The 227514-nt window shown below is 59.9% G+C and carries 225 protein-coding genes, 1 tRNA gene, 2 other RNA genes and 2 pseudogenes; 140 read left to right on the forward strand and 90 right to left on the reverse strand.

Features of this window, described 5'->3' with window-relative positions; all coding sequences use genetic code 11:
* Positions 1-87 precede the first annotated feature (87 nt).
* Positions 88-1305 (reverse strand): YeeE/YedE family protein, encoded by a 1218-nt coding sequence (locus K1W69_RS00805; RefSeq protein ID WP_258570759.1) that lies wholly within the window; start codon positions 1303-1305, stop codon positions 88-90.
* A gap of 154 nt (positions 1306-1459) precedes the next feature.
* On the opposite strand from K1W69_RS00805, the gene glpK reads away from it, so the two are divergent.
* From glpK to K1W69_RS26850, 16 genes are all read left to right on the forward strand, one after another.
* Positions 1460-2953, forward strand: coding sequence for a glycerol kinase GlpK (glpK, locus tag K1W69_RS00810; RefSeq protein WP_220226433.1), 1494 nt, complete (start codon positions 1460-1462; stop codon positions 2951-2953).
* Between the two features lie 148 nt (positions 2954-3101).
* A complete protein-coding gene (locus K1W69_RS00815) occupies positions 3102-3782 on the forward strand; it encodes a helix-turn-helix domain-containing protein (protein ID WP_220226434.1) in 681 nt (226 codons plus the stop codon).
* Positions 3779-5383: an ABC transporter substrate-binding protein gene (locus K1W69_RS00820; RefSeq protein WP_220226435.1), complete on the forward strand. Its 1605-nt coding sequence runs from the start codon at positions 3779-3781 to the stop codon at positions 5381-5383. Before K1W69_RS00815 ends, K1W69_RS00820 begins: the two co-directional genes overlap by 4 nt.
* A gap of 98 nt (positions 5384-5481) precedes the next feature.
* Positions 5482-6513 carry an ABC transporter permease gene (locus K1W69_RS00825; RefSeq protein WP_220226436.1) on the forward strand — a complete coding sequence of 344 codons (1032 nt, stop codon included), beginning with the start codon at positions 5482-5484 and terminating at the stop codon, positions 6511-6513.
* Positions 6510-7343: an ABC transporter permease gene (locus tag K1W69_RS00830; protein ID WP_220226437.1), complete on the forward strand. Its 834-nt coding sequence runs from the start codon at positions 6510-6512 to the stop codon at positions 7341-7343. The genes K1W69_RS00825 and K1W69_RS00830 overlap by 4 nt, the downstream gene beginning before the upstream one ends.
* Positions 7340-8218, forward strand: coding sequence for an ABC transporter ATP-binding protein (locus K1W69_RS00835; RefSeq protein WP_220226438.1), 879 nt, complete (start codon positions 7340-7342; stop codon positions 8216-8218). The genes K1W69_RS00830 and K1W69_RS00835 overlap by 4 nt, the downstream gene beginning before the upstream one ends.
* The gene (locus K1W69_RS00840; protein ID WP_220226439.1) at positions 8215-9042 is read left to right on the forward strand and encodes an ABC transporter ATP-binding protein; all 828 of its coding nucleotides are present in this window, start codon (positions 8215-8217) and stop codon (positions 9040-9042) included. The genes K1W69_RS00835 and K1W69_RS00840 overlap by 4 nt, the downstream gene beginning before the upstream one ends.
* Entirely contained in the window at positions 9032-9541 is a 510-nt protein-coding gene (locus K1W69_RS00845; RefSeq protein WP_220226440.1) for a GAF domain-containing protein, read from the forward strand. The genes K1W69_RS00840 and K1W69_RS00845 overlap by 11 nt, the downstream gene beginning before the upstream one ends.
* Entirely contained in the window at positions 9538-11610 is a 2073-nt protein-coding gene (locus tag K1W69_RS00850) for a hydantoinase/oxoprolinase family protein (RefSeq protein WP_220226441.1), read from the forward strand. The genes K1W69_RS00845 and K1W69_RS00850 overlap by 4 nt, the downstream gene beginning before the upstream one ends.
* A 12-nt stretch (positions 11611-11622) precedes the next feature.
* Entirely contained in the window at positions 11623-13287 is a 1665-nt protein-coding gene (locus K1W69_RS00855) for a hydantoinase B/oxoprolinase family protein (RefSeq protein WP_220226442.1), read from the forward strand.
* 21 nt (positions 13288-13308) lie between these two features.
* Positions 13309-14136, forward strand: a complete 828-nt coding sequence (locus K1W69_RS00860) for an aspartate/glutamate racemase family protein (RefSeq protein ID WP_220226443.1) — start codon at positions 13309-13311, stop codon at positions 14134-14136.
* A gap of 24 nt (positions 14137-14160) precedes the next feature.
* Positions 14161-15246 (forward strand): M24 family metallopeptidase, encoded by a 1086-nt coding sequence (locus tag K1W69_RS00865; protein WP_258570760.1) that lies wholly within the window; start codon positions 14161-14163, stop codon positions 15244-15246.
* Between the two features lie 4 nt (positions 15247-15250).
* Positions 15251-16831 (forward strand): hydantoinase B/oxoprolinase family protein, encoded by a 1581-nt coding sequence (locus tag K1W69_RS00870; protein ID WP_220226444.1) that lies wholly within the window; start codon positions 15251-15253, stop codon positions 16829-16831.
* A gap of 96 nt (positions 16832-16927) precedes the next feature.
* Complete coding sequence (locus tag K1W69_RS00875) at positions 16928-17908, forward strand: ABC transporter substrate-binding protein (RefSeq protein WP_220226445.1); 981 nt, start codon at positions 16928-16930, stop codon at positions 17906-17908.
* Positions 17901-18866 (forward strand): ABC transporter permease, encoded by a 966-nt coding sequence (locus tag K1W69_RS26845; protein WP_370688156.1) that lies wholly within the window; start codon positions 17901-17903, stop codon positions 18864-18866. The genes K1W69_RS00875 and K1W69_RS26845 overlap by 8 nt, the downstream gene beginning before the upstream one ends.
* A 29-nt stretch (positions 18867-18895) precedes the next feature.
* On the forward strand, positions 18896-19618 hold the full coding sequence (locus tag K1W69_RS26850; protein WP_258570761.1) for an ABC transporter permease: 723 nt from the start codon (positions 18896-18898) through the stop codon (positions 19616-19618).
* A 164-nt stretch (positions 19619-19782) separates the two neighbouring features.
* Here the strand turns inward: K1W69_RS26850 and K1W69_RS00885 are convergent, their stop codons facing one another.
* Entirely contained in the window at positions 19783-20808 is a 1026-nt protein-coding gene (locus K1W69_RS00885) for an ABC transporter ATP-binding protein (protein WP_220226446.1), read from the reverse strand.
* A 128-nt stretch (positions 20809-20936) separates the two neighbouring features.
* On the opposite strand from K1W69_RS00885, the gene K1W69_RS00890 reads away from it, so the two are divergent.
* Positions 20937-21275, forward strand: coding sequence for a protein tyrosine phosphatase family protein (locus tag K1W69_RS00890; protein ID WP_220226447.1), 339 nt, complete (start codon positions 20937-20939; stop codon positions 21273-21275).
* A 40-nt stretch (positions 21276-21315) separates the two neighbouring features.
* On the opposite strand, the gene K1W69_RS00895 is transcribed toward K1W69_RS00890, so the two are convergent.
* From K1W69_RS00895 to K1W69_RS00910, 4 genes are all read right to left on the reverse strand, one after another.
* Positions 21316-22125 (reverse strand): TerC family protein, encoded by an 810-nt coding sequence (locus K1W69_RS00895; RefSeq protein WP_220226448.1) that lies wholly within the window; start codon positions 22123-22125, stop codon positions 21316-21318.
* 79 nt (positions 22126-22204) lie between these two features.
* Complete coding sequence (locus K1W69_RS00900) at positions 22205-23167, reverse strand: alpha/beta fold hydrolase (RefSeq protein ID WP_220226449.1); 963 nt, start codon at positions 23165-23167, stop codon at positions 22205-22207.
* A 39-nt stretch (positions 23168-23206) separates the two neighbouring features.
* Positions 23207-23950, reverse strand: a complete 744-nt coding sequence (locus tag K1W69_RS00905) for a DUF6969 family protein (protein ID WP_220226450.1) — start codon at positions 23948-23950, stop codon at positions 23207-23209.
* Positions 23951-24028: 78 nt separating this feature from the next.
* Positions 24029-24226: a hypothetical protein gene (locus tag K1W69_RS00910; protein ID WP_220226451.1), complete on the reverse strand. Its 198-nt coding sequence runs from the start codon at positions 24224-24226 to the stop codon at positions 24029-24031.
* A 259-nt stretch (positions 24227-24485) separates the two neighbouring features.
* On the opposite strand from K1W69_RS00910, the gene ettA reads away from it, so the two are divergent.
* The 6 genes from ettA to metF all read left to right on the forward strand — a co-directional run bounded on the left by ettA (position 24486) and on the right by metF (position 31206).
* Positions 24486-26135 carry an energy-dependent translational throttle protein EttA gene (gene ettA, locus K1W69_RS00915; RefSeq protein ID WP_220226452.1) on the forward strand — a complete coding sequence of 550 codons (1650 nt, stop codon included), beginning with the start codon at positions 24486-24488 and terminating at the stop codon, positions 26133-26135.
* Positions 26136-26250: 115 nt separating this feature from the next.
* A complete protein-coding gene (locus K1W69_RS00920; RefSeq protein WP_220226453.1) occupies positions 26251-27366 on the forward strand; it encodes a YjgN family protein in 1116 nt (371 codons plus the stop codon).
* A gap of 15 nt (positions 27367-27381) precedes the next feature.
* Entirely contained in the window at positions 27382-28422 is a 1041-nt protein-coding gene (locus K1W69_RS00925) for a M48 family metallopeptidase (protein WP_220226454.1), read from the forward strand.
* A 91-nt stretch (positions 28423-28513) separates the two neighbouring features.
* On the forward strand, positions 28514-29098 hold the full coding sequence (locus tag K1W69_RS00930) for an MOSC domain-containing protein (protein ID WP_220226455.1): 585 nt from the start codon (positions 28514-28516) through the stop codon (positions 29096-29098).
* Positions 29099-29260: 162 nt separating this feature from the next.
* A complete protein-coding gene (locus K1W69_RS00935; protein ID WP_220226456.1) occupies positions 29261-30280 on the forward strand; it encodes an ArsR/SmtB family transcription factor in 1020 nt (339 codons plus the stop codon).
* A 2-nt stretch (positions 30281-30282) separates the two neighbouring features.
* Positions 30283-31206, forward strand: a complete 924-nt coding sequence (metF, locus tag K1W69_RS00940; protein WP_220226457.1) for a methylenetetrahydrofolate reductase [NAD(P)H] — start codon at positions 30283-30285, stop codon at positions 31204-31206.
* Positions 31207-31669: 463 nt separating this feature from the next.
* Here the strand turns inward: metF and K1W69_RS00945 are convergent, their stop codons facing one another.
* Positions 31670-32575 carry a DMT family transporter gene (locus K1W69_RS00945; protein ID WP_220226458.1) on the reverse strand — a complete coding sequence of 302 codons (906 nt, stop codon included), beginning with the start codon at positions 32573-32575 and terminating at the stop codon, positions 31670-31672.
* A gap of 209 nt (positions 32576-32784) precedes the next feature.
* On the opposite strand from K1W69_RS00945, the gene K1W69_RS00950 reads away from it, so the two are divergent.
* On the forward strand, positions 32785-34212 hold the full coding sequence (locus K1W69_RS00950) for a cation:proton antiporter domain-containing protein (protein ID WP_220226459.1): 1428 nt from the start codon (positions 32785-32787) through the stop codon (positions 34210-34212).
* Positions 34213-34216: 4 nt separating this feature from the next.
* Here the strand turns inward: K1W69_RS00950 and K1W69_RS00955 are convergent, their stop codons facing one another.
* The 7 genes from K1W69_RS00955 to K1W69_RS00985 form a co-directional block, all read right to left on the reverse strand.
* Complete coding sequence (locus tag K1W69_RS00955) at positions 34217-35413, reverse strand: lytic murein transglycosylase (RefSeq protein ID WP_220226460.1); 1197 nt, start codon at positions 35411-35413, stop codon at positions 34217-34219.
* Positions 35414-35464: 51 nt separating this feature from the next.
* Positions 35465-36247, reverse strand: a complete 783-nt coding sequence (locus tag K1W69_RS00960; protein WP_220226461.1) for a glycoside hydrolase family 25 protein — start codon at positions 36245-36247, stop codon at positions 35465-35467.
* Between the two features lie 77 nt (positions 36248-36324).
* Positions 36325-36969, reverse strand: a complete 645-nt coding sequence (locus K1W69_RS00965) for a class I SAM-dependent methyltransferase (protein WP_220226462.1) — start codon at positions 36967-36969, stop codon at positions 36325-36327.
* A complete protein-coding gene (locus tag K1W69_RS00970; protein ID WP_220226463.1) occupies positions 36966-38216 on the reverse strand; it encodes a BtaA family protein in 1251 nt (416 codons plus the stop codon). Before K1W69_RS00970 ends, K1W69_RS00965 begins: the two co-directional genes overlap by 4 nt.
* A 516-nt stretch (positions 38217-38732) precedes the next feature.
* On the reverse strand, positions 38733-39020 hold the full coding sequence (locus K1W69_RS00975) for a helix-turn-helix domain-containing protein (protein WP_220226464.1): 288 nt from the start codon (positions 39018-39020) through the stop codon (positions 38733-38735).
* Positions 39017-39337 (reverse strand): type II toxin-antitoxin system RelE/ParE family toxin, encoded by a 321-nt coding sequence (locus K1W69_RS00980; RefSeq protein WP_220226465.1) that lies wholly within the window; start codon positions 39335-39337, stop codon positions 39017-39019. Before K1W69_RS00980 ends, K1W69_RS00975 begins: the two co-directional genes overlap by 4 nt.
* A 26-nt stretch (positions 39338-39363) precedes the next feature.
* Positions 39364-42996 carry a hydantoinase B/oxoprolinase family protein gene (locus K1W69_RS00985; protein WP_220226466.1) on the reverse strand — a complete coding sequence of 1211 codons (3633 nt, stop codon included), beginning with the start codon at positions 42994-42996 and terminating at the stop codon, positions 39364-39366.
* Positions 42997-43135: 139 nt separating this feature from the next.
* On the opposite strand from K1W69_RS00985, the gene K1W69_RS00990 reads away from it, so the two are divergent.
* From K1W69_RS00990 to K1W69_RS01010, 5 genes are all read left to right on the forward strand, one after another.
* Positions 43136-43846: a J domain-containing protein gene (locus K1W69_RS00990; protein WP_220226467.1), complete on the forward strand. Its 711-nt coding sequence runs from the start codon at positions 43136-43138 to the stop codon at positions 43844-43846.
* The gene (locus K1W69_RS00995) at positions 43843-44622 is read left to right on the forward strand and encodes an N-acetylmuramoyl-L-alanine amidase (protein ID WP_220226468.1); all 780 of its coding nucleotides are present in this window, start codon (positions 43843-43845) and stop codon (positions 44620-44622) included. The genes K1W69_RS00990 and K1W69_RS00995 overlap by 4 nt, the downstream gene beginning before the upstream one ends.
* A 205-nt stretch (positions 44623-44827) precedes the next feature.
* On the forward strand, positions 44828-45373 hold the full coding sequence (locus K1W69_RS01000) for a lytic transglycosylase domain-containing protein (protein WP_220226469.1): 546 nt from the start codon (positions 44828-44830) through the stop codon (positions 45371-45373).
* Between the two features lie 68 nt (positions 45374-45441).
* An RNA gene (gene rnpB, locus K1W69_RS01005) (RNase P RNA component class A) lies at positions 45442-45860 on the forward strand.
* A 74-nt stretch (positions 45861-45934) separates the two neighbouring features.
* Complete coding sequence (locus K1W69_RS01010; RefSeq protein WP_220226470.1) at positions 45935-46696, forward strand: hypothetical protein; 762 nt, start codon at positions 45935-45937, stop codon at positions 46694-46696.
* Here the strand turns inward: K1W69_RS01010 and K1W69_RS01015 are convergent.
* Positions 46693-47283 carry a TetR/AcrR family transcriptional regulator gene (locus K1W69_RS01015; protein ID WP_220226471.1) on the reverse strand — a complete coding sequence of 197 codons (591 nt, stop codon included), beginning with the start codon at positions 47281-47283 and terminating at the stop codon, positions 46693-46695. The two genes, K1W69_RS01010 and K1W69_RS01015, sit on opposite strands and share 4 nt — an antisense overlap.
* Before the next feature lie 69 nt (positions 47284-47352).
* Between K1W69_RS01015 and K1W69_RS01020 the strand changes: the two genes are divergently transcribed.
* Positions 47353-47772: a VOC family protein gene (locus K1W69_RS01020; protein WP_220226472.1), complete on the forward strand. Its 420-nt coding sequence runs from the start codon at positions 47353-47355 to the stop codon at positions 47770-47772.
* Positions 47773-47853: 81 nt separating this feature from the next.
* Here the strand turns inward: K1W69_RS01020 and K1W69_RS01025 are convergent, their stop codons facing one another.
* On the reverse strand, positions 47854-48039 hold the full coding sequence (locus K1W69_RS01025; protein ID WP_220226473.1) for a DUF1059 domain-containing protein: 186 nt from the start codon (positions 48037-48039) through the stop codon (positions 47854-47856).
* Positions 48040-48650: 611 nt separating this feature from the next.
* Here K1W69_RS01025 and mraZ point away from each other — a divergent pair.
* The 11 genes from mraZ (at position 48651) to murB (ending at position 62386) form a co-directional block, all read left to right on the forward strand.
* Entirely contained in the window at positions 48651-49109 is a 459-nt protein-coding gene (gene mraZ, locus K1W69_RS01030; protein ID WP_220226474.1) for a division/cell wall cluster transcriptional repressor MraZ, read from the forward strand.
* Positions 49106-50131 (forward strand): 16S rRNA (cytosine(1402)-N(4))-methyltransferase RsmH, encoded by a 1026-nt coding sequence (gene rsmH / locus K1W69_RS01035; RefSeq protein WP_220226475.1) that lies wholly within the window; start codon positions 49106-49108, stop codon positions 50129-50131. Before mraZ ends, rsmH begins: the two co-directional genes overlap by 4 nt.
* Positions 50132-50136: 5 nt before the next feature.
* On the forward strand, positions 50137-50499 hold the full coding sequence (gene ftsL, locus K1W69_RS01040) for a cell division protein FtsL (protein ID WP_220226476.1): 363 nt from the start codon (positions 50137-50139) through the stop codon (positions 50497-50499).
* Complete coding sequence (locus tag K1W69_RS01045; protein ID WP_220226477.1) at positions 50499-52223, forward strand: peptidoglycan D,D-transpeptidase FtsI family protein; 1725 nt, start codon at positions 50499-50501, stop codon at positions 52221-52223. Before ftsL ends, K1W69_RS01045 begins: the two co-directional genes overlap by 1 nt.
* A gap of 88 nt (positions 52224-52311) precedes the next feature.
* On the forward strand, positions 52312-55212 hold the full coding sequence (locus tag K1W69_RS27260) for a UDP-N-acetylmuramoyl-L-alanyl-D-glutamate--2,6-diaminopimelate ligase (RefSeq protein ID WP_220226478.1): 2901 nt from the start codon (positions 52312-52314) through the stop codon (positions 55210-55212).
* Positions 55212-56309: a phospho-N-acetylmuramoyl-pentapeptide-transferase gene (gene mraY / locus K1W69_RS01055; RefSeq protein ID WP_220226479.1), complete on the forward strand. Its 1098-nt coding sequence runs from the start codon at positions 55212-55214 to the stop codon at positions 56307-56309. The genes K1W69_RS27260 and mraY overlap by 1 nt, the downstream gene beginning before the upstream one ends.
* Before the next feature lie 4 nt (positions 56310-56313).
* Positions 56314-57726: a UDP-N-acetylmuramoyl-L-alanine--D-glutamate ligase gene (murD, locus tag K1W69_RS01060; protein ID WP_220226480.1), complete on the forward strand. Its 1413-nt coding sequence runs from the start codon at positions 56314-56316 to the stop codon at positions 57724-57726.
* Positions 57723-58883 carry an FtsW/RodA/SpoVE family cell cycle protein gene (locus tag K1W69_RS01065; RefSeq protein ID WP_220226481.1) on the forward strand — a complete coding sequence of 387 codons (1161 nt, stop codon included), beginning with the start codon at positions 57723-57725 and terminating at the stop codon, positions 58881-58883. The genes murD and K1W69_RS01065 overlap by 4 nt, the downstream gene beginning before the upstream one ends.
* 2 nt (positions 58884-58885) lie before the next feature.
* Positions 58886-59977 (forward strand): undecaprenyldiphospho-muramoylpentapeptide beta-N-acetylglucosaminyltransferase, encoded by a 1092-nt coding sequence (murG, locus tag K1W69_RS01070; protein WP_220226482.1) that lies wholly within the window; start codon positions 58886-58888, stop codon positions 59975-59977.
* 26 nt (positions 59978-60003) lie between these two features.
* Positions 60004-61422: a UDP-N-acetylmuramate--L-alanine ligase gene (gene murC / locus K1W69_RS01075; RefSeq protein ID WP_220226483.1), complete on the forward strand. Its 1419-nt coding sequence runs from the start codon at positions 60004-60006 to the stop codon at positions 61420-61422.
* Positions 61415-62386 carry a UDP-N-acetylmuramate dehydrogenase gene (murB, locus tag K1W69_RS01080; protein ID WP_220226484.1) on the forward strand — a complete coding sequence of 324 codons (972 nt, stop codon included), beginning with the start codon at positions 61415-61417 and terminating at the stop codon, positions 62384-62386. Before murC ends, murB begins: the two co-directional genes overlap by 8 nt.
* Positions 62387-62407: 21 nt before the next feature.
* Here murB and K1W69_RS01085 read toward each other — a convergent pair whose 3' ends face one another.
* Positions 62408-63262 carry an alpha/beta hydrolase family protein gene (locus K1W69_RS01085; protein ID WP_220226485.1) on the reverse strand — a complete coding sequence of 285 codons (855 nt, stop codon included), beginning with the start codon at positions 63260-63262 and terminating at the stop codon, positions 62408-62410.
* A gap of 285 nt (positions 63263-63547) precedes the next feature.
* Between K1W69_RS01085 and K1W69_RS01090 the strand changes: the two genes are divergently transcribed.
* Positions 63548-64012, forward strand: coding sequence for a hypothetical protein (locus tag K1W69_RS01090; protein WP_220226486.1), 465 nt, complete (start codon positions 63548-63550; stop codon positions 64010-64012).
* 7 nt (positions 64013-64019) lie between these two features.
* Here K1W69_RS01090 and K1W69_RS01095 read toward each other — a convergent pair whose 3' ends face one another.
* Positions 64020-64481: a GNAT family N-acetyltransferase gene (locus K1W69_RS01095; protein WP_220226487.1), complete on the reverse strand. Its 462-nt coding sequence runs from the start codon at positions 64479-64481 to the stop codon at positions 64020-64022.
* 76 nt (positions 64482-64557) lie between these two features.
* Here K1W69_RS01095 and K1W69_RS01100 point away from each other — a divergent pair, with 76 nt between their 5' ends.
* Positions 64558-65154 (forward strand): class IV adenylate cyclase, encoded by a 597-nt coding sequence (locus K1W69_RS01100; protein ID WP_258570762.1) that lies wholly within the window; start codon positions 64558-64560, stop codon positions 65152-65154.
* Between the two features lie 21 nt (positions 65155-65175).
* On the opposite strand, the gene K1W69_RS01105 is transcribed toward K1W69_RS01100, so the two are convergent.
* Genes K1W69_RS01105 through K1W69_RS01115 form a run of 3 tightly spaced genes read right to left on the reverse strand, consistent with a single transcriptional unit; the run spans position 65176 to position 66500 of the window.
* Positions 65176-65523: a hypothetical protein gene (locus tag K1W69_RS01105; protein WP_220226488.1), complete on the reverse strand. Its 348-nt coding sequence runs from the start codon at positions 65521-65523 to the stop codon at positions 65176-65178.
* Positions 65513-66079 (reverse strand): RNA polymerase sigma factor, encoded by a 567-nt coding sequence (locus tag K1W69_RS01110; protein ID WP_220226489.1) that lies wholly within the window; start codon positions 66077-66079, stop codon positions 65513-65515. The genes K1W69_RS01105 and K1W69_RS01110 overlap by 11 nt, the downstream gene beginning before the upstream one ends.
* Positions 66080-66092: 13 nt before the next feature.
* Positions 66093-66500 (reverse strand): DUF6249 domain-containing protein, encoded by a 408-nt coding sequence (locus K1W69_RS01115; protein ID WP_220226490.1) that lies wholly within the window; start codon positions 66498-66500, stop codon positions 66093-66095.
* A gap of 122 nt (positions 66501-66622) precedes the next feature.
* Here K1W69_RS01115 and K1W69_RS01120 point away from each other — a divergent pair, with 122 nt between their 5' ends.
* Positions 66623-67000 (forward strand): hypothetical protein, encoded by a 378-nt coding sequence (locus tag K1W69_RS01120; protein WP_220226491.1) that lies wholly within the window; start codon positions 66623-66625, stop codon positions 66998-67000.
* Between the two features lie 4 nt (positions 67001-67004).
* On the opposite strand, the gene K1W69_RS01125 is transcribed toward K1W69_RS01120, so the two are convergent.
* Together K1W69_RS01125 and K1W69_RS01130 are read right to left on the reverse strand one after the other, a co-directional pair.
* Positions 67005-67526 carry a helix-turn-helix transcriptional regulator gene (locus K1W69_RS01125; RefSeq protein ID WP_220226492.1) on the reverse strand — a complete coding sequence of 174 codons (522 nt, stop codon included), beginning with the start codon at positions 67524-67526 and terminating at the stop codon, positions 67005-67007.
* A gap of 109 nt (positions 67527-67635) precedes the next feature.
* Positions 67636-67782, reverse strand: coding sequence for a hypothetical protein (locus K1W69_RS01130; RefSeq protein ID WP_220226493.1), 147 nt, complete (start codon positions 67780-67782; stop codon positions 67636-67638).
* Between the two features lie 378 nt (positions 67783-68160).
* On the opposite strand from K1W69_RS01130, the gene K1W69_RS01135 reads away from it, so the two are divergent.
* The 10 genes from K1W69_RS01135 to K1W69_RS01180 all read left to right on the forward strand — a co-directional run bounded on the left by K1W69_RS01135 (position 68161) and on the right by K1W69_RS01180 (position 80686).
* On the forward strand, positions 68161-69087 hold the full coding sequence (locus tag K1W69_RS01135) for a D-alanine--D-alanine ligase (protein WP_220226494.1): 927 nt from the start codon (positions 68161-68163) through the stop codon (positions 69085-69087).
* Complete coding sequence (locus tag K1W69_RS01140; protein ID WP_220226495.1) at positions 69075-70013, forward strand: cell division protein FtsQ/DivIB; 939 nt, start codon at positions 69075-69077, stop codon at positions 70011-70013. Before K1W69_RS01135 ends, K1W69_RS01140 begins: the two co-directional genes overlap by 13 nt.
* Complete coding sequence (gene ftsA / locus K1W69_RS01145) at positions 70010-71341, forward strand: cell division protein FtsA (RefSeq protein WP_220226496.1); 1332 nt, start codon at positions 70010-70012, stop codon at positions 71339-71341. The genes K1W69_RS01140 and ftsA overlap by 4 nt, the downstream gene beginning before the upstream one ends.
* A 57-nt stretch (positions 71342-71398) precedes the next feature.
* Positions 71399-73117, forward strand: coding sequence for a cell division protein FtsZ (gene ftsZ, locus K1W69_RS01150; RefSeq protein ID WP_220226497.1), 1719 nt, complete (start codon positions 71399-71401; stop codon positions 73115-73117).
* 341 nt (positions 73118-73458) lie between these two features.
* Positions 73459-74412 (forward strand): UDP-3-O-acyl-N-acetylglucosamine deacetylase, encoded by a 954-nt coding sequence (lpxC, locus tag K1W69_RS01155; RefSeq protein WP_220226498.1) that lies wholly within the window; start codon positions 73459-73461, stop codon positions 74410-74412.
* Between the two features lie 293 nt (positions 74413-74705).
* Positions 74706-75545, forward strand: a complete 840-nt coding sequence (locus K1W69_RS01160; RefSeq protein ID WP_258570763.1) for an outer membrane protein assembly factor BamD — start codon at positions 74706-74708, stop codon at positions 75543-75545.
* Positions 75546-75553: 8 nt separating this feature from the next.
* A complete protein-coding gene (gene recN / locus K1W69_RS01165) occupies positions 75554-77221 on the forward strand; it encodes a DNA repair protein RecN (protein WP_220226500.1) in 1668 nt (555 codons plus the stop codon).
* Between the two features lie 141 nt (positions 77222-77362).
* Positions 77363-79501 carry an NAD-dependent DNA ligase LigA gene (gene ligA, locus K1W69_RS01170; protein WP_220226501.1) on the forward strand — a complete coding sequence of 713 codons (2139 nt, stop codon included), beginning with the start codon at positions 77363-77365 and terminating at the stop codon, positions 79499-79501.
* Between the two features lie 148 nt (positions 79502-79649).
* Positions 79650-80378 (forward strand): AzlC family ABC transporter permease, encoded by a 729-nt coding sequence (locus K1W69_RS01175; protein WP_220226502.1) that lies wholly within the window; start codon positions 79650-79652, stop codon positions 80376-80378.
* Positions 80378-80686: an AzlD family protein gene (locus K1W69_RS01180; RefSeq protein WP_220226503.1), complete on the forward strand. Its 309-nt coding sequence runs from the start codon at positions 80378-80380 to the stop codon at positions 80684-80686. The genes K1W69_RS01175 and K1W69_RS01180 overlap by 1 nt, the downstream gene beginning before the upstream one ends.
* A 1-nt stretch (position 80687) precedes the next feature.
* On the opposite strand, the gene K1W69_RS01185 is transcribed toward K1W69_RS01180, so the two are convergent.
* A complete protein-coding gene (locus tag K1W69_RS01185; protein WP_220226504.1) occupies positions 80688-80915 on the reverse strand; it encodes a hypothetical protein in 228 nt (75 codons plus the stop codon).
* Positions 80912-82756 carry an aminopeptidase P family protein gene (locus tag K1W69_RS01190; RefSeq protein ID WP_220226505.1) on the reverse strand — a complete coding sequence of 615 codons (1845 nt, stop codon included), beginning with the start codon at positions 82754-82756 and terminating at the stop codon, positions 80912-80914. Before K1W69_RS01190 ends, K1W69_RS01185 begins: the two co-directional genes overlap by 4 nt.
* A gap of 182 nt (positions 82757-82938) precedes the next feature.
* On the opposite strand from K1W69_RS01190, the gene K1W69_RS01195 reads away from it, so the two are divergent.
* Entirely contained in the window at positions 82939-83112 is a 174-nt protein-coding gene (locus K1W69_RS01195) for a hypothetical protein (protein WP_220226506.1), read from the forward strand.
* A 5-nt stretch (positions 83113-83117) separates the two neighbouring features.
* On the opposite strand, the gene K1W69_RS01200 is transcribed toward K1W69_RS01195, so the two are convergent.
* The 7 genes from K1W69_RS01200 to K1W69_RS01230 form a co-directional block, all read right to left on the reverse strand.
* Positions 83118-84002, reverse strand: a complete 885-nt coding sequence (locus tag K1W69_RS01200) for a 50S ribosomal protein L11 methyltransferase (protein ID WP_220226507.1) — start codon at positions 84000-84002, stop codon at positions 83118-83120.
* A complete protein-coding gene (locus K1W69_RS01205; protein WP_220226508.1) occupies positions 83999-85798 on the reverse strand; it encodes a cation:proton antiporter in 1800 nt (599 codons plus the stop codon). The genes K1W69_RS01200 and K1W69_RS01205 overlap by 4 nt, the downstream gene beginning before the upstream one ends.
* Positions 85799-85878: 80 nt before the next feature.
* Complete coding sequence (locus tag K1W69_RS01210) at positions 85879-86478, reverse strand: SCO family protein (protein ID WP_220226509.1); 600 nt, start codon at positions 86476-86478, stop codon at positions 85879-85881.
* 105 nt (positions 86479-86583) lie between these two features.
* Positions 86584-86742 carry a hypothetical protein gene (locus K1W69_RS01215; RefSeq protein ID WP_220226510.1) on the reverse strand — a complete coding sequence of 53 codons (159 nt, stop codon included), beginning with the start codon at positions 86740-86742 and terminating at the stop codon, positions 86584-86586.
* Between the two features lie 40 nt (positions 86743-86782).
* Complete coding sequence (ggt, locus tag K1W69_RS01220; protein WP_220226511.1) at positions 86783-88552, reverse strand: gamma-glutamyltransferase; 1770 nt, start codon at positions 88550-88552, stop codon at positions 86783-86785.
* Positions 88553-88667: 115 nt separating this feature from the next.
* Positions 88668-90647 carry a bifunctional 2',3'-cyclic-nucleotide 2'-phosphodiesterase/3'-nucleotidase gene (locus tag K1W69_RS01225; protein WP_220226512.1) on the reverse strand — a complete coding sequence of 660 codons (1980 nt, stop codon included), beginning with the start codon at positions 90645-90647 and terminating at the stop codon, positions 88668-88670.
* A 173-nt stretch (positions 90648-90820) separates the two neighbouring features.
* Positions 90821-93292, reverse strand: coding sequence for an ATP-dependent helicase (locus K1W69_RS01230; protein WP_220227796.1), 2472 nt, complete (start codon positions 93290-93292; stop codon positions 90821-90823).
* Positions 93293-93444: 152 nt separating this feature from the next.
* Here K1W69_RS01230 and K1W69_RS01235 point away from each other — a divergent pair, with 152 nt between their 5' ends.
* The 4 genes from K1W69_RS01235 (at position 93445) to K1W69_RS01250 (ending at position 97720) form a co-directional block, all read left to right on the forward strand.
* Complete coding sequence (locus K1W69_RS01235) at positions 93445-94332, forward strand: AEC family transporter (RefSeq protein ID WP_258570764.1); 888 nt, start codon at positions 93445-93447, stop codon at positions 94330-94332.
* A 93-nt stretch (positions 94333-94425) separates the two neighbouring features.
* On the forward strand, positions 94426-95586 hold the full coding sequence (locus tag K1W69_RS01240; protein ID WP_220226513.1) for an Acg family FMN-binding oxidoreductase: 1161 nt from the start codon (positions 94426-94428) through the stop codon (positions 95584-95586).
* Positions 95583-96044 carry a MarR family winged helix-turn-helix transcriptional regulator gene (locus K1W69_RS01245; RefSeq protein ID WP_220226514.1) on the forward strand — a complete coding sequence of 154 codons (462 nt, stop codon included), beginning with the start codon at positions 95583-95585 and terminating at the stop codon, positions 96042-96044. The genes K1W69_RS01240 and K1W69_RS01245 overlap by 4 nt, the downstream gene beginning before the upstream one ends.
* Before the next feature lie 227 nt (positions 96045-96271).
* Positions 96272-97720 (forward strand): MFS transporter, encoded by a 1449-nt coding sequence (locus tag K1W69_RS01250; RefSeq protein ID WP_258570765.1) that lies wholly within the window; start codon positions 96272-96274, stop codon positions 97718-97720.
* Positions 97721-97762: 42 nt separating this feature from the next.
* Here K1W69_RS01250 and K1W69_RS01255 read toward each other — a convergent pair whose 3' ends face one another.
* From K1W69_RS01255 to K1W69_RS01270, 4 genes are all read right to left on the reverse strand, one after another.
* Positions 97763-98815, reverse strand: coding sequence for a phosphotransferase (locus tag K1W69_RS01255; protein WP_220226516.1), 1053 nt, complete (start codon positions 98813-98815; stop codon positions 97763-97765).
* 84 nt (positions 98816-98899) lie between these two features.
* A complete protein-coding gene (locus K1W69_RS01260; protein WP_220226517.1) occupies positions 98900-100078 on the reverse strand; it encodes a winged helix-turn-helix domain-containing protein in 1179 nt (392 codons plus the stop codon).
* Positions 100079-100095: 17 nt separating this feature from the next.
* Entirely contained in the window at positions 100096-101727 is a 1632-nt protein-coding gene (locus K1W69_RS01265) for a chloride channel protein (protein WP_220226518.1), read from the reverse strand.
* 10 nt (positions 101728-101737) lie between these two features.
* A complete protein-coding gene (locus K1W69_RS01270; RefSeq protein WP_220226519.1) occupies positions 101738-102217 on the reverse strand; it encodes a thioesterase family protein in 480 nt (159 codons plus the stop codon).
* Positions 102218-102327: 110 nt separating this feature from the next.
* Here K1W69_RS01270 and K1W69_RS01275 point away from each other — a divergent pair, with 110 nt between their 5' ends.
* Both K1W69_RS01275 and K1W69_RS01280 read left to right on the forward strand, forming a co-directional pair.
* Positions 102328-103737 (forward strand): FAD-binding oxidoreductase, encoded by a 1410-nt coding sequence (locus K1W69_RS01275; RefSeq protein WP_220226520.1) that lies wholly within the window; start codon positions 102328-102330, stop codon positions 103735-103737.
* A gap of 183 nt (positions 103738-103920) precedes the next feature.
* On the forward strand, positions 103921-107694 hold the full coding sequence (locus tag K1W69_RS01280) for an AsmA family protein (RefSeq protein WP_370688210.1): 3774 nt from the start codon (positions 103921-103923) through the stop codon (positions 107692-107694).
* A gap of 12 nt (positions 107695-107706) precedes the next feature.
* Here K1W69_RS01280 and K1W69_RS01285 read toward each other — a convergent pair whose 3' ends face one another.
* Genes K1W69_RS01285 through K1W69_RS01295 form a run of 3 tightly spaced genes read right to left on the reverse strand, consistent with a single transcriptional unit; the run spans position 107707 to position 108687 of the window.
* Complete coding sequence (locus K1W69_RS01285) at positions 107707-107919, reverse strand: ribbon-helix-helix domain-containing protein (protein WP_220226522.1); 213 nt, start codon at positions 107917-107919, stop codon at positions 107707-107709.
* A complete protein-coding gene (locus K1W69_RS01290; protein ID WP_220226523.1) occupies positions 107916-108113 on the reverse strand; it encodes a DUF4169 family protein in 198 nt (65 codons plus the stop codon). Before K1W69_RS01290 ends, K1W69_RS01285 begins: the two co-directional genes overlap by 4 nt.
* 4 nt (positions 108114-108117) lie before the next feature.
* Complete coding sequence (locus K1W69_RS01295) at positions 108118-108687, reverse strand: SspB family protein (protein WP_220226524.1); 570 nt, start codon at positions 108685-108687, stop codon at positions 108118-108120.
* Positions 108688-108929: 242 nt separating this feature from the next.
* Here K1W69_RS01295 and K1W69_RS01300 point away from each other — a divergent pair, with 242 nt between their 5' ends.
* Entirely contained in the window at positions 108930-109385 is a 456-nt protein-coding gene (locus K1W69_RS01300) for an alanine:cation symporter family protein (RefSeq protein ID WP_220226525.1), read from the forward strand.
* A gap of 45 nt (positions 109386-109430) precedes the next feature.
* Here K1W69_RS01300 and ssrA read toward each other — a convergent pair.
* Positions 109431-109788: a transfer-messenger RNA gene (ssrA, locus tag K1W69_RS01305) on the reverse strand.
* A 159-nt stretch (positions 109789-109947) separates the two neighbouring features.
* Here ssrA and K1W69_RS01310 point away from each other — a divergent pair.
* The 6 genes from K1W69_RS01310 (at position 109948) to K1W69_RS01335 (ending at position 115259) form a co-directional block, all read left to right on the forward strand.
* Positions 109948-110742 carry a thymidylate synthase gene (locus K1W69_RS01310; protein WP_220226526.1) on the forward strand — a complete coding sequence of 265 codons (795 nt, stop codon included), beginning with the start codon at positions 109948-109950 and terminating at the stop codon, positions 110740-110742.
* The gene (locus K1W69_RS01315) at positions 110739-111266 is read left to right on the forward strand and encodes a dihydrofolate reductase (protein WP_220226527.1); all 528 of its coding nucleotides are present in this window, start codon (positions 110739-110741) and stop codon (positions 111264-111266) included. The genes K1W69_RS01310 and K1W69_RS01315 overlap by 4 nt, the downstream gene beginning before the upstream one ends.
* Before the next feature lie 204 nt (positions 111267-111470).
* Positions 111471-112553, forward strand: coding sequence for an FtsH protease activity modulator HflK (gene hflK / locus K1W69_RS01320; protein WP_220226528.1), 1083 nt, complete (start codon positions 111471-111473; stop codon positions 112551-112553).
* Positions 112553-113485 carry a protease modulator HflC gene (gene hflC / locus K1W69_RS01325; protein ID WP_220226529.1) on the forward strand — a complete coding sequence of 311 codons (933 nt, stop codon included), beginning with the start codon at positions 112553-112555 and terminating at the stop codon, positions 113483-113485. The genes hflK and hflC overlap by 1 nt, the downstream gene beginning before the upstream one ends.
* Positions 113486-113494: 9 nt before the next feature.
* The gene (locus tag K1W69_RS01330) at positions 113495-113680 is read left to right on the forward strand and encodes a DUF2065 domain-containing protein (RefSeq protein ID WP_220226530.1); all 186 of its coding nucleotides are present in this window, start codon (positions 113495-113497) and stop codon (positions 113678-113680) included.
* A 103-nt stretch (positions 113681-113783) separates the two neighbouring features.
* Positions 113784-115259 (forward strand): Do family serine endopeptidase, encoded by a 1476-nt coding sequence (locus tag K1W69_RS01335; protein ID WP_220226531.1) that lies wholly within the window; start codon positions 113784-113786, stop codon positions 115257-115259.
* 137 nt (positions 115260-115396) lie between these two features.
* Here K1W69_RS01335 and K1W69_RS01340 read toward each other — a convergent pair whose 3' ends face one another.
* Complete coding sequence (locus K1W69_RS01340; protein WP_220226532.1) at positions 115397-115969, reverse strand: GNAT family N-acetyltransferase; 573 nt, start codon at positions 115967-115969, stop codon at positions 115397-115399.
* A complete protein-coding gene (serB, locus tag K1W69_RS01345) occupies positions 115966-116856 on the reverse strand; it encodes a phosphoserine phosphatase SerB (protein ID WP_220226533.1) in 891 nt (296 codons plus the stop codon). Before serB ends, K1W69_RS01340 begins: the two co-directional genes overlap by 4 nt.
* Positions 116857-116883: 27 nt before the next feature.
* On the opposite strand from serB, the gene miaA reads away from it, so the two are divergent.
* Entirely contained in the window at positions 116884-117756 is an 873-nt protein-coding gene (miaA, locus tag K1W69_RS01350; protein ID WP_220226534.1) for a tRNA (adenosine(37)-N6)-dimethylallyltransferase MiaA, read from the forward strand.
* A gap of 14 nt (positions 117757-117770) precedes the next feature.
* Here the strand turns inward: miaA and K1W69_RS01355 are convergent, their stop codons facing one another.
* The gene (locus K1W69_RS01355; protein WP_220226535.1) at positions 117771-118259 is read right to left on the reverse strand and encodes a hypothetical protein; all 489 of its coding nucleotides are present in this window, start codon (positions 118257-118259) and stop codon (positions 117771-117773) included.
* A gap of 167 nt (positions 118260-118426) precedes the next feature.
* Here K1W69_RS01355 and K1W69_RS01360 point away from each other — a divergent pair, with 167 nt between their 5' ends.
* Positions 118427-118732 carry a YciI family protein gene (locus K1W69_RS01360; protein ID WP_258570767.1) on the forward strand — a complete coding sequence of 102 codons (306 nt, stop codon included), beginning with the start codon at positions 118427-118429 and terminating at the stop codon, positions 118730-118732.
* A 15-nt stretch (positions 118733-118747) separates the two neighbouring features.
* Here K1W69_RS01360 and K1W69_RS01365 read toward each other — a convergent pair whose 3' ends face one another.
* From K1W69_RS01365 to K1W69_RS01375, 3 genes are all read right to left on the reverse strand, one after another.
* The gene (locus K1W69_RS01365; RefSeq protein WP_220226536.1) at positions 118748-118978 is read right to left on the reverse strand and encodes a hypothetical protein; all 231 of its coding nucleotides are present in this window, start codon (positions 118976-118978) and stop codon (positions 118748-118750) included.
* Positions 118979-119287: 309 nt separating this feature from the next.
* The gene (locus tag K1W69_RS01370) at positions 119288-120655 is read right to left on the reverse strand and encodes an MATE family efflux transporter (protein ID WP_220226537.1); all 1368 of its coding nucleotides are present in this window, start codon (positions 120653-120655) and stop codon (positions 119288-119290) included.
* A 50-nt stretch (positions 120656-120705) separates the two neighbouring features.
* Positions 120706-121920: a flavin-containing monooxygenase gene (locus K1W69_RS01375; protein ID WP_220226538.1), complete on the reverse strand. Its 1215-nt coding sequence runs from the start codon at positions 121918-121920 to the stop codon at positions 120706-120708.
* 180 nt (positions 121921-122100) lie between these two features.
* Between K1W69_RS01375 and K1W69_RS01380 the strand changes: the two genes are divergently transcribed.
* From K1W69_RS01380 to K1W69_RS01390, 3 genes are all read left to right on the forward strand, one after another.
* Complete coding sequence (locus K1W69_RS01380; RefSeq protein WP_220226539.1) at positions 122101-123135, forward strand: GlxA family transcriptional regulator; 1035 nt, start codon at positions 122101-122103, stop codon at positions 123133-123135.
* 121 nt (positions 123136-123256) lie between these two features.
* Positions 123257-123523 carry a RidA family protein gene (locus K1W69_RS27375; protein WP_220226540.1) on the forward strand — a complete coding sequence of 89 codons (267 nt, stop codon included), beginning with the start codon at positions 123257-123259 and terminating at the stop codon, positions 123521-123523.
* Positions 123456-123692, forward strand: coding sequence for a RidA family protein (locus K1W69_RS01390; protein WP_370688211.1), 237 nt, complete (start codon positions 123456-123458; stop codon positions 123690-123692). The genes K1W69_RS27375 and K1W69_RS01390 overlap by 68 nt, the downstream gene beginning before the upstream one ends.
* Before the next feature lie 36 nt (positions 123693-123728).
* Here K1W69_RS01390 and K1W69_RS01395 read toward each other — a convergent pair whose 3' ends face one another.
* Complete coding sequence (locus tag K1W69_RS01395) at positions 123729-124148, reverse strand: ester cyclase (protein WP_220226542.1); 420 nt, start codon at positions 124146-124148, stop codon at positions 123729-123731.
* Between the two features lie 178 nt (positions 124149-124326).
* Between K1W69_RS01395 and K1W69_RS01400 the strand changes: the two genes are divergently transcribed.
* Both K1W69_RS01400 and K1W69_RS01405 read left to right on the forward strand, forming a co-directional pair.
* Positions 124327-125913, forward strand: coding sequence for a hypothetical protein (locus tag K1W69_RS01400; protein ID WP_220226543.1), 1587 nt, complete (start codon positions 124327-124329; stop codon positions 125911-125913).
* A gap of 129 nt (positions 125914-126042) precedes the next feature.
* A complete protein-coding gene (locus tag K1W69_RS01405; RefSeq protein ID WP_220226544.1) occupies positions 126043-127845 on the forward strand; it encodes an amidohydrolase in 1803 nt (600 codons plus the stop codon).
* Between the two features lie 130 nt (positions 127846-127975).
* Here the strand turns inward: K1W69_RS01405 and K1W69_RS01410 are convergent, their stop codons facing one another.
* From K1W69_RS01410 to K1W69_RS01420, 3 genes are read right to left on the reverse strand one after another with little or no spacing between them, the layout of a single operon-like run.
* A complete protein-coding gene (locus tag K1W69_RS01410) occupies positions 127976-129961 on the reverse strand; it encodes a glycosyltransferase (RefSeq protein WP_220226545.1) in 1986 nt (661 codons plus the stop codon).
* 1 nt (position 129962) lies between these two features.
* Positions 129963-131123, reverse strand: a complete 1161-nt coding sequence (locus K1W69_RS01415; protein WP_220226546.1) for an HlyD family secretion protein — start codon at positions 131121-131123, stop codon at positions 129963-129965.
* A gap of 13 nt (positions 131124-131136) precedes the next feature.
* The gene (locus K1W69_RS01420) at positions 131137-132087 is read right to left on the reverse strand and encodes a cache domain-containing protein (protein WP_220226547.1); all 951 of its coding nucleotides are present in this window, start codon (positions 132085-132087) and stop codon (positions 131137-131139) included.
* Between the two features lie 620 nt (positions 132088-132707).
* On the opposite strand from K1W69_RS01420, the gene K1W69_RS01425 reads away from it, so the two are divergent.
* Both K1W69_RS01425 and K1W69_RS01430 read left to right on the forward strand, forming a co-directional pair.
* On the forward strand, positions 132708-132941 hold the full coding sequence (locus tag K1W69_RS01425) for an AbrB/MazE/SpoVT family DNA-binding domain-containing protein (RefSeq protein ID WP_220226548.1): 234 nt from the start codon (positions 132708-132710) through the stop codon (positions 132939-132941).
* The gene (locus K1W69_RS01430) at positions 132938-133342 is read left to right on the forward strand and encodes a type II toxin-antitoxin system VapC family toxin (RefSeq protein WP_220226549.1); all 405 of its coding nucleotides are present in this window, start codon (positions 132938-132940) and stop codon (positions 133340-133342) included. The genes K1W69_RS01425 and K1W69_RS01430 overlap by 4 nt, the downstream gene beginning before the upstream one ends.
* Before the next feature lie 579 nt (positions 133343-133921).
* Here the strand turns inward: K1W69_RS01430 and K1W69_RS01435 are convergent.
* Positions 133922-135781: an ATP-binding protein gene (locus K1W69_RS01435; RefSeq protein ID WP_370688157.1), complete on the reverse strand. Its 1860-nt coding sequence runs from the start codon at positions 135779-135781 to the stop codon at positions 133922-133924.
* 312 nt (positions 135782-136093) lie between these two features.
* Between K1W69_RS01435 and K1W69_RS01440 the strand changes: the two genes are divergently transcribed.
* The 8 genes from K1W69_RS01440 to K1W69_RS01475 all read left to right on the forward strand — a co-directional run bounded on the left by K1W69_RS01440 (position 136094) and on the right by K1W69_RS01475 (position 143227).
* Positions 136094-137872, forward strand: a complete 1779-nt coding sequence (locus K1W69_RS01440) for an acetolactate synthase 3 large subunit (protein WP_220226551.1) — start codon at positions 136094-136096, stop codon at positions 137870-137872.
* 21 nt (positions 137873-137893) lie between these two features.
* A complete protein-coding gene (ilvN, locus tag K1W69_RS01445) occupies positions 137894-138466 on the forward strand; it encodes an acetolactate synthase small subunit (protein WP_220226552.1) in 573 nt (190 codons plus the stop codon).
* Positions 138467-138511: 45 nt separating this feature from the next.
* The gene (locus tag K1W69_RS01450) at positions 138512-139105 is read left to right on the forward strand and encodes a LysE family translocator (RefSeq protein ID WP_220226553.1); all 594 of its coding nucleotides are present in this window, start codon (positions 138512-138514) and stop codon (positions 139103-139105) included.
* 74 nt (positions 139106-139179) lie between these two features.
* Entirely contained in the window at positions 139180-139797 is a 618-nt protein-coding gene (gene nthA, locus K1W69_RS01455) for a nitrile hydratase subunit alpha (protein ID WP_220226554.1), read from the forward strand.
* Positions 139794-140447, forward strand: coding sequence for a nitrile hydratase subunit beta (nthB, locus tag K1W69_RS01460; RefSeq protein ID WP_220226555.1), 654 nt, complete (start codon positions 139794-139796; stop codon positions 140445-140447). The genes nthA and nthB overlap by 4 nt, the downstream gene beginning before the upstream one ends.
* Positions 140434-140778, forward strand: a complete 345-nt coding sequence (locus tag K1W69_RS01465) for a nitrile hydratase accessory protein (protein WP_220226556.1) — start codon at positions 140434-140436, stop codon at positions 140776-140778. The genes nthB and K1W69_RS01465 overlap by 14 nt, the downstream gene beginning before the upstream one ends.
* The gene (locus K1W69_RS01470; RefSeq protein ID WP_220226557.1) at positions 140778-141599 is read left to right on the forward strand and encodes a thioesterase family protein; all 822 of its coding nucleotides are present in this window, start codon (positions 140778-140780) and stop codon (positions 141597-141599) included. The genes K1W69_RS01465 and K1W69_RS01470 overlap by 1 nt, the downstream gene beginning before the upstream one ends.
* Positions 141600-142099: 500 nt before the next feature.
* Positions 142100-143227: an ATP-dependent DNA helicase gene (locus K1W69_RS01475; RefSeq protein WP_220226558.1), complete on the forward strand. Its 1128-nt coding sequence runs from the start codon at positions 142100-142102 to the stop codon at positions 143225-143227.
* A 7-nt stretch (positions 143228-143234) separates the two neighbouring features.
* On the opposite strand, the gene K1W69_RS01480 is transcribed toward K1W69_RS01475, so the two are convergent.
* Both K1W69_RS01480 and K1W69_RS01485 read right to left on the reverse strand, forming a co-directional pair.
* The gene (locus K1W69_RS01480) at positions 143235-145094 is read right to left on the reverse strand and encodes a nitrilase-related carbon-nitrogen hydrolase (protein WP_220226559.1); all 1860 of its coding nucleotides are present in this window, start codon (positions 145092-145094) and stop codon (positions 143235-143237) included.
* Between the two features lie 200 nt (positions 145095-145294).
* The gene (locus K1W69_RS01485; RefSeq protein WP_220226560.1) at positions 145295-145705 is read right to left on the reverse strand and encodes a SpoIIAA family protein; all 411 of its coding nucleotides are present in this window, start codon (positions 145703-145705) and stop codon (positions 145295-145297) included.
* Between the two features lie 174 nt (positions 145706-145879).
* On the opposite strand from K1W69_RS01485, the gene K1W69_RS01490 reads away from it, so the two are divergent.
* Entirely contained in the window at positions 145880-146644 is a 765-nt protein-coding gene (locus K1W69_RS01490) for a pyridoxine 5'-phosphate synthase (RefSeq protein WP_220226561.1), read from the forward strand.
* A gap of 81 nt (positions 146645-146725) precedes the next feature.
* Here K1W69_RS01490 and K1W69_RS01495 read toward each other — a convergent pair whose 3' ends face one another.
* Positions 146726-147304, reverse strand: coding sequence for an outer membrane protein (locus K1W69_RS01495; RefSeq protein ID WP_220226562.1), 579 nt, complete (start codon positions 147302-147304; stop codon positions 146726-146728).
* A 182-nt stretch (positions 147305-147486) separates the two neighbouring features.
* Positions 147487-147831: an SEC-C metal-binding domain-containing protein gene (locus tag K1W69_RS27380; protein WP_370688158.1), complete on the reverse strand. Its 345-nt coding sequence runs from the start codon at positions 147829-147831 to the stop codon at positions 147487-147489.
* A 173-nt stretch (positions 147832-148004) separates the two neighbouring features.
* Between K1W69_RS27380 and K1W69_RS01505 the strand changes: the two genes are divergently transcribed.
* Positions 148005-148511: a DUF2716 domain-containing protein gene (locus K1W69_RS01505; RefSeq protein WP_220226563.1), complete on the forward strand. Its 507-nt coding sequence runs from the start codon at positions 148005-148007 to the stop codon at positions 148509-148511.
* 108 nt (positions 148512-148619) lie between these two features.
* On the forward strand, positions 148620-149339 hold the full coding sequence (locus K1W69_RS01510) for a hypothetical protein (RefSeq protein ID WP_220226564.1): 720 nt from the start codon (positions 148620-148622) through the stop codon (positions 149337-149339).
* Positions 149340-149499: 160 nt separating this feature from the next.
* Here the strand turns inward: K1W69_RS01510 and K1W69_RS01515 are convergent, their stop codons facing one another.
* On the reverse strand, positions 149500-150231 hold the full coding sequence (locus K1W69_RS01515; RefSeq protein WP_220226565.1) for a S1 family peptidase: 732 nt from the start codon (positions 150229-150231) through the stop codon (positions 149500-149502).
* Between the two features lie 372 nt (positions 150232-150603).
* On the opposite strand from K1W69_RS01515, the gene K1W69_RS01520 reads away from it, so the two are divergent.
* The 5 genes from K1W69_RS01520 to K1W69_RS01540 all read left to right on the forward strand — a co-directional run bounded on the left by K1W69_RS01520 (position 150604) and on the right by K1W69_RS01540 (position 154738).
* On the forward strand, positions 150604-151290 hold the full coding sequence (locus K1W69_RS01520) for a TetR/AcrR family transcriptional regulator (RefSeq protein ID WP_220226566.1): 687 nt from the start codon (positions 150604-150606) through the stop codon (positions 151288-151290).
* Positions 151291-151310: 20 nt separating this feature from the next.
* Positions 151311-152330 (forward strand): ketol-acid reductoisomerase, encoded by a 1020-nt coding sequence (gene ilvC / locus K1W69_RS01525; RefSeq protein WP_220226567.1) that lies wholly within the window; start codon positions 151311-151313, stop codon positions 152328-152330.
* A 126-nt stretch (positions 152331-152456) separates the two neighbouring features.
* Positions 152457-153566, forward strand: a complete 1110-nt coding sequence (locus K1W69_RS01530; RefSeq protein WP_220226568.1) for an endonuclease/exonuclease/phosphatase family protein — start codon at positions 152457-152459, stop codon at positions 153564-153566.
* 84 nt (positions 153567-153650) lie between these two features.
* A complete protein-coding gene (locus K1W69_RS01535) occupies positions 153651-154571 on the forward strand; it encodes a PhzF family phenazine biosynthesis protein (protein WP_220226569.1) in 921 nt (306 codons plus the stop codon).
* 91 nt (positions 154572-154662) lie between these two features.
* Positions 154663-154738 (forward strand) — tRNA-Lys (locus K1W69_RS01540).
* Between the two features lie 43 nt (positions 154739-154781).
* On the opposite strand, the pseudogene K1W69_RS01545 reads toward K1W69_RS01540, so the two are convergent.
* Positions 154782-155435: pseudogene (locus K1W69_RS01545) on the reverse strand (integrase core domain-containing protein); the annotation flags it as partial.
* 268 nt (positions 155436-155703) lie between these two features.
* On the opposite strand from K1W69_RS01545, the gene K1W69_RS01550 reads away from it, so the two are divergent.
* The 8 genes from K1W69_RS01550 (at position 155704) to K1W69_RS01585 (ending at position 165238) form a co-directional block, all read left to right on the forward strand.
* Complete coding sequence (locus K1W69_RS01550) at positions 155704-157281, forward strand: ABC transporter substrate-binding protein (protein ID WP_220226570.1); 1578 nt, start codon at positions 155704-155706, stop codon at positions 157279-157281.
* A gap of 98 nt (positions 157282-157379) precedes the next feature.
* Complete coding sequence (locus K1W69_RS01555; RefSeq protein WP_220226571.1) at positions 157380-158351, forward strand: ABC transporter permease; 972 nt, start codon at positions 157380-157382, stop codon at positions 158349-158351.
* An 8-nt stretch (positions 158352-158359) separates the two neighbouring features.
* Positions 158360-159238, forward strand: a complete 879-nt coding sequence (locus K1W69_RS01560) for an ABC transporter permease (RefSeq protein ID WP_220226572.1) — start codon at positions 158360-158362, stop codon at positions 159236-159238.
* Complete coding sequence (locus K1W69_RS01565; protein WP_220226573.1) at positions 159235-160245, forward strand: ABC transporter ATP-binding protein; 1011 nt, start codon at positions 159235-159237, stop codon at positions 160243-160245. Before K1W69_RS01560 ends, K1W69_RS01565 begins: the two co-directional genes overlap by 4 nt.
* Positions 160242-161252, forward strand: a complete 1011-nt coding sequence (locus tag K1W69_RS01570; protein ID WP_220226574.1) for an ABC transporter ATP-binding protein — start codon at positions 160242-160244, stop codon at positions 161250-161252. The genes K1W69_RS01565 and K1W69_RS01570 overlap by 4 nt, the downstream gene beginning before the upstream one ends.
* A complete protein-coding gene (locus K1W69_RS01575; protein WP_220226575.1) occupies positions 161249-162280 on the forward strand; it encodes a dipeptidase in 1032 nt (343 codons plus the stop codon). The genes K1W69_RS01570 and K1W69_RS01575 overlap by 4 nt, the downstream gene beginning before the upstream one ends.
* 27 nt (positions 162281-162307) lie before the next feature.
* Positions 162308-163915, forward strand: a complete 1608-nt coding sequence (locus K1W69_RS27385) for a GMC family oxidoreductase (protein WP_220226576.1) — start codon at positions 162308-162310, stop codon at positions 163913-163915.
* 78 nt (positions 163916-163993) lie between these two features.
* Positions 163994-165238, forward strand: a complete 1245-nt coding sequence (locus K1W69_RS01585) for an NAD(P)/FAD-dependent oxidoreductase (RefSeq protein WP_220226577.1) — start codon at positions 163994-163996, stop codon at positions 165236-165238.
* Positions 165239-165249: 11 nt separating this feature from the next.
* On the opposite strand, the gene pdxR is transcribed toward K1W69_RS01585, so the two are convergent.
* Positions 165250-166743 (reverse strand): MocR-like pyridoxine biosynthesis transcription factor PdxR, encoded by a 1494-nt coding sequence (pdxR, locus tag K1W69_RS01590; protein ID WP_220226578.1) that lies wholly within the window; start codon positions 166741-166743, stop codon positions 165250-165252.
* A gap of 112 nt (positions 166744-166855) precedes the next feature.
* Here pdxR and K1W69_RS01595 point away from each other — a divergent pair, with 112 nt between their 5' ends.
* A complete protein-coding gene (locus tag K1W69_RS01595) occupies positions 166856-167962 on the forward strand; it encodes a mandelate racemase/muconate lactonizing enzyme family protein (RefSeq protein ID WP_220226579.1) in 1107 nt (368 codons plus the stop codon).
* A gap of 15 nt (positions 167963-167977) precedes the next feature.
* A complete protein-coding gene (locus K1W69_RS01600) occupies positions 167978-169273 on the forward strand; it encodes an NAD(P)/FAD-dependent oxidoreductase (RefSeq protein WP_370688159.1) in 1296 nt (431 codons plus the stop codon).
* Between the two features lie 363 nt (positions 169274-169636).
* On the opposite strand, the pseudogene K1W69_RS01605 reads toward K1W69_RS01600, so the two are convergent.
* Positions 169637-170197 (reverse strand): annotated as a pseudogene (locus K1W69_RS01605) (class I SAM-dependent methyltransferase); the annotation flags it as partial.
* 21 nt (positions 170198-170218) lie between these two features.
* A complete protein-coding gene (locus K1W69_RS26875; RefSeq protein ID WP_258570769.1) occupies positions 170219-170437 on the reverse strand; it encodes a hypothetical protein in 219 nt (72 codons plus the stop codon).
* Positions 170438-170745: 308 nt separating this feature from the next.
* Here K1W69_RS26875 and K1W69_RS01610 point away from each other — a divergent pair, with 308 nt between their 5' ends.
* Together K1W69_RS01610 and K1W69_RS01615 are read left to right on the forward strand one after the other, a co-directional pair.
* Positions 170746-171069, forward strand: coding sequence for a hypothetical protein (locus tag K1W69_RS01610; protein ID WP_220226581.1), 324 nt, complete (start codon positions 170746-170748; stop codon positions 171067-171069).
* A complete protein-coding gene (locus tag K1W69_RS01615) occupies positions 171069-171380 on the forward strand; it encodes a hypothetical protein (RefSeq protein WP_220226582.1) in 312 nt (103 codons plus the stop codon). Before K1W69_RS01610 ends, K1W69_RS01615 begins: the two co-directional genes overlap by 1 nt.
* Positions 171381-171407: 27 nt before the next feature.
* Here the strand turns inward: K1W69_RS01615 and K1W69_RS01620 are convergent, their stop codons facing one another.
* Both K1W69_RS01620 and K1W69_RS01625 read right to left on the reverse strand, forming a co-directional pair.
* Entirely contained in the window at positions 171408-171674 is a 267-nt protein-coding gene (locus K1W69_RS01620; protein ID WP_220226583.1) for a DUF1488 family protein, read from the reverse strand.
* A gap of 229 nt (positions 171675-171903) precedes the next feature.
* Positions 171904-172125 carry a hypothetical protein gene (locus tag K1W69_RS01625; protein ID WP_220226584.1) on the reverse strand — a complete coding sequence of 74 codons (222 nt, stop codon included), beginning with the start codon at positions 172123-172125 and terminating at the stop codon, positions 171904-171906.
* 732 nt (positions 172126-172857) lie between these two features.
* Here K1W69_RS01625 and K1W69_RS01630 point away from each other — a divergent pair.
* The 6 genes from K1W69_RS01630 to K1W69_RS01655 all read left to right on the forward strand — a co-directional run bounded on the left by K1W69_RS01630 (position 172858) and on the right by K1W69_RS01655 (position 175514).
* On the forward strand, positions 172858-173067 hold the full coding sequence (locus K1W69_RS01630) for a cold-shock protein (RefSeq protein ID WP_220226585.1): 210 nt from the start codon (positions 172858-172860) through the stop codon (positions 173065-173067).
* Positions 173068-173221: 154 nt separating this feature from the next.
* On the forward strand, positions 173222-173506 hold the full coding sequence (locus K1W69_RS01635; protein ID WP_220226586.1) for a hypothetical protein: 285 nt from the start codon (positions 173222-173224) through the stop codon (positions 173504-173506).
* Between the two features lie 26 nt (positions 173507-173532).
* Complete coding sequence (gene rpsU / locus K1W69_RS01640) at positions 173533-173763, forward strand: 30S ribosomal protein S21 (protein ID WP_220226587.1); 231 nt, start codon at positions 173533-173535, stop codon at positions 173761-173763.
* 33 nt (positions 173764-173796) lie between these two features.
* Positions 173797-174024, forward strand: coding sequence for a hypothetical protein (locus K1W69_RS01645; RefSeq protein WP_220226588.1), 228 nt, complete (start codon positions 173797-173799; stop codon positions 174022-174024).
* Positions 174021-175043: a fatty acid desaturase gene (locus K1W69_RS01650; RefSeq protein ID WP_220226589.1), complete on the forward strand. Its 1023-nt coding sequence runs from the start codon at positions 174021-174023 to the stop codon at positions 175041-175043. Before K1W69_RS01645 ends, K1W69_RS01650 begins: the two co-directional genes overlap by 4 nt.
* A 123-nt stretch (positions 175044-175166) precedes the next feature.
* Positions 175167-175514, forward strand: a complete 348-nt coding sequence (locus tag K1W69_RS01655) for a hypothetical protein (RefSeq protein WP_220226590.1) — start codon at positions 175167-175169, stop codon at positions 175512-175514.
* A gap of 62 nt (positions 175515-175576) precedes the next feature.
* Here K1W69_RS01655 and K1W69_RS01660 read toward each other — a convergent pair whose 3' ends face one another.
* On the reverse strand, positions 175577-175801 hold the full coding sequence (locus tag K1W69_RS01660; protein ID WP_220226591.1) for a cold-shock protein: 225 nt from the start codon (positions 175799-175801) through the stop codon (positions 175577-175579).
* A 228-nt stretch (positions 175802-176029) separates the two neighbouring features.
* Here K1W69_RS01660 and K1W69_RS01665 point away from each other — a divergent pair, with 228 nt between their 5' ends.
* Positions 176030-176215 carry a hypothetical protein gene (locus K1W69_RS01665; protein WP_220226592.1) on the forward strand — a complete coding sequence of 62 codons (186 nt, stop codon included), beginning with the start codon at positions 176030-176032 and terminating at the stop codon, positions 176213-176215.
* 378 nt (positions 176216-176593) lie between these two features.
* On the opposite strand, the gene K1W69_RS01670 is transcribed toward K1W69_RS01665, so the two are convergent.
* The 4 genes from K1W69_RS01670 to K1W69_RS01685 form a co-directional block, all read right to left on the reverse strand.
* Positions 176594-178504 carry a DUF3604 domain-containing protein gene (locus K1W69_RS01670; RefSeq protein WP_220226593.1) on the reverse strand — a complete coding sequence of 637 codons (1911 nt, stop codon included), beginning with the start codon at positions 178502-178504 and terminating at the stop codon, positions 176594-176596.
* A 673-nt stretch (positions 178505-179177) separates the two neighbouring features.
* Positions 179178-179516 carry a hypothetical protein gene (locus K1W69_RS01675; RefSeq protein ID WP_220226594.1) on the reverse strand — a complete coding sequence of 113 codons (339 nt, stop codon included), beginning with the start codon at positions 179514-179516 and terminating at the stop codon, positions 179178-179180.
* 59 nt (positions 179517-179575) lie between these two features.
* Complete coding sequence (locus tag K1W69_RS01680) at positions 179576-180133, reverse strand: hypothetical protein (RefSeq protein WP_220226595.1); 558 nt, start codon at positions 180131-180133, stop codon at positions 179576-179578.
* A 403-nt stretch (positions 180134-180536) separates the two neighbouring features.
* On the reverse strand, positions 180537-182255 hold the full coding sequence (locus K1W69_RS01685; protein WP_220226596.1) for a thiamine pyrophosphate-requiring protein: 1719 nt from the start codon (positions 182253-182255) through the stop codon (positions 180537-180539).
* A gap of 235 nt (positions 182256-182490) precedes the next feature.
* Here K1W69_RS01685 and K1W69_RS01690 point away from each other — a divergent pair, with 235 nt between their 5' ends.
* A complete protein-coding gene (locus tag K1W69_RS01690; protein WP_220226597.1) occupies positions 182491-183453 on the forward strand; it encodes a TAXI family TRAP transporter solute-binding subunit in 963 nt (320 codons plus the stop codon).
* 55 nt (positions 183454-183508) lie between these two features.
* On the opposite strand, the gene K1W69_RS01695 is transcribed toward K1W69_RS01690, so the two are convergent.
* The 6 genes from K1W69_RS01695 to K1W69_RS01720 form a co-directional block, all read right to left on the reverse strand.
* Entirely contained in the window at positions 183509-185452 is a 1944-nt protein-coding gene (locus K1W69_RS01695; RefSeq protein ID WP_220226598.1) for a TRAP transporter permease, read from the reverse strand.
* 76 nt (positions 185453-185528) lie between these two features.
* On the reverse strand, positions 185529-186713 hold the full coding sequence (locus tag K1W69_RS01700) for an ABC transporter substrate-binding protein (protein WP_220226599.1): 1185 nt from the start codon (positions 186711-186713) through the stop codon (positions 185529-185531).
* A gap of 25 nt (positions 186714-186738) precedes the next feature.
* On the reverse strand, positions 186739-187482 hold the full coding sequence (locus K1W69_RS01705; RefSeq protein ID WP_220226600.1) for an ABC transporter ATP-binding protein: 744 nt from the start codon (positions 187480-187482) through the stop codon (positions 186739-186741).
* Entirely contained in the window at positions 187475-188269 is a 795-nt protein-coding gene (locus K1W69_RS01710) for an ABC transporter ATP-binding protein (protein WP_220226601.1), read from the reverse strand. The genes K1W69_RS01705 and K1W69_RS01710 overlap by 8 nt, the downstream gene beginning before the upstream one ends.
* The gene (locus K1W69_RS01715) at positions 188266-189195 is read right to left on the reverse strand and encodes a branched-chain amino acid ABC transporter permease (RefSeq protein ID WP_220226602.1); all 930 of its coding nucleotides are present in this window, start codon (positions 189193-189195) and stop codon (positions 188266-188268) included. Before K1W69_RS01715 ends, K1W69_RS01710 begins: the two co-directional genes overlap by 4 nt.
* 1 nt (position 189196) lies before the next feature.
* Positions 189197-190114, reverse strand: a complete 918-nt coding sequence (locus tag K1W69_RS01720) for a branched-chain amino acid ABC transporter permease (protein ID WP_220226603.1) — start codon at positions 190112-190114, stop codon at positions 189197-189199.
* A 322-nt stretch (positions 190115-190436) separates the two neighbouring features.
* Between K1W69_RS01720 and K1W69_RS01725 the strand changes: the two genes are divergently transcribed.
* From K1W69_RS01725 to K1W69_RS01750, 6 genes are read left to right on the forward strand one after another with little or no spacing between them, the layout of a single operon-like run.
* Positions 190437-191639 (forward strand): FAD-dependent oxidoreductase, encoded by a 1203-nt coding sequence (locus K1W69_RS01725; RefSeq protein WP_220226604.1) that lies wholly within the window; start codon positions 190437-190439, stop codon positions 191637-191639.
* A 24-nt stretch (positions 191640-191663) separates the two neighbouring features.
* Entirely contained in the window at positions 191664-192410 is a 747-nt protein-coding gene (locus K1W69_RS01730; protein WP_220226605.1) for a maleate cis-trans isomerase family protein, read from the forward strand.
* A gap of 19 nt (positions 192411-192429) precedes the next feature.
* On the forward strand, positions 192430-193341 hold the full coding sequence (locus K1W69_RS01735) for a polysaccharide deacetylase family protein (RefSeq protein ID WP_220226606.1): 912 nt from the start codon (positions 192430-192432) through the stop codon (positions 193339-193341).
* Positions 193342-193343: 2 nt separating this feature from the next.
* Positions 193344-194060 (forward strand): GntR family transcriptional regulator, encoded by a 717-nt coding sequence (locus K1W69_RS01740; RefSeq protein ID WP_220226607.1) that lies wholly within the window; start codon positions 193344-193346, stop codon positions 194058-194060.
* A 12-nt stretch (positions 194061-194072) separates the two neighbouring features.
* Positions 194073-194900, forward strand: coding sequence for an SDR family NAD(P)-dependent oxidoreductase (locus K1W69_RS01745; RefSeq protein WP_220226608.1), 828 nt, complete (start codon positions 194073-194075; stop codon positions 194898-194900).
* A 6-nt stretch (positions 194901-194906) separates the two neighbouring features.
* Entirely contained in the window at positions 194907-195785 is an 879-nt protein-coding gene (locus K1W69_RS01750) for an MBL fold metallo-hydrolase (protein ID WP_220226609.1), read from the forward strand.
* 175 nt (positions 195786-195960) lie between these two features.
* Here K1W69_RS01750 and K1W69_RS01755 read toward each other — a convergent pair whose 3' ends face one another.
* Positions 195961-196701 carry a GntR family transcriptional regulator gene (locus K1W69_RS01755; RefSeq protein ID WP_258570770.1) on the reverse strand — a complete coding sequence of 247 codons (741 nt, stop codon included), beginning with the start codon at positions 196699-196701 and terminating at the stop codon, positions 195961-195963.
* Between the two features lie 249 nt (positions 196702-196950).
* Between K1W69_RS01755 and K1W69_RS01760 the strand changes: the two genes are divergently transcribed.
* From K1W69_RS01760 to K1W69_RS01790, 7 genes are all read left to right on the forward strand, one after another.
* On the forward strand, positions 196951-197697 hold the full coding sequence (locus K1W69_RS01760) for a maleate cis-trans isomerase family protein (RefSeq protein WP_220226611.1): 747 nt from the start codon (positions 196951-196953) through the stop codon (positions 197695-197697).
* Between the two features lie 31 nt (positions 197698-197728).
* Positions 197729-198589, forward strand: coding sequence for an isocitrate lyase/PEP mutase family protein (locus K1W69_RS01765; RefSeq protein ID WP_220226612.1), 861 nt, complete (start codon positions 197729-197731; stop codon positions 198587-198589).
* Between the two features lie 102 nt (positions 198590-198691).
* The gene (locus K1W69_RS01770; protein ID WP_220226613.1) at positions 198692-199423 is read left to right on the forward strand and encodes an SDR family NAD(P)-dependent oxidoreductase; all 732 of its coding nucleotides are present in this window, start codon (positions 198692-198694) and stop codon (positions 199421-199423) included.
* 16 nt (positions 199424-199439) lie between these two features.
* On the forward strand, positions 199440-200843 hold the full coding sequence (gene leuC / locus K1W69_RS01775) for a 3-isopropylmalate dehydratase large subunit (RefSeq protein WP_220226614.1): 1404 nt from the start codon (positions 199440-199442) through the stop codon (positions 200841-200843).
* Positions 200844-200845: 2 nt separating this feature from the next.
* On the forward strand, positions 200846-201487 hold the full coding sequence (gene leuD / locus K1W69_RS01780) for a 3-isopropylmalate dehydratase small subunit (protein ID WP_220226615.1): 642 nt from the start codon (positions 200846-200848) through the stop codon (positions 201485-201487).
* Positions 201484-202125 (forward strand): isochorismatase family protein, encoded by a 642-nt coding sequence (locus K1W69_RS01785; protein ID WP_220226616.1) that lies wholly within the window; start codon positions 201484-201486, stop codon positions 202123-202125. The genes leuD and K1W69_RS01785 overlap by 4 nt, the downstream gene beginning before the upstream one ends.
* A 232-nt stretch (positions 202126-202357) precedes the next feature.
* Positions 202358-203221, forward strand: a complete 864-nt coding sequence (locus tag K1W69_RS01790) for an isocitrate lyase/PEP mutase family protein (RefSeq protein ID WP_220226617.1) — start codon at positions 202358-202360, stop codon at positions 203219-203221.
* On the opposite strand, the gene K1W69_RS01795 is transcribed toward K1W69_RS01790, so the two are convergent.
* Genes K1W69_RS01795 through K1W69_RS01820 form a run of 6 tightly spaced genes read right to left on the reverse strand, consistent with a single transcriptional unit; the run spans position 203214 to position 209403 of the window.
* Positions 203214-204455 (reverse strand): CaiB/BaiF CoA transferase family protein, encoded by a 1242-nt coding sequence (locus K1W69_RS01795; RefSeq protein ID WP_220226618.1) that lies wholly within the window; start codon positions 204453-204455, stop codon positions 203214-203216. The two genes, K1W69_RS01790 and K1W69_RS01795, sit on opposite strands and share 8 nt — an antisense overlap.
* The gene (locus K1W69_RS01800; RefSeq protein ID WP_220226619.1) at positions 204452-205282 is read right to left on the reverse strand and encodes an alpha/beta fold hydrolase; all 831 of its coding nucleotides are present in this window, start codon (positions 205280-205282) and stop codon (positions 204452-204454) included. The genes K1W69_RS01795 and K1W69_RS01800 overlap by 4 nt, the downstream gene beginning before the upstream one ends.
* A gap of 47 nt (positions 205283-205329) precedes the next feature.
* Positions 205330-205596 carry a hypothetical protein gene (locus K1W69_RS01805; RefSeq protein ID WP_220226620.1) on the reverse strand — a complete coding sequence of 89 codons (267 nt, stop codon included), beginning with the start codon at positions 205594-205596 and terminating at the stop codon, positions 205330-205332.
* A gap of 20 nt (positions 205597-205616) precedes the next feature.
* Positions 205617-206705, reverse strand: a complete 1089-nt coding sequence (locus tag K1W69_RS01810) for an ABC transporter permease (protein WP_220226621.1) — start codon at positions 206703-206705, stop codon at positions 205617-205619.
* 19 nt (positions 206706-206724) lie between these two features.
* Positions 206725-208284: a sugar ABC transporter ATP-binding protein gene (locus tag K1W69_RS01815; protein WP_220226622.1), complete on the reverse strand. Its 1560-nt coding sequence runs from the start codon at positions 208282-208284 to the stop codon at positions 206725-206727.
* A gap of 21 nt (positions 208285-208305) precedes the next feature.
* Positions 208306-209403, reverse strand: coding sequence for a sugar ABC transporter substrate-binding protein (locus tag K1W69_RS01820; RefSeq protein WP_220226623.1), 1098 nt, complete (start codon positions 209401-209403; stop codon positions 208306-208308).
* A gap of 306 nt (positions 209404-209709) precedes the next feature.
* Between K1W69_RS01820 and K1W69_RS01825 the strand changes: the two genes are divergently transcribed.
* Genes K1W69_RS01825 through K1W69_RS01840 form a run of 4 tightly spaced genes read left to right on the forward strand, consistent with a single transcriptional unit; the run spans position 209710 to position 215218 of the window.
* Positions 209710-211914: a hydantoinase/oxoprolinase family protein gene (locus tag K1W69_RS01825; RefSeq protein ID WP_220226624.1), complete on the forward strand. Its 2205-nt coding sequence runs from the start codon at positions 209710-209712 to the stop codon at positions 211912-211914.
* Positions 211915-211939: 25 nt separating this feature from the next.
* On the forward strand, positions 211940-213841 hold the full coding sequence (locus tag K1W69_RS01830) for a hydantoinase B/oxoprolinase family protein (protein WP_220226625.1): 1902 nt from the start codon (positions 211940-211942) through the stop codon (positions 213839-213841).
* 25 nt (positions 213842-213866) lie between these two features.
* Positions 213867-214580 carry an L-threonylcarbamoyladenylate synthase gene (locus K1W69_RS01835; protein ID WP_220226626.1) on the forward strand — a complete coding sequence of 238 codons (714 nt, stop codon included), beginning with the start codon at positions 213867-213869 and terminating at the stop codon, positions 214578-214580.
* Positions 214577-215218 (forward strand): isochorismatase family protein, encoded by a 642-nt coding sequence (locus K1W69_RS01840; protein WP_220226627.1) that lies wholly within the window; start codon positions 214577-214579, stop codon positions 215216-215218. Before K1W69_RS01835 ends, K1W69_RS01840 begins: the two co-directional genes overlap by 4 nt.
* A gap of 15 nt (positions 215219-215233) precedes the next feature.
* Here K1W69_RS01840 and K1W69_RS01845 read toward each other — a convergent pair whose 3' ends face one another.
* The gene (locus K1W69_RS01845; protein ID WP_220226628.1) at positions 215234-216289 is read right to left on the reverse strand and encodes a coiled-coil domain-containing protein; all 1056 of its coding nucleotides are present in this window, start codon (positions 216287-216289) and stop codon (positions 215234-215236) included.
* Positions 216290-216527: 238 nt separating this feature from the next.
* Here K1W69_RS01845 and K1W69_RS01850 point away from each other — a divergent pair, with 238 nt between their 5' ends.
* From K1W69_RS01850 to K1W69_RS01860, 3 genes are all read left to right on the forward strand, one after another.
* Complete coding sequence (locus K1W69_RS01850) at positions 216528-217442, forward strand: hydroxymethylglutaryl-CoA lyase (RefSeq protein WP_220226629.1); 915 nt, start codon at positions 216528-216530, stop codon at positions 217440-217442.
* A gap of 18 nt (positions 217443-217460) precedes the next feature.
* Positions 217461-218093 carry an isochorismatase family protein gene (locus K1W69_RS01855; RefSeq protein ID WP_220226630.1) on the forward strand — a complete coding sequence of 211 codons (633 nt, stop codon included), beginning with the start codon at positions 217461-217463 and terminating at the stop codon, positions 218091-218093.
* Between the two features lie 112 nt (positions 218094-218205).
* Entirely contained in the window at positions 218206-218961 is a 756-nt protein-coding gene (locus tag K1W69_RS01860; protein WP_220226631.1) for a GntR family transcriptional regulator, read from the forward strand.
* A gap of 282 nt (positions 218962-219243) precedes the next feature.
* Here the strand turns inward: K1W69_RS01860 and K1W69_RS01865 are convergent, their stop codons facing one another.
* From K1W69_RS01865 to K1W69_RS01880, 4 genes are all read right to left on the reverse strand, one after another.
* Positions 219244-219543 (reverse strand): hypothetical protein, encoded by a 300-nt coding sequence (locus K1W69_RS01865; RefSeq protein WP_220226632.1) that lies wholly within the window; start codon positions 219541-219543, stop codon positions 219244-219246.
* A gap of 589 nt (positions 219544-220132) precedes the next feature.
* On the reverse strand, positions 220133-220507 hold the full coding sequence (locus K1W69_RS01870; RefSeq protein ID WP_220226633.1) for a hypothetical protein: 375 nt from the start codon (positions 220505-220507) through the stop codon (positions 220133-220135).
* A gap of 38 nt (positions 220508-220545) precedes the next feature.
* Positions 220546-220887, reverse strand: coding sequence for a hypothetical protein (locus K1W69_RS01875; RefSeq protein ID WP_220226634.1), 342 nt, complete (start codon positions 220885-220887; stop codon positions 220546-220548).
* Between the two features lie 51 nt (positions 220888-220938).
* Positions 220939-221883: a hypothetical protein gene (locus K1W69_RS01880; RefSeq protein WP_220226635.1), complete on the reverse strand. Its 945-nt coding sequence runs from the start codon at positions 221881-221883 to the stop codon at positions 220939-220941.
* Between the two features lie 106 nt (positions 221884-221989).
* Here K1W69_RS01880 and K1W69_RS01885 point away from each other — a divergent pair, with 106 nt between their 5' ends.
* The 3 genes from K1W69_RS01885 to K1W69_RS01895 are packed head-to-tail and all read left to right on the forward strand — an operon-like array spanning position 221990 to position 223064.
* Positions 221990-222373, forward strand: coding sequence for a hypothetical protein (locus tag K1W69_RS01885; protein ID WP_220226636.1), 384 nt, complete (start codon positions 221990-221992; stop codon positions 222371-222373).
* Complete coding sequence (locus K1W69_RS01890) at positions 222370-222684, forward strand: hypothetical protein (protein ID WP_220226637.1); 315 nt, start codon at positions 222370-222372, stop codon at positions 222682-222684. Before K1W69_RS01885 ends, K1W69_RS01890 begins: the two co-directional genes overlap by 4 nt.
* A gap of 29 nt (positions 222685-222713) precedes the next feature.
* Positions 222714-223064: a hypothetical protein gene (locus K1W69_RS01895; RefSeq protein WP_220226638.1), complete on the forward strand. Its 351-nt coding sequence runs from the start codon at positions 222714-222716 to the stop codon at positions 223062-223064.
* Positions 223065-223187: 123 nt separating this feature from the next.
* Here the strand turns inward: K1W69_RS01895 and K1W69_RS01900 are convergent, their stop codons facing one another.
* From K1W69_RS01900 to K1W69_RS01910, 3 genes are all read right to left on the reverse strand, one after another.
* A complete protein-coding gene (locus K1W69_RS01900; protein ID WP_220226639.1) occupies positions 223188-223613 on the reverse strand; it encodes a hypothetical protein in 426 nt (141 codons plus the stop codon).
* Between the two features lie 176 nt (positions 223614-223789).
* Entirely contained in the window at positions 223790-224014 is a 225-nt protein-coding gene (locus tag K1W69_RS01905) for a hypothetical protein (RefSeq protein WP_220226640.1), read from the reverse strand.
* The gene (locus K1W69_RS01910) at positions 224004-224276 is read right to left on the reverse strand and encodes a hypothetical protein (protein WP_220226641.1); all 273 of its coding nucleotides are present in this window, start codon (positions 224274-224276) and stop codon (positions 224004-224006) included. The genes K1W69_RS01905 and K1W69_RS01910 overlap by 11 nt, the downstream gene beginning before the upstream one ends.
* Positions 224277-224445: 169 nt before the next feature.
* Here K1W69_RS01910 and K1W69_RS01915 point away from each other — a divergent pair, with 169 nt between their 5' ends.
* The 4 genes from K1W69_RS01915 to K1W69_RS01930 all read left to right on the forward strand — a co-directional run bounded on the left by K1W69_RS01915 (position 224446) and on the right by K1W69_RS01930 (position 226154).
* Positions 224446-224811 (forward strand): hypothetical protein, encoded by a 366-nt coding sequence (locus tag K1W69_RS01915; RefSeq protein WP_220226642.1) that lies wholly within the window; start codon positions 224446-224448, stop codon positions 224809-224811.
* A gap of 45 nt (positions 224812-224856) precedes the next feature.
* Positions 224857-225222 carry a hypothetical protein gene (locus K1W69_RS01920; protein WP_220226643.1) on the forward strand — a complete coding sequence of 122 codons (366 nt, stop codon included), beginning with the start codon at positions 224857-224859 and terminating at the stop codon, positions 225220-225222.
* A gap of 117 nt (positions 225223-225339) precedes the next feature.
* Positions 225340-225576, forward strand: coding sequence for a hypothetical protein (locus K1W69_RS01925; protein ID WP_220226644.1), 237 nt, complete (start codon positions 225340-225342; stop codon positions 225574-225576).
* A 362-nt stretch (positions 225577-225938) separates the two neighbouring features.
* Entirely contained in the window at positions 225939-226154 is a 216-nt protein-coding gene (locus K1W69_RS01930; protein ID WP_220226645.1) for a hypothetical protein, read from the forward strand.
* An 84-nt stretch (positions 226155-226238) separates the two neighbouring features.
* Here K1W69_RS01930 and K1W69_RS01935 read toward each other — a convergent pair whose 3' ends face one another.
* Both K1W69_RS01935 and K1W69_RS01940 read right to left on the reverse strand, forming a co-directional pair.
* Positions 226239-226928 carry an SOS response-associated peptidase gene (locus tag K1W69_RS01935; RefSeq protein WP_220226646.1) on the reverse strand — a complete coding sequence of 230 codons (690 nt, stop codon included), beginning with the start codon at positions 226926-226928 and terminating at the stop codon, positions 226239-226241.
* 51 nt (positions 226929-226979) lie between these two features.
* Positions 226980-227393 carry a hypothetical protein gene (locus tag K1W69_RS01940; protein WP_220226647.1) on the reverse strand — a complete coding sequence of 138 codons (414 nt, stop codon included), beginning with the start codon at positions 227391-227393 and terminating at the stop codon, positions 226980-226982.
* Positions 227394-227514 lie beyond the last annotated feature (121 nt).

Below are 227514 nucleotides of genomic sequence, written 5' to 3' on the forward strand. Positions count from 1 at the left end.
TGTCGCTTTCATGATGCCTTTGTGATGGACCGTTTCGGTTACATTATCAAGACGTCGATGCGCATTGCAGCCCAGGCGTGTATGAATCTAGAACGTTCCGCCGGCGATTTTCGAGCGTATCCGGATGCCGGCGACACTCCCCGCAAAGCCGAAGACGAGCCATCCCCAGCCATGCAGGCTGCCGGATATCACGCCGCCGAGATAGGCCCCGATATTGCAGCCATAGGCGAGGCGCGCGCCGTATCCCATCAACAGGCCGCCGCCAATCGACAGGAGTAGAGCCCTGCCGGAAATTTGAAACGTCGGAGCAAACCGGCCGGCGATCGAGGCGGCGAGGAACGCGCCGGCCACGATGCCGAAATTCATCACGGAGGTGGTGTCGGCAAAGACGCTCGCCTCGATGCGGTGCGCCTGGCCGGACCAGTAGGGCCACGTCTCGACCGGAACGCCGACGCCGTGAGCGATCTTTGCGCCCCACAGCGCGAAGGCTGACGTAATGCCCCAGGGATGCGTCAGGGTCACGAGGGTCAGGATGCTGACCACGGCAAGCGCAATCGCGCCCCAGGTTTTCGGCCAGGGCCCGCGCAGCAGGCCGCCAGTCCACACCGCTTCTTCGAGATGTCCGTACCGACGCAACTCGCGCCGCATCGCCAGAATGGCGATTGCGCCAAGCGCCAGAGCCGTAAATGCGAAGGCGGGGATCGCGCCAAATTCGTCGACAAGCGAATAGGCCCGGAAGGCCGGCAGCGACCACCAGAACGACATGTGCGCGGTGGCGACGATGGAGCCCAGCACGAAGCCGGCGAGGGTCGCGATCATTCTCGTATTGCCGCCGCCCGCCGTAAAAAGCGTGCCGGAGGCGCAGCTGCCGGAGAACTGCATGCCGACGCCGAACAGAAAGGCGCCGAGCGCAGCCGACACGCCAAAGGGGGCCACGGCGCCATGAAGGGTTCGGCCGAAAACGCCGCCGCTTTCCAGCAAGGGAAAGGAAACCGCGCAGGTCAGCAGAATGAGCAGGAACTGCGCCCTCAGCCCGTCGCTTCTCGCCTCGACAGCAACCTGGCGCCAGGCCCAGGTGAAACCGAAGGATGCATGATAAAGCGATGCGCCGGCCAAAAGGCCAAGAAGCACGGCTTCCGTCGATCTTGTCGACCCTTCACGCCAGGTTGCAAGGACGAGAAGCAACGCAAGCGCCAGCGACGCGACCAGGACCGGTCGCTGAACGGGCAGATTTGTGCCGGGCGTTTTCTGCAGCATCAGCGCAGTATCGGGCAGGCCTTGCTCTTTCCACAAGTCAAACTGCAACACATTTTCGAAAGTTCGTGACCGGGTCTCCTTTCAGTGTCGCCCAGGGAAGGGAAATGGCGGCCCGGCTGCTTGACGAAGGCCCGTCGCTTGATGTTTCGTGCCGTACGGCGCGCCTACTGACCAGGCAGAGCAGCCGCAGCGGGAGGACATAATGGCGGACCATATTCTTGCGATCGATCAGGGCACGACGTCGAGCCGCGCCATCATATTCGACGGCGCGCAATCCATCGTCGCTGTCGGCCAGAAGGAATTCGCCCAGCATTTCCCGGACTCGGGCTGGGTGGAGCATGATCCGGAGGAAATCTGGAAAACAGTCCTCTGGTCGATCGAAAAGGCGATGGCGGAGGCTTCGCTGCAGCCCGCTGACATCGCCGCAATCGGCATCACCAACCAGCGCGAAACGGTCGTCGTCTGGGACCGCGAGAGCGGCGAACCCATTCACAACGCCATCGTCTGGCAGGATCGGCGTACGGCCGCCTATTGCGACGCGCTCAAGCAGCGCGGTCTCGAGCCGCTGTTCACGGAGAAAACCGGACTGCTCCTCGACCCCTATTTTTCCGGCACCAAGGTCAACTGGCTACTGGACCACGTCGATGGCGCGCGGGAGCGCGCGGCGCACGGAAATCTGTGTTTTGGCACCATCGACGCCTTCCTGATCTGGCGCCTGACCGGCGGCGCGCGCCATGTCACAGACGCGACCAACGCCTCACGCACGCTCCTGTTCAATATCGAGAAGAATGACTGGGACGCGGAACTGCTCGAAATTCTCGACGTCCCGGCCTCGATGCTGCCTGAGGTGCATGACTGCGCGGCCGATTTCGGCGTGGTCGCGAGCGGTCTTCCGCTTGCCGGAACGCCAATCCTGGGCGTGGCGGGCGACCAGCAGGCGGCGTTGATCGGCAATGCATGCTTTGAGCCGGGCATGATGAAATCAACCTACGGAACGGGATGTTTCGCGCTGCTCAACACCGGCTCCGATCTGGTGCGCTCGAAAAACCGGCTCCTGACGACGATCGGCTATCGGCTGGACGGCGCAACCACCTATGCGCTGGAAGGCTCGATCTTTGTCGCCGGCGCCGGCGTGCAGTGGTTGCGCGACAAGCTCGGAATCATTCGTACGGCCGCCGAGAGCGGCAGGCTCGCCGCACAGGCCGATCCGCAGCAGCACGTTTATTTCGTGCCGGCGTTTGTCGGGCTCGGCGCGCCGCACTGGGACGCGGACGCACGCGGCGCCGTGTTCGGGCTGACGCGCAATTTCGGCGCGCCCGAAATGGCGAAAGCGGTGCTCGATTCGGTCTGCTTTCAGACCTACGATCTGCTGGAGGCCAACAAGAACGACTGGCATTCCGGCGACGCCGACACCGTGCTGCGGGTTGACGGCGGCATGGTCGCCTCCGACTGGACGATGCAGCGTCTGGCCGACATTCTGGCGGCGCCTGTCGACCGTCCGGTGATCCTGGAGACAACGGCGCTGGGCGCCGCCTGGCTCGCCGGATACCGGGCCGGCGTGTGGCCGGATGCGGAAGGATTTTCGAAGAGCTGGCATCTCGATCGCCGCTTCGAACCGCAACTCGATGAAGAGACCAGGCAACGCGAAATTGCCGGATGGCAGGACGCCGTCAGCCGGACTCTGACAAAACGATAGATTTCAGAGGTTTTTTACGACGGGACGAGCCAGTACGCGCGGCTTCAGTTTTTCTTTATGTACACAAATTTTAGTCTGACTAAAAACCACTTGACAGAAAACAAAGTCGCCTTCATGATTTTTAGTGACACTAAAACGGAGACGAATTTTGGTCCGATCCGCTGCAGCCGCCGCTCGTGAAAACGCGCATCATACGCTCGCCCAACGGCTGCGAGAACGCCGTCGGGAACTGGGACTGACGCTGAAAGCGGTCGCCGACGCATCCGGATTGTCGGTCGGTTTCATTTCCCAGATCGAACGCGGCATCGCGACGCCGTCGCTGAGTTCGCTGGTGGCGGTCTCGCGTATCCTCAAGGTCAATGTCGGCGACTTTCTGACCCAGCCGAGAGGCGATGTGGTGACAAGGCAGGCCGAGCGGCCGGTCTATGCGATCAGCGAGAATTCTCTGACCTACGAGCGCATCTCCGCGTCCTTTCCGGGCAACATCCTGCGCAGCGTTATTATTCACGAGCCGCCCGGTCATCGGGGCGAGCCGATCTCCCATGAGGGAGAGGAGATGATGTATGTGCTGGAAGGCACGATCACCGTCGAACTCGACGGCGAACGCACGGTTCTGAAAGCCGGCGACTCCCTCCATTTCCCGTCCACGAGGGTGCATTCCACCTGGAATCACGGCAATGCGCCGGCGACAGTCCTGTGGACGGGCACGATGGACGTCTTTTGTGAAGAATCCACCATCCCGCTGCACAACGCCAATAACCCAGAAGGCCCGAAACGGCCCAGGAAAAAGACCGAAACCCAATCCACCAACAGGGGAACCAGAAAATGAAGATACTTGCACGGACACTCACCGCCGCGCTTCTTGGCGCGAGCACGCTGACGCTGGCGGCGGCAGCTCCCGCCCTAGCGGAAACCGTTCTGCGCCTCGACGAGGTCGCAGTCGGCGAACTCGACCCCGGAAAGGCGTCTGACTATGCGGATTCGATCCTCATGTTCAACGTCTACGACACGCTGGTCATCCCGGCGCAGGGCGCGCCCGGACATGTCCCGCATCTGGCCGAAAGCTGGTCGGCCGACGGCGAGACCTTCACCTTCAAGCTGCGCGACGACGTGAAGTTTCAGAGCGGCAATCCCATGACCGCAGAAGACGTCGTCTTCTCGCTCGAACGCATGCAGGCGCTCGGCCAGGGGCTGTCCTATCTTTTCAATGTCGTCGAGAAAGCGGAAGCGATCGACGACACCACCGTCGCCTTCACGCTGAAGGAGCCCTATGCGCCTTTCATCGCATCGATGGTGCGTCTGCCGATCGTCGACAAGAAGCTGGTGATGGAAAATCTCGGCGACGGCGATGGCGAGATGAAGGACTGGGGTCAGGCCTTCCTTTCCGGCAACAGCGCCGGCTCCGGCGCCTATACGGTCTCCTCTCACAATCCGCAGCAGGAAACCGTCATGCAGAAGAACGCCGACTACTTCCTCGACATTCCGGACGCCGCGCCGGATACGGTGCGCCTTCGCTACGGACTCGAGCCTGCGACCGTTCGCACCCTGATCAGCCAGGGCGAACACGATATCTCCTCGCAATGGCTGCCGCCGGAAGTGCTCAAAGCCCTGGCCGACGACGGCGCGCAATTGCTGACGGAATCGGGAACCGGCGGCTTTTATGTCAAGATGAACACGAAGAAGCCACCGCTTGACGATCCGGAATGCCGACTGGCGCTCTCCAAAGCCTTCGACTACGTCTCTGCCATCAAGATGATTGCGGTCACGCCTGACGTTTCGCAGGGCAGCCCGGCGACCGGCGCAATTCCTGTCGGCATGCTTGGCGCGAATCCATCGGACGATATCCTGACCTCCGACATGGATGCTGCGAAGAAGCATCTGGACTCCTGCGAAATGGCTCCGGAGGATTTCAACCTTGAAATCTCCTGGATCGCCGAAGTGCCCCTGGAAGAGCGCTTCGCGCTGCTCATGCAGGCGAATTTCGCCCAGCTCGGCGTCAAGTCGGAAATCAAGAAAATGCCGTGGGCCCTGTTCGCAGAGCAGGTGTCGAAGCCGGAAAACACGCCGCATATTTCGCAGCTCTTCGTCAACGCCGTGACCGGCGATCCGGATACGCTTCTCTATGGCATGTATTTCTCCGACGCCGCCGGCACCTGGCAGTCGCCGGAATATCTCGACGACGCCGAGGTCGACGAACTGCTGACGCAGGGACGCACGACCACCGACGAGGCTGGCCGCGCGGAAGCCTATAAAAAGCTGAATGCAAGGCTGATGGAAATCGCGCCGACGATTTACGGTTACGATCGCCAGTCGGTGTTCGCCGCCAGCGACCGCGTCAAGGTTCCGGCGCTGTCCGACCCGTCCAAGGCCTTCGGCCTCGACGGCATGGGCTTCACCTTTCGCCTGATGGAAATGCAGGAAGGAAGCTGATCCGGCTTCAGTTCGGCCGGCCTCAGGGCCGGCCGGCGTCTGGATAAACCCGTGGCGGCAAACCCGCCGCGCCTTTTCCTGTTGACAGAAGAAGTTTGATGTCACCCGTCGTCCGGCTCCTTGCGAAGCGGCTTTCGATATCGGTCATCGTGCTGATCGGCGTATCCATGCTGATCTTCATGATCGCCCGGGTCATACCGGGTGACCCCGCGCGCATCGCGCTCGGGCCGAACGCGACGGCCGAGCAGGTGGAGCAACTCAGACAGAAGCTGCATCTGGAGGATCCGATCTGGGTCCAGTACGGCTATTTCTTGCGCAACCTGGCGCATGGCGATCTCGGAATATCGCTGTACACGAACCGGCCGGTGACGACCGACATCGCCCAGTTTCTGCCAGCCACGCTCGAACTCGTCTTCGTCGCCGGCGTCTTCATGGTGGGCCTCGGCATTCCACTCGGCATTCTCTCGGCGCGCTATCGCGGCCGCATGGCCGATAATCTCATTCGCGTCGTCTCGCTGCTCGGTGTCTCTGCGCCCAGTTTTGTCTGGGCGGTTATCCTTATGTTGCTCTTTGCGTTTTTCCTGCCGCTCTTCCCGATTGCAGGCCAGATTTCCGACACGATACCGACGCCGCATCGCGTTACCGGCTTCCTGCTTGTGGATTCCCTGCTCGACGGCGATTTCACGGCCTTCTTCAACGCGTTGCATCACATTATTTTGCCGGCCTTCGCATTGGCGCTCTCGGGCATCGGCCAGGCGGCGCGGCTAACCCGCGCCAACATGGTCGAAACCTATGACAAGCCCTACATCGAAATGGCTGAATCCTACGGTTTCGCGCCAGGGCGCATCGCCAACAAGTTCGCCTTCCGGCCGTCGCTGATTCCTTCGCTGACGATCATCGGCCTCGATTTCGCGGCGATGCTCGGCAACGCCTTCCTGGTCGAGGCGGTGTTCGCCTGGCCGGGGCTGTCGCGTTACGGCGTGCAGGTGATCCTGCGCAAGGATCTCAACGCCATCGTCGGCACGGTGCTTGTCATCTCGGCGATGTTCCTGATCGTCAACATCATCGTTGATCTGCTGATCGCCTACATCAATCCGCGCATCAGGCTCGCGAATGGAGGTCGCTCATGAGGCGGACCTTCCTCATTCTGGCGTCCAATCCGATGTCGCTGTTCGGGCTGTTCCTGATCGGCGTCGTCGTCTTCTCGGCAGTGTTCGCCGATTTCATTGCGCCTTTTCCCGAGCATCGCGGCGCCGTGGTGGATTTCACCAATTTCAACCAGCCGCCGCACTGGCCGAACATCTTCGGCACCGACCTTGTCGGGCGCGACCTGTTTTCCCGTATTATCTACGCCTACCGCATTTCATTGATGCTCGGCGTCGTGGTTCTGTCGATCGCAGTGCCGATCGGCGTGACTGTCGGGCTCGCCGCGGGCTATCTTGGCGGCTGGGTCGATTTCATCCTCATGCGGTTGACTGACGTGTTCCTGTCGGTCCCGCCGCTGGTGCTCGCCATGGCGATCATGGGCGTGCTGGAGCCGACGCTGACAAACGGCATGCTGGCGGTGACGGCGATGTGGTGGCCCTGGTACGCCAGGCTTGTCTACAACGTCACGCGGTCGGAAGCGCAGGAAGGCTATGTGCTTGCGGCGCAGATCATCGGCGCGTCGCGGCTCCACATCATGTTCATGGAAATCCTGCCGAACTGCGTGCCGTCGATCGTCACCAAGATGACGCTGGATCTGGGTTTCGTTATCCTGATCGCCTCGTCGCTGTCCTTCCTTGGCCTCGGCGTGCAGGCGCCGACGCCGGATCTTGGATCGATGGTCGCCGAAGGCGGCAACTACCTGCCGGACAGCTGGTGGCTGACGGTGTTTCCGTCTCTGGCGATCCTGATCGCGGTGTTCGGCTTCAACCTCGTCGGCGACGCGCTGCGGCAAGTGCTGGGGAGCGATCAATGACGGCGCTTCTCGACATTCGCGACCTGACGCTCTCCTTCCGCGGCGTTGAAGGCGAGAACCGGGTGCTGCACGGCATATCGCTGAATGTCGCCAAGGGCGAGAAAGTGGCGCTCGTCGGGGAAAGCGGTTCCGGAAAATCAGTGACGGCCCGCATTATTCTGGGGCTTCTGCAGGAACAGCGCTCGACCCGCGTTTCCGGAGCCGTCGAATTCGACGGACAGGATCTGGAGGCGATGCCCGCGAAGGCGCGCCACAGGCTGCGCGGAACCGACATTTCGATGATCTTCCAGGATCCGACCTCGTCACTCAATCCGGTCTATCCGGTCGATGTGCAGTTCCACGAGGTGCTGAAACGCCGCAACCCGAAGATCACGCGGGCCGCGGCGCGCGAACGCGCAGCCGATGCTCTGCGCGACGTTTCGATCGACGATGCGAAACGGGTGCTCGATTCCTATTCGTTCCAGCTCTCCGGCGGCATGAACCAGCGGGTGATGATCGCCATGGCGCTCGCCAACGAGCCGAAGCTGCTGATCGCCGACGAACCCGGAACAGCGCTTGATGTCACGGTGCAGGCGCAGACCCTGCACCTGATGCGCGATCTCGTCGAACGCAAGCACACTTCGGTTCTGTTCATTTCCCACAATCTGGGCGTGGTGCGCGAATTCGCCGACCGGGTCTATGTGATCTACAAGGGCAATATCGTGGAGGAGGGGCCGACCCACGCGCTCTTTTCCGATCCCGGACATCCCTATACACGCGCCTTGATGGCGGCCGTTCCGAAGATCACCGGCGGCGGCATACCGGAAATCCCGGACCGGTCCGAGAGTTTCTCCGAGCCGATCGTCGTGCACCCGGCGACAGAGGCTTCCTCATGAGCGCCGTCGATCAAACCGCGCCTGTTTTCGACGTGCGAAACGTCTCCAAAACCTTCGTGAGTGGCGAGCACCGGGTCAAGGCGCTGGAGTCCGTCTCGCTTAAGGTGATGCGCGGCCAGTGCCTGGCTGTGGTCGGCGAAAGCGGATCCGGCAAGAGCACGCTCGCCAATCTGCTGCTCGGCATTCACCAGCCGACGACGGGCGATCTCTATCTCGATGGAAACCTTCTTCCGGGTCATCGCACGCTGCCGCTCCGGCGGATGATCCAGCTCGTGCAGCAGAACCCGCTCTCCTCGCTCAATCCGAGGCGAACGGTCGGCGCCTCGCTGAGGCTGGCGCTCGATGTCCACGACATTGGAGACCGCCAGGGGCGCAAGGAGCGGGTTGGCGCGCTGCTCGAAGAGGTCGGCCTGCCGGCCGATTTCGCCTCGCGCTATCCCGCGGCGCTGTCCGGCGGCCAGCGCCAGCGCGTGGCCGTCGCCCGGGCGCTCGCCTGCGAGCCGGAGATCGTCGTGCTCGACGAACCGACGTCGGCGCTCGACGTGCTGGTGCAGGCCCGCGTTCTGCGCATGCTCGACGAACTGCGGCGCCGCCGCGACCTGACCTATGTGTTCATCACCCATGATCTGGGTGTGGTCCGCAATATCGCGGACCGTGTCGCCGTCTTCGAAAAGGGGAGACTCGTCGAGGAATCCGACACGGAAACGATCTTCACAAATCCTGCAAACCCCTACACGCGACGCCTGATCTCGGCCATTCCAATCGTCTCGGACGAGGAGGAGACCCTGCGCCGCTCCCTGATGGAGGAAACGAATGACGGTTGAAGGACTGTTCGACGCGTTCTACCGGTCGACCGCGAATTCCGGCGATGAAACCGGCGCTTTCGCGGCTCTGGAGACGCTGGCCGACGAGGTCGTCGGCGCCAAGCTGTTCACCCTGATGACGTTTGATCGCGCGTCGGGCGAGGCGCGGCGGCTCTACAGCAACATGCCGGACGCCTATCCGATCTCCGGCAAGAAGGCCATGGACAGCAGTGACTGGAGCCGTCAGGTCCTGGATGGCCGGCAGAGCTTCGTCGCAAACGATATCGAGGGCATTGCGGCAGTCTTCCCCGATCATGAACTGATCCGGTCGCTCGGCTGCGAATCCGTCGTCAACATTCCCGTCGAAGTCTGCGGCGAGGTTCTCGGCACGATCAACTGTCTTCACGAGAGGGACTATTACAACGCAGAGAGGGTGCAGGCGGCCGGGGCGCTGAAATTGCCGGGCTCGATCTGCTTTCTCCTGCAACGATTAATCGAAAACAATGGAGTTCAGCAATGACGGGCTCAACCATGCGGGTTGCGACGGATGTCGGAGGAACGTTCACCGATCTTGTCTGTTTCGAGACAGATGAAAACGGCAATGCGACCATTCGGACCGCAAAATCGGACACGACGCCGCCGAATTTCGAACAGGGCGTGCTGAACGTTCTGGAAAAGGGCGGCGTCGACCCCGCCGGGATCGATTTTCTCGCCCACGGCACCACCGTCGTCATCAATGCGCTGACCGAGCGCAAGGGCGTCAAGGTCGGCCTGATCACCACGGACGGCTTCCGCGACATTCTCGAGATCGCGCGCGGCAACCGGCCCGATTTCTTCAATCTCCACTATCGCAAGCCTGCGCCCTTCGTGCAGCGCTATCTGCGCCGCGAACTGCCCGGCCGCATGAGCTACAAGGGCGAGGAACTTAAACCCCTCGACATGTCGGGCCTCGGCGCGATCCTGGACGATTTCCGCGCTGAAGGCGTTGAAGCCGTTGCGGTGTGCTTCCTGCATTCCTACGCCAATCCGGCGCACGAACAGGCCGTTGTCGCAGAGATTGCGAAACTGTGGCCCGAGGCGTCCGTCGTGTCGTCGCACCAGATTACCCGCGAATGGCGCGAGTACGAACGCACCAATACGGCGGTGCTTTCGGCCTACGTCCAGCCGACGGCGGAGCGCTACCTGAAACGGCTGCAGGACGGGCTCGCCGGACGCGGATTTTCGGGCAGCCCCTATATCATGCAGTCCAATTGCGGCGTGGATTCGCTGGAAGCGGTGTCGCGCATTCCCATCACGATGGTGGAATCCGGTCCGGCGTCCGGTTTCTGGGGCGCGGCGGAACTCGGCAAGCTGATCGGCGAGACCAACGTGCTCGCCCTCGATATTGGCGGCACGACCGCCAAGTGCTCGCTGATCGAGGACGGTCAGGTCAAGATCATGACCGACTACTGGATCGAGCGCGACCGAACCTCGGCCGGCTATCCGATCATGGTGCCGGTCGTCGATCTAGTCGAGATCGGCAATGGCGGCGGTTCGATCGCATGGGTCGACGATTTCGGCAAGCTGCATGTCGGTCCGCAATCGGCGGGCGCGCTGCCGGGACCGGCCGCCTACGGCAAGGGCGGAACGGAAGCGACCACCACGGACGCCAATTTGTGGCTCGGCCGGATCAACAAGGATTATTTCTGTGGCGGCGCGATCGACGCCGACATGGAATCCGCGGGCCGCGCCATCGAGGCGGTCGCCGACAAACTTGGCGTCGATGCGGCGGAAGCCGCCCGCGGCATCGTGCGCATCGCCAACAACAACATGGTCAACGCGCTGAAACTCGTCTCGCTCAATCGTGGTTTCGACCCGCGCGACTTTACACTGGTCGCCTTCGGCGGCGGCGGCGCCATGCACGCTGTTGCGCTTGCCTCTGAACTCGGCGTCAAGAAGGTCGTCGTGCCGGCGGGCGCCTCCGTCTTTTCGGCCTGGGGCATGATGATGTCGGACCTGCGTCGCGACTATTTCATCACCCGGCTGGTGGATCTGGAAGCGGGTGGGGCGGACAGCATCGAGTCCCTGTTCGCCGAAACCGAAGAAGGCGCCCGCAGGCAGTTCGCCGACGAGGGGATCGATCCGGCGAAGGTCACCTTCCTGCGCTACGGCAAGTTCCGCTATCAGAACCAGGAACACACGACGGAAGTGCTGCTTCCCGAAGGCAAGGTGACCGATGCGGAACTCGCGAAGATCCGCGATCTGTTCCACGAAACCTACGAGCGGGAATACACCTACCGGCTCGATGCGCCGGTCGAGATGGTCGGCATCCATCTCGTCGCCTCCGCCGAGGTCGGCAAGCTGACCATGAAGCCGGAGACGCTGGGCGACGCCGACGCATCCGCCGCGCTGAAAGGCCGGCGCGAGGTCGATTTCGCGCTCGAAGGCAGCCACGACAGCGCGATCTATGACGGGTTGAAGCTGAAGCCGGGGATGAAGTTCACCGGTCCTGCGATCATCGAGGATCCGGGCACGACCGTCGTCATCAATCCGGGTTGCGGCGTCGACATCGACGCGTACGGCAATATCCACATCGACATGAAGTCCTGAGGGAGGCGTATTGTGAGCACACCGACAAACGATCCGATCACCCTGGAAATCATCCAGAATTCCCTGCAGGCGACGGCCGACGAGATGTTCGCCGCCATGCGCAAGACGGCCATGAGTTCGATTATCTACGAGGTGCTCGATATGGGCACCGGCATCATGGACGCCAAGGGCATGCTGGCCTCGTCAGGCGCGGGCATTCCGGCCTTCATCGGAGTTCTCGACAAGGCGGTGCAGGTCATCATCGCCAAGTTCGACAAGCCCGGCGATATCGAGCCTGGCGACGTCTTCGCCACCAATGATCCCTACTATGGCGGCGTGACCCATCTGAACGACATCGTGGTGGCGATGCCGATCTTTGCAGACGGCCGCATCATCGCCTGGACGGCGAATATCGCCCACAATTCCGATGTCGGCGGCATGGCGCCCGGCTCGTTGTCTGGCGAGGCGACCGAGATTTTCCAGGAAGGACTGCGCCTGCCGGCGATTAAAATCATTGCGAACGGCGAGCCGATCAAGCCGGTGATGGACATCATCAAGGTCAACTCCCGCATGCCCGATGTGCTGGAAGGCGATGTCTGGGCGGCGATCGCCTCGGTCCGCGTCGGTGACAAGCGGCTGCGCGAGATTGCGGCCAAATACGGAACGGCGACCTTCGAAAGGGCGATGGAGTCCTTCATGGATTTCGGCGAGAAGGTGTCGCGCGCGGCGCTCGCCGACCTGCCGCAGGGAACGTTCGAACTGTCGGAAGAGCAGGACGACGGCCGGACCTTCAACGTCAAGATCACCATCGGCCCGGACGAGTTTACGGTTGATCTGCGCGACAATCCGGACCAGTCCGCCAACCCGGTCAACACCAGCCGCGACGGCGTGATGGTGGCGGCCCAGATGATCTTCAAATCGCTGACTGATCCCTATTCGCCGGCCAATGGCGGCTCGTTCCGTCCGATCAATCTGCTGACGCGCGAGGGGTCCGTTTTCCATGCGAAAGAGCCGGCGCCGATCGGCTTCTATTACGAGATCGAACTGCGGGTTTACGACATCATGTGGCGGTGTCTCGCAGCGCACATGCCGGATCGCCTCGCGGCCGGGCATTTCGCGTCCGTTTGCGGGACATTCATCGGCGGCATCCATCCGGACACCGGGCGGCAATACACGATCATCGAGCCGCAGCTCGGCGGCTGGGGCGCGAGCCGTCAGGGCGACGGCAACAGCGCTGTCTTCTGCGGTTTCCACGGCGAAACCTACAATTGTCCGGCGGAGATCAACGAAGCCCGCAACGGGCTCTATGTCGACCAGTTGCGGCTGAACATGGAGCCGGGCGGCGAGGGCAAGTTCACCGGCGGACGCGGCATTGTCATGGATTACCGGGTTCGCGCCGACAACGGTTTTCTCACCGCCGGCTACACGCGGTCGAAGTTCCCGGCCTGGGGCGTCGAGGGCGGCCATGACGGCTCGCCCAATTACGTCGAATTCCGGCCGAAGGAGGGAGAGCCGGAGCGGTTCGCCTTCGTGTCGGGTCTGGCCACGCATCGCGACGACGTCATCCGCGTCGTCACCGGCAACGGCGCGGGTCTGGGCGATCCGAAGGAGCGCGATCCGGACAAGGTGCGCAGCGACGTGAAGAACGGGCTTTTGAGCGCCGAACGGGCTCTCGAGGTTTATGGCGTCAAGGTCTGAGGTAACACGGGAGGAACGGACATGGCGCATGCGCCTGTGAAGATCATGTATCTCAACCCGATCGGGCACAGCGGCGATGACGTTATCTTCGCCGACATGGCGCGCGAGCACAAGCTGCCCGGCACGGAGGTGCATGTCGCGTCGCTACCGCCGAACGACGGCGCGTTCACGCATATCGAGTACCGATCCTACGAGGCGATCGTCACGCGCGGGATCATCCGCGCGGTGCGGGCGGCGGCGCGCGAGGGGTTCGACGCGCTGGCGATCGGCTGCTTCTACGATACGGCGCTGCACGATGCGCGCGAGATCTCCGGCGAGATGGTGGTGACGGCGCCCTGTTTCGCCTCCTGCGAAATCGCCGTCAGCCTCGCCAACCGGTTTGGCGTTATCGTCGGTCGGCGCAAATGGGTCGACCAGATGGAGGGAAATGTCCGTGACTACGGCCACGGCGCCCGGCTTTCGGGATTCTATCACGTGGAGCTCGGGGTCAACGATTTTCAGACAGACCATGACCGCACCGCGCAATGCCTGCTCGACGCCGGCCGCAAGGCGGTCGAAGAGGATTATGCCGAGGCGCTGATTCTCGGCTGCACGCTGGAGGTCGGGTTCTACGCCGAACTCGAAAAACTGCTCGGCGTTCCGGTGATCGATCCGTCGATCGCAGCGCTCAAGCGGGCGGAATATGCGGCGCTTCTGAAACGCCAGTGCGGCTGGATACCGAGCAGGAAATGGTCCTGCGAAGCGCCGCCCGAAGAGGAAATCGCCCGTTTTGGGGGCTTCGATGATGGCGAGGCCTTCGGCAACCGCATCGTGGTGGAGGCCACGTCCGCGGTGGGTGAAGCCGCCTGACTGAATTGGAAAAAGAGGTATGAGATGAGCGAAAAAATGCAGGCGCTGCGCGCGGCGATGGCGCAGAACTCGATGGATCTGGCGGCGCTCGGACCGGGACCCAACATGCACTGGCTGCTCGGTTTCCATCCGCACGCGGACGAAAGACCCTGCATGCTGATGGTCGGTCCGGAGAAGGAGGCGTTTCTTATGCCGGCGCTCAACGCCGAGGGCTCCCGGGAATCGACGAATATCGCGTTCTTTGAATGGGATGACGCGGACGGTCCGGCCGACGCGCTCGAAAAGACGCTGGCGCATGTCGGCGCGAAGGACGCGCGCAACGTCGTCATTGACGAGACGATGCGCGCGGATTTCGCGTTGTCCGTGCTCGATGCGCTGCCGGGCGCCAAACATCACTTTACGGACACGACCGTCGGTCCGCTGCGGATGAAGAAGAGCGAGGCCGAGTTCGCCGAATTGAAGATGAACGCCGGTATTGCCGACAAGGCCATGCAGGCGGCTTTCAACGCCATTAGACCCGGCATGCGCGAGCTGGAGGTTGCCGACATCATCGGCAAGGTCTTCGACGACCATGGCGCGAAGCCGCTGTTCCGGATCGTCGGCACCGGCAGAAACGGGGCGTTTCCCCATCACCATACCGGCGACACCGTGATCCGCGAGGGCGACGCCATCGTCATCGATATCGGCGCGCAGAAAGGCGACTTTTCCTCCGACATCACACGCATGGTGGTGGTGGGCGAAAGTCCCGAAGGGTACGACGACGTGCACGCCGTTGTGGAAGCCGCCGTGCAGGCCGCTCTCGACGCCTCGCGTCCGGGCGCGCGGGCGCGCGACGTCGATCAAGCGGCGCGGGACGTGATCACGGCCGCCGGATACGGCCCCTATTTCGTACACCGCACCGGCCACGGCATGGGTATCGAACCCCACGAGCCGCCATGGGTCACATCCACATCCGAGACGATCCTCGAAGCCGGAATGGTGTATTCGATCGAGCCCGGCATCTACCTGCCGGACCGCTTTGGCCTCCGGCTCGAGGATATTGTCTTCCTGCGCGAAGACGGTCCGGAAATCCTGTCGGAGCTTCCGCGCGACGCGTTCCGGGCAGGGTGACGTCATGACGGCCGGAACCGTTACGGATCAGTTCACCGCATCGGTGATCCAGGCGAGCCTTGTCGCCGCCGCCGACGAGATGTTCGCGGTTCTGCGCAAGACCGCGATGAGCCCGATCATCTACGAGGTGCTGGATGTCGGGACCGGCGTGACCGACGCCGACGGCGAACTGGTGAGTTCCGGCGCTGGCATTCCGACATTCGTGGGCGTGCTCGACAAGGCGGTCAGGCGGATCGTCGAACTGCACGGCAAGGAGACGATCCTGCCGGGCGACATGTACGTGACCAACGATCCCTATTACGGCGGCGTGACGCATCTCAACGACGTGGTCATCGCGCTTCCTGTATTCGCGGACGGAAAACTGATCGCCTGGACGGCCTCGATTGCGCACTGGAACGACATTGGCGGCCGGGTGGCCGGCTCCATGTCGACGGAAGCAAGCGAGATCTTTCAGGAGGGCCTGAGATTGCCCGCGGTCAAGCTGATGCAGGGCGGCAAGCCGATCGCCGCCGTCTTCGACATCATATCCGCCAATTCGAGGCTTCCGGATTTTGCGCGGGGCGACCTCTGGGCGCAGGTCGCAGCCTCCCGCATCGCCGAAAAGCGGCTTGTCGAACTGGTCGCGACCTATGGCGCGGAGGCGTTCGAAGCTGCGCTCGACATGCTTTTCGAGGAGGGCGAGCGGCGCGCGCGGGCGGGACTGGCGACGCTTCCGGAAGGGACTTACGCCATTGAGGAAGAACAGGATGACGGCGCGATCTGGCGCGCGTCGATCACCGTCTCCGGCGACAGGTTTACGGTGGATCTGCGCGGCAATCCGCTACAGCGGGCCGCTCCGTACAATACCAGCCGCGACGGCGCGGTGATTTCCGCGCAGATGATCTTCAAGGCGCTGTCCGATCCGACGCTCTTCGCCAACGCCGGATCGTTTCGTTTGCTGGACGTTCTGACGACGCCAGGAACGATTTTCCACGCGACGGGGGTCGCTCCGCACGGCTATTATTTCGAAACCCGGATCCGGCTTTACGACATGCTGTGGCAATGTATCGCCAGGGCGATGCCGGATCGGCTGCCGGCCGGCCATTTCGCCTCGATCTGCGGCACGGTGATCGCCGGCAGTCATCCGGATCACGGCCGTCGCTTCACCATGGTGGAGCCGCAGATGGGCGGCTGGGGCGCCACGGCCGAACGCGACGGGCTGGACGCCATGTATTCCTGCAGTCACGGCGAAACCTTCAACTGCCCGGTCGAAATCGCCGAAACGCGCTACGGCCTCGATGTCGAATACAAGAAGCTGAACGACAGCGACGAAGGGCGTGGTCTCCACAAGGGCGGCAAGGGGTTGTCGCTGGCCTATACGCTAAGAGGCCCGGCGTTGCTTTCCGCAGGCTACAGTCGCACCAGACAGCCGGTCTGGGGACTGAATGGCGGTGAAGAGGGGGGAACCAACGGCTTTGCCATTCGCCGCCGCGACGGGACCACGACCGATCACGCATTCGCCAGCGGCGTGGAACTGGAGGCGGGAGACACGGTGCTTATCCATACGGCAAATGGCGGCGGCTGGGGGAAGCTTGAGGGGCGGTGAATGGCCGTAATGCCAACCACTGAAATATGAACGTCATACTCGCGGTTTAACCAGAGCGGAACAATTCAGTTTCCGACAAACCACGAGGACGATTCCATGAAAAGACTTGCACTGTCTCTCGTTGCCGCCGCGGTGATCGCCGGCCAGGCAATGGCCCAGGATGTATCCGGTAAGCTGGTGCTCTACACATCGCAGCCGAACCAGGATGCGCAGGCGACTGTCGACGCTTTCAAGGCGAAATATCCGGACGTCGACGTCGAGTGGATTCGCGACGGCACAACGAAGGTAATGGCGAAGCTGCGGGCCGAGTTCGAAGCCGGCGCACCGCAGCCTGACGTGCTTTTGATCGCCGACATGGTCACCATGGAGGGCCTTAAGCAGGAAGGTCGTCTGATGGCGCACGAAGACGCCGACATCTCTGCCTACGATCCGGCGATCATGGACGACGACAAGAATTATTTCTCCACCAAGCTGATCACGACCGGCATTGTCTACAACGCCGAAGCGCCGATGAAGCCGGCCTCCTACAAGGATCTCCTGAAACCGGAAGCCAAGGACAAGCTGGCCATGCCTTCGCCGCTCACGTCGGGCGCCGCGACGATCCACATGGCGGCAATCACCGCTCATCCCGAGCTTGGCTGGGATTTCTATGAAGGCCGGGCCGAGCAGGGCGCCAACCCGCAGGGCGGCAATGGCGGCACATACAAGGCGATCGCTGGCGGCGAAAAGCTGTACGGTTTCGTCGTCGACTTCCTGCCTATCCGCAACAAGCTCGACGGCGCGCCCGTCGAATTCGTCTTCCCGATCGAAGGCGTTTCGGCTGTGACCGAACCGGTGGCGATCCTGTCGACCGCAAAGAACCCGGCGGCCGCCAAGGCGTTCGTCGATTTCCTGATCTCGAAGGAAGGCCAGGAACTGGCTTCGAGCCAAGGCTATCTGCCGGCGCATCCGGACGTCGCTCCGCCGGAAGGCTTCCCGGCCCGAGACCAGATCAAGCTTCTCCCGTTCGATCCTGCCGACGCGCTGAAAAACGATACGGAAAACAAGATGAAGTTCACCGAGATCTTCGGTGGCTGACGGCAACATAAAACTCAAACTATTCGACGGCGAGGGGCTGACCCTCGCCGTTCTTGTTTTCATTGCGGCGATCCTGTTCGGTCTGCCGCTTTTTCTGCTTCTGAAAACTGGATTGTCAGGTGACGCGGGCTGGTCGCTGACGCCCGTTTTCGAGGCGTTTCAGAGCCGCTCTGTGCTGCGGGCCCTTTGGAATTCGCTGGAAAGCAGCTTTCTTTCCGCGCTTCTGGCGCTGTTCATCGGCGCGCTGCTTGCGCTGATTGTCGGTCTCACGGATGTTCGCTGGAAGGCGGTGACCGTCTTTTTGATCCTGCTGCCGATGATGATCCCGCCGCATGTGACGGCGATCGCCTGGATTCAGGCGCTCGGGCCGTCCAGCCCGGTTCTGCGCTGGCTGGGCCTGGCGCCGGAACTGGGCAGCACGCACCCGATCTATTCGCGCGAGGGGCTGGTCTTCATGCTCGCTGTCCAGCATTCGCCGCTCGTGTTTCTGGTCGTTCGCGCCGGCCTGCGCGGACTGCCGCGTGATCTGTTCGACGCGGCGCGGGTGAGCGGCGCCGGCGCGCTGATGCTGGGCCACAGGATATTGCTGCCGCTGCTCTTGCCGTCACTCGTGGCCGGCTTTGCACTCGCCTTCGTTTCGGCGCTTGGCAATTTCGGCATCACCGCGCTGATCGGCATTCCGGCGCGATACACGACGTTGCCGGTGCTGATCTGGCGGCGGCTGGCGAGTTTCGGCCCTGACGTGCTTGGCGACGTGGCGGTTTTGGCGGTGATTGTTGCGATTGTGGCGATCTTCGCCGTCACGATGCAGATCCTTTGGCAGAACCGGACGCGGCTCGGCCTTGTCGGGCAAAGCGGCCGGCCTCTCGAAATCGCGCTTGGCCGCTGGCGACCGGCTGTGGAATTCCTGCTCGGCGCGGGATTGCGGTTACGCTCGTCCTGCCGCTGTCCTCCCTGATCGCTACGTCTCTGGTCAAGACCTATGGATTGCCGCTGGCGCTCGAGACGTTTACGCTCGATAATTTCACCGAGATCCTGTTCCGGCAATCCGTGACTGTGAGAGCCTTCGTCAATTCGACCCTGATTGCCGGATGCGCTGCTGCGCTGCTTGCCTTCTTCGCCATCATGATCGGCTACTACATGCAGAAACGCGGACGCAGCCGGTGGTTTGCGGGCGGCGTGGCCGGGATGGGCGACATCGCTTACGCCATTCCGGGGCTGGTGATATCCATCGGCTTCATCCTCGCCTTTATTCGACCGCTGCCGCTGATCGACCGGTCGCTCTACGGAACGAGCGGGATTATCCTCATCGCCTATCTCTGCGCCTTCTTCGCCATTGCACTGAAGCCTGTCGGCGCGGCTTACGCACAGCTTGATCGTTCGCTGGACGACGCGGCGCGCGTCTCCGGCGCGCGCTTTTATCTGCGTATCCGATCGGTGTTCTTTCCATTGATTTTACCGGCTGCGGCATCGGGTGCGATCCTTGTGTTCCTGACCGCCTATAATGAGGTGACGGTGTCGGCGCTGCTGTGGTCGACCGGCAACGAGACCATTGGCACGACGATCTTCAACTACGAGGATGGCGGCTACACGACGCTTGCCTCCGCCATGGCGAGCCTGACGGTTCTGGCGACGATCGTCCTGATGCTCGGGCTGAACCTCGTCTCCGGAAAGCTGCCGGCCGGCGTCATTCCCTGGCGCAACGACTGAGCAGACTGTTACATTTTTTACCCGCGCAGACGCGCGGGTCGCAGGATGCCGAACCAAGTTCGGTATGAGGGTAAATATAAGGAAATAATGGAATATTCTACTTTATCGCGGGCTTGACGCGCAAACTGGAGAGTAACCGGCTCACCTTATGCCGGGAAGCAAACTCAGTCCGGCAGCAGCCAGGCCGACCGGATCGTGACCGGAACGGCATCGCCGGGCTTCGCCTTGCGATCGAGCACCAGCGGAAGCGCTTCGTCGACGCCGTCGACTGTCAGGCGCGCCTCCCATACGCCGCCGCGATAGACGATGGTCCTGATGCTGGCGGCAAGTCCGTCCGCGTCGACCGTCACGTCCGCGGGGCGGATCACCGCGCGCGCCTGGCGGCCGGTCTTGTCGCCGGTTTCGACCGGAACGGTTTTGCCCGCAATCATCGCCGCGCCATTGCCGTCGTAGAGCGCCGGAACGATTGCGCTCTGGCCGATGAACCGCGCAACCTTCTCGCTTTCCGGAAACCGGTAGATATCGTCCGGGGCGCCGACCTGCAGGAAGCGGCCGTTTTCCATAACGGCGATCCGGTCGGCGAGCGCCATACCCTCGCGCTGATCGTGGGTGATGAAGAGCGTTGTTGCTCCGGCCATCTTGTGGAAGGCGGCCAGCTCTTCCTCCATCGAGGACCTGAGATGCGGATCGAGATTGGCGAGAGGCTCATCCATGAGGATCGTGTCCGCGTTGCCCGCCAGGCAACGGGCAAGGGCGACGCGCTGACGCTGACCGCCGGAGAGTTCGGACGGTTTGCGCTCTTCGAAACCGGTCAGCGAGACCGCTTCGATCTGGCGTGCAGCGATATCGTGGGCCTTGCGCTTGCCAAGACCAGCGGCTTTGACCGGAAAGGCGACATTGTCGACGACCGTCATGTGCGGCCATAGCGCGTAGGACTGGAAGACCATTCCGACGCGGCGCTGTTCGGGCGGCAGATGCAGGCCGGGGCCGGCGACTGATCTGCCGTTGATCAGGATTTCGCCGGAATCCAGCGTCTCAAGTCCGGCGATCATCCTCAACAGGGTTGTCTTGCCGCATCCCGATGCGCCCAGGATGACGAAGAATTCTCCGTCTGCAATTTCCGCCGAGACGTGATTGACGGCCGCATGCTTGCCGAAGGTCTTGACTGCCGATCTTATCGATACCGACAAAACGTGCTCCAGTGTTGCGCCAATCGGGTCCGGGTACGAAATTTGTTCTTCAATTTTGTGACAGGTCTGGCGGCGGGCGGCAAATCCAGTTTATAAGTCCAACGTTTCGTAAAAGCGTGAGGTCGATCATGGACGTACGACAGATCAACGAGGAATATTCGGTTGCGGGCCAGATCAGCGTGGACGATCTGGAGGCCATCAAGGCCGCCGGATTCAAGTCCATTGTCTGTCACCGTCCCGATGGCGAAGCGGCCGGACAGCCTGACTTCGCAGAGATCGAAAAGGCGGCGAAAGCGCTTGGCCTGCAGATGCGGCACGTTCCGGTCGGGCCCATGGGCGTGGGCTACGAGCAGGTGCAGGCCTTCGTCGACGCGCTCGACGAACTGGATCGCCCGATGCTCGGCTACTGCCGTTCCGGCGCGCGCTCCACAGCCATCTACCAGCAGACGCTGCACATCCGCAACTGACCTGACAGGACGGGGCGCGAACGCCCCGACGCGACCGCAATCAGGCGATCCGCTCCCTTTCTGCGCGCGCCTTGGCCCGCTTCTCCGCCAATATGCGTTGCTGGTAACGCCCCTGCACGACTTCGACCGCCACAAGGGTGAACAGGACGAAGTAGAAGGTGGATTTGGCCATCGGCTCGATGGCGTATCCGAAGAAGTGCAGATCGCCGATATGGCCGCCGTCCGACATCAGCATCACGCCGACGAGAAGCAGCACGAACAGACCCAGCACTTCGTACATGCGGTTTTTCTGCAGGAAGTTGGCGACCGTATCCGCCATCAGCACCATAAGCGCGCCGGAAACCACGATTGCGGCGGTCATGACGATGAAATGATCCGTCAGCGCCACGGCCGACAGCACCGTGTCGAAGGAGAAGATCACATTCATGACGACGATCCAGAAAAGGGCTGCACGGACTGTTCGGCGGGTATATTCCAGCTCGTGATGCTCGAGGTCATCGACGCCGATCATGTGATAGATTTCTTTCATCGCCGTGTAGATCAGAAAGACGCCGCCGGCGAGAACGATCAGCGAATGGCCGCTGATCTGTCCGGAGATCCAGGGATGGTCGAGGACGAAGAGCGGCGCCTGCAGCAATCTGATGAGCTGCAAAACGACGAAGAGAAGTGCGATCCTGAACACAATCGCCAGGATGATGCCGACCTTTCTGACCCAGGATTGCCGCGCCGGATCCACCTGCTTCGCCTCGATCGAGATGTAGAGCAGATTGTCGAAACCGAGCACCGTTTCCAGCGCAGTCAGGATGAGAAAGGTCGTGAGATTGTCGAGGGTGAAGAGATCGGCCAGCATCGGCGGCTCCGCTTTACGTGTGTTCCTTTGGAAATGTTAGCAAAGTGATCGCGAAATGAACACTTGCAATGGATAACGCTCAAGCGAGCTCCGGGATCCCGTCCGCCCACGAAACGAAGTCGATCATCACCTGGCGGGCGCCAGGCTCGGCCGTTTCGTTCAGTGTTTCATGTCGCATATTCTCGTAGATGCGCCAGGAGATATTTTCCATGCCGGCCGACTGCATGCGCTTTGCTGTGACTTCGATCGCCTTGCCGTTTTCGACGCCTGCGTCCTGTCCGCCGCCGGTCAGGTAGACGGGAAGTTTTTTCGGCAGGACCTGGATCATCTTGGGATCGGCGGCGCGCAGATTCATGGCGATAACGTCCCGCCACATCGATATGGTGACCTGTTCCGAACCGGTGCACAGCGGGTCGGCCGCGTAGGCGGCGTTCGATTCGGCGTTGTGCGAGAGCCAGTCTTCGTAGATCTTCCGGTCTTTGATCTTCGCCGCCCATGCGTCGATCGTGAGTTTCTGCAGGATGCGGCTTGGCGTGTCGGAGCCCTTGAGCATGCGTTCTGCGCTGAGGATCGCCAATGCCGCCCGCGCGGGAAGACCGGCTGCAAAGCCGTGGTTCCAGGCGGCGAGACCGGCCTGGCGTCCGGGATATGACAGGGCAAAATTGAAGGCGATGGCTGCCCCCATCGAATGTCCGAACGTGATCACCGGAACATCCGCGTAACGCTGCCGTGCATGCTCGTTGACAGCCAGAACATCGGCGATCACCGGTTTCCAGTTTTCGGCTGACGGTCCCTTGCCGAACATGCCGACGGATATGCCCGGGGCGACCGTTTCGCCATGGCCGCGATGATCGTGGGCGAAGACGGCGAAACCGCGCTTGGCGAGAAACGCCGCGAAATGCGCGTACCGGCCAGCGTGCTCTCCCATGCCGTGATTGATCTGCACGATCGCGCGACAGTCCTGCACAGGCTTCATATGCAAGAGATTGAGCGTAGCGCCGGTGGGCGACTCAAGGCTGCTTTTTTCGTCGAAAACAGGCATTGCCGGACAATGCCCGCAGGCGCTGCCGAAAACAACCGTTTATTCGTCTGCCGCCAGGGCGTTTTCAATGCCGTCGATCTGTGAGCCGAGATCGAATTCGAAAGAGGACAACGCCTCGACGGACGTGTCTTCCGAAAAACCTTCCGGATCCTGCCGGCGCATGACCTCGATCGCCTTGTCGCGTTCGATCAGGCTCCATTCGATCTGCGGCCGGAAAAGCTGCAAGGCCGCCTTCAGCCAGCGCGTCGTCAAGGCGTATTCCTCGTTGTCGAGGTCGAAATAATCGAGAAGCCGGATGACTTCTTCTGCCGGGTATTGCCATTCCGCCGCGACCCATCGATTTGTCGTGAAGACGCGAATCGGAGTCCCGGAATGGTCGAATGAGATCGCGACGAGATGGCACAGGCCGCCATTCTCGAAATCGGGTTCGGGCGGCAATGCGATCGGTTCGACGCCGTCTGCGACGTGTTCCGTGTAAACGAAGAGATGGAAGTGACCGTGTTCGGTCCAGGGGCGCGCTTCCTTGTCTTCGGAATGGGCGTGATAGAACCACACTGCGCCCTTCTTCTTGTCGCGCACGTCTCCCGGCGGATAGTGCCGCCACATGGTGAAGGGATCGGGGGAGGTGGAGCCCAGCACGTCGATGAGGATGTGCTTGTCCTGCTGCGCGGCCTCCTGAAGCACGCCGATCATATCGTCGGCCGCTTTTTGCATTGCGAGCAGCCTGTCTTTGGGCAGGCTTGCGAAATCGATGCTGGCTTTGTCGCGTATCGTGATATTCATCTTTCCGGTTCCGCTACGCTTTGTTTATGCCAGAAATTGCTGGGAGCCGAAAGACACGGCTCCCGGCATAGCACCGAATTAGTCTTTTTTCGCGCCACAAGCGCCACAAGCGCCACAAGCGCCGCACGCGCCGCAGACTTTTTCCTTTTTCGATCCGCAGGCGCCGCAAGCGCCGCATGCGCCGCAGGAAGACCAGGCCGGGGTCGCTGCGACTGCAGCCGTCAGTCCGCCGCCAACGATCATCATCGCGAGTGCTTTTCTGGATTTGCCGTTCATGAGTATCTCCTCTGGAAATGACCGAAATCAGTTTCGGCACGCGCAATCTAGACGATCATTTCCTCACCTTTTCTCACGATGGCCGCGAACAAATTCACGCTTTTGCGAGAGTGAAGTGAAGTGGGAGCGGATTTCGACCATGCCGCGACGTCGTCTCGCCAGCATCGAATTTATGTTGCAATATGCTTTCAATTCACCGCGTCTCGCACTACAAGCAGCCAAAATTCCGAGCAATCAGTTACGAGGAAACACGCGCGCCATGGCACGCCAGTTCATCTACCATATGGCCGGCCTCAACAAGGCCTATGGCTCCAAGAAGGTTCTTGAAAACATTCACCTGTCTTTCTACCCCGACGCCAAGATCGGCATTCTGGGTCCGAACGGCGCGGGAAAGTCCACCGTGCTGCGCATCATGGCGGGGCTGGACAACGAATTTACGGGCGAAGCCTGGGTCGCGGAGGGCGCGACCGTCGGCTATCTGCCGCAGGAGCCGCAGCTCGACGAAACGAAGACGGTCGCCGAGAACGTCATGGAAGGCGTCGCAGAGAAAAAGGCGATCGTCGACCGCTACAACGAACTGATGATGAACTATTCCGACGAGACGGCGGACGAGGGCGCCAAGCTTCAGGACATCATCGACGCGCAGAACCTGTGGGATCTCGACAGCCAGGTTGAAATGGCGATGGACGCGCTTCGCTGTCCGCCCGGCGAAAGCGCGGTCGACAATTTGTCCGGCGGTGAAAAGCGCCGCGTCGCGCTTTGCAAGCTGCTGCTCTCCCAGCCCGATCTGCTTTTGCTTGACGAGCCGACCAACCATCTGGACGCCGAAACCATCGCCTGGCTCGAAAAGCATCTGCGCGAATATCCGGGCGCCGTGCTCATGATCACCCACGATCGCTACTTCCTCGACAACGTCACCGGCTGGATCCTCGAACTCGACCGGGGCAGGGGCATTCCCTATGAGGGCAACTACTCCGCCTATCTGGAAGCCAAGGCCAAGCGGCTTACGCAGGAAGGCCGCGAGGAGGCCAACCGCCAGAAGGCCATGGCGCAGGAACAGGCCTGGATATCATCCAGTCCTAAGGCGCGGCAGGCGAAATCCAAGGCGCGTATTCGCGCCTATAACGAACTGGTGGACGCAGCCGACGATCGCCGCCCTGGCGATGCGCAGATCATCATTCCCGTCGGTGAGCGCCTCGGCAACCAGGTGATCGACGTGGAGGACGTCAGCAAGGGCTATGGCGAGCGGCTGTTGATCGACGATCTGAGCTTCAAGCTGCCGCCGGGCGGCATCGTCGGCGTGATCGGCCCGAACGGCGCCGGCAAGACGACGCTGTTTCGGATGATCACCGGTCAGGAAAAGCCCGACGACGGCGAGGTGACGATCGGCGAAACCGTCGATCTCGGCTATGTCGACCAGAGCCGTGACGCGCTCGACGCCGGCAAGACCGTCTGGGAGGAAATCTCCGGCGGCAACGACATCATCAAGCTCGGCAAGCACGAGGTCAATTCCCGCGCCTATTGCTCCAACTTCAATTTCAAGGGCGGCGACCAGCAGCAGAAAGTCGGCACGCTCTCCGGCGGACAGCGCAACCGGGTGCACCTCGCGAAGGTTCTGAAGCAGGGCTCCAACGTCATCCTGCTCGACGAACCGACCAACGATCTGGACACCGAAACGCTGGCCGCGCTTGAGGACGCACTGGAAAATTTCGCAGGCTGCGCCGTGATCATCAGCCATGACCGCATGTTCCTCGACCGGCTGGCGACGCATATCCTCGCCTTCGAAGGCGACAGCCACGTGGAGTGGTTCGAAGGCAACTTCGAAGATTACGAGAAGGACAAAATCCGTCGTCTGGGACCGGACTCCGTCAATCCGAAACGGGTCACCTACAAGCGGTTGACGCGGTAGGGGCTACTTTCCCATCGGCCGGGTGATATGCGACTGAGAAGCAAATTGCTGGTTGTATCACAATGCAATCAGTGATTTTCTTTTCATATTCAGTATTCATATCAAACGGACGTATATGCTGGAAAGAAACGAGGGAGCCTTCGGCCGCGGACAAACGCCGGCCAGGCATATCGGACGGTTCGAGGGGAATGCGTCCGAATATTTCGGAATATGGATCGTCAATCTTCTGCTGAGCATAGTGACGCTGGGCATCTACACCGCCTGGGCGAAGGTGCGTCAGCGTCGGTATTTCTACGGAAACACGATCCTCGACGGTCATTCCTTTGACTATCACGCCAAGCCGATAGCAATCCTCAAGGGACGCGTGATTGTCGTTGTGGCGCTTGTCATGTTCCAGGTGCTGAGTTCAATACAACCGTTCCTGATTCTGGTTTTGTTACCAGCCTATATTTTCCTTGCGCCGTGGGTATTCAATCGGGCGCTGACCTTCAATGCACGCGTGACGAGTTACCGCAACGTTCGCTTTCATTTCCAGGGGCGTTACCGACGAGCCTTGCTCGTGTTTATCGTCATGCCCTTCCTGACCGCCTTTACGTTCGGTCTGCTTTACCCGGTCGTATCCAAAATGACCCAGGAATATATTGGCGACAGCACATATTACGGCTCTGAAAAGTTTCACTGCCAGCCGCGGCTTGGGCCTTATTACAAGAATCTCGGCGCCTGTGTCACGGTCGCCATCGTTGTTCTCGCCGTGACGACCGGCATCGTCTTTACGGTGACGGCGATGCCCTTCTGGGATGGGCTCGTGGATCGATTGGCGGAAAATCAGGGTGGTTCGACTGGCGATCAAATCGATAACGCTTTCTCCCTCGGCATGTTTTTGATGCTTCTCGCAGTATATCCGGTGTTTATCCTTTCTTACATCGCCTACAGGGCGGGCGTTCGGAACATCACCTTCAACGCCACCACGATCGCCAACCAGCATCGTCTGCAGTCCGGTCTGAAAAGGCGCAGATATGTCTGGATCCTTGTCACAAACCTGTTCGCCATGATCTTAACGCTGGGACTTCTCAGGCCATGGGCCTCCGTGCGGACATGGCGCTACATTGTCGGGCATACCGCGGTGCTTTCCAAAGGACCACTGGATGATTTTGCCGACAAGGCCGGCGCCGAGGGCTCTGTAACGGCCTCGCAATTCCTGGATATCGAGGGTATTGATTTCGGACTTTAGCATTCGGCCATTGGGATGACGGACAGACGACCGCAGAGTATATCCGGCCGATACTTCGAGCCGAACAAAAGCAAGTCGCGGCCGGCGCTGCTTTCCCGCAGCGGCTCACGGCTTGAGATAGCCGTCGATGGCGGCCTTGTCGGCGCCTATTCTTCTGATCCCGAGATTTCGAGCCGGGTCGGAAACATACCGCGGCGTGTTACGCTTTCCGACGGAAGCGTGTTCGAGACGAGCGACAATGACGGGCTGGAACTTTTCTTCGGGCTCGACAGACATCTGTCTACGCGGTTCTTCGCACTTGAGAAACGCAGCAGATGGACCGCCCTGGTGGCCGTCGTGTGCATTGCGCTAGTGTTCTGCGTCTATCGTTACGGAATGCCTGTGGCAGCGCGCTTTGCGGCATCGGCTACGCCGGCGATCGTGTCGTCCGCGATCGATCGCGGCGCGCTTGAGACCCTCGACAAGGTGCTGTTTGAGGCCTCGGTTCTCGAAGTTCATGAGCAGGAGCGCATTGATGCGCTCTTTCGGACGATCATTGACACCGCCGGAAAGGATACAAATGATTTTCGTTTGCTGTTTCGCGACGGCGGCGCTATTGGCGCCAACGCCTTTGCATTACCCGGCGGCTCCATCGTCATTACGGACCAGATTGTTCAACTGACCGAAAACGACGACGAACTGGCCGGCGTTCTCGGCCACGAATTGGCGCATGTGGTCGAGCAACACTCTCTGCAACAGATTTACCGGGCAGTGGGTTGGGTTATTGTGGCGGGGCTTGTGGCCGGAGATTCCGGGCAACTGGTCGAGGAGGCCGTCGCCCAGGTGGGCGCTCTGCAGTCGCTTTCCTATTCCCGGGCATTCGAAACATCCGCAGACATTTACAGCGCCAGACTTATGCATACGCTCGGCCGCAACCCTCTTGCCTTTATAGATCTGCTGGAACGGGTCACGTTGGAATGCGGGCCATCCTGTGACCATTCCTCGCTGCTGTCGTCCCATCCCGGAACCGTCGACCGGCGTCGCGATATTGAGCAACTCGAGTTCGTTGACCCATAGATGACTGGTTGCGGGCTGAATTCGGCGTCGCTGTCTTTTGCTTTACACCGACAAACTGTACATAGATCACGTAATTGAAAGGACGCTTGTTATGGAAATCATTCCCTCGCGCAAGATCAACGGTACGGTCGCCGGCGTTTTCGCCGCGCTTGGCGACACGTTCACCACCGAGCCGGTGGACAAGCTGGAACTCAGCTATGAAGGCATCGCCGGCGATCATCACGCCGGGATCCTTCGCAAATCCGGATCGCGCGAGCCCTGGTATCCGCGTGGAACCGAGATGCGAAACGAACGGCAGCTCACACTCCTTTCGCCGGAGGAACTTGCCGAGGTTGCCGCGATCATTGAGATCGAGCGGATCGCGCCCGAATGGATCGGCGGCAATATCACGATTGACGGGATCGCCAGCCTGTCGATGCTGCCGGCCGCGACGCTGCTGTTCTTCGAGGGAGGCGTGACCCTCAAGGTCGACTTCCAGAACGGGCCATGCAGGATATCGGGAAACGCCATCGCCGATCACTATCCGGACAAGGACCGCACAACCCTGTCACTGGGCTTCGTGCCGGCGGCCAAGCGCAAGCGCGGTCTGCTTGCCTGGGTCGAGAAACAGGGCGTGATTGAGCCCGGTGAAAAGATGTACGCGCAACTCCCCGAACAGTGGATCTACACCGGCTGAAGACAGGCGCGCTGCGGAATCCGATTGCGCCACACAATATTGCTGTTGCGACACGTTTCGAAATCATATAAAGATATGTTTATGTGATTGAATGACGTCGCAGCGTTGATTGCAGGTTGAGACCCGGGTCCAGCCGATTGCCGCGACCAAAACGGGGAATCGATGCTCGACAGTCGGAAACTCAGCCTGGACAGGACTGTGGACGTGCTCAAGGCCGCTGGCGAGCCGACGCGCATGCGCCTGCTTGCGCTGATGCTCGAAGGCGATCTGACCGTCACCGACATGACGGAGATCCTCGGCCAGTCGCAGCCGCGCATTTCCAGACATCTCAAACTGCTCGGCGAAGCAGGACTGGTGGAGCGCTATCAGGAAGGCGCCTGGGCGTATTTTCGCCTCGCATCCGAGGGGCTTGCCGGCGAACTGGCGCGGCAGGTCATTCAAAGCGTTTCCCCCGCCGATGCGCTTCTGCAAAGGGACGGAGAGCGGCTGGAGGCGGTGAAGTCCGCCCGCGCCGCGCGCGCGCAGGAATATTTCAGCCGCAACGCGGCAAGCTGGGACGAATTGCGCTCCCTGCATGTCTCCGACGAGCAGGTCGAGGCGGCGCTGGTCGAGCTGGTCGGCTCGACGCCCTTCGATTCCATGCTTGATCTGGGAACCGGCACGGGACGCATCCTTCAGCTTTTTTCCGGCCTTTACCGGCGCGGCATCGGCGTCGACGCCAGTCGCGACATGCTGGCCGTCGCCCGCGCCCGTATCGACAGGGAAGGCGTGTCCCACGCCTCCGTTCGTCATGCGGATATTCTCAACCTGCCGCTTGATCGCGACTCCTTCGATCTCGTCACTATCCACCAGGTGCTGCATTTTCTGCAGAATCCGGAAGATGCGATTGTCGAGGCCGCGCGCATGCTTGCGCCCGGCGGGCGCATGATCGTTGTGGATTTTGCGCCGCACGAACTCGACAATCTGCAGAAGGAACACGCCCATGTTCGCCTCGGCTTTGCGTCTGACGTGATGTCAGGCTGGCTGAAGGACGCGGGGCTGACGGTTGAAAAGACAGTCAGCCTGACGCCTGGCAAGAACAGCGGCGAGAAACTGACAGTCACAATATGGCTCGCCCGCGATCCGCGCCTGCTGATCGCCGACGACGCCGCTCTCTCACACCAAGCGAAAGGAACTGCCTGATCATGTCCACACTGCACAGATCGGCCCCGGCTCTGCTCGGCAAAGCCATGAACGTATCGTTCGAATTTTTCCCGCCGCGCAGCGGTGACATGGAAAGCCAGCTCTGGGAAAGCGTCATGCGGCTGGCGCCGTTCAACCCGGATTTCGTATCGGTGACCTATGGCGCGGGCGGCTCGACGCGACAGCCGACGCTTGCGACGGTTCGCCGCCTTCTTTCGGAAACAGAGTTGAAGCCGGCGGCGCATCTGACCTGCGTGAACTCGACGCGGGATCAGGTCGACGCGGTCGCGCGCGAATTCTGGAACGCCGGCGTGCGGCACTTCGTGGCGCTGCGCGGCGATTCGCCAGACGGTATCGGCAAGCGCTATCGCCCGCATCCCGAAGGCTACGGAAACGCCGCCGAACTGGTGGCCGGGCTGAAGGCCTTCGCCGATTTCGAAATATCCGTGTCGGCCTATCCGGAAAAGCACCCCGAAAGCCCGGACTTCATGACCGATATCGACATGCTGAAGCGCAAGGTGGACAACGGCGCGACGCGGGCGATCACCCAGTTCTTTTTCGACAATGACAGCTATGAGCGGTATGTCGAGCGGGTGCGCCGGGCCGGGATCTACATCCCGATCGTGCCGGGCATTCTGCCGATCCACAATTTCGGTCAGGTCGCGGAGTTTGCCGGCAGGTGCGGCGCCTCGATACCGGGCTGGCTCGCGCAACGCTTCGAGGGACTGGACAACGATCCGCAGACCCGGGCGCTGGTTTCGGCCACCGTCGCGGCGGACCAGGTCATGGACCTCGTCGAACGCGGCGTGCAGGATTTCCATTTCTACACGATGAACCGGGCGCAACTCGTCTATGCGATCTGCCATCTCCTGGGGCTGCGCGCTCCGGTGACAGGAACCCCGGTGACCGGCAACGCCGCCGCGTAGCTGATTTTTTGAGTGGCCCTGAAACGAGGACGGGGGTGGCTTGCGCCACCCCCGTTTTACCTTCTGAAACTGTGGAGTCCGTTTTCGGACTCATGCCACCCATGTGTTCTTTTTAGAGAAACAGCATGACCAAGATGAACAAAAACGCTGCACCGATCATCAGGACATTCACCGATCGCGTTAGTCCCATAGCTGACCTCCTTGAGGTTTACAGCTGAATGCTATGATGGAACCAGCGGTGTTGAAAAGAAAATTTGTTGCTGCAATGCGATAACAATGGGCATAACCGCCCCTGCCAGCGGTGCTAACATCATGAAATCAATCGCGTTCCTGTGGCGCCAGAAAAATGTGGAACATGGGGACAGATTCACGGGTTTTTCGCAGGTGCGAATCGCGTTCGTGGCGATTTTGTGACACTTTTTTCACATCCACCGAGGAAAGATGATTCTGTAACGCGCTGAAATCATGCGTGAAATCTTCGCCTGTGAAGCAACCTTCCGTCGATAACCAGAAGTCCGGCCGCGATCAGGGCGAGGCCAAGCGCGGCGTGGATTGTGAGCGTTTCCCCGAGGAACAGGACGCCGAGCAGGATGGCGCTCGGCGGGACCAGCAGCGTGACCAGCGATCCGTTGGTTGCGCCGGCGTCCGCTATGATGCGGAAATAAAGAATATAGGCGACCGAAGTCGACAGCACCGCCAGAAGGATGACGGCGCCGACAACCTCGATCGGCGGAAAGGCGAGCGTCCATGGCTGGTCTATGATGCAAATCAGCGGGATCATGATGAGGGAGGAGGCGCTGAGTTGCCCCGTGGCGACGATCGTGGGCGCCACGCCGCGAAACGATTTGGCGAATGTCGCTGCAAATCCGTAGCTGATGGCCGCGCCGACAACGGCCAGTTGCGCCCAGATGTGGGCGTCAAAACCGGAGAGCGCCGACGGGCCTGTCAGAACCAGCATGCCGACAAGGCCCAGAATGCACCCCAAAGTCCTGGTCGTCGTCATCTTCTCGTCTTCGGTGACGACATTTGCGATAATCAGGGTCCAGAGCGGAGTGGTCGCATTGAGAATCGCCGCCAGGCCCGCGCCGATCTGCGTCTGGCCCATGAAGATCAGCGAAAACGGGATGACGTTGTTGATCGCGCCGAGAACAAGAAAGGAGCGCCAACGCGCGGCAAGTATACGAAAAAGCCCGTTTCGCCCGTGCAGGTAAAGATGGAGCGCGATCGCCGCCAGAACCACGCGCAGGAAAACAAGGGTCAGCGGCGGTATCCAGACAACGGCGATCCGCGCGAAAAAGAACGAGGCGCCCCAGATCAGCCCCAGGGTTACAAGCATCAGCCAGGTGGAAAGCGTCAATCGGTTTTGCATGAATCTCTCTTGCTTTGCGGAGTCTGACGTTAACCGAACCTTTAATTGAAACTATCCGCTTCTTGCGCATCAAATCGGGCGTTACTGATTTAAAGGCCATAATTAAAGCAACGAAATCATGCTTCTAAGTTACGAGGTCACTTGTCGCGCGCACAACGGCGTGCAAAACTTGCAAGTGTGCATCTGCGAAAGGAGCCGAAACCCGCAAGATGGATCATGCAGCCGCCGCCGAACATGCAGCACAGGGCGCCGCACTCAGCAATATCGCCTTTGTCGCGGCGATCGCGGGCCTCCTGGGACTGGGCCTGATCATACTGCGTCAGCCGCCGCTCGTCGGTTTCATACTTGCAGGCATGGCGCTGGGACCCACGGGTTTCGGGGTCATCCCAAGCTCCGCCTACGTCAATGTTCTGGCGGAAATGGGCGTTCTGGTGCTGTTGTTCTTCATCGGCATCGAATTGTCTCTCAAGGCCTTCGTGCTCACCCTCAAACAGGCGGTATTGGTGTGCGGCGGGCAGATCACGGCCGCAGTGTCTGTCGGGCTGCTGATCGGCTACGTGCTCGGCCTGTCGATTGCAGAGGGCGTCATTCTCGGTTTCATCATCGCGCTGTCCAGCACCGTTGTGGCGATGAAGATGCTGGACGAGATGGGCGTGCTGCGCGGCGAGGAGGGCAGGGTGGCGATCGCCGTGCTTATCGCCCAGGACCTTGCTGTCGTGCCGATGCTGGTCTTTGCGTCAAGTTTCGGAGGCGAGTCCGTCAACTACACGGTCGTGACGCTCAAGATCGTCGTCTCGGTGGGACTGCTCGGCGGGCTTTTGTGGTGGCTCGGATCGCGCGGGAAACTCCGCGTGCCCTATACGGAAAAGATCGAGCGGAATGTGGAGATCGTCGCGGTCGGGGCGCTGGCCATCTGCTTTACCGCCGCGTCTCTTTCGGGCCTTGCGGGACTGTCGCCGGTTTACGGCGCTTTCCTGGCGGGCATTCTGATCGGAAACTCGACGCTCAGAAGCCGCGTCATACCGGTCATCGAACCAATACAGAGCGTGCTCCTCGTCATATTCTTCCTGTCGATCGGACTGTTGATCGATCTGTGGTTCATCTGGGACAATCTTCTGATCGTGATGCTTGTTTGCCTGGTCGTGATCGCAGCGAAGTCGGTTCTGAACATAGCCCTCCTGCGTCTGACGGGTTCTGATCCCCGCACGGCGCTGGTCGCCGGCCTGTCGATGGCGCAGATCGGCGAGTTCTCTTTCGTGCTGGCTGCTGCAGGAATGAGCGCGCACATCCTGCATGACGACACCTATCGGCTGGCGATCGCCGTGACCGCCATATCGCTGCTGGTGTCGCCGGTCTGGGCGGGACTCATGCATCGCATCGAGGATCTCGCCGCGTCGCACATCATATCCTATCGCGTTGCGCTTCGCGAGGCCTATGCGCGCGAGATCGAAGAAATGCAGCGCGGCCGCATGGTGATCGATGTGGCGATATTCCACACGCGGCTACGGTACCGCGCAGTGCGGCTTGCCGTCTATCACCGCCGTGCCGCGCGCCAGGAAGCGGCGGCGAAAACGGATTCCGATCCGGAAATAGACGAAGCGGCCGAACCGCAAAAGACCGACGAAAAGGTCGATTGAGTTCTTATTGCAGTCGTGACAGCAGTTGCGGGGTCGGCCATGCGTCGGCGGGCATGCCGAGCCGAAGCTGTTCCTGCTGGACGGCGTTGCGCGTGCCGCTGCCGAGTATGCCGTCAATCTTGCCGACATCGTAGCCGCGCGCCTGGAGAATGGTCTGCAATTGCTTCATCTGGGCGTCGCTCAGTCCGGTTTCCGGGTTGCCGGCGTCATAGCGCTGGGCGCCGCCGAGACGGGTCGCCAGATAGGCGGCCGTCGTGGTGTAGATAAGCGACTGGTTCCATTCGAGATAGATCGCGAAATTCGGATAGACCAGGAATGCCGGTCCCTTGCGGCCCTGCGGCAGAAGCAGGGAGGCCGGCAGGGAGCCCGACGGGAAAGCGCCGTTGCGCGACTTAACCCCCATGGCCTGCCACTGGCTGACGGGAAGGGTCTGGTCAATGCCGGATTTCGACCAGTCGAGATTGGAGGGAACCGTGACCTCCTGCATCCAGGGTTCATTCGGCCGCCATCCGAGATGGTGGATGAAGGCCGCCGCCGTGAGAATCGCGTCCGGCGCGCTTTTCTTCAGGTTGACATGACCATCGCCGTCGCCGTCGCGGCCATAGCGAATAATGTCTTCCGGCAGCAGCTGCACCTGGCCGATCTCCCCGGCCCAGGCGCCGGTTGTCCTGGCCGGATCGAGGTCTCCATGCTGGACCATTTCGATCGCCGCGATCAGTTGCGGGCGAAAGAGTTCCGGCCGGCGGCAGTCATGGGCGAGCGTCACCAAAGCGTTCATGGTGTTGAAGTCGCCCTGGACCGCGCCGAAATCCGTCTCCAGCGCCCAGAAAGCGGTGATGACTTCCGGCGGAATGCCGTATTCCCGCTGGGCCTGCGCAAACACGTTGGCGTATTTGCCCATGTTCGTCTTGCCGTTCTGCATGCGGTAGCCGCTGACGGAGCGCTTTGAGAATTCCAGGAATGTCTGCTTGAAGACGCCCTGGGCCCGGTCGCGGCTCAGCACCTTCTTGTCGATGCGCGCGTTGGCGAGCGCCTGGTCGGCGACGCGCGGCGGCACGCCCTTGGCGACGGCTTCCTGTTTGACGCCGGCGAGAAAGGATCCGAGATCGCCCCCGCAGGTCTGCGCCTGTGCGATGCCTGTTGCGAACTGGCAGGCGAAGATCAGGACGGTTGCTGCGGCGAGTCTGTTCAGGCGAATCATGAATTCCTCCGGAAGGGTAGCGGTCTGTTTATCGTCGGATTGTGGCCGCACTCAGAGCGCGGAGGCGGAAACCCACTTGAGCCAGTCTTTGCGGTCGCCGGCAAAGACGTTGATGTCGGTGTCGCCCTGGATGCCGGGCACGATGCCGGTTCCCGTGTATTGCCAGAAATGCCAGTCGCGCTGGACATAGATGTTGTCGGGGTGATCGGCGACGGAGCGGACCCAGAAGGTGTAATCGGAGAAGTGACCCACCAGGTTGTCACGATGGAAATCCACCGTCGTGTAGATCATCGGCTTGCGGCCGTAATGCGCCTCGACGCGATCCATGAAGATCTTCATGTTCCTGCGCACCGTGGCCGGGTCGGGGCGTTTCTTGCAGGTGGGCGAAGCGTGGTTCCATTCGATGTCGAGCACCGGCGGCAGGGAGCCGCGTTCCTTCGGCGTGTTGCGAATGAACCAGGCCGCCTGTTTTTCGGGCGTCGTGCAGAAATAGTAGAAGTGGTATGCGCCGCGCGGAATGCCAGCTTGCCTGGATTGGCGCCAATACTCGTCGAAACGGTCGTCCTTCAGATCTCCGCCTTCGGTCGCCTTGATATATGCGAAGTCGATGCCGGATTTGCGCAGCTTGCGCCAGTCGATGTCCGCCTGCCACTTGGACACGTCGATGCCGTGCACCTCGTGGCGGGCCGGATGGTTCTTGCCGAAATTCTGCGGGTCCCTGTCGCCATAGCGCATCGGCGACGGCGCCGTGATGTCGTCGAAGCTGTATTCGTAGGTGGTGCATGCCGCCAGCATGAAAAGCAGGGGTGCGAATATGAGCGCGCGTCGACGCATGGCGAACCGTCCAATTCGGTTGGCGATAACCGGCTCCGGCAGTAATAATGCAGATTCTCGTCAGTGAAAAGGCGTATTCAAGCCTGCGAGACAATCATGTGCCAAGTATAACCGCGGTAGAGCCGTTCGCTTCTGGCCTTCAATCCGGCCTTTTCGGCCTTGCCTTCTACTACATCGAAAAGGGTTGCTCGCGGGTTAACGTGGAAGCGCGCAAGCCATGCATGAAGCGCGGACCTGAAGAGGGACGGCAGCCGTTCCTGCTGACCGAAATCCACAATATGCAGGGAGCCCTGCGGCGACAGCGCCGCCATTGCGGCGTCGATCGTCTCTTCCCAGGCGGGTATCATCGACAGCGCATAGGAAATGAAGACCCGGTCGAAAGCGGGCTTTCCGAACAGCTCTTCCGGGTCGAAGCTGGAGGCGTCGCCCTGGACCAGTTTCATCTCCAGACCTGAGCGCTGCGCCGTATTGCCTGCCGACGCCAGCATCTCGGCGGAGATGTCCAGTCCGTGCAGGCGGGCATTGGGCCAGCGCTTCGCGACGGCTGCGAGATTGCGACCCGTTCCGCAGCCGAGCTCCAGAACGTCCGCGCCCCGGGGCATCTCCATAGCATCGATCATCCGGTCGCGGCCAAGCAGGTAATATTTTCGTGACAGGTCGTAAATATGCCGCTGATGACGATAAGTCCCGTCCATCAGTTCCGCATGGGCGGCCGAATTCATGACGCGCGCTTTTCGTAAAGATGGAAGCCGCCATAGATCGCCGACCGGTCCCGGCGGCAACAGATTTCCGATTCCGTCTCGCGGTAATTCCACTGGTCGAGGATGGCGGGATCGACGCGGCCCGGCAGAATGGTCGGGGCACCGGCGGTGCGGAATATGACGCGCGCGCCGGTATCGGCCGTGCGGGTGATTTCCGACCAGAGTTCGTTGAGTTGCGCGTCGCTCATCCAGTCCTGGGCGTCGAGCAGCACATAGCGGTCGAGGGACGCGGCGGGCTTATGTCTCAGGAAATCGGTGAAGCCGATATGATTGACCGAGACGTTGTCGGCCAGATCGCGGATCGTCTCGTAATGGTCTTCCTGCAGGTAGGCCGGCAGTTCGGCCGCGCCGTGCTCCGGATAGCGGCGCGCAAAGGCCTGCCATGCGAAGTAGTTTTCCTTGAGAGGGAAGTGACAGGCAAGCTTCTCGAGCCGCGTCTTGAGCACTTCGGCCATCGTTTCTTCGCCGGCGAGCAGTTCGTCATATTGCGCGGGCGGAATGCCGAGGCCGAACAGCGACGCCTTGCGGCCGGTCATCCATTTGACAAGCGGCTTTTCGAAGAGCGGCGCAAGCCGGTCGTCGAAGAACCGGCGCTGCTCGCGCAGGCTGCCGGACTGCATGATTTCGGCCGGGTCGACACCGTGCAGACGGGCGATCAGGTGGCCGGTCGCGATGAACCAGCCGAGAAGGCCGCCCTTGTAGAAGTTGCCGTTGAAGGCTTCGATGCGCCTACGGCCCTTGATGGTCCGCCGCTCCCAATAGGATCGTGAAGCCGGATCGAGATGCGGCGCGATGTGTTGGTCGTAGATGTTAGAATTGCCGCGCTGGTTGTCCATGGCGAAGAAGCGCAGGACCTCGCTGTGACCAGGCAGGCGACGCATGGCGGTGAGCTTCATGCGGTTGAGCGCAATATGCGCCTTGTTCAGGTCGACGACGTCAATGCTTTCCGGCCGCGCGGTGAGGTATGCAAGCACATTGCAGCCGCCGGACGCGATGGTGACGATCCGGTGGCCTTCGGACAGCGCCATCGCTTCCATGTCGACCTTCGGGTCTTCCCAGATCTGCGGATAGACGAGCCCTGTAAAGAGAAGGGCGAATAGCCGCTCGGACAGTCCTTCCTTCGTATAGGCCCTGTTCTGGTAAAGCGCCTTTCCCAGATGGCGTTTGCCGCTAAGTACAAAACCCGATTCCGTGGCGATATCCGACATGCCGCAAGTCCCCGCAATTCGTCATTTCCGAGCGGGTACCTCCGGGCGGTGACATCGACATGACATATCGGTGACAGAATGGTGACGGTGTGGAGGATGGGGGGTAAAGTATTGAAAATTATGACGAACAAAGAGCCGACGATCCTGCATTAGGCAAGTATGGTGGCCGGGGCAAAAGTAATTTTTTTCTAGGTAGGACGCAATGGCCGGGCGGTTCGAATCGCTTTGTTAGTGAGTGAGACTTGTTGAGAACGTCTTATTTTGCGGGATTTACTTGATTATCAGCTTTTCACCCTCCTTCCCAATAAGCGACTTTTCTCTGTGATAATCGATGTGGGACAGTGCCATCTTCCGGCATTTCTCGTCGCTGTTTATCTGCCGCGCGGTCCATCTCCGCCATTCCTCTGAGCCGAACGCCATTCGCTCAGCGTCGTATATGCTGACGCCATGCTGTTCCCGAAGCTGCTTGATATGCCTTATCCAGCGCAGTCGGTCCTCAGACATCATTACCTTGCCTCAAGCGCCTGCCTTGTGCTCAAGGCTGATTTTAAGTTTTGCTCCAGTCGCCGCGGCATAGCGTTGCAGCGCTTTCATTGAGGGGCTTACGCGGCCGCTCTCGAGTTTTGCCACATAGGACTGGGAGGTCTGCATTTTTTCAGCAACCTGTTCCTGTGTCATATTGGCTTCCGATCTTGCGCGGATGAGTGTCTCGGCAATTGAGAACTCTTCCGCCAGCGACTCGTACTCGGAACGTATGTCAGGCCGTTCTAGAAGTTTCTTTTTCAGATCATCAAAGTTCTTCATTCTACTTCCTCTGCCCGTTTCAGGGCGAGTTCGATTTCGCGACGTGGAGTCTTCTGGGTCTTTTTGGCAAAAACGCGCACCACGACAACGCGTTTCGGTTTGGCTGTGACATAGAGCGCACGTGAAATTCCGTCACGGCCTTTCAGTCTGATCTCCCATAAATGACCTTCAAGGTGCTTCACGTGCGGTTCTCGAACGCGCTCCAATCCAAACGACCGGATCAGTTCACCAACACGTAGAAAGCGGGCTATTTGATCTGCAGGGAGAGCCTCAAGCTCCGCTTCAACAGCTTCGTTCAGAAACTCAATTTTCCACATTGTAATATATCAAATATGACATAATTTCAACCCTTTCCATATCCCCCCGAAGTCGGCGTCGTCAGGATCACGGCTTCGCCGGCTTCGAGCTCCGTCTGGTCGCAGGCTTTCAGTTCCTCGATTTTGCCGTCAAGGCGGCGGACCTCCGTCTTGCCGACCTGGCCGTCGCCGCCGCCGTCCAGCCCTTTCGGAGGCCTGTTGCGGTGGGAGGACAGGATCGCGCATTCCATTTTTTCCAGGAAACGGATTGTGCGTTGCGTGCCGTCCCCGGCGTTGAAGGCGCCGCGGCCGCCGGAGCCTTCGCGGACATGGAAATCCTCCAGCAGGACGGGAAAACGCATCTCCAGTATTTCCGGGTCGGTGAGCCGCGAATTGGTCATGTGGACGTGCACGCCAGAGGTTCCGGCAAAGCCGCGGCCGTTGCTCATCCTGCCCGCCGGAGAGCCGGAGCATATTGTCTCGTAATACTGGTAGCGGTTATTGCCGAAGGTGAGATTGTTCATCGTGCCCTGGCTGTTGGCGAGCGCGCCGAGCGCGCCGAAAATCGCGTTGGTGACGTGCTGCGACGTCTCGACATTGCCGGCGACGACGGCGGCCGGCCAGGAGGGTTTCAGCATGCAGTCGTCGGGCAGCACGATGTTGATCGGCCGCAGGCAGCCGGCGTTCATCGGGATCGAGCCTTCGACCATGACGCGGAAACAGTAGAGCACGGCGGCGCGCGTGACGGGCTCAGGCGCATTGAAATTGTTCTTCATGACCGGCGATGTGCCGGTGAAGGCGACGGTTGCCGTGCGCTCCTTGCGATCGACGCTGATCTTCACCCTGATGACCTGACCGGTGTCGGTCGGATATTCGTATTCGCAGTCGGAGAGCGCGTCGATGACTTCGCGCACGCTTTCGGCGGCGTTGTCCTGGACGTGACCCATATAGGCCTGAACGACGTCGAGGCCGAAATCGGCGACCATCCTGTGCAGTTCGGCGATCCCCTTTTCGTTCGCCGCGATCTGGGCTTTGAGGTCCGCGACGTTCTGGAACGTGTTGCGGGCGGGGTAGGGATGGTCGGTCAGAAGGTCGACCAGTTCCTTCTCGCGGAAGCGGCCCTGATCGACGATCAGAAAATTGTCGATCAGCACGCCTTCCTCGTCCACGGTCGTGGCGAGCGGCGTCATGGAGCCGGGCGCCGTGCCGCCGATGTCGGCGTGGTGGCCGCGCGAGGCGGTGTAGAAGAGGATTTCCTCGCCGGCCTTGTCGAAGAGCGGCGTCACAACGGTGATGTCGGGCAGGTGGGTGCCGCCATTGTAGGGCGCGTTGAGCGCAAAGACGTCGCCCGGTCTTATCTTTCCCTTGTTCAGCCTGATGACGGTTTCGACCGAGCGGTCCATGGAGCCGAGATGAACCGGCATGTGCGGCGCATTGGCGACCAGCGCGCCGCTGCTGTCGAAGACGGCGCAGGAAAAGTCCAGCCGCTCCTTGATGTTGACGGAATGGGCGGTGTTCTGCAGCGTCACGCCCATCTGCTCGGCGATCGACATGAAGAGGTTGTTGAAGACTTCAAGCAGGATCGGATCGGCCTCTCTCGTGCCGATCGCCTGCTGCCGCTGCTTCTTTTCGCGGCGTCGCATGACGACATGATTGTAGGCGTTGATTTCGGCCTGCCAGCCGGGCTCGACGACGATCGTCTGGTTTTTCTCGATGATGAGGGCCGGCCCGCTGAGACGCGCGCCCGGAGACAGTTCATCGTGCCGGACGATGGCGGCGTCATGCCATTGGCCTCCGGAGAAGACCGGGCGGACGCGGTCTGACGCGATGTCGCGCGGCGCCAGCTCTTTTTCACTCTCTGCCGCGCCGCGGCCGCGTGTTTCGGTTGCTTCCACTGCAACGGCTTCCACGACCACGGGCTTGGCGTCGTAGATGAACCCGAACTGCGCCTTGTGAGCGGTTTCGAACGCAATGCGCGCATCCGAGAAGGAGCGGCTCGAGAAATCGACGGGCAGGGCGGTGTCCGTTCCATCGTAGCGCAGGTGCAATTGCGGCCGCCAGCGCATGTCCTGATCGGCGACCCCCTGCGCGCGCAGTTCCTCTGCGGTTTCCCCGGACAGGCGTTCGACGAGCGCCTCCACATCGGCGACGGAGCTTTCGTCCAGCGGCTTTACCAGCGCCTGCTGGCGCGTGGAGAAGAGGCTTGCAAGCCCGATGCCATAGGCGGACAGGAGGCCCGAGAACGGATGAATGAGGATCGCCTCCATGCCAAGCGCGTCGGCGACAAGGCAGGCGTGCTGTCCGCCGGCGCCGCCGAAACAGTTGAGCAGATATTTCGTCACGTCGTAGCCGCGCTGCACGGAGATCTTCTTGATGGCGTTCGCCATGTTCTCGACGGCGATCGTGATGAAGCCCTCGGCGATCTCCTCCGGCGACTTGCCGTCGCCGATGCTTTGCGCGAGTTCGGCGAAGCGGCTGGCCACGACCTTGCTGTCGAGGGTCTGGTCCTGCTTCGGACCGAAAATCGAGGGAAAGAATTCCGGCTGCAGCTTGCCGAGCATGACATTGGCGTCCGTCACGGCCAGCGGTCCGCCGCGACGGTAGCAGGCCGGTCCGGGATCGGCGCCCGCGGAATCGGGGCCCGCCTGGAACCGTCCGGACTCATAATGCAGCACCGAGCCGCCGCCGGCGGCCACAGTGTGGATATCCATCATCGGGGCGCGGATGCGCACCCCCGCCACTTCGGTGTCGAAAGCGCGTTCATAGCGGCCGTTATAATGCGCGACATCCGTCGAGGTGCCGCCCATGTCGAAGCCGATGACGCGCTCGAAGCCGGCCAGCGCCGCCGTCTCGACCATTCCGACGACGCCGCCGGCCGGACCGGAAAGGATGGCGTCCTTTCCCTGGAACAGTTTGGCGGTTGTCAGGCCGCCCGAGGACATCATGAATTTCAGCGTCGGCGTGTCGTCGGAATGCGCCGCGCCGGCGCCGAGTTCGCTTGCGACCTCGTTCACGTATCGCCTCAGGATGGGCGATAGGTAGGCGTCGACGACAGTCGTGTCGCCGCGTCCGACGAGTTTGGCCAGCGGCGAGACTTCGTGGCTGACGGAAACCTGCGAAAAGCCGATCTCGCGGGCAATGTCGGCGACGGTCTTTTCATGGTCCGGATAGTTCCAGGAATGCATGAAGACTATGGCGATCGCGTCGATCCCGTCGCGGTAGGCCTTTTCGAGTTCGGGCCGGATCGCCGCGGCGTCCGGTGCCGCCTCGACAGTTCCGTCCGAGCGCACCCGTTCGGCGATCTCGACGACCCGTTCGTAAAGCTGTTCCGGCAGGATGATTTCCTTGGCGAAGATATCCGGTCGCGCCTGATAGGCGATGCGCAGGGCGTCGCGGAAGCCTTTCGTAATGACCAGAAGCGTGCGATCGCCCTTGCGCTCCAGCAGCGCATTGGTGGCGACGGTGGTTCCCATTTTCACGTCGCCTATTACACCGGAGGGAATGGGATCGTCTGCGCCAACGCCGATGAGGTCCCGGATGCCCTTGATGGCGGCGTCTCGATAGGCTTGCGGGTTCTCCGACAAGAGCTTCTTCTGGATCAGCCGTCCATCCGGCGACCGTCCGATGACGTCGGTGAAGGTGCCGCCGCGGTCTATCCAGAATTCCCACTTGCCCGCCATGTCGCTTGTCCTTTCGCAGCCATCGAGAAGATGGTTGATCGCCCCGCCCCGTGCATAGCCGTCGGCGCCCGCCGAGGCAATTGCGCGTTGGCGTTGAGCAACACTCGCATTGCAGTGCGAAATCGTCTAAACAGCGGATATGTCCATCTTTTCGAAACTTGGCGACCTGATCGGCAACGCCACGTCCGGCGCGCTGTCCGGTGTTATCGAGGTTGTGCGCACGGCGCTTGAAGGCGATCCCGAAACCCGGCGGCGCGTGGCGTTCTCGATCGCGATGATTGCGCTATCGGCAAAAATGGCGAAAGCCGACGGGGTGGTGACGCCCGACGAGGTCATCGCGTTCCAGGACATATTCGAGATTTCCGAAAGCGAATCGCGCAACGTCTCCAGGCTCTACAATCTCGCCAAGCAGGATATCGCCGGCTACGAGACTTACGCCGCCAGGATGGCGAGCCTGTGCGGAACAGGCGAGGCCAATTGCCTCGTTCTCGAAGACATTCTCGACGGACTGTTCCACATCGCCAAGGCAGACGGCGTCATTCACGAGAAGGAACTGGCCTTTCTGTCGCGCATTGCGGATATTTTCCTCATTGACGAAGACCGCTTCGAACAGATCGTCGCGCGTCACAGCTATGCGTCCGTCAGGGATCCTTACGCCGTTCTGGGCGTGACGCGTGATACGCCGTTCGAGGAGATCCGGCGGCGCTATCGGCGACTGGCGGCCGAGAGCCATCCGGACCGGCTGACTGCGCGCGGCGTTCCGGAGGAATTCCTGGCGATCGCCAATGACCGGATGAGCGCGCTCAACGCGGCTTTCGCGGATATCGAGAAGGAGCGCAAGGCCGCATGACGGCTGCTCCAGAGGTTTCGTTCAAGGCGGATTTTCAGGACGCCGAGGTTTGTCCGTCTCCGAATTTCGGGGAGAGGGCGGCCGGTAAGTCCGTGGACACGATCATCCTTCACTATACCGGCATGGAAATGGCGGAAAAGGCGCAAGCCTGGCTGTGCAATCCGCAATCGCAGGTGTCGTCTCACTATCTGGTGCACGAGGACGGCCGCATCGTGCAGATGGTTCCGGAAGATAAAAGGGCCTGGCACGCGGGCAGAAGTTTCTGGCGCGGCGAGACGGATATCAACTCGCGATCGATCGGAATCGAGATCGCCAATCCGGGGCACGCCTACGATTATCCGGAGTTTTCCGACAAGCAAATTCGTTCGGTTATCGAACTTTGTCGTAAATGTGTCGCAAAGTGGGCGATCCCGGCGGATCGTGTGCTGGGTCACAGCGATGTCGCGCCCGGCAGAAAGGTCGATCCAGGGGAAAAATTCCCCTGGAGTTCACTTTTCGACGCCGGAGTGGGGCATTGGGTCGATCCGTCGCAGGCAGTCGGCGGACGCTTTCTGCAGGCGGGCGACCGGGGTCAGCCCGTCGAGGCGCTGCAGGCGATGCTGTCCCTTTACGGCTATAATGCTGAAGTTACAGGCGAATTTGACGATGATCTGCGCGCTGTCGTTGTTGCGTTTCAGCAGCATTTCCGGCCGTCGAAGGTTGATGGCGTAGCGGACGCGGCAACCATCGAAACCCTCTACAGGCTGACTTCAGCACTGCCGTCCATGGCGAAATAGGCGGCGAATTCGCGCCAATCTGCAAGTCTGCTTACTGCGTGTAACACAAGTTGAACGCGCCGCCACCATTCCCGGTAAATCTCCACTAGAACCACCTGCGCAAACCTGCAGCCGCCATGGGGTTTTGCGTTGGCGGCTTTTTTTATTGTCTGGAAACCGGTTGCTGGAGGGATCCGGATTTCCGGCTTTTGATCTGGAGTCATGAATGAAAAAGTACCGAGTGCTCGCGTCAGCGGTGTGTTGTGTTCTGGCGGTGTCGATGGGAAGCGCCGCCTATGCCGGAGACGCCAAAAAGGAAGAGAAGAATACCCTTACTTTCGCATCCATTGGAAAAGCATTGAACAATGCGCTTCAGCCGAAGACTGAAGAAACCAAGAAGTTCAGCAGCAATTACAGCAATATGATCAGGGCGCATGCAAGGCGCGAAGGCGTACCTGTCGATCTTGCGCACGCCGTCGTCAAGGTTGAGAGCAATTTCAACGCGAAGGCTCGCGGCAGCGCCGGCGAAATCGGCCTGATGCAGATCAAGCTCCAGACCGCGCGCGGCATGGGCTACAAGGGATCGAGGGCCGGTCTTTACGATCCGGACACCAACCTGAAATACGGCATGAAATATCTCGGCGGCGCGCACAAGCTGTCCGGCGGAGACACCTGCGGCACGATCCTGCGCTACAACGCCGGACACGCCGCCAAGCGGATGAACAAGATTTCCTCCCGCTATTGCTCCAAGGTGAAGAATATCCTCGGCTGATTTCCCGAAGCTGGGGCGCATGACGCCGGGACTGGTCAAGCGACGCAGTCTCGGCTATCAGGAAGCCGTCAGCCGGCCGGGCAACCGCGCTTCGGACCTCGGTCCGCGGTGAGGAAAGTCCGGGCTCCACGGAAACACGGTGCCGGATAACATCCGGCGGGGGCGACCCCAGGGAAAGTGCCACAGAAAGCAAACCGCCCCGCCTGTATTCCGGTTCTGTCGCGGACCGGAATACCGGCGGGGTAAGGGTGAAAGGGTGGGGTAAGAGCCCACCGCGTTGCTGGCAACAGGAACGGCATTGCAAACCCCACCGGGAGCAAGACCGAATAGGGGTGGCGAGGACGCAAGTCCGGGCCCGTTTCCGGGTCGTCGCCCGGGTTGGTCGCTAGAGGCAGGATGCAAATCCTGTCCCAGAGGAATGGTTGCCACGCAATTCCATATCCATGGCGTTGCCATACAGAACCCGGCTTACAGGCCGGCTGACGCTTCCTTTCCGTGGCCGCCCATGAGGGGCGCAAGAAGGCCTGGATTGCCATCCAGATACTTCAGTGATTTTTTCAGATGGCTTGCGAGAGCTGGCTTCAGGTGCTTCAAAGCCGCATCCGCGCTTTCCCGCTTCAGGCTGAGGAAAACAGCCAGAGAAAATCCCCATTCCGCTTCCGTCAGATAGCCCTGACGCCGCGTCGACCACCCTTGCGTCACACCGTCGGAAAACTGCCGGAACTCAAAAGCGCTGTTGGCGGCGAAAACGCCGAAACCGAGAAACGTCACGGCCAGATCGGTCGCGAACTCTTCGCAATTGGCTCCGCCTGGCGGTTCGTCTTCGGTGGTGAAGAGTATTGCGTGACAGATTTCATGCGCGAGCGTGGCGATGAGTTCCATCGGCCTTTCGACGCTTGCGGGGTCGTAAGTGATGCGCAACCGCTGTTCCGGGCTGTACTGAAACGTGCCGGCGGGCGACGACGGGGCGTTTTGCACGATCGCAAGGTCACCAAGCTTCGGATCGATCGATGCATCCTGAGGGACAAGATCGAACTCACCGGGATCGACGGACATGTACCCGGCGACGTTTTCAAACAAGACCTGCGCGCGATCATGCCCCTGGCTCTCCGAAGGCGCGAAGAACGCGCCGGTGGGCAGGATCATCGGCGTGTCTTCGAGAGCTTCCAATCCGCCAAAATTGGACAGAAGCCAGCCCCAGCATTCGAGCTGCCACTCAAGGTCGTCATTATCGAGTGGGGGGCTGCTTTTCCAGAACATTATCCCGTCCCTGTAAACTGGCGAGCACACTTAGGGTTGCAGACAAGCAATAACCTGATTTAGCGTCTCAAGCCATCAAGGATGGCGACGATCACCTGCTGAACCTCTCCGGGGTCTGCGCCGCCTTCGATAGCCAGGGCGCCGCGGTCGAAGAGCGCCGAAAGCATCGTCGCCAGCGTTTCGAGCGGCAATCTCGCAATGACGCCGTTTTTCATTGCTGCGTCGAGGCCCTGTTGCAGGGTTCTTCCGCCATGTTTGCGGTCCATGTCGCGCAGTTCCTCCCAGCCGAGAACCGCCGGCGCCTCGATCAGGATCAGACGGGTTCTTTCCTCCACGGCCATTGCATCGAAGAAGGCGCGTCCCCCTTCGACGAGGGCGTCAAAGGGCGCCGCCGCATCGGGCGCCGCGCGTTCGATCTGATCGGCGACCGCTGAAAGCTCTGCCTCGATCACAGCGGCGAACAACGCCTTCTTGTCCTCGAAGTGATGGTAAAGCGCGCCGCGCGTGACGCCCGCCTTTTTCACGATCTCCGGCGTTCCGGCGCCGGCGTATCCCTTCGACAGAAACAGTTCTCTCGCCGCAGCGATCAGTGCGGAGGTGGTGGTCTCGGTACGCTCGCGGTTCGTGCGATGTGCTGGTAGCTCTTGCATACATGCAGCCTGTATGTTAATTCAAAAATACAGACAGACTGTATTCTTTTTGCGAAAGTGAGGAAAGCCATGAAATCCACCCAGTACTATCCGGTTCTGATGACGGATGATGTCGCAGGCACCGCTGACTTTTACCGGACGCATATGCGGTTCCGACCCGTCTTCGACAGCGACTGGTATGTCCATCTTCAGTCGAGCGAGGATGAAGCCGTCAATCTGGCGATACTGCAGGGCGATCACGAAACGATACCGGCCGCCGGACGGGGCCGGGCGTCAGGCGTCTTGCTCAATTTCGAAGTGGACGATGTCGATTCGATCTATGCCCGGATGAAGGCGGATGGACTGGAAATGCTTCTCGATCTCAGGGACGAACCGTTCGGGCAGCGGCATTTCATAACGCAGGATCCGAACGGCGTACTGATCGACATTATCAAGCCAATCCCGCCCACAGCCGAATTCCTGGCGATGTATGGGACGGAGGCTGTTTGAGATTCCGTCTCCGGGCACGCCCCTGTAAGGCGTCCACCTCAAAGCGTGTCCGGAGAATAGCTTTTAGATGGAAAAGAATGGTCAGGCGGTCGTTTCGGACCGTCTGATCCTCTGCTTGATGTTTTCCACCATGGTTTCGCGCACAACGCTTTCGGAGTGGGCGGACCTCAGGTGCGCGACAGCGCGGTGAACCACCTCGGCCTCATCTTCGGCGGAGGTTTGCCAGCTACAGCCGGGCACCAGCGTTCCGCATCGAAATACCTTCATTGTCTCCTCCTTGATCGTCGTTATCGATCGAGATGATTGTACCAAATTTGCGTCAATTCGGTAACCGGAGCGGAAACGCGCATTAAGCGACAGTGTTCCGGTGCGTGATCGGAAGGAAAATCACAGGCGCTGCTCGGCGTCTCAAAATGCAAATGTCCATCGCCGATCGCTCTTTTCCTGGCGTATCTGCGCACTTTGCTTCACCAGCCTCATGTCATGATGAAAGGCCAGACGGCGCGCAGCGGGAAAATCGTTCCGACCTCTCAAACACACAACGCTCGATCTGGTTAACGGGCTCGCCGTTTTCGACGGCGCTCCGCAACCCGCTTTGATTCAACAGTTTCACTGCCGGAATTAGCGCTCTGTTAACCATGTTTGTGGGACATTCGCGCGATGGAGCAGAATAGAAATGGGAGCTAATCCCATTGACGCACAAATGTACCCATGTTATCCCAAATCAGCTGCCCGGGAAGTGTCCTGTGTGATCCAGCGGCAGGCGTGCAGGCGAGCTCCATGCCCGTCGTCAGCGTTACCGCCACAGTCCGTGCGGCGGGAGTTTTCCGGAGGCGTCATGTTATGGTCCACAGGCTCGGAAGCGGCAGTTCTGCGTTATGAACCGGTTCCTGTCGAACGCAACGAACAAGATCGATGCCAAGGGGAGGGTCTCTGTGCCGGCTCCCTTTCGCAACGTTCTTGCGCGACTGGATATCCAGGAGCTCTACGCAATTCAGGACTTCGTCTATCCGGCGATCACCATCGGCGGGCCGGACATGCTCGACCGTTACGAACAGCAGACCGGCGGCGGCGATCTGTTCTCGGAAGAGGACGCCGACATGTCGCTTCTCATCCATGGCGGCGGCGTGTTCATGAAGCTGGATGGCGAAGGCCGGCTCATGGTGACGGATTTTATTCGCGACTACACGGGAATTACGGACCAGGTGACCTTTGTCGGCCGGTCCGATCACTTTCAGCTTTGGGAGCCTGTCCGCTACGAGGACGCAAGGCGGGCGGCCCTGGAAAGGCGCATTGCGCGGGGACGCGCTGGCGCCGGGCATGGAGAGACGGGATGATGGCGAACGCTGGCGGCATGTCTCATGGCGCCGGTGGCGGACCAGTTCGCCACATCCCGGTTCTTCTTGACGAGGTTCTCAAAGCAGTGGAGCCCGCTTCGGGGCAGATCATGCTCGACGGCACGTTCGGCGCCGGCGGCTACAGCCGCGCGCTGCTCGACGCCGGTTGCGAGGTGATTGCGCTCGACCGCGATCCGGAGGCGATCGCCGGTGCTCGATCCATGACGGAAACATACGGAGACAGGCTCAGGCTTATCCAGGCGCGGTTCAGCGATCTTGCGAACTACGCGCCGGAAGAGGGGCTCGATGCGGTCGTTCTCGATATCGGCGTCTCCTCCATGCAGATCGACGAGGCGGAGCGCGGCTTTTCCTTTCAGAAGGACGGGCCGCTCGACATGCGCATGGCCGGCGACGGGCCGACGGCGGCGGATGTCGTCAATCGTCTGAAATCGGGCGATCTCGCGCGCATATTCGGTTTCTACGGCGAGGAGCGGCAGGCCGGCCGCATCGCCAGGGCGATCGAGAAGCGGCGACTGGACGCGCCGTTTCGAACCACACGCGACCTCGCCTCTCTCATCGAAACCGTCACGCCGCGCAAGGCGAAAGACAAGATCCATCCGGCGACGCGCGTGTTCCAGGCGCTGCGCATTTATGTGAACGAGGAACTGCAGGAGCTGGCGTTCGCGCTTTTCGCCTCCGAGCGGGCCTTGAAGGCCGGCGGCAGACTGGTCGTCGTGACATTTCATTCACTGGAAGACCGCATTGTGAAGCGCTTCTTCCAGGACCGGTTTGCGCGGACCGGCGGGTCCCGGCATCTTCCTGCAGCGACATTGCCGCCTGCGTCTTTCGAGCCGGTAGGCAAGCCGATGATCGCCGCCAGCGAAGAGGAGGCGGAAGCAAATCCGCGCGCGCGCTCAGCCAAGCTGCGCGCCGGACGCCGCACGGACGCGCCCGTCATGGCGGCGGACCTGTCGTTATTTTCTCTTCCGGCGCTGCCGCCGCTTTCAAAGGTTCGGGGATAGCCGCCATGTTGAGAACGACCGACTTCATATTCATTGGCGCCATGGCCGCTGTCGCGGTCTTCACGTTCCAGACCAAGTTCGAGGCGGAAAAGGAACTCGAAAAAGTTGAGCGCCTGAAGGCCGAAATCCGGCTTGAGGAAAATACGATCGATCTTCTGGAGGCTGACTGGAGCCTGCTCAATCAGCCGTCCCGCATTCAGGATCTGGTCGAGATCTATCACGAACAGCTTGGTCTCGAAATCACGGAGGCGAACCAGATCGTGCGTCCGCAGGAGCTTCCCGCAAGGGTCAGCGATCTGCCCCCGGCGGAGGTGGCCGAAGAAGAGCAGGCTGTGGAGAGCATCGTTACGGGGTCGGTGAACAGGTAATGTTGTTTCGTCGCAAAACGGGGACAAAGGCCGGCGCTGACGTTGAAGAGCGTCCCGTGGCGGGACGCGTCGAGGGCGCGCGCAAGACCTCCGGCAAGCGGGCGCAAAACCGGATCATGATCGTCATGGCCGGCGTCTGCGTCGTCTATGCGGTTATCGCCGGACGGCTCGTGGAATATGGCCTGCGCGACGAATTGACGGTGTCGAGCATCGCCAGGGGCGACGCCCTGCTGGCCTCCCGGCCTGACCTCCTCGACAGGAACGGTAACGTGCTGGCGACCGATATTCGCACGGTGTCTCTCTACGCGGAGCCGCACAAGGTCACCGATCCGGACGAAGTAATCGAGAAATTGACGACCGTGCTGCCGGACCTCGACGCGCGCAGCGTCTATCGAAAGCTGACCTCGAATTCGCGCTTCCAGTGGCTCTCGCGGCAACTGACGCCGCGCCAGCAGAGCGAAATTCTGGCGCTTGGACTTCCGGGCGTCGGCTTCCGGCCGGAAAAACGCCGTTTCTACCCCGGCGGGCCAACGGCTTCGCATATTGTCGGAATCGTCAATATCGACAACAAGGGCATCGCCGGCATGGAGAAATATGTCGACGATCAGGGCCTTGCGGCCCTGGCCGAAGCCGGTATGACGATTGAACAGAATCTGGAGCCTGTTGAGCTGTCGATCGATCTCCGGGTCCAGCATATCGTGCGCAACGAACTCGCAGCCGCGATGCAGCGCTACCGGGCGATCGCCGCCGGCGCGGTGGTGCTCAACGTCAAGACCGGCGAAGTGCTGGCGATGTCGTCGCTGCCGGATTACGACCCCAACATTCCGGCCCAGGCGCTTGAAAAGGATCGCATGAACCGCATGTCGGCGGGCACCTACGAGATGGGATCGACCTTCAAGGCCTTTACCACAGCAATGGCGCTCGATTCCGGGCTCGTCGGCATGAACGACACGTTCGACGCGACCCGTCCCCTGCGGATCGCCGGCCATACGATCAACGATTTCCACGGCAAGCACCGCGTACTGACGGTTCCGGAAATCTTCATCTATTCATCGAACATCGCGACGGCGCGGATGGCCGACATGGTCGGCATTGAGCAGCACAGGGAGTTTCTCACCCGGATCGGTCTGCTTTCGCGGCTGACGACCGAGCTGCCCGAAGTCAAGACGCCAGTCCAGCCGAATGAGTGGAAGAAGATCAACTCGATCACGATTTCCTTTGGCCACGGCGTCGCCACCACGCCGCTGCAGACCGCAGTCGCCGCGGCGGCCCTGATGAATGGCGGCAAGCTCATCCCGCCGACCTTCCTGCCGCGAACGGAGGACGAGGCGAACGCCGTCGCCGTGCAGGTGGTCAAGCCGCAAACAAGCGACCAGATGCGTGAGTTGATGGAAATGAATGTTGCGAAGGGGTCGGGGCGCAGGGCCGAAGTTGAGGGATACCGTGTCGGCGGCAAGACGGGGACCGCCGAAAAAGTGGTCAATGGCCGGTACTCCTCGAATGTCCGCTTCAACGCCTTCCTGTCGGCTTTCCCGATCGACGATCCGGAATACGTGGTTCTGGTGATCGTCGACGAGCCGAAGCCGGCCGAAGGGCAGCATTCGGCCACCGCCGGAATGAACGCGGCGCCAACGGTTAAGGCGATCATTCGGCGTTCCGCATCGATACTCGGCGTAAGGCCAACATTCGGAGACGATTCGACCGCCTTGCTTGAGTCATATTGATGCTGTCATTAGCTGCCGCATCAATAGTGAGTAGGATGGGAATCGGGGCATCTGCGGAACACATACCGGGGAAGTGCGATACGACACGATGAAATTTTCTGACCTTGCCGGAGACACGGCGGATCTGCCGCACGAAATCGCCGAAATCGCGCTGACCGGACTGGCGTCCGACAGCCGCAAGCTCGTTCCCGGCAATCTTTTTGTGGCGCTTGCAGGCTACAGGCAGGACGGGGCTGATTTCATCAGCGACGCTGTCGACAGGGGCGCGGCCGCGATCGTCGCTTCCGGCGACAGCGTATTTCCCGATCCCGGGGTCCCGGTGATCCGTGTCCGCGACCCAAGGAAATTTCTCGCCCAGGCTGCGGCGCGCTTCTACCGGTCCCAGCCCGGCGTTATGGTCGCTGTCACGGGAACCGCCGGCAAGACGTCCGTCGCCTCCTTCACGCGCCAGATCTGGGAGCGCGCAGGCGCCGCCGCCGCGATGGTCGGAACGACTGGCGTGACCACGCCGAAGGGCCATGTCTACGGTCAGTTGACGACGCCTGATCCCGTGGAGCTGCATGCGCTGCTTGCAGATCTCGCGCGCGACGGCGTCACTCATTGCTCGATGGAGGCCTCCAGCCACGGCCTCGACCAGCACAGGCTCGACGGCGTCAGGCTTGCAGCCGGTGCCTTCACCAATCTCGGACGCGACCATCTCGACTATCATCGGGACATGGAGGATTATTTCGCCGCGAAGATGCGGTTGTTCTCCGATCTGCTTCCGCAGGGCGCGCCGGCAGTCATCTGGTCCGACGACGAGTGGTCGGGCAGGGCGGAGGAGGCGGCGACGGCCGCCGGTCTCAACGTGCTGACCGTCGGACGAAAGGGATCGTTTCTCAGCCTCAAGCGGGTCGAGCATCAGCGCAATCGCCAAGTCGCCGAGATCCATCACCTCGACAGGATCTACGAAGTAAACCTGCCGCTGGCCGGCGATTTCCAGCTGGCGAACGCGCTGATCGCGGCAGGCCTTGCCATCGCAACCGGCGTTCCGGTGGATGAGGCGATCGCTTCGCTGGAGCATCTTCACGGCGCGTCGGGACGTCTGGAACTGGTGGCGACGAACACCGCCGGGTCGCCCGCCTATGTCGATTACGCCCACAAGCCGGACGCCCTGGAACAGGTGCTGACGTCGGTCCGGCCGTTCACGACGCACCGGGTGCTTGTCGTCTTCGGTTGCGGCGGCGATCGCGATCGCGGCAAGCGGCCGATCATGGGAGAAATCGCAACGCGTCTGGCGGATGTGGTGATCGTGACGGACGACAATCCGCGCAGTGAAGAACCAGCAGCAATCCGCTCGGAAATTATGGCCGAAGCGCCGGGAGCCATTGAAATCGGCGACCGCTCCATGGCGATCGCCAAAGCCGTTTCAATGCTCGAGGAAGGCGACACGCTGATCGTCGCCGGCAAGGGGCATGAGGAAGGCCAGACGATCGCAGGCAAGGTGCTGCCGTTTTCCGACCACGCGGAAATTCGAAAGGCCATGGACAGCGTCCGTTCCTCGCAATGGCTCTGGGCGTCTTCGGAGATGGTCAAGGCGATGGGCGGGCGTCCCGTCGGCGCTCTGCCTGAAGGCGTGAACGGAATTTCCATCGACAGCCGGAGCCTGAAACGGGGCGAAGCCTTCTTCGCCATCAAGGGAGACCGGGTTGACGGCCACGACTACGCGAGTGCCGCCATGGCGAACGGCGCCGGCGTGCTCGTCGTGTCAGAGGCGAAGCTGCCCGCACTGGGACATCTTCAGGTGCCGCTCATTGTCGTTCACGACGTGCTGGAGGCGCTCCGTCGCCTTGCGGTCGCCTCCCGTGAGCGCAGCACGGCGCAAATCATCGCCGTCACCGGCTCCGTCGGCAAGACGACCACGAAGGAGATGCTGCGACAGCTCTTGTCCACCCAGGGCAAAACCCATGCGTCGGTGGCTTCCTTCAACAATCACTGGGGCGTTCCGCTGACGCTGGCGCGCATGCCGCGCGACACACAGTTCGGCGTTTTTGAAATCGGAATGAACCATCCGGACGAAATTCGGCCGCTGGTCAAGATGGTCCGCCCGCACATCGCAATCATTACGGCGATCGCGAGCGCCCATCTGGGTTTCTTCAAGAACCTCGGGGAGATCGCCGCCGCCAAGGCGGAAATCTTTGAAGGCGTGGAACCGGACGGCCATGCGCTCCTGAATCGCGACAGCGAAAAATTCGCCGCCTTGAAAAAGGCCGCCGCCGCCAACGGGATCGCAAACATTCATTCGTTCGGCGAGCACAAGCAGTCCGATATCCAGTTGCTGAACGTCACGCTCAGGCCGGGCTCGTCGCACGCTGTTGTCGAGATCGACAAACAGGTGCTGGAATTCGATATCGGTATTCCGGGCCGCCATATCGTGCAAAACGCGCTCGCCGTGCTTGGCGCTGCGAAATTCGCGGGCTGTGATCTCGATGAAGTCGCTGGCGCCTTCGCGGACATGGAGCCGGCGGCCGGACGCGGCGCCAGACACGAACTTGAAATTGAGGGCGGTTCCTTCACGCTGATCGACGAAAGCTACAACGCCAATCCCGAATCCATGCGCGCCGGCATTGCGCTGCTTCGCGACACGACGCCGGGCAAGGGCGGCCGCAGGATCGCGGTTCTGGGAGACATGCTCGAACTCGGACAGTTTTCCACCAAGCTGCACGGTGAACTGGAGGCGCCGCTGGTCGAAGGCGGAGTCGACATCGTTTTGCTGGCGGGGCCCGAGATCGAGGTTCTTGGCGAGCGTCTGGATGGCGCGCTGCACGTCGAACATTTTCCGACAACCGACGATCTCATGCCCGTTCTCATGCGGACGGTGAAAGCGGGCGATGTCATCATGATCAAATCGTCCAATGGAATCGGCTTTTCACGTGTGGTGAAAGCCTTGCTTGAAAAACACGCGGCAATGGGCGGGCTGCAGCAACAGAAGGTGGGGGTATCCAGCTGATGCTAATCTGGCTCGTCGAACTTTCGGATTTTTTCCAGTTCTTTAATCTGTTCAGATATCTGACATTTCGCACGGGCGCAGCCATGGCGACGTCGGCGCTGATTGTCTTCCTTTTCGGACCGAGGATTATCGTCTCCCTCAGCGCCCGGCAGGGGCGTGGGCAGCCCATCAGGGCCGACGGGCCGCAAACCCATTTCAAGAAGGCCGGCACGCCAACGATGGGCGGCCTGATGATGCTGACCGGCATCGTTGCGAGTTCGCTTTTCTGGGCCGACCTGTCCAATGTCTACGTCGTTGTGACCCTGCTCGTCACGCTGGGCTTCGGCCTGATCGGTTTCTATGACGACTATCTGAAGGTGACCAAACAGACCGACCGCGGGTTCTCCGGAAAGATGCGGTTGCTGATGGAATTCCTGATCGCGGGCCTTGCCGTCTATTTCATCATGACGGCCTCGCTCGCAGCCAGCAACGGCTCCACTTTCGGCTCGTCTCTGGCGTTTCCCTTCTTCAAGGATTTCGTCATCGATCTCGGCATTTTCTTCGTGCTGTTCGGGGCTTTCGTCATTGTCGGGGCAGGTAACGCTGTCAATCTAACGGACGGTCTGGACGGGCTCGCCATCGTTCCGATCATGATTGCGGCGGCCTCGTTCGGCGTGATCGCCTATCTGTCGGGCAATGCGGTGTTCTCCAATTATCTGCAGATCAATTTCGTACCCGGAACCGGCGAACTGGCGGTGGTTCTCGGCGCGGTCATCGGCGCAGGCCTTGGCTTTTTGTGGTTCAACGCGCCGCCCGCCGCGATTTTCATGGGCGACACCGGGTCACTGGCGCTCGGCGGTCTTGTCGGAACCGTCGCCGTCGCCACAAAGCACGAGATCGTCATGGCGATCATCGGCGGCCTGTTCGTCATGGAGGCCCTGTCGGTGATCATGCAGGTGGCCTCCTTCAAGCTGACGGGAAAACGTATTTTCCTGATGGCGCCGATCCACCACCATTTCGAAAAGCTCGGATGGACAGAGAGCCAGGTGGTTATTCGTTTCTGGATCATTTCCGTTGGCCTCGCCATGCTCGGCCTCGCCACGCTGAAACTGCGGTAAGCCGATGATCGCCGCGACCGCCTTCAAGGGAAAGAAAATTGCGCTGTTCGGCCTCGGCGGGTCCGGCATGGCGACGGCGCATGCGCTCGCAGCGGGCGGCGCGGACGTCATCGCCTACGACGACAACCGGGATCGGGTCGCGGCGGCCGAGGAGGCGGGCATTGCGACGCAGGATCTGCGAACGGTTGACTGGGGCGACATGGACGCCCTGGTGCTGGCGCCCGGCGTGCCGCTTACCCATCCGCGCCCGCACTGGACGGTCGACCTTGCATCTGCGGCCGGCGTGGAAATCATCGGGGATATCGAGCTGTTCGCGCGGCAACGCCGCATGGAAGCGCCCGACTGTCCGTTCATTGCGATAACCGGCACGAACGGCAAATCCACGACGACGGCGCTCGTCGCCCACATCCTGGAGCATGCGGGGCGGGACGTGCAGATGGGCGGCAATATCGGCGTCGCCGTGATGTCGCTCGAGCCGCCGAAGGACGGCCGGTTTTTTGTCCTGGAATGTTCGTCCTACCAGATCGACCTTGCGCCGACGCTGAACCCGACTGCCGGAATATTGCTTAACCTGACAGCGGATCATCTTGATCGTCACGGAAGCATGCAACACTACGCCGATGTCAAGGAACGGCTGGTCGCAGGCAGTGACACAGCGGTGATCGGCGTCGACGACAACTGGTGCGTCATGATCGCAGACCGCCTCGAGCATGAAGGCCGCAAGGTGATGCGCATTTCCAAGCGTCATGCGGTGGCGGAAGGAATTTACGCCGAGGGCGATGTTCTGATGCAAGCGCAAAACGGCGCGTCCGGCGCTATTGTCGAACTCGCAGGGATCGCAACATTGCGCGGGGCGCACAACGCCCAGAACGCCGCGGCGGCAATCGCCGCCTGTCTGGCGGTCGGGCTTTCCATTGACGAGATCAAGGCGGCGTTGCCGGATTTCGCCGGTCTCAATCATCGTATGCAGCCGGTCGCAAGGTCTGGACGCGTGTTGTTCGTCAACGATTCCAAGGCGACAAACGCCGAAGCGACCTCGCCGGCGCTTTCGACATTCAAAGACGTCTACTGGATTGCAGGCGGCCTGCCCAAGCAGGGCGGAATTGCAAGCCTGTCCGGGTTGTTCAATCGGGTGCGCAAGGCCTATTTGATAGGCGAAGCCGCACCTGCATTCGCCGCGACGCTCGGCGACCGGGTTCCATATGAGATTTCCGAGACGCTGGATCGCGCCGTGCTTCATGCGGCCGAAGACGCCGCACGGGATCAAGGCGGCGAGCCGATTGTGCTCCTGTCGCCGGCCTGCGCGAGTTTCGACCAGTATCGCAATTTCGAGATCAGGGGCAACGCCTTCGTCGAGCATGTGTCGAAGCTCGACGGCGTGAACATGCTGGTCGGGCAGCAGGAGACAGTCACATGATGAACCGTGAAAGACGGGGGCTGGTTTCGGACTGGTTCTGGACAATCGACCGTTATATGCTGGCGACTTTCGTCGCGTTGATCGGCCTGGGTTTCATGCTTTCCTTCGCGGCGAGCCCCGGTGTCGCCGAACGGCTCGACATCGACCATTTCCACTTCGTCAAACGCCATGCGCTGTTCATCGCGCCGGCGCTGGCGATCATGATCTCGCTGTCCTTTCTCACGCCGCGCCAGGTCCGGCGATGGGCGCTGGTGCTATTGGCGATTTCAATCGCAATGATGGTGTTTACCCAGTTCTACGGTTTCGAGGCCAAGGGATCGCGCCGGTGGTTTTCGATCGCGGGCTTTTCCGTCCAGTCGTCGGAGTTTTTAAAACCGGCCTTCATCGTCATCTGCGCCTGGCTGTTTTCAGAGCATTCGCGCAATCCGGACATCCCGGGCAATCTCTTCGCAATCATTCTCTACGCGATCGTCGTCGCCCTTCTGGTCGCGCAACCGGATTTTGGCCAGACCATTCTGGTGACGATCACCTGGGGCGCGCTGTTCTTCATGGCCGGCATTCCCTGGTTCTGGATCGCGCTGCTCGCCTTCATGGCGGTTGGCATGTTCGTGACCGCCTATCTCACCTTGCCGCACGTGGCTGCGCGCATCGACCGGTTTCTGACCGGCGAAGGTGATACGCACCAGGTCGATACGGCGCGCGAGGCGATCGTTCGCGGAGACTGGTTCGGGCAGGGCCCCGGCGAGGGCACGATCAAGCGTATCCTGCCGGACAGCCATACGGACTTCATATATTCGGTGGCCGCGGAGGAATTCGGCATCCTGTTCTGCATGGCGCTGGCGCTGATCTTTTTCTTCATCGTGTTCCGGGGCCTGAAGCACGCCAACAGGGAAGGCGATGAGTTCACGCGTCTTGCGATCGCCGGGCTGACGCTGCTCGTCGGCCTGCAGTCGACGATCCATATCGGGGTCAATCTCGAACTGCTGCCGGCCAAGGGAATGACCCTGCCGCTGATCTCCTATGGCGGATCCTCGATGCTGGCGATCTCCGTCACGGCGGGCTTCCTTCTGGCGTTGACCCGACGCAATCCGGAGAAGCGAGCCAGCGGTCGGCAGAAGCGGTTCGTGATACGGCCGCTCGCCGCCGAGCAGGTGTAGCCGTGGAGCAGAAAACCGTCTTTCTTTGCGCTGGCGGAACCGGCGGACATCTTTTTCCGGCGCAGGCCCTGGCCCACGCGCTCCGGGAAAGGGGCGTCCGCGTCCACCTCGTCACGGATGACCGGGCCGAAAAATACGCAAAGCAGTTTCCCGCTGACGAAACGCATGTGGTGCGGTCCGCCACGATCGCCTCGAAGAGCCCCATTGCCCTGTTTCGCACCCTCATGGCCTTGTATGGCGGTTATCTCGACGCAAGACGGCTCATTCAGCGCATAAAGCCTGATGTCGTCGTCGGCTTCGGTGGATATCCGACACTGCCGCCCGTGATGGCCGCGTCGTCGCTCGGCGTGCCGACGGTGATCCACGAGCAGAACGCCGTCATGGGGCGGGCGAACAGGTTTCTCGCCAGCCGCGTCTCGGCGATCGCCGGCGGCTTTCTTCCCGCAGGGACCGGACAACATGGCGACAAGATCGAGGAAACCGGCAATCCGGTGCGGCCGGACGTCATCGCAGCCGCGTCGACGCCTTATGCGCCTGCGGGCGAGCAGGAACCGTTCAGCCTGCTGATTTTCGGCGGAAGCCAGGGCGCGCATTTCTTCTCGGAGGTCATGCCGCAGGTCGTCAACCGATTGGACGAAGTGCGCCGCAATCGACTTCGAGTGACACAGCAGGCGAGACCGGAGGATGAAGACGAACTGAAGCGGTTCTACCAGGTGGCCGGCGTTTCCGCGGAAGTCTCGCCCTTCTTCAACGACATGGCGCAGCGCATCGCAAATGCGCATCTCGTCATTTGCCGGTCGGGCGCCTCGACGGTGTCGGAAATCTCGGTCATCGGCCGGCCGGCGGTGCTTGTGCCCTATCCCTACGCGCTCGATCATGATCAGGCTGCGAATGCGAAGGCCCTCGAGCAAAAGGGCGGCGCAATGGTTTTCCGCCAATCGGAACTCGATCCTGAAAAACTTTCCGGAATTCTGGTAGATTTGATGCAGGATGACGGGCGACTCGCCGATATGGCGGCCAACGCCAAGGCTACGGGAAAGCCTGACGCGGCGGAGCGTCTGGCCAATCTGGTCCTGACAGTAGGCGGAGAATAAAGGAAAAGCATGCGGGGGAACGTCCAGTGAAAATGCCGCAGAATATCGGGCTGGTCCATTTCGTCGGCATCGGCGGAATAGGCATGAGCGGCATTGCAGAAATGCTCTCCAATCTCGGTCACTCCGTCCAGGGATCCGACATCTCGGACAACGCCAATGTGCAGCGCCTGCGGGAAAAGGGCATTCCGGTCGCGATCGGCCATGCGGCGGAGAACCTTGGCGAGGCCGAGGTGGTTGTCGTGTCGACGGCGATCCACAAGGACAATCCGGAACTCGTCGCCGCGCGCGAACGCACGCTTCCGATCGTGCGCCGCGCAGAGATGCTCGCCGAGCTCATGCGATTTCGCAACGCCGTGGCGATCGGCGGCACGCATGGCAAGACCACGACCACGTCGATGGTCGCGACGCTGCTCGACGCCGGCGGGCTTGACCCGACAGTCATCAATGGCGGAATCATCAACGCCTACGGCACCAACGCCCGCATGGGCGAGGGCGACTGGATGGTGGTCGAAGCTGACGAATCCGACGGCACGTTTCTCAAGCTTCCGGCGGATATCGCCGTCGTCACCAATATCGATCCGGAACATCTCGATCATTACAAGACTTTCGACAGGGTGCGCGAAGCCTTTGCGCAGTTTGTCGAGAACGTGCCCTTCTACGGCTTCGGGGTGATGTGTCTCGATCATCCGGAAGTCCAGTCGCTGGTCAGCAAGATCGGGGACCGGCGCATCGTGACCTATGGCGAGAATCCGCAGGCCGACGTGCGGTATCACAATCATCGTATGGACGGCGCAGTTTCGGTCTTCGACGTGGCGATCCGCGAACGCAAAACCGGAGAAATCATCGACATTCCGGGGCTCAGGCTGCCGATGCCGGGCCGACACAACGTCTCCAATGCAACGGCGGCGATCGCTGTTGCGCACGAACTTGGCATATCGCCGGAAGCGATCGCAAGCGGACTGTCCGGATTCGGCGGCGTGAAGCGGCGCTTCACCAATGTCGGCGAATGGAACGGCATTACGATCTTCGACGATTACGGACATCACCCGGTCGAGATCAAGGCGGTTCTTTCCGCCGCGCGGGAGGCCTGCAGCGGCAATGTCATCGCCATTGCGCAGCCGCATCGCTACACCCGCCTGCAGAGCCTGTTCGGCGAGTTCGCGGCGTGCTTCAACGACGCCCACACGGTCGTGATCGCACCGGTCTATCCTGCTGGAGAAGACCCGATTGAAGGCGTAAATTCCGCGGAACTTGTGTCGCGCCTCAAAGCGGCGGGTCATCGCGACGCACGACTGCTTGACGATCCGGATCAGCTTGCCGAGACCGTCGCTTCGGTTGCGCGCGACGGCGATTTCGTCGTCTGTCTTGGAGCCGGAAGCATCACCGGCTGGGCGGCGTCCCTTGCCGACAGGCTGAAGGCGCTGGAAGGGAAACAGAATGGCTGAAGTCGACGGAAAGAGGTTGTTCGCATCCCTTGAGCCTGCGCTGAAATCCGTTCGCGGGCGTCTGACGCCGGACAGTCCGATGTCCAGCGTGACCTGGTTCAGGGTTGGCGGACCGGCGGAACTGCTGTTTCAGCCGGAGGATGAAGAGGATCTTTCCACGTTCCTGAAGTCCCTGCCGACGGATGTGCCTGTCACGGTTGTCGGAACGGCCTCAAATATCCTGGTGCGCGACGGCGGAATACCCGGCGTCGTGATCCGTCTCACCGCCAAGGGTTTCGGCAGTGTGAGCCAGGTTGCCGAAACGCGCATGGAGGCCGGCGCCGCGTGTCCGGACAAGCGGCTGGCGTCAGCCGCCCACTATGCCGGTATCGGCGGTTTTCACTTCTATCACGGAATTCCCGGCGCCGTTGGCGGCGCTTTGCGCATGAACGCTGGCGCCAACGATGTCGAGACCCGTGAGCGCGTGGTCGAAATCCATGCGATTGACCGGCGGGGCGAGCCTCTTGTGCTGAGCAACGAGGACATGAAATACGCCTACCGGCATTCCGGCGCGCCGGACGGTCTGATTTTTACCCGTGCGATTTTCGAGGGTTACAACGAAGACCGGGACACGATCCGCCGTGACATGGATGACGTCCAGAACCATCGGGAAACGGTCCAGCCGATCCGCGAAAAGACCGGTGGTTCAACCTTCAAGAATCCGCCCGGCACATCCGCCTGGAAAGAGATCGACAATGCCGGCTGCAGAGGCCTCATGGTCGGCGCCGCCCAGATGTCGCCCATGCATTGCAATTTCATGATCAATACCGGAACCGCCACGGCCTATGACCTCGAGGTGCTCGGCGAAACGGTCCGGGCAAAGGTTCTCGAACAATCCGGAATTCGCCTGGAATGGGAGATCAAGCGCATCGGCCTGTTCAGGTCCGGCCACATAGTCCAGGAGTTCCTTGGCCTGATGCTCTGATTTCCGGGTGGAGCCGCAGGACTATTTGTCGCTTACCGTGACTCCGTTATGCAGCTTTGGCTGGCCCATCTTGTTGTTGCGGACATTGTCCAGAAACTCGATGACGACCTGGGGTATGAGATCGCGCACGCTGTTGGCTCCATGCCCGCTGATATCGCGGTTTGTGGCGTTGTCGATCACGACGATACGCTTGAAGCCAGGAGGCAGACCTTCAAAGGCAGTAAGCCTGTTTTCGTACGCGCCGTCCTCGCCGTTATCTCTTGTGCCGGTAATCATGAGAACCGGCTTCTTGACGTTTCGCCAGGCGTCTTCTTCGAACTGGGTTCCGACGCCCTGGGGCGACAGCGCCACATAGGCGTCGAAGCGATCCGCGCCAAACCGGCCGATCGTGGCCACGGCTCCGGCTTCCATCATGGTTGTCTGCGCGCCCATCGATTGCCCGGCAAGGACGGAGAACGGCGGAATGCAGATGCGTGTGACCTTGTCCCAGATCGCGTCGAGATCGAGAAAACGCGCCTGATGCCGCTCCTGGCTGCCAATCGCGTCGCGGAAATCCTGCCTTGAATTTGCGCCTTCCACAATTTCTCGAAAAGCTTCCCGCCCGCTTTCGGTGTGTTCCATGACGATCACCCGAAAACCGGCCTCGTCTGCCGCTTCGGCGATGTTCGAAGAAGCGTTTTTCGAGCCGCCGAAGCTGTGAGAGATCACCAGAAGGGGCGGGCACGGATCGCTGCTGCCTTGATAGATCTTCACAGGAACCATTTTGCCGTCGGCGCGCGGGAACTCGGATTCGAACGCAGCAAATGCGCCGGTCGTCGTCATGGCAAGGACAACGGCCGGAACAAGGAGCCGAAAATATCTGACAGGTGCGCGCATACTCTCCCCTGAAAGGCACAAATGTGTAATCAGTCTAGAGTATTACAGGCCGCCACGCCAGCGACCACGTGTTCGACGAAGACCTGATATCACGATCGATATTGCAGCAAAGAATTCAGGTTTCGCAGGCTGGAAATGTTGAACTCCTACTTGTGTCGCGCCACCGCCGACGAGAATGCGCGCGAGCTCCCTGGCGACGGGATCATTCGCAAGCCTCTGTGTCAACTGGACCATGCTATCGATATCTCTGCTTCACCGAACGACGTGTAGCCGTGGCTGTTTCGGATGGGCGCCGACCGCGCCGGCTGGTATAGCTACGACAGACTGGAAAATGGCGGTCGAAAAAGCAGCGATACAGTGATCGAATCCCTTCAGACGATTGCTGTCGGCAATCTGTTTTCAGCTCTTCCGGGCGCCACGGACGCATTCATTCTGACTGCGTTTGAGCCGGGCGAATTCATGGCTCTCGGCGTGCGCGGCCGGGACGCCACCGGCGCCGCCGTTGGAACCGAAGCCTGGCGAAAGGAATTCGACCGCGCCAACTGGACCTTCACGCTCAGCGCCATCGCGGATGGAACCCGGTTGCACGTTCGCGCAAGACCGGGCTTTCTCGTGCTCCGCATTCCGGTGTTCGGGCTTGTCTCCGTCTCCGGATGGGTCGCAAGGCTGATTGCGCCGCCGGTCCATTTCGTGATGCAGCGTCGACAGCTCAACGGCCTCCGGCGCCGGGCGGAAAGTGCCAGACCCTAAAGCGTCGTCAAAGCCTGAACCGCATATGCGGTATGGTTCTGCCGGGTATCGAACCGGAAGGCGCGTCTTTGATCTTGCCGAAGCCCAGCGCCTCGTAGAACGGGACGGCGAAAGGATCGGCGTCGAGATAGAGCGCCTCGAGCTGCAATGCCCTGGCGCATGTCAGCAGTGTTTCCCAGAGCATGCGGCCAACACCCTTCCGCTGCCATGCCGGATCGACGAAAAACGTGGTGACCTCGCCCTGCGCGCCGTCGTCATCGACTGCAAGGCAGACGCATCCGCAAACGCTGTTTCCGACTTGCGCAATCCAGTGCCGGTGCGCGCGCAGCAGGTCCGGCGTGACAGCAAGTTCATCTCTGCACGCCTCCATGAAGGCGTCGTCGTAACCATTGGACTGCTTGGAGCGCATAGACAGCTCGGTCAGAACACGCGCGTCTTCCGGCGCGCCGCTGCGAATAAAAATTGCCATCCGTATGTCCTATCTGCAGAAAGAGCTGCTAAAGATTCTGGAATTCGATTTTGAACCGGCCCCGAAACCGGGGTCAATGGCGGACATCATGGAAACAAGCCTCGCCAATCGAGGAATGCTGGTCGATCCAGGCGATCATTTCGTCGGAAAATTCGAAGTCGAACGCAAATTCGCTGTCGACGATCTGACCGCAACGAGAGAACGATTGCGTGCTCTCGAAGCCGTCGCATTTACGCTCGGCAATCGGGAAACCGATGTCTTTCTGGATACCGCCGACAGACGACTTTCAAAAAATGGGCAGCAGCAGGTTGTGCGTCTGATGGAGCCGTCGCAGCGCGTGCTGTGGATCAGCAAGGGGCCCGGCGCGGATGCGTGCGTGGCCATGGATCTCGAAGGCTTCGACAAGGCGCTTGTTATTCTCATGTCTCTCGGATTCGAGGAAACCGGAAGACTGGTCAAGGACCGCGACATCTATTTTGTCGGCGACTTCCACGTCACCCTGGACCGTGTCCCCAATCTCGGTTCCTTCGTGGAACTTGCGGTCATGACGGATGACGAGGCCAGTCTTTCATTCTGGGCGAGCAGAATCGACGCTTTTGCGGAAAAGCTGCAACTGCGTCAGTCTGCTCTGCAGACGCGGTCCTATCGCTCCATGCTTTCAGAAAGCGATTGACGCGGGCGGCCCCGGCGCCAGTCAGGCAGAGAGCTTTCGCAAGGCGAACCACAACAGCAGCAAAAGCATGCCCACCGGAAGCGCCAGAGTGTTCACAGGCGAGATGAGGAAGGCCGCGACCGCATTGTCCGGCGTGAAAAGCGGAATGAGCAGGAGCTTGCCCAGGGCAAGCGCGGGCTCCAGCAACAGCGGCGCTGTCAGCAACAGGCAGAAGACGAGGGCGACGCCGATTGCAGCTTTGACGAGGCCGGATCGTCTGGACGATCCGAGGGTCGACGCCATGACCTTGTCGCCGAAGGCCTGATCGTCGAGAGGATGCTCGGCGCTGGCGAAAAGGGCCTGGATTTGCGGGTCGCGACTATTGTCCATGGTTTCTCGCTCCATCGTTGTAATCGGTCAGTATTTGACGCAGCCGCTCGGCGCCTCGTCTGATATGCGATTTGACAGTGCCTGCCGGCAATTCCGTCAGCTCCGCGATTTCCTCATGGGTCATGCCTTCGTTGTAGGACAGGACAATGCAAAGCCGCGGCGCTTCCGGCAGGCTCGCCAGCGCTCGGTCGAGGTCGAAGGCCATTCCCGCCGGGCCTTCGGCTGCGACGTGAGTTTCGTCGAGCTCGTCGGCGTTGCGAATGGGATCGTTCGCGCGACGGTGCTGCAGCCATGTGTTGACGGCAAGCCGCCTCAGCCAGGCGCCAAAACGATCCGATTGCTGCAAAGACCGGATGTGGCGCCAGGCCTGCAGAAACACCTGTTGCGCAAGGTCGTCGGCGAGATGGTCGTCATGGCAGAAGCGGCGCATGAGGTTTCGAATCCATGACTGTCTCCGACGCACGAGCTCGGCGAACGCTTCGCGGTCGCCGGAGCGCGCAAGCCCGACGATCATTGCTTCAGCGGCCTTCCCGTAAAGTATCGGCTTGTGCGCCATGGTGCGCCGCTCGCTATTTCAGGCGGACGGACGGAGCAGGATTTTCCTGCCGGAGCATTCGCGCGGCGACGATCAGGCCGGCGGCGACGAGGGCGATCAGCACAGCGCTGCCCAGAATTGGCAGGAAGGCCGGTTCCCACTGAAGGCCGATCAGCCAGCCGAACACTGCCAGTCCGGGCGCCAGAAACAGGCAAACCAGTCCGCCGAGCATCAGGGCCTGATCGGTTTTCATGCCGCCTCCGAGCAGCTTGTCCAGCATTTCAGAATCGATCTCCTGACCGCTCTCGATGACCCGGCGGATCGTTTCGTGCCGGGTTTCCCGCTTGCGGGCGCTATCCCATATGCCCGCAAGGACGCAAATGGAGACGAAACCCCAGAATGCGAGGGCCGCGAGGCCGGCGCCCAGACTTGCACCATACATGACTATTCTCCTGATCTATTCTGGATTGTACCTGTATTGATGCACGCGCCCTTGATCTGGATGCAGCACGCGATTTTTTTTGTCTTCTTTCGATTAGTCCGCAGTCGCCGTAAAACGGTCCCATGAGAAAGCAGTATCACTTCCGACCCAGCCCGAAGGGATTTCACGCCTGGGACGTGGATCGGCTGATCCGGCTTTCGGCGGGTTTTGCGGTGCGGGAGACGCCGCTGGAGGACATTCGCGAGCTGGACGAAGACTACTGGTTCGCAGGCTCTGCGGTCACGCCGACCTGCCGCCGGATTGTCGAACATATCCGTCTGACGGAGGAAGCGGATCTGCGCTATCCCATTATTTTATGCGCGCAGGGCAGGATCATGGACGGCATGCACCGGGTGGCGAAGGCGCTCCTGGAAAATCGCACAGCCATTTTGAGCGTTCAGTTCGCGCGCACGCCTGAGCCTGATTTTACCGATGTGACGCCCGACCAGCTTTCCTATTGAATCTTCATTGCCCCAGCCGGCTCCGCGCTTCCTGAGGAGTCATGCCGGTCCATGAATGAAAGGCGCGGTAGAACGAATTCGGATCGCGATAGGCAAGCAGGTAGGAAAACTCCTTCACGGTGAGTTCGTCGCGCGACAGATAATGCCGCGACAATTCCGAGCGGGTGGCGTCCAGGATCGACTGGAACGTCTGTCCTTCATCCTTGAGGTAACGCTGGAGGCTGCGTTTGGATATGTTCAGCCTCTTGCAGACGGCGTCCATCGTCGAGGCGCCTGAAGGCAGCAATTCGAGCAGCGCATTCCTGACCCGGATGCCCATCGGCGTCAGGCGTTCGCGATCCGCCATGCGGCGTCTGAGATGAGGCTCGAAATCCTCCCAGATCTCGGCGTTTTCCGATATCAGATTGCGTTTCGCGTCTTTTGCCGAAAGCACGAGCGATGCCCCGCGACTGATGGCGGCGGACACGCCGAGACAGGGTTCGAAGCCCTGAAAAGGATGCGGGGCGCCTTCGAACGTCGCCGCCATGGGCCGGTTCGGCTCTACTGAACGGACCCCGCGCCAATTGCTGCGCAAGGGCGACGCAGAGGCCTGGCTGTTTCGCCTCCTGCATCACTGCGACCCACAAACGGAAGAACTATTCGGTCGTTACGCCTCTGCTGCCAGAGGTGAGAAATGCGTCGTCGAGACCGGCCCGGCGCGTGATCCGCTGCGGCGAGAGGTCAAGAGCTCTTGCAAGCATTGCGAGGGATTTGTCGACGGGATAGCGTTCTATCGCTTGCATGTGCTTTCAAGTTCTCTGGTTTTTGGTCGCGTCTGAAGGCGGGGCTTCAGTCAGTGTCGGCAAGGCCGGTGAAAGGACGTCCGGTCTTTGGCGCGATATGTTATGTGATTGGCGTCATTTCCAAGAGCCCAATATTTTTTTGCAATGCTATCAACTGGTTTGCGAGTGAAGGGATTCGCGGGAGCAGGGTGTTCATATCCCTGTTCCCATTCAGCCTTTGACAGGTTTCAATAAAATTTGTCGAAAAGACTTGCAGTAGGTCTAACTCTCTGATTCTCTGAGACAAGAGTCTCCGTATATTGAGTCGTTTCGTCCCGCCCGGCTCGCGGGAGGACTCGGACTCCATCATGCGGCCCGGAGGCTTTCAAAGGGGGTTTGATGTCGGGGAAACACGTTGCGGTTCTGATGGGCGGTTTCTCTTCGGAGCGTCCGGTCAGCCTCTCCTCGGGCGAGGCCTGCGCCGACGCGCTGGAAGGCGTCGGATACCGGGTGACCCGCGTCGATGTCGACCGGGATGTCGCAACCGTCCTGCGTGAATTGCGTCCCGACGTGGCCTTCAATGCGCTTCACGGGCCCTATGGCGAGGACGGCGCAATACAGGGCATTCTCGAATATCTGCAAATTCCCTATACGCATTCCGGCGTGCTCGCCTCGGCGGTGGCCATGGACAAGCAGCAGGCGAAGCGCATCGCCTCCGCGATCGGCGTTCCGGTCGCCGAGGAACGGATTATGAACCGTTTCGATATCGGTCACGAGCATCCGATGGATACGCCCTACGTCGTCAAGCCGGTCAATGAGGGGTCCAGTTTCGGCGTGATCATCGTGGACGAAGACCAGTCGCATCCGCCGCAGATCCTGACCTCTTCCGACTGGCCTTACGGCGATCGCGTGATGGTCGAGCGATTCGTCCACGGGCGTGAGCTGACCTGCGCCGTCATGGGCGATCAGGTGCTGGATGTGACCGAGATTTTCCCAGTCGGCTCAAGTTTTTACGATTATGAATCAAAATATGTTACGGGGGGCTCAAAACACGAATTCCCAGCAAAAATTTTACCAAATATTTACCAAAAGATTCAGAAACTGTCGCTCATGGCCCATGAGGCTATCGGGTGCCGCGGGGTGAGCCGTTCTGACTTTCGCTACGATGACCGTTTTTCTCCTGACGGAGAGGTCGTCTGGCTTGAGGTCAATACACAGCCTGGCATGACTCCGACCTCTCTGGTGCCGGAACTCGCCCAGCTCGCCGGATATGATTTCGGGGCGCTGGTTTCCTGGATGGTGGAGGACGCATCTTGTTTGCGTTGACTCGGATCGGACGAAAAACAGGACGGCGCAGCCCGAGAGGGCTAATTGCGCCCGCGATCGATCGCGCCTTCGTTTTGCCGCGTCCGCTCCGCCGCCCGGTTCGTTTCTTTCAGGCCCTTATCGACGAACGCATCACGATCCCGAGGCATCTGGGCAGCTACGCCGCGAGCGGCCTGATCGGTCTGACGCTGATCTACGGCGTCGCCGTCGGCGGGCACCTCGAGACCATGCTGCGCGCTTCGACCTCGTCCATGGGTTTCGCCGTCGACGACATCAACGTGTCCGGAAATGTGGAAACGTCTCCGATCGACGTCTTCCAGCAAATCGGCCTCGATGGCGACAATTCCTCTCTCATAACGCTCGATGTCGATGAGGCGCGCGCGCTCGTCAAGCAGCTTCCATGGGTCGCAGACGCCGAGGTGCGCAAGGTTTACCCCGGCGCGATCGATATCGTGCTCTCCGAGCGCGAGGCGTTCGGCATCTGGCAGCATGGCAAGGACCTGTCGCTCATCGAAAAGAACGGCAGCGTGATTGCGCCGATGGCCGAAGGCAAATTCATCGACCTGCCGCTGTTCGTCGGTTTCGGCGCCGATCAGAACGCTGTCGAGATCGACACGCTGCTGGCCGGATGGCCTGAGGTGAAGGCCCGGATCAAGGCCTATATCAGAGTGGCCGACCGGCGCTGGGACCTGCGGCTGGACAATGGCGTCACGGTGCTTCTTCCTGAAACGCGTGCGGCCGAAGCGTTGAACGTGCTGGTCGCCATGCAGCAGGAGCACGACCTTCTCGAACGCGATATCAAGTCGGTCGATCTTCGCCTTGCAGACCGGATTGTCGTCGGATTGACGGACGGCGCCGCGGAACGTCGGCTTGAAGCGCTGGACGAGCGCGCAAAGATCCTGAAGCAGAGGAGCAGCCAGACATGAGCGTGTTTCGGTCGCCCTCCTTCACAGTGCCGCATTTGCGCCCGATCGCCGCGCGTCGCGCAACGACGGTCAGCGTGCTGGATATTGGCACGACAAAGGTCGTATGCCTGATCGGACGCCTGACGCCGCGCGAGGAAAGCCAGATCCTGCCCGGTCGCACGCACACGATCGAGATCATCGGCGTCGGACACCACAAGTCGCATGGCGTCAAGGCCGGTGTGATCGTCGATGTCGAGGCTGTCGAGAGCTCCGTCCGCAAGGCCGTGCACGCAGCCGAGCGTCGCGCCGGGCTGACTGTCGAATCGCTGATTGTCAATGTTTCCGCGGGACGTCTGAAGAGCGAACGTTACACGTCGGATCTCGATATCGGCGGACATGAGGTGGAATCGGCGGATCTGAAAAAGGTCCTCGCCGCGGCGGCGCGGCAGATCAGCGATCCGCAACGGGTGGCGCTGCATTCTCTGCCGGTATCCTTCCGCCTGGACGGCGAGAAATCCATTCGCGATCCGCTGGGAATGTATGGCGAAAATCTCGGCGTAAACATGCATGTGCTGACGGCGGAGCAGCCGCCCTTGCGCAATCTGGAGCTTTGCATCAACCGGTCGCATCTGACTGTTGAGGCCATGGTGGCGACGCCTTACGCCAGCGGTCTTTCGGCGCTGGTCGAGGACGAAGCCGAAATCGGCTGCGCCTGCATAGACATGGGCGGCGGGACAACAACGATTTCGGTATTTTCGGAAGGGCGCATGGTCTGGGCCGACGCCATTGCGCTCGGCGGGCACCACGTCACGATGGACCTCGCGCGCGGTCTGTCCACGGGTCTGGAAGACGCCGAACGGCTGAAAGTCGTCCATGGCTCGGCCTTTCCGGTCGCCGGCGACGACAGCGACACGGTTTCCGTGCCGCCGATTGGCGACAGCGACAGCGAAACGCCCCTGCAAATGCCGAAGGCGCTGGTCGTGCGCATCGTGCGGGCCCGCATCGACGAGACGCTGGAGCTGATCCGGGACCGCATCCAGCGCTCCGGCTACGCGCCAGTGGTTGGGCGGCGCATCGTGCTTACCGGCGGCGCCAGCCAGTTGACGGGCATCAGCGACGCCGCGCGGCGAATCCTGTCGCGCAATGTTCGAATCGGGCGTCCGCTGGGCGTTGCCGGCATGCCTGCGGCGGCGAAGGGGCCTGCTTTCGCAACGGCTGTGGGACTGATGATCTATCCGCAAATCGCATCACTTGAGAGCCGCGGCAATGCCGGTCGCGGTCGGTATGGACCGGTGGTCGGCGGCGGGCGTCTCGCCCGCGTCGGACAGTGGCTCAAAGAGAGTTTTTAGGCAATCCATGGGTCTACGTGGCGGTATGGCCGTGAGTTGAAAAGGGAACGAGGACAAATGACTATCAATCTGCAAAAGCCCGATATCACCGAGCTTAAGCCACGCATCACCGTCTTCGGTGTGGGTGGCGGCGGCGGCAACGCCGTCAACAACATGATCAATGCGGGGCTCGAAGGCGTCGACTTCGTGGTCGCCAACACCGACGCCCAGGCGCTGAGCATGTCCAAGGCGGGTCGCATCATCCAGATGGGCGTGGCCGTTACCGAGGGCCTGGGCGCGGGATCCCAGCCGGAAGTCGGACGGGCCGCCGCCGAGGAGTGCATCGACGAGATCAACGATCATCTCAACAGCACGCATATGTGCTTCGTCACCGCAGGCATGGGCGGCGGAACCGGAACCGGCGCTGCCCCCGTGGTCGCGAAGACGGCCCGGGAACGCGGCATACTGACGGTCGGCGTCGTCACCAAGCCTTTCCATTTCGAAGGCCAGCGGCGCATGCGCATCGCCGATGACGGCATCAAGGAATTGCAGGCTTGCGTCGACACCCTGATCGTCATTCCGAACCAGAACCTCTTCCGCATCGCGAATGACAAGACGACCTTCGCCGACGCATTCGGCATGGCCGACCAGGTTCTCTATTCCGGCGTCGCCTGCATCACCGACCTGATGGTCAAGGAAGGCCTGATCAATCTGGATTTCGCCGATGTCCGTTCGGTCATGCGCGAAATGGGCAAGGCCATGATGGGAACCGGCGAATCGTCCGGCGAAGGCAGGGCGCTGGCGGCCGCGGAAGCGGCGATCGCCAATCCGCTGCTCGACGAAACCTCGATGAAGGGCGCTCAGGGTCTCCTGATCTCCATCACCGGCGGCCGCGACATGACGCTGTTCGAGGTCGACGAAGCCGCGACGCGCATCCGCGAGGAAGTCGATGCGGACGCCAACATCATCCTTGGCGCAACGTTCGACGAAGAACTCGAGGGCATCATTCGGGTGTCGGTCGTCGCCACCGGCATCGACCGCGACGAAAACATGATCCCGCAGGAGCTGCCGTCGCTGCGCACCAATACCCAGGAACTGGCAAGCCGTCCGGCTTCGGTAATCCCGCAGCAGCCGGCCTATGAGCCCGAGCCCGAATATGGGCCGGAAGCCGAAATGCTGGTGGAAGAAGACCCGGTCGAGGAAACCATCCGGCTTGCGGAAGCCGAGCTGGAGCAGGAACTGAACATCGAGGTTCCAGAGCTTGGCGAAGCTGCTTCGGAGGAAGAGTTCCGTCCGGCCAGCCGCCTGTTTTCCCGGCCTGCGCAGCAGAAACCTGCTCCCGTCAGCCGGGCCACGCCGCAGGCTGGATATCGCCAGATCGCGCCGCAACAGCCGGCTCAGCAACCGCGACAGCAGCCGGTTCAACAGCAGGCCGCTGCTCCGAAAATGCCGCGCATCGAGGACTTTCCGCCCGTCGTGAAAGCCGAGATGGAGCATGCGCGCAGGCATGACGGCGATCCAATCCATGACGAGCGTGGTCCGATGGGGCTCCTCAAGCGTATTTCCAGCAGCCTCGGCCGTCGGGAAGACGAAGAGATGGAAGCTCCGGCCGAGGCCCAGGGCCGTCCGCAGCGCGCGCAGGCGCCTGAACGCCGCGCGCTTTCTCCGGAAGCCAGCATGTATGCGCCGCGGCGCGCGGGCGCTGAAAAGCCGGTTCGCGCAGAGCAGCCGGCCCCGGCGCAAAGCGAAGAAGATCAGCTCGAGATTCCTGCGTTCCTGCGTCGTCAGGCGCTGTAGAAGCTCTCAAGATCGAATCATCGAAAGCTGCGTTTGCGGGGCGAATCCATCGGATTCGCCCCGCTGCTTTTCAGGCTTGTTCACAGACTATGAAAGATAACAGTTCCTTAATATTTAGGGTTCAATTTATATACTTGAATCCACTGGTGTTTTTTGTCGTAACAAAGAGTAAGAAACCGTGATTTGGATTGTAGAAATCTGGCACGTATCTTTGTTTCAGGTGGGGACATGACTGGACAGGGGATCTCCGAAAAAAGGTGCATGAAATGTTCGTAGCTGATGTTTGGCGCGTCCATGTCGCACACTCGGTTTCCCGCGGTCACAGGTAGCAGGCTTGTTGAATGAGTATAGACTTCTTTGGCTATCAGACGACGATTGTAAATGAGACCACGCTCTCTGGCGTAGGGGTGCACAGTGGGGCGAAGGTTTCTATTACATTTCAGCCGGCGGACGCCGACAGCGGCATCGTATTCAGACGTAAACTCGACAATGGCGAAACGCACGAAATTCGGGCCGTTGTTTCGAACGTAGCCGCGACTGATCTTTGTACAGTTCTGGGAGATGCAGCCGGCGCAAATGTGGCGACCGTCGAACATCTCATGGCTGCGTTCTACGCGCTTGAGATCGACAATATCATCGTGGATATCGACGGAACTGAAATTCCGATCATGGACGGCAGTTCGATCGTATTCATCGAGGCTCTGGAACGCTCCGGCATCGAGATCCTGTCGTCGAAGCGTCGTTATCTGCGGGTCGTCAAACCGGTTCGCATCGAATCCGGCGGTTCCTGGGCGGAATTCGTTCCGTACGAAGGAACCCGTTTCGAGATCGACATTCATTTCGACTCCGGCGTTATCGGGCGTCAGGCCTGGAAGGGCGACATCACCGCCGAAACTTTCCGCGGCGAACTGGCCCGCGCCAGAACCTTCGGCTTCATGCGCGACGTGGAGTTTCTCTGGGCTTCCGGACATGCGCTGGGCTCTTCGCTTGAAAATTCAGTCGTCATCAGCGACGACGACAAGGTCATCAATATCGAGGGCCTGCGCTACGAGAACGAGTTCGTTCGCCACAAGACGCTGGACGCGGTCGGCGACCTCGCTCTGGCCGGCGCAAAGTTCATCGGGTGCTACCGATCCTATCGCGGTGGCCACAAGCTGAATTCGATGGCTCTGAAAGCCCTGTTGAATGATCCGACCGCTTACGAGGTTGTTGAGACACAGCAGCGCGCAGAAGAAATGCGCGGCGGTGAACTGGTGGCTATCAGCGGGCCGATGTTCGCGCCATGGGCTCTGTGAGCGCAGAACGCCATTGAGCAGACTGCTCAAGACAACATATGCAGGCACGGACCAACGTTCGTGCCTGTTTTGTTAGGATGAACGAGGCGCTGCCTTAAAAATGTACGAAAATCCGGACATTTGATTGCGGCAGTGCTATATTTGAGAGTAAGACTGCACGGCGCGAGGTGGGGCGCCCGTACCGTGCCGTTCCTGAACGCGTAGTGACGCCACGATGATGCGGACAAACCAAATCCGCTCGGTTGCTTCACACCCAGTCCTGTATCGGGGAGAAAATGTCGGTGAGACACATCATGAGGGGTACTATCGTCGCAGCAGGGCTGGCCGTCGCCGGCGTTCTCGGCGGTTGCCAGAACGATCCTGACATCGACATTACTGCGCTCAGCTATGAAATCGACCCGGCGGACGTGCTCTACAATCAGGCGCTCGCCAATATCGAGGCCGGCAAGCTCAAGGAAGCCTCCCGCAAATTCGAAGCCATCGACAAGCAACACCCCTATTCGGAATATGCCCGAAAGGCGATGGTGATGAATTCCTACGTCAACTACAAGATGGGCCGTTACTCCGAATCAATCAACGCGGCTCGCCGCTACATCGGCCTCTATCCGAATTCGGAAGATACGGCTTACGCCTATTTCCTGATCGGGCTTTCCTACAACAAGCAGATTCCGCAGGTCACGCGCGACCAGAAGACGGCGCTGAGGTCGATCCAGGCGTTCCGCGAATTGATCGAACGGTTCCCGGATTCGGAATATGTGCCTGAGGCCGAGGAGAAGATACGGTTTGCGCGCGACCAGCTCGCCGGCAAGGAAATGCAGATCGGCCGGTACTACATGGAGCGCAAGGAATACGCCGCAGCGATCAACCGGTTCAAGGGCGTCGTCGAGGTCTATCCCAATACGCCTCAGGTTGAGGAAGCTCTGGCTCGGCTGGTTGAAGTCTACTTCACCATGGGTCTGGTCGAAAACGCCCAGGAGGCTGCGGCCGTTCTTGGACATAATTTCCCGGACAGCCAGTGGTACGCCGATTCCTACAAACTGCTGCAGACCGAAGGGCTTGAACCGCGCGAGAACAAGGGATCCTGGCTGGCCAGGGTTGGCACCCTCGTCGTCGGTTCGGATGACGACAGTTAGAACGCTATATGCTCTCGCAACTCTCGATCCGGGATATCGTTCTGATAGACCGGCTCGATCTTGGATTTGAGAGAGGCCTTTCGGTTCTGACCGGCGAGACCGGCGCAGGCAAATCCATACTTCTCGACAGTCTTTCTCTGGCGCTTGGCGCGCGCGGCGACGGCAGTCTCGTGCGTCATGGCGAGGAGCGCGGACAGATCACCGCCGTTTTCGACGTTCCGGCGAATCATCCGGCGCGCCTGCTGATCCGCGAAAACGGCCTCGACGACGATGGCGACATCATTCTGAGACGCGCCCAGACGGCCGACGGACGCGCAAAGGTTTTTATCAACGATCAACCGGCGAGCGTAGGTCTGATGCGGGACGTCGGGCGGATGCTGGTCGAAATCCACGGTCAGCACGACGACCGCGCCCTGGTCGATCCCAACGCGCACCGCCGGCTTCTTGACGCTTTCGGCGGACTTCAGGAAAAGGCGTCTGCCGTCACGGCGCTGCACCAGGCCTGGCGCAAGGCGGAAAAGACGCTGATCGAGCATCGGGAGAAGGTCGAGTCCGCCGCGCGCGAGGCCGATTACCTGCGGTCATCGGTAGATGAACTGGAGCAGCTTGCGCCGGTGGACGGCGAGGAAGATGATCTGGCCGAGCGGCGGGCGCGGATGATGAAGGCAGAAAAGATCGCCGCGGACATCAACGAGGCCAACGAGATCATGACAGGCCATGGATCGCCTGTGCCTGTACTGAGTTCGCTTGTCCGGCGGCTCGAACGCAAATCATCCGAAGTGCCCGGCTTGCTTGATGATATCGTCGGCGCGCTTGACGGCGCTCTCAACAGTCTCGGCGACGCCCAGACGGCGATCGACAGGGCGATGCGGGACGCCGAGTTCGATCCGCATGAACTGGAAGCCTGCGAGGAGCGCCTGTTCGCATTGCGGGCGGCGTCGCGCAAATATTCGGTCCCGGTCAGCGAACTGCCGGCGCTTGCGGAGCGGATGGTCTCGGATCTCGCGGAACTCGACGCCGGCGAAGAGATGCTGGCGAAATTGTCGGTCCAGGTTTCTGAAACCCGAAAAGACTACGAGGCCGCAGCCGGCTCGCTTTCCGAAAAGCGCCACAGCGCCGCAATCGCCTTGTCAGAAGCCGTCATGGCCGAACTGCCTGCGCTCAAGCTGGAGCGGGCGCGTTTCTTCGTCGATGTCGACAGCGACGTGGCGCGCGCCGGTCCGGACGGGATCGACCAGGTGTCCTTTCAGGTCCAGACCAACCCCGGCGCCCGTCCTGGCCCGATCCTGAAAGTCGCCTCGGGCGGCGAACTGTCGCGTTTCCTGCTGGCGCTCAAGGTCGCGCTTGCCGACAAGGGATCCGCGCCGACGCTGATCTTCGACGAGATCGACACTGGCGTTGGCGGCGCCGTAGCAGACGCCATCGGCAAACGGTTGAAACGGCTTTCCAAGACCGTTCAGGTGCTCTCGGTCACCCATGCGCCCCAGGTGGCGGCGCGGGCCAATTCGCATTTCCTGATCGCCAAGGGCGACGCCGGCGGGGCTTCGGTAACGACCAGGGTTCGCGTCATGGACGAGGACGCGCGCAGGGAAGAGATCGCGAGGATGCTCGCCGGCGCCACGATCACCGAAGAAGCGCGGGCGGCCGCCGGGCGGCTGCTTGCCGAAAGCGCGTAACCGGCGATTAAATCCGATTGTCCGATGATAACGTGACGCGAAAATTCACGACATTCGACATCAACGTCAAATGGGGAGGCGCCGGCTGTTTCCAGACCCGTCTTCGTGGATTAAATAGGCGCAGGAATCAGGACGCGACCAATGCCGAAATCTTCCATACCCGTTGACGAGCTGAGCGCCGAGCAGGCGAGGGAAGAACTCGCCTGGCTCGCCGCCGAAATCGAAAAGCACAATCTTCGCTACCATACGCAGGACGCGCCGGAAATTTCGGACGCCGACTATGATGCGCTGAAGCGCCGTAATCTCGCGATCGAAGAGAAGTTTCCCGAGCTGAAACGCACCGACTCGCCGTCGGACCGTATTGGCGGCGCGGTGCTGGACAAATTCGAGAAGGTGACGCACCGGGCGCCGATGTTGTCGCTCGACAACGCCTTTTCCGACGAGGACGTAATCGAATTCGGCAATCGGGTGCGGCGCTTCCTGAAGATGTCTGCTGACGACCCGCTCGTCATGACCGCCGAACCGAAGATCGACGGCCTGTCGCTGTCTCTCCTTTATGAGTCCGGCAAACTCACTGTGGCGGCGACCCGGGGCGACGGGACGGTTGGCGAGAACGTCACGGCCAACGCAAGGACTATCGCGGATATCCCGACGACGTTGAAGGGCGACGCGCCGGACGTGTTCGAGGTGCGCGGCGAGGTCTATATGACGAAATCGGATTTCGCCGAATTAAACCGCCGTCAGGCGGAAGCGGGCAAGCAAACCTATGTCAATCCGCGCAACACGGCCGCGGGGTCGCTTCGCCAGCTCGATTCGTCGATCACAGCGCAGCGCCCGCTGAAATTCTTCGCCTACGCCTGGGGACAAGTCTCCGAACTGCCCGCCGATACGCAAATGGGAATGGTCGAGCAATTCGGCGCCTGGGGGTTCGTCATCAATCCGCTGATGCAGGTGTTCGATTCCGCCGATGGCATGATCCGGCATTACCGCGAGATTGAACAGCAACGCGCCAATCTCCCCTATGACATCGACGGTGTCGTCTACAAGGTCAACGATCTCGCGCTTCAGAACCGGCTTGGATACATCTCGCGCAGCCCGCGCTGGGCGATCGCCCACAAGTTTCCGGCCGAAAAGGCGACGACACTCCTGCGAGACATCGAAATCCAGGTCGGACGCACCGGCGCCTTGAGCCCCGTCGCCCGGCTGGATCCGGTCACCGTTGGCGGCGTCGTGGTGTCCAACGCCACCCTGCACAACGAAGACTATATCGCCGGTATCGGCAGCGACGGACAGCCGATCCGGGATGGAAAGGACATCAGGATCGGCGACACGGTGACGGTCTATCGCGCCGGAGACGTGATCCCGAAAGTCGTGGATGTCGATCTTTCACTCCGGCCCAAGGACAGCAAGCGTTACGAATTTCCGACTGTCTGTCCGGTCTGCGGCAGTCCGGCGGTGCGTGAAATCAACGAAAAGACGGGACGGGCGGACTCCGTTCGCCGCTGCACCGGCGATTTGTTCTGCCCGGCCCAGGCGATCGAGAAGATACGCCACTTCGTCTCCCGCAACGCTTTCGACATAGACGGCTTCGGCGAAAAGCAGGCCGAAGCGTTCTACAATGCAGGTCTGATCAGCAACCCCGCCGATATCTTCTCGCTTCGGCAAAGGGATGAAACAGCCGAACTGAGACTGAAAGACCGCGAAGGATGGGGCGAGCAGAGCGCCGCCAATCTGTTCGACGCAATCGACGCCCGGCGCACCGTCGATCTGCACCGTTTCATTTTTGCCCTCGGCATCCGCCACGTTGGCGAGGGGAACGCCAAGATCCTGGCGCGCACCTATGGAACCGCCGACCAATTCCTGACAGCGGTGGAAGAGGCGAGCGACGACGAGGGTGAAGCCTGGTCCGATCTCAACAATATCGACGGCATCGGCCCCAAGGTCGCGCAGGCGATCGTCGCCTTTTTTGCCGAGCCGCATAACCGGGCGATCGTGGAGCAGTTGCTTGAGCAGGTGCGCCCCGCCGACGCCGAGCAGGTTGCGGCCGACTCCCTCTTTTCCGGCAAGACGATCGTGTTCACCGGTTCCCTGGAGCGCATGTCGCGCGACGAGGCCAAGGCGATGGCGGAGCGGCTGGGCGCCAAAACCTCCGGTTCGGTCTCAAAAAAGACCGACCTCGTTGTGGCTGGCCCGGGCGCCGGATCGAAGCTGAAGAAGGCGACCGAACTCGGCGTCGAAGTGATCGACGAGGATGAATGGTTCGAAAGGGTCGGCGCATAGCCCTATTCATCAGGCGCGGTGATGCGTCGATGACAATGTCTGCTATGTCCATGTTGCATGGCTGACCCGCCTTGCAATCTAGGGGTGACGCCCGTATCCGTTTGGTTTGATATCGCCGTTTCCGCCGGCGTGTTGCAGGCGAGGATCCATGACAGACGCAGACCGGGCAGATTTCCTTCAGGGCATGAAGGATTGCGTTCCAATTATCCTGGGATCCGTGGCCTTCGGTATTTTGTTTGGCGCGCTCGCTGTCGAAAACGGCATGAGCCTCTATCAGGCGGTGCTGATGAGCGCGACCATTTATGCCGGCGCCAGCCAGATGGTTGGCATTGAGCTGTTCGGCTCGAACGTCGCGCCCTGGCTGATTGTCCTTTCCATCTTCGCCGTCAATTTCCGGCATGTCCTTTATTCGGCAACGATTGGGCCAAGGCTCAAGTCCTTCAGTTTCGCCAAAAAGGCGCTGGCGTTTTTCCTGCTGGTCGATCCGCAATTCGCCGAGTCCGAGCGGCGCGCCGAGCGCGGCAAGCCGATCAGCTTTGCCTGGTATCTTGGCATGGCCATTCCAATCTATTGTTGCTGGGTGACGGAGGCCGCGATCGGCGCCTATTTCGGAAAGTTCATCGGCGATCCGACGGCCTACGGCCTCGATTTTCTGCTGCCTGCCTATTTCCTTGGGCTTGTCATGGGGTTTCGCAGACGTCGCAACTGGCTTCCGGTTGTTTTGACGAGCGGCGCGATCTCGGTCATCGCCTACAAGACGGTCGGATCGCCCTGGCATGTCAGTATCGGCGCAATAGCCGGTGTGCTGCTTGCGGCGATCATGGCCAAACCGGCGTCGCCGGAACCGGTTGTGGACTACGAAGCGGGAGATGCGTGATGGATACAGCATCCTCCGAAATCACCTGGATCATCATCGCAGGCGCGATTCTCACCTATATGGCGCGGTTCGGCGGCCACGTCGTGCTGTCGCGTTTCAAAACCGTGCCGCCGCGTGTCCTGGCGGCCCTCGACGCGGTGCCGGCCGCCGTCATGACGACGCTGTTTGCACCCGTTGCCCTGACCAATGGCTGGCCGGAGGCGATCGCAATGGGACTGGTTTTGCTGGTCGGACTGCGCTTCAACATGACAGCGATGCTGATCACCGCCTGCGTCAGCATCGTTGCGCTGCGCCATCTGTTCGGCTGACCTAAGTCAGTTTGTGACCAGCCAGTTTCAATGACTGTCGAACCCGGTCCGCTAACTGCTCCACGTCGAAATCGTCATAATCATGGATCTTCCAATACCGTGCGTCGCAGACCTTGGAGGCTTTCGGCGGCATCGCTGCGATATACGCCTGCACGACTTCGTCACCGTCTTCTTTTTCAATACAGGGATTGCCGCATGAAGAGAGCCTGGATTTGTCCGTTTCCGTCATGACGCATTCTGGCCAATGGGTTCTGTCGCCCGGATCAGCCATTCGCGATCCTCGTCTTTGTCGATGAGCGGCGCGAGTTCTTCGCGGACCCGCGCATGATAGGCGTTCAGCCATTGCAGTTCGTCCCTGTTCAGAAGGTCGGGGAGAACTAGGCGGCGGTCGATCGGGCAGAGCGTGAGGGTTTCAAAGCCAAGCATGGGCTTGTCTCCGCCCTCGATCGCTTGCGGTTCGTGGACCAGCACCAGATTCTCGATGCGAATGCCGAAGGCGCCGTCGCGGTAATATCCGGGCTCGTTGGAGATCACCATGCCGGGTTCAAGAGATTGCATGCCACGGCGCGAGATACTCTGCGGGCCTTCGTGAACCGAGAGATAGGAGCCGACCCCGTGTCCGGTGCCATGGGCGTAGTCGCCGCCTGCTTTCCAAAGGGCGATGCGCGCGAACGCGTCGATGTCGACGCCGCGGGTGTTTTCCGGAAACCGGAGCAGCGTGATTGAGATCATGCCCTTGAGAACCAGGGTGAACCAGCGCTTTTCTTCCTCGCCCACAGCGCCGATCGCAACCGTGCGGGTAATGTCCGTCGTACCGTCGACATATTGGCCGCCGGAATCGACAAGGTAAAGTTGTCCAGGCTCCAGCGTACGGTTCGTCGCCGTCGTTACCCGGTAATGGATGATCGCGCCGTCAGGGCCGGCGCCCGAAATCGTATCGAAGGAGATGTCCTTCAACGGCGCCTGCATGCGTTCGCCCGTCGTTCGACGGGCCTTCTCAAGCGCCTTGACCGCGCTGATCTCGTCGACAGAGCCGGGTTGTTGGCGGTCGAGCCAGGAAAGAAACGCGGTCATGGCGGCGCCGTCACGTTTGTGCGTCGCGCGACTGCCCTTGATTTCGGTGTCGTTCTTGATGGCTCTGGGCAGCCGCGCCGGATCGGCATGCTCGACAAGTCTGCCGCCCCCGTCAGCGATCAGGCTGGCGATTTGAGATGAAGCAAGCGCCGGATCGAGCATGATGGCGCAATTCTTCGCAGCCAGATCGGCTATCGCGTCCGCAAATGTGGCCGGAGCGCGAATATCGGCGAGCTGGGTCAGGTAGGCTCTGGTCTTGCGATCGAGCTTGCTTTCGTCGATGAAGATCGCGGCGGTATCACCCCTTTCGATGATTGCGAAGGCGAGGGGATGCGGCGTATGCGGCACATCCTGTCCGCGTATGTTGAACGCCCAGGCGACGGAGGAAGGGTCGGTCAGGATGCAGGCGTCGGCCTTTGCCCTGGATATGGTCTCGCGAATGGCGGCCAGTTTCTCTTTCGGCGGCGCGCCGGCGTATTCCAGCGGCTGGATCGAAACCTTTCCGGACGGCGGCGACGGCCGCTCCCGCCAGATGCGATCGACCGGGTTGGCGGGCAGACGGACGACCGTAGCGCCGATTTCATCGGCGGTCTTTTCGAGCGCCTTTATCTCGGCAATTGTGTGCAGCCAGGGATCCACGCCGATGCGAAGACCCTTATGGCCATTGATCTTCAGCCATTTGGAGGGCGGGTTTTCGACGAGGTCTTCCGGCGTGAAAACCTCCGTATCAACCTGGTCCGATACCTGCGAGCGGTAGCGGCCGTCCACGAAGACATGGGCGGTTTTTCGCATGACAAGGGCGACGCCCGCCGAGCCGGTGAAGCCGGTCAGCCAGGCGAGCCGCGCTTCGGAGTCAGGAATGTATTCGCCCTGGAATGCGTCGGACCGCGGAACCAGAAACGCGTCGATTTCAAGCTCGTCGAACAGGCTGCGCAACGTCTCGACCCGTTCTTTTCCCTTGTCCGGCGAGGCCGAGGTTTCGAATTCCTGGAACATGCAACACTCTTCTACTGTTGTTTCGGCTGTTTTTGCCTATTTTATTCGCAACTGCAGCATAATTGTTCGCATATGCAACATTTGCACGGCTACCATGCGTTTCCCCGTCTAACAGGCGTTTGCGGCAGGGAGTATATACGGGACAACACAGTTCGACACCAATTCCTGAAAGGAATAAGCCCATGTCCAGTTCGTTTTTCCGCAGTGCATTCGACCGTATTGCAACCGCTCGCGAAAAGCAGGCTCGCCGTTATGTCAACAGCGTGCTGATGACCATGGATGACGAAACGCTGAAGAGCCTCGGCCACACCCGTGAAGAGCTTCGTCGCTCCGGTTACTCCGCTCTGCCGTTCTGAACAAATTAACTTCTATTGGCGGACAGGTGCAGGGTGACCCACCCTCCGCGCCACAGAGTATGGCGATGATAAAGTCCCTGGCCAGCGAAAGCGGCCAGGACTTTCCATCTCTGGCTCGCCAAAATCCCTGAAAGAACGACCGAGCCGCCGGGCGCCAAATGCCTGGCGATGGAAGGCGCCATCTTCATCAAGGGACGCGCCAGAATGTTGGCGACGATCAGCTCGAACGGACCTTTCCTGTCGAAAATCGCCGAATGAAACCCTGCGGCGGTTTCGAACGCAATCGCTGACGCCGTTTCGTTCAGCTTGCTGTTGCGACGGGCGACCTCGACCGCCACCGGGTCGATATCTGTGGCGAGAATGTCGCAGAGCCCCTGTCTGGCAAGCGCGATGGCCAACACGCCGCTTCCTGTCCCCAGATCCAGCGCATTGGAGAAATGGCGCGCTTTCGCAAGCCGGCCGATCATCTCCAGGCAGCCGGCTGTCGTTCCGTGATGACCGGTTCCAAACGCCTGGCCGGCTTCGATCTCGATCGCCAGTTCGTGCGGCTGCGCTGTTGCGCGATCGTGTGAGCCGAAAACAACGAAACGCCCGGCGCGCACCGGCTTCAAGCCCTCCAGCGAGCGGCTCACCCAGTCGACATCGGGCAGGATTTCCGTTTCCACGACACTATCGGGAAATTCACTCTCCAGACGCGCCTGCATGACGGCGCGGACGTCGTCGACGTCAGCTTCGTTCACATAGACCGATGTTTCCCAAAGGTCCTGTGTCTCGTCCACTTCCATTGTGGCGAGAGGCAGACCTTCTTCCTCCATCCAGTCGGCCAGGAGATCCATGGCGAGATTGCAGTCGCTTTCGCTGCCGCGGATGAAGAGGCGGATCTGACTCAATTTGGCGTGTCTCCCCGGGGTTTTGGACCATAGCTCAGCACACGGTCATTGGCGGCCGGTTCGGCGGAGGCGGTTGTCGCGAACACGAGCCGGCCGTTTGACCTGATCCACAATAAAACGATATTTTCATCCGAACGGCTCTTGCGATAGTCCTCGATGGTGAAGTCTTCGGTGAGCTTTGTGACGCGGAAGTCCCACCCCTCCAGTTCCTTCATGGAAAGATCGTGATGGGTCAGCGGCGGATCGGACAGCGGACGGCCGCCGAGCGTAAAGGTAACGGCGTTGCGCTTCGCGCCGCCATTGTCAGGCGCGATCTGGAAGACGTTGGAACGGCCGAGTTCCGGCCCGAAATTCGTGCAGACCAGCGTGTTGTAGGCGTCGTTGTCGGAGATGGCCATCAGCGCGGAGTAGTCATGGAACTGGACCGTATGATGCGCGTCCTCCGACAGTATCTCCCCGAAATAGACAGGGATATTGGCGAACCGGGCTTCCTTCAGTCGGTTCCAGTTCCTGTCCGCAATCAATACCGGAATTTCCAGGTCCTTGAGAAGGGCGGCCAGCTTCCGCGCCCATGTCGACCCGCCTACGATGAGCAACCCCGGAACGCCCCTGGATTTCAGCCCCAGAAGGCCTGCCAGAGGCGAAAGGGAAAACCCGTGGAGGATGATCGACAGGATTACGACCGCGAAGGTCACCGCGACCATTCTGGAGCCGTCCTCGACGCCCATTGAGCCGAGCGCGGAACCGAACAGGCCGGATACGGCGACCGCGACGATGCCGCGCGGCGCGATCCAGCCTGTCAGCAGGCGTTCCTGCCAGCTGAGACCGGTTCCGATGGTCGCAATGAAAATGGCGATCGGGCGGATAACGAAAAGCAGCGCGGCCACGAAGGCAAACACCCGCCAGTCAAGCGACGCGATGTCGTCCATCGTCAGCGAAGCAGTCAGCAGAATGAAGACGCCAGAGACAAGCAGGACGGTGATCGTTTCCTTGAACCGGCGGATCTCGACCAGGCTGGCGATCCTCGTGTTGGCGATGGCGACGCCCATTATCGTGACCGTCAGGAGGCCGGCTTCTTCAAGGATCAGGTTCGTGACGGCATAGGCGAGCAGCACGGCGACAAGGAGAATCGGCGCCTTCAGGAATTCGGCGACGTAGCCGCGGATGAAGGCCCACTGCAGGAAACGCGCGGCCAGCCACCCGCCGCCCACCGAGAGGATGAGCGCGAGCGGCGCCATCATGGCCAGATGCGACGCTTCGTGCCCGCCGTGCAGAATCAGGAACACTTCAAATGTCACAACGGCGGCCAGAGCCCCGATGGGATCGTTGACAATCGATTCCCATCGCAGAAGCGACGCCGCGCGCGACGACAGCCGCGCCTGTCGCAGCAACGGCGCAATGACGGTCGGTCCCGTGACGATCAGGATGGCGCCAAGCACGGCCGCGGTCGGCCATGAGAGACCCGCGATATAGTGACCGGCCAGAACAGACATGATCCAGACCAACGGTCCGCTGATCAGGATGATGCGGCGAACGGCCGTCGATGTTTCGCGAATTTCCCGGAAATTGAGCGTCAGACCGCCTTCGAACAGGATGATCGCCACGGCGAGCCCCACCAGGGGCTGGTAGACGTCGCCGAAATCCTGCGCCGGATTGATAAAGCCGGTAATTGGACCGGCGACAAAGCCGGCGATCAGCAGCAGGACGATGGAGGGAAGCCGCAGACGCCACGCAAGCCATTGCGCGGCAATGCCGGCCGTGCCGATCAGCGCGATTTTCAATGACAGGTCATGCATCGGGAAGGGTCCGGGGTTCGCAAGCCTCCCAGATGTAGAGGATCAGGCGGTCAAAGGAAACTCCCGCCTTGTAGTCTGATCTATCCGCTGATCAGGTTCTGCAACTTCTTGACGGCCGTGTCGCCGTCCTCGCCAAAGGAAATCGTGCCGCGGAAACGGCCGTCCTTGTCGAGCAGGAAGACGCTCGCTGTATGGTCCATCGTGTAGTTTTCGTCCGGATTGTCCTCGTCCGTCGGAACCTTCTTGAAATAGACCTTGAAGCCCCTGGCCATATCCCGCACTTTTTCGGGATCGCCGGAGACGCCAATGATGCGCTTCGACACGTTGGAAACGTAGCTGTCGAGAATTTCCGGTGGGTCGCGCTCGGGATCGATCGTCACGAAATAAGACTGAATTTCATCGCCGTCCGGATCCACCTGCTTCAGCCAGCCGTCAAGTTCGAACAGGGTTGTGGGGCAAATTTCCGGACAGTGCGTGAAGCCGAAGAACAGCGCGGTCGGCTGCGAATGGAGTTCCTTGTCCGTGAAGCGATCGCCATGCTGATCGACGAGGTCGAATGCGACGCCATAGGGCTTTTCCAGCAGCGCCTCGTTGCTGCTCGACCACTGATAGGCGATCCAGCCGAATGCGCCTGCCAGCACGACGACGAAGGTGAGGAGGAAGATGCGTATTGCCGTCATGGCCGCTCCGGTTTCAGGCAGGTTTTCAGGTTTCGTGGAGGACTATATGGAGCGCAGCGCCGCCCGCGTCACCATGATAATTTGCCACACGGATGCGCCTGACACTCAAAAACACCAGGAAAGGCCGGTCGACGCATAGGTCATGAAGATATCTGCGCCGTGCCGGTACCATCCGGCAAAGGCGACAGTCGCCGCGCCGCTCGCCACAAGCGCGACGATTGCGCCGATGAGAATACGGTCGAATGTGGAGCGTGGCGTCTTCATGGGGCTAATATAGCGTGAGCATGTGGCGGTTCCAATGGGATTATTGTCCGAGCACCAGCCCTTCGCGTCGGGGATCTGCGCCGCCTTCCAGCAAGCCGTCGCGGATGACGACGCCGTGCAGGCCGGAATTCAGCTCCCGGATTTTGACCTCGTAGCCCATCCCCGTCAGCTTTTCGGAAAGGTTATCCGCCAGCGCGCCTTCTTCCACGTCGAATGCGCCGAAGCGGTTGACGGCGTGGGGCATCGCGATCGCCTGCTGGACGTCCATGCCCCAGTCGATCTGCGCGATCAGGGCCTGCGCGACATAGCCGATGATGCGGCTGCCTCCGGGAGAGCCGATCGCCATCACCGGTTCGCCGTCCTTCATGACAATCGTTGGCGCCATGGACGAGCGCGGCCGCTTGCCCGGCTCGACGCGGTTTGCGATCGGAACGCCGTCGCGATGGGTGCGGAAGGAAAAGTCTGTGAGTTCGTTGTTCAGGATAAAGCCGCCGACCATGAGGCGCGCGCCAAAATAGTTCTCGACCGTCGACGTTATCGACACGACGTTGCCCTCCGCATCGACAATTGAGAAATGCGTGGTGGACGGCAGTTCCAGGCTCTCGTCATCGGCAAGCAATTGCGCGTGGTCCCAATGCGGTTCGCCGGGGGCGACTTCGTCGGGCGCAAGGACGGCCCCGGACTCCAGCAATCGGGCGCGCTCGTCCAGGTAGGCGCGATCAAGCAGGCCCTTCAGCGGCATCGGCACAAAGTCGATATCGGCCATGTAACGGCCGCGATCGGCGAAGGCGAGGCGGGAGGCGTCGCCGATCAGTCGCCAGCTTTCTGGATCGTCCGGCCCGAGAGACGCGAGATCGAACGGCTCCAGCATGCCGAGGATCTGCCCGATCGTAAGCGCGCCCGAAGAGGGCGGTCCCATGCCGCATACGTCGTGGGTGCGGTAGCTCATGCAGACCGGCTCCCTCTCCACGATGCGATAGGCGGCGAGGTCTTCCAGAGACAGAAGGCCGGGGTTGTTGTCCGCTGTCTGCACCGTTTCGACGATCTGCTCAGCGAGCGGTCCCCGATATAAGGCGTCCGGCCCCTTCTCAGCAATCATCCGCAGGGTTTGCGCATAGGCGGGATTCTTGAGAATATGCCCCACAGGAAGCGGCTGCTGCCTGTCATCGTAGAAATAGCCGCGGGGACCAGGATAGGTGGTGAGGCGCTCCGCATCCAGGGTCAGCAGTGCGTTCAGCCGCGGCGTGACCTCGAACCCGTTCTCGGCGAGATCGATCGCCGGCGCGACGAGTTCAGCCCAGTCGAGCTTTCCGTATCGCTGGTGGGTGTCGTAGATAAGCTTCAGCGTGCCCGGCGTCCCGACGGACCGCCCGCCAACCACCGCGTCGAAGAAGCCGAGCGGTTCGCCATTCTCATCCAGAAAAAGCTCTGGCGTGGCGTCGCGCGGGGCTGTCTCGCGCCCGTCGAAGGTGGTCAGCCGGTCGTTTGTCGCATCAAAATAGACGAGAAATCCGCCGCCGCCGATGCCGGATGATTGCGGCTCGACAAGACCGAGAACAAGCTGAACCGTCACCATGGCGTCTATGGCGCTGCCGCCTTGCGCCAGAACATCATAGCCCGCCTTGCTCGCGAGCGGATGCGCCGTCGCGATCATGAAATCCTTCGCCGTCGCCAGCTGGCGTTCGGCGGTTCCGGTCGCGCTTTCCGGCGCCACGGCGTCCGTCGCCTGCTGCGCGGCGGCAAACCCGGCCGTCAGCAGAAATGCGGAAAGGGCAATCGGCTTCAGAAATGGAGCGGCTTTCCAGGGCATTTTAGATTCCTCCGTGACGCTTCGCTCATCCGGCCACAGATGCCTGCACCTTTTCAAGCGAAAAAGGCCGCCCCGAAGGACGGCCTTTCGAAATCGTTGGTGACTGTGCCGAGGTCTACAGCGTGATGCGGTACTTGGCGAAGCCTTCGGCTCCGTCTCCCGCGGCTTCGATATTGACATCCTTGACGTCGGCCATGAACGCCTTTGCCTTCGGCCCGGTTTCGAAGATCACGCTCGCGCCTTCGACCGGCGCGAAGGTCCAGTTGCTGTCGGCGGACGGGTTGATCGTGCCTTTCTCGACGATATAGCGAACGATCACGTCGCGGTTCGTGTCGGGCGCGATGAAGATCACCACGTCGTCGTTGATGCCGGGGAAGTTTCCGCCTCCGCCGGCGCGATAGTTGTTCGTCGCCACAACGAACTTCTGGTCCGGATCGATCGGTTCGCCATTGAACTTGAGATCAACGATGCGATTGGCGTCCGCGTCGAGCAACTTGCCGTCCGGGTCGTATTTAGAAGGTTGCGTGAGATCGATCTTGTAGGTCACGCCGTCGATGACGTCGAAATTGTAGGACGGGAAGCCGCTGTTGATGAGCGGCTGATCGGCTTTGCCAGGCTCGACCTGGTTGAAGATGCCGGCGGAGCGCTCCAGCCAGTCCTTGACCTGCGCGCCGGTGATGGCGACGGCGCGCACCGTGTTCGGATAGAGATAAAGGTCCGACACGTTCTTGATGGCGACGTCGCCCGGCGCCACGTCCGTGTAGTAGTCCGGACCGCCGCGACCGCCGGCCTTGAAGGGGGCTGCGGCCGAAAGAATCGGCAGGCTTTCCCACTCCGTGCCCTTCATCATCTGGTCGATGTACCAGGTCTGCGCCTGGCTGACGATCTGCACCGACGGGTCGTCGGCGACGAGGGCGAAATAGGAGTGGAGCGGCGCCGATGTCTTGCCGACGGGCCGGCGGATATATTGGAGCGTCGCCTCGTGTTCCTTCGTGACCGAGTCCAGCACTTCCTGCTGGTCGTCGACCAGCGGCACGACCTTGCGGCCGTCGCGCTCGTAGATCGAAGGGGCGCTGGTAGTGAAGCTGGCGATCTTCCACTCATTGCCGTCGCGCTCCAGCATCAGGTCGATAATGCCGAGGTTGGAGCCCCAGAAGCCGCCCATGGCGGCCGGCTTGCCCTGCAGCGTCCCCTTTTCGGCGTCGACGCCGTCCAGGCCTTCATATTTCGGGCCGGGGAAAACCAGGTGGTGATGGCCTGTAAACAGCGCGTCAATGCCGTCCACGCCGGCAAGATGCAGCGACGCGTTCTCCATGCCGTCGGTCTGGCTCGAGGCGTCGATGCCGGAGTGCGACAGGGCGATGACGATATCTGCGCCTGCTTCCTTCATTTCCGGAACCCAGGCTGCTGCGGCCTGGACGATGTCGCGCGTATTGGCGTTGCCTTCGAGGTGGCGGCGATCCCAGTTCATGATCTGCGGCGGCACGAAACCGATGAGGCCGATCTTGATCGGATGTTCATTGCCGGCGCCGTCGGTGATGGTCTTTTCAAGGATCACGTAGGGTTTCAGGAAGAGCTCGTCGTCGCGCGCATTGGAGGCGAGCATGCCCTTCGTTACGTTGGCGGACACGACCGGGAAATTGGCGCCGTTGAGCGTCTTGAACAGGAAGTCCAGGCCGTAGTTGAATTCGTGGTTGCCGAGCGTCGATGCTTCAAATCCGAGCGTGTTCATCGCCTGGATGATCGGATGCATGTCGCCTTCCTTCATGCCGCGCTCGTAGGCGATGTAGTCGCCCATCGGGTTGCCCTGGAGGAAGTCGCCATTGTCGATCAGCATGGAGTTGGTCGCTTCGTCGCGGAACTTCTTGATCAGCGTCGCGGTGCGCGACAGGCCAACCGAATCCGACGGGCGGTCGCCGTAGTAGTCGTAAGGGTAGACGTGAACATGCAGGTCGGTCGTTTCCATCAGGCGCAAATGGGCCTGGTTGTCGGCCGCATGAACCGAGAACGGGTGCAGGAGGGCAAGCGAACCGGCGGCGGCCGTGCCCCTGAGGAAAGTGCGTCTGTTTATCAGAAATTCTGGGCGTTTGATCATGGTGATTCTCCCGTCCGGCAATTCCCGCTTCTGTCCCGAAACCGCCGCGATACTTGTGTTAGAGGCCGACAGATTACTGCCGAATGCCACATGCGTCCAGAATGGCTGCATTAATATGACAGCCGCGTTGAATTCGCAGAAAAATCGCACTGGTTGTGGACGGCTGCTCCGGATCACACCTTCTCGACGTAATTGTCGAGAACGCGTTTCTGGCCGGCCTTGTCGAAATCGATCGTCAGCTTGTTGCCGTCTATGGACGCAATGTTTCCGTTGCCGAACTTCATGTGAAACACGCGGTCGCCAGGCGAAAAGCCGGACGGCGTGTCGGCGACCGACCGCGCAACGAGTTCGCCCTCGATCGTCTTCGGCTTGACAGACCCACGCCCCGCTCCGTAGCCGGAATCGGCCTCGCCATAGCCCACATGCTCTACCGCGTGGCCTGATCTGGAGCCCCAGTTGCGGCGTGTCGCCTCGTTGCTGTTGACCTGCGCGCGCCGCCAGCCGGGCGTGTCGTAGCTGCGCGTAAACGGGTCCGCCTGGTCGAAACGCGAGGCGCCGTATCCGCCGCCGGCGGAGGCCGCGCCATAACCGCCATAGGATGTTTCCGGCTCCGCGACGTCGACATGGTCGGACGGAAGCTCGTCCAGGAACCGCGACGGGATCGTCGATTGCCACAGGCCGTGGATGCGGCGGTTCGAAACGAACCAGATGTGGCAGTTGCACTTTGCGCGCGTCAGCCCGACATAGGCGAGGCGGCGCTCTTCTTCGAGACCCGACCGGCCGCCTTCGTCCAGCGCGCGCTGATGCGGAAACAGCCCTTCCTCCCAACCCGGCAGGAACACGGTTTCAAACTCCAGTCCCTTGGCGGAATGCAGGGTCATCAACGAAACCGCGTCGAGATCCTCGTTCTGCTCGGCGTCCATCACAAGGCTGACATGTTCGAGGAAGCCGCGCATGGATTCGAATTCGTCCATGGAGCGGATCAGTTCCTTGAGGTTGTCGAGACGGCCCGGCGCTTCCGCGGATCGGTCGTTCTGCCACATGGCGGTGTAGCCGCTCTCTTCGAGAATGGTCTCGGCGAGCTCCGTATGCGGGGTGTTTTCGAGAAGCTGTGACCACCGGCGGAAATTCTCGACCACGTCAGTCAGCGACTTGCGCGGCCGCGGCTTCATTTCCTCGGTCATGACGAGGTCGGCCGCCGCCTGCAGCATCGGGATGTCGCGTGCGCGCGCATAGTCGTGGATCTGGCGAATCGCGGCGTCGCCGAGGCCGCGTTTCGGCGTGTTGACGATGCGCTCGAAGGCGAGATCGTCCGCCGACTGGCTGACGACGCGGAAATAGGCCATCGCGTCGCGGATCTCGAGCCGCTCGTAAAAGCGCGGCCCGCCGACGACCCGGTAGTTGAGGCCAAGCGTCACGAAGCGGTCCTCGAATTCCCGCATCTGGAACGAGGCGCGCACCAGGATCGCCATGTCGTTGAGCTTGTGATCCTGACGCTGAAGCTGCTCGATCTCTTCGCCGATGGCCCGCGCCTCTTCTTCCGAATCCCAGGCGGCATGGACCATGACCTTCGTCTCGTCCTCGTGAGTGAGGTCGGTGAAGAGGGTTTTGCCGAGCCGTCCTTCATTGTGGGATATCAGATGCGAGGCGGCGCCCAGAATATGCGGCGTCGAGCGATAATTGCGCTCCAGGCGTATGACGACGGCGCCCGGAAAATCCTTCTCGAAGCGCAGGATGTTGTCGACATCCGCGCCGCGCCAGCCATAGATCGACTGGTCGTCGTCGCCGACGCAGCACACATTGTGCGAGCCCTGCGCGATCAGCCTGAGCCACATATATTGGGCGGTGTTGGTGTCCTGGTACTCGTCGACCAGGATGTAGCGGAATTTCGCGTGGTATTCTTTCAGCACGTCCGGATGCGCGCGAAAAATGCGGATCGGATGGCACAAAAGATCGCCGAAGTCGCAGGCGTTCAGGGTCTTCAGCCTGTTCTGGTAGGCTTCAAAAAGGTCGCGGCCGCGACCGTTGGCGAAGGCGCGCGCGTCGCCTTCGGGAATGTCGGCGGGTCCGTAGCCCTTGTTCTTCCAGCCGTCGATCATCATGGCGAACTGGCGCGCCGGCCAGCGCTTGTCGTCCAGCCCTTCGGCCTGGATCAGTTGCTTCAGGAGCCGGATCTGGTCGTCGGTGTCGAGGATCGAGAAATCGGAGCGCAGACCGACGAGTTCGGCGTGGCGGCGCAGCAGCCGCACGCCGATGGAGTGAAACGTCCCGAGCCAGGGCATGCCTTCCACCGCGCCGCCGACCAGAACGCCGATGCGCTGCTTCATCTCGCGCGCGGCCTTGTTTGTGAAGGTGACGGCGAGAATCTGGCTCGGATAGGCCTTTGCGGAGGCGAGAATATGGGCGATGCGGGTCGTCAGAACGCGCGTCTTGCCTGTTCCCGCGCCGGCCAGAACCAGAACCGGGCCGTCGAGCGTTTCGACGGCGCGCCGCTGTTCCGCGTTCAGTCCTTCCAGGTAGCCGGGCGGAGAGTTGACGCGGTTGCGAGCAGCCATGGCGCGCGCGGCCAGGCCTGTCGGCGCGTCGCCGGACGGTTTTGCCTGTTCTTCGCCGAAAAAGGGTATGTCGTCTTCCGGATCGCTCATCGTCCCCAATGTAGTGATTCGGCCCTGAAAGGCCAGAAAACTTGTCAGCGACACAACAAATCCAGCCGCTATACAGTTGTTATTTTCCCGTTTTGTTTAAATATTGACGCCGATGACGGGATGAACAACGGGCGGCCCGGGGGGAACGCGGCATGGCGGAACTGTTTCTGAACATCACCAACGTCATCCTGCCGGTGCTTGTCTGCGCTGCGATTGGCTACGGGCTTGCGCTTGCGAAAATCCCGTTCGACAAGAACACGATCAGCGGTCTGGTGACCAATGTCGGCTATCCGACGCTCATCATCTCGCATCTGAGCAAACGGCATGTGAATGTCGCTGAATTTCTCGATTTCATGCTGGCCGCGGCGCTGGCGGTCATTTGTTTCGGCGTTATCGGTTTCGTCGTTTTGAAGTTCATGCGCCTGCCGGTTCGCGCTTTCCTGTCTCCGATGATGCTCAATAATGTCGGCAATGTCGGGCTTCCCATATCACTGCTCGCCCTTGGCGGCGCGGGCATGTCGTTCACCATGGCCTATGTCGTCGTGGTCGTGATTGGCATCTTCACCGTCGGCATGTGGATCCCGATGGGCCGGTTTTCGTTGCGGGACCTGCTCACGTCCCCGATCATCTATTCGGTCATCCTCACGCTCGTCCTGATGTCGACCCACTACGAACTGCCGAAAGCGGTCGGCCAGGCGTTCGACATTCTTGGCGGCATGACCATTCCCCTGATGCTTCTGACGCTTGGCTACACGCTTGCGACGTTGAAATTCAGCACGCTATGGCTCGGACTGGCGCTCAGCCTGATTCACGTCGCAATGGCGGCGGCCGTCGCCGCCGGCGTCGTGTGGCTGTTCGGCTTCACCGGCGTGCAGAAAGGCGCGTTTGTCATAGGAACCCTGATGCCGGTGTCCGTTGCCACCTACCTCTTCGTCGAGCGGTACGTTCCCGAACATGCGGGAGCGGTGGCCAGCTTCATTCTTGTTTCGACCCTGCTCACCGTCTTGGTGCTGACTGTCACGCTCACCGTGTGGGTGTGAACGCACCGCTGGAACCGGTGGGCACAGCAAGCCATTGAAATTAGTTTAACGTTATACTATATAGTATATCGCTAAACTATAATGGAGACGGTGATGAAGACGAGACGCAATTTTCTGAAGCTGGCGGGCGGCGGCGTCGTCCTCGCCGCAGCCGGAACGGCCTGGATCGCGAGCCGGAAGCCCGCGACGGCCAGACAGCCCTGGTCGCAGGCGGCCGAGGCGCCGAAAGGCGAGCGGGCGAGGGACATCCGACATTTGGCGCTTTCCTATGCCATTCTCGCGCCCAATCCGCACAACATGCAGCCGTGGATCGCCGACCTTTCCGAACCATCCACTGTCCTTCTATATTGCGATCCCGAGCGCAAACTTCCGCATACAGACCCTCACGACCGGCAGATTGTCATCGGGCTCGGCTGCTTTTCGGAGCTGTTGGTCATGGCTGCGCGCGCGGCCGGCTACAGTGTCGATGTGTCGCCATTTCCGGAAGGCGAACCGCTGCCCGAGCTCGATCGGCGGCCCGTGGCGCGTTTCGTCTTCAGCAAGGATGACGCATTGGCGTCCGATCCACTTTTCGAGCATGTGCTTGCCCGGCGCACCAATCGGGAAGCCTTCGACACTGAAAAACCGGTCCCCGAAGACATTCTGGAGCGGCTGACGCAAAGCGTGCGATACTCCGATGTCGGATACACCAATGATGACAGTCGTGTCGCCGACCTGCGGGATTTCTCCTGGTCAGCCATGGAGATGGAGCTTTACACGCCGCGCACCTATCAGGAGAGCATCGACGTCATGCGCATCGGTTCGCAGCAGATCGACCATAATCCGGACGGTATTGTGCTTGAAGGTCCGATGATGGAGTTGCTTTCGGCGACCGGGATGATCAACCGGGAAGTCCTTGCCGATGTCGACTCGATGACTTTTCGCCAGGGATTGCCCATGCTCAAGGCGCCTTTCGACACCGCCATGGCGTTCGCCTGGACGTCGACTGCTGGCAATACGCGTCGCGATCAGCTCGCCGCAGGACGCGACTATATCCGTCTCCATCTGGCGGCGACCGGAGAGGGATTGGCGCTGCAGCCCTTTTCGCAGGCGCTTCAGGAATATCCGGAAATGGCGGACCATTACGCCGCAATTCGCAAAAAACTGGCGATCGACGACGGCGCCACGCTGCAAATGTTCGTCCGGCTGGGCTATGGTCCGTCGATCGAGCCTTCGCCGCGATGGCCATATGAAAGCCGGATAGAAGACGTATGACGAATACTGCCGACCCACCGGAGACGGGACCCGCTCTATTCCGCTTTTTCAACGAAATCGGCATCATCGCCCAACTCTCCGGCCACGCGATTGAGCGCGTTCTGCCTCACGAACTCAAGATGGCGCATTTCTCCGTGCTCAATCACCTGGCGCGGCTCGGCGGCGAACCCAGCCTCGTCGAGATCGCTCGCGCCATGCAGGTCACAAAAGGCGCCATGACCAACACGATCGCGAGGCTGGAGCAACGCGGGTTTGTCGCGGTGACGCCGGACAGCCGTGACCGGCGAAGCAAGCGCGTGCGTCTGACGGAAGCGGGGCTTGAAGCGCGCGACAACGCCGTGGCGGCGATCGCGCCGCAATTGCTGGATCTCGCCAAAAGCGTTTCCGCGCCCGACATGATCGATGCGTTGCCGCTGCTGGAGAAAATACGCCAGTATCTGGACGCCCATCGTCCATGAACCGGTATCCGGGCATTTGTTCGAGTTCATGTTAAACTGTGCGCCGTGTCGTTGCGCCGCGGATCGATATAAAAGCTTCACATATTTGTAATATTGGGCGTATCTATTAGCAAAAGCTTGTAATTGTATGTCGATACAGTCCGATGAATACCGATAATTCTTCAGATATTTCAAAAACCTCTAGTGAAAAATCGAAAACAGTTCAGCAATACATAGAAGAAACGCCCTTGTGGGCCGACGGCACGCCCGTCGGGTCTGCCCAGATGACCGCCATGCAATGGCGGATCTGGTGGCTGGCTTCCGCCGGAAAGTTTTTTGGCGGTCTGATCATTTTCATGACCGGCGTTGCTCTGCCGCTTTTGGCCAAGAGGTTCGATCTCGACGCGGTCGGGTACGGGCTGGTGAGTTCCGTGACCTTGTTTGGACTGTTTGTAGGAGCAACCGCGCTCGGCGGACTGGCCGACCGGTACGGCCGCAAACGCATGTTCCTCATAGAGATGGTGGTCCTGACCCTGTTTCTGGTGGTCGTTTCGCTGGCCCCCAATCTGATCGTTCTGCTGCTGGCCCTGTTCGGAATCGGCGTTGCTCTGGGATGCGATTATCCGACAGCCCATCTCATCATTTCTGAAAGTATTCCCTCGCGCCATCGCGGTCGCATGGTGCTGGGCGCCTTCAGTTTTCAGGCCGTCGGAGCATTTTCGGGCATCGGCATCAGTCTCGGGGTGTTGACCGTCTTTGAGGATCTCAGCGCCTGGCGATGGATGTACGCCGTCGCGATCTTGCCGGCGTTCGCCATTCTGGTTGCCCGCTTTTTTGTTGTCGAAAGCGCCCAATGGCTGGTCAAGTCGGGAAATGTCGAGCACGCGCGCTTGTCTCTCTCCAGGCTCCTCAAACGCGAGCCGGTCTATCCGACCGACATCAGCCTGTCTGAACATGACGGAAAGCCGGTGACCGGATCCACATTTGCTTCGTTTCGTGAGCTTATAAGAAACAAGGAAACAAGACGCGCCACAATTTTGGCGTCGGTGCCATGGTTTCTGCAGGATATCAGCACCTTTGGCGTCGGCATTTTCACGCCGCTGGTCTTGTCCGGTCTGTTTGACAAGACAACGACACAACACAAAGGCTCGATCGCCCATGTCGTGGCCGACGATATTCAGGCCGCACAGGGAGCGGCGCTGGTGGACTGGATGCTGGTCGTCGGCGTCTTGCTGGCGATATTGCTGTCCGACAGGGTCGGCCGGATCAAACTGCAGATTTTCGGGTTCATCGGCGCCGCAATCGGCCTTTTTATCGGCGTGATGGCGCCCAGCTTCGGCGCCAATAATGAAATGATCGTGGTCCTGTGTGGCCTCATGCTCTTCAATTTCATGACGAATCTCGGGCCGAACTCGCAAACCTACCTGATCGCCGGCGAGGTGTTCCCGACCGAACATCGCGCGGTTGGCGCAGGTCTGGCCGCGTCCATCGGCAAACTCGGAGCGATGTCGACGGCCTTTGTGTTCCCGATATTTCTCGCCTCGGTCGGCAGGGAAGCGCTTCTTTCCGTTCTGGTCGTCACGTCGTTGCTCGGCGCCGTCGTCACATGGCTCTACCGGATCGAGACCGCGGGGATCAATTTGGAGGAAGTCGACCTGAAGGAGCTTGAGCAAACGTCGGATCCGCAGGCTCTCTGAGCAGAACCGAATTCTGGTCTACGTCGCGAGATTTGCGGCGTTTCAGCCTTCCAGTCGGCTGATGCGCCGATCCGTCCAGTTTAGCCGCTCAGCCATGACCTTGCGAACATCGGCGGCGATGTCGGGTTCGCGGCTCAAGAGATCGTCGAGCTCCGTCATCTGGTTCATCGCGATCAATCGCAATATGTCGTCGCGAACGCTGCCGTCAGGACGTCGGGGCAGAGCCTTGACGGGCTGCGCCATGTCGAGGTTCGCGTCCCGGTTCTGCTTGCGAATGCGCGCATTATACTCCGGCAGGTCGATTTCCTTTTCGTCGGTCTCGACGAATGCGTAGATGCCGACGCCCTTGCGGGGCAGGGGATAGAGGCTCAGCGCCACGTCACGAATGGCCGGATCGGCGCGCAACACCTTATTGATCGCCGGCCCTTCGCGCTCGATGCGGTCGCCGGTTCCCTCGCCGTCCGACCAGGAAAACAGGCCGCGAGTGATCAGGTTGTAGACCTTCTTGCCGGTCGCCATCCAGATGCGCGAAGGCAGCGACTTGCGCGCCAGGATCCGCTTTTCCGTCGCCGTCATCAGATGCGGCGCGAAAGACCGTTTCTGCTTGATGAGATGCCTGAGGTCCTCATAGGCGAGCGTGCGATAGAACCGGCCCTTCCTTCGGTGACAGGAGGCGAGCTGGAAATCGATCACCGCGGCCTTGCCGTCCGGCAGCATCAGCCAGTTCTGCGGCTTGGCGAGATCATTATGGGTGATTCCGCGGCGGCGCAGATCGCGCAGCAGACGGGCGGCGTCGCGATACCAGGTCGCATTGTCCGGCCGCGCAAGATGCAGCGGCGTGCCTTCCGTCCAGGAGCGGAAAATGCCGTCGCGATCGACCTCGATCAGTTGCGGCGTGCCGGCGATGCCCTCGACGGCCTTCAGAGCCCTGATTTCGCGATTGGCGAGGAACCAGGCGAGCGGCCGCGACCAGAGCGGCGAAGCCGACACGATGCGCCGGGCGACCCGCTCGTCGGGGCGATCGCTGAAATGGCCGGCGCGCGTCTCGGAAAAGACGTCGCGTTTGAATACTGTGTCGGAGACGAATTCTGACATGGTGTCCTCGTTACGCTCTGTTATGCGATCGGCCGGCGCCGCGCAATACTGTGCGTTTACTTGCCTCTTGTCCTGAGCGTCCGGTCAATCCCTGGCGAAGTCGTCGCCGTAGCGCACCTCTGCAACGCCTATCAGGCGCGCAAGCCGATATAGCTCGGCTTCGAGACGGTTGCGGCGCTGCGCGCTCCATTGGACGCGCGGCTCCGGCCAAAAGCGCGTCGCGCAGATAAAGCCGGCGTTGCGATCCGCCTTGATTTCGATGCGGCCGACGAAACGGTCGCCCTCCAGCAGCGGGTAGACGTAATATCCCCAGAGCCGTTTTTCCGCCGGCACGAAGATTTCGATCCGGTAGTCGAAGCCGAAGAGGCGCTCCGTTCGCGTGCGGTCCCGGATCGCGGGATCGAAGGGGTTGATAATGCGCAGTCGGCTCGTCGGCTCCGGCGCCTCTTCAAGTTTGCGCTCGATATCGGGACCGGCAAGCGCCTTGACCCACTGCCTGTCCGCCGTCTGTATCTCGACCTCGACAAGCGCGCCGTTTCGCCGTTCGATCCACTGACGGACTTCCGCCGGCGTCGTTGCTTCCCAGAAACGCTGCACCTCGCCGGGACTTGCGAATGTCAGGCGTGCGAGGGCGGCGTCGCAAAGCCAGTCCACCTGGCGGTCATGCGCAATCTCACGGGTGCGCAGGTCGTCCGGGATCACCCGTTGCGTGAGATCATAATATTTGATGAAATTTTCACGATGCGACGTGGAGAGATCACCAACATACCACAGATAATCGAGTGTCTTCTTGTGCGGCGGGCGCGCCCACATTTCCCGCGCGCCCTCGATTTTCGTGTCAAAGGCGTGGGTCGACAACGGTCCTTCATTCTCGATCCTGTCGCGGATGATCTTCTGCTCGGCGGCGTCCAGGGCCGGGCCGTAATAATTCGATCGATGAAGCCGCTCGCGCATTCTGTCGAACTGGCGACGCCACATCGGGTAGAATTCCACCGGTATGACGGATGCGTCGTGCGTGTAATGTTCGAAGATCAGCCGATCCCTGGCCAGCAGCTTTCCAAGCATGGGTTCGCGGTAGTTCTGGTTGCGGCTCCACAGGATGTGGTGATGGGCGCGGGTCACATTGCGGATCGTGTCGAGTTGCACGAAGCCGAGCGAATGGATCGTCCCCATCAGGTCGAGCGGGCCGGTCGGCGTGGCGGCGAGACCTTGCGCGGATAGCCAGAGCCGGCGTGCGTCGCGATTGGAAATCCTCAGTGGCATTGGGGCACAAAACGTTGTTAGAGATGCTCTTCTTTGGCGACGTCGATCAGGCGCTTGTTGAAATAGGCAAGCGCCTTGACGTGAGTCGCCCACGCAATGATGTGTGTTCCCTCCTTTTCGTCAACCACCGGCAGGCGTGACGAGCCTCCGATGTCGAAAGATCGCAAGGCCTTGTCGAGCGTATCGGTCGGTTTCAGCGCCATGCCGCGTTCATCGTCATATTCGACAGGCTCGTCGTCAGGGTTCACCGGCGTCATGAAATCCATGACCTTCACATTGCTGACCACAATATGCTGGGGACCCGCCTGCACGAAGATGCCGCGCATTTCCAGTTGCCAATTGAAATAGGAATGGCCGTGGATCGCCTGGTTGATGCCGTGCGCGATCGCCACGGTTAGAAGCAGCGCTATGGACAATTCGTAGCCGCCGGTCAATTCGAAGACGATCAGCGTGGTCGATATCGGCGCGCCGAGAACGGCGCCGACAACCGCCCCCATGCCGAGGAATGAATAAAGGGCGGGACTGGACGCCAGGCCGGGAAAGGCGGATGCGGCGATAATACCGTAGGCGCCGCCGGTCATGGCGCCGAGATAAAGGGAGGGCGAGAAGATGCCGCCGCCGAAACGAGAGGCAAGCGTAATGGAGGTCGCAGCCGTCTTGGCGACGATCAGGATCAGTAACATCGCCAGCGAGAGGCGCCCCCAGAGCGCTTCGTCAGTAGCTTCATACCCGACGCCCAGTACCTGCGGCAGGAAATAACCGATGCAGCCGACCATCAGGCCGCCGACCACCGGGCGCAGCCACAGCGGCATTGTGACCTTGCGTGCGAGGAAATCGGTTGAGAAGAGGGAAAACTGAAACGAAATCGCCACGATGGCCGAGATGATACCGAGAAGCGCGAACCCCGGAAATTCCCAGTACGAGACGACCGTGTAGTGGGGAACGGTGAAAGTGACCACTTCGCCGAACCAGTTGCGCGACACGATGGCGGCGACGCTGGAGGAAATGACGATGGGCACGAAGGAGCGCAGCGAATAGTGGCCGAGGATAACCTCGTGAGCGAAAAGAACGCCGGCGATTGGCGCGTTGAAGCTCGCCGATATGGCCGCCGCGACGCCGCAGCCAAGCAATGTGCGATCGCACCAGGACGGCATCTTGCTGTTGCGGGCGATCGCGGCCGAAAGCGTTGCGCCCAGATGAATGATGGGCCCTTCGCGCCCGGCGCTCGCGCCGGAACCGAGGGATATGGCGGAGATCACCGCCGAATAGATGCCTTCCCGAAAGCCCAGGCGCTTGCCTGAGACGGCCCGCGCCTCGATCACGTCCGCCACCGCCAAGGTTCGCCGTTGCGGCAGAAACCGCAGCATCTGGCCGACGACAAGACCGCCTGCCGCCGGCGCGAAGACGATCATGTACCACGGGACCTTGCGGGCGGCGGAAATGACCTTCTCGCTGCTGTCGTGAAGCCAGGCGAGCTGGACGAAGCCGATCAGCTCACGAAAAATGATGGCGGCGATCGTCACCGCAAGCCCGCCGGCGAGCGAAAGCAGCCACAGACGTGGCTGTTTTTCGTCAATGAACGACCGGATATTCGGCGTCACCCAGAGCCGGATCTGCCGTGGCAGAGATCGGATATATTCGGGTAACATCGCGCTGTCGCTATTTCCTGTTGATCGCGATGCTTCGTCCGGCTCTTTCGGGCCAGGGCAGGCTCGACTGAAGCCGGCGCATATCGTCGATAGCGTTGTACATGTCGGCTGGGATAGGGGCGACCTTCGGTCCGGAGGCGTCGATATGCAGATAGAGCACTTCCGATGTCGCCGACACCCAGCCGTCGGGGTGTATCAGTTCCTGATAGGCGTGCATGCGTTTGGCGTCGAGGTCGAGAACACGAAAGCTGACACGGACGCTGTCGCCCTGATGGACTTCCCGCAAATAGCACACATGGAGTTCGGCAACGTAGAAGCTCAACCCGTTTTCCCGCACATAGTCCGCCGTCATGCCGAATTCGCCAAAGGCCTTGTCCGCGCCATCGTCGAAGAGAACATTGTAATAGGCCATGTTGAGATGGCCGTTGTAGTCGATCCAGTCTGCCTTTATTTCGGCCGGCGGCGCGAGGAATGGCGCGTTCGTTTTCACCTGTTGTTCCGCTCCCCGTTTCGCCATATTGATACGCCCGAAATACTTTACTCGTTGAAGCAGGCGCCACAAGGGGCATCCTGCGGGAAACGGCATTAGGGAGGTACAGGATGGTACTGGCGGATGCGGGCGCCGGCTTGCGTAACGAAACGGGCATTGCAGTGGTTCTGGGGATACTCAAGCAGCGTTTCGGCGAAAGCTTTCAAACGGGTGAAGCCTTTCGCGCCCAGCACACCCACACCACCACCTATATTCCGGGTCAATTGCCGGACGGGGTCGCTTTTCCCGAGACAGCCGGCGAAATTTCCGAGATCGTGCGCATTTGCTCCGAACATCGCGTGCCGATCATACCCTTCGGAGCCGGCACCTCGCTCGAAGGCCATCTCAACGCGCCGAATGGCGGGATCAGCGTCGACACGTCGCGCATGAACCGGATTCTGAAGGTCAATACCGAGGATCTGGACTGTGTCGTCGAGCCGGGGGTGACGCGTGAGGAGCTCAACACCTATTTGCGCGACACTGGCCTGTTCTTTCCGATCGATCCGGGCGCAAATGCCTCGATTGGCGGCATGGCCTCGACGCGTGCGTCAGGCACAAATGCGGTGCGCTACGGGACAATGCGCGAAAACGTCCTGGCTCTGACCGTGGTGACCGCCGACGGCAAGGAGATCCATACGGGAACGCGCGCCCGCAAGTCGTCCGCCGGCTACGACCTGACGCGGCTCTTTGTCGGATCGGAAGGCACGCTCGGGATCATCACGTCCATTGCGCTCAGGCTTTACGGCATCCCGCAGAAGATTACCGCCGGGGTCTGTCCGTTCCCGTCGATCGACAACGCGGTCAACGCCGTTATCATGACCATCCAGATGGGATTGCCGGTGGCTCGTATCGAATTACTGGATACGGCCATGGTCAGGGGCGTGAACGCCTATGGGGGGCTCGACTACCCGGAAATGCCGCTGCTTTTTCTGGAGTTCCACGGAACGGACGCATTCGCCGAGGAGCAAGCCGTGACGTTTGGCGAGATCGCGACGGAATTCGACGCCGGCGAGTTTCTCTGGGCCAGCGAACCGGAAGAACGCAATCGCCTGTGGAAGGCGCGGCACAACGCCTATTTCGCCGGCATGGCCATGCGTCCGGGCTGCACCAACATCACGACCGATGTCTGTGTGCCGATTTCCCGCCTGACCGAATGCATCCATGAAACGCACCGCGATATCGAGGAGTCCGGGCTGCTTGCGCCGATCGCCGGCCATGTCGGCGACGGCAATTTTCACACCATGGTGATGATCGACCCCAACGATCCCGAAGAAGTCAGACAGGGCGAGGCGTTCGTCGCGCGGCTGAACGAACGGGCGCTGTCGATGGAAGGCACGTGTACGGGCGAACATGGCGTCGGGCAGGGCAAGCAGACGTCGCTGCGCACCGAAGCCGGAGAGAGCCTGGACGTCATGCGCGCCATCAAGCGGGTCCTCGATCCGGACAATATCATGAACCCAGGCAAAATATTCTCTATCTGAATGAGAATGGCGCAAGGCGCCCCGATCGCCTGCGCCGTCCCGTCGCCCTCGAAACAGGCCGTCGCGGAACGATTTGTCATTTAACTCGCGGTCGAAAGCGCTATGATCGGCGACAAGTGCAATTCACGCGGCGGCGTCTGAGCCGCTGCAAATTAGGAGCCCATCCTGGTCCGTCTGTTCGTCATTTTCGGAGGTCTGCTCGTTCTGGCGCTGTTTGCTGCGCTGATCGGACCCTATTTCATCGACTGGAGCAGCTACCGGCAGGATTTCGAGCGCGAGGCCGGGCGCATTCTCGGCCAGAAGGTGCAGGTGCGCGGCAGCGCGGAGGCCCGGCTCATTCCGTTTCCCTCCGTGACGTTCGGCGACGTGGTCGTCGGCGAAGCCGGCGCCGGCGAGCCGATGATGACGATCGACCGTTTCGCGATGGATGTGGAACTCGCGCCCTTCCTCAGCGGCGAGATCCGCATCTTCGACATGCGCATCGAAGGTCCGAAGGCCTTTGTGCGGCTCTCAGAAGACGGCGAGCTCGACTGGGCGCTCAGGAGCGAGAGATCCTTTTCCGGTCAGCCGGTCATCCTGGAAAACATCACCGTTACAGGCGGCGACGTCACCATCATCGACGATCAGAACGGCCGCCGTCATACCGCCGAGGATCTTGACCTGCGGATGTCGGCGAAGTCCATCGAGGGGCCGTGGCAAATCGACGGCGCCGGCCGCTTCGACGGCTACGCAAGCGCTTTTTCCCTGTCGACCGGCGCGCCGCTTGAGACGGGCGGGGTCCGGTTGCGGGCCGGCATTTATCCCGATGCGCTGCCGGTTGCGATACAGCTCGAGGGCGATGCGCGGATCGAGGACCTGAAGCCTCGCTACAGCGGCAATTTCACCGCGGACATCACGGCGCCGTCGGCCGACGAGACGGCGGAAGACAACAGCCGCAGAAACGACCGTCCGGCGCAGACCCGGGTGTCGGGCAAGTTCGAACTGGATAACGAGCGGCTTCGCCTGCCCGAATACCGCCTGCAGACCGGGCCGAAGGACAACCCCTATATCGTTACCGGCGAAGCGACTTTCGACACCGGTTCCGATCCCGAATTTCTGCTGATCGCCGACGGTCAGCAGTTCAATCTGGACCGGATCGACTCTGAAGACGCCAATCCGGCGGATTTCGCCGGGTCCCGCCCTTTCCGCGAAAGGCTCGCCGACTTCCACGAATTCGTCTCGCTCGCGCCTGTGCCGAAAATGCCGGGCAAGGTGTCCGTCGCGCTGCCTGCGATTGTTGCGGGCGACACGACCTTTCGCGACATTTCGCTGGAGGCGATACCGGAGAACGGGGCCTGGAAACTCGAAAAGCTTGAGGCCAAGCTTCCGGGTCGCACGACTTTTCTTGCCAATGGCCGGCTTGGCGTCGACGCCGATTATGGTTTCAGCGGCGAAATCGTCGTCGCCTCGCTCCAGCCTTCAGGCTTCGCCTCCTGGCTGAGCGATTCGGTCGATCCCAGCATTCGCCGCCTGGACAGGGCGGGCCTGTCGGCCTCGGTCGAGTTGTCGCCGCAACTGCAACGGATGGAAAATCTCGAGATCGCCGTCGGGTCGGCGACACTCAACGGGCGCCTCGAGCGGATCGTGCCGAGGCAGGGACGACCGTCGCTGTCGCTGGTGCTTGAAGGGGAAACCGTAGACGCGGACGCCTTGCGGGCGTTTTCCGCCCTTGTGGCGGGCGACCAGGAGGCCAACAGGCTTTCCGGTCACGACATTGGCGTGCGGATGAGCGCAGACAGCCTGCAATTCGCCGGTCTTGACGCCAACGATTTCGACATTGCGGTGCGCCTGAAAAGCGGAACGCTCGATATCGACCGGCTGACGGTCAACGATCTCGCCGGCGTCTCGGTGACGATGGTCGGTCGGCTGGACAATGCGTTCACCGCTCCCGCCGGCGATCTGGACATCACGCTGACGGCGGAGCAGTTGGGCGACGTCGCAAAGGCGCTCGGCGATCTTGGGTTCATCCATCCGGCGACCGATCACCTGCGGCGCAACGCCAACCTCTTCGACAACACGACAGTCAACGCCAGGGCGCGTTTCCTGACCCCCAAGGGCGGCGCGACGCAGCTGATTGCGCGTGCTTCCGGCAATTCCGGCGGGAGCCAGTTCAGCGCAGTCTTCGAAAAGAAGAATATCCACGCGCCGATGAGCCAGAACGACATGTCGGCGAAGATCGACGTCAATAATTACTCGTCGCACACCATGCTTCGCCAGTTCGGAATAGATCTGCTGGACGCTGGCGCAGATAGCGCTGCGAGCGCCTCTCTGCAGATGAGCGACAACGCCGACGCGCACGCCGACTTTTCGCTTGGCTATCTGTCCGGCGACCTTCAGTTCAACGCCAGGGGAGAAGCCTGGGGCGACGAGGAAGACCGGCTGCTTGGCGATTTCACCTTCGACATGACGTCGAGCGACCTGTCGCCCTATCTGCTGGCTGCAGGATTCTCTTTCGGCGGGCCGCAGGCGATCCTGCCGACGAAAGTCAACGCCCGCGTCAAGGCGGACGCAGAGACGCTGTCGCTCCAGTCCATGGAAGGCGCGGTTGAAGACATTCGATTTACAGGAAATCTCACCACGCCGCGCGACAGGACGGAGATTGCGCTTTCCGGCGATCTCGCCCTTTCGGAACTCGACCTCGGGTGGCTTGCTGAAACGGTTCTGGGCGAGGGGGCTGTCTCCTTCTACGACGGAACATGGAGCAACGCCGGGTTTGCCCCGTCGTCCTTTGGTGAAACACGTTTCGATATCGACGTGACGGCGCAAAGCGCGCGGTTGCCGGCTTCGGAGGCAATTCGGGATTTCAAGGGCAAGCTGGTTCTCGAAGACGGTGAATTGCAGTTGCGCGATCTTGCAGCACGCTGGCTCGACGGCGATCTTGGCGGAAGCATCTCGCTTTCCAACCGCGGCGGAACCGGGATCGTATCGGGCCGGTTCGAACTTGGCGACGCGCAATTGGCGCCCCTGTTGTGGGACTATCGCGGCCAGCCTGTCGCCAGCGGCGATCTGGATCTGTCGCTGACGCTTGAGGGGTCGGGCAAGAGCATGCAAGGCCTCGTCACCTCGCTGACCGGAACCGGAATTGCGGCGGTGCGCGATCTGGAAATTCGCGGGATCGGAAGCGGTGCGCTCGGCCGGCTGCTCGACGCCGCCGACAGGGAAGGCTTCGAAACGGAGGCGGACAATGTCGCGGACGTCGCTGGCCGGATCATACGCAATGGCGGGCTTTACAGCGCCCGGGTCTCTGCGCCCTTTACCATGGCGGCGGGCGTCATCCGGGTTTCGAACATGCGCTTCGAGGACACGGGCGTGACCGTGACGGGCGATGCGCGGATTGATCTGCCGCAAGACGACATGGAGTCGGAGTTCCGTGTCGAGTACGATCCCGGTCTCGAAGCCCTGACGGGCGCCGTGCCCGCCGTGACGCTGGAATTCTCCGGCCCAATCGGCGCGCCTTCGGTGCGGGTCAACGCCGCCGAACTGACCAATTACCTGTCATTGCGGGCCTTCGAGCGGGAGAGGCGGCGCGTGGAGTTGCTGCAGGCGGTGGTCCTGGAAAAGCAGCGCATGCGCCGCGAAGTCATGCTTTCTCGCGACTATCCGGAGCAGCGGATACGCATCCGGCGCCTCGAACTGCAGCAGCAGGAAGAGCAAAGAAAGGTCGAGGAGGAACGGCAGCGGCAGGAAGAAGAGCGCCTGAAGAGGGAAGAAGAGCAGCTTCGCGAAACCCGCGCGCAGGAACGCGCAGCCGTGCGGGTTGAAGAAGACGCGCAGCCGGTGCGCGATGCTGCGCCGGCCAATGTGCCGACGCCAAGGCCTGCTCCCGACACTGCGCCTGCGAATGGCGGCGACGGCGTGCCGCTCGTCTTCGACGATCTCTACAAGAAACTGGAAGAGGCGGTGTTTCCGAACAACTGACCGGTCGGCCTGTCAGTCCTCTTTGCGAAACCACTCCAGCACATGGATCCGCGCCGCCGACGACAGATTGTCTTCCACGTCCCGCTGTTCGTCGATTTCCGTAACCAGCGCCGCCATCGCCAGGCGCCGCTCCGCCGCGATATGCTGAAGCGCGTCCCAGAACTGATCTTCAAGCGACAGGCTTGTGCGATGTCCGCGAATGGTAATGGAGCGCTTGCGGATCAATCACTGTCTCGCGGCGATTTTTCGAGCCGTTTCTGCTCGTGGTCGCGAAGCGATTTCAGGTTTTCGTCCTGGGTGGCGGATTTCTCGGCCTTGGTTCGCCCGAAGGCGATGCGATTGGCTTCGGCTTGGCGGTCCTTCTCGTCGCGCGCCTTGCGTTTCCTTGCCTGACGCAGATTGACGACGTTCGAGGTCATGGCCTTAGTTCTTCTTGCGGAAAGCGTCCAGCGACACGACGTCCGCGCCGGCTTTCTCGCTCTCGTCTTCCGTCAGTTCCTCGTAGGCTTCGGCGGCTTCGATTTCCGCTTCATCGGGAGTCTCGGCGCCTTCCTCGTCGGAATTGACCGGATTACGCGAGATTTCGGACGGCTCCGGCGTAACGAGTCCAACGGCGGGGCTGTCTTCGTTGTCGGCGATCATGGTGTCGAATTCGAGTTCGAAATTCACGGAAGGATCGTAGAACCCCCGGACGGCCGCAAACGGGATGTGCAGTTTTTCCGGCTTGTCCGAAAAGGACAGGCCGATCTCGAAATAGCTTTCCGTGACCTTCAGGTCCCAGAACTGGTGCTGGATGACGATGGTCATCTGCTCCGCGTATTTTTCCCGCAGATGACTGGAGATGCGAACGCCGGGCGCATTCGTCATGAATGTGATGAAGAAATGGTGCTCGCCGGGAAGAGCGCCGGTTGAGGCGACTTCAGACAGCACCTTGCGAATGACGCTCCTCAGCGCGTCCTGGGCGAGAATGTCATATCTGATGTGGTCTTGCACTGCCGGACTCCGCCTCGATTCACTCAATGCCTTGGTACAGGTGTTCCGGTTTTCGGGCAACAATGTGTTCGGGTTATCATGCACATTTTACTAAGGACGGGGGCGAAATCAAAGGGAAGGATTCCCAACCTGTTGAACGGAAGTCCCACAGGCGGCTGAAAGTCGGGTACTATCAGGTTTTGTGCAAGTGTCTCGTTTACGGCTCGTGCGATTATTTTCGTCGTGCTTAATAAGTAAAGTATGTGACTGTGTATTCAGAATGCTTCAACGCCTTCCAGGGCAATACAGTCGCTGGCGCCGCTCACAACAGCCTCGGGGTTCCCCGCATCGGGACGGGCGCCGTTTTGGCTGTTATCGCAGGCTTTATCATCCTTGTGAACATCACTTCGGTCCCGGGTGTTCTAGGGGAAATCGTGTCGAACGCCATCGGTCTCAGGGAGGCGGCCACAGGCGGAGTCGACGCCGCCGCGCCGGCCGCGACATCCATGTTCTTCTTCCCGGATCCGACGATGGGCATCCTTGCGATTGTGAACCTCGTCGCCATCATGATGGTATTGCCAATCTGTCTGCGAATGCTCAGGGATTACAGGAAGCAGCTGGCGTCGGGTGTCGATCGGCCGGTCTTGAATCCGGACGATTACGCCGATCTCGACATCGATCGCACAGCCTGGAAACCAATCATCCAAACGTCGGAGTGATCCGGCGGGAGGATGACGCCCGGTTTGGCGCTGTCTCGGGGGAAAAGTGGAGGCTTCTGTTGCCAGGTGCCTCCGAACCCCGCCTGACGGTGCGAACCGTCAGGAGTTTATTCGAAGCTGTCGCGCCGCATTAAGCAGCGAGACGTGCTTCCGCATAGTTGTCGTTTGCAACTATTGTAACGGCCCGATAACGGCGGAACCATGCCGAGCAAAAAGTTGATCTTTACGCCCTCGTCGATCCTGTGTCGCCCCCAGCATCACAGGTCGTCAAGCGCGGCCTGTCATGGTGGAGGCGCCGGGTACTGCCCCCGGGTCCGATGGGTTTATTGCATCTCCCGTTTATCGCCATAGCTGTCGAAACAGCACTCCTGATATAGGGCCGCGGAGCCTGTTTGAAAAGGGGGTAGATAGACCGCGATGGTCCGCCAAATACGAGGAAGGACCTGGAAAGGTGGATGAAACCGGGTTGCTTCGCGACCTGTGGACCATACAGCTTTGACCGCTCGCCGCAGCCGCTTCATCCCGATATGATGGACCGAAACGAATCGCGCCAGGCAAGACGATGAAACAGTATCACGACCTCATGCGCCGTGTCCTCGACACCGGCGTCGACCGTTCCGACCGCACAGGCACCGGCACGCGCTCGGTGTTCGGTCACCAGATGCGGTTCGATCTCGCCGAAGGCTTTCCGGTCCTGACGACCAAGAAACTGCATCTGAAGTCGATCATCGTCGAACTTTTGTGGTTTCTGCGCGGCGACACCAACACAGCCTGGCTCAAGGAGCACGGCGTGTCGATCTGGGACGAGTGGGCCGACGAAAACGGCGATCTCGGGCCCGTCTACGGCTATCAGTGGCGCTCCTGGCCGGCGGCAGACGGACAGGCGATCGACCAGATTTCCGAAGTGGTCGAGATGATCAAGCTCAATCCGAATTCCCGGCGGCTGATCGTGTCGGCGTGGAATCCGGCGCTCGTCAACGATATGGCCCTGCCGCCCTGCCACTGCCTGTTCCAGTTCTACGTGGCGAACGGTCGCCTTTCCTGCCAGCTCTACCAGCGTTCGGCGGATATTTTTCTCGGCGTGCCCTTCAACATCGCCTCCTACGCGCTGCTGACAATGATGATGGCGCAGGTCACGCGGCTGGAGCCCGGCGAATTCGTTCACACGCTGGGCGACGCGCATCTCTACGCCGATCACCTGGAAAAGGCCGGGCTTCAGTTGCAGCGCGCGCCGCGGGCGCTGCCGACCATGCGCATCAATCCGGAGCGTCGGGATATATTCTCCTTCACGCCGGAAGATTTCACGCTCGAAAACTACGACCCGCACCCGCATATCGCCGCGAAGGTTTCCGTATGACCAACGCGACGCCGGTCAGCGTCGTCATCGTCGCCGCGATCGCCGCCAACGATGTCATCGGCGCCGACGGCGACATGCCGTGGCGGCTTTCCACGGATCTTAAGCGCTTCAAGTCCATAACGCTCGGCAAGCCGGTGATCATGGGCCGCAAGACCTTCGAATCGATCGGTCGGCCGCTTCCAGGGCGCCTGAACATCGTGGTGACGCGCAGCAAGGACTACGCGCCGGAAGGCGTTGCGATCGCGTCGTCGCTGGAGGAGGCGATCCGCATCGCCGCCGAACGGGCCCGGTCGGACGACGCGGATACGATCTGCGTCGTGGGCGGCGGAGAAATCTACGAGCTTGCGATGCCGCTGGCCGATCGCCTGCACATCACCCATGTGCAGTGTGAGCCGGATGGCGACACAGTCTTTCCGGCGATCGACCTGGCCATTTGGGAGCCTGTCCACGAAGAGCAGGTCGGCGAGGGCGAGAAGGACACATTCGCCACCCGATACGTGATTTACGACAAAAAAGCCCCGTAATCAGCCGGATGCGGCCGGCCGCGCGTTGAAAGCGCGGGTCGCGATACCTATAACCGCTGGATAGCCCGTTAAATACACTTGCCATTTCAACTTGACCGCACTCGGTCGGCGCGCGTATCGAAGGGCCAATTATAAGAACGGAATGCAAAACCGGTACAGGAGTGGCCATAAACGGCCCCGTGCCCGGCGAGGAAAGAGGAATTCATGCCCTGGAGCAATCAGAACGGAAGTGGCGGTAACGGACAAGGGCCGTGGGGGCAGGGTCCGCGCGGTCCGCGTAAAACAGGCGGCGGCGGCGGACAACCGCCGGATCTCGAAGACATCATCCGGCGCTCGCAGGACCAGTTGCGCAACGCCTTGCCGGGCGGAAGCGGCGGCGGGCTTATCGCTATCATCGTAGTCATCGGTCTCTTGCTTCTGTGGGCGTTCCAGGCGATCTACACCGTGCAGCCGGACGAACGCGGCGTGGTTCTGCTTTTCGGAAAGCCGAAAACAGAAGTTTCCCAGCCGGGTCTGCATTTCCTCTGGTGGCCAATCGAACGGGTCGAAAAGGTCAGTATCGTTGAAAAACAGATCAATATCGGCGGCAATTCCCCGCGTGGCGCCGCGCAGAGCCTGATGCTGACGGGCGACCAGAATATTGTCGACGTCCAGTTTTCGGTGCTCTATTCGATCACCAATCCGCAGGATTACCTGTTCGATGTCGAGAACCCGGAAGACACGCTGCGTCAGGTCGCCGAGAGCGCCATGCGCGAGGTTGTCGGCAGGCGGCCCGCCCAGGACATTTTCCGCGACAATCGTCAGGCGATCGCCGACAGCGTGAAGATCACGATCCAGGAAACCATGGACACGTACGGCGCCGGTATTTCGGTCAATACGGTCTCAATCGAGGACGCGGCGCCGCCGCGCGAGGTGGCCGACGCCTTCGACGAGGTGCAGCGCGCCGAGCAGGATGAAGACCGCTTCGTCGAGGAAGCCAACCAGTATTCCAACCAGCAGCTTGGCCGCGCCCGCGGTGAGGCGGCGCAGATCCGGGAAGAGGCGGCCGCCTACAAGAACCGCGTCGTCAACGAAGCAGAGGGTGAAGCCCAGCGTTTCGAAGCGATCTACGAGGAATACGCCAACGCGCCGGACGTGACCCGCAAGCGCCTGTTCCTGGAGACGCTGGAAGAGGTCTATCGCACGTCCAACAAGTTCATCGTGGAGCAGAACGGAGAGCAGGGGGTCGTGCCCTATCTGCCGCTCAACGAACTGAACAAGCAGAAAAGCCAGGGAGGTTCGAACTGATGGGTAATCGTCTTCCCGCTATCATCATCGCCGTCGTCATCATTCTGGGATTGGCCTATTCGTCGTTCTTCGTCGTGCAGGCGGGCGAGCAGGCGATCGTTCTTCGGTTTGGCCAGATCCGCTCGGTCAAGACGGAGCCCGGCATCTACTTCAAGCTGCCGTTCGGTTTCATCGAAGCCGACAATGTGCAGATGATCCAGAAGCGCGCCATTCGCTTTGATCTGGACGATATCCGCGTCCAGGTTTCGGGCGGCAAGTTCTACGAGGTCGACGCCTTCGTCGTCTACAAGATCACCGATCCGGAGCGTTTCCGCGAAACGGTGTCCGGAGACACGGTGGCGGCCGAACAGCGCTTGCGCACCCGTCTCGATTCGGCCCTGCGCCGCGTCTACGGTCTGCGCGGCTTCGAGGCGGCGCTCTCCGACGCCCGCGCCGAAATGATGCGCGAGGTTCGCGACCAGCTGCGTCCCGATGCGGAATCGCTCGGCCTGACGATCGAGGACGTTCGCATCCGCCGCACGGACCTGACGCAGGAAGTGTCCCAGCAGACCTACGACCGGATGAAGGCGGAACGTCTCGCCGAAGCCGAACTGATCCGCGCCCGCGGACGTGAAGCGGGTCAGCGTATCCGAGCCATCGCCGACAGGCAGGTGGTCGAGCTGGAATCGAAAGCGCGCAGGGACTCTGAAATCACCCGCGGTGAAGGCGACGCCGAGCGAAACAAGATCTTCGCGGAAGCGTTTTCAAAGGACGAGAACTTCTTCGATTTCTACCGTTCCATGGAGGCCTATCGCAAGTCGCTCGCCGACACCGACACGACGGTCATTCTGTCGCCGGATTCGGAATTCTTCCGTTTCTTCAAGGAAGCGGGCGACGCTGCGCCCGTCCCGGCTCCGGCGCCGAGCCAGGAGACGACCTCGAGCACGGACTAATCGGGCCGCATGAGCGATCTGATCATCGGACTTGGTCTGTTCTTCGTTATCGAGGGGCTGGTGTATGCGCTGGCCCCTCAACTCGTTCGAAGGATGGCGGAAGAACTGCCGAATATCGACGACAGGCTTCTCCGCGGCTTCGGTTTGGCCGCGGTTGCGTTCGGTGTCTTCGTCGTCTGGATAATACGCGGCTGAGCTCCATATTTTCGAACGGAACTCGCGCTACCGTGAATTGGAAGCAGGCCTCGTGGGCCTTATTATCTGCGACAGCGCAGCAAACACCAGGAGAAAGCCTGCAATGGCATTGGACATTATCTTGAAGCCCATCCGGATCGTGACCGCCGCGTCAATGATCGTCGCAGCCGGCGTGCAGGGAGCAGCCTTCACCGCGACGCCCGCCACAGCCGCTCAAGGGCCGGAATCGGTCGCTGATCTGGCGGAAACGCTGCTTGACGCCGTGGTCAATATCTCGACCTCCCAACGGGTTTCCGGCAACAACAACGTGCCGCGTCCCCGGGTGCCGGAAGGTTCTCCTTTCGAGGATTTCTTTGACGACTTCTTCGGAGATCGCGGCGGCGACAGTCCGAATACGCCGCGTTCGCGCAGGGTCAATTCGCTGGGTTCCGGCTTTGTGATCGACGCGGACGGGCTGATCGTGACGAACAATCACGTGATCGCCGACGCCGACGATATCGAGGTCAATTTCGCGGACGGCTCCAAGCTGCCGGCCGAACTGGTCGGAACCGATCCGAAGACGGATATCGCGCTCCTGCGCGTCGACGCCGGCAAACCGCTGCCGTTTGTTCCCTTTGGCGATTCCGAAACCATGCGCATCGGCGACTGGGTGATGGCGATCGGCAATCCGTTCGGTCTCGGCGGAACGGTCACCACCGGCATCATCTCGGCGCGCGAACGCGACATCAACGCCGGCCCGTATGACAACTTTATCCAGACGGACGCCGCCATCAACCGCGGCAACTCCGGCGGACCGCTGTTCAACCAGAACGGCGAGGTCATCGGCATCAACACCGCGATCATTTCGCCGACTGGCGGCTCGATCGGCATCGGCTTCGCTGTGCCGGCCGACATCGTCCAGTCGGTGCTCGCCCAGCTCATGGAATATGGCGAGACGCGTCGCGGCTGGCTCGGCGTCCGCATTCAGCCGGTGACTGACGACATCGCCGAAAGCCTCGATATGGACCGCGCCGCCGGCGCGCTCGTCGCTGGCGTCGTCGAGGGCGGTCCGGTCGACAACGGCACCATCATGCCCGGCGACGTCATCATCCGTTTCGACGGCAAGGCCATCGACGAGATGCGCGATCTTCCCCGCATCGTGGCGGAAAGCCCGATCGGCAAGGAAGTCGACGTCGTCGTCATTCGCAAGGGTGAGGAAAAGACCTTCCAGATCGAGCTGGGGCGCCTTGAAGACGGCGAGAAGATGATCGCCGAAACCGAGGCCGCCGAAGAGCCGGAAACGGTGAACATCCTCGGCATGGACATCGCAGGCCTGGACGATGCCTTGCGTGAGCAATACGGCATTTCCGAGGACGTCGAGGGCGTTGTGATAACCAGCGTCGACGAGGACTCCTCCGCCGCCGAAAAACGCATCGTGCCCGGCAACGTCATCGTCGAGATCGCCCAGGAGGCGGTTCGGACGCCGCAGGAGGTCGAGGACCGGATCGAGGAGCTTCAGGACGACGGACGCCGCAACGCGCTGCTGATGATCGCCAACGAAACCGGCGAACTGCGTTTCGTCACCGTCCCGATGCGGTGACGGGAGCAGACTGTATTGCTCCATCCAGCGCCCGCATGGATATGAGGGCGCTGGATCTCGGCTCAGGTTCGGAATTCAACAACCTGACGCCATCGAGGACGTGATTTGGCATCCAGCGCCGAGCGCCCTTCAGCCGTTCAACTGTTCTCTCGGATCGTTCGCCACTGATCCGACGTCATCGCATGGAGCACATGGCGCTTCAGGTGCGGATGGGTGTCGGGAACGCGCGGATGGTCGAAGTCGCGGTCCGGCGCGCGCGTCATGCCGAGGCGCCGCATGACGGCCGTGGAGCGCGTGTTTTTTTCCACCGCAAAGGACACGATTTCCGAAAGTCCGCGCTCTTCGAAACCGAGCCGCAACATGCGGTGCGCCGATTCCGTGGCGTAGCCCGATCCCCAATAGTCCGGCAGCAATCGCCAGCCCACCTCCACTGCGCCTGTTGGCAGCGCCGGCGCGAGATCCGTCCGGGCAAGGCCCACAAAGCCGACCAACGCCGAGTCGCTTTTCTGCTCGAGCGCGAAGAAACCGTAGCCGGTCGTCGCGATCATCTCCGTCAGCCGCGCCATCATGTCGGCCGATTCCGTCCGGTTGCGGCGCATCGGAAAGAATTCCATCACGGTTTCGTCCGAGTTGAGCCGCCAGAACGGGTCGAGATCGTCCGGCCGCCAGTTGCGGATTAACAGCCTGGGCGTTTGCGTAATCATCGTCATGGCGTGGCGAAGTCTGTCTTGCGATAGCCCTGGATGTAGAGAAGCGCCGTCAGGTCGCCATGGTCGATGCGGATATCGCATTGCGCGGCGACGGCGGGCTTTGCGTGCAAGGCCACGCCACTGCCGGCGAGACCGAGCATGCCGAGATCGTTGGCGCCGTCGCCGACGGCGATGACCTCCTGCGGCGTCTGCTTCAAGCGGTCGGCGAGCGCCAGCAGCGTGTCGACCTTGGCCTGGCGCCCGAGGATCGGTTCGGCGACCTCTCCGGTCAGCACGCCGCCGCTCTCCAGCAGTGTATTCGCGCTGTTTTCGTCGAAGCCGAGCATCGCCGCCACCCGTGCGGTAAAGGCGGTGAACCCGCCGGAGACGAGGGCGGTGTAGCCGCCATGCGCCTTCATGGTCGCGACGAGTTCACGCCCGCCAGGCGCCAGCGTGATGCGGTTTTCGAGCACGCTGTCTATGGCCGACTTGTCCAGCCCCTTCAGCAGCGCGACCCTTTCCTTCAGGGCGGCTTCGAACTCCATCTCTCCATTCATTGCCCTTCGGGTGATGTCGGCGACCCGGTCCTTGATACCTATTTCGGCCGCCAGTTCGTCGATGCATTCCTGCTCGATCATGGTCGAGTCCATATCGGCGAGCAGGATTGTCTTGCGGCGGTCAGCGGCCGGCCGAATGACGATATCGACGGGCAGCTCGCCAAGAACCGCCTCCAGCACCGCTCGCGTCGCGGCCGGGTCGGCGTTGTCCGGCAGTTGAAGGTCGCAGGCGACGCCGTCTGCCAGCCAGTCCGGGTCCGCAGCGCCCGCCGCCTTGCTGGCGGCCATTCCGAGATCCACGCCCAGAACGGGATTTGACGGATTGGCGACAAGCGTGGCAACGAGAGGCATGAAGAATTTACCTGAGATGGCGGGACGATGGATGCGGTTCTGATAGCGGGGCCCACCGCCAGCGGCAAGTCCTCTTTGGCGCTGCAGCTGGCCGCAGAGCTTGACGGTGTGATCGTCAACACGGACTCCATGCAGGTCTACGACACGTTGCGGGTTCTGACCGCGCGCCCGTCGGACGATGACCTGCGCGCGGCGCCGCACCGTCTCTATGGCCATGTGCCGGCGTCCGAAAGCTATTCCGTGGGCGCGTGGAGCCGTGATGTCGGGCGGCTGCTTGCAGAGGAGGAAGGCCGGCGCCGCACGGCGATCTTCGTCGGCGGCACGGGGCTCTATTTCAAGGCGCTTACGGGCGGTCTGTCGGAGATGCCGGATATTCCCGACGAAATCCGCCAGAGGTGGCGCGAGCGGCTTGCCGCGGAGGGATCGCAGCCGCTGCATCGCGAACTCGCCCTGCGCGATCCGGATATCGCCGCAAGGCTGAAGCCGGGAGACAGCCAGCGGATCGTTCGCGCGTTGGAAGTGCATGAGGCTTCGGGCAAGTCGATCCGGCATTTTCAGGAAACGAAGGGCAAATCTCTGCTTGAAGGCCCTGTTCTCCGCAGGATCGTGCTCGCGCCGGACCGCGCGCCTCTGCGGCAGCGCATCCGCGCCCGCTTCGAGGCGATGATGGACGCCGGCGCGGTTGAAGAGGCGCAGGCTCTCCTCGCCATGAACCTGCCGCCGGATCTGCCGTCAATGCGCGCCATCGGCGTGCGCGAGATCGCCGCCTGGCTCGGCGGCGATCTGACGAGGGACGAGGCGGTGGAGCGCGCCGTCATCGCCACGGCGCAATACGCGAAGCGCCAGATGACATGGTTTCGCAACCAGTTCGGCGACGACTGGGAGTGGAAGCCGGTGTAATCGCGGCTTGTTCGTCAGTCGCAGTGCAGGCGCATATCGAATGTTGCGCTGTCGCCGTCGACGGTCAGGACGAAAACGCCGTCGGCGTGCGCGAACGTTCCCGTTCCGCCGAGCACGATCCCTTCTGTTCCATGCGTCAGGACGGTCGAATGCGAGTCGTCGTGCGGCCTGGCCGGTTGAAACATGTACTGCAGATGGATCTGGCCTGTTTCGAGAACGATGACCGCATTGCCCAGGTTTTCGTCCCTGCCAAGCGCATGCACAGCCCATCGGATGTAGCCGACCTCGCTTCCGCTCGCGTCGTGCATCGTCGTATAGCCGATCCGAATATCTCCATGGCTCGCACCGGGCTCTCCATGATCGATCAGTTCCACCAGTCTCTTGTCAGGGTTGGAGACGAGGCTGAAAGGCTCGCATTTTTCGGTAGCCCGGGCGCCCGGCATGGAGAGAGTAAGCGCCGTGGCGCATAGACCTGCAGCTTTGATCAATTGCTTTAAAAACATGATGTGTCTCCTGAAAAAAATCTATCTATTGTTGTATTCGGTTTCACGGGTCAAGGCCTGTCATCGCTCCAGGCGACAGCAGGTCTGATTGGCGGACAACATTGCCTTTCGGGCGCTGGTGTGAACAGTGGGACGTCGTTTACACAGCTTGCCAACCGGAGACGCCGATGTCCCTCATACGCGAAGAGCAAAACCTGTTTGTCGTGGATCTGCATTACATTGTCCCGCTCGAGGATATTGAGCCATTCATCGATCCGCACCTCGCGTTTCTGGACGAGCACTACGCTTCCGGTTGCTTCATCGTTTCGGGCGCGAAAGTTCCGAGGACCGGCGGCGTGATTATCGCAACGGCGGAAAGCCTGACGGCGCTGGAGCGCCTGCTGGAGGCTGACCCGTTCAGGAAGGAAAAGCTGGCGGAGTACACGATCACTGAATTCCGACCGGGAAGGGCGGCGCCGCAACTCAAGGAGTAAGGGGCCAACGCAGCTTTAACTCTCCTCAAGCGCTTTCCAGCCTTTCGCCATATCCTCCCAGGTCAGCACCGGGGAATCGTATATCAGTGCGCCCATGGCGTTGAAGAGCGGTTCATGCAGTTCGAGGAGATGGTAGTTTTCCTCGATTTCATAGAAGAAGTAAGCGCACCTCAAGCCGTCTTCCATCGTAAAATAGGCGGCTTCGGGTTTGAACTTCTCATTCAGGTTTTCGAATGCCCTGGTCATGGAACCGTCCTTTATGGCCTTGTTTCCAGCCTCAGGCGGGATTTTTATCTTCAGCATCATGCGCATGGCGGGTCATCCTCCTGTTGAAAAAGCGCACGACCATGGCGTGAACTGCACCTATCAGTCGCGCATGAGGCGACTTTAGTGGACTCGCCCGAGTGATCAATCGAATTCAGGTGAATTCTGCAGCTGTCTTGCGACCATGAAACAGAGCGCAATCGCGATCGTTTGTCGGCGTCTGCTTCATTCATGGGGGGAGAACCCCCGTGGCGTCTTGCGTATGTCCGCCAGGGGGCTCCCCTGCGTTTTTCAGCGCAACCGCTTCGACGTCTGGTCAAAGAATATTCCAACCGTCAGCAGCGCTGTGACGACTGTACCGGTCGTCAGACCGATCCAGACGCCGATTGCGCCCATGTCGGCGACGGCAGCAAGAAACAGCGCCACAGGCGCGGCGACCATCCAGTTGCCGATCAGGGAAATCGTCATCACTGGCCGGGTGACTTTCAGACCGCGCAGCAGCCCGGCCGCCGCCGCGCCGAGAGGACCGAAGAAATCCGACACGGCAAGCAATCCGAGAAGCGCCAGCGCAATGAGCGCTGTGTCGGGATCGGCGCCGCCGAACACGAAGGACGAAAGCGGCGTTGCGATGCTCAACACAATCATCAACAGCAAGGCGCCGCTTGCGAGCCCAAGCGCGAGCGCGCTTGCCGCGACCCGCTCCCGATGATCCCCGTCTGCGCACTGGCGCGCCATCCTGACGGTCGCCGCCTGTTGAAGCCCAAAATAGAGGGCGTACGTCACGCCGGCGAGGCGGATGGCGACGGCGTGGGCCGCCGCGTCGGAAACCGAAAGCGTAGCCACATAGAGCGTTGCGCCCAGGTAAAGACCAACCTCGGCCAGAGTGGCGACGCCGATCGGAATCCCGATACGCAGCACTTCCGCGATCTCGCTGACTGCCGGCTTCTGCAGTGTGCTGTCGCCCAACCGACGGCTCTCGAACGCCAGCGCCAGCAGAATCAGGCACCCGACCAGGCAGGATGAAACGCCTGCGCCGGTTACGCCAATTCCCTCGAAGCCGAACGCCCCGTGCATGAAGAGCTGGTTGAAGAGCGCATTCAGCGGCAGGGCTGCAAGCGTTATGCGAAGCATTACTCCCGGGCGCTCGATTGCCGTCAGTCTCGTCCGCAACACGGCCACGGAAAGCATGACCGGAAATGTCAGCGCCATGGCGCGCATGTAGCCGGCGCCGCGATCCATCAGGCTTGTGTCGATGCCAAACAGCGGCAGATAGGCCGGTCCATACCAGATCACTGCGGCCAACGGCGCAGCGAGCAGGGCGGCGACAATCCATCCGGCGCATCGCAGCCGGGCCATTTGCGCGGTATTCTTTGCCGCATGCGCGCTGGCGTAGAGGGGAGCGAGCCCGCCAATGCAGCCGACGGCGAGGTAAAACACAATGGAGTAGGCGTCGCTGGCCACCGCGACGGCGGCAAGGGCTTCGGGGCCAAAAGCAGCGGTCATGAAGGTGTCGGTGACGCTCATCGCCATATTGACGAGCGCCAGACCAGCCACTGGAGCGGCGACGCGAACCAGGCCGACTGCGTCGGCCCGGTTCACGCCTGCAGGCGCGCGCCTGAAGAGGCCTGGCGCGCGCTGCGGCATATCGAGGGAGGTCATTGTCTTGCCTTTCTTGTTGTATCCCGCGCCCAAAGGCCGGGTTCTTTCGTTCAGTTGTGGAGCGCGCGTGGTTGCGCCGCGCGTCCGACGGGTCTGTGGATTTTCGGACCGAATTGCGTTGGCCGATGCGAGAGGTCTTCGACCACCGCTTGCGAAATCCGGTCTGCGGCGATGCGCGCGGCGTCGAAATAGCCGGTGAATATCGCCTTGTAGCCAGCAAACCGGAGACCCGGATGGTCGCTGTCGGGCTCCCCAGCCGGGCGCCTGGGTCGTCCCTGTGAATCGAGGACGCCGAGATCCCCGAGAAGCGGCTGCAATCCGGTGTCGTAGCCCGTGGCGGCGATGACGATGTCCGGTTCGAACGATCCTCCGTCGGCGAAGCGCGCGGTTTGACCGTCAAAGCGCTGAAGCTCTGGCGCTGCGCGGATGCGACCGGCCTTCAGCGCCGCGACGAACCCGTCGTCGATCGCGAACGCCACGCCGTCGCGGATCAGGCGCGTGCCGCCGCCGTCCGGGTGGCTCGGAACGCCGTAACGCCTCAGGTCGCCGAGAAAAAGCCGTTCGGTGAGCCGGAAGGCGGGGTCGAGCAGCCAGGCCGGCATGGCGGCGAAAACGCGGGCGAGGCGATGCAGCGGAAAGCCGAAGACGCGCGCCGGCACGACGGCGGGGCCATGGCGCACAGAGACGCATATCTCCGCCGGCCGGTTCCGCGCCAGATGGTTCAGAACGTCGGCGCCGGAATTGCCCGCGCCGACGACGAGCACCCGCTTGCCGTCGAAGCGCGACACGTCACCCAGATCGGCCGCATGGATGATCTCACCCGGAAACGCCTGACGTCCAGGCCAGTCGGGAATGACCGGCAGGCGGTCCCGCCCTGTAGCGAAGACGACATGCGCCGCTCCGAAATCGCCGGCGGTGGTCTTTACGCTCCAGCCAACAGGCTCGCGGTCGAGCGACAGGACTTCGGCGCCGAACCGGATCGGCGCGCCAATGCGCTTCGCATAGGTTTCAAGATATTCCACCAGGCTGTCGCGTCGCAGAAAGACGCCGTCCTTGCGGGGCGCCTTGAGGCCGGGCAACCCGGCGAAATGCCGGTGGATGTTCAGCCGCAAGGCGGGATGGCGCGCGCGCCAGGGCTCGGCCACACGGTCGCGCGCCTCGAGTATGGTCACCGGGATGTTGCGCCGGGACAGAGCCTCGGCGACGGCGAGGCCGGAAAGCCCTGCGCCGATAACGAGTACGTTGGAGGGAATGGTCGTTTCCATTGTCTTGCCTTTCGAGATCGAGCGTGACTGGCGAAGACAGGGTCTGCCTCGCCCGCGGAAATGCTTCGGCGGGGCGGCCACAAGCAGCCTTGATCTGCGCCTTCGCGGCGAGAGATGGACGAAAACCGAAAAGAACGTTAGTATCAAAATAGACGGAAACGGTGATTATCGGACACAAAGATGCAAAAAAAGTCGCATAAATCTATAAGAACAGTGGTTATAGGAAGCCCCGCCGCCGGCACCGCGACGGTGTTCTCACTGCTGGATGTCCTGTCGTCCGTGGGGCGTGACTGGGAATATCTGCATGGAGTAGAGCCCGGCGAGGCCGTTGTCTTCGAGCCCAGTCTGAGGACAGCGAACGGCGCGCCTTACTGGGATATCAATGGACGCAAGATCACGCCGGACGCGGCGTTCCACGAGGACCCGGCGCCGGATCTGGTGATCGTTCCGGATATTCATGTGGATTTTTCGGGGCCGCTGCCGCCAGACCTGCTCGAGGCGGCGGACTGGATCGCAGAGACGCACGCGGGCGGCGCGCTGACCACTTCCGTCTGCTCCGGCGCGCTCGTGCTTGGGGCTTCCGGTGTGCTGGACGGGAACGACGCGACCACCCACTGGGGCGTCGCGGACACGCTCGCCAACAGACACAGGTCCGTCCGCGTGCGCCGGGAGCGCGTTCTCGTACCGGCGGGCGAGGGCCACCGGGTGGTGACCGCCGGCGGGGCCTCGGCCTGGTCCGATCTGCTGTTGTACCTCATCGCGCGTCTCGCTGGGCTCGAAGCCGCCCGGCGCATCGCCAAGGTCTGGCTGTTGACCACCCATGACGAGGGTCAGTTGACCTACGCATCGCTTACGGCGGGGCGTCAGCACGACGACAAGCTGGTGGCAGATGCGCAGGCCTTTGCGGCCAACTGCTACATGGACGCGACCCCCGTGGCCGGGATGGTGGCGCGCAGCGGTCTGTCCGAGCGCGGTTTTTTGCGACGCTTCCGTCGCGCCACCGGGCAGTCGCCGGCCGAATACGTCCAGACAGTTCGTGTCGAGGAAGCAAAACAGCTTCTGGAAACCACCGATGCTCCGATTGACGACATCGCCGAAGAGGTCGGATATTCCGAACCGTCCAGCTTTCGCGCGGCGTTCCGGCGCAATGTCGGAATTTCGGCCTCGGTCTACCGTCGCAAGTGGCGATCGCTGTCGCCCGCCGCGGTTCACTGAGGGTCGCAAAACGATTGATAGTCCGATGCGCACCGGGATGCGCCGTTGAACGACTGTTCCTTCCGGCCGCGACATGGCATCCGGGCCACGTTCAATTCTATCATCAATCCGGGGATTCCGTATGACAATACGCTACAATCCACCCACCGGCTGGCCGCAACGGGGCCGGGCTTTCAATCATGGCGTCGTCGAGCCCGAGGGGCGGCGATTGCATATGACCGGGCAAGTCGCCTGGGACAGCAACGGCGCTCTGATTGGCGCAAATGACGCGGAGGTCCAGATCCGCGAATGCTTCAGGAACGTGGACCACATCCTGTCGGCTGTCGGCTGTCGGCGGTCGGCTGGACGACATCTTGTCGCTGACGATCTACTTTCTGGATCCCGCTGACCTGCCGGCCATCCAGAAGGTGCGCGCCGAAATATTCACGCCCGAGACGGCGCCGGCGAGCATTCTGATCCAGACTCCCGGCCTCGTCGCGCCGGATTTGCTGGTCGAACTGGCGCCCATCGCGGTTATCCCGTTCGATCGTTTCCGGGAGCCTGACGTGGGCGTATGAGGCGACGTTGGCGACCGCGCCCTGGCGATCACATGGTCAGAATTCCAGCGAGGTCGCCGGCCCCAGTTGCCGTTTGACCGCGTCGACGTCTCCAAGAACCCACAATTCGGCGATTTTCTGCTGACGGATCGTGAAGAAGGCCGCGCCGGACCATTCGATCATTTTGCCGGTCGCTGGCGCGCCAAAAAGCTCCGCCTGGTGGACGCCCTTGAAGAGCATTCGCGCCGCCGCCCGTTCCGGCGCCTCCACCAGGTCCTCGATGATGCAGGTGAAACCGCCGAGCGCCGTGTGAATGGCGTCGAGATAGGTCACAAAGCCGTCCACGCCCCGCTTTTCCGGCCCAAGCGACCCGCGAAAACGGAAATCAGGCGCGATGATCCGGCGCGCCGCGTCGACATCGCGCCGGTTCCACACATCCTCGTAAAAGCTTTCCACCAGGTCTCTTGGCGTTGTCATGATGCTTCGACGCTACCAAGCAAGCGGCTCAGCTACAACAAAAGATTGCGTTTCGTCGAAACCCTGACGATTTCGATCTTCGCAGCAACCAGTGCGAGAAACTGTGGCATGTGTCACAGACGGCGGCTGCCGGCTGAGTAAGATGACTCAATCTGAAGTCCAGCGAATGGAGGAGAAGATGAGCGATGATCCCAAAAAGCCGGCGGAAACGAAAAAGAGCGACGCGGACCAGAAACCGAAGGACGCGGATGCTTTAAAGGCGGCGCAAATAGCGCACAAAGCCCAGCAGCGCAGAAAACTGGACGCCTTTACGATTGCGACGTTGATTGTCGGCGGCGCGCTTTTGGCCTTCGCTGTCATGTATCCAATGCCGATGCCCGGGTTTCAGATCCTGACCTTTGCAGCCGGTCTTGCAATCCTGTTGACTGCGGTTGGCACAATTGCCGGCTTCCAGCAAAAGGGCGCAGTGGTCGGCGGCGCAGGGGCTCTCGCGCTGATTTTGACATTCGCAATGAACCAGATGGGATTGCTCAATCCCAAAACCGTTTACGCCAGGGCGCTCGTGAAGGATGTGCCGGAGCGGTCCTTGGTCGTTGTTTCAGGCAGCGGGGAAATCTACCGCCGCAAAAACGGCGACAAGGTTCATGATTTTCTCGCCACGCCCACAATGGTTCAGTTCAACCATCTCGACGCCACCGTCACGACGCGTGCCGAAGATTGCTTTTCCGATGATTGCGCGCAGGATCATGAGTTCAGCTGCATCAGCAAGAGCATCCTGGTGGACACGCATCTCGGCAAACGGCCCGGAAGACTGAAGTTCCGGCCCGCCGAGGGCACGGTCGCCGCAGTTCTCGAGGACGAGGATGACTCGAAAAGAACCTATGAAAGCGGAATGACAACCTGTGAGAACACGCAGTCGGCAAAACCGGCGGGCTTTTTCAATTTCATTTCGAGCGCGTTTGCAGAAGACGTCAAATCCTATGACGAACTGTTGCGGGACCTGAATTCCCCCTCCGCCCACACAAGGCGCACGGCGCGAAACGACCTTGCCGTCGCAGGCGTTCATCACATTCCCGAATTGATGACGGAGTTCAGCTCACCCAAAGCGACCTATCGCACGCAATTGGGGATCGCAGTCGCCCTGTCGGAGATGATGCAGAAGGGGGTGGTGAAGCCTGAGACAATGCGGTCGCAGATCGCAGACCGGCAAATTCAGTTTCTCGCCGACGCCGTCGCGCACAAGGATCCGACCCTGAGCAATGTCGCCACGCAGTTCGCCAAACAGCTTGGCGATCCCAGAATGATTCCGCAAACTGAATCGAAGTTTTCAAGGGCGACCCAGTTGGGACAGAAGAACCTGATGGAAGTCACCGGTTCTGCGACGTTCAATGCCAACAATGAACAACGCGATCAGGCTGTGGAGTGGTTCAAGACGGTTGATTCACAACTCAAGCCGGAAGCGCAGTCCTGGATACGAACGATCGAGGAGGCCGGGCCGAACGGCGACGGCGTCACCTATCAGGTGATTGTCGGGTCATACACCGATCATAAGAGCGCCATGGCCGCCGCTGGTCAGATAAACAGCGAACAAGGCGCAGACATCGCAAAGGTCGGTTTGCCGAGACCGGGAAACCCTTACGTTCCCGTGCTTTTTGGCGAGCGCGCAAACATCGACGATGCAAAAGCCACGATGAACCGGGCGCTTGGCCTGAAGTCCGTGACGGACGCCTATTTGACCACCTACGACGGTTATGTGCGGAACTGACCGCTTCCGCCTGATGCGAGGCGTCTCCATGCTGTAACGCCCGGCATGGAGGCGCCATCTTAGAAATTTCAACATTCTGATGTACAATCAATAGCTGACTCTCGTTTGCCTCCGGGGAGGAAAAGGACAATGAGAAACGCAGCCAGATCAGCCCTTCTTGCGCTCTTGTTGACGCCGGGTCTTGCACACGCCCAGGAGATCGCCGACACGATCTATTCGGGCGGACCCATTCTCACGATCAACGACGCAGCGCCGAACGCGAAAGCTGTCGCTGTAAAGGACGGCCGTATTATCGCGGTGGGCGATCTCGACGACATATCCGCGCATCGCGGCGACGACACGCAGATGTTTGCGCTGGACGGTCGGACGATGCTGCCGGGTTTTGTCGACAGCCACGGTCACGTCGTCTTCGGCGGATTGCAGGCTTTGTCGGCGAACCTGCTCGCGCCTCCCGATGGCGAGATAACGGACATACCGAGCCTGCAGTCGGCGCTCGCCGCCTGGGCTGAAGCAAACGCCGACGCCGTGAAAAAGGCCGGGATGATCATCGGTTTCGGTTACGACAACGCGCAGCTTGCGGAATTGCGCCATCCGACGCGCCCGGATCTCGACGCCGTTTCGGAAGACCTGCCCGTGCTGATCGTGCATCAATCCGGCCATCTCGGCGTCGCCAATTCAAAGGCGCTCGAACTCGCCGGAATTGACGCCTCCACCGAAAATCCGGCGGGCGGGGTCATTCAGCGTGGTCCGGACGGCGAGCCTAATGGCGTTCTCGAGGAGTACGCCTTTTTCACGGTTCTCGAACCGCTGCTGACGCAACTTGGTCCGGAAGGCTTCGCCGCATTCGCAGCCGCCGGCAGCAAACTCTGGGCGAGCTTCGGTTACACCACAGGTCAGGACGGCCGCTCCTCGGGCGGCGCAGTCGAGACGCTCAAGGCCGTCGACGCTGAAGGCGGGATACCGATCGACGTTGTCGCCTATCCTGACGTACTGGAGTCCCGGGACTATATCGAGCAAAACGTCTCTATGGACTATGACGGGCGCGTTCGCGTCGGAGGCTGCAAGCTGACGATCGACGGATCGCCGCAAGGGTTCACGGCGCTCCGTGATCGCCCCTACTATGACCCGGTTGGCGACTATCCGCCGGGCTACGCAGGCTATTCCGCGGTCACGATGGACCAGGTGCAGGACGCCGTGAACTGGTGCTACGAGCACGGGTTCCAGATATTGACCCACGCCAATGGGGAGGGCGCCTCCGACATGCTGATTGCTGCGCTGGGCGCCGCGCAGGCGAAGTATGGCGATCCCGGCAACAGGCCGGTTCTCGTTCACGGGCAATTCATGCGCGAGGATCAGGTCGACGCCTACAAGCGGCTCGGCGTCTTTCCCTCGCTGTTTCCGATGCACACCTTCTACTGGGGCGACTGGCATCGCGAGCATACGGTCGGCCCGGTCAACGCCGAGAATATCTCGCCGACCGGATGGGTCCGCCAGCGCGACATGATGTTCGGCTCCCATCACGACGCCCCGGTCGCATTCCCCGACAGCATGCGCATCCTCTCCGCCACCGTCACGCGACGCACGCGTTCGGGAGACATCCTCGGGCCCCATCAACGCGTCGATGTGCCAACCGCCCTCAAGGCGCTGACCATCTGGCCCGCCTGGCAGCACTTCGAGGAGAACGACAAGGGCTCGATCGAGGTTGGCAAGATCGCCGATTTCGTGATCATCTCGGAGGATCCGACGTCGATCGACCCCGAAACGCTGGCAGACATCAAGGTGCTGGCGACGGTCAAGGACGACAAGGTCATCTACGAGGCCGACGAGGCGGTGCGGAAGGGTGAACTGATCCGGCCAAGATTCGCCTTCAGCCCCGCCATGGCCGATCAGTTTCTCCATGTGATGCATGACGGCCTGAACCAGCACAATTGAGAACGCGGCGTCGCCAGGCCAGGGCCAAGAGGCCGCGAAGGCAGAGCAATGCGAAGCGGATCGCGCGGTGCATTTTCCGTTTTGAAGACCGCGGCCGCTGCTGGACCGTCTTCTGTAAAAAAGGAATATTCTATCGGCCCGTACTGAATGAAAAACGCCGGGCAAGGTCTTCGACGAAAGCGCCAAAGCGCGTTCTGGTCACGCCGGGCGCCGGCCCTTGGGTATAAAATTTTCGGATAAGAGCTGCGTATTGCGCATCGTCGGGCTCGATGCTCAAAGTGGCGCCATCATCTGTTTGGCCGACTACACGAAATACGACTTCGCCTACTTGTGCGATCTGAATCAGTCCCTGCTCCCCGTCCTTGTACAGGTGCCCCCTGATGCGCGCCCGGTCTTGCGTCAATCCGGCAAGCCAGACGGTGTTGGGTTCGCGCTCTCCGATCCGTATAGTGGCTCGTTCCGGCGCATCCATTACGTGACGCTCGCGGCGCGGTAGTTCGAAACAGACAGTGATAGTGATGCTGAGGGCGATGACGTTGTAAAAGCTCCAAAAGAGAATGACCGCCTTGCCGGTCCCCGCGTCATAATAGGCGAACTGGTCTGAAAAGATCCCGATGAAGAGGCCGCCATAAGTCAGCGCCAATATAATCACGAAAGGCGTCATCATCCGCCACTGGGCGGTCACACTACTGCGGTCGCCGCCCTTCGCGGTCACACTGAACGGATGCCCCTGCGGCTTGAACAGACCGACGATCGCCGCCCTGGTAATAGGGATGGCTGCGATCAACTGGCTGACGTCGATGACCATTGGCACAACCGTGCCTCGCGACAGATAGTTCAAAACGACCAGTGACCAGAGATAATAGAGGCCGAAGTAGCTGATGACATCAGCCGGTCTGGCGTCCACCACGATGATATTGAAATACCAGTACAGCAGCGGGTAGACCATGGCTGCCACGCGAAAGGGATAGGTCGTCAGCCAGAACAGCATGGCGTCCGTGACGCTCCAGCGATCGCGCCAGCGCAGTTTGCTTGCGCCAGTCGGTCCCCAGCGGCTTCTGGCAATCTGCATGAGCCCGAGACACCAGCGCGCCCGCTGGCCGACATATTCCTTAAGTCCTTCTGGCGCCAGCCCTTCGCTGAGCGGTTCGGAAAGATAGGCGGTTCGCCAGCCGTGATCCTGCAGGACCAGCGTCAGCAGAAAATCTTCCGTGACGCTGTCGGTCTGCATTCCGCCGATCTCCCTGAGCGCCTGCCAGCGGGTGACCGATGAAGTACCGCAGCAGAAAGCGATCCCCCAACCGTCACGGCTGGGCTGCAGATGGTCGAAAAAGAAACGCTGCTCGTCAGGATATGAGCGGCTGAGGCCGAGATTGTGCTGGATCGGATCGGCATTGAAGAAGTGTTGCGGCGTCTGAACGAGACCGACATCCGGTTCGTGAAACAGCGCCACTGTATGGGACAGGAAATTGCGTCGTGGCACGAAATCGGCGTCGAGGATGGCGATGAACGCCGGCGGTTCGTCGTCACCAGCCAACACGTCCAGGGCGTTATTGATGTTGCCTGCTTTCGCTCCCTTGTTATCGGGGCGACGCAAATATCTGACCTTATGGTCGGCGCAATAGTCACGAAGCCAATCGCGCTTGCCGTCATAGAGGACAAGCACCTCGAAGGAGGGATAGTCCATCGCCTTGGCGCCCAGTATCGTGCGCTCCAGCACATCCGATTCCTCGTTGTAGGTTGCGATCAGCACGGCGACCTTCGGCGCGGGTCCCGGGCTCCACCAGGCAAGATTGTCCTGAACCTCGCCGCTCCTGTTCCTGGTCCGCGACATGATCATGTAGGAGGATAACGTGGCGATGATTGTCAGTATTTCGAGAAAGTAAAGCGACCAGCTCGCCGCGCAATCCCATGTCAGACCCAGGGGAGCCAGCGTCTCGGCGCCCCGCCACCAAGCGTAGCGCAGGGAGAGGACGGCGGAAATCGAGAGAAGCAGCGCCCGATGCCAATTGTTGTCGTAGCGGGCGAAGGAAGGCACGATGAATGCGGCGGCGACAGGAAGCAGAAGGAGCAGAAAGCTCGACTGGATGTGCGAAAGATAGATAAAGCTTTCCATCTCAATCAAACAGCGAACGCAGTGAATCGAGCGGCCTTGAAGAGAAGAAAGCCCTGCCGGTGCGCCCAATCCTGCAACGCAAATCAGGGTCACTGCGCAATTGCGGAACAAGCAGCGTGACATCATAGCGTTCGAGGTGTTTCTCGCTGGGAGCCACTGCCAGATTTGTATAGATTCCTTCCGCGCCTGCGCCAGCGAGGCGAATAACCGACCCATCCAGGACGATATCGGTTCCGCTCAGACGGAACGTCGCCTTGTCACCCTTTGAAAGCCCGTTGAAGACCGGTTCGGTGACAGAGAGGGTGACCATCGTCGAATCGCAATCGATCAGCCGCAAAACGTCCTGTCCGCGCTGAACATATTCGCCATCGAAAGCGAGATGTTCCCAGACCGACCCGTTGACCTGCGACCTGAGCGTCATCCTGGCCAAACGGTTCAGGCGGAGACCCTCGTCTCCCAGGCGATTGTCGAGGTCGTCGCGACGCGCGATGACTTCCGCGAGTTCGGCTTCGGCTTCACGAATCCTGAGATCGATGTCTGACAGTCGTTGTCCGGAAAATGGCGCGTCGTTGTACCCGTCACCAAGATAGACGCCATCGCGTGCGGCGGCGAGTTCGATCTCCAGTGTCGCCACTCTCTCACGCGCATATTCCAATGCGATGCTGGGCAACAGCGGGTCGCCCGGATTGCCGGATTGGCCGCGGTCCAGCGTCGACGCCATGCTGTCATATTCCGTCCCGCCGGAGAGCAGCTCCAGCCGCGCCTTTGCGTGTTTGAGGCGTTCTTCAAGCTCGGCTATACGCCGTGTGTTGTAGCTCTGCAGCCGTTCGTCGAGTGTCGCCCGATGGTTCTTTAGCGCCTCCAGCACGGCGCGCGCCTTGATAATGCGCTGCTCGGCGTAGCCCAGTTCCATGGTCAGATCGTCGAAGCGCACTCCGTCCGCCCTGTCGTCAACGATAGAAAACAGGGTCTCTCTCTCGTCCACCGCAGACCCGATCGCTTGATCCGGCATCGAGATGCGACCTGCGATGGGGGCTCTTATGGTCGTGATCTCCGCGTTGACGACCGCGTCTGCGCTCGCGCCCGCCAGTTGCTCTCCAACCACGATCCAGACAACCAGCAGGAAGACTACAAGACCGAATATGATACGCCAGTACTTCATGTGATACCGTCCTCTATCTGTTCAGTCTGGCCTGCAGCCTCACGATTGCTGCCGAGAGGAGCGCCATTTCGCGGGAGGAGCGGGATTCATGCGGAAAGACGTCCTTGCCATCCGCGATGTCCGTGGCTTCCTCGGAAAGCCTGGCGAGCGGGCGTATGAAATGAAAGACGAATATCTGGGTCGCAACGAGCAGAGCGATGGCGAGGCCGACCACGATCAACAATATCGAAATGCTCAGCTCCCTCAGACCGGTTTCTGATGTTCTGCCCGGAACCCGCACGGCAAGCTCCCATCCGAGAGAAGGCATGACCGAATAGGACAAGGATGGCATATGCGACACCGCGTACAGAACCTCGTCGCTACCTTCCAAAAGTCGCGTGCCGGCAGTTCCCGTTTCGATCAATTGCATGGATGCCGGCGAAAGTGGAACCGGGCTTCTTTCATGAATGCTGAAAATCTCGTCGCCGTTCGTATCGAAAAGAAAGACATCTGTGCGCATGTCGTGCGCAAGTTCAGACAGATAATCCTCCATGGCCGATATACGCAGACGATAGACGACGACTCCTGTTACTTTTCCTGTGGCGTCGAGTGTGGGAGCCGACATGTCGATGTATTTAAGAAGCTCCTCCTCCTCCGTCTGGATGAAACGCGCAAGCGGCCTGAACTCGCGGACCTCCCCAACAAAATTCCCTTCAAGGCCGCTGGAAAACCATTCTTCATCGCGAACGTTTTCTCCTTCCAGTAAACCGCGTGATCCTGCGACAAGCACGCCGCTGCGATCGGCATAGCCGGCCCACGCGACATTTCTGCCGCGTCTCGACACGGCCGTGAAAATGTCGCGCAGCGCGACCGGATCAGAAGGGTCGATAATTCGACTTGCCGCCTGCAGTCCTGTCCATTCACGCTCGATCGTCTTCGTAAAAGTGTTTCGCAGTGCTTCGCCGCGTATTGTCACAGCCTCCATCTGAACTTCGTGCTCAAACATACGGGCGCGATGTTGCAGGGTCAGAACAATTGCAACCACGGCAACCAGAGCACTGACAATAACAAAACCGTATATCGCCTGTGCAAGAGACGTTAATCCCTTCCGATGTCTGGTGTGTTTGTTCGCCAATACCTAATCCTTTAAAGCACTGATGAAACTGTTTCGACGTATATGGTGCTATTACCTGACAGATTAACACACGGATCGTGGGTTTTGACAGATCCATCAAAGCCAAGGTCTAATCAAGGTCTTCAAGCCGGTATTATTTATGCTTCAGAAATCAAATTTGTGCTGCCGTAATAGGCTCAATACTATGGTCAACGGTTTCCAGGCTGCTGCTCTCATTAGTTGGAACTATCCGTCCCGAGTTGACCCGCCTCCATTCCCGTAACCTGATCCGTAACATTCGGGCGGACCTGCGCAGCCGGCGGCCTTCCCCGCCTGTCTTTCGAAAAGCAATCGCCCGGAACAGGAGCGACAGCCCTGGCGAAATACTGGCGGGGCCTGTCAGCGTTCGCGGCCTCTGCTCTTTCCACGGGATTGAATTACGGTCGATTCAGTAATGCCTTGTGAAAGACAGGTGTTACCTTGGAGTGAACATGAGCACTACCGTTACGGCAAAGGGACAGGTGACCATACCGAAGCCGGTCCGCGATCTCTTGGGTATCGTCCCGGGCAGCAAGGTTGATTTCGGCCGCGCCGCCGATGGCGGCATTGTGCTTGTGCGCACGGATGAACGTCAGCCGGTAACCCGCTTTGCAAAATTGCGCGGTCGTGCCGGCATGGGGCTCGACACCGACGCGATCATGGCGCTGACGCGTGGCGAAGCGTGACGCTCGTCGACGCCAGCGTTCTGCTCGACATCATTACCGACGATCCGAACCGGGCAGACCGGTCTGTCGCCCGGCTTGAGGCGGAAAGCCTCATAGGGCCGCTGTTGATTAATGATGTTGTCTATTCCGAGCTCGTGGTTCGGTACGACCGCATCGAGCATCTTGAGGAATTTGTCGATAAGGCGGGTCTGGTCATCGCTCCGATGCCGCGAGCGGCGCTCTTTCTGGCCGGTAAAGTGTTTACGCAATATCGCAGATCAGGCGGATTACGGACCGGTGTTCTGCCCGACATCTTTATCGGCGCCCACGCAGCTGTAAACGAATTGCCGCTGCTCACCCGCGACGTCGGCCGGCGCCGTACATATTTTCCCAAGCTGAACCTGATTACGCCGGACGCTTGAAACAAAGACTGGCGGATTGACGGTGCGCGCATCCCCGTGGCCTGACATACATCATTCGAGCGGACTTGCGCAGTTTGCGGCTTTCCCGCCGGGCCAGCGGCCTCGCCATTACTCGCGGGCTCTCGTCTCGGATGATTTCCCTGGCGCCGTTCCGCCTGATAACTGTTACCGTCAAATCGTTTCGATAAGAACAAAAGAAGAACATTTTTGCTGTATGGCGCGGTGGTTTGTGCTATGCTGCCGCCACATGATTTCTTTCGCCGCCAGGGCGCAAATGACCTGAAAACACGAATTCCCGAAACAAAGCCAGATCCATTTTACAGAATCGCCACGCACAGAATTTGATAAGCGCCAATTCCCGAAACAAACCCACATTCACGCAGTCAGACGATCAGAAATCCGAAATCCCGAAACAAACCCAGATTGCGACCGAACCACGAAATCCGGATTTCCCGAAACAAAGCCAGATGAAGGCCGAGCAAGAATCCTGAAATCCCGAAACGAAGCCATAATTTTATAACGTATTGATTTTATATAAAAATACCAGTCCAGATTCGCGGTCTCATCGCCAATCCGGCGTCAGTCCCGCCGTTTGAGGGACCGGAACGTGAAATCGCGCACGGAGTTCGTGCGGGGCCGTTCGGCCTTTTCCCCGGCTTCCGCAGGCATTGACGGCGGAAGCGTCTGCTCCTCGTCATCCATCTCGTCGGCCAGGCCAAAGGGGCGCAGGCTGTCGAGCTCTGGCTGCAGCGAGGCCTTCATCTCGGGCGACATGCCAGTAGTGCTCATCGGCATTTCCGTGTGGCGCATCTGCTGGACGATGAAGTCGATATCCGGAAGGCCGTCGCTGGAGCGCGAGCCGCGGAATTTCTTGCGGTTGTTGCTGGAGGTTCGCGGCAGGTCATGCCGTCGCAGGCGCTCGAAACACATGCGCATGGGAACCGGCACTGCCTCGCCGAAGGCGATCGCCTCGCCATTGCCGATGGAGGACAGGAAGCTCGTCGTCGAACTCGACGAGTTGGAGATCGCAGACCGGATGATTTCCTGGTCATGATCGTTGGCGAGGCGCATGGCGAAGACTGTCGAACATTGCGACAGGATCGTCGGGTCGAGTTCGCCAGGGCGCTGGGTGACGACGCCAAGCCCCACGCCGTATTTGCGGCCTTCCTTGGCGATGCGCGCCACGGCCTGCCGGGTCGGATAGAAACCCAGCTCCTTGTCGGCCGGGACGTAGCGGTGGGCCTCCTCGCACAGGACGAGGATGCGCATGGCGCCGTTGCTCCAGAGCGCAATCTCGAAGGCGAGGCGGCACAGCACGGAGGCGACGGCGTTGACCACCTCCGACGGAATGCCGGAAAGCTGGAAGGAGGTGATCGGTCGTCCGTCGCCGGGAATGCGGAAGATGTCGCGCAGGATGTCCGAGATATTGTCCATGATCGTGTTCGAGGAGAACATGAAGCGGAAGCGCGGATCGTTGATCGCCGACTGGATGCGCACCTTCAGGGAACGCAGAAAGGGTTTTTCCTCGCGCCGGTCGAGCTGGCCGATGCGCTCGTCGATCAGGGCCAGCAGGTCGGCCATACGATAGGGGATCGGGGTGTCCGACGTGATCACCGACTGGTCGGCGCGGCGGTAGACGCGGGCGCTGTCGGAAGCGCCCCGGAAATCGCGTTTGGCTTCGGCGATCAATTCCCTCAGCGCGTCGATTTCCTCGACGACCGTCTGTCGGCCGCGGAAGATCACCTCGGCGAACTCCTCCAGCCGGAACAGCCAGAAGGGCAGGTCCAGATGCTCGGTGTCGATGAGATGCGCCTTTTCCTTGAAGGCGGCGGCGAATTCGTTGTGCGGATCGAGGATGAGCACGCGCAGGTCGGGACAGGCCTCGACCACCCGGTTGACGATCAGCGACACGGCGGTCGATTTGCCGACCCCGGTCGTGCCGACGATCGCGAAGTGCCGGTTGAGCAGCGCGTCGGCCGAAATCGATGCGGCGATGTCGGCGTTCTGGGAGAGATGCCCGATCTTGATCGGGTTGACGCCGGTCACGGAGTAGATCGCGTCCAGGTCCTCCGCCCTGATGTTGTGGGCCGGATCGCCAAGGCGCGGATAGTCGGAAATGCCGGCGCTGAAGACGACGTCGCCTTCGTCGTCGCGGATCTCTCCGACAAGCTCCACCTGGAAATGCATGGTGTTGCCGGAGGTTTCCGACCAGAGTTCCGACGGGCATTGCATGCTGTAGACCAGGGCGACGATGCGCGATTTTCCGACCTTGATCGTAATCAGCTTGCCGACGGACAATTCCGCGGCGAGCGCCTGGTCGCGGCTGCCGGTCGTCGACGCGATCGTCGCGCGCGAGCCGTTGCAGTCAACGATATGGCCGAGAATACGCGCCGTATCGGGGTGCGAGCGTTGTTCTTTGAACGGATGGTCTGTTTTCACTTCCTGCACCTGGTTCCCGGCGGTTGCGCGCGAGAATCGCACCCCAATGTTAACATCCCGTTTTCAACCCGCGCAGCCGGTCGTTTGCGGTTGACCTGAAAGGCGTTTTGCAGGATTGACGGGTCAGAAATTTGCGGATAGGTTCCCGCGCATGTTGAAGAAGGCACTTATTGTGGTGGTAAAGCGCATGGGCAGGACGGTGTAACCGTCCGGCGACAGCCACCCATGCGCAGAACGAGGCTCCGGAAGGGGCCTTTTTTTATGGCTGGGCGGTGGCCCGGCAGGGATCGAAAAGACAAAGCAGGCAAAGAGATGAGCGCAGACAGTAATCAGATCACCGGGGCGGAGATGGTCGTTCGGGCGATGAAGGACAACGGCGTCGCGGACGTTTTCGGATATCCCGGCGGCGCGGTGTTGCCGATCTATGACGAGATCTTTCAGCAGGAAGACATCAAGCACATCCTCGTCCGTCACGAACAGGGCGCCGGTCACGCGGCGGAAGGCTACGCCCGGTCGACCGGCAAGGTCGGCGTTGCGCTGGTGACGTCAGGTCCCGGCGCCACCAACATCGTGACGGCGCTACAGGACGCGCTGATGGATTCCATTCCGATGGTCTGCATCACCGGACAGGTCCCGACCTCGCTGATTGGCTCCGACGCCTTCCAGGAATGCGACACGGTCGGCATCACGCGTCCTTGCACCAAGCACAACTGGCTGGTGCGCGACGTCAACGATCTGGCGCGCACGCTGCACGAAGCCTTCCGTATCGCCCGGTCCGGCAGGCCCGGTCCGGTAGTCGTCGACATTCCGAAGGACGTCCAGTTCGCGACCGGCGAATATGTCGGCCCCGCGACCGATGGCGGCCTGAAGAGCTATCAGCCGCAGCTCCAGGGAGATCTGGAGGCGATACGCTCGGCGGTCGAGCTGATGAGCAGCGCCCGCAAGCCGATCATCTATTCCGGCGGCGGCGTCATCAACGCCGGGCCGGAGGCAAGCCACCTGCTGCGCGAACTGGTCCAGCTGACCGACTTCCCGATCACCTCGACGCTGATGGGGCTGGGCGCCTATCCGGCTTCGGGCAAGAACTGGCTGGGCATGCTCGGCATGCACGGAACCTACGAGGCCAACATGGCCATGCATGACTGCGACGTCATGCTGTGCGTCGGCGCCCGTTTCGACGACCGGATCACCGGCCGTCTCGACGCGTTTTCGCCGCATTCCCGCAAGATCCATATCGACATCGACCCGTCCTCGATCAACAAGAATGTCCGCGTCGACATTCCGATCATCGGCGACGCCGCGCATGTTCTGGAAGACATGGTGCGGCTGTGGCGGGCTTCCGCCACGACGGTCGACAAGAAGGCGCTTGGCGAATGGTGGTCGCAGGTCGACGCATGGCGGGCGCGCAATTCGCTCGCCTACAAGCCGAACAAGGACGTCATCATGCCGCAATACGCCATGGAGCGGCTGCATGAGCTGACCAGGGACAAGGACGTCTATTTCACCACGGAAGTCGGTCAGCACCAGATGTGGGCGGCCCAGTTTATCAAGTTCGAGGAGCCCAATCGCTGGATGACTTCGGGCGGGCTCGGCACGATGGGCTACGGCCTGCCGGCGGCGCTCGGCGTGCAGATCGCCCATCCCGACAGCCTCGTTATCGATATCGGCGGCGACGCCTCCGTCCAGATGACGATCCAGGAGATGTCCGCGGCCGTCCAGCACGACGCGCCGATCAAGATATTCATCCTCAACAACCAGTATATGGGCATGGTGCGCCAGTGGCAGCAGCTTCTGCACGGCAACCGCCTGTCGCATTCCTACACGGAGGCGATGCCGGACTTCGTCAAGCTGGCGGAGGCCTATGGCTGCGTTGGTCTGCGCGCGGACAAGCCGGGCGACCTCGACGACGCCATCAACGAGATGATCGCCGTCGACAAGCCGGTGCTGTTCGACTGCCGGGTCGCCAATCTGGCGAACTGCTTCCCGATGATCCCGTCCGGGAAGGCGCATAACGAGATGCTGCTGCCCGACGAGGCTTCGGATGAGGTCGTCGGCAGCGTCATCGACGAAAAAGGCAAGGCTCTGGTCTAACAGAATTTTGGAAAGAAGCACATGAACGCGCAACACCAACCCACCGGTTCGGCCTATTTCATCGCCAAGGAGACCGAGCAGCCGGAAACGAGAACGCTCTCCGTGCTGGTCGACAACGAGCCAGGCGTCCTCGCCCGGGTCATCGGCCTGTTCTCCGGCCGCGGCTACAATATCGAAAGCCTGACCGTATCGGAAACCGAGCACGAGAAGCACCTCTCGCGCATCACGATCGTCACGTTCGGCACGCCGCACGTGCTGGAGCAGATCAAGCACCAGCTCGAGCGCATCGTGCCGGTTCACCGCGTTATCGACCTGACGCTGCGGGCGCGGGAATTCGGCCATGACAAGCCGATCGAGCGTGAACTGGCGCTGATCAAGGTGAAGGGAACGGGCGATCACCGCGTCGAGGCGCTGCGGCTCGCAGACGCCTTCCGCGCGCAGGTCATCGACGCCAATACCGAGCACTTTACTTTCGAAATCACGGGACGGGTGTCGAAAATCGAACAGTTCATCGCGATCATGCGGCCGCTTGGTCTGGTCGAGGTCTGCCGCACGGGCGTCGCCGCCCTCAACCGTGGCGCCGACGGCATGTAAGCGCACTCCGTTTCACCCGTTCTTTCAAGACACGCCGGTTTTCCGATGCCGCTGGAAACATTCTTATGGATGGTGGTGTTCGCCCTCGTGACGTCCGTCACGCCAGGCCCGAACAACCTGATGCTGCTCGCTTCGGGCGTGAATTTCGGTTTCGCGCGCACGATACCGCACATGTTCGGAATTGCGCTCGGCTTCGGGAGCCTGCTGTTGAGCGTCGGCCTTGGGCTCGGCGCGCTGCTGATCGCCTGGCCGGCGCTAGGCGTGGCGCTAAAAGCGGCGGGCGCCGCCTATCTGCTTTATCTCGCCTGGAAAATCGCCGGCAGCCGCACGATGGGCAGCGCCGGCAAGGCGTCGAAACCGATCACATTGCTGCAGGCCGCCGCCTTCCAGTGGGTCAATCCGAAGGCCTGGATGATGTCGATCACCGCCATGGCCCTCTACGCCGATCCGCTCAATCCCGGCGTCACGGTTCCGCTGGTTGCGCTCTCCTTCGTAATCGTCAATTTTCCAAGCGTTTCGCTGTGGGCCGGGTTCGGGACCATGCTGCGCAGTTTCCTCGACGACCCGCAACGCCTGAAATGGTTCAACATCGTCATGGCGGTGCTGCTGGTCGCAACGCTCGTTCCGATGCTGCGCTAGGCGCGCGGACGACCTTGGCGGCCTGCGCGACATTCTTCAATTTACTTGCACGTAAGATGCGGTAATGTTGGCGCATGACCCATGATCACGATGACGGACACGATCACGACAATCATATGGACCCGATGACGGCGCGCGTCCGCGCGCTGGAAACGCTCCTGAGCGACAAGGGGTTGATCGATCCCGCCGCTATCGACGCCATTGTCGACACCTATCAGAACAAGATCGGCCCTCGGAATGGCGCGCGCGTTGTCGCCCGCGCCTGGAGCGAACCCGACTTTTGCGAATGGCTGAAGCGGGACGCGACCGCGGCCATCGCCTCGATGGGATTTTACGGGCGCCAGGGCGAGCACATGAAGGCGGTGTTCAATACGCCGCAGGAGCATAACCTCGTCGTGTGCACCCTGTGCTCCTGTTATCCGTGGAGCGTCCTCGGCCTTCCGCCGGTCTGGTACAAGTCGCCGCCCTACCGGTCCCGCGCCGTTATGGAGCCGCGCAGCGTGCTCGCCGAATTCGGCGCGCATTTGCCGGAAGACGTGCGCATTCGCGTATGGGATTCGACTGCGGAGTTGCGCTATCTCGTCGTGCCGATGCGGCCGGAAGGAACGGATGGCTTAACGCAAGAGCAACTGGCGGATCTGGTCACGCGCGATTCCATGATCGGAACGGCGTTTGCGGAGGCCCCCCGGTGAACGGACCGCACGATCTCGGCGGACGCATGGGCTTCGGCCCGGTGGCGCCGGAACAGGACGAGCCTGTTTTTCACGCGGCATGGGAGAAGCGGGCGCTTGGCGTCACAATGTGCGCCGGCGCGTTGGGTCACTGGACGCTCGATGAGAGCAGACATGCGCGCGAATCGTTGCATCCGGCCGACTATTACGCGTCCAGCTACTACGAGATCTGGATCAAGGCGCTCGAAAAACTGCTGACGCGCCACGATTGCATCACCCGCGAGGAATTGGTGACGGGCAGGGCGCAGGGCGTCGCGCATCGCGATATCCTGACAGCCGATCGCGTGCCGGCGGTTCTCGGTGCGGGCGGCCCGTGCGATCGCCCGGTTGCGACAGACCCCGTCTTTGCGGTCGGTCAGCCGGTGCGCATGCGCAACCTCAATCCGCATGGTCATACACGGATACCGGGCTATACGAAGGGCAGGCGGGGCGTCATTGAGGCCGTTGCCGGCGGGTTTGTCTTTCCCGACGCCAATGCGCACGGCAAGGGCGAACAGCCGCAATGGCTCTACACGGTGGCGTTCACCGGCGAGGAATTGTGGGGCGAGGGCGCCGAGGCTGGACTGTCCGTGTCGGTCGACGCATGGGAGAGCTATCTTGAACTTGCATGAAGGGGCGGACGGGCCTGCTTTCGAGGAGCCTTGGCAAGCCCAGGCTTTCGCCATGGTTGTCCAACTCAACGAACAGGGGCTCCTCGACTGGAGCGACTGGGCCGAGGCGCTGTCTGCGGAACTTGGCAGCCCAGGCGCCGCAGCCGACGGCAGCGACTATTACGAATGCTGGCTTGCGGCTCTGGAGAAGCTGCTTGCGGCGCAAGGCATTGTGTCGGGATCGCAAATCGGGTCGGTCGCCGAAGCCTGGCGGCGCGCTGCGCACGCAACTCCGCACGGTAGTCCGATCCTGCTTGAAAACGATCCCGGACCTGACGGGGAGACACAATAATGGATGCCAGCGTGGAACCGGGATTCATCCTCGATCAAACGTTGACGCTGGAGCGCAGCGGCAAGGATCTCTACGCGTCGCACACCGACGACCGGTTCTGGAACATGATCGGGCCGTTCGGCGGCTGGATGGCGGCGCTGATGCTCAAGGCGGCGCTCGCCGACAACGATCCGGCGTTCGAACCGGTCGCCATGACGGTGGATTTCCTCAAGGCGCCGCCGAAGGGGCCGCTCGTGCTGCGGCGTCAATGCGACCGCGCCGGGCGCACCACGGCTTTTTGGCGGGTTGATCTCGAAACCCCCGACGGCCGCCTCTGCGCGCGGTCTCTCGTCACGCTCGGTCCGCATCGCGGCACTTTGGCTTTTTCGAAGCACCGCATGCCTGAGACATTGCCGGCTGAAGAGGCTGCCGACGGCAGCAGAACCTTCATGCCGGTGCAATGGGCGAAGCTCTATGATTGCCGGATCGTGAAGGGCAGGATGGGCGAGGGAAAGCAGGATGCGCATTCCCTCGAGTGGATCCGCGAGGCTGACGGCCGTCCGCTGGACTACCTGTCGCTGGCGGCGCTTTGCGATAGTCCGTTTCCGCGGCTGTTCATCGCCACAGGAAGGGCATCGAGCATCTCGACTGTCACGATGACGACGTACTTTCATGTGAGTCAGGGCGAAATGGCTGGCGTCGCTGACGACTATGTTTTGTGCGATTCTGTTTGCGAGCGATCGAGCGGGGGCTTTTACGATCAGCATTCAAGGTTTTTTGAAAAACACGGGTCTCTGCTTGCGACGTCGCACCAGATGGTCTGGTACGACAGGCAGGAATAGGGCACTCTCAATACGTGTATTAGCGATTGCTACACTAAAAACTGGTTGAATGTTCAACAAAAGTGCAAATCTGTCATCTGTAGCGCAGAATCCGGATAGAATTGAAAATTTTTCTTGCATTTCAGTGAATGCTGATCGGACAGGATCCGGAGATTCAATTATACAGCAGCTTGGTTTTTCGTCTCCGACAACCAGAAAGAGCAACCGCCTCCGCAAATGGCTGAGAACTTCTTTGGCTTAGCGGATGGTTGATCGGGAAAGGGCGCAAACCCGACAGCAATTCGGATCGGCGGCGTCCGCCGAAGTGAACCGATCTCGTTCGGGTAACGTTTTATAACAGGTCTACCTGTAAAAAGTTTCATCTGGCGACCCGTTCCGCGCCTCTCGGGTCGCCGTGAAAGGCGTCGCGCTCTTCGGAGTGCGGCGCTTTTTCTTTCTCGTGGCGGGTGTCCGCGTCATTCGCGCTTGCCCTGCCGAAACGAATCTAGCCAAGTGGGGCCATGCAGTTTTCGAAACAGCAGGACGAGGCTCTCAAAGCCGTGGCATCCTGGTTGAAGCGGGGCGACTCGCCGCTCTTCCGGCTCTTTGGCTATGCCGGCACAGGTAAGACGACGCTCGCCCGGCATTTCGCTGAACATATTGACGGCGACGTTCAGTTCGCAGCCTTTACGGGCAAGGCCGCCCAGGTGCTGCGCTCGAAAGGCGCAAGCAACGCCAAGACCATCCATTCGTTGATTTATCGTCCCCGCGGCGAGGAAACCGTGGAGGACGAGGAAACCGGAAAAACATCCGTTTCCCCGATGTTTTCGCTGAACCGCCAGAGCCCGGTCGCCAAAGCCGCGCTGATCATCGTCGACGAGTGCTCCATGGTGGACGAGGATCTCGGCCGCGACCTGATGAGTTTCGGAACGCCGATCCTCGTGCTGGGCGATCCCGGACAGCTTCCTCCGATATCCGGCGGCGGCTATTTCACAGAACACGATCCCGATATTCTGCTGACCGAAATACACAGGCAGGCGCGCGACAACCCGATCATCGATCTGGCCATGCGCGTGCGCGAGGAAGGCGAGATAGGCTACGGAGACCTGGGAGCGGCCAAGGTCATCCACCGCTCGGACGTTACATCTGAACTCGTGCTGCAGGCCGACCAGGTGCTGCTCGGCATCAACCGGACGCGCCGCAGATATAATCAGAGATTGCGGGAGCTCAAAGGCTTTGACGCCGCCCATCCGCAAGCCGGCGACAAGCTCGTCTGCCTGCGCAATGACCCGGCCAAGGGGCTGCTCAACGGATCGCTCTGGCAGGTCATGACGTCATCCAGGGAAACCGTAAAACCCGGCATCAATCTTCTTGTGCGGCCGGAGGACGACGACATGGATCGCGGCGCGGCGCGCATAAAGCTTTTGAAGGCCCAGTTCGAGGATCCGGAGGCCGACATCCCCTGGCAGACGAAACGGCGTTATGACGACTTCGACTACGGTTACGCGCTCACCGTTCACAAGGCGCAAGGCTCCCAGTGGAACGAGGTGGTTCTGTTCGACGAGAGCTTCGCCTTCCGGGACATGCGGGAGCGCTGGCTCTATACGGCGATTACCCGCGCCGCCGAGCGGCTGACGATCGTCAGGTAAGGCGTCGTTATCGCCAGCAGTCAGCGAAAAAGTCCTCGCTGGCCAGCCATTGCGAGAAGCAATCCCCCTTATGATCGAGTATCAGCGGCACATAGATAGACGGTCTGCGGCCGTCGATGATGTATTGCTGGCTCGTCCACCAGGTCGTCGGCGCGATCGTCTGGAAATTCAGCGTAATCGCAGTGTCCGAATGTTCCGCTGCAAGCTGTGGGGGATAATACCCGTTGGTCGGATCGAGCGAGTATAAACCACTGCTGCCTTTGTAACTCTGGTCTGATCCGATGAAATTCGCGACCACCAGATAGGCTTGAGCCGTCTTGGCGGTGGAGTACCACATTACATTGGTGTTCTTTGGGTAGGGGACTGCGAGGAATCCCTTGTCAAGCCCATCAGCCACGCCGAACTGCCCGTTCCACGCCGCAGGCATGGCGATGACGTCGGCCCGATTGACGCTCAAAACGTCTGCGGCCTCGGGATATTTGGCCTCGCCGCCGAACAGCAGGCCGATCCGGCCGATCTGTGTATTGAAGACCGACAGACTGTCGCCGCCGGTGAGCCACTCCGCTTCCGTAGCGTCCGGATGGGTCTTTCGGTAACGGCCGACAACCACGCCATGCGGATCCAGAAGCTGCGCCAGGGTGTAGAGACTGTCACCGGTCTGCTCCGTCACGCTATAGACAAGGTAGGATGCGTAATTCTTCGCAAGCGAGGTGAAATACGCGTCAATCCCGTCTTTGAGCCCGGCGAATTGCCGGGCCTGTTCCGTCGAAGTCGGCAATCCGGTCAGGGAATTTTCGGGCATTACGATGAGGTTTGTCAGCGTCGTCGCGCTGTCTTCCAGAATGCCGGCGATTTTCAACCTGTTGGCAGCGAGATCGCCGATCTTCGGCTCGTATTGCACGGCCAGGGCGCTGATTCTGTGGGACTCCTTCGAGCCCAGTATCGGACGCGGCGACATATTGAGCAGGATTTCTCTGTAGAGGTCAGGGCGACGCGTGCTTAAAAGCGCCTTCGATCCGTTTTCGAAATGCGCGGGATCGACGTCGGCGTAGATTATGCGCGGCTGGCCAGAGCCTGGAGCCACGCCCTTTTGTGTGCTGACAGGCGCCTGGGCGAGATTGTGACCGTTCGGATCCCAGACGGACGCGCCGCCAAGATAATGAACGCCGATGCCGAGGGCGTCGTTCTTCTCGATATTGGTCCGGTTGGTCGCCACAACAAAGAGCCCGTTCATGATCGCCTGCTGCTGGACGTCCGAAATCGAGATATGGACGCCGGCCTCCTGCGGATCGGGATTGAGCATGCGTCCCGAACTTGCAATGAACGCCAGGACATTCGCGCCTTTCAGCGCGGCGAGGCGGGCAGACTGATAGAAGTAATCATCGTAGCAGATCATGATCGCGATCTTGCCGAGCGGCGTATCGAACACCGGAACGCCAAGGTTGCCTTGCGCCGCCCAGGCGGACTCGAGCAGAAACAGGTTGTTCTTTCGGTACTTGCCGATGAGCCCGTCCGGTCCAATCAGGAAGGCCGCGTTGTAGTAAAGCCCGGTGTCGTCGTCGACCTCCGGCATGCCGGAAACGATGTAAACGCCGAGTTCCTTCGCAAGCGGTTCGAAAAACGCTGTCGTCTTTCCCGGGATTGTATCGACGAAGGGCGCGATTTCCGCCCTTGAACCGTAGAGATAGCCCGTCGTCCCCATTTCGGGAAAGAGGATCAGCCTGGCTCCCGCTCCGGCGGCTTCCCGGATCGCCGCTTCCATGCCCGGAAAATTCTGCTCACGCTGTTTGAACGTCGGATTGAACTCGACCGCGGCGACTTTGTACGATTGTGATGCGATCGCCGGGGACAAATCGCTCGCAGACATTATTAAACTCAAGACGAAAACCAATATTGCACAACGCATTGTCGAGCCTCCGAGCTCATATATTCGACTTCAGGAATAGGAATGCACCGACAAATCGAGACACATTGCATGTCTCTATTTGCGCCTACTGCAACAGAATGAGATGCGTGAACAAGAAATGCAACCGCTGTGATACATGCGGCGTCCGGATGTCGCTGTGATCAGGCGGCGCGCCGCCTGCCGATATCCTCGTTCACCCAGGCCCAGGCTTCATCGGCGTCCGCCTCGTCGAAATGGCGCACTTCCATGTTGAAGAGCTGCGGGCAGAACGTGATGGCGAGGGCGATCCAGGACGGGCCGCCCACAACCGCATAGCGATCGACATGGCTGAGAGCGCGCATCCGGCCAATAAACGACGTCTCGGAAAATGCGGAGGTCCAGTCGACTCCGTTCCAAGCGTGCAGGCGCACGAGCAGATTTATCCTGTCGAACCTCCGGTAAGCCTTGTCGAGCTCCAGGCTGATGTCGTCGAGCTCTCCGGTGCTGACATGGCCGTTCACCTCGTAGGCGAAAACATCTTCCCTATCGGTGGGAAGTCTTCTGACAGCGCGTTTTTGCTTTTCGAGCAACATGTTTTCCTCCCGTATTGTCTCGAATACTACCTATGAGGGATGTCAAAACTGTGATGCCGCGCATTCAGCTGGACGGATCAGCATCACGAATATTTGCATCAACATTCCTGCCTTGAAGCCGGCTTCGGCAGATTGTAGTGAAGGCGGAATTCAACATTGCCGGACAGACCTTTCATGACAGATGGACACGCGACAAAACTGTCGGTCAATCTCAACGCGGTCGCGATGCTTCGCAATCGCCGCGATCTGCCCTGGCCGAGTGTTACAGGTCTAGGCCGCATTGCGCTCGCTGCCGGCGCGCATGGGCTGACGGTGCATCCGAGGCCTGACGAACGCCATATTCGCAGAAGCGACGTTCCCGAACTTCGCGCCCTGATCGACGACGAGTTTCCCCGCGCCGAATTCAATATCGAAGGCTTTCCGAGCGAAGATTTCCTGGCATTGGTCGAGGCCGCCGAACCCGAACAGGCGACGCTGGTGCCCGACGATCCGGCGCAGGCGACTTCGGACCACGGCTGGGATTTCGAAAAACATGCGGAGTTTCTGGCGGACGCCGTCGGCCGGCTGAAGCGCAGCGGCGTTCGGGTGTCGTTGTTCGCCGACCCTGACTGCGACGCGCGCGCAATCGACTTTGCAAAGCAGACCGGGGCGGACCGGCTGGAGCTTTATACCGGTCCCTATGGCGCCTGCCATGACGCCCCCGGCCGCACTGCAGACGAGATCGATCGCCTGGTGAAAACTGCGGACGCGGCGCTTGCAGCGGGCATGGATCTGAACGCCGGTCACGATCTCACGGTCGACAATCTGCCGCCGCTGCTCGCGCGGATACCGCAGATCCGGGAAGTCTCGATCGGCCACGGTCTGACGGCGGACGCCCTGGAGCACGGCATGGCCGGCGCCGTCCGTCGTTTTCTGCGCGCATGCGGGCATTCTGATTAGCCGCCGCCGGGCATCTGACTTTTTCTTCAAATAAAAAAGGGCGCCGCAAGGGCGCCCTTTTTGTCATTCTGTCCGTAGGGATCAGAAATTGTAGTTCAGGTTGAGCTTCAGAACATTGATGTCGGAACCGCCCGAATTGTTCGATCCGAAATCGATGTAGTTGTAGCTTGCGCCGAGCGACCAGTCTTCGACGACCATGAAGTCCATGCCGGCGCCGACTGTCCAGCCAGCTGGCGAGTCGTCAAAGCCCGGAGCGAAACCGCTCGACTTCAGGCTTGCGATCGCGCCGCCGGCCGTGCCGTAAAGCGCAACCGTGTCGTTAGCCCAACCGAGCTTGCCCTGTGCGATGCCCAGTCCGTTCACGTTCGACTGCGAACCGCCGACATCGACCCAGGAACCGCTGATTTCAGCGCCAAGCAGGAAGCCTGAAGGGGAAACCCAGTTGTAACCACCCTGACCGCCGAGCAGCCAGCCGTCACCCGAATAGGATCCGGACTGCCAGCCGTAACCGCCGTGGATACCAAGATAGAATCCATCGAACGGATTGGTCTCTTCGACGATAACAACCGGAGGCGCCATCGGAGTTTGCTCAACCAGGTCCGCTGCATGGGAAGCTGTCGTTATCAGCGCAATGGCTGTTGTTGCTAGAAGTACTCTCACTTACTCATCCTCTTCGGTTACTCGCAGGATATTGATCATCCGCGCCTGAGCCTGTTTTTATGCAAAATGTGTCAATGTTGAGTTTACATTAAGGCAGAGCGCACGGATTTTCTGGCTAGTTGCCTTTTTGCAACAGATATACTTTATGCGCGAACAGTAAAGAAATTCTCACACGCCAAAGTTCAGCGACGCCCCTGAATGCCAGAACTTTGTCGCTGTGCTTGTGGATATGTAAAGCGCCGGCTTACCGGCGCTCCCGGAAAGTAATGATCCCGGCTGCTGCCGTCATATTTGCCGCTCTTCAGGCAGCAGCGTTTATAGCGCTTGCCCGAGCCGCAGGGGCAGGGGTCGTTGCGACCGAGTTTTTCCTGAAGTTCGACATCGCCCGTGCACCGTGCGGTCGCCAGTCTTGACCTGCGTCTCGGACGGGTAAGACTTACGCCGTTTGGACATGACCTCGAAAGGAGGGGCGGTCTTCGAATGAATTGCGCTTTACCATGACAACCTCCATTGATTGGAACGAACACGCGCGGCTTATAGCGCCGCCCGGGCGCAGACGCCAGCCGTCAAATTTCATGGTCGCGGACGGCGGCTTGCCCCTATGGTTTCGGCAAGCCCAGGCTGATCCAGAACCGCCTCACTTCGAATCAATGCAAATTGTTTCCTTGCCAACAGTCAAAAGCGTATGCAGACTTTCCCGATGAACGGTGATGCATGGATCGAACTGCCGCGTGAAGAAGAGGATCCGATTTGGCGAAAGGTCTATGACGACCTTGGCTTCAAACCCAGCACGCGAGCAACAGATTTCCCGGGCTTCAAGGAACCGGGACCATCTGTCACCTATTCGATTTCCGGCATTTGGGGAGATGATTTTGAAGCGCTCGAAGCGGATCTGCATGCAAAGGCGCACAGCATTTTCAATAAAGTGACGCCTGAAGGGGATTTTCTCTACGCACTGGACTGGCAGCATGAGTGCTACAGGTACTTTCCGTATATCAGCGATTCGTCGGTTGCAGATCAATGGAAGATCCCGGTCCTTCCCAACGGTGATTATTATCTTTTTTTGGAGAGAACTCTGAGATTTGGTTGGCTTGGCCATCCATGGGAGCAAACGATATGTGTTTTCGGCAAACCGCTTCTCACTGAGCTGAAACACTCACAGCCAAAAGTTTACAGGAATCCCGTCCGCAGGAAGGATGACCGTTAAGGATCATCAATACTCGCGGGCAGGTGCTTTATTGGAAGCCGGGGGAGCGGATGCCGAGGCGTGGGTCGGATGTGTGGGTAATAAGGATCTGGTATTGCAGTGTATCAAATGAGTGAGGTGAAACCGATGCCAATGACAAATATCTGGAATGAGTTTGGGCCTTCCATACAAGGCAGTCCGAAGATGACTTTGGCGGCCTTCCTGGGCGATGAGGAGAGTATTGCTGAATGCAAAATACAAGGGATTGGGTTTCCGTTGCTCGCAGACTTCGACAGCGACAGCGTATACGATCCAAATCCGTACAATCGTAAGCTGGATACTGGCCTGCTCGGCAACAACCAACTCGTTCTTTGCCTTATGACATGGGGAAAGGAGCCAATATTTTTGATTGCGAACGCCAGCGCTCAACTGCAATGCGCCTGTAACAAAGAGCCTGACCCGGCAATTAACGCTCTTCAAGTTGAAACAGCATCTGCGGTTCAGTCATACGTTCAGGAACCAACAACCCGGATTTTAGAATCTGTGAAAAAATTGGTGAAAGCATGTCGCGAATTGTATTCGCCGTACGAGGATGATCCTGACAGCGAAGAAGCCAGAATTGTTTGGTATCAATTAGGGGCTCCCTGGTTTGCCGCAGAAACAATCTGCAATGACTGGGAAATCCAATCCTATGACGGAACTCCGCCTCCCGAGGCGCAATCAACATGGATCAAACGCAACTCGATGTGGACCAAGCGAGCTGTGGATTCAGCAGCCGAGTGGTCATCCCACGAGCGGGTTAACGACGAGATGCGAAAGACTGCGCTAAAATGGGCGCTGTCAAGCTGAGATGACCTGCTGAATCTGGGAGATATGCAATCCCTTAACTCAGGTTTCGCCACCCATCCATATCGATCAGCGTACACCGCCGCCCTGCAATGAGCTTGCTGTTGCGGGACTTGTCTAACGTGACGATGTGGTACAGGACCTGCCGCCCTCATTGTCGCAACTAAGATTCAGTCAGCGTCATGAGAATGTCGGCATACCAGGTGCAGTTCAATCCGAGCGCCTCGTCGATCTGGTGATCGCGGGTGCCGACGTCGAGCCTTGCCGAGTGAATACCGAGAAGATAGTAGGGTAACTGGCCCGCTGAAGAATTCTCCACTTGCGTTTTCATAACAACGGGCGCGCCGCTGGTGCCCCTGTGTGTACGGCCGTCGGCTAGAAAATATCCGTTACCCTGAAAGCGCAAACCGAACGAAGACGCGATAACGGCATGACGAACCACCGGCATGTGGTGGAGCGTGTCATGAAAGCCGAGCGGAAATCCGATCACCAGCAACGAGGAGCCGATTTCCGGCTGCAATTCCGGCGCGGGAATATTCTCCGGTGTAAACGCGGCGATGGATGCCGTGTCCGGCAAGGCTTCCCGGTCGATTTCCACCACGGCGACATCGATCGAACCGGCGCTGTCCTGGCCCTGACGCCATATGCTCGTTCCGTCACGGTAAAGCAGTATCGAGAAGCCGATCGATTGGGTGAGGTTAATTGCATCGGTATGCACTTCGAATTCAATCCGGTCCGGCATGTGCCCGGAAGGCTCGTCAATGACAACATGCCGGCTGGTCACGAGAAACAGCCGGGCGCCGCGCCTGAAGAAAAAACCGGTCGCATTGGTAAGATGATTGTTACCGGCAAAGGTGCGGATCGCAGTGGTGGTCAGCAGTAGAGGCTCCAGCATGGTGTGCTCACTATGTAAAGATCAGGCTTCTATAGGCTTGCGATCTGTTTGCGTTGAACTGACAGGAAAACAGCTATCTTCAGATCCTCACATCGAGGGTCGGAGATCAGCGCTGTTTTGCGATCGACAAGGACAATCGTTATCGCGTTTACCCGGCTGTTAACAGCCGTACCGGATTTTTGGTTCCTTTCCCCTTTCAATCTGCTGCCGAAATTGCTGCCTACAGCTGCTGCAATTGAGAGCTGCTTCTACGATTTCCGCCCTTCTTAAACCCCTGAAAATCTCTTGACGCGCCGGCGCTTCTGCATTACGTGCCACGGAACCGTACCGTACGGTACTCTATGCAATGGCTCGAACCCAAAGAGACCCCGCTTGTCAGACGCTCTCGTTCAGGACCGTGTTTCCGACGCGCCGGATTATACGCCGCGCCAGAGCGCCGTGCTGGAAGAGGCGCTTCGTCTGCTTGTCGAAGGCGGCGACAGGGCGCTGACGACGGCGGCGATTGCGCGGGCCGCCAATTGCTCCAAGGAAAGCCTATACAAGTGGTTCGGCGATCGTGACGATCTGCTGGCCGCGATGGTTTCCTGGCAGGCCGCCAAGGTGCGGGTCCGAACGAGCAGCGACATGCCCGCCGACGGCGCCGATTTCCGGCAGCGGCTGGAGGAATTCGCAAGCGACCTGCTGACGGTGCTGTCCGGCGACGTGTCGCTGGCGCTCAATCGCCTGGCGATCGGTCAGGCGAGCCGGGACGATTCCAGGCTTGGCGCGCTTGTGCTGAAGCGCGGGCGCGACGCCATCCGCCAGCGGGCGAGCGCGCTACTGCGCTCCGGCCTCGACAGGGGCCATCTAGAATTCACCGATATCGAGCGCGCCTACCGCGCGCTTTACGGCCTCGTCGTCGGCGACCTGCATGTGCGCATGCTGCTCGGCGATGAGCCGACCGGCGCGGATCGCGATTTTCGCCGTCATGCGCAGCGCGCCATCGCACAGTTCTTCCGGCTCTACGGAACCGCAGATCCGGATGGGAAGCCTTCCGGCAAGAACCACAATCAACACTGATCGAAGGAAAGGAAACTGCCATGCGTGTTTATTACGATCGGGACGCCGATCTCAATCTGATCAAGTCGAAGAAGGTCGCAGTCATCGGCTACGGAAGCCAGGGCCGCGCCCACGCTCTGAACCTCAAGGATTCGGGCGTGCCGAATATCGTCATCGCGCTGCGCGAAGGCTCGGCCACGGCCAAGAAGGCGGAAGCCGACGGCTTCGAGGTCAAGTCCGTCGCTGACGCCGCCGCCTGGGCCGACCTGATGATGATGGCGACGCCCGACGAACTGCAGGCCGATATCTACAAGGAGCACATCGCGCCGAACATCCGCGACGGCGCGGCCATCGCATTCGCGCACGGCCTCAACGTTCACTTCGGCCTCATCGAGCCGAAGGAATCCGTCGATGTGCTGATGATCGCGCCGAAGGGTCCCGGCCACACGGTGCGCGGCGAATACCAGAAGGGCGGCGGCGTGCCGTGTCTGATCGCCGTTCACCAGGATCCGTCGGGCAACGCCCACGATCTCGGCCTGTCCTATGCCTGCGGCGTCGGCGGCGGCCGCTCCGGCATCATCGAGACCAATTTCCGCGAGGAATGCGAGACCGACCTCTTCGGCGAGCAGGTCGTGCTCTGCGGCGGTCTGGTGGAGCTCATTCGCGCTGGTTTCGAAACGCTGGTGGAAGCCGGCTATGCGCCGGAAATGGCCTATTTCGAATGTCTGCACGAGGTCAAGCTGATCGTCGACCTGATCTATGAAGGCGGCATCGCCAACATGAACTACTCGATCTCCAACACGGCCGAGTGGGGCGAATACGTCTCCGGTCCGCGCATCATCACCGAAGAAACCAAGGCGGAGATGAAGCGGGTGCTGAACGACATCCAGACCGGCAAGTTTACCTCCGAATGGATGCAGGAATACCGCGCCGGCGCCGCCCGTTTCAAGGGCATTCGCCGCGTCAACGACGCGCACCAGATCGAGGAAGTCGGCGAAAATCTGCGCGGCATGATGCCGTGGATCAAGTCCAACGCCTTGGTCGACAAGACCCGCAACTGATCCGCGTTTCAGCGCATTTTTGAAAGCCGCGGGGTTGCCGCCCCGCGGCTTTTTTATGTCCGAGGTTTCCCCGGACGCGCCGAGCGTTTAAGAAAAACCTCCCTGCAAACAATCGGCTCGCTTCGCATGTCGCTTCGCCTCGCCACCTTCAACATCGAGAACCTGATGAACCGGTTCGATTTCTCGGGCTTTCGCAACGAGTTGCGCCAGGACCGGGTGCTGCGGATGTTCGACATTGATTCCAAGGAAGACTATCGGGCGCTCGAACAGGCGCGCGCCGTCTCTATCGCCGACGACAAGCGGCAGCTCAGCGCGCTCGCGATCGCCGAGGCCCGGGCCGACATCCTCTGCCTGCAGGAGGTCGACAACATGGCGGCGCTGCAGGCCTTCGAATATGGCTATCTCTACAAGATGGTCGGCCGCGGCTATCTCAACAAATACATGGTGGAGGGCAATGATTCACGCGGCATCGACGTCGCCGTGATGATGCGCGAGGAGACACGCGACGGTCAGAAGATCGAGTTTCGCAACATGCAGAGCCACGCGCATCTGACCTATGGCGAGCTTGGCCTGTTCACGGCGGAAATCGCCAAGACCAATGTCGAGGACGACTTCGTCTTCCGGCGCGACTGCCTGGAGATCGACGTGACGGTCGGCGGGCGGCCGCTGACCCTCTATGTCGTTCATCTGAAATCGATGGGTTCGCCGCGCGCCGGGCTCGACGGCCGCACGGCCAGCATGCCGGTGCGCCGGGCCGAGGCGCTCGCCATTCGCCACATCATCGAAAAGCGTTTCGGCGCGGAGCGCGCCGCCTCGAAACGCTGGGCCATCTGCGGCGATTTCAACGACTATGGCGAACGCGTCATGATCGGCGGCGACGGCGTTGACGGCTACACCTTTACCCCCGTCAGGGAAGAGACGAGCGCGCTGGACGTGCTGACAGCGGACGGCTTTGCGGAAAACGTCGTCGAACGATTGCCCGAAATGGACCGCTGGACGCTTTATCACACGCGCGGACCGCAAGAGCGGCATCTGTGCCAGCTCGACTATATCCTGCTGTCGCCGTCGCTCGCCGCGCGCAACGCCCAACAGGTTCCGGAGATCGTGCGCGCCGGCCAGCCGTACCGAACGATCTTCCCGCCCGGCCAGGAGGTTGAGCGCTATCCGCGCACCGGCTGGGACCGGCCGAAGGCGTCTGATCACTGTCCGGTCGTCATAAGGCTGGATATGGCCTGATTGCGGCGGTCCGCTTCCTTGTGCGCCCCTGGCAATTCGGCTATGCCACAAGGTCTCCAACACGCACAGGGGCGGCGACGGACAATGGCGAGAGACTATGCAATCTACGATGTTTTCACCGACAGGGCTCTGACCGGGAATCCGCTTGCCGTCGTCTTTGACGGCGAGGGGCTTTCGGACGAGGCGATGCAGAAGATCGCGGCGGAATTCAACCTTTCGGAGACCGTTTTCGTCTTGCCTGCAGACCAATCGGCGCATTCGGCGAAACTGCGCATTTTTACCCCGGCGCGGGAGCTTCCCTTTGCAGGCCATCCGACCGTAGGCGCGGCGATTGCGCTTGCCGAACGCCAGGCGGGCGGGGAGGGAGCCGACCTCGACGTCATGGCGGTGTTCGAGGAAAAGGTCGGGCCCGTGCGCTGCGTCACGCGGCTTGAAAAGAACGGATGCAGCTTTGCCGAATTCGATCTGCCGAGACTGTCGACGCCGGTTCGCGCCGAGCCCGACCGGGATACTGTGGCCGCCGCGTTGGGGATCAAGCCGCAGGATATCGGCTTCGAGAACCACCGTATTTCCGTGTGGGACGCAGGCGTGCCTTTTGTCATGACGCCGGTCCGCGATCTATCCGTCGCCGCGAGCGTCGAATGCAATGCGATCCAGTGGGAGAAGCTGGCGCCGCTCGCCGGCGGCCAACTCGCCGACGCCTTCGTCTATTGTCGAGGCGGGATCGACCACGAGGCGCATTTCCACGCCCGCATGTTCGCGCCGCATGTCGGCATTGCGGAAGATCCGGCGACCGGCTCCGCCGCAGCCGCCTTCTCCGGCGCGGTTCACCAGTTCGACGAACTGCTCGACGGCCATCACGCGCTTCAGATCGAACAGGGCGTGGAGATGGGTCGGCCCTCGAAAATCCACCTGCATCTGGAGGTGGACGAGGGCAAGATCACCCAGGGCCGTATCGGCGGTAATGCGGTCAAGGCCGCCGAGGGCGTGCTGCTCGGCGTATAACGCACGCACAACGCCAGATTTTCTGGCGATGGACGCTGGACAGTTCGACCGAAGCCGTTTATATGCGGCGCTCAATCCGGCGTCGGATGACGGGTGTGTAGCTCAGATGGTAGAGCAGCTGACTCTTAATCAGCGGGTCCAGGGTTCGAGTCCCTGCTCACCCACCAATAAAATCATGTACAGCCCGGAGACATAGGTAACAGATCGTACCTAAGACATGGGTGACAACCTCGTGCCGAACGGGTTGTCGATTGTCTGCAGTGTTCTGTGTTCCAGGTCGATGTATCCCAGATCATAGCGCATGAAGCTTATCAGCCAAATCCCATCGTCGACCTCCTTTATTCCGAGCTTTTGACCTGCGAGCACGGTCGAGACGTTGATTTTCTTTCGCGCCATGCAGATTCGACCGCATGCTGTGACGATGATGTAGCGGTCGTGGAAAGGGTATTCCACGTCCGGCAGGCCCTCATAAGGTGTTGAGGAAGGTGCATAGAGTTCGGCCGGGGTCCTCATGTCGAGCGCCTCGTGGGGCCGTTCCTCATTGAATTCGCTGATGAAGCCGTCGAACCTGGCCTGCTGCTGGAGGGCGTTCATGCCGGGTGGGCGCGCCGTCTCCTGCTTCAGGGTCCGGTGCATTCGCTCGTGGCGTCCGTTCTGCTGCGGGTTGCCCGGCTTGATGCGCTCGATGGCGATGCCGAGCCTGAGTCAGAAAACCGAGAGCTTTGACAGGTTGTAGAGGCCATTGGGGCTGGCAAAAGGCAAGCCGTTGTCACTCCTGATCGCCGATGGCTGGCCGCGATCCTTGAAGAGCCGGACAAAGGCTTCGATGACCGGCTGTTCCTTCGTGCTTTCAAAGGCTTCTGCGGATTATTCTGCCGTTTCTCAACGGACAGTTTCAGCCTTATCTGTTGGGCGCCCAGATCCGATCCAAGATTGCAAACCAACCGGCTGAGGGAGTCCAATTCCCGAAATTGGTATGTCTCAATAATCACAATGGACCTACAAGGCGAACCAATTTTTATGTGTCCTAGAATAGATCAAGATCGCCAAGACTTCAGATCGAAGCCGGTTTCGACCGGTATTCTGTAGTTACGGCTTCAGGACGAGAAACAACAACAGGGGAATGGAACAAATGAGATCAGGTTTTATTCGAATAGTAATGGCTGTGACGGCCTTGTTTCTGGGTGTCAGCGCAGCCATTAGCCAGGAACTTACGGTCGCTACTCCAAATGACCCGTCGATTGACCCACATTTCCTTTATGTCTCGACCAACGCCGCGTATGGGCGCCACCTATTCGGAAAGCTGCTCGACCGCGATGGTGAAGCGCGGACCGTTCCGGATCTTGCGGTCGAATGGGAAAATGTCGACCCCCTGACCTGGCGCTTCAAGCTCCGGGAGGGTGTCAAGTTTCATGATGGGTCCGACTTCACGGCAGAGGACGTGATCTTCTCGTTCGATCGTGTGCCGAACGTACCCAACAATCCGGCGAGCTATGCATCGAATTCGGACATGATCGAGTCCATCACAGCGGATGGCCCATACGAGATCACCATCAAGACGAAGACACCATATCCGCTCCTGCTGCGGCGGATTTCCGGCGTCTCGATCGTATCGAAGGATGCGGTCGAGGGTAAGACGACCGCCGATTTCACATCCGGCGAGATTGCGATTGGAACGGGACCCTACAAATTTTCCGAATACATTCCCGGTGAGCGGTACGTCATGGCGCGCAACGAAGATTACTGGGGCGAGAAGCCGGCCTATGAGAAGGTGACATTCCTGATCATGCCGAACGCCGCCTCCAGAGTTGCGGCCCTGCTCGGTGGAGATGTCGATATCGTGGAAGGTTTTTCCCCGTCATCGGTTCCTACCCTTGAGGAAAAAGACGGGTTCTATGTCGCCAAGCGCGCATCCTCCAGAACGATGTGGCTCTATGTGGATACGGAAAATGACGTTTCACCCTTCGTCACCGACAATGACGGCAACGCGATGGAGAGCAATCCGCTGAAGGATCTGAAGGTTCGCGAAGCCATCTCCTTGTCGATCAACCGGGAGGCGATCGTCGAACGCGTCATGGACGGTCTGGCGGAGGTCGCCAACCAGCTTGTTCCGAACGGATGGTACAGTTTCGACGCCGACATTCCGGAAGCCAAATATAACCCGGAAGAAGCCAAAAAACTGCTTGCCGATGCCGGTTATCCGGACGGTTTCGGACTGACGATCCATGCCCCGAACGACCGTTATGTGAACGATGCGAAGGTCGCGCAGGCGATTGCCCAGATGCTGGCAAGCATTGGCATTACCACAAAGGTCGAGACCATGCCGAAGTCTGTCTATTTTGGCCGACTGAACAATCAGGAATTCAGCTTGAGCCTGATCGGCTGGGACAACAGCCTGACGGGATCGTCGATGATGGGTCTTATGGCCGCCTTCCACACCCGCGACAAGGACAAGGGTTACGGTTCCTGGAATGCCGGCGGCTATTCCAATGCCGAATTCGACAAGGCGATGGAGAGCGCCGAAGCAGAGTTCGACAACGACAAGCGCGAAGCCTATCTGAAGGAAGCGATGGATATCCTGATCGCCGAGGACCAGGGCGCTATCCCGCTCTATTCCCAGTTCACCATCCTGGGAGCGGTGGATGGCGTGAAATACACGCCGCGTGTCGACGAGCATTTCTCCGCAATGCAGGCCGAGCCTGCCAGCTAAATCCTGCGTCGGGTCGCGAATTGAATTTCGCGGCCCGGTATTTTCATGAGAACCTCCGCCTCGATGAACGTCTGAGTTAACTTCACAGGCCCTGACAAATGCTGGTTTTTCTGATCCGGAGGCTTCTGCAAAGCGCGGTGGTTCTATTGGTCATGTCGCTGGTGGTGTTCACCGGAGTTTTTGCCATCGGGAACCCGGTCGATTCCCTGATCAATCCGGAGGCGACGGAGCAGCAAAGAGAGAAGACCATTTCGCAGCTTGGTTTGGACAAGCCTCTCCACGAGCAATATTTTATCTTCCTGCAGAATGCCGTGAAGGGCGAACTTGGTACGTCATTCGTTCATAATCGCCCGGCAATCAAGCTTATACTTGAACGTCTGCCAGCCACTCTTGAACTTACTATTTCAGCACTTTTCATAGCGATCTTGTTCGGAATTCCTCTGGGACTGGCTGCAGGTCTGAATCCCGATGGTCTGATCGGGCGAACCATCTCCTCCGGATCGATCCTTTTCTTCAGCGTTCCGACTTTCTGGGCAGGTCTGATGTTGATCATGGTCTTTTCCGTTCAACTCAACTGGCTGCCGACGACGGGCAGGGGAGAAACCGTGGATCTATGGGGCTTCAGGACCAGCCTACTGACCCTTGACGGGCTTCGCCACCTCATCCTTCCGGCGGTCAATCTGGGACTTTATCCGCTCGCTCTGATCATTCGGTTGACCGCGTCGGGCGTTCAGGAAACGATGCCGCTTGAGTTCATGAAATTCGCGAGGGCGAAAGGGCTCCGGAAGTCGCGAATCATTTCCGTTCATCTCATGAAGAACATACTGATCCCGATCGTTACCGTCATCGGGCTGCAGTTTTCGGTGCTTCTGGCGTTCGCTGTTGTGACGGAAACCATCTTTGCCTGGCCCGGAATGGGCCGCCTGATCATCGAGTCCATCAATCTCCTGGATCGTCCGGTCATCGTCGCCTATCTGCTGGTTGTCGTCACCGTCTTCATGGTCGTCAATATCCTGGTCGACATTGTCTATTCCTATCTGGATCCCAGAATCCGGATCGGGAGCATGTAGGCGCAAGCATGGAATACACATCTCCCTGGCGACAGTTCGTCGAGAATTTCACCAGCAGGAAATCGGCTGTCATATCGCTGGCCGTGCTTTTCCTGATCTTTGTCGCCGCTTTTGTCGGGCCGTACTTCACGCTGCAGGATCCATACGACCTCGCACAGATATCGATCCTTGATTCAAGCCTGCCGCCCGGTTCTACGGACATGGCCGGAAACACCTTCTGGCTCGGCACGGATGACCAGGGTCGCGACCTGCTCAGCGCCATCATCTACGGACTGCGCATCAGTCTAGTCGTCGGCGTCGTCAGCGGTCTTATGGCGGTGGTCGTCGGTGTCGGCATTGGCATCATCGGCGCCTATTTCGGCGGACGGATCGACAGCCTGATTATGCGCGTGGTCGACCTTTTCCTGGGATTTCCCAGCTTTCTCATCGCGCTGATCTGTCTTGCGGTTCTGGGTCGTGGCGTCGAGAAGGTCGTGCTCGCCCTGGTGCTCAGCCAGTGGGCCACATTCGCAAGAATCGTCAGGGGAGTGGCTGTCGTCGAGCGCGAAAAGGAATACATCGATTCCGCGAGGGGCCTGGTCCTGCCGAGGCACCGGATCATCTTCGGTCATCTCCTGCCGAACTGTCTGCCGCCGCTGATTGTCGTCGCGACAATGAACGTCGCCTTTTCCATCACGCTGGAAGCCTCGCTTTCTTTCCTCGGGGTCGGCCTGCCGATCACGGAACCGTCGCTCGGTCTGCTGATCGCAAACGGATACGAATACATCCTGACCGGCAAATACTGGCTGAGTTTCTATCCGGGCATTGCCCTCCTGATCACGGTGATGTCGCTCAATCTCGTCGCCGACCATCTGCGTCGCGTGCTCAATCCGAGGCTGGAAACATGACGTCGCAAGGTGAACCCGCTCTGAGCGTGAAGGGATTGAAGACCCACTTCTTCACCAAGGCCGGCGTGGCAAGGGCAGTGGACGGCGTATCCTTCGAATTAGTGCCCGGCGAGATACTCGGTATCGTCGGCGAGTCCGGATCGGGCAAGTCCGTGACGGGCATGTCCATTATGGGCCTGGTCGATCCGCCGGGCCGTGTTGTCGAAGGAAGCGTCAGGCTTGCGGGCAAGGAACTAATCACAGCGACCGAGGAGGATCGGCGGCAGCTGCTCGGCAACCGCATCGCCATGATCTTCCAGGAAGCGACGACTGCGCTGAACCCGGTACTCAGCATCGACACGCAGATGATTGAGGCGGTGAAGGCGCATCAGGACGTATCGACCCGGCAAGCACGCAAAATTGCGATACGGGCGCTGCAGGTGGTCGGAATTCCTTCGGCAGAGGAAAGGATCAAATCCTATCCGCATGAATTTTCGGGTGGCATGAGACAGCGGGTGCTGATTGCGACCGCCCTCTTGAACGAGCCGGATATCATCATCGCGGATGAACCGACGACGGCGCTGGACGTAACGATCCAGGCGCAGATCCTGTCGGAGACGCAGAAGCTTTGTCGCGAGCGCGGAACCTCCCTCATATGGATCACCCACGACCTGACCGTGGTTGCCGGCCTCGTGGACAAGGTTTGTGTCATGTATGCCGGAAAGATCGTGGAACGGGGTCCGGTGGACGTCATTCTCGATCGCCCGAAGCACCCCTATACGGTCGGTCTCATCGGTTCGATTCCAAGCATGAATACCCGCGGCAAGCGATTGAGCCAGATTCCCGGAATGACGCCGTCACTGCTGACCTTGAAGCCTGGCTGCGCATTTCGCGATCGATGTTTGCGCGCCGACGAGAGATGTCTTCAGGACCCTCCGGAGACTTGGACCGGGGACGGGTCTGCCGTGCGCTGCTTCCATCCTGTCGAACATCCGGCCAAGGTCCTCGAGGAGAGCCGGCGATCATGACTGTGCCTCTGATCCAGCTTTCGGGAGTATCGAAGCGCTTTACCCAGAAGTCGGACCTGGCTTCCAAAATCGTGCAGTTTTTCGGCAGTAAGAAACATACCTATGCGGTGCAGGCGGTCGAAGATGTCGACCTTGAGATCAGCAAAGGCGAAGTCCTTGGTCTCGTTGGCGAATCCGGATGCGGAAAATCCACGCTGGGTCGCATTGCCGCAGGCCTGCTGGAGCCCACGGTTGGACAGATCCGATTTAACGGCGAGGAAGTTGCCAAACTCGGTCCGAAAGAAGCCAGGGATGTCGCGCTGAACATCCAGATGATCTTCCAGGATCCCTTTGCCTCGCTCAATCCGCGCAAGAGGATCGGAGAAATCATCGGCGAGGCGCCGCGCATTCACAAGTTGGTCCCCGAAAGCGAAATGGACGGCTTTCTCGACGATCTGATGCGGCGCTGCGGACTGGATCCGGCCTTCAAATCACGCTTCCCGCACCAGTTTTCGGGTGGCCAACGCCAGAGGATTGCGATTGCACGTGCTCTGGCTGTCAATGCCGAGTTCATTGTTTGCGACGAATCCGTATCGGCCCTCGATGTGTCGGTGCAGGCGCAGATCCTCAATCTATTTATGGATCTCAAGGACGAATTCAACCTGACGACGCTGTTCATCAGCCACGATCTCGGCGTGGTGGAACATGTCAGTGACCGGGTCGCCATCATGTATCTCGGACGTATCGTTGAACTTGCAGCCACGGAAAATCTATTCGGATCGCCTTTGCATCCCTACACGCAGGGCCTCCTGCACGAAGTCCCAAGCCTCGATAGGCGGAACATGAAGTTTGCCGCGATCAAGGGCGAAATCCCGTCTCCCCTGAATCCGCCGGAAGGATGCCGGTTTCATCCCCGGTGTCCGTTTGCCACCGAAATCTGCAAGACGTCACCACCGGAAATACGGTCACTGCGACCCGGACATTTCGTATCATGCCATCACGCGGAAAAATTACAGGAACGACAATGAACACGATCAGCGATGCTCCCGATATCGTCGAGAAATGGAACGTCAGCGAGGCGGCTGCAAAGCTGCATCGGGAAGCCTGTATCTGCGACATGACCCTGCCATGGGTGCCCGAGGCGGACGGAAAGGAAGAGGCGCTCCAGCGCTTCCGCAATTCCGGCTTCAACTTCCTGAGTCTCAGCGTCGGCGTCGAGCGGATGGGGCTCGGTGCGACCTTGCGCTATCTGCTGGCCATCCGCGACGGCTTCAAATCGCAGCCGGGCAAGTTCAAATTCGTTTACTCGGTCGAGGACATTCGCGACGCTCACAGGAACGGAAAGCTTGCCATCGGTTTCCATTTCCAGGGCAGCGAAATGCTAGAGCGGGACACCAGGCTGGTCGAGGTCTTTTACGATCTCGGCATCCGGCACATGCTGATCGCAAAGGACTACCGTTCAAGGGCGGCAGACGGTTGTTACGAAAAATCCAATGCTGGCCTGAGCCGGTTCGGTATCGATTTGATCCGGGAAATGAACCGTGTGGGCATGGTTCTGGACCTGACGCATACTGGATACGCTAGCACCATGGAAGCGATGGACGTGTCCACCGAGCCGGTGATCTTTTCCCATTCCAATCCGCAAGGGGTGCTGGCTCAGACCCGCAATATCAAGGATGACCAGATCAGAGGATGCGCGAAATCGGGCGGCGTTGTGGGCATTGTCGGCTTCGGCCACTTTCTGAAGGACACCAACGTAACCGCACAGGGCCTGTTCGAAAACGTTGACTACGTGTCACAGCTGGTAGGCGCGCAACATGCGGCGCTAGGCCTGGACTACGTCTACTATCCTGATCTCTTCCTGAGACAGGTCGAAGCCAATCCCGGCTCCTGGCCGCCCGAATACATGCAGAACATGAAGGGCTTCAACTACGTCCCGCCGGAAGCGCTGCCGGAGCTGACCGAGCTCATGCTCAGTCACGGCTACAGCGATGAGGACGCCAAGGGCGTTCTCGGAGAAAATTTCCTTCGCGTATGCCAACAGGTCTGGAAGTGATGGCGGATACCGTTCTGGTACGGTCCAGTGAGGCCTGACTATATCGTCATTGGCGCGGGCTCTGCCGGATGCCTCGTTGCCGCCGGTTTGACCGAGGGCGGAAAGAACACGGTCCTGTTGCTCGAGACTGGCCCCACAGACCGGCATCCGTTGGTCAAGATTCCGCTGGGATACGGGCTGCTGCTCAATGACGAGACCCGAAACTATCGCTACAACAGCGCGCCTGAACCAAATCTCCACGGAAGGGAAATCTATCTGCCGCGCGGCAGGACCGTGGGCGGATCGGGATCGATCAATGCGATGGTCTACTGCCGGGGCATGCCGCATGATTACGAGAGCTGGAAAGAAACCGGGCTTGACCGCTGGGGATGGGACGATGTCCGTGCTGCCTTCGAGGCCAATGAGAGCCCGACCGGACAAGGTGGCGTCAGTGTCACCGATCCTGTCGACGAACGGCATCCGTTTACCCGGTATTTCCGCGATGCGACCGCAGAACTCGGCATTGCCTATACCGACGACTTCAATGGAGAGACGCCGGAAGGCGCTGGCTACTACCGTATCACCACGCGAAACGGGTTTCGCCATACCAGTGCCGATGCGTTTCTGCGGCCTGCATTGCGTAACGGTGGACTGCGACTGGTTTGTGGAGCGACCGTCCAGAAGCTGCTCTTCGAAGGCAGAAAAGCCGTTGGGGTTCGTTATATAAAAAACGCGAAGGACCGGGATGTTCACGCCGCCAAGGCCGTCATTGTCTGTGCCGGCGCGATCAACTCACCGCAAATTCTGCAAATTTCAGGCATCGGCGATCCGGAGCATCTGGCAAATCTCGGTATCGACGCAGTGTTGGCGAACGCGAATGTTGGAGCGCATCTGCAGGATCATTTCACGCTTGCCTACTATTTTCGGGCTCGTGTGCCGACCCTCAACAGCGAGCTTAGTACCCTGCCGGCACGTATCCGCCAGGCGGTTCGCTACGCACTGACACGTCGTGGCCCCTTGAGCGTCAGCGTCAATCAGTATGGCGGTTTCATCCGGACATCACCCGATTTGCCGGCACCGGATCAGCAGCTCTACTTCAATGCCGCCTCCTACAGCATTGCAAGGGCACGCGGCGGTCGCCCGTTTGTCCAGGCCGATTCCTTTCCTGGCTTCAGCCTGTGCTACCAGCCGACGCGGCCAACGAGCCGCGGCAGGATCAGCGCCGTCTCCGCAGATGTTGCCGTTCCGCCAAGGATCGAACTGAATGCACTGGATACCGAGAAGGATCGCCAGGATGCGGTCAATGGCGGGCGGTTTATCGGAAGGGTCGTACAGACGAAGGCGTTGCAGCCGGTTATCGATCGACCGCTCCTCGTGTCACCGGACCAACTGAGTGATGAGGAGATACTGGAGGATTTCCGCGAACGGTGCGGAACGACGTTCCACCAAAGCGGCAGCTGCGCCATGGGCAATAACCCTTCCACGTCCGTGGTGGATTCCGAAATGCGCGTTCACGGGGTTGACGGGCTCTATGTCGTTGACGCGTCGGTTTTTCCATCCGTCCCGTCCGGAAACATCAATGCACCTACACTGATGGTGGCGCGCAGGGGCGTGGACTTCATTCTGAAACACCAGTCGTCCCGGACAATAGCATGAACGCGTTTCCTGAATGGTTCTGTTCCTTAGCGCCGGCAGATTCTAACGTGCTGCAGCAGGAAGGTCTTGGAGTAGCAGATGAGTGAAAAACGAGTTTTGGTCATCGGCGCAGGCATTACCGGTGTGTCGATAGCCGAGTGGTTGCGGCGGACAGGATGGACAGTATCCCTTGTCGATCCCGTGTTGCCCGGCAGTGCGGAGCAAACATCTTACGGAAACGCGGGTCTGCTTTCCCGCAACTCGATCATGCCTGCGGCGACGCCGACGCTCGTAAAGAAGGGACTTTCAATGGCTCTGGATTCAGGCTCACCCCTGTTTCTGCGATGGTCCTACCTGCCGCGCCTGCTTCCCTGGCTCATCCCGTTTCTCAGCAATGCGAACGAGGACAGGATAAGGGTCATCGCCGAAGGCCTCGCTCCCCTCGTCTTCGATACGGCGGAACAGCATCAGTCGCTGGCGAAAGATACCGTTGCGGAAAAATACATAAGCCACGGTGAGTACATCAAGCTGTTTCCGAATAGGGCCGGTCACGATGCAGACGTGTTTTCGGCCGAGATGAGAAAGCAGTACGGGCATGTCTTCGAGGAACTGACGCGGGAAGACATCGTCTCTCGTGATCCAAATGTCGGGCCGGCCTATACGTTCGCCACGGTCTTCAAGGATTATTGCTGGATCGCCTCTCCCGGCGGCTATGTTGCAGCCCTGTTCGAGCATTTCAGAGAGCATGGCGGGCAGTTCGAGCAACGCCGGGTCGTGTCGGTTGCTGCTGGAGACAGGCCGTCCGTTTCCCTTGAGGGAGGGGACGTGCTGCACGCCGACAAAATCATCCTGTCGACAGGAGCATGGTCGGGAAAGCTGGTCCGGACCTCAGGGATCCGCGTCAAGCTGGAGGCGGAACGCGGCTATCACATATCCATCCGCGATCCGGCCTTTACGGCTCCCCAACCATATATGATCTCGGACGCAAAGTTCATCATGACGCCGATGAATGGCGCCCTGCGCGCCGCCGGAATGGTTGAGTTTGCAGGTCTTGACGCCCCGGCGACGGAGGCGCCGATCGCGTTGCTGAAGAAAGGAGTCAGGAAAGTCTATCCGGGACTTCCTCTCGATATCGTGGAACCTTGGATGGGCCGCCGCCCGACCACGCCCGACAGTCTCCCGGTTATCGGCGAGTCACGATCGACACCGAACGTGGTTCACGCCTATGGAGGTCAACATATTGGCCTCACAATAGGTCCCAAGGTAGGACGATTGATTTCCAGCTTACTTGCTGGAAAGCAACCGAACATGGATATGGCTCCGTATCTGCCGGATCGTTTTTGAGGTTCGCGACATCAGGCGGCGAGTGCGCCGTCGGCAACAAGAGACCCGAGAATTTCCATTCCCCTCTCTATCTCGTCCGGGGAAGCGCTGCCGAACCCAATCACGAACCCGTTTTCTTCCATGGGGGCCAAGCAGTAACGGCCGAGCGGCGCCAGAACAACGCCACGGGAACGCGCCTGCTTTACCAGACTGTCCACATCGAACCGACTATCGAGGCGCGCCCAAGTGTGAAAACCACCACTCGTCTCCTGTATCTGCACCGTATCCGGAAGCCTGGTGGCTGCACGTATCAGGGCATCGTAACGTGCCTTATAGAGACGGCGCATCATCCTGATATGGGTGGCGAAATGGCCCTCGTCCATGAAGTCGGCAACGACGGCCTGGGTCGCCGTCGGTGGTCCTCCGACCCAGGATTCGAAAAGCTCGTTGAAGGCTGAAACCATGCGTTCGGGAGCCAGGATGAAGCCCAGTCTCAGCGAAGGGAAGAGGGACTTCGAGAACGTGCCGACGTAAATAACCTGCCCCTGACTGTCGATGCTCCTGAGCGCCGGTTGCGGCGCATTGCCGAAGTAGAATTCGCCATCGTAATCATCCTCGATGATCAGAGCCCTGGCCTGTTCCACAGCTTCCAGCAACTCGAACCGTCGCTCCAGCGACATGACATATCCGAGCGGCTGTTGGTGCGAAGGGGTGATGAAGGCGAGTTGGAAGTCGGGTGCCTTCGCCAGTCCGTCCTTGACGACGAGACCGGACCGGTCAACGGCGATGGGCACCAGTTCGGCTCCTGCGGATAACAGCGCATTCCGCGCACCCGATGCCCCCGGGTTCTCCATCCAGACACGGTCTCCCGCGTTCAGCAGCATCTGGCCGATCAGAGAGAAGGCGTGCTGTGCTCCGGAGGTAATGAAGACCTGTGCAGGATCGCAGGTTATGCCCCTGACGGCGTTCAAATGCGTGGCGATCGCACTGCGCAGACCTTCATGTCCCTGAGGCTGTCCGTATCCCATCACGTCGTTGCGGTTGCCACGCAGATGGCGTGCGTAAATGCGTGTCCAGGTCGCCATCGGGAACGCGTCGAGTGCTGGCATCGCCGTTACGAACGGCTTCGTGGTGTGCGGCAGCCATTTGCGTTTGGCATAGGACTTCTGGGCATGTCTTAGTGTGCCTGACAAGGCCGGCGCGTGGTTTATCGTTTCATCGCTGGACCTTGTTATCCTGGCAGTCGGTCTTTGCCTGTCAAGCGTGTCGCTCACATAAGTTCCCGAACCGACCCTCGATACTAGCATGCCATCGGCCGTTAAACGCTCGATCGCGTCAATGACCGTGGTGCGGGAAACACCGATTTCTTTTGCAAGGGTTCGGGTCGCCGGCAACCGGTCGCCTGCCTTGAGCCCTCCCGATAGGATTGTATCCCTGAGCGCCATGTAAAGTTGGACGCTGATGCTCTTGCGAGACTGGCGATCCAGCTTGATGGACGACAGCAGCGCACCGGCTGCATTCTTCATGTCTGCCCCCTGAAAAATTGGTCTAGGATTAGTTCCTGAATGGATATTACCATCATGCCATTCGGATTTATGGTCAAGGGAGCACCGCCCTCCCTTCTCAAATGGAATATCCATGAAAATCCATACGATAGAGACATTCACGAATGAGTTTATCTGCTTTGTTCGCGTCACCTCCGACGAGGGATCGCAAGGGTGGGGCCAGGTCGCGCCCTATTTTGCCGATATTACCGCGCAGATCATCCATCGGCAGGTTGCGCCGCATGTTCTGGGCCTGGATTGCTTCGACATCGACGCGATAGGCAAAACGGTCTGCCATCGCGAGCACAAGTTTCCCGGTTCCTATTTGCGACGGGCCATCGGCGGCGTCGATACGGCACTCTGGGATATGCGCGGAAAGCTGGAATCGAAGCCGGTATGCGCGCTGATCGGCGGCACGCCCGGTCCAATCCGGGCCTATGCCTCTTCGATGAAAAGGGACATTACCGCCGAGCAGGAGGTGGAGCGCTTCAAGAGCCTCCGCGACACGAAAGGGTTTGACGCCTTCAAGTTCCGTATCGGGTCCGAGGTCGGGGAGAACCAGGATGAATGGCCCGGCAGGACGGAAGAGATCGTGCCTGCCATCCGCCAGTCATTTGATGAGTCAGTGGCGCTGCTCGTCGATGCCAACTCCTGCTATTCGCCGTCACGGGCCATCGAAATCGGACATATGCTTGAGGATAACGGCATCTCGCACTACGAAGAACCGTGCCCCTATTGGCATTTCGAACAGACAAAGCAGGTGACTGAGGCTCTGGATATAGATGTCACCGGAGGCGAACAGGACTGCATGATGGCGAACTGGAAGCAGATGATCGACGAAAAGGTCGTCGACATTCTGCAGCCCGACATCTGCTATCTCGGGGGACTGTCCCGTACGTTGCGCGTCGCGAAAATGGCGGAAAATGCCGGCATCCCGGTGACACCGCACAGCGCCAATCTTTCGATGGTCACGGTTTTCACAATGCATCTGCTTCGGGCCATTCCCAACGCCGGCAAATACCTTGAATACTCTATCGAGGGAGAGGATTACTATCCGTGGCAGGAAGGTCTCTTTGCCAATGATCCACATGAAATCATCGATGGCAAGGCGACGGTCACCGACGCACCGGGGTGGGGGATAGAAATCAGTCCCGAATGGTTGAGCAAGTCTTCCTACCGGATAAGCACGAACACAGAGTAATAGCGAGTGATGCAAGTGCAGGACATTTTCAGCGAAGACTACCAGGAAAAGCCGTATTGGTGGGACATCAATCCGGCCCCGCAGATTCCCGACCAGCAATTGCCGGCCAGGACGGAGGTGGCGATCGTCGGCTCCGGCTATACCGGTGTTTGTGCGGCCATACAGACCGCCCGGGGCGGGCGCGAAACCCTGGTCCTGGATGCGGACCGGCTGGGATGGGGATGCAGTTCCCGAAACGGCGGACAGATCAGCAATACGTTGAAGCCGTCACTCTCTACGCTGACCCGGAAGTATGGTGCCGATCTCGCTCTGCAGATCCTGCAGGAAGGTCAGCGTTCGATGACGTTCATTCGCGATTTCATTGCCGAAGAGCAGCTTGACTGCGATTTCCGACCGAAGGGAAAATTCCGCGCTGCCCACAACCCTGCCCAGTACGAGGCGATGGCGAAGAAATACGCCAACCAGACGAAGGGGCTGGAGGTCGAGGCACATATGGTGCCGCGTTCGGAGCAGCGCAGTGAAATCGGAACGGATGCCTATTTCGGCGGTGCGGTGTTGCCGGAAAATGCCGCGTTGGACCCGGCAAAGCTCCAAAACGAACTTCTGGATCGCGCGCACGAGGCAGGGGCCACTTTCATGTCCCACTGCGGTGTCGAGAACATCAGTCGCGAGGGAAAAGGCTTCAGGCTACGGACCGCCAAAGGCGAGGTTTTCGCTGACGATGTCATCATCGCGACGAGTGGCTACACCGGCGAGGTGACGCCCTGGTTGCGCAGGCGCGTAATCCCGATCGGCAGCTATATGATCGCGACAGAGGAGCTGCCGCCCGACACCGTTCGCGAGATGTTTCCCAACGATCGCATCGTCACGGATTCACGCAATCTGGTCTACTATTATCGTGCTTCTCCAGATGGGCGCAGGGTACTGTTCGGCGGTCGTGTCTGCCTGACGGAAACAGATCCGAGGGCCAGTGCACCGTTGCTGAGAAAGGAACTGATTGCCCTGTTTCCACAGATCAGCGATGTCCGGGTCAGCCATTCCTGGATGGGCTTCGTCGACTTTACCTTCGATTCCATGCCGCATGTCGGCAAGCATGACGGCATGTACTACGCTATGGGCTATTGCGGCTCGGGCATTGCGACGGCGACCTATCTCGGAACCAGGGTCGGCCAGCAACTGCTCGGACTGCCGGAAGGCAGGACGCCGCTCGACGAGACACGCTTTTCGACACGGCCGTTCTATACAGGAAATCCGTGGTTCCTGTCCCAGTCTATCCGTTATTATCGCTGGAAAGACGCATCAGGGCGGTAGCAGCGTTACGTGTGCATGATTTCTACCAGAGCCAGGATATTGATCGAAGCGTGTCTCGCAATAAAACTTCAATTGTCGCGCTCGATGATGAAACTTTTTTACAATTGAGATTTACTTATTCTGATTTCATTGAGTTTTTTCGGGGCTATTTTTACAATCTCCGAAGCTTTAAACGACTGATTTTGAAGCAGTAGCCTGTTGATTCTTAATCAGCGGGTCCAGGGTTCGAGTCCCTGCTCACCCACCAACAAAATCAAATAGTTAGCAAGCAAACAAGCGAAACAGACCGTGAACATGCGACGATTTTGGGGACGGTGCGGTTTTAGGGCGAGTTCGCGGCTCCCATTGAGCATGTAACCAATTTCACTGAACGCGCGCCTTCACGGCCCAGGCCTTTGCTTTCAGCCGAACAGGACCTCCGTCGTCAAGCCGTTCGGAAAGTTTTGATTTCAAGGTTTGCTGTTGCTCTTCTGTGAGACTGCCGCAGTATCCGGGCGCTGGACCGGCTCCCAATGTGAAGGGGCGCCAGAAGGCTTCAAAGTCAGGAAACTCCGTTGCGATCTCAATCGGGGCGATTTCGGCGTCGGGAAGACAGGCCTCTGCACACAGTTTGGACAGACCGTCAAACGTGCAAAAGGGAAACCGGGCGCTTTCATCGAGTTCAGATGCCTTTAAATCCAGCGTGGCGGCCGCTTTCCAGAAGGCGTCAATAAAACAGACGCCACCCCCTGGATAATCCCAGATGTAAAATGAGAGGACGCCGCCCGGCCGCAATATACGCTGCATTTCGTTCAGTGCCGCCAGGCGGTCTGGCAGGAAGTTCAGAACCAGCGCTGAAGTAACGATATCGACACTATTGTTTTTGGCAGGCAGGGCCTGCGCCGGAGCGGCTTTGAACTCCACATTCGGATGCTGGATGATCTCGCGTACGTGGTGAACGAAATCCTAGGAAGCGTCAGTCGCAAGAACCGAATTCGGAGCGCAGTTCTGAAGGATTGTCGAGGTAAGCGCGCCTGTGCCGCAGCCAAACTCCAGCCAGTCGGGTCCCTTTTCAGGATTGAGCCAAGTCAGGTGCTCCGCCGCGATCCTGCGACTCCAACGGCCCATATAGTGCTCGTAACTTTTTCCGGCGCTCCATGCATCGAAGTCTGACCGTGATTGCATTTTTCCCTTCGAAATTCTTCAGCTGCTTCCTTGAATACGCGCACCTCACGCCGAGACCTCAGCACGAATACGCCCGCAAGTCGGCCAAAGGCAGACTGTGGATGTTGTTACTGAGGAACCGAATGCTTCGATCCTGCTCAGCGTCGGCGCGCCGATCCTCGCCGGCATCCTGAAATCGAAGGGCGGCAAAGGCGGCGCGATCGCCGGCGACGTCATCGAGGCCGTGGCGGACAAACTCGGCACGGACGCCACGCCACACGCGATCGAGAACGCCCTACAAAGCCGATGCGGAGATCTTCACGAAGACTGTGCGGACGATCGAGACCGACTATGCGGCCATCGCCCGCGCCGGCGCGGAAGCGCAAGTGGCCTATATCGAGTTCGCGAAGGGCGACCGCGACAGCGCCGATCTCTTGATAAGGATCTGGCGACCGATGAACGGCTTTCTGTTTCCCGTCGGCTGCCTGATCATCGTGGCGACAATCTGCGTCATGCTTTTGTCGCGAATTCCCGTCGACGCCTCTGTCGTGCCGCTGATCGGCATTGTCGTACCCGTCATAACCGCCTGGGCCGGCGTCGTCGGCTGCTATGTCGGCCAGCGCACAAAAGAGAAGACGACAGGGGCGATGTGATGGCGATCAACGAGACGCACTCCAACGGACGCCGGTTCATCGACTGGCGCCTCTCCGTCGGCAACATCATCACCATTCTCGGCATGATCATCGGGGGCCTCAGCATGTGGTTAGGCCTCGGCGAGCGGGTGACCCTGCTTGAAACGAACCTCACCTCACAGGCGGCCGATATCGTGCAGATGTCGGGCCGCCTTCAGCGGGTCGAAGAACGGGCTGGCGATGTTCGGGAAAGGTTAAAGGGTATCGAGGTAACCCAACAGCAACAGAACGAAACGCTCAAGCGAATTCTGCAGGCGGTGGAGAACCAGTAAATATGGATGATCGCTTGCTGGATTCCACTATCCGCGGAAATCGACTGCCTTCAGTATGCATAGTGTTTTACGTCCACGAGAATACGCTTTGCAGGCTGCCCTGTGGATCGAAGCGAGAGATGAATCGAACGCGGTGAGGCAATCAGTCTCGGACAAGAGACCGCCGCCATGCTTACCCAATGCTTCCGCCTCGATCAAAAACGCCACTTCAAACATCCCGTCATGTCCAACGAAGCGGACTGCGTTACGGGTTCTGTCATAGCTGCGACTAGAATTCGGAAACGCCAAGGTCATGACAGCGGTTGCATCCTTGCAGACGGTTCCGGGAGAGGCGATTTATTGATAAGTTTTTCACGGAGGTCGGTCCTCCAACGACTGACGACCAGGATGTCCGGGACATCGGCCAACCGGTCCGTACGAGTTTTGTTTAGTATGTATTCCGTGACGCCGGGACCGGGAGCGATATCCTCATTCTCCCGGATGTCAACAGAGATAATGTTTCGAGGCTGTGCACTATAGCTAATCATGTTTGGAGCCTTTCTATTGCGCCCGAGTAGATCATTGCGCCGTCGGCATCCATGATTGATACGCCGTCGGGTTGTTGCGGCATGTCGAGGGTCGTGGAAAGTTTCCAGACAGTTTCGATCGCGTCTTCGATGTCGGCTACTTCCATGGTCTGTTGACCGATCACGGCACGCAGGTCGTCGGCATCACGGGTGCGATAAAACTCGACCACAACCTTCATCGACCAGACCTCCGGTTCGCAGTTGTGTGATTGTTAGCTATTGCCTTTGCCGCGTCGGATATTCGGTTCCGCCTGCCTTATCTGATTACTGAACGTGTTTTCAGGTTTTTGGGGTGATTTCGGCTGCTTGGGTTTCCTGATTTCCCGGTTCCCGCGCTTTTGTCCTTTGGCCATGTTCGAATTTCCTTTCTCCAGTAATCCCGATCGGGGAACCGCTTCCGAAACTGCCACTACATCCGTTGTCAATATCGGTTGGTTCCTGGTTCGAGCAGGAGCATGCGCGACGATCACGCCATGCGCTATTTTGATGAAATTTGGTGGTAAATGGCGGGTCTCTGACACCGCGAAGCCACATCGGCCAAATCAAGGTAAGCTATATTATCCATATGTGTTCCGGGTGTGGCGGAAACAAGGACGCGGAGCGATTTAGTTTTCCAGAACCCAAAACTGTCTGTCATGGGGAATTGGCAAGCTCCACATTTGTCGGGAACCCAGGTGAGCGCCCTGTCGTTGCCGCAGGCATGCGGGCAAAATCATTTGGCAACAGGCCTTGTTTCCAACACAGTTCAGGTCCATATAAGGTATATCGATTTTACGGCCGATTTTGACTATGGCCCGCGTTTACCGCGCTTGCTTCCGTCTCTTTTACCTTGATCTCGAATAATCGTTCGCAATGTGTTTGATCACCATTCGCGAGCATACGAAGCAATTGCATCATAAAGGATAAGCGCAATGGCTACAGGCACAGTTAAATGGTTCAACTCCGCAAAAGGCTTCGGCTTCATCGAGCCCGTTGATGGCGGAAAAGACGTCTTCGTTCACGCCACAGCGATCGAACGGGCAGGAATGCCGAGCCTCGTTGAGGGCCAGAAGGTCAATTTCGAAGTTGTCGACGATCGCAGGACCGGCAAGTCGTCGGCTGATCAGCTTAGCGCCGCCTAATAGACGCAACACCTTTGCGCGCCTGTCGAGTCACGGATGTACTGGCAGGCAGGCAGCGAATTGGTGTAGCGCGCGGCGCAATGGGAAGGCGGGGTCAAACCCGCCTTTTTCATTTCGGCTTCCGATTTTTTATTCCCCTCACCAGGAGGCTTCCATGCAACAGCAGCATTACAAGGCCGGAGACCAGGTAAACCTCAGACCGAATTTTGCAGGCGTAAGATCGGTTCAGAGCCTTTGCCGGATCGTGAGTGTCCTGCCCGTCAGCGACTGGGGCGAATCCCAGTACAAAGTCCGCTTCGAAAACGAAAAATTCGACCGCCGTGTTCTTGCGTCCGATATCGAAGCAGGGATTTCGATCCAGCCCATGGCTGGCCTACGCTCACCAGAAGCCGCAGAAGAAGGCTGGCTGAACGCTTCTCGCATCAAGGTAAGCAAATAACGCCCGCAAGGGAGAAAGCGCCGAATTTGGAGATTATCGTTCGTGACAACGACGTCGACCAGGCTCTCCGTGTCCTGAAAAGAAAAATGCAGCGCGAGGGACTTTTTCGTGAACTGCGACGACGCCAAGCTTATGAAAAGCCATCCGTGAAGCGAGCGAGGCAGAAGGCCGAAGGCATTCGCAGGCAACGCAAACTCACAAGGAAGCTGGCCCAGCGTGAAGGTCTCATTCCCGGCAAAAAACCGCGCGCCCGCTAGGGCAAGCGACATCAACGTCAAAAGAAAGGCGTCATGACTGTGGACAAGAACAATCTCTTCAAACCTGACAGACGCAGCAAAGCCGAAGCAACCGATCACACCGCCCGCGCCATTATGGTGGCGGAAGCCAAGGCGCGTGAAAAAAAGAACAAGAAACTGCGAGCTATGAGACTGGAACGGGAGGCTGCCGAGAAGGCGGCTGAGCCGGACGGGAAAAAGCGGCCGGCTTCGTCCAGAACAAAAAGTCGAGCGGCCAATTGAAGGCGGATACCTCGTCAACCGATGCAGAGGACGCGCGGCGCTGGTCTCGCGTTCTTTACCGCTACAAGCAACCACACACCGGGCGGGGCTTTGTCGAGATCGCGATAACGCTGGTGCCGTTCATCTTGTTCTGGGCCGCCGCCGCCCTGGCCTTGCATTATGGGTACTGGACTGGCCTGCTGCTTGCTGTACCGGCGGCCGCGTTTCTGGTGCGGATGTTCATGATTCAGCACGATTGCGGCCACGGCTCTTTTGTCAGTTCTCGTTCCGGCAACGACTGGATCGGCCGTTTTATTGGCGTCCTTACGCTAACTCCCTATGATTTCTGGAAGCGCACGCACAATCTCCATCACGCGAATTCGGGCTCCCTTGAGCGCCGCGGCTTCGGGGATGTGAGTACACTGACCGTTTCGGAGTACAAGGCTCTTGGTCGCTTCGGCCGTTTGAAATATCGGCTTTATCGCAATCCGGTCGTCATGTTTGGTCTCGGACCGGTCTACGTTTTCCTCCTGCAGCACAGGCTGCCCGTCGGGTTCATGAAACAGGGATGGAAGCCATGGCTCAGCACCATGAGCACCAACGCGGGCATCGTCCTCGCAGCCGGCGCCGTGATCTGGTTCACCGGGGTCGGCGCGTTTCTTGCCATCCATCTTTCGGCGACGCTGCTCGCCGGGGCGGCAGGAATATGGCTCTTCTATGTGCAGCATCAGTTTGAACATACATTGTGGGATCGGGAAAAGGACTGGAACTGGCACGAGGCTGCATTGCAGGGTAGTTCGCACTATCGACTGCCGTCTATCCTGCGCTGGCTGACCGCAAATATCGGCATGCATCATGTCCATCACCTGTCCAGCCGCATACCTTACTACCGGTTGCCGGACGTGCTGGGCGATCATCCTGAATTGAAGGATATCAACACGCTGTCGCTTATGGACAGCGTACGTTGCGTAAGACTCGTGCTCTGGGACGAGGAGAACCGACGCCTGGTTTCATTCAAAGACGCCGGAGCAATGGCATAGGCGCGGCAAAGCGCATTCCGGATGTTTTAATCGCGAAAGTTTACCGGAGTGTAACAGTCTGTGTTAGGGTGCCGATACTGACGGGCAATTATGCTTGTCAGCCAACATTGATTGGAATTTATCATGAAATTACCTGCATGGCTGTCACCCGCACTTTATGGTGCGGTCGCTGGAGCTATTTTCCTGGCCATCGTCGGGTTCTCCTGGGGCGGATGGGTAACCGGAAGCACGGCTTCCGAGATGTCCGAGAACGCCGCTGAAACTGCTGTCGTGGAAAGCCTCACGCCCTATTGTGTGAGGTTGTCGCAACAGGATCCAAACGCCAAGGCCGTTCTGGCCGAGATGAAAGCAGCAAGCAACTTCAACCGCAGGGGAATCGTCGAAAAGGCGGGATGGGCGACACCGTTGGGTGAAGAAGAACCGAACCGGGAGCTTGCCCGGGCCTGCGAGAAGGCGATCGCCGAAAGCTGACGCTTCGACAGAACTTCTGGCGGGCAGGCGCGACGTACGGCTGCCCGTCGCAACCTCAGGTTCTAGCGTTTGTCATTCTTCGGAAACAACTTCAATCTGACTGCAGAGCTACGCCCGAAGTGATCGATCTTGATTTCGAAGTTCAGCCTTTGGCCAACCGCCAATCGGCTTACATAAGCGCGATCCACTTCTTTGATGTTAACGTATATGTCCTTGCCTCCACCTTCAGGACTTATGTATCCGTATCCCTTTTTGCCATCATAGTTACCAACAGTACCGCTGATCATAAGAATATCCTCGAATTGGATGACAAAATCTGAACCAAAAAAATTGGATAAATGAAAAAGACGACCTCTACATGAGGCGCTCATGCAGAGGTACTGACAATTTGCATCAGTCGGCGGTTGTAAAACCGCGTCTTTTTCCGCCTTTTTGACGGATGTATACTTGCTCAGTTTTGGTGAGCGGGGTCAACAGCTTATTTTGACTGGCAGGAAAACACAGAAGGATTCTTTATGTCATACGAAAATATTGTCGCCGCAGAAAATTCTGCCAACAAGAACCAACGATTGGATGTTCTAACTGCTGCGTTGGAAGAGATTATTGATCGAAGCTACAATGGAGAACTTGGGACATCCAAAGTGATTGATATGCGAAAGATTGCACAGGCGGCTTTGCAGGACTTGCCACAAAACGTGTGATTTCCTGCTTGTAACAGGCGGCAATTTTGCGGGGGGAGGGTGTAAGGTGTTGTTTGTATTGCAATAAATTAAAATCTTAATCAGCGGGCCCAGGGTTCGAGTCAACGCTCACCCACCAACAAAGTCAAATGGTTAGCACATAGTGCATCGAAACAGATCATGAACATGCGACGCTCATGAGACTAAAAAAGTTAGTCTAACGGTCTCATGTGATACTTTTTGTTCTTTTCTGTCTCAAGAGCCCTCGGGGACGGGCAGCGCTCACATTCCGATCTCCATGATCAGCGGCGCGGGCTGCGGCTTCGGGGGGCGGCGTCGACCGCGCCGAGGAGCACTTGCACGCGTTCTCTGCACCGACCTGATAAAGTCACCTGTCCGCTATCCTTGCGGGGTGTACCAGATGGGCGAGGTATAGGCGCGGTCCTGTTGCGTCATCACCGCGTCGTCGGGCAGGTCCAGATTGCCGTAGAACGCCTCGTCATAGGCGAGCCAGGACGGCGTCGGGATTTCCAGCACCCGCACATAGTAGTAGGCGCGCCGGGATGGATCGAATTCCGGATCGATCCAGTATCCACCAAGCGCCGCAACGCCGATTGTGTTGGTATAGTCCGAGCCGTTGACCGTACTGCCGACCGGCGGCAGTTTGCCTTCGGCGCCCGGTTCGCGGTCACCGGACCATGATACGTCAAACACCTTTGTCTGCGGTTCCCCTTCTGCGTTCACCCAGCCCTTCACGATCTGGATTCGGTCGAGATTCGCGCCAACCGGGTCGCGCAACGCACGGACCATGAAAGTGGGCGCGGCGCCTTCAGGCCCTTTGAACAAGTCGGCCCCCATCGGCACGCCGCGATCGTAGCCCGTTTCGGCGAAATCGGGCCGGTGCACCTCGTCTTCCCCGAAGTCCCATCCCGCAAAGACCCGCACCGTGATCCGCGAGCCTGTCGTCGCGTAGACTTCCTTGCGCCTGAAGGCGTCCCAGATTGCTTCGCGGGTATTCTCCCGGGCCCATGCGCCCGCCAGCCCTGAAGCGAGCGTCTCATAGTGTCGTACAGCAATATCCTCGCCCAGAATGACGGGCTGAACGATGAAATCCTCGTAGCGGGCTTCGCCGGTTCCGGGCTCGACGATGGACGCCTTTCCGAAATAATTGTCCTCCCTCGACGTGGCAAGCGAGGTATGGCTGTCAGTCGATCCGATCAAACCGAACTTGAAGGGGTTGGCGCCGATCTCCTCATCGTATTTGAGGCCACGGGCCAGCGCCTGGCGGGCATATTCGCGCGGCAGCATGTCAGGCGTCTTCAACTTGGTTCCAAAGTTGCCACGGTCCCAGGTATAGTAATCGGCGAACTCGTCGTTCGGCGACAATGACGGATGCGTTTCGCCGTCACCCTTGATCTGGGTAACTTCGTAGAGGGGCTCCCAGCGCATTCGGCGCTCGGCGTAATCGATATCCAGCGGCTCGCCATTCATCCGCACGTCGTCGAACATCAATCCATTCGAAAGATTGCCATTGTGGGCGAACGCCATGACCTTTCCTCCGGTATTGCGTTCATAAGCTTCCATCCAGTCCCACAGATCTTCGGGGTCGCTGCTGTCGTAGGCGGAGAAGGGCACCAGATCCTCCACCTTGTCTCCGTCGTCACGAAACATGACGATCCGGTGCAGATTGTTGGCGTCGGGCCCCGACGACCACTCAAATCCGTGCAACGCGGTGAAGACTCCCGGCTCGTTGAAGCTTTCGGCGCTGTCGACGATCCGGTTCCACATGGTTCGCTGGAGATCATCGTCGTTGATCCGGTCGGTAGCCGAATTCAGAGCGGCGCCCCACTCGACATAGGCCGCGATGGGGTCGCCGCCCTTGACGAGGTCGTGGAGTTGACGTCCCCAATCATTGGCAAGCAGCCCGGGGTTTGATTCCGCGATCATCGGCGCAAGGCCGAGGTTTTCCGAGTGATCGGCGACCACGAGGAAATCGAGCGGTCGCACAAGCTGGGCGTAATCGCCAACCGAAGCGCGCACCTTTTCGCCACGCGCGAACCGGAAGGCCTCGTCCGGGCCGAGCGTGTTTCCAATCATACCGGCGTCGGTCGAATAGGACGTGTGCAGATGCGTGTCACCCCAGAGAACCCGGTTGGGATAGGTCTGATCGAGATACGGCGAATAATGCCTGGCCCCGAGCTTCACGTCTTCCTCGCTGATTGCAACATCGCCGACATAGCCCTGCTCCTGCGCGAGAGCAGTTGCTGTCCAAAGTGCAGCAAGTATAAGAAATCCTTGTGCGTTTTTCATCTTGATCCTCCCAACGGATTCGATCCACTTGCAAGCTGGCTATCAATACTTACTACTTTTGCCGATTTATTGTTTTGATCTCCATCAATACATTACATGCTGGGCGGTATGATGGTCAAAGACTGCGATGGTTCAAGCTTGCAAATGCCGCGTCTTCGGTTCATTCCCGCGGTCTACACTCTGCTTTTGAGGCTCATTGTTGCGGTTTGCCAGTTGCCCCCGCATCCATCCCCATAACCCGAGCTCATCATTCGGGCAGAGCTGCGCAGCTGGAGGGGGAGGGCGGCATTTCGCAGAAGGGGTTTTCGAACTTCCTCGAGGCGGTCTATGGCGGGGCGATCGAGGGCGGGTTGCTGAACGAACCCTAAAGCGCCGAACAGCAGATAGTCGGAATTGGGCGGGCTATTGGCAAGGTGCTGAATGTCCTTCAGCTGCTTGTCGTGCGAAACGTCAACGCCGTCAAACTTCTTGCGTCAGGTGTAAAAGGCGGCATCCGGGACGCCGTGCTTTCGGCGTAATTCGGCTGGCGGCTTGCCCGCCTGATGCTCCTCAAAAATGCTGATGATCTGTTCTTCCGAAAAACATGTCGTTTCATTGCCTGCCCCTTCGTTGAGGGACAGGCCAAATCGAAATCGGGAACATCTCAGGGAAGGAGGTAAGGCCTTCAAGCAAGTCAATCTGCAGACTGACAACCTTTCAGCGCGTTGTCTATGGAAAGACAGAAGCAGCCAGCCAGACGCGTTGCGTAATCGACATGGGCATTGGAAGGATTCTTCATGCAATCGTCAATTTCATCACCGGCCCCAAGTGCTTGAGACATGAATTGCGGATTTTGCGATTGTTTGCGAACTGTACGTTGCAGCTTTGGTGAGATTATTGTCGATTGTGCCTTCATGGATTGCGCAAACAGAGGCGACGGGAACGTGATGCTGCTCACGGTCATGATGCCTGTTGTGGCAATCGTTACTGCAATTACACTTGCAACAATACTGGATTTGACAGTTCTGGTCATAGGTTTAACTCCAATAATTGTTTTGCGGATGCGTAATGGCCAACTGAGTGTCGCCAAGGTTACTTGCAGGGCGTTGCTGACAAGTTGCAGGTGATTTTGCCGGGAAACTGGCTATCGGCGCCACAAGTAAAATGCTTGTTTGTTGCATTTTTATAGAAGCTGTATTTCATGCCGTGTTCAGCCGCCGCCAGCTTTTCCCAGGCATCTTTAACGCCCTTTTGAGCGCCTGCTTTGTTTGGATGGTACCATCTGGCTCGTATTTTGCCGGACGCACACATTTTGACATTTGCAACAGGCTTGCCACTGGCTTTGCAGGTCCAGAGTTTCTTGCCGTTGCCTTGATGAAACTTGCTGTTGCAATCAAAACTGGTTTGTTTTGCTTGACCCCATTTACCGTAGTTCATGCCATGCTGGATTACGGCTTTCTTCTCCCAACGACCAACGGCAGAGTTTTTCGCATGCTCTTTTTGATAATAGGACTTGCCGGAAACGCTGAGCGTTGGCTTTATGTCGGTTGCGGCAACGGCTTGAGTTGTGACGCCAAGTGAGCCGACCCCGCCGATTACGGTTGCGATGGCGATTGCTGTAAGTGCGTTAGTGAAGGTTATCATGTTCATGTCTCCAAGGTATCCAGAAGTTTTTCTGGTGTTTCGTGAGCGCCTGAACAAATTTCTAACTCGCAGTGACTGGCTTTTTGCTGAATAGCATATTCATTTTCCATTCATTTGAATGGCAATTCATGCGTGATTTCCTTTATGTCGGTAGCGGAAATCTTGCTCTGGGTTCGACTAATTAACAGGTAAAAGGTTAGAGTTCCCGCATACTCAACAATAAAATCATATGGTTGGCGGATCGCACCGTTATGATGCGACGCTCGTGAAATCGTCGTACATCGGGCTTCTTGTCGATTTCTTTTCTCACGGTTTCTGGGATTTGATAGCGCTCAGATTCCGATTGCGAGCATCGCAACAGTCGACTGATTTGCCGATCGTCGACCAGACTCCGGGGATAAACCGCGCATTAACCAACGATCCTCAGATCGATAAGCGCCTGCGTTCCCGCATCGACCGAAGCAAGCGCACGGTCCAGCGCGGCAGGCAATTCGGCGACGCTTGCGACCGTTTCGGCGTGTCCGCCATGGGCGCGGCAGATCGCGGCATAGTCAGGGCTGGGCGACAGGTCCGCCAGGAACATGCCGTCGGCCGCGGCGGCGGCGCCCTGCGGATACATGGCCAGCGTCGAATTGCGCACCGCGCCCCATCGACCGTTGTTGAAGATAATCGTCACCACCGGCAGCTTGTGGGCTGCTGACGCCCAATGGCACGCGACCGGATTGTTGAACATGTATGCGCCGTCGCCGAGCATGGCGACGACGGGACCGGTCGCCCCGTCGTCCCGGTTCTGCGCCGCCTGGATTCCGAGCGCTGCGCCGAAGCCGAAGCCGAGCCCGCCCGCCGGCGTGAAACCGTAGAACTGGCCCGGCCGCTCGAAACGCGCAAGCTCCGTTTTGAACGAGTACTCGTTGACGACGATCGCTTGTGGCGGAAGCTGCGCCGCAAGAATTGCGCTTGCCGATTCCGCGGTCAGCCGGTCCATGTCCAGCTTGTCGGGCGACAGGCGCTTCTCGCGTTCCCGGGCGACGATGCGACGCCTCTTGTCGATTCGGGGCTGATCGTCCGGTCCCGGCCGGCCGAGCGCTTCCGACAAGGCAAGGAGCGCCGCGGCCGGACCGGACGTGATCGATTCCGCAGCGGGAAAGCTGCGGAGCGGGTAGCGCGAAAACAGCGGGTCGTGATCGATCTCCCAGAGAACGCCTTGAGGCTTCGGTCGCGTCACCCTTGGTATCCAGGGCACGTCGCAGGCGATCGACAGCAGCAGATCGGCCGACCCCAGCAGATCCCTGGTGTCGAAGCCGAGAGCCATGGGATGGTCGAAGGGCAGATTGACCGAGCGGGGATTGAACTGCACCACCGGCAACGCCCAGGCGCGCGTCAGTTCGTCGAGCAGGGCGGCGGCGGCCGGTTCGCGTCCCGCGTTGCTCGTCACGATCACCGGATAGTCGGCTTTGCGGATTGCATCGGCCAGTCGTGCGATCGCTTCGCTGTCGGGAGCGGCGGCGCTGACCCGGCTGCGCGCCCGGTCGGGACGGTCAGGCGCGACGCGCGCCGCCAGCAATTCGCGCGGCAGGGAAAGATAGACCGGTCCCGCCGGGGGCGTCGACGCAATGTCGAGCGCCCGTATGGCGACATCCTCGACCTGCTCGGGATGGCGCAATTCGAAGTCCCACTTCACCGCTTCGCGGATCATGCCGCCCTGGTCGAACATTTCCTGCGCCCAGTGAATGAACCGGGTCCGCGTGCCTTCGGGACCATCCTCGGTCAGGGGCGTTCGGCCGGCGCTCAAAAGCAGCGGCACGCCGTCGCGAATGGCGTTCAACGCCCCGCAAACCATGTTGGCCGTGCCGACGCTGACATGCACCATCGCCGCCTGCGGCCTGTCGCTGCGCAGCGCGTCGCCGTGCGCCATGGCGACGGCCAGGTTCTCGTGCGGGACGGTAAAGGCCTTCGGGAGCGTCGCGCCCGTCATTGGCGCGCGCTCATAGGCTTCCACAACCGAGGGAAAATCGGTCCCGGCCACAGCGTAGAGCGAATCCACGCCGCCTTTCGTCAGCGCCTGCAGATATGCTTCGGCGGCGAGCACGCCTTGCGTCTCCCCGGTGTTCTCGACAGGTTTGTTCAAGCTGCTAACCTCCCTGGATTTGTTAGTACATTATGCGTGAAAATGGCGACGTTTAAAGTGAAAATCGACGGATCAGGACAGTCCGGCATCTCGCAAACACCAGAAATCAGGGATTGAATGCAATTCTGCACGGTGGAAAATTTGTCATGACAAACTTGCCTTATGTGGGTTACTCTTGTGGAGTATAACGCCTGAGGCACAAAGTGCCGATATCGGGATAGAGGAAGGAACAACGATGACACACAGACCATCTTTCAGCCGCAGGCTTCTCGGCGCAGCAGTGGTCGCTGCAGTCGCGGCCTTTGCGGCCGCGCCGGTTTCGGCGCAGACGCTCGGACTGGGAACAACCAAGGGCGGGGCGACCGGCCAGATTGGCACCGCGCTTTCGCAGGTGATCTCGCTGAACACCGATCTCCAGGTCATTCCGCAGGTCAGCGCCAATACTTCACAGTACATTCCGCTGCTGGATTCGGGCAAGGTGGAGCTGGCGATCGCCAACTATCCCCAGACCTATTACGCCGTCACGGGCACCGGCATGTCCAGCGAACCGGCTGAGAACCTGCGGCTTGTCGCCACCATGATGCCTTTCTACGCGGCTCTCGTCGCCGCGGAGTCCAGCGGCATCAAGAGCTATGCCGACATCAAGGGTCACAAGGTGCCGCGGTACAAGGAAAACTCGCTGGGAGATTTCGTGGTGCAGGCGGCGCTTGCCTCCGGCGGACTGACCTATGACGACGTGGAAAGCGTTCCGATCGCCAATTTCCCGCAGCAGTACGAAGCCTTCAAGGACAAGCGTATCGACGTTTCGATCGCGGCGCTGGGATCCCAGGCCACATTCGACCTCGAGGCGTCGCTCGGCGATATCCAGTTTCTGCCCGTGCCGGAAGAAGCGCTGGCGAAAGTCCAGGAATTTCTGCCCGGCGCCTACCTGTATGACGTGGAAGCCAATGAGGATCTTCCCGGCCTCGACGAGCCGACACGGGTGTTCGCCTACGACTATCTGCTGTTCGCCAATGCGGATGTCGACGATGAAACCATCAAGACGGTCACCAGGGCCGTCTACGAAGGCGCCGACGATCTGAAGAAAACCGGTCCGCTGTGGAATGGCTTCAATCCGGAGACCATCGGCAAGAAGGCCGACATTCCCTACCATCCGGGCGCAATCGCGTTCTTCAAGGAACAGGGGCTCGAACAATAGCCTGAACAACAGTTCAAACGAACTGGTGAAAACCGGGGCTCCAACCCCGGTTTTTTCATGTGTCCGAAGCTGTCGCCACTTTCTCGCCCCGGGCCGCCTCGGCGACCGTACGGGTCTGAACGAAGTAGATGGCGAGGATCGCCAGGCCCAGGCCGGAGACGGAAAACTCCAGATATGCCGGGCCGATCTGCCGCAATGGCGCTATGATCAGCAGCCCCGTGACGATCCAGAGCGCCCGAACGGGCCAGCGCAGCGGCGTAAGCGCGTGGCCGACCATGCCGCCGCAAACCAGCAGCAGCGCCGTCAGCGAACTGACGAAGACATACGCGATCTCGTACCAGTGACCTTCCATCAGCAAGCCCGGCTTGTAAACAAACAGGAACGGCAGGAGATAGGCCACCCAACCGAAACGCAGCGCTTGCATACCGGTTTGCAGTTGCGGTGCGCCGGAAATCGAGGCCGCGGCGAAAGCGGCGAGCGCGATTGGCGGCGTGATCATCGACAGCATGCCGTAGTAGAAGACGAACATATGCGCGGACAGCGGCTCGATGCCCAGCTGCACCAGCGCCGGGGCGGCCATCGAAGCCAGCAACAGGTATACGCCCGTGGTCGGCAGACCAAGGCCCAGCACGATCCCGACGAGCCCCGTTATAACCAGCAGTCCGAAGAGGCTCTTTCCGCCAAAACCGATCAGGAAGAAGGAAAGGGAAAACCCGAGGCCAGTCGCCGACAAAAGACCAATGATCATCCCGGCCGCCGCGCAAATCAGCAGGATGTCGCAAATCTGGCCGCCGGTCTTCGTTACGTTGGCGGCGATCTCGCGCGGGCTGAGCTTTGGCCTGCCCCTGCCTGCGAGCCAGAGACTTCCGGATACGATGACAAGAACGGCGATGGACCAGATAGCCGCCACTTCGGCGCGCTTGTTCCAGGTGAAGATGCTTCCAATCAGAACAACGATCGCGATCAGGGGCAGCCAGCCCTTCGACAGGACGGACAGCATCGGTTCCCGGTCCAGCCAGTCGGCTGCGCCGTGCTTGTCGCGACGCGCGATGAAGTCGATCTGCGCGTAGACGGAGAGATAGTAGATGATGGCCGGTATGATGGCGGCGAGAAGGATCGACCGGTAGGGCATCTGAAGCAGTTCGGCCATCAGGAACGCGGCCGCTCCCATCACCGGCGGCGCAAGTTGACCGCCCGTCGAGGCGACAGCCTCGATCGCTCCGGCCTGGGCGGGCTTGAAACCGGATCGCTTCATCATCGGGATGGTCATCACGCCCGTGGACATTACGTTGGAGACCGCGCTGCCTGAAATGGAGCCGAAAAGACCCGAAGCGACGACCGCGACCTTGGCTGTGTTCCCGGGGCCTCTGCCTGCAACGCGCATGGCCGCCTGGGTGAAGAATTCGCCGCCGCCGATCGCCAGAAGCAAGCCGCCGAACAGGACGAAGATGACGACGACGAAGGCGGCGATCTGCAATGCGGGTCCCCAGGTTCCGCCGCTGTCAGTGCCGACGAACCGCATCACGTCGCCGAATTCCATGCCGCGTCCGCGCAACGGGCCCGGCACGTAGTCGCCATAGAGCGCATAGAGCAGCATCAGGAAGGTGATGACGACTAGCGTCCAGCCGACTACTCTTCGCAGGCCTTCGAGCACGAGAATGGTGACGAGAATACCGAGAATCAGCCCTTCGGTGGGATACTGATAGACGTCTTCCGTCAGGACGGGAAATCGAAAGTAGACATATATGCCGAGTCCGATCGAGGCTATGGCCAGAGCCGAGTCGAGCAATTGCCGCGCCGGGCGTTTCTCACTCATGTCCCGGGCGAAAACGACAAACAGCGCGGCGCCCAGCATGAAGGCCGCGACCTGTTCCGGGTAGATCAGAAACCCCATTCTCTGGGGAACGGACAAAACCCAGACAACGGCGGTCACCGGAACCAGAAACGAAAAAGCGGACACCAGTGCTTCAAAGGCGGGTTTGACCGGATTCAAAGCCATGGTGTTTCTCCGCTAAAACTTGATCATAGCATGAAGAAAACCGCCCCGTGCAGGGGCGGTTCCATTTCGACTGCTGTCAGTCGCACTTGTCGGCGGGCGCTTCGTCGAACTTCGTCCACTCACCGTCCTTGATCTCGATGACGTAACCGGCGAGTTCCGCGTCGTTGCCGTCGAAGCAGATGTCGTCGGCGAGGATGCCGCTGAAGCGGATGCCCTTCATGCCGTCAGCCAGCGCTTCGCGCTCTTCCTGCAGCTTGTCGGGATCGCCGGTGGTTCCGGCCGCTTCCATGAGCTGCTTGATGAGGTAGACGGTGTCATAGGCCTGGGCGTCGGAATGGTGCGCGCCGGCTTTCGGGATGCCGCGTTCATTGGCCAGTTCGACGAACTTTTCGTTGAAGGCCTGGCTTTCCGGGGTTCTTCCTTTCCAGAAACCGGCCATCATGAGTGTGCCGTCGCCGGCGGGACCGAAGAGTTCGACGACATTGGGATCGGAGAAGATCTGAGAACCAATAACCCGTCCCTGATAGTCCTGGCGGTCCAGTTCAGCGATCAGCTTGGAAGCCGATCCGGGCAGGGCGGCGACCGCGACGATGTCCGGATTGCTCTGCAGGATCTTCGCCACCTGGGCGGAGAGGTCGAAGCTCTTGTACTGGACCGGGATCGGATCGCCATGCTTGATGCCGGCCTGCTCCAGCAGCGCCGGATAGAGCTTGGTGCCGGCGGCGTTGGAAACGACTTCCTCCGAAATATAGACGATTTCGGCGGTGTCCATCTTGATGCCGGCTTTCTTCATTGCGGCAAGCAGACGACCGAACTGCTTGAACTCGTCTTCCGACAGGCGCCAGCCGTAGCGCTTGCCATCGGTCAGGCCCGGCGCCGAGGACGATGTCGGCATCATCAGAACCTTGAGGCGTTCGGCGTCGTTCAGGGCAACGGAGGCTTCGCCGGACGAGAAGGGTCCGACGATCGCGAGCACCTTGTCGTCCTGGGCCAGCGTGCGGGCGGCGACTGCGGCCTGTTTCGGGTCGGATCCGGTGTCGTAGCGGATCAGTTCGATCGGCTTTCCATTGATGCCGCCGGCGGCGTTGATTTCGTCGACGGCGATGTCCACTGCGACGACCGTCGGCTCGGCGGCGCTTTTGAGGACGCCTGCGGTTGCGACGATATTGCCGATCTTGATGGTTTCCTGCGCCCATGACGCGCCGGCGCAGAGGGCGATAGCCGCGGCAGCGGCGAGGATGCCTGCTGTTCTCTTTCTCATCTGGAAGTTCCTTTTCTGCATTGTTTTATGGTTGCTCTTCGAGCACACGCGCTGATCCGTCGCCGTCACTGCCTCCCAGATAGGCCTCGGTCAACGCTGTGTTTGTTGCGAGGGCCTCCGCCTGGTCCTCGAGTACTTTCCTGCCAAGCTCCAGAACGTATCCGCGCGACGCGATGTCCAACGCCATGCTCGTGTTCTGCTCGACAAGCAGGATGGCGATCCCGTCCTTGTTGAGTTCGCCGAGAAGATTGAACAGCCGGTCGACGTAGAGCGGCGACAGGCCGAGAGAGGGCTCGTCCAGCATGATCAGTCGCGGTCTTCCAACCAGTGCGCGACCGATGGCGAGCATCTGCTGCTCGCCGCCCGACAGCGTCTTTGCGCTCATGTGACGTCTTTCGGCGAGATTGGGAAACCGGTCGTAGATCTCCGTCAGATCCTTCTCGATGTTGTCGTCACGACGCAGATAGGCGCCCATCAACAGGTTTTCGTTCACGGTCATCGAAACGAATATCTGTCGGCCTTCGGGAACGAGAACCATGCCGGCCTTCACCCTTGCCGCAGGTGATTTCGATGTCATGTCCTTGCCGTCGAACACGATGCGGCCGCCGCTTGTTCCCACCGCGCCCTGCAAGGCCCTCAAAAGCGATGTCTTTCCCGCGCCATTGGAGCCGAGAACCGTGACGACCTCGTTGTCGCCAACCGTCATGTCGAGCGACTGGACCGCTCGCGTCCGTCCGTAGGTAACGTTGAGAGCCTCGACCTCAAGCATCTGCGCCTCCGGCGACAACGTGATCCTTGACGTGACGCGAACCCAGATAGGCTTCCAGCACCAGCGGATCGTCCTGTACGTATTTTGTCGAGCCCTCGTAGATCTTGCTGCCGAAGTTGAGGACAACCGCCTCCTCGCAGAGGCTGCGCACCAGCCCCATGTCGTGCTCCACGATCAGAATGGTCGTGCCTGTCTCGGAGATGGTGATCAGAAAATCGCGCAGGCTTGCCGTTTCAGCCGGGTTCAGGCCGGCGGCGGGTTCGTCCAGCATGAGCAACTTTGGCTTCGCCGCCAGCGCCCGAACGACCTCGATCTTCTTGCGGATGCCGTAGGGCAACGTCGCCACGACGTCTCCGGGAAAGGTGCCCAGTCCCATGCTGGCGAGCAGGTCCTCGGCCTCGCGGCGCGAACGCGACCGGCGGAACAGCGGCAGCGCCATATCACTCGGACCTGACGCGTGCGACTGCTGACCGAGCATGATGTTCTCGACGACCGACAGGTGCGGCATCAGGCGGATATTCTGGAAACTTCTGGCAAGGCCGAGGCCGATCCGCTTGCGCGACGGCACTGCGGTAATGTCCGCGCCATCGAAGCTGATGGAGCCGCTGTCGGGCGTATAGACGCCGGATATGAGGTTGAAGATCGTTGTCTTTCCAGCCCCGTTCGGTCCGATCAGCGCAATCCGGGATCCGCTCTCGACGTCGAAGCTGACATCCGAGATGACCTGCAGCCCGCCGAAGCTTTTGCTGACGGCGTTCACGGATAGCAGGGGTTGCGCAGAACTCATTCCAGCACCTCCCCGCCAGGGTTGCGCGCACTCGGTTTGCGCAGCCGCAGATGAGCGAGCATCGGTCTCGTGATGAGGCCTTCAGGGCGGAACACCATCATCAGAACCGTCAGGACCCCCAGGATGACGAAGCGCCAGGATTCGTCCGGCGGGGCGACGTTTTCAGCATCGCCGAACAGGCCGACGAGGAAGGTCTTCGTTGCCGGCAGCAAATCCCGCAAAACCTCTGGAAGCAGGGTGAAGAAGGTGGCGCCCGCCAGAGGCCCCCAGGCGGTCTGGGTGCCTCCTAGCAGAACGTAGAGCAGCACGTAAATGGAGAGAATGGCGTTGAAGCTTTGAACTTCCACGAAGGTGAACGTATGCGCATAGAGACCGCCGGCAAGACCCGCCAGCGCCGCTCCCATCGAAAAAGCGATGACCTTCACCTTGCGGATCGGAACGCCCATCAGGTCAGACACTTCTTCATCGTCATGGATTGCGCGCATGTTCAGGCCGAAGCGCGTCGACATGATGTAGAACACGAACAGGGTGACGACCGCGGCGATGATGACCGGCACATACCATTCGACGTATCCGGGAACGGATATGCCCATCGCGCCGCCGAAAGTATCGGAATTCAGCAAGGCGCCGGCGATTACCTCGGCGAAAGCGAATGTCGCCAGGACGAGATAGACGCCGCGGGTCCTCAGGATCGGCAATGCGATTGCGAAACCGAAAACACCGGAGAGCAAAAGCCCGGACAGCAGCGTCAGAAAGACGGGAAAACCGTAGGTGGCTGAAAGATAGGCCGCCGCATAGGCGCCAACGGCCTGGAAACCTGCGCCGCCGAGATTGAGCTGTCCGGTGGCGACGGAGAGATATATGCCATAGGCGAAAATGATGTTTATGGCGAGAATCGCCAGGATTCCCGACATGTAGCCGCTCATGTCAGAGTTTCCCCTTGCCGATGGCGTTGTGGCCGAGCAGTCCGCTCGGATAGGCGATGAGCGTAAGAAGCAGCGCGCCCCAGACAACCACCTGAACGGTGTCCGCGCCGAAGAAGTGAACCGTCATCAGTTCGAGAACGCCGACAATCAGACCTCCGATGACCGCGCCCCAGATCGAACCAAGGCCGCCGATCACCATTCCCGCGATCGCCTTCGTGCCGATATCCTCGCCCATCAGCGGCGAGACCTCGCCGTAGTTCACCGCGAAAAGAGCGCCCGCCAGGCCGCACAGGAGTCCCGTCAGCATGAAAACCACAGGTACGACGCGCTTGGTGTCCACGCCAAGAATATTGGCCGCGTCGGGGTTCTCGGCAATCGCCCTCAGTCCCCGACCGATTCGCGTGCGCCGGATCAGCATGGTCAGGAAAATCACGATCAGAACGGTGACAAACAGGCTGATCAACTGCGGAACCCGAATGAACAGGCCGCCGACGTTGAGCGTGAGGTCAGCGTCCGGTCCGGCGAACCGGCGCTCCTCGGTCCCGTAGCCGATCCGGACAAGGTTTTCGAGGATCAGCAGAAATCCAAGAGAACTCACCAGCGGAATGGCGTGCTCGGTGGAGTCGCCGTAGCGCGTCTTCAGATACCGGAAGGTGAACCGCTCAACCAGCAACGAAGCCAGAATGGCGAGCACTACGCCCGCGGCAAGCGCCAGGGGCCAGGGCATAGGTCCGGACAACCCGAACGGCAGACCGTAGTAGGACAGCGCCCACCCCATCATGCCGGCGAGCATGAACAGCGTCGGAATGGTGAAATTGAGGAAGTTGAGAATGCCGATCGTCAGTGTGAAGGCGACGGCCACCGTCACGTAAACGCTGCCGAGCATGATGCTGTTTACGAGTTGCTGAACCAGAAGCATCAGTCACATCCCGCGACGATCAAGCGATGTTTGTACACAAATATCGCAGTTTCTTCGCCTTGCGCAAAGGAAAAACGGACAAGCCGCCTGTTCGCGGCTTGCAGTCCCTGAATCCATTGGCAACACGTAAAATTCCCGGAATAGACGGTCATTATCTTCTGTCGAGCCAGTTTCTTGCCTTTTCGGGAATTCTGACCACCGGTCAAAGCACCCTTAATTTGATATGCATTTCAAAAAATCAGGAGTTGATTTGTCCTGACCTTTTGTACACAATGCTGAGCATCATAAAGGTTGTCAAGTGTATATGCGGAGGCAAATGGAAATGTCGGACGGTGCGGAACGGGTCTTGGTTGTGGGCGCAGGTCCGGTCGGTCTGGTAACGGCGGCCTGCCTCGGCGAAGCAGGCATTCCCGTCACGGTTATCGACGCTTACGAAGAACTGCCAAAGGATCTGCGCGCGTCCACTTTCCATCCTCCGACCCTCGACATGCTCGACCGCTTCGGCATTTCCGAAAAGCTCATCGCGCGTGGACTGATCTGCCCGAAATGGCAGTTTCGGGATCGCGCGGAGGGCGTCGTCGCGGAATTCGATCTGGGACACCTGAAGGATGAAACCAACCATCCCTATCGGCTGCAATGCGAGCAGTGGAAGCTGTCCGAGCACCTGCGCGAACTGATCGAAGACTCCGATCTGATCGATCTGCAATACGGGCTGGAGGGCCAGTCCGTGTCGCAGACCGACGACGGCGTTGTGCTGACGGTGCGCAATCCGGATGGATCCATTGGGGAGATGCGCGCGCGCTATCTGGTCGCCGCCGACGGGGCGCACAGCAATGTCCGCAAGTCGCTCGACATCGAATTCGAGGGATTGACCATTCCGGAAATATTCCTGTCGATGTCGACGGAGTTCGACTTCGGTGAGGCAATTCCGGATCTGGCGCCCATCGCCTATCTGACGGATCCGGACGAATGGGCGGTTCTTCTGCGAACGCCTTCGCTGTGGCGCGTCCTTTTGCCGACTGATCCGAACCTTACGGACGAAGAGATCAAGGCGCCCGACAACATGGAGATGCGTCTCCAGAAACTCTGCCCCAAACCCGGCCGCTACGACGTCGTCCACTCGACTGCCTACCGGGTGCACCAGCGCGTCGCGAAATCATACGTCAAGGGTCGGATTTTTCTGACCGGCGACGCCGCGCATCTCAACAATCCGCTGGGCGGCATGGGCATGAACGGCGGCATTCACGACGCCGTCAACCTGACCGAAAAACTTGTGCTTGTATGGCGCGGCGCGCCTCTGGAAAGCCTCGGTCGCTATGAACGGCAGCGCCGCAAGGTGGCGATCGACACGGTCCAGTCCCAGTCACTGCGCAACCGGCAGATCATGGCCGAAAATGATCCGGAAGCGCGCCGGGCGTACCATGACGAACTGCGGGCGATTGCCGCCGATCCGGCCCGGCACAAGGAGTATCTGATGAAATCGTCAATGCTCCAGTCTCTGCGCGATCTCGAAAAAGTCGAATAATTACAACTGCCAAGGATAAGAATCATGACTGACAGTCTCGGCTACCGAATGAAATTCGGCGTCATTGCCCCTTCGACCAACACGTCCGTCCAGCCCGAATTTGATGATATGCGCCCGGTCGGTGTGACCAATCACTTTTCGCGCATCATCATTCCGGATGATCCAGTCCATTCGGACGAGGATTTCAACGAGCTCGTAATGCGAATTCGCGCCGAGACAATGAACGCCATCGATGCGGTCAAGACCTGTTCGCCGGGCGCAATGATCATGGGCATGTCCGCGGAAACCTTCTGGGACGGCAAGGAACGCGCCGACACGCTGAAGGCCCAGGTCGAGGAAAGGGCGGGTATGCCGGTCGCCATGGGCTCCGACGCCTGCCAGGCGGCTTTGGCGAAGATGGGCGGCATCAAGCGCATCGCAGTCATTACGCCCTATATGCCGATCGGCGACGAGCAGGTCCGCAAATTCTTCACCGATTGCGGCTATGAAGTCGTGACCGTGAAGGGGCTGAAATGCAAGAGTCCGATGCTGATCGCCCATGAAAGCGAACAGACGCTGCGCGACGCCATCATCGAGGTCAATGATCCTTCCGTCGAAGCGATCATCCAGGCGGGCACCAACCTCGCGATGGCGCGCGTGGGAGCAATTGCGGAGTTCTGGCTCGACAAGCCGGTCATCGCGATCAACACGGCGACCTACTGGCATGCGCTGCGCATGAACGGCATCGAAGACAAGATTCAAGGCTTCGGGTCGCTTTTATCCCATCACTGAGCCGGAGCGCGGATCCCTCATGCACTACGACTATGTTCCAATATCCAAACGAAATCCGCTGCGCTGGCCGAATGGCCAGCGTCTCGCGATTTTTCTGACCATCAATTTCGAGTACTGGGATCCGGTGCAGGAGTCCGAGAAGCCCTATTATCCGGGCGGGCCGGGTATTGTCGGTGGCAATCTGCCGGGTAATGTCTACGACAATCCGAATTTCACCTGGCGCGAATACGGTCAGCGGGTTGGCGTCTGGCGGTTGTTCGACGTCCTCGACGCCGAAGATGTTGCGGCGAGTTGCACGATGAATGCGAAAATGGCGCTCGAGCGGCGCGAAGTCATTGACGCGGCGCTGGAGCGGGACTGGGAAATCGTCGCCCACAATTATGTCCAGGACGAACTGTTGACGGACTACATGTTCGACGAGGCGGCCGAACGGGATGTCATCCGCCGCACGCTGGACGTCTACGAGCAGGCGGTCGGCAAGAAGGCCAGGGGCTGGCTGTCGAGTTCGTTGCGCTCTACGCTCAATACGATCGATATCCTGGCTGAAGAGGGGCTGCTTTTTATCACGGACCTACTCAATGACGATCAGCCCTATCTGGTGGAGACCCGGTCGGGACGCCCGATGGTGTCCATTTCCTACACATCCGAAGTGAATGACTTCAGTTTCCTTCGTCAGGGTTTGACGGTCGACACCGGCTTCCAGATGTTCAAGGAACAGTTCGACTGGCTTTATGCGGAAAGCGAGACGAGCGGGAGGTTCATGAACATCGGCCTGCATCCGCATGTCATCGGGCAGCCGTTCCGCATTCGCGCCCTGCGGGACTTTATTCGCTACGCCAAGCAGTTCGATGGCGTCTGGTTTGCCAAGCGGGAGGACATCGCTACATGGTATCTCGACCACCATCAGGAACACATCCCTCCGAAAGGGTGAGCATGTTCAGTGGAAATGGCCGTTCCGGCGCCGCCGACGCCGAAATTCTGGCGGGTGAACTTGATCTCGAAGAGATCGAGAGACCGGCGGAACGGGCCTACCAGGGAATACGCCATGCGATCCTGAGCGGCGCTCTGCCGGGCGGTTCGCACCTTCCCGAAGAAGCGCTTGCCCAGATGACCGGGACAAGCCGCACGCCCGTACGTGAAGCCCTGCGCCGTCTCGTCGCCGAGGGGTTGGCACGCGCCGACAACCGGCACCGCTATGTGGCCGATTTTTCATACCAGGAACTCAAGATCGTGTTCGATATCAGGGCCAGGCTTGAGAGTTACGCGTCCCGCGTCGCAGCCGAACTGATAACCAAGGCCGAGATTGCCGAACTGGAGCGCATCGTCGAACAGATTGATGAAATCGGAGAGACCGAGGATCCTGCGCAGATCCGGCTGTTCGCCGACCTGAACACACGGTTTCACACGACTATCGTCGAGGCCACCCGATCGATACAGATGCAATCGTTGACCGCACAGGCGATTTCGCTGCCGCTTGAATTGATCAAACAGTTCGTCTGGGAGCAGCGCATCAACATCACTCGCTCCAACAACCAGCACCGCGATATTGTTGCGGCCTTGCGGGCGCGCGATCCGGAATGGGCCGAAACCGCAATGTCGGGACACATCCTTTCCACACGTCCGCGCCGCAAGGCGATGTCGTTGAGCTGAACGGAACTGCCAATGAGCTATCGTCATTCTTCTCTCGACGGCCGCGTTGTCATCGTCACAGGCGGCGCTCGCGGTCTCGGAAAGGAGATGGCTCTGGAACTCTCGGAAGCCGGAGCGAACCTTGTCATTACGGGATCCGCCGGGTCTGCTGCGCTGGATGAGACTGCAGCGCTCATGCCGGCCGATCGGACCTTGGCTTTGGCCGCGGACGTTGCGGATCCACAGGCCGGCGAAAGCGTCGCCGCCGCGACGATTGCGCGTTTCAGGCGCATCGACGTGCTGGTCAACAACGCCGGCCGCGGCATGCGCCTCATAAGCGAGACATTCAACACGAAACCGACCAAATTCTGGGAAGCCGATCCGCAATCCTGGAAGTCGATCATCGATATCAACGTAAACGGAACCTTCAACATGGCGCGCGCGGTTGCCCCCGACATGATCGCGCGCGGTTTCGGCAAGATCATCAACGTCTCGACGTCCGATCAGACGATGGTCAGGCGCGGGTACTCCCCCTATGGACCTTCGAAGGCGGCGCTTGAAGCGGCGTCGCGCGTATGGGCGCAAGACCTTGAAGGCACGGGCGTCGACGTCAATGTCTATCTGCCCGGAGGGGCCGCCGATACGGATTTGCTGCCTCCCGGACCTGCAAAGAAAGGCGCGGACGGCAACCTTCTTTCGCCGGCGATCATGCGCCGTGGCATTGGCTGGCTGTGTTCGGACGCGTCCAATGGCGTTACCGGCGCGCGGTTCATCGCCCGGCTGTGGGACGAATCCCTGGATGCGGAAACCGCCGCGGCGGGGGCGCGATCTCAGCACGTCGAACGACCATCCATAATGTGAGGCGCCATGTTCAAGCTCGGCCCTGCCACCGTGAGCAAGATCGTCGACTTCGATCCCTTTGTTCTTCCGTTCGATTTCCTGCTGCCCGGCCGGGATCCGGCGGAACTCGCCGGTCAATCCGCAGTGCTCTCTCCCGATCACGTGGACTTCAAGACAGGCAGCATCCTGCTGAGCCTGCACAGCTTCGTGCTCAGGATCGGCGGATTGACGGTGCTCATCGATACCTGCGTCGGCGAGCACAAACCGCGCGCGCGCCGGCAAGACTGGGATCAAAGACACGACACCGGCTATTTGACGCGCCTGGCGGCCGCCGGTTTTGCGCCTGAAGACATCGATATCGTGATGTGCACGCATCTGCATGCAGACCATGTCGGCTGGAACACCAGGCTTGAGAACGGCCGCTGGACGCCGACATTCCCAAATGCGCGCTATGTCATGGGCCGAAGCGAACTGGATCATTGGCGTGATCTGGAAAGCCGTGAACCTGGCAAGCACAATCATGGTTGCTATGCCGACAGCGTCTTGCCGGTTGTGGAAGCCGGTCTCGTCGAAGAGGTCGACGACGGTTTCGAACTGACGTCAGGTCTGGAAATTATCCCTCTCCACGGGCATTCCCCAGGTCAGATCGGGCTGGACCTGAATTGCGGCGACGGCGGCCATGCGCTGTTCTGCGGCGATGCGTTTCATTCCCCGGTCCAGATATTTCGTCCGCATTGGAGCAGCGCGTTTTGCCACGACGCCGTGCAGGCCGGCGAGCTTCGCCATCAACTGGCTGAACGATGCGCGGGAGACGGCGCGCTCCTCATGCCCGCGCATTTGCGAGGCAGCAGCGGGATGCGCGTTGAAGGAAACGACGTCTCCGGTTTCCGGCCGGTATTTGTGTGATCACCGAAGCCGCTGGTGGAGCAACTTTGACATTCGAGTCCCGCAAGACGCGAACTCGTTTTCAAATGTCAGATTTAGAGCTCCACCAGAAATATAATCTGGCTAGTGGTCCTGAAGATTCCGACATTTGCTACAGGACAAGTCGCATCGGGAGGCAAATGTCGGAATCGGACCACTAAGCGGATTGCCGGCCTCGCCTGATGCGCATTCTATAGGTCATCTGGTCAGCCGGGTGCCAGTTGAAGGAAGCGATCAACACGCCGGAATCCGTAATGTAGCGCCTCAGGATCTGAAGTGAGCGCGATTCTGCGGGAAGCCCCAGCGACGCGGCGATTTCCGGCGGCATGGCCTCCGCCCGAATTTCCTGCTGCGTCTCCTTGATCGTTTCGCGCGAATATCCTTCGAGAATATTGAAGAATGGCCCCTGGTAGGTCGCCAGTTCCGGGATCACCGCTTCAAAGCGCTCGGGGATGAAGCTCTGGATATAGCAAATCGGTCGACCGCCGGGTTCGGTCCAGCGTATGCCGTCGACGCGGATCCACTGTTCCCCTTCCTGTCCGCCAACCCGCTCGGCGAGCTTTGCGTCAAGCGTGACAGTCTTGTTGCCCAGAACGACAAGGTAGGTGTCGAGGGCGATCTGGAACAGTTCCTGCAGCGATTCGAACGACTGATAGTAGCCGGACAGCGGTTTGGCCGAGATTACTCGCGTTCCCATACCCTGACGGCGCTCGACATAGCCGTCTTCCGTCATGCAGCGCAGCGCCTCACGAATCGTGAAGCGGCTGGTGTCAAACTCCTGAGCCAGCTCGGCTTCGGTCGGGATAAGCCTTCCGACGGGATAGACGCCATTGGCGATTCGGCCGACCAACTCCTTCTGTATCCGGGAGTAGCGGGGACCGGACGATTCGTCGCTCATCTGGCTATCTTCGCTCGGACTGTTCTTCTTCAGTGACTGCTCCATTTGAGTGACTGCTCCATGGCGATCTTCCTCTGAAGATCCGGAATCGCTCCTGTTCGCAACTGTATCTCGTTAATGCGCCGAAACCGGCCACCGAATTCGATGACTGATACGGCAGTGGCCGCGAGACTGCAAAGAGAAAATTGATACGGACAAATAGATCACGCCTTTGCCAATTCGTCATTATCAACTATAGATTATCAGGCAATGAAAGCAAAACACCAGTCCACCTATTCCAGCCGGGCCAAACTCGGGCTCATCGTTCCGCCAACGAACACCGTCAACGAGGCGGAGTGGGCGCGCATGGTTCCGGACGGCGTGACATACCACACCCACAGGATGAGTCTGCATTCCGATACACATACCGAAGCTGGCGAAGCCGCGCTCTACGCCGACCTCGACACGGCGATCGGCATGCTGGCCCAGTGCGGCGCCGATGCGATCGCCTATGCATGCACCGCCGGGTCCATGATAACGCCTGCGCAGTCGATGCCTGACAGGCTGAGCGAGCGCACCGGTCGACAGTGCGTCACAACGTCGGCCGCAATTATTGACGCCCTGAAAACGCTCGGCGTGGTCCAACTTTCGGTCGCAACCCCCTATGCCGACGCTTTGAACGCCCATGAAACCGAATTCCTGGAAGCGCACGGCTTCGAGGTGTTGCGGCTGATCGGGCTCGGCATTGGAGCCGGCGGTCCGAGCGAGTACCCGCGCATCGCCAGGACGCCGCTTGAAGCCGTCGCGGACCACGCCAGGGCGGCGTTCGTCCCGGGCAGCGACGCGCTTCTTGTCACCTGCACCGATTTCCCGACCCTGCCTCTGGTCGAAAGCCTCGAGGCTGAATTGGGCGTTCCGGTTGTCACCTCCAATCAGGCGACCTTCTGGTCGATGCTGCGCGCCGTCGGCGTGCAGGACCGGTTCCAGCCATTTGGTCGCCTCCTTTCCAGCCACTGACGCGACGCCAGAAAAGAAACGAGTGAATTCCATGGCCGATCCAGCTCTGAAAAATGCAATCCGTTCCGGGGACCTGATCCTGGCGCCCGGCGTTTTTGAAATGATTTCGGCGCTGATCGCCGACGAAGTCGGCTTCAAGGCGCTTTACGTCACCGGCTACGGAACGGTTGCGTCCTACCTCGGGCTTCCGGACGCCGGTATCGCAACCTATTCGGACATGATCGACCGTGTCGCAAGCATTGCCGGCCGCACGAAAACACCGGTCATTGCGGACGCCGACACCGGATACGGGGGCCTTTTGAACGTCCGTCATACTGTTCGCGGTTATGAGCAAGCTGGCGTAACCGCGATCCAGCTGGAGGATCAGGAGTTTCCGAAGAAGTGCGGTCACACGCCCAACCGGCGCGTTGTGCCGCTGGAAGACATGATCCGGAAGATCGAGGTCGCCATCGACAGCAGGCGGAGCGATGACTTCCTGATCATCGCCAGAACGGACGCGCGAACGGGTCTCGGCCTCGACGAGGCGATCAAACGCGGCAAGGCCTTCGCGAAGGCTGGCGCCGACATTGTCTTCGTGGAATCGCCCGAGTCCGAGGAGGAAATGCAGCGTGTCGCGGATGAGATCGATGCGCCGTTGATGGCCAATATCGTCAATGGCGGCCGGACGCCGTTATTGTCTGCGGACACATTGCAGTCGCTCGGTTTTGCGGTCGCTATCCATCCCGCGATCGGTTTCCTGTCCATGGGAGCGGCGCTGAAGAATGCCTATACGGATCTCTACCGGAATGGGGAGACCAGCAAGGCGATCGACCTCTATGATTTCCAGCAGTTCAACGAACTGCTCGGCTTCCCGGACATCTGGGAGTTCGAAAAGAAATACGTTTCGGCTTGAAGCAAAGGCGGTTCGGGCGACAGTCCATCTGGAGAGATTTGAAATGACAACGAAGCGAGCGTCAGCCATGAAGTTCGGATTTCCGCATTGGAGGCGCGTGTCATGAGCCGCCGGATCGCGATCCTTGGCGGGGCAGGGGGCATCGGGCGCGCCCTCGTCGCGGCGCTGACGGAAGCGGGGGACGACGTCGTCGTTCTCGACCTTCCGGCATCCATCGAACGCCATCGTCCCACGACGCGGACGATCGACATCGATGTGCTTTCGGAGGAGGCGATCAACACTGCCGCTCGCGAACTTGCCGACCATTGGCCGGCAGTCGACGGGTATGTCCATTTGGCCGGCTACAATCCCTCGATCCATTCCGTGGCCGACACGCCAACGGACTATTTCGACAATATCGTTTCCGGAAACCTGCGGGGCGCCTTCCTGTCGGCGAAGGCGATCATGCCTTTGATGTCCGATGGCGGCAGCGTCGTCATGATCGCCTCCGGCCTCGGCCGCTACATCCGCCCCGGCTTCGCATCCTATGCCTCGGCCAAAGCCGGCCTGATGGCGCTGGCCAATACGCTGGCGCTCGAATATGCGCCAAAGGTGCGGGTCAACACCGTGGCGCCCGGCTTCGTCGATACGGCGTTTTCGCACGGCGGCACGGGCATCTCCGACGAAACCGCCGAAATCGAAGTCGATCTCGCAAAATATGTCAGCGTCATTCCGCTCGCGCGCGTCGCCGAGCCGGAAGACATCGTCGGCCCGATCCGCTTTCTGCTTGGGCCCGAGAGCGCCTACATGACCGGCCAGGTGCTGTGGGTCAATGGCGGCGCATACATGCCGTGAGGTTGGAGTATCGGTAATGGTCGCGCAAACGCTCTATGACAAGATCTGGGACAGCCACGTGGTCGCGGACCGCGGCAATGGCGAGCATCTCATCTATGTCGATCGCCACCTGGTGCAGGAAGTGTCGAGCCCGCAGGCTTTTGCGGCCCTTGACCAGGATGGACGGAAGGTCCGCTGTCCGGAGGCGCACATCGCCGTCGCCGACCACGCCGTGCCGACATTGCGCGGCGACAGGCCATTCGCCGAAGGCCTTGCGTTTTCCCAGGTCGAACGCCTCAAGGAAAACGCCGCGAAACACGGCATCGCCTATATGCCCATGGATGGCGAACGACATGGCATCGTTCACGTCATCGGCCCTGAACTGGGTTTCACCTTGCCAGGCGTCGTTCTTGTATGCGGAGACAGTCACACCTGCACCCATGGCGCCTTTGGGTGCATCGCCTTCGGCATAGGGGCCAGCGAATGCACCAGTATCTTCGCGACGCAAACGCTTCGCCAGCGCAAGCAGAAGACGATGCGGGTCAATCTGGAGGGCGGATTGCCGGACGGCGTAACCGTCAAGGATGTCATTCTTGCTCTCATCGCCGAAATCGGAACCGGCGGCGGCGTCGGATACGCCCTGGAATACGCCGGATCCACCGTGCGCGAGCTTTCGATGGCGGCCCGCATGACGCTCTGCAACATGTCGATCGAGGCTGGAAGCCGGGTCGGCGTCGTGGCGCCGGACGAAAAGACGTTTGCATACCTCGAAGGCCGTCCGCTGGCGCCTTCGGGCGATGCCTGGAAGCAGGCCATGGCGGCATGGTCTGATCTGCATAGCGACGCTGATGCGGTTTTCGATCGCGAGGTGACGTTCAATACCGCTGATCTGGCGCCACAGGTCTCCTGGGGAACGACCCCGGAGCACACATGCGCGGTCACGGGTCAGGTGCCCGATCCGGAACGGGAAGCGGATCAGAACAGCAAGTCGAGACTGCGCAAGAGCCTTGCCTATATGGGCCTGGAGCCGGGAACCGCAATTCGCGACATCCCGGTCGACCGCGTGTTCGTCGGATCCTGCACCAATGGCCGTCTGGAAGACCTGCGGGCGGCGGCGCAGGTGCTTTCCGGCAGGAAGGTGGCGGACAGCGTCAAGGCGATCGCGGTGCCGGGATCGGCTGCCGTCAAGATCGCCGCGGAGCGCGAGGGCCTGCACGAGATATTCCTGTCCGCCGGCTTCGAATGGCGTGACGCGGGATGTTCGATGTGTGTCGCGATGAACGACGACCGGCTTGCCGAGGGCGAGCGCTGCGCCTCAACCTCCAACCGCAATTTCGAAGGTCGTCAGGGCAAGGGCGGACGCACCCACCTGATGAGCCCGCCGATGGCTGCGGCAGCCGCCGTAACCGGAAAGATCACCGACGTGCGGGAGCTGTTGTGACCATGGAAAAGTTCACCACAGTCAAAAGCGTCGCCGCGCCGCTTCTGGAAAACGCGATCGACACCGACGTCATCTTTCCGGCGCGCTTTCTGCTGTTGCTCGACCGCGAGGGCCTTGGCCGCTACGCTTTCAGCGAACGCCGCAACGGGCCTGAGCCTTTCGTGCTCGACACGCCGCCATACGATACGGCGAAGATCCTTGTGACCGGCGAGAATTTCGGCACGGGCTCCAGCCGCGAGCAGGCGGTATGGACCATCGCCGATCTCGGTATACGCTGCGTGATCGCCAGGAGTTTCGGCGAGATCTTTTTCGCCAACTGCTTCAAGAACGGCGTCCTGCCTGTCCGCCTCGGCGGAGACGATATGGCGGCGGTGGAGCGCGCCGCCGAGGCGGCGGAAGAGATCACGATCGACCTGGAGGCCCAGTCGATCCGGCTTTCGTCAGGACGCGAGATCCGCTTCGACATCGAACCGAACCTCAAGCGGTTGTTGCTCTTGGGTCTCGACGAGGTCGGCATGATCCTCGCCGAGGACGGGGACGCCATCAAGGCTTTCGAAGCGCGACGGAAGGCGGATCAGCCCTGGATGTCGATTGGCATCGAAAAATTGCATGCACTGGCCGAAGAACAGGATAAAAACGGATGAGCACCAGCGAAAATCTTCTCGATAACTACAAGCGGGCCTATGACAACCGGATCGGTTTCGGCGCCAGACCTGCCCTGATCATGATTGATTTCGTGCAAGCCTATTTCGAACCGGAGTGCGAGCTTTACGCCGGCGTGGAGGACACCCTCAAATCGGCGCTGAGAATACGAGACAAGGCGCGCGAATGCGGCGTGCCGATCATCCTGACCAATGTGGTCTATCAGGCCGGCGGGTGCGATGGCGGGCGGTTCTTCCAGAAGGCCAGGCCGCTCCGAAACTTCATTGCAGGCAATCCCATGGGCGCCTGGCCGGAAGGGCTGGACGTCGCCGAAAACGAGATCGTGATCTCCAAACAGTATCCCAGCGCCTTCTTCGGCACGTCGCTGGCCTCAACGCTGGCGACATTAGGCGTCGACACGCTCGTTCACACAGGCGTCACCACAAGCGGCTGCGTCCGTGCGACCTGCGTCGACTGCTGCTCTCACGGTTTCATTCCGATCATCGCGCGCGAAGCGGTCGGTGACCGGCATGCCTCTCCCCACGAGGCCAATCTGTTCGACATGGACGCCAAATACGGCGACGTCGTCGATGAGGAAGAGATCCTCGATTATTTCGAGAAGACGAAGATATCCGGTTGAGAAAGCCGGGTTTGCGCGCCAGTGGCTGGCGTTCTACCCGGCATAAACAGGTCCCTTTCCAATCAGTTTCGGAAAATCCTCATGGTTGCAAATCGGGGGATTTCCAAAATTACAAAATTGGTCTGGACAAATACTTCATCGCCGTGGCAGGTACGGGGCAAATTCGACGTAGCCGCCGGTGGGGCGGCGGGCGTCCTGTCATGCAATCCATCAAACTGGAGAAATGTCCTCAATGGCCGATCCTGCCCTCAGGAGAGCTTTGCTAACTGGTGAGTTCGTCACCGCACCCGGCGTATTTGAATTGATTTCGGCGCTCATCGCCGATTCGATGGGCTTCAAGGCGCTCTATGTGACCGGCTACGGAACCGTGGCCTCCTATCTCGGCCTGCCGGATGCGGGGCTTGCGACCTACACCGACATGATCGACCGTATCGCCTGCATCGTCGAGCGGACGAAGACGCCCGTCATCGCCGACGCCGACACCGGTTACGGCGGCCCGCTCAATGTCCGTCATACCGTTCGCGGCTACGAACGCGCCGGTGTCAGCGCTATCCAGATCGAAGACCAGGAATTTCCGAAAAAATGCGGGCACACGCCCAATCGTCGCGTGATTGCGCTGGACGACATGCTGCTCAAGATCGAGACGGCGGCCGAGAGCCGGCAAAGCGACGATTTTCTGATCATCGCCCGGACGGACGCCCGCACCGGTTACGGTCTCGACGAGGCGATCAGGCGCGGTCAGGCCTTCGCAAAGGCCGGCGCTGATGTGGTTTTCGTCGAATCGCCGGAAAGCGAAGACGAGATGAAGCGCGTCGCCGAGGCGATCGATGCGCCGCTGTTCGCCAACATGGTCAACGGCGGCATGACCCCCACCCTGTCCGAAGACCGGCTGAAAGCGTTGGGATATGCGATTGGCATCCACCCCGCGATCGGGTTTCTCTCCATGGGCGCCGCGCTCGAAAAGGCGTACGGTGATCTGAAAGCCAACGGCGAAACCACCGACGCCGTTGAGCTCTATGATTTCTCCAGGTTCAACGAACTCATGGGCTTCCCCGAAATATGGGCTTTCGAGGATAAGCTGGGGAAGGCTAGATAACGCCCTCCTCGGTCAGCTCTGACAGGGCCTTTGTGTCGAGCCCCAGCAGTTCGCCATAGATCGCCTCGTTATCCTTGCCCGGCTCGTCGCGGCCGAGCCAATTCACCTCGCAAGGCGTTTCGGATAGTTTCGGAGCGATGCCGGGAACGGCGATGTCTCCGAAGCGCTCGTCTTCGACGCGCACGATCATGTCGCGGGCCTTGAAATGCGGGTCCTCGGCGATTTCAGCGATCGAATTGATCGGCCCGTAGACGACGCCGTGCTCGTCGAGAATTGCGCCGAGATCTTTCGGCGTCATCGTGCTTGTCCATTCGCCGATCATGCCGTCGAGCAGCTCGACGTGGTCGCCGCGGGCCAGGTGGGTTGAAAAGCGCGGATCCTCGGCAAGTTCCGGCTGGCCCATGGCGGCGCAAAGCCGGCGGAACATCGGGTCCACATTGGCGGCGATCACGATGTAGGTCCCGTCGTTGGTCGGATAGATGTTCGAAGGCGCCACATTGGGCAGACCCGTTCCGGACGGTTTGCGGACGACGCCGCATTTGTCATATTCGGGCAGGGTGCTTTCGAGCATTGAAAAGCAGCTTTCGACAATCGCCGCGTCGACGACCTGGCCCTTGCCACCGCCGCCGGCGTCTCGCCAGTAAAGCGCCATCAGCAGGCCCTCGAATGCGAAAAGCGCCGTCAGAGTGTCGCCGAGCGAGATGCCGAAACGCGGCTGTGGCTGGTCGGGAAAGCCGTTGATATAGCGGATCCCGCCCATCGCCTCGCCGACGCTGGCGAATCCCGGCCGCTCCGAATAGGGGCCGGTCTGGCCGAAGCCGGAGACGCGGGCGATCACCAGCCCCGGGTTTTCCTTGTGCAGTTCGTCCGGCCCGAGGTTCCATTTCTCCAGCGTTCCGGGCTTGAAATTCTCGACCATGGCGTCCGCCTCGGCGGCAAGCCGTCGCAACAGATCACGGCCGCGCGGATCGCGCAGGTTTGCCGTTACCGATTTCTTGTTGCGGGCCAGCGTTGGCCACCACAGACCGTGGCCGTTATAGCGATGGTGGCCCCAGTCGCGCATTGGATCGCCCTTGACCGGCGGCTCCACCTTGATGACCTCGGCGCCGAAATCGGCGAGCCGGCTGCCGACGAAGGGACCGGCCAGAAGCTGGCCGACCTCGATTGCCCGGATTCCGGAAAGCGGGCCTGAACCCGTCGCCGTCCGCGCCTTGCCCGTCAAACTCGCACTCATCGCGTCGCAACCTCCATTGTTTTGTCAGTTTCGTTGAGGAATTCACCCAGAACATCGGAAAAGCGCTTGCGCATCTCCGGGCCCGCCACCACATGGGCGGCTCCTTCGAGCACGTAGCTGCGCGCATTCGGTATCATCGCTTCGATTGGTTTCGTCAGCCGCGGCCCGGTGACAGTGTCGAGCGGGCAATGGACGATGAGGCAGGGCGCGGATATCTGTCCGAGCCGATCCGTCACGTCGTGCGAAAGGCACGACTGAATGAGCCTGTCATGGGCCTCAAAACGATCGCGCAATTCGCGCCACGGCCCTTCTGGCCCAAGAATGCGCTCATGATTGGAGAGGTAATAGTCCTCGTCGAAGGACCACAGGCAAACCAGTTTCTGAAAAGCCTCCCACCCCATCTCGCGATGAACGTCGCGCAGCATTTCCATTTGATGGCGGAAGAGCGCGTCGGGCTTTGCCCAGGTTCCCATGTTGACCATGGAGCGCACCAGGTCCGGCCGGCCGATCGCCAGTTCCTGGCCGATGCAAGCGCCCATGCCGACAAGGCCGACGACATGCACGTCGCTCCAGCCGAGATGGTCGAGCAGTCCGGCGACGTCTCCGGCGTAGAGCTGCATGCTGGGCGTAACGGAAGGATCGTCATCCGATTCGCCTATCCCGCGGTGATCGAAGATCGCGACTTTATAGTTGTCCTTGAGGCTGCGTGCGAGGTGATGGTGCTGGCCATGGCAATAGGTGCCCCAGCCGCCCATGCAGATGGCGGGCGGCCCCTCGCCATGGACCTCGTAATACATGGTGTGACCGTTGATGCGCGCGACTGGCATGGCTCCTCCCTATCCGGATATTTCCGACGCCGGCGCCGAATGGCGGTTCAGGCGTCGATCCTCCACTGAACGATCCGGCCCTCCAGACCGAGTTCCCGACAAAACATGCGGAACGCCAGCGCCTTGTCCGCCTGCTCGGCCGGCGCCGCGAAACAGACGTGCCGGCTGCGCGGCTTTCCGGACGGTGAAAACAGCGCCACTGGCCTGTGATGCGTCGCAAGCCACGCCTCGACCCGGCGAAGCGTATTGGCTGCCAGAACCGGATCCTCGCCCGGCGGTATGGTGACGCGCATGACATGCCAGCGACCTGTCATGGTTCGACGCTCCCATCATGCTAACTGCCGAATTCCATCGGCTGGCGCCTTCGCACGAGCTGCGACGCCGCGACTGCAAGAATCAGGCCGCCGCCATAGAAAAGGTCCTGAACGAAATTCGGTATCCCGAAGATCTGCAGGCCGGAAATACCGGTCGCAAGCAGCAACACGCCGATCAGCGAGCCGACCGGATTAAATCGTCCGGGCACGATGCTGGTGGCGCCGAGGAAGGCCGCCGCGAAAGCCGGCAACAGCAGGCCGATGCGGGAACTCGGATCCGCCGAGCCGTTCAGTCCTACGGCAAGCACGCCGGCGACTGCGGCGATCGCGCCCGAACTTATGAGCGCCAGCGCGCGCACCGAATCGACGCGTATGCCGGCGAGGCGCGCCACTTCCCGCGCCCGGCCAACGAAGAGCAGCCTGCGCCCCGGTGTCGTGTATTCGAGGAAATACCAGATGATCGCGCACAGGATCAGCGCGTACCAGAACGACATGGACACCTCGAACAGGCGCGTCTGGTTGACCCAGCCGATGAGGGTGGGATTGGCGCCGAAGATCGAGATGGTGCGCGATCCGCTGATCCATTTCGCAATGCCGATGACGAAAGTCGCCATGCCGAGGGTGACGATCAGCGAATGAATGCGGAAAAAGACGATGAAGAAAGCATTGGCGGCCCCGATTGCTGCGCCAACCAGAAGTCCGAGGACGACTGCGACAAGTGTCGGCGAGCCCTGGCTGATCAGGATGGCCACCACCAGTGAGGAAAGCGTCATATTGGCGGCGATCGAAAGGTCGAAATCGCCTGCGGTCAGTGGCAGGAGCAGACCGAGCGTCAGGACGATCAGAACGCCTTGCGTGCCGAAAATCGTCGAGAAATTGGTCCAGCTGAAGAACCGTGAGGAATCATAAATCCCGCTGTCGATAAATGCGAACAGCGCGATCAGCAGGACCCAGATGCCGATGATCGCATAGCGTTCGAAAAAATTCTTCGGCACGGCGGGCGCCGGCGATGATTTCGACCGTTCTTCCTGGAGTCGAAGGACTTTCGATTCGAGTTCCGCCAGCCGGGCTTCGTATTGGGAGATGGGATCGTTGTTGTGAGCGTCCAATGAAAGGGTTCCTTGCGCTTTACTCGACCAGCGCCGTCTGATCGACAGACAGGGCGGAATAACATTGAAAAACTATCTCCTCCTTGGTGAGCCTCTCTCCCGTGAGTTCGATCACAGGCCGTCCCTGGGCGAAGACGATGACGCGATCGCAGATCTGCGCGAGTTGCTCGGCGTCGGTGCTGGCGCAGACGATTGATGCGCCCTCCCTGGCGGCCTGATCGATCGCAGCAAAGACCTGCTGGCGGGCGCCGACGTCCACGCCTTGCGTGGGCTCGTCGAGCAGGAGCAGGCGCGGCTTGAGCTCCAGCCACTTGGCCAGCAAAACCTTCTGCTGGTTGCCGCCGCTCAGATTTTCCAGATTGAGATCCGGATTGTTGGGCCTGACGTCGTGCGCCGCCCCGGTTTCCTGCGCCCATTGCCGCATGCCCAGCCGGTCGAGGCCGAGCTTTCGCGCGAAATTCGCCATCGAAGGCAGCGTCATGTTGTCGCTGATCGGCAGCGTGCCGGCGCCGCTGGCGCCGATGCGGTCGGCAGGCAGGAACGCCATGCCGAGGCCAATCGCCTTTTCCGGGTTCATTTCACGCAGCATGGTCTCTTTGCCGTCGATCGACAGCATGCCGTCGAGAGCTGTGCGGGCCCCGTAAATCAGCGACGGAATCTCGTCGAAGCCGGAGCCGATCAGGCCGGTCAGTCCCAGCACCTCGCCGCCGGACAGATCGAAAGACACGTTGCGGCAGGTGGCGCCGGAAAGATCGCTGACGATGACAGCGCTGCGATCAGCCGGTTTTTTCCGATGCGTCGCCTGATAGGCGGTGACGCGTTTGCCGATGATCAGTTCGATGAAGTCTTCCGGCGAGGTGCGGTCGGTCTCGATGACGCCGGCGACCTGGCCGTCGCGAAGGACGGTGGCGCGGTCGGTGATTTCCATGATCTCGTCGACGTCATGGCTGACAAAGATCACCGAGGCGTCCTTTTTCACCAACTGTCTGACAAGATTGAACAATTTTTCAACGCCGATGCGCGGGAGGAATGGCGTCGGCTCGTCTAGAACCAGAATCCCTTCGCCGCCGTGGGCCTCCTGCGCCGAGCGCACTTCCTCCATCGCGCGGACAATGGCGACGAGGCAGCGATCGACTTGCGGCAGATCCTGGATCTTCGTCGTGGGATCGATCGCCAGTTCATATTCCGTCAGAATTCTGCGGATACGCTGTGTCTCGCCGCGCCAGTCGATCCGCCATTGGTTTTGCGTCGCGAAATCGCTGAGGCAAATGTTCTCCGTCACCGAAAGCGACGGTATCAGCCCAAGATGCTGATGGACAAACGCCATGCCCAGTTCGCGGAACTGGCCGGGCGTCAGCGGCAGGGGAATCTCCCTGTCGTAGAGGACGAGCTTGGCGCCCGGCTGCGGCGCCAGAAATCCTGAAAGGATCTTGATAAGGGTCGACTTGCCGGAACCATTCTGCCCCAGAAGTCCGTGCACTTCCCCGCGCGAAACGGAGAGGGAAACGCCGTCAAGTGCGACGGCGCCTCCGAAATGCTTGCTCAGATTTGTAATCTGCAGCGCTGGTGTCTTCTGCATCGGTCCAGCCTGTTGCGGGTTCTATTCCAGGCCCCACAACTTCTTGAAGCCGCTGATCTCGCCATCGCCATAGCCGCCATAGGTGGCCGGAACGCCCGCTGTCTCGACATTGCTGTCGTCGAACAGGTAGAGCGGCGTGTTCAGCTGGGTGATTTCGCCCTTGTCGCAGAGCAGGCGCATGGTGCCGTCGATGCTGGACCAGCCGACCCATGCAAGGCTTTCGCCCACATCCATCTCCATCAGGTCGCCGTCGCGGATCATGTCGAGAATGAACGGCGTGCCGTTGTAGCTGGCGATGCGCACGTCCTCGCGGTTGGACAGGGTAAGCGCCGGAACGACAAAGCCCGACATCGAGTCGTAGATCGGCAGGATGTAGTTGATGCCCGGATCGGCGACGAGGGCCGACTGGACTTCCGGCTGGATCTGGCTGCCCCATTCCACAACGGGAACGTTGATGTATTTGTGCTTGCAGTCAGGACAATTGGCGTCGAGATACTCCTGGATCGCCTTCACGAACGCTCCTGTCGGAATGATTTCATCCGAGCCGATGATTACGGCATTGACCTTGCCGCCGGTCTTTTCCATGGCCCAGGCAGCCATCAGCTGTCCGGCCTTCGTGTAGTCCATGGCGAAGTTGCCGTCGACGAGTTCGCTCGGCGTCTGCGTGACGTCGTAGAGATGCGTGGCGACGATTTTCACGCCGGCCTCCCGGGCTTCGGCGAGCTGCGGGCCGATCGCTTCCGGCGGTATCCCGCCCTGGATGTCGATGACGTCATAGCCTTCCGAGACAGCCTGTTTCACAGCCTGAACCCACTGGTCGAGGTTAAGCTGGTTTTCAGACACTGTGAGTTCGAATCCGATCGCGTCGGCGGCTTCCTTCTGGGCCTTTGCGATCTCGACGTTGAACGGATTTTCACTTGTCAGCGGTATGACATAGACCTTTTTATCGGCCATGCAGGCCTTGGCGTCGAAAGCCTCACCCGGCGCTTCGAACGTGGGCAGTTTGCTTGCCTCTTCGAGCAACGCCTTGGCGTCCTGAGCGTTCGCAGCGCCAGCAAAACCCGCGGTTGCGGTAAGCGCCACGAATGCCGAAATGCACATTCCCTTGCATGCAGTCATTGATGTTCTCCTTGTTCCCCTGGACAGGCAAACGTTAGCACAGAGAATTTTATCAAACAATTGGTCTGGACAAATCACTTCGTTTGATGTGCTATTCAAAGTTATAGGGGTGCAAACCATGAGGGGATTTGTATTGGCGCGCGGTAAGCCGGAGGATGTCCTATTTCCAGTGACGACCAACAAAATCCGGATTTTTCGTCTGGCCTCGCCGGTCTCAAACGGATCGGCAGCAAGGTCAGGGAGAGGATTGGCGATCTGCTGCGGCAGGCGGGCCAGGACAAAAGCAAGCAAGTGGAAAGGCGTTACATGAGTAATTCTGACGACTCGGTTCGCAAGTACGAACAGCGGATCGCCGAACTGGAAGCGCGGCTGCGCCGCATGGAAGCGTTCATGGATGGCGACGAAACGCCGCCGGCGACGCAGATTGCGGCCCGGAGGAACGTTCCGCGCATCGGCGAGGGCTATCGCCTTGGCGTGGACGTGGGCGGAACGTTCACCGACCTCATGCTCATCGACGAACGCACGGGCGACACACACGTGGCCAAGGTTTCTTCGACGCCGAAGGACTCCTCGATCGGCGTTCTCAACGGCATTGAGCGGATCTGTAGCCAGGCTGGCATCGATCCCACCGAAATCAACTATGTGATGCATGGAACAACCGTAGCCACCAACACCGTTCTGACCGGATCAGGCGCGCTGGTCGGACTGGTAACCACCCGTGGTTACCGGCAGGTGCTGCAGATCGCCCGGTCGTTTGTGCCGGGCGGTCTCGGCGGTTGGGTTATCTACAACAAGTCCGATCCGCTCGCCCCGCTGGAACTTACCATCGAGGCGAATGAACGCATCGCCGCCGACGGAACCGTGGTCGAACCGCTGGACGAGGACCAGTTGCGTCGCGATCTTCAGGTTCTGAAGGACGGAGACATCCAGGCCCTGACCGTCAGCCTCTACAACGCCTATACCAACGGCGTCCACGAGCGCATGGTCCGTGATGTGGCCCAGTCGGTGCTGCCTGGCATTCCGGTGTCCATTTCATCGGAAGTCATGCCGGAAATGTACGAATACGAGCGGACGGAAACGACCGTGGTCAATTCCTACATCCGCCCGGTCGTCGCCAAATACGTCGAGAACCTGCATGGCGAACTCGATCGCCGCATGAACGGCGTTCGCCTCCAGATCCTGCGTTCCGACGGCGGCCTGTCGTCCGCGGACGCGGCCAAGTCGGCGCCGGTCAACCTGCTGATGTCGGGTCCGGCCGGCGGGGTGTCGGGCGCCATCTGGATCGCCAAACAATCCGGCTATGAGGACCTGCTGACCTTCGACATGGGCGGCACCTCGACTGACGTGGCGCTGATCCAGAACGGCGTCGCCCAGACGCGGCGCGAAACCCGCGTCGCCGACGTGACGGTGCGCGCGCCGTCCATCGACGTGCGGACAGTTGGCGCCGGCGGCGGCTCGGTCGCCTACGTTCCTGAACTCACCAAGGCGCTCCGCGTCGGTCCGAAATCGGCGGGCGCCGATCCGGGACCGGCCGCCTATGGCCGCGGCGGCGAAGAGCCGACGGTCACCGACGCCAATATCGTTCTCGGCTACTTGCCGGCCGCGGCTCGTCTCGGCGGCGACATGGCGATGGATGACTCGCTGGCTGAAAAAGCCGTCGGAACCGTCGCCGATGCGCTCGGCCTGCCGGTCAAAAAGGCGGCTGAAGGCATATACGACATCGTTAACGAGAACATGTTCGGCGCGCTCCGGCTGGTTTCGGTCGAGCAAGGCTACGACCCGCGCAACTTTGCGCTTGTCGCCTTCGGCGGCGCAGGACCGCTGCACGCCAATGCGCTCGCCAAACTCATGGGATCGTGGCCGGTGATCGTGCCTCCGGGGCCGGGCGTGCTCTGCGCCTCGGGCGACGCGACGACGCGTCTGCGCGACGAGGCCTCGCGCACACTGGTCGTGCGGGTGGAAAACACCAGCGACCGGACCATCCGGGACGAACTGGAGGAACTGGCGAGCCAGGCCGCCAAGAGCCTCGAGGGCGAGGGCGTCGAACGCCACGATCAGACCGTCGCCTACGAAATCGACCTGCGTTACGCCGGCCAGGGCACCTCGCTCTCGGTTCCGGTGACGCCGGAACATTTCGACCGCGAGGGCCTGAAGGGCGTGACGAAGCACTTCGACGACATGCATCACCAGATGTTCACCTTCAATCTCGACCAGCCGCACGAACTGGTCAATCTCAGGGCCGTGGTCCAGGGCAAGGAAACCATGGTGACGGCCCGCAAGCTCGATACGGGCGGCGGCGATCCGTCCCGGGCGAAAACCGCCGAAACTACGGTGTTCTGCGACGGGGAAGACCGGAAGGCCGCCATCTACGACCGCGAGAAGTTGAGGACGGGCGACCGCATCAACGGACCCGCCATCGTGACGGAGATGGATTCCACCACCCTCATCCTGCCGGATCACTATGCAGAGGTCGACGCCGTCGGCAGCCTGCTGATCCGCCCCGCGTCTTGAATCAAACCTGCAAGGGAACAACGCCATGCCGGCCAAGATTATTCAGAAAAACGACACCCCCTTCAATCGGGTCGATGTCGAACCAATAACCCTCGACATAATCGAGAACGCCTTGCGCAACGCGCGAACGGAAATGGACGCTGTCTTGTTCCGCACCGCCATGTCGCCGGGCATCCGCGAACAGCACGACGCCTTTCCCATGATCGCCAATTCGGCGGGCAAGATGGTCGTCGGCCAGTTCGGCTCCTTCATCCACGGCTTCACGGAAGGCTATGACGGGGTAATCGAGGATGGCGACATCTTCCTGACCAACGACCCGTATTCCTGCAACGGCGCGGTCAGCCATCTGAACGACTGGCTGACGATGAAGCCTATCTTCCGGGAAGGCAGACACGTCGCCTGGGCGGCGATGTTCGGCCACCTGACGGATGTTGGAGGCCGCGTGCCGGGCAGTCTGCCGACGGACGCGCACATGATCTACGAGGAAGGAATCCAGATTCCCCCGGTGAAAATCTACCATCGCGGCGAGGTCAACCAGGAAGTCCTGAACATGTGCCTGCGCAACACGCGCACGGAAGAGTGGAACAAGTCGGACTTTAACGCCATCGTCGCGGCCCTCAGGCTGGCCGAACGCCGCGTGCACGAGATCTGCGACCGTTTCGGGGACGATACCTTCTACTCCGCAATGGAAGACATGCTCGACCGTAACTTCCATGCGATGAAGGCGATCATCCACATGGTGATCCCGGAATCCTCGAACAAGTTCTATTTCGAAGACTATATCGACGACGACGGCATCGGCATGGGCCCGTACAAGGTGGCCTGCAGCCTGTGGCGCGAAGGCGACGTGGCGATCTTCGACTTCGAGGGCACGGATCCGCAGTCGGTGAGTTCGGTGAACTTTCTCCTGAACGAGGAGATGTTCAAGATGTTCCTGGGCGCCTTCACCATCAACCTGTTCGATCCGCAGATCCTGTTCAACGACGGCTTCTATCCGCTTGTCGAGGTCCGCATCCCGCGGGGCACGATCCTCAAGCCGGTGCGGCCGGCGGCGCTGTCCTGCCGAACCCACATGCTCGGACGCATTTTCGACATCATGGGCGGCCTGCTCGGCCAGGGAGCGCCGGATGCGCTGAACGCCGCCGGCTTCTCCGACAGCCCCCACTTCATGTATTCGGGCTACAATTCGGAAGGCGAGTGGTACCAGCTTTACCAAATCGGCTTCGGCGGAATCCCCGGTCGTCCGGTAGGCGACGGTCCGGACGGACACTCGCTGTGGCCGGCCTTCATGAACGTGCCGAACGAGTTTCTGGAAGCCTACTTCCCGCTTCGGATCGTCACCTACGAGACCATTCCGGATTCCGGCGGCGCCGGCCTGCACCGCGGCGGCAACGGCGTGTCGCTGGGCTATCAGTTCCTCGAACCCGGCGAAATCTCGATCCACGACGACCGTTGGCTCACCTATCCGTGGGGCGTCAACGGCGGCACGCCGGGCGAGCGCTCCACCAAGCTCCTTGTCCGCAAGGACGGCTCGAAGGAGCATCTGCCGTCGAAATGCGACAAGGTGAAGGTCGAGCCGGGCGACACGCTCTTCTTCAACACCTGGGGCGGCGGCGGCTGGGGCGACCCGCTGAAGCGCGAGGCCTCCAAGGTGGCGATGGACGCCCGGCGCGGTCTCGTCACCGTCAAGGGAGCGCGACGCTACGGCGTGGTTCTGGGCGACGACTTCTCCCTAGACGAGGGCGAAACCAAGCGCCTGCGCGAATGCATGGAGGCCGACCGCGGCGAACTGCCGATGTTCGACCGCGGCGGCAGCATCGAGGATCTGAAGGCGCGGTGCCGCGAGGAAACGCATCTTGAGCCTCCGCGCGCGCCCGTCTTCCAGAAATGGATGAAGCGCGAAAAGGCGGCGCAGGCCGCCGAATGACGTGATGGAGCAAACGGCGAGCGAAATGTCCCGCACCGACGATCCGATGCCTCAGGCGCAACTCGCCCGCGAGGTGTCGTCGGTGCTCGATACGCTCTACGCCGGCGGAGTGGCGATCATCCCGCTCGACGTCGCCTACGCCATCGTCGCGTCCGGCGAAGAGGGGATCAAGCGGATCTTCACGGCGAAGAACCGCTCCTACGACAAGCCGTCAGGCATGTTCGGCAATTGGGGGCTTTCCGGGGAAGTCCACATCATGGACGACGACCGGCGCGCCATGGTCAAAAGCGTCGTCGAGGAGGACCGGCTGCCGTTCTCGGTCGTCGCTCCCTTCCGCGCGGATCATCCGATCTTCGCCCGCGTGGCGCCCTTCGTGCTCGCCAACTCCTCCAAGGCCGGCACCCTCGACATGTTGCTGAACGCCGGTCTTGTTCACAACGAGGTCGCCCGGCAGTCGATTGAAAGGGGACAGCCTGTCTTCGGTTCATCGGCCAACACGTCGCTCGCCGGCTCCAAATACCGTTATACGGATATCGAGGATCGGGTTCGCGAGGCGGCCGACGCCCATCTCGACCATGGTCTCAGCAAATACGCCAACGCCGAAGGGCGCTCCAGCACCATCATCGATTTCAGGGATTTCCATGTCGTGCGCGTCGGCGTCTGTTTCGACCGTCTGAAGGAGATCTTCCAGGACCGGTTCGATGTGTCGCTGACCGTCGACGAAAGGACAGCACAATGAGTGACGCATACGAATCCTTCGGATATCAGCCGGAGTCCAGAATCGGTTTCGGCAAAAAGCCGGGCGTGGTTGTCGTCGATTTCCAGACCGCCTTCACGGATCCGAGTTTTCCGCTCGGCAAGAGCCCGATGATCGGTTCCGCCGTCGAAGCGACGGCGACGCTGCTGAAAGCCGCGCGGGCGGCAAACGCGCCGGTCGCCAATGTCTACACCGCTTATTCCAGCGCGCGTGACGCGCCCTACTGGAAGGTCCCGACGGTGGTCAACGAGTTCCACCACGGCAAGCCGGGAACCGAGTTCGAGCCGCGCACCTACGACGCCTCATACGACACGGTGTTCTGCAAGACAGGTCCTTCGGTATTCTTCCAGACGTCCGTCGTCCAGCTTTTCATCAAGGAACGCGTGGACACCGTGTTCGTGACCGGCTGCACCACATCCGGCTGCATCCGCGCCAGCGTCATCGACGCCTTTTCCTACGGCTTTCGGGTCATGGTTCCCGAACCCTGCGTCGCCGACATGGACGAGGGGCCGCACCGCGACAATCTCAGAGACATCGGCCGCCGATACAGCGACATTATCGATCTCGAAGAGTCTCTCGTCTATTTTGAGGAGATAAGGAAAAGCAACGCTGTCGACTGACGGCGCATTGCTTGCCTAGCCGAAGAAACGGGAAAACACGCCGCGTTCCTTCGGCGCAGCGCCTTCCTGCTCGATGAGGTTCTGGAGCGCGTCCAGCGTTCGGCTCAGGAGCCGGTCCCGCTGGTCGATCTCCTTCTTGCGATCCTTGTTGGATTGATTGGCCTTTTCGAGCGCTGCAAGCGACTGTTCCAGCACGGTGTCGTAGCGGGCGATCGTTGCGTCGACGTCGCCGGTTTCGACTTCCGCAGGCGCTCTGCCACCCTGTGATTGCAGGGCGGAGATGTAGCGCTGCGATAAATCCTCCTGCATCCTGATTGCATTCTGCAGGGCTTCCAGCGTCTGGTTCAGGAAGCGGTCGCGCTGCTCGATTTCCTGTTTCCAGCCTCCGTTTTCCCGCCGGGCGGCCTCAAGAGCGGCGAGCGACCGTTCAAGCATGGCGTCGTAACGCGCAATCGTCACCTCGGCCTCCCCGTCGTCGGCATTTGAAGTCGCCGGTCCCGATGCGGAGGCCAGTCGCTCCGACATCGTTTCCTGCATCCTGATTGCTTTTTGCAGGGCGTCCAGCGTCTGGTTCAGATAGCGGTCGCGCTGCTCTATCTCCTGTTTCTGGCTGTGGTTCGCCTTGTGCGCGGCTTCGAGCGCCGCAAGCGAGCGATCGAGCATGGCGTCATATTTGGCAACCGTCGCGTCGATGTCGCGGCCGGCCGGGGACGCCGCCTTCTCGCCGCCGCCATTGGCGACGGCCTTCGACATGCGTTCCTGCGCGCTCAACGCCCGGTCCAACAGGCCCAGCGTATGGTCGAGGCTCGATTGCAGCTTCTGCTTGTCGCCGGTCAGTTGCTCGGCGCGGGCGACGGCGCGGTCAAGCAGTCCGATCAGGCGCTCATAGTCCAGCGAAGACAACTCGCGCATGGGAAGCGGGCTTGCCTCGGCCCGGCTCTTCAGCCGGCCGGCGGTCCGGTCATAGCGATCGAGCAGCGTCATTTGCCGCTCGACCAGCCTTTCCAGGTGGTCGATGCGCGCATTGCGTTTTTCCAGCTTGCGCCTCAGCTTGTCGATATCTTTAGACAAATCCGCTTCCGTTCCGGGGGCCTGCCGTTCAGCAGCATACATCCTTGACTGACTCCCGTACCCTCGACGTTCGAAATCAAATCGCGGCGCAGAGCCGCCAGCACGTCCGATAATCTCATTTTTTGGTTACCAATCAGTAACTCGGGGTCAATCCATGTTGCCTGTCAAGGGCGCTCGACCTATAATTTGTCCATACAAAGCGAGGCCAATGGCATTCTCGCACAGCGGCGGAGACATCATGACGACCAGGGTCGACATCATCGAAGTATCGCCACGCGACGGCATCCAGAACGAGAAAACTCTGCTGTCGACGCAAACCAAGCTCGAGCTGATAGACCGCGCGACTGCGGCCGGGATCAGGGCGTTCGAGGTCACCAGCTTCGTCAATCCGAAGCGTGTCCCGCAAATGGCCGATGCGGGCGAGGTCGCGCAAAGCCTGAAAAAACGCTCCGATACGCGTTACATCGGCCTGGTCCTTAACGAACGCGGCTTTGAGCGGGCGCGGCTTTCCGGTCTCGAGGACGTGAATTGCGTCGTCGTCGCCACCGAGACCTTCAACCGCCGCAACCAGGGCGTCGCCGTCGACGATACGATGGCGGATATCGCGCGCATCGCGGCGATGGCGCATGACAGCGGCGTCCGCATGGGCGTTACGATTGGCGCGGCCTTCGGCTGTCCCTTCGAGGGCGAGGTGACAGTTGAGCGGGTGACCGAAATCGCCGCCAGGCTTGCCGAACTCAAACCTTTCGAGATCGCTCTGGCTGACACGATCGGCGTCGCGGCGCCGAGCGACATCAAGGCCAAATTTTCCGCAGTCGCCCGCGAGATCGGCGGTATTGCGCTGCGGTGCCACCTGCACAACACCCGAAACACCGGGCTCGCCAATGCGGTGGCCGCCATTGAATCCGGCGTGACCCGCATCGATTCATCTATCGGCGGCGTCGGCGGGTGTCCTTTTGCGCCTGCGGCGACCGGCAATATCCCCACCGAGGATCTCGTCTACATGCTCGACCGTATGGGCGTCGAAACCGGCGTGGACGCACAGGCGCTGATAGACACCGCGCAGTGGCTCGGCGCAATGCTCGGCGTCAGTCCACCCGGCATGTTGCAGCGCGCCGGCATGTTTCCACCGGCGGCCGGCGCGGCCGCCTGAACAGATCGGAGTGATCGCATGGCCGACGAAAAGGATATCTATCGCAGCCAGGGTTTCGGCAATGCGGTGGGCATGGGCGAGAGCCCGGCGTTGATCATTGTCGATTTCGTCATCGGCTTCACGGACGCAAGACATTTCGGCGGCGGCAATATCCCGCCAGCCATCGAAAAGACGGTGGATCTGCTGGCGTTCGCCCGCAAAAAGGAATGGCCGATCGTCCATACGCGCGTCGTCTACCAGGAAGACGGATCGGACGCCGGCGCCTTCGCGCGCAAGGTGCCGAGCCTCCTGAAGCTGACGCCGGACAGCGAACTGTCGCAGATCGTGCCGGAGCTGACGCCGCGTCCGGGCGAACTCGTCCTCTGCAAGCGTCAGGCCTCGGCCTTCTTCGCCAGCGAGCTCGCCGCATGGCTGACATTTCGCGGCGTCGACACCACGCTGGTCACGGGCTGCACTACTTCGGGATGCGTCCGCGCGACGGTGATCGATTCCGTCAGCAGCAATTTCGGGACGATCGTGGTGACCGATTGCGTGGGCGACAGGGCCATTGAACCCCACAACGCCAACCTGTTCGACATGGGCCAGAAATACGCCGACCTGATGGAGAGCAGCGAGATTTACGCCCATTTCGGCGAATCCCGCGCGGCCTGAAGCGCGTTCTCCACTGATTGCTTGTGGAGCGGGGCAGACGAACGGACGGATTTCCTCTAACCGTTGTAAGTGACGGATTTGGGTCTCCGGGGCAGTGACGGATATGGAGCAGATGGTCATTCAGGACATCGATACGGGCGGGCCGGACCGCCCGCGCTACCAGCAGATCTATGCGATGCTGCGTGAACGCATCAGCTCGGGCGCCTATCCGATCGGCAGCAACCTGCCGACGGAAGTGGAGTTCTGCGACGAGTTCAATGTCAGCCGCTACACGGTGCGCGAGGCGCTGCGCCGCCTCGTCGATCAGGGCATGCTCGCGCGCAGGCAGGGCTCCGGCAGCGAAATCATCGCCACGGAGCCGCATCGCAATTTCGTCCATCAGGTCCGGTCGCTGGCGGATCTGTTCCAGTATGCGCTCGACACGCATCTCGATATCCGCGCGATCAGGAAGATACGTCTGCCTGCGAAGATCGCGACCGCGGTCGGCGGCGAGGCCGGGTCGCAATGGCTCGAAATCAAGAGCGTGCGCCGGACCCACAAGAACGGCGAGCCGATCTGCGTGACGCATTCCTATATCCCCGACCGGCTTGCCGGGATCGAACCGGATATTCCGGACTGCGTTGGCCCGCTCTACGCGCTGCTGGAGGAACGCTCCGGCGAGACGATCACGAACGCTTCCCAGGAAATCGGCGCCGAACCCATGACCAAGGCGATCGCCAACGCGCTGGGCCGTGAGCCTCGCGCCGTGGCGCTGCGCCTGTTGCGACGCTATTCGTCCCGCAAGGGCACGTTGATCGCGTCCTTCAACTGGCACCCGGGCGACAGTTTCACATATTCGATGGAACTGCAGCGCAATCCGAGCCACTGACAGAACGCCGACTGGCGAAGCAGGCTGAAAAGATCATGGTGAACAGAAGTAAGGGTGGCTCGCCGGCGCAAAGCGAGCCACCCTTGCGGCGCCACTGTGCCGTAAGTGAGAGGCGCTACGGGAGTTGCTATCGCAACAACTCTTGATGTGTTTGTGACAATCACCACGCGGAAGGTTATTTTCAGGCGACAGGCCGCATCTTTCTCGCTTTGACTGGTAAAAATCGTCGGCGCTACTCTTGGCGCCGATGACTGCAATTCCGGACAATGATCGTGTTTCGGTTTAGCCGCGCCTGAGCCGCATGGCGTTCTTCCGCGCCGCGGCGCCGATAGGTTGAACCAGCGCCTCGGCGACAAGGAGAGGGTCTTGCCGGGTTGCAACGGCCGCCGCCGCCCGTTCAGCCGCCTTGGCGAAGGCGGAAGGTTTTTCGAAGACCATTCTGGTCAATTCCACCGGCGTCAGTGAACCGTTCGCAAGCTTGACGCTTCTGCGCCAGATGACTTCGTGAGTGGCCAGCCCCAAATGCACATAGGCGGAGCTCAGGCGATTCCAGGATTCGGCCCATGTGAGAAGAGTTTGCATTCCGTACATTCAATCGATCCTGTTTTCCTGATCGTGGGCGAAGCCCGGCGACGGTCGATTTCAGACCTTGATCTCCCGGCACAAAGAACACCTGCAAAGCGCAGTGGTTCCGGCGTGAGAGTCTTATAGGCCGGATGTGCTGAATCAATGGATCGGGAGTTGATTCCGCTGTGGATATCATTCGATTTTTTAAAGCTTCGCCATCGTCAGAAACGGCTCATTCCCGGCGCCGCCAACAAAAACTTTCGTTGCCGCCTGGTGCTTTTCGGGCCAGCTGTGATGCAAACGTGCGCGAGCACCAGCGTGTCAGGCCATGGCCACAAACGCCAGGCGCCGACAGGGCGCTGGTTTCAAGACCGGTCCCAAGCAACGCGACTGCCTGCGCCGCGAAACGATGTCGACAGGCGCGGTTGAAGAGTACAGACAGCGTGAAGTTACGAATATCGCCGGAGTATTGACGAGTCGATATGGATGAGCTGCGGCGCTGGCGTCGAGCCTGCTTCGGTGATGGTCGGCGAGGGTATGCGGCGGTGGGTCGGCTATTGGGCGGGCGCAAGGATTTCAAAGCCGCACTGTGTCAGTTGAACACTCACACCATGGAAGGATCTTCAACCGATGGGATGTGTGCTGACACCCCACTCAAATCGTAGAAGTGTATCTGGTACTTGGATCGAAAGAAGGGGTTGTAGGCAGAGATCTCAACGATTCTGTTTTTCAACTCCACCAATATGCTCCCTTGTACCGGATTCTTGACCGCCGCAACGAATCTGTACCCGTGATCCTCTGCATAGTTCTCCAGACATGCCAGGAACTGATCTTGACCTTCGACCGGAACCGAAACTCTCATCGACCTTATCGGATGAACTGTCTTTGGTACGAATGGTGGCGGCTCCGCGAGCAACAAGCAGGCGAACATCGCAGCGACGAGTATGGCCCGCATCAATCTGTTGTAGTTTATGGTCACAGCGATGCCGCTAGAAAGTATCCGCCCAATTGAGACGGCTATGATCTGAATGATAGATTGCCTTTCTCCCATTCCAGTATGGTGTATTTGGCGTTCAGGCGTATCACTGGTTGTGTAGCTGTTTCCAATGATTTGAGTTTGGCGATTGCTTCTTTGGTATCTATCTCAAGACAATGAGTTGCCGCCCATAACTGAACTGAGGCGTCTTCATCGTCTAAGAGTTCGAGAAGGAACCTATCTTCTCCCAAGTCTATGATTTTGATAGGTGTTTCTTGCAGCCTGTCATAAGCAAGATTGGCATTTCGTGTGTCGCCCCGCGTCGTTGCACTACTGTGAGCCGCGGCAAATTTTCTATAATCCGAGAGCAGGCTATCAATCATCATTTGCTTCAATTTGAGAAAATCAAAACTGGAATAGCTCCAAGAGCTACGTCATATATCAAAATGAGCCTGAATCGATTTGTCGATATACGGCAGCAGAATCTCTACAAGTTTTGCGTGAACTGAAATGTTCAGAGCCAGTTGATCGTAATTGAAGAAATTGAAATATCCCTCGCAAAAATATGGAACGAAACTGGAGTGATCGAAATCGAAGCTCATGCCCATTTCCGGTGTCGAGATTCTCCTGTTGTAAAGCTCTATCAGACCTCTGTTTCTCACATGCGATATCAGGAGTGACGGCATAAAGACGGGATGCAGATATTCGTCTTCTTCGGTAGCCCAATTGTATGTGTGATCAACGCTGTAGTTGCACCACTGAAGCCGCCATTCATTGTTAATTTTTCTATCGAGGATTGGATATTTCTTGGTCGACCGGGCCTTTGAGTACGTAAAGCCCATTTCTTCAAATTTACATTGAGAGTATTCCGAAAAGAAACCTATCCGGCTGCGGGCATCCAGGGCGCCAAACTTTTCAGATAACCTCTGAAAATCACTGTCCTGTCGAGTTTCCCCCAATTCTCTTTCGATGATCTCGTTTCTCTGCGACTGAATTTCATCAAGAATTCTGCTTCGGCCGTTTAGGCTTTTCTGCCTTTCATCAAAGAGTATCGAATCTATTGGATCGATCGGAATGCCATTGCAATTTTGTTCGAAGCAACCAAGAGGCGCCGTAAATTCATATCTTTGGGAACCTTGGTACCTGCGATTGTTGATGTTCGATATCCGTGCTTTCTGAAAATCGGACTTCAGCTTTCTTTGCTGATCAAACAATCCGGCGTCTGTCATGGTCCGATCCACCCATCTCTGAAATGGCATAAAAGCGCTGTACGTTAGGGCGAGTTCCTCCTGAATTTCATAGGTCTGATCCGCAACCCCGAAGAGGGATTGCGCGAGACTTTCGGACTCGCGTAAAGGTATTGTATCTCCATTAATCATTATTATTCCTGTGCTCGTTGAATGATCGTTAGAATGACAATTTTAGGTGGAAGGTCAACGGAGCGGAGTGGTGGAAGCAGTCAGCCAATAATCGTTCGAGAAAGTCATGGATACACGAACTATTAACCTTCGCGAAGCTCTCGAGAACATCGATCTTTCTCTGGCGGGCGTGCAGCTGGTTTTTTCATCGATGGCTGTAAATCTGGGTACCCAGTTCGAACTATCTGATCATGGTAATGTTGAACGACCAGAGCTATTCGATTCTTGTTCCAAAACCGGCGATTTGCGCCTTCTCTGGAAGCTGATCGATGTTCAAGCCGAAGGTATCGAAGCGGACGAGAATTCGTTTCGGCTAAATTTTGAGAACGGAATTACGATCATCTGCAAAAACCTGAACACGGTCCCGGAACAGGTCCAGCTTTGGTATACTCAATTGAGTCAGGAGCGAGATCAAATCATCCTTGATCGTTATCCCGCTGATTTCCTATGACAACGACGAAGCCTGTTCTTTTTGTTCTGATGGTCTTGTTGCTGGGCTTCTTTGGCTGCGGGCAAAAGCGAATCGACGAAAGCCAGGGGGTGGAAATCGCCAACGCCATGATCGAGCGGTATTTGGCCAGTGGTACGCTTGACGAAAGATTTCACAATCTCTCCGAGCCAAAGACGACATATCAGGACAGGGGTGATTTGGAAGATTATTTCTTTATGGTCGAGTATGTCGACAGCAAGTCCAAAGCCGTCATCGTCGTCATTGTGGAGCCGGACGGGAGCGCGGAACTGACGTACGACGCGGGAGAATGAATCTGGACGATAAGAGGATATCTAGGGTTGTGTCGAACAAACCAATCCAGAATGGATCCGCGCCCACTACCTGGCTAAGCGGTGATTGCGCCTACGTCATGACGATTCGACAGTCTCCCGAGGAGGTGGCCGAACTGTTCGAACTTGAGTTGGTTCGCGACCGGGAGGATGGATTGGGTCAGCATTCCATGACGCATTATGTCATCTCCGACCTTGGGCTGGTTTGCCTCGTTCGTTACGACAATTCCCCGGCGCCCGGGACCAATATCTGGGTGGATGCGAGCCTCGATCTTCATCATACGCATGCGATTTTGACAGATGCTATGAGGCTACGCGCCGATGATATCTTGCACGTCTCCGATTTGTTGAAGGAGAATTGAACTCCGTTGCCACGGATTGCCGCAACATAGATACGTGACATTCGCCAAATTGTAGTGATCGGAGCCCGGGTTCTTCCTAGGCCGCCGCATCATGTCCTGTTGCGTCCGAGGTAGACAAGATCATTAACCTGAAGTCCTGAATGCGCGGACATGCCATATCACGATCAGTGACACGAGTGTCAGGAGCGTCACCGTGATCCAGGCGGTGCCAAAAAAGACTTCCTTTCCGTACATTGGATAAGCCCCGCCTATCAGGACCTGACAGGCCGACAGGCCTTTCCACAACAGCCCGTAGGCAAGACGGACTGAAAAAACCGTCTGCCATGCAAGCACCGGAATGACAGGAATGATCGCCACAAGAACACGGCGCTCGCGTCTGCTGGCTACCATTGCCAAAATTGCGATGCCATAGTGTATTGCGGTGAGCACAATACCTGCGAGATTGTCTGCTCCTCCCTGCGTGCAAGTCCCCACGAACCTCGCCAGGTGTGTGTTCAGCGCGCCGAGATAGAACAGGCTTATGGAGAGGATTCTCAGAAACGTGCGCATGGGCAGAGCTGTTGCTGCTAGCGACGATGTTTTCGCGCCTTCAGGTGGTAAGAGAATTTGTCCAGGATTTCTGCAGACAGCTCCTGTAGTTTTTCCTGAGGAAGATCATCGCAATGCTCCAAACTATCTTTCAACGCGATCTTTATGCCTCGCATAGCTTGAGTGGGGGTCATGTATCACAGTAGACGTTCCTCTGAATATCTATACTCCCTGTCATTTTTCTCGTATTCGATGAATGAGAGTTCGTGTTCAGACATGGTATTTTTGTATGGTTCGACGAGCCGGTCCATATATGCCTCAATGTACAAAATGATGGATTTTATTCTCTCAAACTCTTTTTTCTGATCTTCATTGAATGCTCCTTTCACCATGGTGCGCGGTGCCTCTTCCTCAATCTGCAATTTTCTCTATCCGCGCAACCTTGGCGTCAACGAAGAACACGCTGCATTGATAATCGTCGAGCAGTCCCAGCGTGTACAGGGAGAGACTGTCTTCATAGGTCAGGACGGGATGTACATAATGTGTGCCAGCGCCGCCTTTGTTGTACATGACGTCTTCGTCCTGTTCGTATTTGGAAAACAGCTTCTCCACCTCCACGCGAGACTGTCCAATCGCAATTCTGTCGCAGTCGTTTAATACGGGGTTGGTGTAGCGGTCATACAAGTAAGCCATCCAGATTGCGGGTAGGGTTCCCACAAACAAAATGACCAGTGTACCGCTCAGAATACTCAACGCTGTTGGCCGAAGCGACAGTTGTTATGTCCTTGTGTTGGTAAGTTTACCACTTATGATTTCACAAAGGCCGATGTTTGAACGGAATTTGAGGAACGGAATGATCAGAATTTTATTGAGCATGATGGCCGTGCTGGCAATTTCAATGGCGCCAGCCCGCGCCCAGCTGATCGATGACGAAGCCTACCATTTGCTGATAACCGAACAAAAGAAGATACCGTCAGTACACGTAAAGATACTCAACAGGGCTTTCGACGCCGCGGAATCCAAAGGGATCCCGCTAGACAATTACAATGCCTACATCGGTTTTTATCCTATCGAGCCAGGACAAATTGTTGTCAGTTTCTATGCAGACGATGTGAAATTAAATCCCTATGTACTTCATCCAAAATCAGAAAAATTTGCGGGTTTTGATGTCATGTTTGATCGTGATCTGGAAGTTGCGCATTTCTACTGGCACCGATGAAGTCAAAAGATTGAGCTCGGTGTAACACTGACCATGAGGAACGGGATGATCAGAACTTTATTGAGCTTGATGACCGTGCTGGCAATCTCCATGGTGCCAGCCCGCGCTCAGCAGGACTACGATGAAGACCATTATCTGTTGGGTACAGGAAGAACGAAGATACCGTCACCAGAGGTGACAATACTGAGCAAGGCTTTCAACATAGCGGAATTCCAGGGGATACCATTGGACAACTATGACGCTTATATCGGTTTTACTCCTGGTTGGCCGAGGCAGATTGTTGTCAGGTTCCAGGGCAATGATGTTCCGTTCAATCCGAATCCCGACAAGTCAAGATCGGAAAAATATCCCGGTTTCGCGGTCGTATTCGATCGTTCACTGGAAGCAGTCGGTCTTTACTACATGCGATGAAGTCGAGGGGCATTACCTGACTGTGAATGCGCGCGAAATCCCAATGAACCAAGCCGAACATCTCTCTGCGGAATGACGTGGGATAGTGATGTTTGCAGGCTATATCAGTAGGCGGACATGCCAGTTCAATTGACGCTGACCTGCGTGGGCGCCATGTTTGCACTGCCTTTCGTGATCCTGTACTTGCTCAGGAAGCCGAAACCCTATGTGTTGTTTTTCCTGAATTTCCTCATAAACACTGTTCTGGTTTTGGCAGTTGTAGCAACTTATGACTGGTATCTGGTCCAGCACCTGAATTCTTTTGATCTGAACGGCGATGGCATTTTTTCGGGACCTGAAATCAATCCCCAATAAAGCGAGGCAATGCTCCGTGTAACCGACGACGTGGGGCGCAATATCGGACCGCTCGTCTGGATCGCCTTTTCTTCGATATTTTATGGAGTTTTCAGCCTGGTCTATCGCTTTGCGTTTTACGGTAAACGGTCAAAAACATCACATAATTGAATTTGCCGACAATTTCGATGATTGCCGGTTCGCCTCAGTTTGGAACAAAAAGTGAACCTTAGTGCTGCGTTGTGAGGCAGATTGTGCTAGTATGCTTGCTTCTGATGGTACGCGCTGCAAGGGTAGGGAGGTCGCAAAACAGGGATTCCCGAAGCAAACCCAGATTGCCGCCGGTCATCGAAAACCCGTTTTACCGAAACGAAGCCAGATGGATGCTGGGCGGTGAAAAACCCGATTTACCGAAACAAAGCCAGATGCTGATTCCGGATCCGAAGGACGTCAAAGACGCGGGAAATGCAGATTCCCGAAACGAAGCCAAATTGCAGACAAGTCACGGAATCCTGAAATCCCGAAACAAAGCCAGATGGATGCTGGGCGGTGAAAAACCCGATTTCCCGAAACGAAGCCAGATTGCCCCTGGGCGGTGAAAACCCGATTTCCCGAAACAAAGCAAAAAAATTAAGCTATTGATATTATTGTATAAAAATGTTTCTCTAGCCTCCACTCTAGCCTCAACTCTCGCCGTCGGACGCCGGTTCGATCAGCTCCGGCTGCTTGTTGCGCACATTGCCGACCGCCTTGTCGACTGCGTAATAGACCAGGTCCGGCCCGCGATTTTGCCGGAGCAGGTCCAGCGCGTCGTCCTTGCCGGTCGCCGGGTCCATCCACGCTTCAAGCGCGTCCGGTTTCAGGATCACCGGCATGCGGTTGTGGATCTCGGCCACGGACGGATCGGCGTCCAGCGTGACGATCGCGAAGGTCGTCGTGTCGAGCGCCTTGTTGTAGGCGCTGACGCCGGCGAAGGCGAAAGGCTCGAAGGTCGGCGCATCGCCGGGCAGGTGGATCAGATAGGGCTGCTTGACCTTGTTTTCGGTCCGCCATTCGTAATAGCCGGTCGCCGGGATCAGGCAGCGCCGGTGCTCGAAGGCCGTCCGGAAGAACGGCTTTTCGGCGACGGTCTCGCCGCGCGCATTGATCTGCGCCCTGATCTTGCTGTCCTTGGCCCAGAGCGGGATCAGTCCCCAGACGACAGGGGCAATGACATTGTCGTCGCCGTCGCGGACGATGATTTCAAGCTCGGACGTCGGCGCGACATTGTAGTTGGGCTCCGGCCCGTTGCGGGCGTCAACCTCCGCCGGCAGGATGTTCAGATATCGCCGATACTCCGCCCAGGTTCCGGTCGTTATGAAGCGTCCGCACATCACTCGGCCTCTGTTCGCAAATTGCTGACCCAGCCAGCCGAATGGACAACGTCAGTCGTCACTGATGCGATGATAATAATTGAGTCGTCCCTGAGGGGCCTGGATGGAAAGAACATCCTCGTCATCAGACCGGGTGTAAGTCCCGTCGCTCAATTTGAAGGTTTCTTCAGAGCCCACACACTTGGCGACGACGTTCTCACGCACCAGGCTATCTCCATCCAGACGGCCCGTCGCGGTAATAAATCCGGGGCTCCTTCCCTCTTCGCAAAAGCCGAGGCCCGAGGACGATACCGTGATCTTGAAGCTCCCGTCCGGCATTTCCACGATGGAGAGATTGTCCACCGATCCATCCTTGTCATCAATCCCCACATAGTAGCCAGCAAAATTGTCATCCGCAGCCGATACTGCGCCAGTCGCCAGCGCCAAAGCGGTGGCGGTAGCGCTAAGTCTAAAGAATTTCCGCAAGGCGCATCCTCCCGTACTCGCAGTTTGTCTTGAGAGTACCAGCAACAGCATCCCGATGCCAGACAACAGGAAGAAACAGCAATCGGCATTCAACTTCCGGGCCCTGTTCGCGAATCAACAA

Source organism: Flavimaribacter sediminis, assembly GCF_019492055.1.
Classification (GTDB): domain Bacteria; phylum Pseudomonadota; class Alphaproteobacteria; order Rhizobiales; family Rhizobiaceae; genus Flavimaribacter; species Flavimaribacter sediminis.

Bases quoted from the DNA above. Each gene is read 5' to 3' on its own strand.
- K1W69_RS01380 (WP_220226539.1), top strand. From the start codon at position 122,101: ATGCAAAAAAAGTCGCATAAATCTATAAGAACAGTGGTTATAGGAAGC.
- K1W69_RS01290 (WP_220226523.1), bottom strand. From the start codon at position 108,113: ATGACCTCGAACGTCGTCAATCTGCGTCAGGCAAGGAAACGCAAGGCG.
- K1W69_RS00865 (WP_258570760.1), top strand. From the start codon at position 14,161: ATGAGCGAAAAAATGCAGGCGCTGCGCGCGGCGATGGCGCAGAACTCG.
- K1W69_RS00930 (WP_220226455.1), top strand. From the start codon at position 28,514: ATGGAAATCATTCCCTCGCGCAAGATCAACGGTACGGTCGCCGGCGTT.
- K1W69_RS01620 (WP_220226583.1), bottom strand. From the start codon at position 171,674: ATGACCTTGGCGTTTCCGAATTCTAGTCGCAGCTATGACAGAACCCGT.
- K1W69_RS01730 (WP_220226605.1), top strand. From the start codon at position 191,664: ATGACTGACAGTCTCGGCTACCGAATGAAATTCGGCGTCATTGCCCCT.
- murD (WP_220226480.1), top strand. From the start codon at position 56,314: ATGATCGCCGCGACCGCCTTCAAGGGAAAGAAAATTGCGCTGTTCGGC.
- K1W69_RS01130 (WP_220226493.1), bottom strand. From the start codon at position 67,782: ATGCAAGCGATAGAACGCTATCCCGTCGACAAATCCCTCGCAATGCTT.
- K1W69_RS00845 (WP_220226440.1), top strand. From the start codon at position 9,032: ATGACGGTTGAAGGACTGTTCGACGCGTTCTACCGGTCGACCGCGAAT.
- K1W69_RS01655 (WP_220226590.1), top strand. From the start codon at position 175,167: ATGAAATTACCTGCATGGCTGTCACCCGCACTTTATGGTGCGGTCGCT.
- K1W69_RS01585 (WP_220226577.1), top strand. From the start codon at position 163,994: ATGAGTGAAAAACGAGTTTTGGTCATCGGCGCAGGCATTACCGGTGTG.
- K1W69_RS01680 (WP_220226595.1), bottom strand. From the start codon at position 180,133: ATGAACATGATAACCTTCACTAACGCACTTACAGCAATCGCCATCGCA.
- K1W69_RS01760 (WP_220226611.1), top strand. From the start codon at position 196,951: ATGAAAGCAAAACACCAGTCCACCTATTCCAGCCGGGCCAAACTCGGG.
- K1W69_RS00935 (WP_220226456.1), top strand. From the start codon at position 29,261: ATGCTCGACAGTCGGAAACTCAGCCTGGACAGGACTGTGGACGTGCTC.
- K1W69_RS01365 (WP_220226536.1), bottom strand. From the start codon at position 118,978: ATGACCAGGGCATTCGAAAACCTGAATGAGAAGTTCAAACCCGAAGCC.
- K1W69_RS01675 (WP_220226594.1), bottom strand. From the start codon at position 179,516: ATGACCAGAACTGTCAAATCCAGTATTGTTGCAAGTGTAATTGCAGTA.
- ilvC (WP_220226567.1), top strand. From the start codon at position 151,311: ATGCGTGTTTATTACGATCGGGACGCCGATCTCAATCTGATCAAGTCG.
- K1W69_RS01505 (WP_220226563.1), top strand. From the start codon at position 148,005: ATGAACGGTGATGCATGGATCGAACTGCCGCGTGAAGAAGAGGATCCG.
- K1W69_RS01490 (WP_220226561.1), top strand. From the start codon at position 145,880: ATGACAGATGGACACGCGACAAAACTGTCGGTCAATCTCAACGCGGTC.
- K1W69_RS01705 (WP_220226600.1), bottom strand. From the start codon at position 187,482: ATGCTTGAGGTCGAGGCTCTCAACGTTACCTACGGACGGACGCGAGCG.
- K1W69_RS01835 (WP_220226626.1), top strand. From the start codon at position 213,867: ATGTCCCGCACCGACGATCCGATGCCTCAGGCGCAACTCGCCCGCGAG.
- recN (WP_220226500.1), top strand. From the start codon at position 75,554: ATGCTCTCGCAACTCTCGATCCGGGATATCGTTCTGATAGACCGGCTC.
- K1W69_RS01815 (WP_220226622.1), bottom strand. From the start codon at position 208,284: ATGCAGAAGACACCAGCGCTGCAGATTACAAATCTGAGCAAGCATTTC.
- K1W69_RS01375 (WP_220226538.1), bottom strand. From the start codon at position 121,920: ATGGAAACGACCATTCCCTCCAACGTACTCGTTATCGGCGCAGGGCTT.
- K1W69_RS01915 (WP_220226642.1), top strand. From the start codon at position 224,446: ATGATCAGAATTTTATTGAGCATGATGGCCGTGCTGGCAATTTCAATG.
- K1W69_RS01715 (WP_220226602.1), bottom strand. From the start codon at position 189,195: ATGAGCGGCTACATGTCGGGAATCCTGGCGATTCTCGCCATAAACATC.
- K1W69_RS01240 (WP_220226513.1), top strand. From the start codon at position 94,426: ATGAAGACGAGACGCAATTTTCTGAAGCTGGCGGGCGGCGGCGTCGTC.
- K1W69_RS01015 (WP_220226471.1), bottom strand. From the start codon at position 47,283: ATGCAAGAGCTACCAGCACATCGCACGAACCGCGAGCGTACCGAGACC.
- K1W69_RS01890 (WP_220226637.1), top strand. From the start codon at position 222,370: ATGACAACGACGAAGCCTGTTCTTTTTGTTCTGATGGTCTTGTTGCTG.
- lpxC (WP_220226498.1), top strand. From the start codon at position 73,459: ATGAGTATAGACTTCTTTGGCTATCAGACGACGATTGTAAATGAGACC.
- K1W69_RS00900 (WP_220226449.1), bottom strand. From the start codon at position 23,167: ATGCCTGTTTTCGACGAAAAAAGCAGCCTTGAGTCGCCCACCGGCGCT.
- K1W69_RS01105 (WP_220226488.1), bottom strand. From the start codon at position 65,523: ATGGACAATAGTCGCGACCCGCAAATCCAGGCCCTTTTCGCCAGCGCC.
- K1W69_RS01440 (WP_220226551.1), top strand. From the start codon at position 136,094: ATGAGCGCAGACAGTAATCAGATCACCGGGGCGGAGATGGTCGTTCGG.
- K1W69_RS00955 (WP_220226460.1), bottom strand. From the start codon at position 35,413: ATGATTCGCCTGAACAGACTCGCCGCAGCAACCGTCCTGATCTTCGCC.
- K1W69_RS01820 (WP_220226623.1), bottom strand. From the start codon at position 209,403: ATGACTGCATGCAAGGGAATGTGCATTTCGGCATTCGTGGCGCTTACC.
- hflK (WP_220226528.1), top strand. From the start codon at position 111,471: ATGCCCTGGAGCAATCAGAACGGAAGTGGCGGTAACGGACAAGGGCCG.
- K1W69_RS01235 (WP_258570764.1), top strand. From the start codon at position 93,445: ATGGCGGAACTGTTTCTGAACATCACCAACGTCATCCTGCCGGTGCTT.
- K1W69_RS00980 (WP_220226465.1), bottom strand. From the start codon at position 39,337: ATGTGGAAAATTGAGTTTCTGAACGAAGCTGTTGAAGCGGAGCTTGAG.
- hflC (WP_220226529.1), top strand. From the start codon at position 112,553: ATGGGTAATCGTCTTCCCGCTATCATCATCGCCGTCGTCATCATTCTG.
- K1W69_RS01515 (WP_220226565.1), bottom strand. From the start codon at position 150,231: ATGCTGGAGCCTCTACTGCTGACCACCACTGCGATCCGCACCTTTGCC.
- K1W69_RS01885 (WP_220226636.1), top strand. From the start codon at position 221,990: ATGGATACACGAACTATTAACCTTCGCGAAGCTCTCGAGAACATCGAT.
- K1W69_RS00970 (WP_220226463.1), bottom strand. From the start codon at position 38,216: ATGTCGGATATCGCCACGGAATCGGGTTTTGTACTTAGCGGCAAACGC.
- ftsA (WP_220226496.1), top strand. From the start codon at position 70,010: ATGAGCGTGTTTCGGTCGCCCTCCTTCACAGTGCCGCATTTGCGCCCG.
- K1W69_RS01840 (WP_220226627.1), top strand. From the start codon at position 214,577: ATGAGTGACGCATACGAATCCTTCGGATATCAGCCGGAGTCCAGAATC.
- K1W69_RS01335 (WP_220226531.1), top strand. From the start codon at position 113,784: ATGGCATTGGACATTATCTTGAAGCCCATCCGGATCGTGACCGCCGCG.
- K1W69_RS01120 (WP_220226491.1), top strand. From the start codon at position 66,623: ATGAGAAAGCAGTATCACTTCCGACCCAGCCCGAAGGGATTTCACGCC.
- K1W69_RS01245 (WP_220226514.1), top strand. From the start codon at position 95,583: ATGACGAATACTGCCGACCCACCGGAGACGGGACCCGCTCTATTCCGC.
- K1W69_RS27260 (WP_220226478.1), top strand. From the start codon at position 52,312: ATGAAATTTTCTGACCTTGCCGGAGACACGGCGGATCTGCCGCACGAA.
- ftsL (WP_220226476.1), top strand. From the start codon at position 50,137: ATGTTGAGAACGACCGACTTCATATTCATTGGCGCCATGGCCGCTGTC.
- K1W69_RS01880 (WP_220226635.1), bottom strand. From the start codon at position 221,883: ATGATTAATGGAGATACAATACCTTTACGCGAGTCCGAAAGTCTCGCG.
- K1W69_RS00965 (WP_220226462.1), bottom strand. From the start codon at position 36,969: ATGAATTCGGCCGCCCATGCGGAACTGATGGACGGGACTTATCGTCAT.
- K1W69_RS01790 (WP_220226617.1), top strand. From the start codon at position 202,358: ATGGCCGATCCTGCCCTCAGGAGAGCTTTGCTAACTGGTGAGTTCGTC.
- K1W69_RS01000 (WP_220226469.1), top strand. From the start codon at position 44,828: ATGAAAAAGTACCGAGTGCTCGCGTCAGCGGTGTGTTGTGTTCTGGCG.
- K1W69_RS00960 (WP_220226461.1), bottom strand. From the start codon at position 36,247: ATGCGTCGACGCGCGCTCATATTCGCACCCCTGCTTTTCATGCTGGCG.
- glpK (WP_220226433.1), top strand. From the start codon at position 1,460: ATGGCGGACCATATTCTTGCGATCGATCAGGGCACGACGTCGAGCCGC.
- K1W69_RS00950 (WP_220226459.1), top strand. From the start codon at position 32,785: ATGGATCATGCAGCCGCCGCCGAACATGCAGCACAGGGCGCCGCACTC.
- K1W69_RS01420 (WP_220226547.1), bottom strand. From the start codon at position 132,087: ATGGAGGCTGTGACAATACGCGGCGAAGCACTGCGAAACACTTTTACG.
- K1W69_RS00920 (WP_220226453.1), top strand. From the start codon at position 26,251: ATGCTGGAAAGAAACGAGGGAGCCTTCGGCCGCGGACAAACGCCGGCC.
- ggt (WP_220226511.1), bottom strand. From the start codon at position 88,552: ATGCCCTGGAAAGCCGCTCCATTTCTGAAGCCGATTGCCCTTTCCGCA.
- K1W69_RS01135 (WP_220226494.1), top strand. From the start codon at position 68,161: ATGTCGGGGAAACACGTTGCGGTTCTGATGGGCGGTTTCTCTTCGGAG.
- K1W69_RS00835 (WP_220226438.1), top strand. From the start codon at position 7,340: ATGACGGCGCTTCTCGACATTCGCGACCTGACGCTCTCCTTCCGCGGC.
- K1W69_RS00850 (WP_220226441.1), top strand. From the start codon at position 9,538: ATGACGGGCTCAACCATGCGGGTTGCGACGGATGTCGGAGGAACGTTC.
- K1W69_RS01185 (WP_220226504.1), bottom strand. From the start codon at position 80,915: ATGACGGAAACGGACAAATCCAGGCTCTCTTCATGCGGCAATCCCTGT.
- metF (WP_220226457.1), top strand. From the start codon at position 30,283: ATGTCCACACTGCACAGATCGGCCCCGGCTCTGCTCGGCAAAGCCATG.
- K1W69_RS01480 (WP_220226559.1), bottom strand. From the start codon at position 145,094: ATGTCTGCGAGCGATTTGTCCCCGGCGATCGCATCACAATCGTACAAA.
- K1W69_RS01065 (WP_220226481.1), top strand. From the start codon at position 57,723: ATGATGAACCGTGAAAGACGGGGGCTGGTTTCGGACTGGTTCTGGACA.
- K1W69_RS01025 (WP_220226473.1), bottom strand. From the start codon at position 48,039: ATGAAGGTATTTCGATGCGGAACGCTGGTGCCCGGCTGTAGCTGGCAA.
- K1W69_RS00995 (WP_220226468.1), top strand. From the start codon at position 43,843: ATGACGGCTGCTCCAGAGGTTTCGTTCAAGGCGGATTTTCAGGACGCC.
- K1W69_RS01310 (WP_220226526.1), top strand. From the start codon at position 109,948: ATGAAACAGTATCACGACCTCATGCGCCGTGTCCTCGACACCGGCGTC.
- K1W69_RS00870 (WP_220226444.1), top strand. From the start codon at position 15,251: ATGACGGCCGGAACCGTTACGGATCAGTTCACCGCATCGGTGATCCAG.
- K1W69_RS01670 (WP_220226593.1), bottom strand. From the start codon at position 178,504: ATGAAAAACGCACAAGGATTTCTTATACTTGCTGCACTTTGGACAGCA.
- K1W69_RS01225 (WP_220226512.1), bottom strand. From the start codon at position 90,647: ATGATCAAACGCCCAGAATTTCTGATAAACAGACGCACTTTCCTCAGG.
- K1W69_RS00860 (WP_220226443.1), top strand. From the start codon at position 13,309: ATGGCGCATGCGCCTGTGAAGATCATGTATCTCAACCCGATCGGGCAC.
- K1W69_RS00910 (WP_220226451.1), bottom strand. From the start codon at position 24,226: ATGAACGGCAAATCCAGAAAAGCACTCGCGATGATGATCGTTGGCGGC.
- K1W69_RS01470 (WP_220226557.1), top strand. From the start codon at position 140,778: ATGGATGCCAGCGTGGAACCGGGATTCATCCTCGATCAAACGTTGACG.
- miaA (WP_220226534.1), top strand. From the start codon at position 116,884: ATGGATGCGGTTCTGATAGCGGGGCCCACCGCCAGCGGCAAGTCCTCT.
- K1W69_RS00925 (WP_220226454.1), top strand. From the start codon at position 27,382: ATGACGGACAGACGACCGCAGAGTATATCCGGCCGATACTTCGAGCCG.
- K1W69_RS01535 (WP_220226569.1), top strand. From the start codon at position 153,651: ATGGCGAGAGACTATGCAATCTACGATGTTTTCACCGACAGGGCTCTG.
- K1W69_RS00820 (WP_220226435.1), top strand. From the start codon at position 3,779: ATGAAGATACTTGCACGGACACTCACCGCCGCGCTTCTTGGCGCGAGC.
- K1W69_RS01370 (WP_220226537.1), bottom strand. From the start codon at position 120,655: ATGACCTCCCTCGATATGCCGCAGCGCGCGCCAGGCCTCTTCAGGCGC.
- K1W69_RS01195 (WP_220226506.1), top strand. From the start codon at position 82,939: ATGTCCAGTTCGTTTTTCCGCAGTGCATTCGACCGTATTGCAACCGCT.
- K1W69_RS27375 (WP_220226540.1), top strand. From the start codon at position 123,257: ATGACAATACGCTACAATCCACCCACCGGCTGGCCGCAACGGGGCCGG.
- K1W69_RS01215 (WP_220226510.1), bottom strand. From the start codon at position 86,742: ATGAAGACGCCACGCTCCACATTCGACCGTATTCTCATCGGCGCAATC.
- K1W69_RS01405 (WP_220226544.1), top strand. From the start codon at position 126,043: ATGAGAAACGCAGCCAGATCAGCCCTTCTTGCGCTCTTGTTGACGCCG.
- K1W69_RS01920 (WP_220226643.1), top strand. From the start codon at position 224,857: ATGATCAGAACTTTATTGAGCTTGATGACCGTGCTGGCAATCTCCATG.
- K1W69_RS01855 (WP_220226630.1), top strand. From the start codon at position 217,461: ATGGCCGACGAAAAGGATATCTATCGCAGCCAGGGTTTCGGCAATGCG.
- serB (WP_220226533.1), bottom strand. From the start codon at position 116,856: ATGCCTCTCGTTGCCACGCTTGTCGCCAATCCGTCAAATCCCGTTCTG.
- K1W69_RS01570 (WP_220226574.1), top strand. From the start codon at position 160,242: ATGACTGTGCCTCTGATCCAGCTTTCGGGAGTATCGAAGCGCTTTACC.
- K1W69_RS01765 (WP_220226612.1), top strand. From the start codon at position 197,729: ATGGCCGATCCAGCTCTGAAAAATGCAATCCGTTCCGGGGACCTGATC.
- K1W69_RS01450 (WP_220226553.1), top strand. From the start codon at position 138,512: ATGCCGCTGGAAACATTCTTATGGATGGTGGTGTTCGCCCTCGTGACG.
- K1W69_RS01750 (WP_220226609.1), top strand. From the start codon at position 194,907: ATGTTCAAGCTCGGCCCTGCCACCGTGAGCAAGATCGTCGACTTCGAT.
- K1W69_RS01425 (WP_220226548.1), top strand. From the start codon at position 132,708: ATGAGCACTACCGTTACGGCAAAGGGACAGGTGACCATACCGAAGCCG.
- K1W69_RS01255 (WP_220226516.1), bottom strand. From the start codon at position 98,815: ATGTCAGAATTCGTCTCCGACACAGTATTCAAACGCGACGTCTTTTCC.
- K1W69_RS01395 (WP_220226542.1), bottom strand. From the start codon at position 124,148: ATGACAACGCCAAGAGACCTGGTGGAAAGCTTTTACGAGGATGTGTGG.
- rsmH (WP_220226475.1), top strand. From the start codon at position 49,106: ATGATGGCGAACGCTGGCGGCATGTCTCATGGCGCCGGTGGCGGACCA.
- murB (WP_220226484.1), top strand. From the start codon at position 61,415: ATGGCTGAAGTCGACGGAAAGAGGTTGTTCGCATCCCTTGAGCCTGCG.
- pdxR (WP_220226578.1), bottom strand. From the start codon at position 166,743: ATGAAGAATGCAGCCGGTGCGCTGCTGTCGTCCATCAAGCTGGATCGC.
- K1W69_RS00825 (WP_220226436.1), top strand. From the start codon at position 5,482: ATGTCACCCGTCGTCCGGCTCCTTGCGAAGCGGCTTTCGATATCGGTC.
- K1W69_RS01175 (WP_220226502.1), top strand. From the start codon at position 79,650: ATGACAGACGCAGACCGGGCAGATTTCCTTCAGGGCATGAAGGATTGC.
- K1W69_RS01700 (WP_220226599.1), bottom strand. From the start codon at position 186,713: ATGAGAAAGAGAACAGCAGGCATCCTCGCCGCTGCCGCGGCTATCGCC.
- K1W69_RS01190 (WP_220226505.1), bottom strand. From the start codon at position 82,756: ATGTTCCAGGAATTCGAAACCTCGGCCTCGCCGGACAAGGGAAAAGAA.
- K1W69_RS01110 (WP_220226489.1), bottom strand. From the start codon at position 66,079: ATGGCGCACAAGCCGATACTTTACGGGAAGGCCGCTGAAGCAATGATC.
- K1W69_RS01100 (WP_258570762.1), top strand. From the start codon at position 64,558: ATGGCGGACATCATGGAAACAAGCCTCGCCAATCGAGGAATGCTGGTC.
- K1W69_RS01595 (WP_220226579.1), top strand. From the start codon at position 166,856: ATGAAAATCCATACGATAGAGACATTCACGAATGAGTTTATCTGCTTT.
- K1W69_RS01665 (WP_220226592.1), top strand. From the start codon at position 176,030: ATGTCATACGAAAATATTGTCGCCGCAGAAAATTCTGCCAACAAGAAC.
- K1W69_RS01485 (WP_220226560.1), bottom strand. From the start codon at position 145,705: ATGTTGCTCGAAAAGCAAAAACGCGCTGTCAGAAGACTTCCCACCGAT.
- K1W69_RS01635 (WP_220226586.1), top strand. From the start codon at position 173,222: ATGCAACAGCAGCATTACAAGGCCGGAGACCAGGTAAACCTCAGACCG.
- K1W69_RS01340 (WP_220226532.1), bottom strand. From the start codon at position 115,969: ATGACGATGATTACGCAAACGCCCAGGCTGTTAATCCGCAACTGGCGG.
- K1W69_RS26875 (WP_258570769.1), bottom strand. From the start codon at position 170,437: ATGCAATCACGGTCAGACTTCGATGCATGGAGCGCCGGAAAAAGTTAC.
- K1W69_RS01530 (WP_220226568.1), top strand. From the start codon at position 152,457: ATGTCGCTTCGCCTCGCCACCTTCAACATCGAGAACCTGATGAACCGG.
- K1W69_RS01355 (WP_220226535.1), bottom strand. From the start codon at position 118,259: ATGTTTTTAAAGCAATTGATCAAAGCTGCAGGTCTATGCGCCACGGCG.
- K1W69_RS01090 (WP_220226486.1), top strand. From the start codon at position 63,548: ATGGGCGCCGACCGCGCCGGCTGGTATAGCTACGACAGACTGGAAAAT.
- K1W69_RS01925 (WP_220226644.1), top strand. From the start codon at position 225,340: ATGCCAGTTCAATTGACGCTGACCTGCGTGGGCGCCATGTTTGCACTG.
- K1W69_RS01210 (WP_220226509.1), bottom strand. From the start codon at position 86,478: ATGACGGCAATACGCATCTTCCTCCTCACCTTCGTCGTCGTGCTGGCA.
- K1W69_RS01850 (WP_220226629.1), top strand. From the start codon at position 216,528: ATGACGACCAGGGTCGACATCATCGAAGTATCGCCACGCGACGGCATC.
- K1W69_RS00985 (WP_220226466.1), bottom strand. From the start codon at position 42,996: ATGGCGGGCAAGTGGGAATTCTGGATAGACCGCGGCGGCACCTTCACC.
- K1W69_RS01275 (WP_220226520.1), top strand. From the start codon at position 102,328: ATGGTACTGGCGGATGCGGGCGCCGGCTTGCGTAACGAAACGGGCATT.
- K1W69_RS01045 (WP_220226477.1), top strand. From the start codon at position 50,499: ATGTTGTTTCGTCGCAAAACGGGGACAAAGGCCGGCGCTGACGTTGAA.
- K1W69_RS01315 (WP_220226527.1), top strand. From the start codon at position 110,739: ATGACCAACGCGACGCCGGTCAGCGTCGTCATCGTCGCCGCGATCGCC.
- K1W69_RS00945 (WP_220226458.1), bottom strand. From the start codon at position 32,575: ATGCAAAACCGATTGACGCTTTCCACCTGGCTGATGCTTGTAACCCTG.
- K1W69_RS00990 (WP_220226467.1), top strand. From the start codon at position 43,136: ATGTCCATCTTTTCGAAACTTGGCGACCTGATCGGCAACGCCACGTCC.
- K1W69_RS01875 (WP_220226634.1), bottom strand. From the start codon at position 220,887: ATGATTGATAGCCTGCTCTCGGATTATAGAAAATTTGCCGCGGCTCAC.
- K1W69_RS01125 (WP_220226492.1), bottom strand. From the start codon at position 67,526: ATGGCGGCGACGTTCGAAGGCGCCCCGCATCCTTTTCAGGGCTTCGAA.
- K1W69_RS01160 (WP_258570763.1), top strand. From the start codon at position 74,706: ATGAGGGGTACTATCGTCGCAGCAGGGCTGGCCGTCGCCGGCGTTCTC.
- K1W69_RS01010 (WP_220226470.1), top strand. From the start codon at position 45,935: ATGGCTTGCGAGAGCTGGCTTCAGGTGCTTCAAAGCCGCATCCGCGCT.
- ligA (WP_220226501.1), top strand. From the start codon at position 77,363: ATGCCGAAATCTTCCATACCCGTTGACGAGCTGAGCGCCGAGCAGGCG.
- K1W69_RS00905 (WP_220226450.1), bottom strand. From the start codon at position 23,950: ATGAATATCACGATACGCGACAAAGCCAGCATCGATTTCGCAAGCCTG.
- K1W69_RS01085 (WP_220226485.1), bottom strand. From the start codon at position 63,262: ATGCGCGCACCTGTCAGATATTTTCGGCTCCTTGTTCCGGCCGTTGTC.
- K1W69_RS01720 (WP_220226603.1), bottom strand. From the start codon at position 190,114: ATGCTTCTGGTTCAGCAACTCGTAAACAGCATCATGCTCGGCAGCGTT.
- K1W69_RS01785 (WP_220226616.1), top strand. From the start codon at position 201,484: ATGAGCACCAGCGAAAATCTTCTCGATAACTACAAGCGGGCCTATGAC.
- K1W69_RS01725 (WP_220226604.1), top strand. From the start codon at position 190,437: ATGTCGGACGGTGCGGAACGGGTCTTGGTTGTGGGCGCAGGTCCGGTC.
- leuC (WP_220226614.1), top strand. From the start codon at position 199,440: ATGGTCGCGCAAACGCTCTATGACAAGATCTGGGACAGCCACGTGGTC.
- K1W69_RS01830 (WP_220226625.1), top strand. From the start codon at position 211,940: ATGCCGGCCAAGATTATTCAGAAAAACGACACCCCCTTCAATCGGGTC.
- ettA (WP_220226452.1), top strand. From the start codon at position 24,486: ATGGCACGCCAGTTCATCTACCATATGGCCGGCCTCAACAAGGCCTAT.
- K1W69_RS01660 (WP_220226591.1), bottom strand. From the start codon at position 175,801: ATGATCAGCGGTACTGTTGGTAACTATGATGGCAAAAAGGGATACGGA.
- K1W69_RS01615 (WP_220226582.1), top strand. From the start codon at position 171,069: ATGGCGATCAACGAGACGCACTCCAACGGACGCCGGTTCATCGACTGG.
- K1W69_RS01825 (WP_220226624.1), top strand. From the start codon at position 209,710: ATGAGTAATTCTGACGACTCGGTTCGCAAGTACGAACAGCGGATCGCC.
- ilvN (WP_220226552.1), top strand. From the start codon at position 137,894: ATGAACGCGCAACACCAACCCACCGGTTCGGCCTATTTCATCGCCAAG.
- K1W69_RS01095 (WP_220226487.1), bottom strand. From the start codon at position 64,481: ATGGCAATTTTTATTCGCAGCGGCGCGCCGGAAGACGCGCGTGTTCTG.
- K1W69_RS01115 (WP_220226490.1), bottom strand. From the start codon at position 66,500: ATGTATGGTGCAAGTCTGGGCGCCGGCCTCGCGGCCCTCGCATTCTGG.
- K1W69_RS01805 (WP_220226620.1), bottom strand. From the start codon at position 205,596: ATGACAGGTCGCTGGCATGTCATGCGCGTCACCATACCGCCGGGCGAG.
- K1W69_RS01625 (WP_220226584.1), bottom strand. From the start codon at position 172,125: ATGAAGGTTGTGGTCGAGTTTTATCGCACCCGTGATGCCGACGACCTG.
- K1W69_RS00975 (WP_220226464.1), bottom strand. From the start codon at position 39,020: ATGAAGAACTTTGATGATCTGAAAAAGAAACTTCTAGAACGGCCTGAC.
- K1W69_RS01400 (WP_220226543.1), top strand. From the start codon at position 124,327: ATGAGCGATGATCCCAAAAAGCCGGCGGAAACGAAAAAGAGCGACGCG.
- mraZ (WP_220226474.1), top strand. From the start codon at position 48,651: ATGAACCGGTTCCTGTCGAACGCAACGAACAAGATCGATGCCAAGGGG.
- K1W69_RS01020 (WP_220226472.1), top strand. From the start codon at position 47,353: ATGAAATCCACCCAGTACTATCCGGTTCTGATGACGGATGATGTCGCA.
- K1W69_RS01230 (WP_220227796.1), bottom strand. From the start codon at position 93,292: ATGAGCGATCCGGAAGACGACATACCCTTTTTCGGCGAAGAACAGGCA.
- K1W69_RS01260 (WP_220226517.1), bottom strand. From the start codon at position 100,078: ATGCCACTGAGGATTTCCAATCGCGACGCACGCCGGCTCTGGCTATCC.
- K1W69_RS00890 (WP_220226447.1), top strand. From the start codon at position 20,937: ATGGACGTACGACAGATCAACGAGGAATATTCGGTTGCGGGCCAGATC.
- K1W69_RS01755 (WP_258570770.1), bottom strand. From the start codon at position 196,701: ATGAGCGACGAATCGTCCGGTCCCCGCTACTCCCGGATACAGAAGGAG.
- K1W69_RS01900 (WP_220226639.1), bottom strand. From the start codon at position 223,613: ATGCGCACGTTTCTGAGAATCCTCTCCATAAGCCTGTTCTATCTCGGC.
- K1W69_RS01710 (WP_220226601.1), bottom strand. From the start codon at position 188,269: ATGAGTTCTGCGCAACCCCTGCTATCCGTGAACGCCGTCAGCAAAAGC.
- K1W69_RS01330 (WP_220226530.1), top strand. From the start codon at position 113,495: ATGAGCGATCTGATCATCGGACTTGGTCTGTTCTTCGTTATCGAGGGG.
- K1W69_RS01645 (WP_220226588.1), top strand. From the start codon at position 173,797: ATGACTGTGGACAAGAACAATCTCTTCAAACCTGACAGACGCAGCAAA.
- K1W69_RS01630 (WP_220226585.1), top strand. From the start codon at position 172,858: ATGGCTACAGGCACAGTTAAATGGTTCAACTCCGCAAAAGGCTTCGGC.
- K1W69_RS01560 (WP_220226572.1), top strand. From the start codon at position 158,360: ATGGAATACACATCTCCCTGGCGACAGTTCGTCGAGAATTTCACCAGC.
- K1W69_RS01865 (WP_220226632.1), bottom strand. From the start codon at position 219,543: ATGCAAACTCTTCTCACATGGGCCGAATCCTGGAATCGCCTGAGCTCC.
- K1W69_RS01800 (WP_220226619.1), bottom strand. From the start codon at position 205,282: ATGCCAGTCGCGCGCATCAACGGTCACACCATGTATTACGAGGTCCAT.
- K1W69_RS00840 (WP_220226439.1), top strand. From the start codon at position 8,215: ATGAGCGCCGTCGATCAAACCGCGCCTGTTTTCGACGTGCGAAACGTC.
- K1W69_RS01475 (WP_220226558.1), top strand. From the start codon at position 142,100: ATGCAGTTTTCGAAACAGCAGGACGAGGCTCTCAAAGCCGTGGCATCC.
- ftsZ (WP_220226497.1), top strand. From the start codon at position 71,399: ATGACTATCAATCTGCAAAAGCCCGATATCACCGAGCTTAAGCCACGC.
- K1W69_RS01510 (WP_220226564.1), top strand. From the start codon at position 148,620: ATGAGTGAGGTGAAACCGATGCCAATGACAAATATCTGGAATGAGTTT.
- K1W69_RS01740 (WP_220226607.1), top strand. From the start codon at position 193,344: ATGTTCAGTGGAAATGGCCGTTCCGGCGCCGCCGACGCCGAAATTCTG.
- nthA (WP_220226554.1), top strand. From the start codon at position 139,180: ATGACCCATGATCACGATGACGGACACGATCACGACAATCATATGGAC.
- K1W69_RS01410 (WP_220226545.1), bottom strand. From the start codon at position 129,961: ATGGAAAGCTTTATCTATCTTTCGCACATCCAGTCGAGCTTTCTGCTC.
- K1W69_RS01555 (WP_220226571.1), top strand. From the start codon at position 157,380: ATGCTGGTTTTTCTGATCCGGAGGCTTCTGCAAAGCGCGGTGGTTCTA.
- K1W69_RS01575 (WP_220226575.1), top strand. From the start codon at position 161,249: ATGAACACGATCAGCGATGCTCCCGATATCGTCGAGAAATGGAACGTC.
- K1W69_RS01770 (WP_220226613.1), top strand. From the start codon at position 198,692: ATGAGCCGCCGGATCGCGATCCTTGGCGGGGCAGGGGGCATCGGGCGC.
- K1W69_RS00830 (WP_220226437.1), top strand. From the start codon at position 6,510: ATGAGGCGGACCTTCCTCATTCTGGCGTCCAATCCGATGTCGCTGTTC.
- K1W69_RS01860 (WP_220226631.1), top strand. From the start codon at position 218,206: ATGGTCATTCAGGACATCGATACGGGCGGGCCGGACCGCCCGCGCTAC.
- K1W69_RS01795 (WP_220226618.1), bottom strand. From the start codon at position 204,455: ATGAGTGCGAGTTTGACGGGCAAGGCGCGGACGGCGACGGGTTCAGGC.
- K1W69_RS01930 (WP_220226645.1), top strand. From the start codon at position 225,939: ATGCTGGGCGGTGAAAAACCCGATTTACCGAAACAAAGCCAGATGCTG.
- K1W69_RS01360 (WP_258570767.1), top strand. From the start codon at position 118,427: ATGTCCCTCATACGCGAAGAGCAAAACCTGTTTGTCGTGGATCTGCAT.
- K1W69_RS01735 (WP_220226606.1), top strand. From the start codon at position 192,430: ATGCACTACGACTATGTTCCAATATCCAAACGAAATCCGCTGCGCTGG.
- K1W69_RS01745 (WP_220226608.1), top strand. From the start codon at position 194,073: ATGAGCTATCGTCATTCTTCTCTCGACGGCCGCGTTGTCATCGTCACA.
- K1W69_RS01695 (WP_220226598.1), bottom strand. From the start codon at position 185,452: ATGGCTTTGAATCCGGTCAAACCCGCCTTTGAAGCACTGGTGTCCGCT.
- K1W69_RS00895 (WP_220226448.1), bottom strand. From the start codon at position 22,125: ATGCTGGCCGATCTCTTCACCCTCGACAATCTCACGACCTTTCTCATC.
- K1W69_RS01935 (WP_220226646.1), bottom strand. From the start codon at position 226,928: ATGTGCGGACGCTTCATAACGACCGGAACCTGGGCGGAGTATCGGCGA.
- K1W69_RS01690 (WP_220226597.1), top strand. From the start codon at position 182,491: ATGACACACAGACCATCTTTCAGCCGCAGGCTTCTCGGCGCAGCAGTG.
- K1W69_RS01550 (WP_220226570.1), top strand. From the start codon at position 155,704: ATGAGATCAGGTTTTATTCGAATAGTAATGGCTGTGACGGCCTTGTTT.
- K1W69_RS01205 (WP_220226508.1), bottom strand. From the start codon at position 85,798: ATGCATGACCTGTCATTGAAAATCGCGCTGATCGGCACGGCCGGCATT.
- K1W69_RS01415 (WP_220226546.1), bottom strand. From the start codon at position 131,123: ATGAAGTACTGGCGTATCATATTCGGTCTTGTAGTCTTCCTGCTGGTT.
- mraY (WP_220226479.1), top strand. From the start codon at position 55,212: ATGCTAATCTGGCTCGTCGAACTTTCGGATTTTTTCCAGTTCTTTAAT.
- leuD (WP_220226615.1), top strand. From the start codon at position 200,846: ATGGAAAAGTTCACCACAGTCAAAAGCGTCGCCGCGCCGCTTCTGGAA.
- K1W69_RS01180 (WP_220226503.1), top strand. From the start codon at position 80,378: ATGGATACAGCATCCTCCGAAATCACCTGGATCATCATCGCAGGCGCG.
- K1W69_RS01565 (WP_220226573.1), top strand. From the start codon at position 159,235: ATGACGTCGCAAGGTGAACCCGCTCTGAGCGTGAAGGGATTGAAGACC.
- K1W69_RS01265 (WP_220226518.1), bottom strand. From the start codon at position 101,727: ATGTTACCCGAATATATCCGATCTCTGCCACGGCAGATCCGGCTCTGG.
- K1W69_RS00875 (WP_220226445.1), top strand. From the start codon at position 16,928: ATGAAAAGACTTGCACTGTCTCTCGTTGCCGCCGCGGTGATCGCCGGC.